This window comes from Aromatoleum toluclasticum ATCC 700605, assembly GCF_000378245.1.
GTDB classification, from domain to species: domain Bacteria; phylum Pseudomonadota; class Gammaproteobacteria; order Burkholderiales; family Rhodocyclaceae; genus Aromatoleum; species Aromatoleum toluclasticum.
In genome coordinates, this window is sequence record NZ_KB899492.1 from 170455 (window position 1) to 398505 (window position 228051).

The 228051-nt window shown below is 66.2% G+C and carries 213 protein-coding genes, 1 tRNA gene, 2 pseudogenes and 1 riboswitch (2 of these 217 cut by a window edge); of the genes and pseudogenes, 69 read left to right on the forward strand and 147 right to left on the reverse strand.

Annotated features, from left to right (window positions below; translation table 11 throughout):
* The 8 genes from F464_RS31875 to F464_RS0103890 all read right to left on the reverse strand — a co-directional run.
* Nucleotides 1-215, reverse strand: partial view of a methyl-accepting chemotaxis protein gene (locus tag F464_RS31875; RefSeq protein WP_018988460.1) — the start only. 1462 nt of this gene lie to the left of the window's left edge; only the first 215 of its 1677 coding nucleotides appear in the window; the start codon lies at nt 213-215; its stop codon lies off the left edge, out of view.
* Nucleotides 216-249: 34 nt separating this feature from the next.
* On the reverse strand, nt 250-744 hold the full coding sequence (locus F464_RS0103860; RefSeq protein WP_018988461.1) for a chemotaxis protein CheW: 495 nt from the start codon (nt 742-744) through the stop codon (nt 250-252).
* A 31-nt stretch (nt 745-775) separates the two neighbouring features.
* The gene (locus tag F464_RS0103865) at nt 776-2737 is read right to left on the reverse strand and encodes a chemotaxis protein CheA (RefSeq protein WP_018988462.1); all 1962 of its coding nucleotides are present in this window, start codon (nt 2735-2737) and stop codon (nt 776-778) included.
* Nucleotides 2724-3104, reverse strand: coding sequence for a response regulator (locus F464_RS0103870; RefSeq protein WP_018988463.1), 381 nt, complete (start codon nt 3102-3104; stop codon nt 2724-2726). The genes F464_RS0103865 and F464_RS0103870 overlap by 14 nt, the downstream gene beginning before the upstream one ends.
* 11 nt (nt 3105-3115) lie before the next feature.
* Nucleotides 3116-3478 (reverse strand): response regulator, encoded by a 363-nt coding sequence (locus tag F464_RS0103875; protein ID WP_018988464.1) that lies wholly within the window; start codon nt 3476-3478, stop codon nt 3116-3118.
* Between the two features lie 18 nt (nt 3479-3496).
* Nucleotides 3497-4828, reverse strand: a complete 1332-nt coding sequence (locus tag F464_RS0103880; protein WP_018988465.1) for a hypothetical protein — start codon at nt 4826-4828, stop codon at nt 3497-3499.
* A complete protein-coding gene (locus F464_RS27815) occupies nt 4825-5079 on the reverse strand; it encodes an STAS domain-containing protein (RefSeq protein WP_018988466.1) in 255 nt (84 codons plus the stop codon). The genes F464_RS0103880 and F464_RS27815 overlap by 4 nt, the downstream gene beginning before the upstream one ends.
* A 395-nt stretch (nt 5080-5474) precedes the next feature.
* A complete protein-coding gene (locus F464_RS0103890) occupies nt 5475-6437 on the reverse strand; it encodes a LysR substrate-binding domain-containing protein (RefSeq protein WP_018988467.1) in 963 nt (320 codons plus the stop codon).
* Between the two features lie 140 nt (nt 6438-6577).
* Between F464_RS0103890 and F464_RS0103895 the strand changes: the two genes are divergently transcribed.
* From F464_RS0103895 to F464_RS27820, 4 genes are all read left to right on the forward strand, one after another.
* The gene (locus F464_RS0103895; protein ID WP_018988468.1) at nt 6578-7957 is read left to right on the forward strand and encodes an L-serine ammonia-lyase; all 1380 of its coding nucleotides are present in this window, start codon (nt 6578-6580) and stop codon (nt 7955-7957) included.
* Between the two features lie 77 nt (nt 7958-8034).
* Nucleotides 8035-9273: a serine/threonine transporter SstT gene (sstT, locus tag F464_RS0103900; protein WP_018988469.1), complete on the forward strand. Its 1239-nt coding sequence runs from the start codon at nt 8035-8037 to the stop codon at nt 9271-9273.
* A 5-nt stretch (nt 9274-9278) separates the two neighbouring features.
* Entirely contained in the window at nt 9279-10304 is a 1026-nt protein-coding gene (locus F464_RS0103905) for a threonine aldolase family protein (protein ID WP_018988470.1), read from the forward strand.
* A gap of 60 nt (nt 10305-10364) precedes the next feature.
* Nucleotides 10365-11138: an N-acetylmuramoyl-L-alanine amidase gene (locus F464_RS27820; RefSeq protein WP_018988471.1), complete on the forward strand. Its 774-nt coding sequence runs from the start codon at nt 10365-10367 to the stop codon at nt 11136-11138.
* A gap of 27 nt (nt 11139-11165) precedes the next feature.
* Here F464_RS27820 and F464_RS0103915 read toward each other — a convergent pair whose 3' ends face one another.
* The 6 genes from F464_RS0103915 to F464_RS0103940 form a co-directional block, all read right to left on the reverse strand.
* On the reverse strand, nt 11166-11804 hold the full coding sequence (locus F464_RS0103915; protein ID WP_018988472.1) for a c-type cytochrome: 639 nt from the start codon (nt 11802-11804) through the stop codon (nt 11166-11168).
* Nucleotides 11805-11943: 139 nt separating this feature from the next.
* Complete coding sequence (gene murB, locus F464_RS0103920; RefSeq protein WP_084600410.1) at nt 11944-13038, reverse strand: UDP-N-acetylmuramate dehydrogenase; 1095 nt, start codon at nt 13036-13038, stop codon at nt 11944-11946.
* Nucleotides 12980-13450, reverse strand: a complete 471-nt coding sequence (locus tag F464_RS0103925; protein WP_018988474.1) for a PACE efflux transporter — start codon at nt 13448-13450, stop codon at nt 12980-12982. The genes murB and F464_RS0103925 overlap by 59 nt, the downstream gene beginning before the upstream one ends.
* Before the next feature lie 87 nt (nt 13451-13537).
* Nucleotides 13538-15655 (reverse strand): DUF6600 domain-containing protein, encoded by a 2118-nt coding sequence (locus F464_RS27825; RefSeq protein WP_018988475.1) that lies wholly within the window; start codon nt 15653-15655, stop codon nt 13538-13540.
* Nucleotides 15656-15788: 133 nt separating this feature from the next.
* On the reverse strand, nt 15789-18998 hold the full coding sequence (locus tag F464_RS27830; protein ID WP_018988476.1) for a transglycosylase domain-containing protein: 3210 nt from the start codon (nt 18996-18998) through the stop codon (nt 15789-15791).
* A gap of 207 nt (nt 18999-19205) precedes the next feature.
* Nucleotides 19206-20840: a peptide chain release factor 3 gene (locus F464_RS0103940; protein WP_018988477.1), complete on the reverse strand. Its 1635-nt coding sequence runs from the start codon at nt 20838-20840 to the stop codon at nt 19206-19208.
* Nucleotides 20841-20998: 158 nt separating this feature from the next.
* Between F464_RS0103940 and F464_RS0103945 the strand changes: the two genes are divergently transcribed.
* Nucleotides 20999-21265 (forward strand): hypothetical protein, encoded by a 267-nt coding sequence (locus tag F464_RS0103945; RefSeq protein WP_018988478.1) that lies wholly within the window; start codon nt 20999-21001, stop codon nt 21263-21265.
* A gap of 51 nt (nt 21266-21316) precedes the next feature.
* Here the strand turns inward: F464_RS0103945 and F464_RS0103950 are convergent, their stop codons facing one another.
* The gene (locus tag F464_RS0103950; protein WP_018988479.1) at nt 21317-22078 is read right to left on the reverse strand and encodes a TerC family protein; all 762 of its coding nucleotides are present in this window, start codon (nt 22076-22078) and stop codon (nt 21317-21319) included.
* 280 nt (nt 22079-22358) lie between these two features.
* Between F464_RS0103950 and F464_RS0103955 the strand changes: the two genes are divergently transcribed.
* The 5 genes from F464_RS0103955 (at nt 22359) to F464_RS0103975 (ending at nt 27748) form a co-directional block, all read left to right on the forward strand.
* Complete coding sequence (locus F464_RS0103955; protein ID WP_018988480.1) at nt 22359-24392, forward strand: TonB-dependent receptor plug domain-containing protein; 2034 nt, start codon at nt 22359-22361, stop codon at nt 24390-24392.
* Nucleotides 24389-24931, forward strand: a complete 543-nt coding sequence (locus F464_RS0103960; protein WP_018988481.1) for a DOMON-like domain-containing protein — start codon at nt 24389-24391, stop codon at nt 24929-24931. Before F464_RS0103955 ends, F464_RS0103960 begins: the two co-directional genes overlap by 4 nt.
* 26 nt (nt 24932-24957) lie before the next feature.
* Complete coding sequence (locus F464_RS0103965; RefSeq protein ID WP_018988482.1) at nt 24958-26178, forward strand: exo-beta-N-acetylmuramidase NamZ family protein; 1221 nt, start codon at nt 24958-24960, stop codon at nt 26176-26178.
* A gap of 127 nt (nt 26179-26305) precedes the next feature.
* On the forward strand, nt 26306-26617 hold the full coding sequence (locus F464_RS0103970; RefSeq protein ID WP_018988483.1) for an EF-hand domain-containing protein: 312 nt from the start codon (nt 26306-26308) through the stop codon (nt 26615-26617).
* 189 nt (nt 26618-26806) lie between these two features.
* Entirely contained in the window at nt 26807-27748 is a 942-nt protein-coding gene (locus F464_RS0103975; RefSeq protein WP_018988484.1) for a ribose-phosphate diphosphokinase, read from the forward strand.
* A 12-nt stretch (nt 27749-27760) separates the two neighbouring features.
* Here the strand turns inward: F464_RS0103975 and F464_RS0103980 are convergent, their stop codons facing one another.
* The 10 genes from F464_RS0103980 to F464_RS0104025 form a co-directional block, all read right to left on the reverse strand.
* On the reverse strand, nt 27761-28684 hold the full coding sequence (locus F464_RS0103980; RefSeq protein WP_026295724.1) for a VTT domain-containing protein: 924 nt from the start codon (nt 28682-28684) through the stop codon (nt 27761-27763).
* A gap of 110 nt (nt 28685-28794) precedes the next feature.
* Complete coding sequence (locus tag F464_RS0103985; RefSeq protein WP_228214952.1) at nt 28795-29166, reverse strand: hypothetical protein; 372 nt, start codon at nt 29164-29166, stop codon at nt 28795-28797.
* 207 nt (nt 29167-29373) lie between these two features.
* Nucleotides 29374-33132, reverse strand: coding sequence for a methionine synthase (gene metH / locus F464_RS0103990; protein WP_018988487.1), 3759 nt, complete (start codon nt 33130-33132; stop codon nt 29374-29376).
* Nucleotides 33133-33219: 87 nt separating this feature from the next.
* Nucleotides 33220-33290, reverse strand: a riboswitch (S-adenosyl-L-homocysteine riboswitch).
* Between the two features lie 56 nt (nt 33291-33346).
* Nucleotides 33347-36511 (reverse strand): pilus assembly protein, encoded by a 3165-nt coding sequence (locus F464_RS0103995; RefSeq protein ID WP_018988488.1) that lies wholly within the window; start codon nt 36509-36511, stop codon nt 33347-33349.
* 29 nt (nt 36512-36540) lie between these two features.
* Nucleotides 36541-37224 carry a hypothetical protein gene (locus F464_RS0104000; RefSeq protein ID WP_018988489.1) on the reverse strand — a complete coding sequence of 228 codons (684 nt, stop codon included), beginning with the start codon at nt 37222-37224 and terminating at the stop codon, nt 36541-36543.
* Nucleotides 37212-38465, reverse strand: coding sequence for a PilW family protein (locus tag F464_RS0104005; protein ID WP_018988490.1), 1254 nt, complete (start codon nt 38463-38465; stop codon nt 37212-37214). The genes F464_RS0104000 and F464_RS0104005 overlap by 13 nt, the downstream gene beginning before the upstream one ends.
* 2 nt (nt 38466-38467) lie before the next feature.
* Nucleotides 38468-38953: a type IV pilus modification PilV family protein gene (locus F464_RS29810; protein ID WP_018988491.1), complete on the reverse strand. Its 486-nt coding sequence runs from the start codon at nt 38951-38953 to the stop codon at nt 38468-38470.
* On the reverse strand, nt 38947-39459 hold the full coding sequence (locus F464_RS0104015) for a GspH/FimT family pseudopilin (protein ID WP_018988492.1): 513 nt from the start codon (nt 39457-39459) through the stop codon (nt 38947-38949). The genes F464_RS29810 and F464_RS0104015 overlap by 7 nt, the downstream gene beginning before the upstream one ends.
* Entirely contained in the window at nt 39453-39932 is a 480-nt protein-coding gene (locus F464_RS0104020; protein ID WP_018988493.1) for a type IV pilin protein, read from the reverse strand. The genes F464_RS0104015 and F464_RS0104020 overlap by 7 nt, the downstream gene beginning before the upstream one ends.
* 307 nt (nt 39933-40239) lie before the next feature.
* Nucleotides 40240-41325: a c-type cytochrome gene (locus F464_RS0104025; protein WP_018988494.1), complete on the reverse strand. Its 1086-nt coding sequence runs from the start codon at nt 41323-41325 to the stop codon at nt 40240-40242.
* Nucleotides 41326-41748: 423 nt separating this feature from the next.
* Between F464_RS0104025 and F464_RS0104030 the strand changes: the two genes are divergently transcribed.
* Nucleotides 41749-42117: a VOC family protein gene (locus F464_RS0104030; RefSeq protein ID WP_026295726.1), complete on the forward strand. Its 369-nt coding sequence runs from the start codon at nt 41749-41751 to the stop codon at nt 42115-42117.
* A 21-nt stretch (nt 42118-42138) separates the two neighbouring features.
* On the opposite strand, the gene F464_RS0104035 is transcribed toward F464_RS0104030, so the two are convergent.
* From F464_RS0104035 to F464_RS0104045, 3 genes are all read right to left on the reverse strand, one after another.
* Nucleotides 42139-42975 (reverse strand): alpha/beta fold hydrolase, encoded by an 837-nt coding sequence (locus F464_RS0104035; RefSeq protein ID WP_040394402.1) that lies wholly within the window; start codon nt 42973-42975, stop codon nt 42139-42141.
* 90 nt (nt 42976-43065) lie between these two features.
* Nucleotides 43066-43620, reverse strand: coding sequence for a hypothetical protein (locus tag F464_RS0104040; RefSeq protein WP_018988497.1), 555 nt, complete (start codon nt 43618-43620; stop codon nt 43066-43068).
* Nucleotides 43621-43666: 46 nt separating this feature from the next.
* On the reverse strand, nt 43667-44152 hold the full coding sequence (locus tag F464_RS0104045; RefSeq protein WP_018988498.1) for a hypothetical protein: 486 nt from the start codon (nt 44150-44152) through the stop codon (nt 43667-43669).
* A 140-nt stretch (nt 44153-44292) separates the two neighbouring features.
* On the opposite strand from F464_RS0104045, the gene F464_RS0104050 reads away from it, so the two are divergent.
* The 8 genes from F464_RS0104050 (at nt 44293) to F464_RS0104090 (ending at nt 51945) form a co-directional block, all read left to right on the forward strand.
* Entirely contained in the window at nt 44293-45405 is a 1113-nt protein-coding gene (locus F464_RS0104050) for a branched-chain amino acid ABC transporter substrate-binding protein (protein WP_018988499.1), read from the forward strand.
* Nucleotides 45406-45943: 538 nt separating this feature from the next.
* On the forward strand, nt 45944-47059 hold the full coding sequence (locus F464_RS0104060; protein ID WP_018988501.1) for a branched-chain amino acid ABC transporter substrate-binding protein: 1116 nt from the start codon (nt 45944-45946) through the stop codon (nt 47057-47059).
* A 274-nt stretch (nt 47060-47333) separates the two neighbouring features.
* Nucleotides 47334-48266 carry a branched-chain amino acid ABC transporter permease gene (locus tag F464_RS0104065; protein WP_018988502.1) on the forward strand — a complete coding sequence of 311 codons (933 nt, stop codon included), beginning with the start codon at nt 47334-47336 and terminating at the stop codon, nt 48264-48266.
* Between the two features lie 17 nt (nt 48267-48283).
* Entirely contained in the window at nt 48284-49384 is a 1101-nt protein-coding gene (locus F464_RS0104070) for an ABC transporter permease subunit (protein ID WP_018988503.1), read from the forward strand.
* Nucleotides 49381-50157 (forward strand): ABC transporter ATP-binding protein, encoded by a 777-nt coding sequence (locus F464_RS0104075; protein WP_018988504.1) that lies wholly within the window; start codon nt 49381-49383, stop codon nt 50155-50157. The genes F464_RS0104070 and F464_RS0104075 overlap by 4 nt, the downstream gene beginning before the upstream one ends.
* The gene (locus tag F464_RS0104080; RefSeq protein ID WP_018988505.1) at nt 50147-50881 is read left to right on the forward strand and encodes an ABC transporter ATP-binding protein; all 735 of its coding nucleotides are present in this window, start codon (nt 50147-50149) and stop codon (nt 50879-50881) included. Before F464_RS0104075 ends, F464_RS0104080 begins: the two co-directional genes overlap by 11 nt.
* Nucleotides 50882-51000: 119 nt before the next feature.
* Nucleotides 51001-51459 carry a GFA family protein gene (locus tag F464_RS27840; protein ID WP_018988506.1) on the forward strand — a complete coding sequence of 153 codons (459 nt, stop codon included), beginning with the start codon at nt 51001-51003 and terminating at the stop codon, nt 51457-51459.
* Between the two features lie 69 nt (nt 51460-51528).
* Nucleotides 51529-51945 carry a hypothetical protein gene (locus F464_RS0104090; protein WP_018988507.1) on the forward strand — a complete coding sequence of 139 codons (417 nt, stop codon included), beginning with the start codon at nt 51529-51531 and terminating at the stop codon, nt 51943-51945.
* A gap of 302 nt (nt 51946-52247) precedes the next feature.
* Here F464_RS0104090 and F464_RS0104095 read toward each other — a convergent pair whose 3' ends face one another.
* The 12 genes from F464_RS0104095 to F464_RS0104150 all read right to left on the reverse strand — a co-directional run bounded on the left by F464_RS0104095 (nt 52248) and on the right by F464_RS0104150 (nt 66178).
* Nucleotides 52248-53093, reverse strand: coding sequence for a fumarylacetoacetate hydrolase family protein (locus F464_RS0104095; protein WP_018988508.1), 846 nt, complete (start codon nt 53091-53093; stop codon nt 52248-52250).
* A 4-nt stretch (nt 53094-53097) separates the two neighbouring features.
* The gene (locus F464_RS0104100; protein ID WP_018988509.1) at nt 53098-53976 is read right to left on the reverse strand and encodes an SDR family NAD(P)-dependent oxidoreductase; all 879 of its coding nucleotides are present in this window, start codon (nt 53974-53976) and stop codon (nt 53098-53100) included.
* Nucleotides 53909-56548 (reverse strand): PEP/pyruvate-binding domain-containing protein, encoded by a 2640-nt coding sequence (locus F464_RS0104105; protein WP_018988510.1) that lies wholly within the window; start codon nt 56546-56548, stop codon nt 53909-53911. Before F464_RS0104105 ends, F464_RS0104100 begins: the two co-directional genes overlap by 68 nt.
* Entirely contained in the window at nt 56545-57525 is a 981-nt protein-coding gene (locus tag F464_RS0104110) for a peptidase U32 family protein (RefSeq protein ID WP_157353543.1), read from the reverse strand. Before F464_RS0104110 ends, F464_RS0104105 begins: the two co-directional genes overlap by 4 nt.
* Nucleotides 57522-58469: an ABC transporter substrate-binding protein gene (locus F464_RS0104115; RefSeq protein WP_018988512.1), complete on the reverse strand. Its 948-nt coding sequence runs from the start codon at nt 58467-58469 to the stop codon at nt 57522-57524. Before F464_RS0104115 ends, F464_RS0104110 begins: the two co-directional genes overlap by 4 nt.
* Nucleotides 58459-59493: a peptidase U32 family protein gene (locus F464_RS0104120; protein WP_157353544.1), complete on the reverse strand. Its 1035-nt coding sequence runs from the start codon at nt 59491-59493 to the stop codon at nt 58459-58461. The genes F464_RS0104115 and F464_RS0104120 overlap by 11 nt, the downstream gene beginning before the upstream one ends.
* Before the next feature lies 1 nt (nt 59494).
* Nucleotides 59495-60439 (reverse strand): peptidase U32 family protein, encoded by a 945-nt coding sequence (locus tag F464_RS0104125; RefSeq protein ID WP_018988514.1) that lies wholly within the window; start codon nt 60437-60439, stop codon nt 59495-59497.
* Between the two features lie 11 nt (nt 60440-60450).
* Nucleotides 60451-61425 (reverse strand): peptidase U32 family protein, encoded by a 975-nt coding sequence (locus F464_RS0104130; RefSeq protein ID WP_232428826.1) that lies wholly within the window; start codon nt 61423-61425, stop codon nt 60451-60453.
* 17 nt (nt 61426-61442) lie between these two features.
* Nucleotides 61443-62876, reverse strand: coding sequence for a pyridoxal phosphate-dependent aminotransferase (locus tag F464_RS0104135; protein ID WP_018988516.1), 1434 nt, complete (start codon nt 62874-62876; stop codon nt 61443-61445).
* Nucleotides 62877-63050: 174 nt separating this feature from the next.
* Nucleotides 63051-64244: a multidrug effflux MFS transporter gene (locus F464_RS0104140; protein ID WP_018988517.1), complete on the reverse strand. Its 1194-nt coding sequence runs from the start codon at nt 64242-64244 to the stop codon at nt 63051-63053.
* A gap of 66 nt (nt 64245-64310) precedes the next feature.
* Entirely contained in the window at nt 64311-65810 is a 1500-nt protein-coding gene (locus F464_RS0104145; protein ID WP_018988518.1) for a YifB family Mg chelatase-like AAA ATPase, read from the reverse strand.
* A 104-nt stretch (nt 65811-65914) separates the two neighbouring features.
* Nucleotides 65915-66178: an accessory factor UbiK family protein gene (locus F464_RS0104150; RefSeq protein WP_018988519.1), complete on the reverse strand. Its 264-nt coding sequence runs from the start codon at nt 66176-66178 to the stop codon at nt 65915-65917.
* 323 nt (nt 66179-66501) lie between these two features.
* On the opposite strand from F464_RS0104150, the gene F464_RS0104155 reads away from it, so the two are divergent.
* From F464_RS0104155 to F464_RS0104165, 3 genes are read left to right on the forward strand one after another with little or no spacing between them, the layout of a single operon-like run.
* Complete coding sequence (locus tag F464_RS0104155) at nt 66502-67245, forward strand: TorF family putative porin (RefSeq protein WP_018988520.1); 744 nt, start codon at nt 66502-66504, stop codon at nt 67243-67245.
* A 50-nt stretch (nt 67246-67295) separates the two neighbouring features.
* Entirely contained in the window at nt 67296-67634 is a 339-nt protein-coding gene (glnK, locus tag F464_RS0104160) for a P-II family nitrogen regulator (RefSeq protein ID WP_018988521.1), read from the forward strand.
* Between the two features lie 11 nt (nt 67635-67645).
* Complete coding sequence (locus F464_RS0104165) at nt 67646-69106, forward strand: ammonium transporter (RefSeq protein WP_018988522.1); 1461 nt, start codon at nt 67646-67648, stop codon at nt 69104-69106.
* 100 nt (nt 69107-69206) lie between these two features.
* Here the strand turns inward: F464_RS0104165 and F464_RS31880 are convergent, their stop codons facing one another.
* The 5 genes from F464_RS31880 to ilvA form a co-directional block, all read right to left on the reverse strand.
* Nucleotides 69207-71207, reverse strand: a complete 2001-nt coding sequence (locus tag F464_RS31880; protein ID WP_018988523.1) for an ATP-binding protein — start codon at nt 71205-71207, stop codon at nt 69207-69209.
* An 11-nt stretch (nt 71208-71218) separates the two neighbouring features.
* Nucleotides 71219-72427 carry an ABC transporter substrate-binding protein gene (locus tag F464_RS0104175; protein ID WP_018988524.1) on the reverse strand — a complete coding sequence of 403 codons (1209 nt, stop codon included), beginning with the start codon at nt 72425-72427 and terminating at the stop codon, nt 71219-71221.
* Nucleotides 72428-72634: 207 nt separating this feature from the next.
* Nucleotides 72635-73510 (reverse strand): formyltetrahydrofolate deformylase, encoded by an 876-nt coding sequence (purU, locus tag F464_RS0104180; protein ID WP_018988525.1) that lies wholly within the window; start codon nt 73508-73510, stop codon nt 72635-72637.
* A 4-nt stretch (nt 73511-73514) separates the two neighbouring features.
* A complete protein-coding gene (gene thrH / locus F464_RS0104185; RefSeq protein WP_018988526.1) occupies nt 73515-74126 on the reverse strand; it encodes a bifunctional phosphoserine phosphatase/homoserine phosphotransferase ThrH in 612 nt (203 codons plus the stop codon).
* A 260-nt stretch (nt 74127-74386) separates the two neighbouring features.
* The gene (gene ilvA, locus F464_RS0104190) at nt 74387-75625 is read right to left on the reverse strand and encodes a threonine ammonia-lyase (protein WP_018988527.1); all 1239 of its coding nucleotides are present in this window, start codon (nt 75623-75625) and stop codon (nt 74387-74389) included.
* Between the two features lie 201 nt (nt 75626-75826).
* Between ilvA and F464_RS0104195 the strand changes: the two genes are divergently transcribed.
* Entirely contained in the window at nt 75827-77035 is a 1209-nt protein-coding gene (locus tag F464_RS0104195; RefSeq protein WP_018988528.1) for an HD-GYP domain-containing protein, read from the forward strand.
* An 84-nt stretch (nt 77036-77119) separates the two neighbouring features.
* On the opposite strand, the gene F464_RS0104200 is transcribed toward F464_RS0104195, so the two are convergent.
* The gene (locus F464_RS0104200; protein WP_018988529.1) at nt 77120-79051 is read right to left on the reverse strand and encodes an ATP-binding cassette domain-containing protein; all 1932 of its coding nucleotides are present in this window, start codon (nt 79049-79051) and stop codon (nt 77120-77122) included.
* A 64-nt stretch (nt 79052-79115) separates the two neighbouring features.
* On the opposite strand from F464_RS0104200, the gene F464_RS0104205 reads away from it, so the two are divergent.
* Nucleotides 79116-79781: a hypothetical protein gene (locus F464_RS0104205; RefSeq protein WP_232428827.1), complete on the forward strand. Its 666-nt coding sequence runs from the start codon at nt 79116-79118 to the stop codon at nt 79779-79781.
* A gap of 61 nt (nt 79782-79842) precedes the next feature.
* On the opposite strand, the gene F464_RS0104210 is transcribed toward F464_RS0104205, so the two are convergent.
* From F464_RS0104210 to F464_RS0104235, 6 genes are all read right to left on the reverse strand, one after another.
* Nucleotides 79843-80448, reverse strand: coding sequence for a 2-hydroxychromene-2-carboxylate isomerase (locus tag F464_RS0104210; protein WP_018988531.1), 606 nt, complete (start codon nt 80446-80448; stop codon nt 79843-79845).
* Between the two features lie 79 nt (nt 80449-80527).
* Nucleotides 80528-81424 (reverse strand): DMT family transporter, encoded by an 897-nt coding sequence (locus F464_RS0104215; protein WP_018988532.1) that lies wholly within the window; start codon nt 81422-81424, stop codon nt 80528-80530.
* A complete protein-coding gene (locus tag F464_RS0104220) occupies nt 81424-82491 on the reverse strand; it encodes an FAD:protein FMN transferase (protein WP_018988533.1) in 1068 nt (355 codons plus the stop codon). Before F464_RS0104220 ends, F464_RS0104215 begins: the two co-directional genes overlap by 1 nt.
* The gene (gene gshB / locus F464_RS0104225; RefSeq protein WP_018988534.1) at nt 82488-83444 is read right to left on the reverse strand and encodes a glutathione synthase; all 957 of its coding nucleotides are present in this window, start codon (nt 83442-83444) and stop codon (nt 82488-82490) included. Before gshB ends, F464_RS0104220 begins: the two co-directional genes overlap by 4 nt.
* Before the next feature lie 9 nt (nt 83445-83453).
* The gene (gene gshA, locus F464_RS0104230; RefSeq protein WP_018988535.1) at nt 83454-84755 is read right to left on the reverse strand and encodes a glutamate--cysteine ligase; all 1302 of its coding nucleotides are present in this window, start codon (nt 84753-84755) and stop codon (nt 83454-83456) included.
* Nucleotides 84756-84844: 89 nt separating this feature from the next.
* A complete protein-coding gene (locus F464_RS0104235; protein ID WP_018988536.1) occupies nt 84845-86074 on the reverse strand; it encodes an Eco57I restriction-modification methylase domain-containing protein in 1230 nt (409 codons plus the stop codon).
* Nucleotides 86075-86277: 203 nt separating this feature from the next.
* On the opposite strand from F464_RS0104235, the gene F464_RS0104240 reads away from it, so the two are divergent.
* The 5 genes from F464_RS0104240 (at nt 86278) to F464_RS0104260 (ending at nt 90069) form a co-directional block, all read left to right on the forward strand.
* The gene (locus tag F464_RS0104240; RefSeq protein WP_018988537.1) at nt 86278-87069 is read left to right on the forward strand and encodes an EcsC family protein; all 792 of its coding nucleotides are present in this window, start codon (nt 86278-86280) and stop codon (nt 87067-87069) included.
* A gap of 36 nt (nt 87070-87105) precedes the next feature.
* The gene (locus F464_RS0104245) at nt 87106-88689 is read left to right on the forward strand and encodes a Stk1 family PASTA domain-containing Ser/Thr kinase (protein WP_026295729.1); all 1584 of its coding nucleotides are present in this window, start codon (nt 87106-87108) and stop codon (nt 88687-88689) included.
* Nucleotides 88682-89239, forward strand: coding sequence for a hypothetical protein (locus F464_RS0104250; RefSeq protein ID WP_018988538.1), 558 nt, complete (start codon nt 88682-88684; stop codon nt 89237-89239). Before F464_RS0104245 ends, F464_RS0104250 begins: the two co-directional genes overlap by 8 nt.
* Nucleotides 89240-89317: 78 nt before the next feature.
* Nucleotides 89318-89734 carry a DUF488 domain-containing protein gene (locus tag F464_RS0104255; protein WP_018988539.1) on the forward strand — a complete coding sequence of 139 codons (417 nt, stop codon included), beginning with the start codon at nt 89318-89320 and terminating at the stop codon, nt 89732-89734.
* Complete coding sequence (locus tag F464_RS0104260; RefSeq protein WP_018988540.1) at nt 89731-90069, forward strand: antibiotic biosynthesis monooxygenase family protein; 339 nt, start codon at nt 89731-89733, stop codon at nt 90067-90069. Before F464_RS0104255 ends, F464_RS0104260 begins: the two co-directional genes overlap by 4 nt.
* A gap of 39 nt (nt 90070-90108) precedes the next feature.
* On the opposite strand, the gene F464_RS0104265 is transcribed toward F464_RS0104260, so the two are convergent.
* Together F464_RS0104265 and F464_RS0104275 are read right to left on the reverse strand one after the other, a co-directional pair.
* Nucleotides 90109-91248 (reverse strand): S8 family peptidase, encoded by a 1140-nt coding sequence (locus tag F464_RS0104265; RefSeq protein WP_018988541.1) that lies wholly within the window; start codon nt 91246-91248, stop codon nt 90109-90111.
* A 384-nt stretch (nt 91249-91632) separates the two neighbouring features.
* Nucleotides 91633-92499 (reverse strand): YicC/YloC family endoribonuclease, encoded by an 867-nt coding sequence (locus F464_RS0104275; RefSeq protein WP_018988543.1) that lies wholly within the window; start codon nt 92497-92499, stop codon nt 91633-91635.
* A gap of 93 nt (nt 92500-92592) precedes the next feature.
* Here F464_RS0104275 and F464_RS0104280 point away from each other — a divergent pair, with 93 nt between their 5' ends.
* Genes F464_RS0104280 through hemW form a run of 5 tightly spaced genes read left to right on the forward strand, consistent with a single transcriptional unit; the run spans nt 92593 to nt 97024 of the window.
* Nucleotides 92593-93543 carry a serine/threonine protein kinase gene (locus F464_RS0104280; RefSeq protein WP_018988544.1) on the forward strand — a complete coding sequence of 317 codons (951 nt, stop codon included), beginning with the start codon at nt 92593-92595 and terminating at the stop codon, nt 93541-93543.
* A gap of 10 nt (nt 93544-93553) precedes the next feature.
* Nucleotides 93554-94471, forward strand: a complete 918-nt coding sequence (locus F464_RS0104285; protein WP_018988545.1) for a PP2C family protein-serine/threonine phosphatase — start codon at nt 93554-93556, stop codon at nt 94469-94471.
* A gap of 9 nt (nt 94472-94480) precedes the next feature.
* Nucleotides 94481-95200, forward strand: a complete 720-nt coding sequence (gene rph, locus F464_RS0104290) for a ribonuclease PH (protein WP_018988546.1) — start codon at nt 94481-94483, stop codon at nt 95198-95200.
* Between the two features lie 4 nt (nt 95201-95204).
* On the forward strand, nt 95205-95801 hold the full coding sequence (rdgB, locus tag F464_RS0104295; RefSeq protein ID WP_018988547.1) for an RdgB/HAM1 family non-canonical purine NTP pyrophosphatase: 597 nt from the start codon (nt 95205-95207) through the stop codon (nt 95799-95801).
* Entirely contained in the window at nt 95798-97024 is a 1227-nt protein-coding gene (hemW, locus tag F464_RS0104300; protein ID WP_018988548.1) for a radical SAM family heme chaperone HemW, read from the forward strand. Before rdgB ends, hemW begins: the two co-directional genes overlap by 4 nt.
* 3 nt (nt 97025-97027) lie before the next feature.
* Here hemW and sppA read toward each other — a convergent pair whose 3' ends face one another.
* The 4 genes from sppA to thiS form a co-directional block, all read right to left on the reverse strand.
* The gene (sppA, locus tag F464_RS0104305; protein ID WP_018988549.1) at nt 97028-98839 is read right to left on the reverse strand and encodes a signal peptide peptidase SppA; all 1812 of its coding nucleotides are present in this window, start codon (nt 98837-98839) and stop codon (nt 97028-97030) included.
* A gap of 121 nt (nt 98840-98960) precedes the next feature.
* The gene (gene trmB / locus F464_RS0104310; protein ID WP_018988550.1) at nt 98961-99659 is read right to left on the reverse strand and encodes a tRNA (guanosine(46)-N7)-methyltransferase TrmB; all 699 of its coding nucleotides are present in this window, start codon (nt 99657-99659) and stop codon (nt 98961-98963) included.
* A 183-nt stretch (nt 99660-99842) separates the two neighbouring features.
* Nucleotides 99843-100628 carry a thiazole synthase gene (locus F464_RS0104315; RefSeq protein WP_018988551.1) on the reverse strand — a complete coding sequence of 262 codons (786 nt, stop codon included), beginning with the start codon at nt 100626-100628 and terminating at the stop codon, nt 99843-99845.
* 85 nt (nt 100629-100713) lie between these two features.
* Nucleotides 100714-100917: a sulfur carrier protein ThiS gene (thiS, locus tag F464_RS0104320; protein WP_026295730.1), complete on the reverse strand. Its 204-nt coding sequence runs from the start codon at nt 100915-100917 to the stop codon at nt 100714-100716.
* A gap of 127 nt (nt 100918-101044) precedes the next feature.
* Here thiS and F464_RS0104325 point away from each other — a divergent pair.
* Together F464_RS0104325 and F464_RS0104330 are read left to right on the forward strand one after the other, a co-directional pair.
* Nucleotides 101045-101118: transfer RNA gene (locus F464_RS0104325), tRNA-Gly, on the forward strand.
* 239 nt (nt 101119-101357) lie between these two features.
* Nucleotides 101358-103208, forward strand: coding sequence for a tyrosine-type recombinase/integrase (locus tag F464_RS0104330; protein ID WP_018988553.1), 1851 nt, complete (start codon nt 101358-101360; stop codon nt 103206-103208).
* Between the two features lie 174 nt (nt 103209-103382).
* On the opposite strand, the gene F464_RS0104335 is transcribed toward F464_RS0104330, so the two are convergent.
* On the reverse strand, nt 103383-104009 hold the full coding sequence (locus F464_RS0104335; RefSeq protein WP_011237246.1) for a substrate-binding domain-containing protein: 627 nt from the start codon (nt 104007-104009) through the stop codon (nt 103383-103385).
* Between the two features lie 103 nt (nt 104010-104112).
* On the opposite strand from F464_RS0104335, the gene F464_RS0104340 reads away from it, so the two are divergent.
* Nucleotides 104113-104409 (forward strand): helix-turn-helix domain-containing protein, encoded by a 297-nt coding sequence (locus F464_RS0104340; protein ID WP_026295731.1) that lies wholly within the window; start codon nt 104113-104115, stop codon nt 104407-104409.
* 26 nt (nt 104410-104435) lie between these two features.
* Here F464_RS0104340 and mobH read toward each other — a convergent pair whose 3' ends face one another.
* The gene (gene mobH, locus F464_RS0104345; RefSeq protein WP_018988556.1) at nt 104436-106307 is read right to left on the reverse strand and encodes a MobH family relaxase; all 1872 of its coding nucleotides are present in this window, start codon (nt 106305-106307) and stop codon (nt 104436-104438) included.
* Nucleotides 106308-106646: 339 nt separating this feature from the next.
* Between mobH and F464_RS0104350 the strand changes: the two genes are divergently transcribed.
* Genes F464_RS0104350 through F464_RS0104360 form a run of 3 tightly spaced genes read left to right on the forward strand, consistent with a single transcriptional unit; the run spans nt 106647 to nt 108305 of the window.
* Nucleotides 106647-107279: a hypothetical protein gene (locus F464_RS0104350; RefSeq protein WP_026295732.1), complete on the forward strand. Its 633-nt coding sequence runs from the start codon at nt 106647-106649 to the stop codon at nt 107277-107279.
* 12 nt (nt 107280-107291) lie between these two features.
* On the forward strand, nt 107292-107912 hold the full coding sequence (locus F464_RS0104355) for an RES family NAD+ phosphorylase (protein WP_026295733.1): 621 nt from the start codon (nt 107292-107294) through the stop codon (nt 107910-107912).
* A 24-nt stretch (nt 107913-107936) separates the two neighbouring features.
* On the forward strand, nt 107937-108305 hold the full coding sequence (locus F464_RS0104360; protein WP_018988559.1) for a DUF3742 family protein: 369 nt from the start codon (nt 107937-107939) through the stop codon (nt 108303-108305).
* Between the two features lie 26 nt (nt 108306-108331).
* Here the strand turns inward: F464_RS0104360 and F464_RS0104365 are convergent, their stop codons facing one another.
* From F464_RS0104365 to F464_RS0104440, 16 genes and pseudogenes are all read right to left on the reverse strand, one after another.
* Nucleotides 108332-109849, reverse strand: coding sequence for a conjugal transfer protein TraG N-terminal domain-containing protein (locus F464_RS0104365; protein WP_018988560.1), 1518 nt, complete (start codon nt 109847-109849; stop codon nt 108332-108334).
* Nucleotides 109850-109864: 15 nt separating this feature from the next.
* Nucleotides 109865-110218, reverse strand: a complete 354-nt coding sequence (locus tag F464_RS0104370) for a hypothetical protein (RefSeq protein ID WP_018988561.1) — start codon at nt 110216-110218, stop codon at nt 109865-109867.
* Nucleotides 110215-111618 carry an integrating conjugative element protein gene (locus tag F464_RS0104375; protein ID WP_026295734.1) on the reverse strand — a complete coding sequence of 468 codons (1404 nt, stop codon included), beginning with the start codon at nt 111616-111618 and terminating at the stop codon, nt 110215-110217. The genes F464_RS0104370 and F464_RS0104375 overlap by 4 nt, the downstream gene beginning before the upstream one ends.
* Nucleotides 111619-111628: 10 nt before the next feature.
* The gene (locus F464_RS0104380) at nt 111629-112579 is read right to left on the reverse strand and encodes a TIGR03756 family integrating conjugative element protein (protein ID WP_018988563.1); all 951 of its coding nucleotides are present in this window, start codon (nt 112577-112579) and stop codon (nt 111629-111631) included.
* Nucleotides 112576-113022, reverse strand: coding sequence for a TIGR03757 family integrating conjugative element protein (locus F464_RS0104385; protein WP_018988564.1), 447 nt, complete (start codon nt 113020-113022; stop codon nt 112576-112578). Before F464_RS0104385 ends, F464_RS0104380 begins: the two co-directional genes overlap by 4 nt.
* Nucleotides 113023-113204: 182 nt before the next feature.
* The gene (gene radC, locus F464_RS0104390; RefSeq protein ID WP_018988565.1) at nt 113205-113699 is read right to left on the reverse strand and encodes a RadC family protein; all 495 of its coding nucleotides are present in this window, start codon (nt 113697-113699) and stop codon (nt 113205-113207) included.
* A gap of 195 nt (nt 113700-113894) precedes the next feature.
* On the reverse strand, nt 113895-114662 hold the full coding sequence (locus F464_RS0104395) for a DsbA family protein (RefSeq protein WP_026295735.1): 768 nt from the start codon (nt 114660-114662) through the stop codon (nt 113895-113897).
* A 13-nt stretch (nt 114663-114675) separates the two neighbouring features.
* On the reverse strand, nt 114676-117570 hold the full coding sequence (locus F464_RS0104400) for a conjugative transfer ATPase (RefSeq protein ID WP_018988567.1): 2895 nt from the start codon (nt 117568-117570) through the stop codon (nt 114676-114678).
* On the reverse strand, nt 117570-118004 hold the full coding sequence (locus tag F464_RS0104405) for a TIGR03751 family conjugal transfer lipoprotein (RefSeq protein WP_018988568.1): 435 nt from the start codon (nt 118002-118004) through the stop codon (nt 117570-117572). Before F464_RS0104405 ends, F464_RS0104400 begins: the two co-directional genes overlap by 1 nt.
* Nucleotides 117985-119430 carry a TIGR03752 family integrating conjugative element protein gene (locus tag F464_RS0104410; RefSeq protein ID WP_018988569.1) on the reverse strand — a complete coding sequence of 482 codons (1446 nt, stop codon included), beginning with the start codon at nt 119428-119430 and terminating at the stop codon, nt 117985-117987. Before F464_RS0104410 ends, F464_RS0104405 begins: the two co-directional genes overlap by 20 nt.
* On the reverse strand, nt 119420-120343 hold the full coding sequence (locus F464_RS0104415; protein ID WP_018988570.1) for a TIGR03749 family integrating conjugative element protein: 924 nt from the start codon (nt 120341-120343) through the stop codon (nt 119420-119422). Before F464_RS0104415 ends, F464_RS0104410 begins: the two co-directional genes overlap by 11 nt.
* A complete protein-coding gene (locus F464_RS0104420) occupies nt 120340-121032 on the reverse strand; it encodes a PFL_4703 family integrating conjugative element protein (RefSeq protein WP_018988571.1) in 693 nt (230 codons plus the stop codon). Before F464_RS0104420 ends, F464_RS0104415 begins: the two co-directional genes overlap by 4 nt.
* A gap of 101 nt (nt 121033-121133) precedes the next feature.
* Nucleotides 121134-121520, reverse strand: a pseudogene (locus tag F464_RS27850) (TIGR03750 family conjugal transfer protein); the annotation flags it as partial.
* Nucleotides 121521-121532: 12 nt separating this feature from the next.
* Entirely contained in the window at nt 121533-121901 is a 369-nt protein-coding gene (locus tag F464_RS0104430) for a TIGR03745 family integrating conjugative element membrane protein (protein ID WP_026295736.1), read from the reverse strand.
* A gap of 22 nt (nt 121902-121923) precedes the next feature.
* Nucleotides 121924-122157, reverse strand: coding sequence for a TIGR03758 family integrating conjugative element protein (locus F464_RS0104435; protein WP_018988574.1), 234 nt, complete (start codon nt 122155-122157; stop codon nt 121924-121926).
* A complete protein-coding gene (locus F464_RS0104440) occupies nt 122154-122516 on the reverse strand; it encodes an integrative conjugative element protein, RAQPRD family (RefSeq protein WP_018988575.1) in 363 nt (120 codons plus the stop codon). Before F464_RS0104440 ends, F464_RS0104435 begins: the two co-directional genes overlap by 4 nt.
* Nucleotides 122517-122825: 309 nt before the next feature.
* Between F464_RS0104440 and mads1 the strand changes: the two genes are divergently transcribed.
* The 13 genes from mads1 to F464_RS0104505 all read left to right on the forward strand — a co-directional run bounded on the left by mads1 (nt 122826) and on the right by F464_RS0104505 (nt 148883).
* Nucleotides 122826-123023: a methylation-associated defense system helix-turn-helix domain-containing protein MAD1 gene (gene mads1, locus F464_RS0104445; protein WP_018988576.1), complete on the forward strand. Its 198-nt coding sequence runs from the start codon at nt 122826-122828 to the stop codon at nt 123021-123023.
* A gap of 66 nt (nt 123024-123089) precedes the next feature.
* Complete coding sequence (locus F464_RS0104450; RefSeq protein WP_026295738.1) at nt 123090-124133, forward strand: DNA cytosine methyltransferase; 1044 nt, start codon at nt 123090-123092, stop codon at nt 124131-124133.
* A 21-nt stretch (nt 124134-124154) separates the two neighbouring features.
* Nucleotides 124155-124610 (forward strand): very short patch repair endonuclease, encoded by a 456-nt coding sequence (locus F464_RS0104455; RefSeq protein ID WP_026295739.1) that lies wholly within the window; start codon nt 124155-124157, stop codon nt 124608-124610.
* 20 nt (nt 124611-124630) lie between these two features.
* Nucleotides 124631-127765: a DISARM system SNF2-like helicase DrmD gene (drmD, locus tag F464_RS0104460; protein ID WP_018988579.1), complete on the forward strand. Its 3135-nt coding sequence runs from the start codon at nt 124631-124633 to the stop codon at nt 127763-127765.
* Entirely contained in the window at nt 127762-132147 is a 4386-nt protein-coding gene (locus tag F464_RS0104465) for an Eco57I restriction-modification methylase domain-containing protein (RefSeq protein ID WP_018988580.1), read from the forward strand. Before drmD (F464_RS0104460) ends, F464_RS0104465 begins: the two co-directional genes overlap by 4 nt.
* Complete coding sequence (locus tag F464_RS0104470; RefSeq protein WP_018988581.1) at nt 132147-133928, forward strand: hypothetical protein; 1782 nt, start codon at nt 132147-132149, stop codon at nt 133926-133928. Before F464_RS0104465 ends, F464_RS0104470 begins: the two co-directional genes overlap by 1 nt.
* The gene (locus F464_RS0104475) at nt 133921-135876 is read left to right on the forward strand and encodes a BbrUII/HgiDII family restriction enzyme (protein WP_018988582.1); all 1956 of its coding nucleotides are present in this window, start codon (nt 133921-133923) and stop codon (nt 135874-135876) included. The genes F464_RS0104470 and F464_RS0104475 overlap by 8 nt, the downstream gene beginning before the upstream one ends.
* Before the next feature lie 10 nt (nt 135877-135886).
* On the forward strand, nt 135887-139012 hold the full coding sequence (drmD, locus tag F464_RS0104480) for a DISARM system SNF2-like helicase DrmD (protein ID WP_026295740.1): 3126 nt from the start codon (nt 135887-135889) through the stop codon (nt 139010-139012).
* A 3-nt stretch (nt 139013-139015) separates the two neighbouring features.
* A complete protein-coding gene (locus F464_RS27855; protein ID WP_051092246.1) occupies nt 139016-140659 on the forward strand; it encodes a hypothetical protein in 1644 nt (547 codons plus the stop codon).
* Nucleotides 140660-140704: 45 nt separating this feature from the next.
* Entirely contained in the window at nt 140705-144757 is a 4053-nt protein-coding gene (gene drmA, locus F464_RS0104490) for a DISARM system helicase DrmA (protein WP_018988585.1), read from the forward strand.
* A gap of 2 nt (nt 144758-144759) precedes the next feature.
* Nucleotides 144760-146619: a DUF1998 domain-containing protein gene (gene drmB, locus F464_RS0104495; protein ID WP_018988586.1), complete on the forward strand. Its 1860-nt coding sequence runs from the start codon at nt 144760-144762 to the stop codon at nt 146617-146619.
* Between the two features lie 13 nt (nt 146620-146632).
* Entirely contained in the window at nt 146633-147382 is a 750-nt protein-coding gene (gene drmC / locus F464_RS0104500) for a DISARM system phospholipase D-like protein DrmC (RefSeq protein WP_198292226.1), read from the forward strand.
* A gap of 58 nt (nt 147383-147440) precedes the next feature.
* Nucleotides 147441-148883 carry a hypothetical protein gene (locus tag F464_RS0104505; protein WP_157353546.1) on the forward strand — a complete coding sequence of 481 codons (1443 nt, stop codon included), beginning with the start codon at nt 147441-147443 and terminating at the stop codon, nt 148881-148883.
* A 24-nt stretch (nt 148884-148907) separates the two neighbouring features.
* Here the strand turns inward: F464_RS0104505 and F464_RS0104510 are convergent, their stop codons facing one another.
* The 10 genes and pseudogenes from F464_RS0104510 to F464_RS27870 form a co-directional block, all read right to left on the reverse strand.
* Nucleotides 148908-149657: a TIGR03747 family integrating conjugative element membrane protein gene (locus F464_RS0104510; RefSeq protein ID WP_018988589.1), complete on the reverse strand. Its 750-nt coding sequence runs from the start codon at nt 149655-149657 to the stop codon at nt 148908-148910.
* Nucleotides 149654-151813, reverse strand: coding sequence for a type IV conjugative transfer system coupling protein TraD (traD, locus tag F464_RS0104515; RefSeq protein WP_018988590.1), 2160 nt, complete (start codon nt 151811-151813; stop codon nt 149654-149656). Before traD ends, F464_RS0104510 begins: the two co-directional genes overlap by 4 nt.
* Before the next feature lies 1 nt (nt 151814).
* A complete protein-coding gene (locus F464_RS0104520) occupies nt 151815-152348 on the reverse strand; it encodes an integrating conjugative element protein (RefSeq protein ID WP_018988591.1) in 534 nt (177 codons plus the stop codon).
* On the reverse strand, nt 152345-152965 hold the full coding sequence (locus tag F464_RS0104525; protein ID WP_026295741.1) for a transglycosylase SLT domain-containing protein: 621 nt from the start codon (nt 152963-152965) through the stop codon (nt 152345-152347). Before F464_RS0104525 ends, F464_RS0104520 begins: the two co-directional genes overlap by 4 nt.
* Nucleotides 152950-153669, reverse strand: a complete 720-nt coding sequence (locus tag F464_RS0104530; RefSeq protein ID WP_018988593.1) for a TIGR03759 family integrating conjugative element protein — start codon at nt 153667-153669, stop codon at nt 152950-152952. Before F464_RS0104530 ends, F464_RS0104525 begins: the two co-directional genes overlap by 16 nt.
* A gap of 9 nt (nt 153670-153678) precedes the next feature.
* Nucleotides 153679-154326, reverse strand: coding sequence for a hypothetical protein (locus F464_RS0104535; protein WP_018988594.1), 648 nt, complete (start codon nt 154324-154326; stop codon nt 153679-153681).
* Nucleotides 154323-154856, reverse strand: a complete 534-nt coding sequence (gene pilL2, locus F464_RS27860; protein ID WP_051092247.1) for a PFGI-1 class ICE element type IV pilus protein PilL2 — start codon at nt 154854-154856, stop codon at nt 154323-154325. The genes F464_RS0104535 and pilL2 overlap by 4 nt, the downstream gene beginning before the upstream one ends.
* Nucleotides 154857-155032: 176 nt before the next feature.
* A complete protein-coding gene (locus tag F464_RS31520; RefSeq protein ID WP_232428829.1) occupies nt 155033-155413 on the reverse strand; it encodes a hypothetical protein in 381 nt (126 codons plus the stop codon).
* A gap of 126 nt (nt 155414-155539) precedes the next feature.
* On the reverse strand, nt 155540-156037 hold the full coding sequence (locus F464_RS31525) for a DNA-binding protein (RefSeq protein ID WP_332309962.1): 498 nt from the start codon (nt 156035-156037) through the stop codon (nt 155540-155542).
* Nucleotides 156038-156332: 295 nt separating this feature from the next.
* Nucleotides 156333-157162, reverse strand: a pseudogene (locus F464_RS27870) (IS5 family transposase); the annotation flags it as partial.
* Between the two features lie 236 nt (nt 157163-157398).
* Between F464_RS27870 and F464_RS27875 the strand changes: the two are divergent.
* Both F464_RS27875 and F464_RS30820 read left to right on the forward strand, forming a co-directional pair.
* Nucleotides 157399-157704 carry a cytochrome c biogenesis CcdA family protein gene (locus F464_RS27875; RefSeq protein ID WP_018988601.1) on the forward strand — a complete coding sequence of 102 codons (306 nt, stop codon included), beginning with the start codon at nt 157399-157401 and terminating at the stop codon, nt 157702-157704.
* Nucleotides 157705-157877: 173 nt separating this feature from the next.
* Nucleotides 157878-158018: a hypothetical protein gene (locus F464_RS30820; RefSeq protein ID WP_018988602.1), complete on the forward strand. Its 141-nt coding sequence runs from the start codon at nt 157878-157880 to the stop codon at nt 158016-158018.
* Nucleotides 158019-158127: 109 nt separating this feature from the next.
* On the opposite strand, the gene F464_RS30200 is transcribed toward F464_RS30820, so the two are convergent.
* From F464_RS30200 to merT, 3 genes are read right to left on the reverse strand one after another with little or no spacing between them, the layout of a single operon-like run.
* A complete protein-coding gene (locus F464_RS30200) occupies nt 158128-158352 on the reverse strand; it encodes a GDCCVxC domain-containing (seleno)protein (protein ID WP_084600413.1) in 225 nt (74 codons plus the stop codon).
* A complete protein-coding gene (merP, locus tag F464_RS31530) occupies nt 158349-158639 on the reverse strand; it encodes a mercury resistance system periplasmic binding protein MerP (RefSeq protein ID WP_269744897.1) in 291 nt (96 codons plus the stop codon). Before merP ends, F464_RS30200 begins: the two co-directional genes overlap by 4 nt.
* A gap of 14 nt (nt 158640-158653) precedes the next feature.
* The gene (merT, locus tag F464_RS0104570; protein WP_018988604.1) at nt 158654-159034 is read right to left on the reverse strand and encodes a mercuric ion transporter MerT; all 381 of its coding nucleotides are present in this window, start codon (nt 159032-159034) and stop codon (nt 158654-158656) included.
* 42 nt (nt 159035-159076) lie between these two features.
* Between merT and merR the strand changes: the two genes are divergently transcribed.
* From merR to F464_RS0104585, 3 genes are read left to right on the forward strand one after another with little or no spacing between them, the layout of a single operon-like run.
* Complete coding sequence (gene merR, locus F464_RS0104575; RefSeq protein ID WP_018988605.1) at nt 159077-159487, forward strand: Hg(II)-responsive transcriptional regulator; 411 nt, start codon at nt 159077-159079, stop codon at nt 159485-159487.
* Entirely contained in the window at nt 159484-159822 is a 339-nt protein-coding gene (locus F464_RS0104580; protein WP_018988606.1) for a YnfA family protein, read from the forward strand. The genes merR and F464_RS0104580 overlap by 4 nt, the downstream gene beginning before the upstream one ends.
* Nucleotides 159823-159826: 4 nt before the next feature.
* Nucleotides 159827-160021: a hypothetical protein gene (locus tag F464_RS0104585; protein WP_018988607.1), complete on the forward strand. Its 195-nt coding sequence runs from the start codon at nt 159827-159829 to the stop codon at nt 160019-160021.
* Between the two features lie 63 nt (nt 160022-160084).
* Here F464_RS0104585 and F464_RS0104590 read toward each other — a convergent pair whose 3' ends face one another.
* From F464_RS0104590 to F464_RS0104605, 4 genes are all read right to left on the reverse strand, one after another.
* A complete protein-coding gene (locus F464_RS0104590; protein ID WP_018988608.1) occupies nt 160085-161341 on the reverse strand; it encodes a hypothetical protein in 1257 nt (418 codons plus the stop codon).
* Between the two features lie 140 nt (nt 161342-161481).
* Entirely contained in the window at nt 161482-162534 is a 1053-nt protein-coding gene (locus F464_RS0104595) for a DMT family transporter (RefSeq protein WP_018988609.1), read from the reverse strand.
* Nucleotides 162531-163019, reverse strand: coding sequence for a Cd(II)/Pb(II)-responsive transcriptional regulator (gene cadR, locus F464_RS0104600; RefSeq protein WP_018988610.1), 489 nt, complete (start codon nt 163017-163019; stop codon nt 162531-162533). Before cadR ends, F464_RS0104595 begins: the two co-directional genes overlap by 4 nt.
* The gene (locus F464_RS0104605) at nt 163006-163659 is read right to left on the reverse strand and encodes a class I SAM-dependent methyltransferase (protein WP_018988611.1); all 654 of its coding nucleotides are present in this window, start codon (nt 163657-163659) and stop codon (nt 163006-163008) included. Before F464_RS0104605 ends, cadR begins: the two co-directional genes overlap by 14 nt.
* Before the next feature lie 178 nt (nt 163660-163837).
* Here F464_RS0104605 and F464_RS0104610 point away from each other — a divergent pair, with 178 nt between their 5' ends.
* From F464_RS0104610 to copK, 3 genes are all read left to right on the forward strand, one after another.
* Nucleotides 163838-164395 carry a cation transporter gene (locus tag F464_RS0104610; RefSeq protein ID WP_018988612.1) on the forward strand — a complete coding sequence of 186 codons (558 nt, stop codon included), beginning with the start codon at nt 163838-163840 and terminating at the stop codon, nt 164393-164395.
* A 239-nt stretch (nt 164396-164634) separates the two neighbouring features.
* Entirely contained in the window at nt 164635-165027 is a 393-nt protein-coding gene (locus F464_RS0104615; protein WP_018988613.1) for a CzcE family metal-binding protein, read from the forward strand.
* 111 nt (nt 165028-165138) lie between these two features.
* Nucleotides 165139-165420 carry a periplasmic Cu(I)/Cu(II)-binding protein CopK gene (gene copK, locus F464_RS0104620; protein WP_018988614.1) on the forward strand — a complete coding sequence of 94 codons (282 nt, stop codon included), beginning with the start codon at nt 165139-165141 and terminating at the stop codon, nt 165418-165420.
* Between the two features lie 79 nt (nt 165421-165499).
* Here copK and F464_RS30210 read toward each other — a convergent pair whose 3' ends face one another.
* The 10 genes from F464_RS30210 to F464_RS0104660 form a co-directional block, all read right to left on the reverse strand.
* A complete protein-coding gene (locus F464_RS30210; RefSeq protein WP_084600415.1) occupies nt 165500-165742 on the reverse strand; it encodes a hypothetical protein in 243 nt (80 codons plus the stop codon).
* Between the two features lie 21 nt (nt 165743-165763).
* On the reverse strand, nt 165764-166045 hold the full coding sequence (locus F464_RS0104625) for a hypothetical protein (RefSeq protein WP_018988615.1): 282 nt from the start codon (nt 166043-166045) through the stop codon (nt 165764-165766).
* A 375-nt stretch (nt 166046-166420) separates the two neighbouring features.
* The gene (locus tag F464_RS0104630) at nt 166421-166978 is read right to left on the reverse strand and encodes an ankyrin repeat domain-containing protein (protein WP_018988616.1); all 558 of its coding nucleotides are present in this window, start codon (nt 166976-166978) and stop codon (nt 166421-166423) included.
* Nucleotides 166979-167090: 112 nt separating this feature from the next.
* Nucleotides 167091-167441 carry a hypothetical protein gene (locus F464_RS0104635; RefSeq protein ID WP_026295745.1) on the reverse strand — a complete coding sequence of 117 codons (351 nt, stop codon included), beginning with the start codon at nt 167439-167441 and terminating at the stop codon, nt 167091-167093.
* An 84-nt stretch (nt 167442-167525) separates the two neighbouring features.
* Nucleotides 167526-170711 (reverse strand): efflux RND transporter permease subunit, encoded by a 3186-nt coding sequence (locus tag F464_RS0104640; RefSeq protein ID WP_018988618.1) that lies wholly within the window; start codon nt 170709-170711, stop codon nt 167526-167528.
* Nucleotides 170712-170721: 10 nt separating this feature from the next.
* Nucleotides 170722-171063, reverse strand: coding sequence for a P-II family nitrogen regulator (locus F464_RS0104645; protein WP_018988619.1), 342 nt, complete (start codon nt 171061-171063; stop codon nt 170722-170724).
* Nucleotides 171064-171078: 15 nt separating this feature from the next.
* On the reverse strand, nt 171079-172644 hold the full coding sequence (locus F464_RS0104650) for an efflux RND transporter periplasmic adaptor subunit (RefSeq protein WP_018988620.1): 1566 nt from the start codon (nt 172642-172644) through the stop codon (nt 171079-171081).
* 17 nt (nt 172645-172661) lie between these two features.
* Nucleotides 172662-174014: a TolC family protein gene (locus F464_RS0104655; protein ID WP_232428830.1), complete on the reverse strand. Its 1353-nt coding sequence runs from the start codon at nt 174012-174014 to the stop codon at nt 172662-172664.
* Nucleotides 174015-174152: 138 nt separating this feature from the next.
* Nucleotides 174153-174503, reverse strand: a complete 351-nt coding sequence (locus F464_RS30825; RefSeq protein ID WP_157353547.1) for a hypothetical protein — start codon at nt 174501-174503, stop codon at nt 174153-174155.
* A 175-nt stretch (nt 174504-174678) separates the two neighbouring features.
* Nucleotides 174679-175017: a DUF4148 domain-containing protein gene (locus F464_RS0104660; protein ID WP_018988622.1), complete on the reverse strand. Its 339-nt coding sequence runs from the start codon at nt 175015-175017 to the stop codon at nt 174679-174681.
* A gap of 156 nt (nt 175018-175173) precedes the next feature.
* Here F464_RS0104660 and F464_RS0104665 point away from each other — a divergent pair, with 156 nt between their 5' ends.
* Both F464_RS0104665 and F464_RS0104670 read left to right on the forward strand, forming a co-directional pair.
* Nucleotides 175174-175860, forward strand: coding sequence for a heavy metal response regulator transcription factor (locus F464_RS0104665; protein ID WP_026295747.1), 687 nt, complete (start codon nt 175174-175176; stop codon nt 175858-175860).
* Between the two features lie 2 nt (nt 175861-175862).
* On the forward strand, nt 175863-177194 hold the full coding sequence (locus F464_RS0104670) for a heavy metal sensor histidine kinase (RefSeq protein WP_018988624.1): 1332 nt from the start codon (nt 175863-175865) through the stop codon (nt 177192-177194).
* Nucleotides 177195-177560: 366 nt separating this feature from the next.
* On the opposite strand, the gene F464_RS0104675 is transcribed toward F464_RS0104670, so the two are convergent.
* The 13 genes from F464_RS0104675 to F464_RS0104735 form a co-directional block, all read right to left on the reverse strand.
* On the reverse strand, nt 177561-179843 hold the full coding sequence (locus F464_RS0104675) for a helicase-related protein (protein WP_018988625.1): 2283 nt from the start codon (nt 179841-179843) through the stop codon (nt 177561-177563).
* Nucleotides 179844-179943: 100 nt separating this feature from the next.
* A complete protein-coding gene (locus F464_RS0104680; RefSeq protein WP_018988626.1) occupies nt 179944-180249 on the reverse strand; it encodes a hypothetical protein in 306 nt (101 codons plus the stop codon).
* A gap of 101 nt (nt 180250-180350) precedes the next feature.
* Nucleotides 180351-181460, reverse strand: a complete 1110-nt coding sequence (locus F464_RS0104685; protein WP_018988627.1) for a DUF6094 domain-containing protein — start codon at nt 181458-181460, stop codon at nt 180351-180353.
* A gap of 67 nt (nt 181461-181527) precedes the next feature.
* Nucleotides 181528-182184 carry a hypothetical protein gene (locus F464_RS0104690; RefSeq protein ID WP_018988628.1) on the reverse strand — a complete coding sequence of 219 codons (657 nt, stop codon included), beginning with the start codon at nt 182182-182184 and terminating at the stop codon, nt 181528-181530.
* Nucleotides 182185-182327: 143 nt separating this feature from the next.
* On the reverse strand, nt 182328-183155 hold the full coding sequence (locus F464_RS0104695) for a DUF932 domain-containing protein (protein WP_026295748.1): 828 nt from the start codon (nt 183153-183155) through the stop codon (nt 182328-182330).
* Nucleotides 183156-183351: 196 nt separating this feature from the next.
* Nucleotides 183352-183960, reverse strand: coding sequence for a DUF3275 family protein (locus F464_RS0104700; RefSeq protein ID WP_018988630.1), 609 nt, complete (start codon nt 183958-183960; stop codon nt 183352-183354).
* Between the two features lie 110 nt (nt 183961-184070).
* Nucleotides 184071-184622, reverse strand: coding sequence for an STY4534 family ICE replication protein (locus tag F464_RS0104705; RefSeq protein ID WP_018988631.1), 552 nt, complete (start codon nt 184620-184622; stop codon nt 184071-184073).
* A gap of 884 nt (nt 184623-185506) precedes the next feature.
* A complete protein-coding gene (locus F464_RS0104710; RefSeq protein ID WP_018988632.1) occupies nt 185507-186289 on the reverse strand; it encodes a DUF6602 domain-containing protein in 783 nt (260 codons plus the stop codon).
* A 9-nt stretch (nt 186290-186298) separates the two neighbouring features.
* Nucleotides 186299-187204, reverse strand: coding sequence for a CBASS oligonucleotide cyclase (locus F464_RS0104715; RefSeq protein ID WP_018988633.1), 906 nt, complete (start codon nt 187202-187204; stop codon nt 186299-186301).
* Nucleotides 187204-187704 (reverse strand): hypothetical protein, encoded by a 501-nt coding sequence (locus F464_RS0104720; RefSeq protein WP_018988634.1) that lies wholly within the window; start codon nt 187702-187704, stop codon nt 187204-187206. The genes F464_RS0104715 and F464_RS0104720 overlap by 1 nt, the downstream gene beginning before the upstream one ends.
* Nucleotides 187701-188177: a hypothetical protein gene (locus tag F464_RS0104725; RefSeq protein WP_026295750.1), complete on the reverse strand. Its 477-nt coding sequence runs from the start codon at nt 188175-188177 to the stop codon at nt 187701-187703. Before F464_RS0104725 ends, F464_RS0104720 begins: the two co-directional genes overlap by 4 nt.
* The gene (locus F464_RS0104730; protein WP_232428832.1) at nt 188174-189109 is read right to left on the reverse strand and encodes an AAA family ATPase; all 936 of its coding nucleotides are present in this window, start codon (nt 189107-189109) and stop codon (nt 188174-188176) included. Before F464_RS0104730 ends, F464_RS0104725 begins: the two co-directional genes overlap by 4 nt.
* Nucleotides 189110-189273: 164 nt before the next feature.
* Nucleotides 189274-189591: a hypothetical protein gene (locus tag F464_RS0104735; RefSeq protein WP_018988637.1), complete on the reverse strand. Its 318-nt coding sequence runs from the start codon at nt 189589-189591 to the stop codon at nt 189274-189276.
* Between the two features lie 285 nt (nt 189592-189876).
* Between F464_RS0104735 and F464_RS0104740 the strand changes: the two genes are divergently transcribed.
* Together F464_RS0104740 and F464_RS0104745 are read left to right on the forward strand one after the other, a co-directional pair.
* Nucleotides 189877-190809, forward strand: coding sequence for a WYL domain-containing protein (locus F464_RS0104740; protein ID WP_018988638.1), 933 nt, complete (start codon nt 189877-189879; stop codon nt 190807-190809).
* A 55-nt stretch (nt 190810-190864) separates the two neighbouring features.
* Complete coding sequence (locus F464_RS0104745; protein ID WP_018988639.1) at nt 190865-192856, forward strand: DUF2779 domain-containing protein; 1992 nt, start codon at nt 190865-190867, stop codon at nt 192854-192856.
* Nucleotides 192857-193653: 797 nt separating this feature from the next.
* On the opposite strand, the gene F464_RS0104750 is transcribed toward F464_RS0104745, so the two are convergent.
* From F464_RS0104750 to F464_RS0104835, 17 genes are all read right to left on the reverse strand, one after another.
* On the reverse strand, nt 193654-194019 hold the full coding sequence (locus tag F464_RS0104750; protein WP_018988640.1) for a DUF3085 domain-containing protein: 366 nt from the start codon (nt 194017-194019) through the stop codon (nt 193654-193656).
* A 65-nt stretch (nt 194020-194084) separates the two neighbouring features.
* Nucleotides 194085-194882: a hypothetical protein gene (locus F464_RS0104755; protein WP_018988641.1), complete on the reverse strand. Its 798-nt coding sequence runs from the start codon at nt 194880-194882 to the stop codon at nt 194085-194087.
* A gap of 286 nt (nt 194883-195168) precedes the next feature.
* On the reverse strand, nt 195169-195885 hold the full coding sequence (locus F464_RS0104760; protein ID WP_018988642.1) for a DUF5983 family protein: 717 nt from the start codon (nt 195883-195885) through the stop codon (nt 195169-195171).
* 168 nt (nt 195886-196053) lie between these two features.
* Nucleotides 196054-196446: a hypothetical protein gene (locus F464_RS0104765; RefSeq protein WP_018988643.1), complete on the reverse strand. Its 393-nt coding sequence runs from the start codon at nt 196444-196446 to the stop codon at nt 196054-196056.
* A gap of 840 nt (nt 196447-197286) precedes the next feature.
* Nucleotides 197287-199302 carry a DNA topoisomerase III gene (locus F464_RS0104770; protein WP_018988644.1) on the reverse strand — a complete coding sequence of 672 codons (2016 nt, stop codon included), beginning with the start codon at nt 199300-199302 and terminating at the stop codon, nt 197287-197289.
* A gap of 182 nt (nt 199303-199484) precedes the next feature.
* Nucleotides 199485-199868, reverse strand: coding sequence for a single-stranded DNA-binding protein (locus F464_RS0104775; RefSeq protein ID WP_018988645.1), 384 nt, complete (start codon nt 199866-199868; stop codon nt 199485-199487).
* A complete protein-coding gene (locus F464_RS0104780) occupies nt 199865-200413 on the reverse strand; it encodes a DUF3158 family protein (RefSeq protein WP_018988646.1) in 549 nt (182 codons plus the stop codon). Before F464_RS0104780 ends, F464_RS0104775 begins: the two co-directional genes overlap by 4 nt.
* A complete protein-coding gene (locus F464_RS0104785) occupies nt 200410-201177 on the reverse strand; it encodes a PFL_4669 family integrating conjugative element protein (protein ID WP_018988647.1) in 768 nt (255 codons plus the stop codon). Before F464_RS0104785 ends, F464_RS0104780 begins: the two co-directional genes overlap by 4 nt.
* A 199-nt stretch (nt 201178-201376) precedes the next feature.
* Nucleotides 201377-202129, reverse strand: a complete 753-nt coding sequence (locus F464_RS0104790; RefSeq protein WP_026295751.1) for an OST-HTH/LOTUS domain-containing protein — start codon at nt 202127-202129, stop codon at nt 201377-201379.
* Between the two features lie 283 nt (nt 202130-202412).
* Complete coding sequence (locus tag F464_RS0104800; RefSeq protein WP_018988649.1) at nt 202413-203603, reverse strand: STY4528 family pathogenicity island replication protein; 1191 nt, start codon at nt 203601-203603, stop codon at nt 202413-202415.
* A gap of 3 nt (nt 203604-203606) precedes the next feature.
* A complete protein-coding gene (locus F464_RS0104805; RefSeq protein ID WP_018988650.1) occupies nt 203607-204167 on the reverse strand; it encodes a DUF2857 domain-containing protein in 561 nt (186 codons plus the stop codon).
* Between the two features lie 15 nt (nt 204168-204182).
* The gene (locus F464_RS0104810) at nt 204183-205877 is read right to left on the reverse strand and encodes a ParB family protein (RefSeq protein WP_026295752.1); all 1695 of its coding nucleotides are present in this window, start codon (nt 205875-205877) and stop codon (nt 204183-204185) included.
* A complete protein-coding gene (locus F464_RS0104815; protein ID WP_018988652.1) occupies nt 205870-206133 on the reverse strand; it encodes a hypothetical protein in 264 nt (87 codons plus the stop codon). Before F464_RS0104815 ends, F464_RS0104810 begins: the two co-directional genes overlap by 8 nt.
* Nucleotides 206117-206995 (reverse strand): ParA family protein, encoded by an 879-nt coding sequence (locus F464_RS0104820; RefSeq protein ID WP_018988653.1) that lies wholly within the window; start codon nt 206993-206995, stop codon nt 206117-206119. The genes F464_RS0104815 and F464_RS0104820 overlap by 17 nt, the downstream gene beginning before the upstream one ends.
* A 40-nt stretch (nt 206996-207035) precedes the next feature.
* Entirely contained in the window at nt 207036-207254 is a 219-nt protein-coding gene (locus tag F464_RS0104825; protein WP_018988654.1) for an AlpA family transcriptional regulator, read from the reverse strand.
* Nucleotides 207255-207378: 124 nt separating this feature from the next.
* Nucleotides 207379-208473, reverse strand: coding sequence for an ATP-binding protein (locus F464_RS0104830; protein ID WP_232428837.1), 1095 nt, complete (start codon nt 208471-208473; stop codon nt 207379-207381).
* 208 nt (nt 208474-208681) lie between these two features.
* Complete coding sequence (locus tag F464_RS0104835; protein WP_018988656.1) at nt 208682-209593, reverse strand: LysR family transcriptional regulator; 912 nt, start codon at nt 209591-209593, stop codon at nt 208682-208684.
* A gap of 482 nt (nt 209594-210075) precedes the next feature.
* On the opposite strand from F464_RS0104835, the gene F464_RS0104840 reads away from it, so the two are divergent.
* Nucleotides 210076-210984 carry a LysR family transcriptional regulator gene (locus F464_RS0104840; protein ID WP_018988657.1) on the forward strand — a complete coding sequence of 303 codons (909 nt, stop codon included), beginning with the start codon at nt 210076-210078 and terminating at the stop codon, nt 210982-210984.
* Nucleotides 210985-211362: 378 nt separating this feature from the next.
* Here the strand turns inward: F464_RS0104840 and F464_RS27880 are convergent, their stop codons facing one another.
* The 5 genes from F464_RS27880 to F464_RS0104865 form a co-directional block, all read right to left on the reverse strand.
* Nucleotides 211363-211719, reverse strand: a complete 357-nt coding sequence (locus F464_RS27880; RefSeq protein WP_018988658.1) for a hypothetical protein — start codon at nt 211717-211719, stop codon at nt 211363-211365.
* 189 nt (nt 211720-211908) lie between these two features.
* Complete coding sequence (locus F464_RS0104850) at nt 211909-212436, reverse strand: superoxide dismutase family protein (protein ID WP_018988659.1); 528 nt, start codon at nt 212434-212436, stop codon at nt 211909-211911.
* A gap of 178 nt (nt 212437-212614) precedes the next feature.
* Entirely contained in the window at nt 212615-213586 is a 972-nt protein-coding gene (locus F464_RS0104855; RefSeq protein ID WP_018988660.1) for an alpha-ketoacid dehydrogenase subunit beta, read from the reverse strand.
* Between the two features lie 10 nt (nt 213587-213596).
* On the reverse strand, nt 213597-214562 hold the full coding sequence (locus F464_RS0104860) for a thiamine pyrophosphate-dependent dehydrogenase E1 component subunit alpha (RefSeq protein ID WP_018988661.1): 966 nt from the start codon (nt 214560-214562) through the stop codon (nt 213597-213599).
* Nucleotides 214563-214893: 331 nt separating this feature from the next.
* Entirely contained in the window at nt 214894-215394 is a 501-nt protein-coding gene (locus F464_RS0104865; protein ID WP_018988662.1) for a flavin reductase family protein, read from the reverse strand.
* Nucleotides 215395-215537: 143 nt separating this feature from the next.
* Between F464_RS0104865 and mutY the strand changes: the two genes are divergently transcribed.
* Nucleotides 215538-216617, forward strand: a complete 1080-nt coding sequence (gene mutY / locus F464_RS0104870) for an A/G-specific adenine glycosylase (RefSeq protein ID WP_018988663.1) — start codon at nt 215538-215540, stop codon at nt 216615-216617.
* 13 nt (nt 216618-216630) lie between these two features.
* On the opposite strand, the gene F464_RS0104875 is transcribed toward mutY, so the two are convergent.
* The 6 genes from F464_RS0104875 to F464_RS0104900 all read right to left on the reverse strand — a co-directional run bounded on the left by F464_RS0104875 (nt 216631) and on the right by F464_RS0104900 (nt 224520).
* Nucleotides 216631-217278, reverse strand: a complete 648-nt coding sequence (locus F464_RS0104875; RefSeq protein ID WP_018988664.1) for an LON peptidase substrate-binding domain-containing protein — start codon at nt 217276-217278, stop codon at nt 216631-216633.
* Nucleotides 217278-217910 carry a flavin prenyltransferase UbiX gene (locus F464_RS0104880; protein ID WP_018988665.1) on the reverse strand — a complete coding sequence of 211 codons (633 nt, stop codon included), beginning with the start codon at nt 217908-217910 and terminating at the stop codon, nt 217278-217280. The genes F464_RS0104875 and F464_RS0104880 overlap by 1 nt, the downstream gene beginning before the upstream one ends.
* 26 nt (nt 217911-217936) lie before the next feature.
* Nucleotides 217937-219097, reverse strand: a complete 1161-nt coding sequence (locus F464_RS0104885; protein ID WP_018988666.1) for an ABC transporter substrate-binding protein — start codon at nt 219095-219097, stop codon at nt 217937-217939.
* A gap of 41 nt (nt 219098-219138) precedes the next feature.
* Complete coding sequence (locus F464_RS29820) at nt 219139-222474, reverse strand: bifunctional diguanylate cyclase/phosphodiesterase (RefSeq protein ID WP_018988667.1); 3336 nt, start codon at nt 222472-222474, stop codon at nt 219139-219141.
* A gap of 199 nt (nt 222475-222673) precedes the next feature.
* Complete coding sequence (locus F464_RS0104895) at nt 222674-223624, reverse strand: branched-chain amino acid ABC transporter permease (RefSeq protein ID WP_051092248.1); 951 nt, start codon at nt 223622-223624, stop codon at nt 222674-222676.
* A gap of 14 nt (nt 223625-223638) precedes the next feature.
* Nucleotides 223639-224520 (reverse strand): branched-chain amino acid ABC transporter permease, encoded by an 882-nt coding sequence (locus tag F464_RS0104900; RefSeq protein ID WP_026295755.1) that lies wholly within the window; start codon nt 224518-224520, stop codon nt 223639-223641.
* 152 nt (nt 224521-224672) lie between these two features.
* Between F464_RS0104900 and F464_RS0104905 the strand changes: the two genes are divergently transcribed.
* Both F464_RS0104905 and mscL read left to right on the forward strand, forming a co-directional pair.
* The gene (locus F464_RS0104905) at nt 224673-225293 is read left to right on the forward strand and encodes a trimeric intracellular cation channel family protein (protein WP_018988670.1); all 621 of its coding nucleotides are present in this window, start codon (nt 224673-224675) and stop codon (nt 225291-225293) included.
* A gap of 162 nt (nt 225294-225455) precedes the next feature.
* Nucleotides 225456-225884, forward strand: a complete 429-nt coding sequence (mscL, locus tag F464_RS0104910; RefSeq protein ID WP_018988671.1) for a large conductance mechanosensitive channel protein MscL — start codon at nt 225456-225458, stop codon at nt 225882-225884.
* 112 nt (nt 225885-225996) lie between these two features.
* Here mscL and F464_RS0104915 read toward each other — a convergent pair whose 3' ends face one another.
* The 3 genes from F464_RS0104915 to modB all read right to left on the reverse strand — a co-directional run.
* Complete coding sequence (locus F464_RS0104915) at nt 225997-226638, reverse strand: MBL fold metallo-hydrolase (protein ID WP_018988672.1); 642 nt, start codon at nt 226636-226638, stop codon at nt 225997-225999.
* Nucleotides 226639-226845: 207 nt separating this feature from the next.
* On the reverse strand, nt 226846-227952 hold the full coding sequence (gene modC, locus F464_RS0104920) for a molybdenum ABC transporter ATP-binding protein (protein ID WP_018988673.1): 1107 nt from the start codon (nt 227950-227952) through the stop codon (nt 226846-226848).
* On the reverse strand, nt 227949-228051 hold the 3' end of the coding sequence (modB, locus tag F464_RS0104925; RefSeq protein ID WP_018988674.1) for a molybdate ABC transporter permease subunit. It continues 569 nt past the right edge of the window; 103 of the gene's 672 nt are visible here — the last part of the coding sequence; the start codon falls outside the window, past its right edge; its stop codon occupies nt 227949-227951. The genes modC and modB overlap by 4 nt, the downstream gene beginning before the upstream one ends.

Genomic DNA, 228051 nt, shown 5'->3' on the forward strand with positions numbered 1-228051 from the left:
GCGAGCGCGATTGCGCGCGCGCCGTTGGCGGTCACCAGCCCCTGCCACTGGACGAGCGTGCGCTGGACGTCCACGCTGCCGTTGGCGCGATCAACCAACCCGCGCAGCGAGGCGACCTGCCAGACCTGAAGCGCCACCAGCAGCGCGACGCCGGCACCGGCCAGGAAGGCCACCAGCCAGATCTGGGTTTTTATCTTCAACCGGGTGAACTTCATGCTTGCTGTGCTCCTGCCAATGATGGGATCCCGCTCACTGCCCGGCCTCGCCGGCCACCTCGTCCATGAGCGCCATGTCGCTGCTCGACATCAGCCGTTCGATGTCCACCAGAATCAACATGCGCTCGCCTTCCGTGCCGAGACCGAAGATGTAGTCCGTGTCCACCGCCGAGCTGAAGCTCGGCGCAGGCCGGATCAGCTCGGCGGCGAGCGCCACCACGTCGGACACGCCGTCCACCACGATGCCGACCAGGCGGCCGGCAAGGCGCAGGATGATCACGATGGTCGTGGCCCCGTAGGGCGGATGGGGCAGGCCGAACTTGATGCGCAGGTCGACGATCGGCACGATCTGGCCGCGCAGGTTGATCACCCCCTTGATGAAGGGCGGCGTATGCGCGATCTCGGTCACGGTGTCGTAGCCGCGAATCTCCTGGACCCGGAGAATGTCGATGCCATACTCCTCCTTGCCCAGGGTGAAGGTCAGGAATTCGCGCCGCACCGCCTCGGCGGCGGCTACCGGATAGTTCATCGACTCAGGTCTCCTCGAACGGGATTGCCGCTCATCGCATGGCGGAGCGCACCAGGGCATTGACGTCCAGGATCAGTGCCACACGGCCATCGCCGAGGATGGTCGCCCCGGCGAAGTATTCGAACTTGCGGTAATGGGTCTCCAGGCTCTTGATCACCACCTGGTTCTGGCCCAGCAGGCCGTCCACCGGCAGGGCGACCCTGCGCCCGTCGGCCTCGAGCAGCAACAACAGCGCCGGTCCGGCGGCGTCGGTGCACGGACGGCCACGGATGGGGTCGGCACCGGCCACTGGCACGTAGTCGCCGCGCACGTCCACGACCCGGCCGTGCCCCGCGATCGTCCTCACCTCGCCCTCGCGGGGGGTCAGGCATTCGACGATGAAGCGCATCGGCACGATGTAGGTTTCATGGCCCACGGCGACCGACATGCCGTCGACGATCGCCAGGGTCAGCGGCAGGCGGATGATGAAGGCAGTGCCCGCGCCGGGGGTGGATTCCACCCGCAGGCTCCCGCCCAGCTCGTCGATGTTGCGCCGGACCACGTCCAGGCCCACGCCGCGCCCCGACAGGTCGCTCACCGCGTCGGCGGTGCTGAAGCCGGGCAGGAAGATGAACTGCGTGGCCCGCTCGCCATCAAACTCCTCGTCGGCACCGATCAGCCCATGGTCGATCGCGTTCGCGCGCACCTTGTCCCGATCGATGCCGCGTCCATCGTCGCGCACCTCGATCTCGATGTTCCCGCTCACGTGCTCGGCGTGGAGCGTGAGCACGGCGGTGGCGGGCTTGCCCGCGCGCGTCCGTTCGGCCGGCGGCTCGATGCCGTGGTCGAGGGCGTTGCGCACGAGATGGGTGAGCGGATCGATGAGCCGCTCGATCACCGTCTTGTCGAGCTCGCTCTGCTCGCCGGAGATCTGCAGGCGGACCTGTTTGCCCAGTTGCTGGGAGACGTCCCGGACCAGGCGCGCGAAGCGGCCGAAGGCGAAGCTCACCGGCAGCATGCGGATGCCCATCACGCCGCGCTGGAGTTCGCGGGTGTTGCGCTCTAGCTGGCTCACGGCCGCCTTCAGGCGCGCGAGGCGGCCCATGTCGAAGCCGGCTGTCAGCTGCTTGAGCATGGTTTGGGTGATGACCAGCTCACCGACCAGGTCCACCAGCTCGTCGGCCTTCTCGGCGCTCACGTGCAGGCTGCCGGTACGCACGGCGGTCACCGGCTCGGGCTCGTCGCCGGCTTGCGGCGCGCTGGCCGATGGCGGGGCCGGCGCGCCAGCGTCGCACCCCATCGGGGCAAGCTCGTCGATGCACACCTCACAGCACGTGCTCACCCAGTCGAGAATGTCCTCGATCTCCGCGCGCGCGGCGTCGGTGCTGAGCGCCAGCTCCCACGCCAGGTAGCACTGCTCCGGGTCGAAGGCGGCGAACTCGGGCACGGCCGCGGCGTCGACCTGAACCTCCACTGCGCCGAGGGCGGCCAGCGCACGAACGAGGCGCAAGGGGTCGTTGCCGCTGTGGAAGAAGTCGCGATGGGGGCGGAACGCGATGCGAAAGCACTTGTCCCCCGCTTGCACGGGTGCGGACGTCATCACCACGGCGGGCGCCGGGGGCGCCTCGCGCAGCCAGCCCAGCAGCCGCTCGCGCAGCGCGTCGGCGCGTGCCGCGTCGGGGGCGGTACCGTTCTCGGCTGCGCGCAGCAGGGCGCGCAGGCAATCGACCGAGGCCAGCACGGCGTCGATCATCTCCGCATCGGGCTCGTGCCGCCCCCTGCGGACCTCGTCGAGCAGGGTCTCCACCTCGTGCGCGAAGCCGGCGACGGCGTCGAAGCCGAGGCTGCCGGCGGTGCCCTTGATCGAGTGCACCGCGCGGAAGATCTCGTTCAGCCGCTCCGGCTCCCGGCTGCCCTGCTCGATGTGCAGCAGGGCGTCCTCCATGACGCACAGACCCTCGGCACTTTCTGCGAAGAAGACGGCGTTGAACTGCGTCAGGTCAATGGTTGACATAGAAGTCGACCAGCACCTGATTGACCGCTCCGAGAAGGCCTTCCGGCGTGAACGGTTTCTCGACCCAGCCCGACGCGCCCCGCTTCATCGCCTGTTCGAGGTTCTCGTCGGCGCTGCCCTTGGCCAGGATCATGATCGGCGTGTTGCGGTAGGTGCGCAGCGCACGCAGCTGCGGGATGAGTTCCAGGCCACCCATGCCCGGCATGTTGATGTCGGTGAGCACGAGGTGCACCCGGGTCACCTTCGCCAGATCGAGGGCCTCCTCGGCCGAGCAGGCATCGAGCACCCGATGGCGCCCGCTTTCGAGCACCGTGCGGACGATCTGACGCATCGACCCCACGTCGTCCACGACCAGTATCCTCGCCATCGCCGCGGCTCCTAGTCCAGCACCCGCCGCAACACCGAGATCAGAGTGTCGGGATCGAAGGGCTTCACCAGCCAACCGGTGGCGCCGGCGGCCTTGCCGGCCTGCTTGAGCGCCGCATCCGATTCGGTGGTGAGCATCAGGATGGGGGTGAACTTGTAGCCCGGCAGCTCGCGCAACGCCTTTACCAGCTCGATGCCGCTGCGTCCCGGCATGTTCACGTCGGCGACCACCAGATCGAAGCGCCGGACGCGCGCCCGCTCGAGCGCCTCGTCGGCATTCCCCGCCTCGTCGACCTGATGGCCGGCGCTGGCGAGGGTGAAGCGCACCATCTGGCGCATGGTGATCGAGTCATCGACGGTAAGAACGTGTGCCATCGGAGCAGGCCTCTCGCGTTAGAACAGTTCCACCGAGCCGCCGTCCTTGGGCACGACCGGGCTCGGCACGGGATGGGGTTCGTCCGCCGCGATGACGGCCGCCTCGCGCAACTCGAGCGGCACGCTGACGCCGCCACGGACAAGCTGGAAGGGCGCGTCCGCCTTGACGGACGAGTTCAGCCAATAGCCCGCCTCTCCCTTGAGCCGCGTCGACTCGTCCGCAATCACGCGCAGGTCCTCGATCACCCGGCTGAGCACGGGCTGGTGCAGGCGCTCGAGCTTCTGCTGGGTGATGTCCTGGAACTGCATGGCGACGATGATCCGGTTGATCTCGACCTGGACGTCGTTGCCGATCAGGTTGATGTGCTCGACCGCGTCCTTCACCTCGGCGGTCTTGTCCATCATGGCGAGATTGAGCTGGGCGACGTCGACCTTTGCCTGGGTTGCGGCGCGCGCACCGATCTCGGAGGCCGTGCGCATCGTCTTGTGGCTTTCGACGAGTTGCTCGCGGATCGCGTCGAGGTTGAGGCGGATGCTGCGGGTGGTCTCGTGGGCCTTTTCGCTGATCGAGCGGATGGTGTCGGTGAGGGTGACGAGATGGCGGTGATTGGCCGCACTGCCCGCCAGCATGGACGACTCAAGGGCGAGCTTGCCGGTCTGCTTGGCCATTGCGCGCAGCTCGTCCAGCAGGTCGTCCACGGTCACCGTGTGCTCACGCATCTTGCGCTGGTGCTCTTCGAAGGCGCCGGTCACCGCAGCAAACTCGATCATGCGCTCCGTCACCGAGCTCAACTGACTCTCGTAGGCGTGGATGTAGTCGGGCAGGGACAACCACGCGCCGTTCTTGGCGGCCTGATCGCCGTCCTCGGACCGCAGCAGCTTCATCGCGCATTCGGTCTGCGCGGCCGTCTTGTTCATGATGGCGCTAAAGCTTTCGCCGATCTGGACGATCGCCGATTCGACGTGCTTGAGAACCTGCCCCACCTCAGTCTGGACGCGCCTGAGGTCGCCCTGGGAGTGCTCGGATGTGTTCACCCAGCGATGGACGTGCGTGTGCAGCGTGAAGATGGTCTGGTGCATCAGGTCACGCTGCTCCGCGTCGCGACGGCGCGCCTTCCGCAGCCGCTCCGCCGCATCGCATCCCCCGTCGTCGGCGGCCCGCTCGTCCCGGGCGGGCGGCAGGATGCGCACGAGTATGAACACGGCGGCCGCCAACGTGAGCAGCAGCGACACGGCGATCGCCCACAGAGGAAGGAGGAAGATGGACCACAGCCAGGGGGCGAGCAGCGCCGCCCCCACCAGGGGCACCCGGGCACGGTGATCGCGCAGGGCCAGGGCAACCGGGTTCACGCCGCGATCCCCAGCAGCGCCGACAGTGCCAGCAGGTCCGCCGCCTGGGCCAGTTCGCCCGAGCAGCCCTGCCAGCGCAGCGGTACCCCGCGCCTGCCCAACTCGCGGGCAAGGACCACAAAAGCCTGCAGCACAGCGGTATCGACGCGCACGAGCCCGGACGCATCCACATTCACCGCCCGCGGTTGCCGCTCGAGAACGTCGCCGATGAGGGCGCAGAGCTCACCCGCGTCGGATATGCTCGATTCCATCGGACAGAACAGCGAAAGTTCTTGGTCTTCGTGTGACGAGATCCGAAACATCTGTCTTACGACATCCGTAGTTGTGCAGCAGCGCGAAAAGGGCCGCAAGAGAGGGCCGCAAAAATTTGTAACAGTCTATCCTTCGCGGCGACCTCGGGCGCTGCCGTTTGTCGTCCGGAAATGGCTTCTCGTCACCTTTCGAGGCGAGCCTGTTGACACCGGCGGAGCGAGTCAATCCCGTCACAACGCGGGCGGCAAATCCCATAATGAAATCATGGTCATGGTGAGAGCCTGCTCACCGGGAGCAAGATAGGCATTCCCCCACGTGCGTGGGGATGAACCGCGATAAGCGGACACACCGGCCACGGAACTCAAGGCCACGCCTACAGGCGCGCCGCCTGGCCTCAATCATCCATACCGGGACCGGGATGCGGCGCCGACCGTGCGTCGACATCCGCCCCGCGCGCCTCGTGCGCGATCCAGTCATGGACGGTGGCCACGCGCGGGTCGGCGAGCGCACCCGCGGAGTAGACCAGGCAGTAGCGCTTGCCGGTGCGCACGCTCTGCCGGAACGGTGCCACCAGCCGCCCGCTGTCGAGTTCGTCCGTGATCAGCGTGCGGCGCGCAATCGCCACCCCCATGCCGGCGATCGCGCACTGCATCGTGATGTGGTTGCGGTTGAACATGTAACCGCGGCGCACCTCGACCTGCGGAGCGCCGATCGCCTTCAGGTAGCGCTCCCATTCGGCATAGGGCTGACTGCCGCGCCATGCCGTCATGTCGTGCAGGAGCGGGTAGTGATCCAGCGCGTCGGGCGAATCGAGCGGCGGGCGCCCCTGCAGCAGCAGCGGCGAGCACACCGGGAAGATCTCTTCCTCGAGCAGCACCGTGCTCTGGAACCCGGGGTAGGTGCCGTCGTTGAGGTCGATGGCGAGGTCGAACTCGCCGTCGCGCAGCGAATAGGTGCTGTCTTCGGCTTCCACCTTCAACTCGATCTGCGGAAAGCGTTGCATCAGTCCGGGGAGCCGCGGCACCAGCCAGGTGGCAAGGAAGGACGGCAGCGCGCGCACGCGCACCACGCCGCTGAGCGCGCCGCCGCGCAGGCGGCCGATGGCCAGGTCCACGGCCGCATAGGCCGGATCGACCGCCGCGAGCAGGCGACTGCCCGCATCCGTGAGTTCGAGACGCCGCGGCAGGCGGCGGAACAGGCGCTGCCCCAGCCAGTCTTCCAGCAGTTTGATCTGCTGGCTCACGGCACCCGTGGTGATGTGCAACTCCTCGCCTGCACGGGTGAAGGAGAGATGGCGTGCGGCAGCGAGGAATACTCTCAGCCGGGTATGGACCTGCGACGGCGCGGCGGAAGCCATGGTTTAGTTTTACTGAATCATCGGTGAAAAACTATCGATTGAGCGGCCTTCCTTGCCACATGAAAATGCATTGATGCCGCTATAAGTATTTTCGCTATTAGCTGGATTAAATCAACACCTGTCTTTCATCCGGAGCCTCCATGTCCATCAGCGTCCTCGATTTGTTCAAGATCGGTATCGGGCCTTCCAGCTCGCACACGGTCGGGCCGATGCGCGCAGCCTGCGATTTCGTCGCCGTCCTGCGACAGCAAGGGCTTATGGAGCGGGTGCACCGCGTCGAGGTGAAGCTGTACGGTTCGCTGTCGGCGACCGGCATCGGCCATGGCACGGACCGCGCGGTGGTCGCGGGGCTGATGGGCGAGAGGCCGGACACGGTCGATCCCGATTTCGTCGTTTCCGCGGTCGACCGTGTGCGCAGTGAAGGCAGGCTCCCGCTCGGCGGCACGGTGACGGTACCCTTCGACTGGGAGCGCGACCTGCGCATGCTGCCGGTGAGCCTGCCTTACCACCCCAATGCGATGCGCCTCGCCGCCCATGGCGACGAGGGCGTGGTGTACGAGAACACCTATTACTCGGTCGGCGGCGGCTTTGTCGTGAACGAGACGCAGGCACAGGCGGGGAGCGCGGCCGAGGCCGAACTCGCCTTGCCCTACCCCTTCGAAACCGGTGCCGAGATGCTCGCACAGTGCCGGCGCCACGGGCTGCGCATCAGCGAGCTGATGCTCGCCAACGAAAGCGCCTGGCGCAGCGAGGCGGAAACGCGCGCCGCGTTGCAGCGCATCTGGGACGTGATGCTCGGCTGCATTGGCCGCGGCACCACACAGGAGGGCTTGCTGCCAGGCGGGCTGAAGGTGCGCCGCCGCGCGTCTGCCCTGCACCACAAGCTCAGCGAGCGGGCAACCGGACGCAACCTGATCAGCGATACGATGGCCGCGCTCGACTGGGTGAATCTGTACGCACTCGCGGTGAATGAGGAAAACGCCGGCGGCGGCCGCGTCGTTACCGCGCCGACCAACGGCGCCGCTGGCATAATTCCGGCCGTGCTGAACTATTACATGGAATTCATGCCCGGCAGCAGTGCGCGCGACGCGGACAGTTTCCTTCTCGCCGCGGCGGCGGTCGGCGTGCTCTGCAAGAAGAACGCCTCGATCTCCGGCGCCGAAGTCGGCTGCCAGGGCGAGGTGGGTTCCGCCTGCGCGATGGCTGCGGCGGGGCTGACCGAAGTGCTCGGCGGCACGCCCGAGCAGGTCGAAAATGCGGCCGAAATCGGCCTCGAACACAATCTCGGACTCACCTGCGACCCGGTCGGAGGCCTCGTGCAGGTACCCTGCATCGAGCGCAACGCGATGGCCTCGATCAAGGCGATCAACGCGGCCCAACTCGCATTGCGCGGCGACGGCGCGCACGCGATCTCGCTCGACCAGGTCATCCTCACCATGCGCGACACCGGCCGCGACATGCTCGACAAGTACAAGGAGACTTCCCGCGGCGGCCTCGCCGTGAGTTTCCCCGAATGCTGAGCGCACCACACCCGCGCTCCACTTCCGCCCCAAAAGGGCGCCCATCCCGCAAAGAAATTCCCCACGAGGAGACAACAATGACCTCTGCTTCACCCACCTTTTTCCAGCGCATGACGCGCATGAGCCTGATCGCGCAGATCGCGATCGGCCTGGTCCTGGGCATTGCCCTGGCCATGGTCGCGCCCGGGGCGACGAAGTCGGTCGCCCTGCTCGGCGACATCTTCATCGCTGCACTCAAGTCGGTCGCACCGGTCCTGGTCTTCGTGCTGGTGACCGCCGCCATCGCGAGCCACAAGCACGGCCAGCCCACGCACATCCGCCCTGTCCTGATGCTCTATGTGATCGGCACGCTGGTTGCAGCCGTGGTGGCTGTCGTCGCCAGCTTTGCCTTTCCCACCACGCTGGTGCTCAACGCGCCCGAGGTCGCCGGCACCCCGCCGGGCGGTATCCTGATCGTGCTCAAGAACCTGCTTCTGAGCGCGGTCACCAATCCGGTCAAGGCCTTGATGGAAGCCAACTTCATCGGCATCCTGGCCTGGGCGATCGCGCTCGGCATGGTCCTGCGCCACGCCAGTCCGGCCACGCGAACCATGCTGAACGATCTGTCCGACGCAGTTTCGTCGATCGTGCACGTCGTGATCCGCTTCGCTCCGCTGGGCATCTTCGGCCTCGTCGCTGCCACGCTGGGCGACTCGGGACTCGACGCGCTGCTCGGCTACGGCCGCCTGCTGATGGTCATCGTCGGCTGCATGCTGTTCGTCGCACTGGTCATGAACCCGCTGATCGTGTTCTGGAAGATCCGCGGCAACCCGTATCCGCTGGTGTTCACCTGCCTGCGAGAAAGCGCGGTGACGGCCTTCTTCACCCGCAGCTCGGCGGCCAACATCCCGGTTAACCTGGAACTGTGCAAGCGCATGGGCCTGCACGAGGACACCTATTCGATCTCCATCCCGCTGGGTGCCACGATCAACATGGCCGGCGCTGCGATCACGATCTCGGTGATGACGCTTGCCGCCACCCACACCCTCGGCATCAACGTGGACATCCCGACCGCGCTGCTGCTGTGCATCGTGTCCTCGTTCGCCGCGGCCGGAGTGTCGGGCGTCGCGGGCGGTTCGCTGCTGCTGATCCCGATGGCCACCAGCCTGTTCGGCATCTCGACCGACATCGCGATGCAGGTCGTTGCCATCGGCTTCGTCATCAGCGTGGTGCAGGATTCGGCCGAGACGGCCCTGAACTCCTCCACCGACGTCCTGCTCACCGCCACCGCGTGCGCCGCAGCGAGCGGCGAACCGTTGAACCTCGAGCGTTCCTGACCGCCATGCAACACTTTGCCAGCGACAACTATGCCGGCATCTGCCCCGAGGCGATGGCCGCTTTCACCGCCGCCAACGTCGGTCACGCTGGCGCTTACGGCGAAGACGAATGGACGCGCAGGGTCTCCGATCGCCTGCGCGCGCTGTTCGACACGGACTGCGACGTCTATTTCGTCTTCAACGGCACCGCCGCCAACTCGCTCGCGCTCGCCTCGCTGTGCCAGAGCTACCACAGCGTGGTGTGCCACGAACTGGCCCACGTCCAGACGGACGAGTGCGGCGGCCCGGAGTTCTTTTCCAACGGCTCGAAGCTGCTGCCGGCGAGCGGCGAGAACGGCAAGCTCACGCCCGCAGCGGTGCAGGAAGTGATCTCGCGCCGCAACGACATCCACTACCCCAAGCCGCGCGTCGTGACGCTCACGCAGAGCACCGAGGTCGGCACCGTCTATCGGCCGGACGAGGTGGCGGCGATCGCTGCCTGCGCACGCAGCAACGGCCTGCGCGTCCATATGGACGGGGCACGCTTCGCCAATGCGCTGGCCACCCTGGATGTGGCGCCGGCCGACATTACCTGGCGCGCCGGGGTGGACGTGCTGTGCTTCGGCGGCACCAAGATGGGCCTGCCGGTCGGCGAGGCGGTGGTGTTCTTCGACCGCCGCCTGTCCGAGGACTTCGCCTGGCGCTGCAAGCAGGCCGGACAGCTCGCCTCCAAGATGCGTTTCCTGTCCGCCCCCTGGCTGGGCGTGCTGGAAGACGGCGCCTGGCTGCGCCACGCACGCCACGCCAATGCGATGGCGCAGCGCCTCGCCGCCGGATTGCAGCAGGTGCCGGGCGCGAAGCTGCTGTTTCCCGTCGAAGCCAACGGCGTGTTCTGCGAACTCCCCGAAGTCGTGCTCGCCGGGCTGCGCGAATGCGGCTGGCGCTTTTACACCTTCATCGGCGCCGGTGGCGCGCGCTTCATGTGCGGCTGGGACACCAAGCCGGCGAGCGTGGACGCGCTGCTCGCCGACGTGAGCAGGCTCTCTGCCTGAGTCGGGCCACCCGCGTGCGATGATTCCGCCCCTGTGCGAGCGTAAGCGAGCGACTCACCGATGAACCCCCTGGCGACGGCATCGCGGCGCGCCCCCGAATGCCGGTCGCCGTGGCGCGCCGTCGGCGCCGTGGCTCTGGCGCTAGCCTCGCCCGGCCCCGCACAGGCACAACAGATCCCGGCCATTGCCGTGGACGTCGGCCACACCCTCGCCGCCCCCGGCGCCATCAGCGCGCGCGGACGCAGCGAGTTCGACTTCAATCGCGAACTCGCCGGGCGCCTCGTCGCGGCCCTCGAACGGCTCGGTCTGCGCGCCGAACTGATCAACGCCGACGGCCGCATCGAATCCCTGCAGGCGCGGCCCGAACGCGCCGCGCAGGCGGTCTTCCTGATCTCCATCCACCACGACTCGGTCAGCGAACGGTACCTCACTCCCTGGGAATGGCAGGGACAAGCGCTCGACTTCAGCGACCGGTGGGCCGGGCATTCGCTCTTCGTATCGCGCCGCAATCCGGATGTTGCGGCCAGCCTGATGTGCGCATCGGCGATCGGCGCACGGCTGCAGCGCTCCGGTTTCATGCCGACCGACAAGAACGCACGCCGGCGCGAATACGCCGATGCGCAGCACGCGGTGCACTACTACGACAACCTCGTCGTGCTCTACGGTGCCCATCAGCCCGCGGTACTGTTCGAGGCTGGGGTGATCAAGCACCGCGACGAAGAACTGCTGCTGCGCGACCCGGAACGCCAGCAACGCATGGCCGACGAGATCGCCACCGGCGTCGCCGCCTGCGTCACGGCCGGCGGCATTGCGGCGGCGCCGAGGACGGACTGAGGGCCGTTCCGCGCTGCCGGATGACGCCTACTTCAGGCTTGCCAGGTACTGCACGACGGACTCGATGTTCGCCTCGCCAAGCTGGCCGACAGCGGTGCTCATCTCGGCATTGGTGCGCTCGCCGCTGCGCGCGAGGTAGCGCTTGAGATTCAGCCGCAGGTAGGTCGGCTGCTGGCCGGCGATGCGGGCGAAGGTCTCCGTGCCATATCCGTCCGCCTGGTGGCAGGACACGCACAGGCGCTTGTAGTGGCCCGCACCGGCGGTCGCCGCGGGCGGCGGCGGGGCGACGGACGGCGTCGCCGGCAGGTTCGCATAGAACAGCGCGATAGCCGCCTTTTCGCGGTCGCCCAGGACCTTCATCAGCCCCTGCATGAATTCGTTGCGACGCTTGCCGGACAGGAAGGCGTCGATCTGGCTGAGGATGTACGCAGGATTCTGGCCGGCGAGGTTGGGCACCTCGGGATAGCGGGCGATGCCCTTGTCGCCGTGACAGTTCTTGCAGAAGAAGGCGGCCGCGTCGCCTTCGCGCACGAGGGCTGTGCGCGTAGCCTGATCGGCTGCGGCCTTGCCGATCAACTGCATCACCGCCTCGTTGCCGGCAAATGCCGTACCGCTGCCGGCGCAGACCAGCAGCGCCGTGACGAGAGCCAGACGGCTCCGGATCATGTTCATTTCCCCCGGGGAGCGTGGCGAGCCGTTGGCAGCCCGCAGTCATGTCGGCGGCAAGTCCGCCTTCAGACAAAGGTCATATTTTTACATGCTTTCAGCCCCCGGTCCACGGGCCGGCAGGGTCCGCGGCGAACGCTCAGACGAAGACCGGCTCGGCCTCCAGATGCACGCCGAAGCGCGCGAAGACGTCGTCCTGAATCGCCCGCGCGATGCGCTCGACATCGACGCCGGTCGCGCCGCCGCGATTGACGAGCACCAGCGCCTGTTGCTCGTAGGCACCGACCGGCCCCAGGTCGCGTCCCTTCCAGCCGCTGCGGTCGATCAGCCAGCCGGCCGCGAGCTTGAAGCGCCCGTCGGGCTGCGGATAGCGCGGCAGGTCGGGATGCGCGGCATCGAGGCGCGCCAGCACCGCGGCATCGACGACCGGGTTCTTGAAAAAGCTGCCGGCATTGCCGAGGCGCGCGGGATCGGGCAGCTTGCGCTGCCGGATGGCAATCACGGCATCGGAAACGTCGAGCGCGGAAGGCTGCGCGATGCCGCGTGCGGCGAGCTCGCGCGCGACGTCGGCATAGCCCGTGACAGGCCGCCAGCACTTGGGCAGACGGAAGGTGACGGCGGTGATCAGAACGCGGCCCGCGAGCGCCTGTTTGAACACGCTGTCGCGGTAAGCGAAGCGGCAGTCGGCTGGGCCGAGCCGCAGCGTTTCACCGCTCTCCAGCGATACCGCCTGCAGGCTGTGGAAGCGCTCGGCCATCTCGAGTCCGTAGGCACCGATGTTCTGCACCGGGGCGGCGCCGACGGTGCCGGGAATCAGCGACAGGTTCTCGAGGCCCGGCCAGCCCTTGGCAAGCGTCCAGCGCACGAAATCGTGCCAGTTCTCACCGGCACCGGCCTCGACGTACCATGCGTCGGCGTCCTCTCCGACGAGGCGGCGCCCGGCGATCGCGACCTTCAGCACCAGGCCGGGGAAATCGCGCGTGAACACCAGATTGCTGCCGCCGCCCAGCACCAGGCGCGGCAGCATCCACGCCGGGCCGGCGATCAGCGCAAGGATCTCGGCCGCGTCCGCTATCGTCGCGAGCCGGGCCGCGCGCGCCGGCAGTCCGAAGGTATTGAAGGGCCGCAAGTCGGCATCGGGCACGATCGCTGGCACGGCAGCGGTCCCGGACAAGTCATTTCGCACGGACGAGCGCCTCGGTCGCAGACGAATCGATGGGAAAGACGCGGTCATAGCCAAGATTGAAGGCGAAGGCATAGATCACGTAGGCCGTCGCGAGTCCGAGATCGGCAACCAGCGCCGCCAGCCAGCCCATGCCGGTCCACGCCATGATCACCGGCAGGGTCATCAGCAGCAGGCCGCCCTCGAAACCGAGTGCGTGCAGGGCACGCATGCCGAACGGGCGCCGGTCGGCGGTGCGGCCGGTGCGACGACCCTCGATCCAGTCGAAGGCGGTGTTATAGACCGCATTCCACAGCGCGGCCATCAGCGCCGTGACCGCGAGCAGGCCCAGCGAATCGCCCATCGGCACGCCGCTCAGCCACGCAAAAGGCGGCGTGGTGAGCGCGAGTCCGCCGACTTCGAACAGGATCACCTGCCGGGCGCGATCGCGGACGGACCGGAGTTTGGGGTGGTGGACGGACAAGGAAACAGGACTCGGAGGGGCGACCTCACAAGATAGAACCTCGCCCCTCCAAAATCAACCGCTGCACTGCAACAATACAGCAGCCGGTCAGTACTGCTGCCGGCCCTCCTCCTGGCCGGCGGGTCTGCGGCGGCGCTGCTGCTCTTCCTCGCCGCTGCGGCGGTTGTCCTGCTGCGGTTCGCGCTGCACCCGCTCGCGCAGACGTTCGACCGGCCGCTGTTGCGGTTCGGCTTGGCGCTGCTGCTGTTCGGCCTGGCGCTGCTGCACGTCACGCTGCCGCTGCTCGGTCTGCTGTCGCACCGCGTCGCGCCGGCGTTCCTGCTCCTGCGCCTGCGTCGCCTGCTGGCGGCTGCGCTCTTCGCGCTGCTGTTCGATCTGCTGCCGGCGCGTCTCGCGTTCGCCCGCCTCCTGCTGACGCTGGGCCTCGAGCCGTTGCTGGCGTTCCTGCTGGCGCTGCTCGACCTCCTCGCGCTGGGCACGGCGGGCCTCGTCACGCCGCTGCTCCTGCTGCTCGCGCAACACCGAACGCTGACGTTGCTGTTCTTCCTGCTGCGCGGCCTCGCGGCGCACCTGGTCCTCGCGCTCACGCGCGTTCTGCTGCCGCAGCGCCTCGATGCGCTCCTGTCGCGGGGCCGCCTCGTCGCGGCGTTCCTGACGCAGCTGCTCGCGGCGCTGATCCTGCTGTTCGCGCTGGAGCTGGCGCTGGCGTTGCTGGTCCTGCTCGCGCGCAGTCCGCTCGTCACGCTCGCGCGCCTGCTGCTGGCGCAGCGCCTCGATGCGCTCCTGGCGGGAGTCGACGCGCTGACGTTCGTCCTCGCGCTGATCGCGCACGGCCGGCTGGCGCTCGTTACGGTCACCGCGCTGCAGCATGAGCTGGGCCGGTTGCACGGTGCGCACGCGCGTACCGTCGGGACGCACCACCTCGCGCACCGGGAAGCCGCGCTGCTCCCATTCGCGGAAGCGGTGCTCGCGACGGCGCTCGACGTCCAGCGCGACCGGCTTGGGCTGGCGCAGGATGCGCTCGGAGACGCGCGTCACGGCCTCGCTGCGGTCACGGAACGCGTAGCGCACCTGCTGCGGGGTCTTCACGACGCGGTCGATCTCGACCACGTTGGTGACGTGCGTGATGTTGACCTGGCGCACGTAGGTCGGGCTGTAACGGTAGTGCGGCACGTACACTTCCCGCGGCGCGAGGGGGAACCAGCTGACGTTGGGCAGGCCGGAAGTATAGGTGATGCTCGCACCCGGCGTGCCGATCCACGCGACCAGCGCCGGTGCATAGACCGGGCGCGCGATGTAGCGGCCCGGCACCCAGGCCCACACGCTGCGGATGCGCACCCAGCGGCCGTAGTGGAAGGGCGCGAAGCCCCACGGCGCATCGTCGACCCAGGTCCAGCCCCATGGCGCGATCGAAACCCAGCGGCCGTAGCGGTAGGGCGCCCAGCCGTAGGGCACGTCGCGCGGGAACCACACCGGGCCGTAGTCGTCGTATTCGCGCCAGTCGCCGTAATCGTAGAGATCCTCGGCACCTGTCATTTCGGGCGAAACATAATTGTTGCGCGCGATGCGGTCGTCGCGCCGGTCGCGCGCGAAGGACCACGCCATGAAGGCGTCCTCGTCGGGATCGTCCCACTGGACGTCGGTCGGACCGTCGCTCCAGATCTGGGCGCGGCGCCCCTCGGTGACGCTCACATGACGGTCGTCGGTGCGGAAGTCGATGTGACCGTGGTGGTTGCTCACCAGCGTCCCGGAATCGACGTAGTCGACACGGTACTGGCCGGGCTCCGCCGGCACCGCGACGCCGTCGCGCGTCTCGACCTCGATCGCGTCCTCGCGGTCGGCACTGCGGATGCGCATCGCGACGCTGCCTTCCTTCAGGCGCACGCGGATGCGCTCGTCGTCGAGCCGCAGCACCTCGACCGAGGTCGCCTGGTCAAGGCGCAACACGCTCGATCCGATGCGCAGTTCGGCGCGCCCGTCGGATTCGGTCGCGATCTCGTCGCCGGTCGTAACCGGCAGGTTCACGGCCGCGCTCACCCAGTCGCGGCGGCTGTCGCGCCGCAGGGCGACTTCGCCCTCGACCACGGACAACCGCCCCGCGCGCGACGGCGGGTCGGCCAGGACGGCGCCGCTGGCGCCCGTCAGGGCAAGCACCAGCGGCACGACAAACAGCAGTCGCAAGACGTTCTTCAAGTTGCGGACCATTTCGGTGTCACTCCGGACTAGCCCCTGCCGGGGCGGACGGATCCGGCGCACCTCGTATCTTCCGCAAGCGCGCCGGAATCCTGAGTATTCAACGGCCATGAAACGTCGTTGCCGACCCCCCACACAAATCCTTTCAATTCTGCGGCCGCGCCCGCTCCGCCACGCCCTGCCCCTCCGGCGCGGGCACCAGCGGACGCACCTCGCCGGTGGCCATGCCCGCATCGGCGCTGCCGCGCACCGGCTCCTCTGCGGACGCCTCCGGATCGCGCGGGGGCTCGGTCGGGGGCACGCGCGCCGGCTCGGGTTCGGCGACGGTCTGGCTCAGGTAGGGCAGCAGCGTCGGCGCCATCGACTTCAGGATCTGCACCGGCAGGCCGGACGTGAATTTGAACGATGCGGCGTCCGGTCCGATCACGTAGGCAGTCAGGGTGCCGAAGTGGCGCGGTCCGAGGTAGAAGACGAAGGTCGCGGTGCGGTTCATCGCAACCCCCCCCTTCACCTGGCCGCGCCCGCCCGAGATCACGATGCGGTTGTCGCCGGTGCCGGTCTTGCCGCCGACCGCCAGCGGAGAACCGTCGGGTGCGGTGAAGGCGCCGGCCAGACGGCGTGCGGTGCCGCCTTCGACGACTTCGGACAGCGCGCCGCGCAGGGCTGTCGCGACTTCCGAGGACATCACGCGCTCGCCCTCGCTCGGGCGGCGCGCGAACACCGTCTCGTACGGGGTGCCGGACGCGAAGTGCAGGCGGTCGATGCGCGCAGTGGGCAGGCGCACGCCGTCATTGACGATGATGCCCATCAGCTCGGCCAGGGCCGCGGGACGGTCGCCGGAGCTGCCCAGAGCCGTTGCGAGCGAGGGCACGAGGCGGTTGAACGGATAGCCCAGGCGCGCCCAGCGGCGGTGGATGTCGAGGAAGGCCTCGACTTCGAGGATCGTGTAGATGCGCGTGTCCTGCGCCCCCTTGTAGCGGGTGCGGAACAGCCAGCGGTACACGGCCTGGCGCTCGGCCTTGCTCGCGGCCACCGCCTCGTCGAAGTTCGCCTCGGGATGGGTGGCGAGGTAGCCTGCAAGCCACAGTTCCAGCGGGTGCACGCGCGCGATGAAGCCCTGGTCGGGCAGGTCGAAGGCCCCCGGCGCATAGCGCTTGTACAGCGTGGCCAGCCTTTCCTCGCCGAGTTCGGCCGCCGGCAGGCGCTCGGCCACGAAGGCGGAGAAGGTCTGCAGGTCGGCCCCGGGGTTAAGGTAGCGATAGGCCGCCGCGAGGCGGTCGGCGCTCGGGCGCAGGCCGTCCATGAAGGTCGCGCGGATCTTCTCGGGGCTCTGGCCCTTGTACTTGCGCCAGAAGCGCCGCATGAACACCTGCGCCTCGCGGTCGGCAAACTTGGCGAGATATTCGCTGCGGCGCGGATCGTCGTCGTCCTGCAGCAGCTGCGCCGTGCTGCCGGGGACCGCGTACATCGTGTGGCGCACGATGTCGCGCATCAGGCGCACGAAGGGCAGGTTGATCGAGGCCTGCAGCGCCTGCCGGATCGTCGGCACGCGGCCGTTGTCTTCCTTGCGGAAGTTGTTGAAGGTGTGGAGCCCGCCGCCGGTGAAGAAGGCCTCGCCGGGGCCGGCCGAATAGGAGCGCTCGAGCGCCGCTTCGAGCATCGCGGGCAGCTTGCGGTCGGACGTGCGGATCAGGTAGTCGATCGCCCAGCGCTTGATGTGGTCATGGCCGTCGACCTGGACCGTACGCAGTTCCGCGACCGGCTGCGCCGCGTGGCGCTGGTGCAGCTCGGCGACGATTTCGAGGTAGGTCGCGAGCACGCGCAGCTTGGCCGTGGAGCCGAGCTCGAGCTTGCTGCCCTCGTTGATGTCGAGCGGCTGGTCGGTGGTGTCGGTCTGCACGCGCACGCGATTGCCGCCTGGGGTGCGCTCGAACAGCGTGAAGCTGTAATGCACCTTGTCGAGCTGCGTCGGCGTGAGCAGGCGCTCACCGATGACGCCGGCGTCGCGGCCGAACTCGGGTTCGGCGAGCCGCTGCAGGTACTCGGTGACGACCTCCTGCAGCTTGCCGTCGAGTGTCGTCGAGGCCCGCAGGTCGAGGCGGTCGAGGTCGTACAGCGACACGTCGAGCATGCCCGCGATGCGCGTGCGCACGAGCGTCGAGCCCTTGTCCGCCGGCACCGGCACGCGCGCGGGATCGACCGCGGGGTCGCGGAACACGAGCTTCGCCTTGAGGCCCGCATCGCGCAGCCCCGGCCCGATCAGCCCGCCTTCGGCGAGGATGCGCAGGTGCGCATCGGCGAGTTTGGCGAGATCGTCGCGACCGCGGCCGAGGTAGTGCGAGGGGCGGCGGTGCGCGATCATCAGCGCGAGCACCTGGCGCAACGCCAGCCCCTGCTCCGCGAGCTCTTCGCCGCTCGCCTCGTCCTTCGCGAGCAGCTCGTTCACACGCGCGAAATCGGCGCCGAACCACACCCACAGGCCGTCGCCCAGGCCATGCACCTCGCCATACACGGGAGCGGCCGACAGCGGCACGGTATTGAGGTAGTCGAGCACCAGTTCGCGCCGCGCCGGCAGCGTCTCCGCGCCGTCGCGGTAGGCGCGCACGCTCGCCGACACCATCTGGCGCAGCTTCTCCTGCGGCGAGTGCGTGACGCCGTCGGGCGAATGGCGGTATTTCTCGGTCTGCGTCGCCAGCGTGCTGCCGCCCGGCGTGTTGAGGTCTTCGTCGACGACCTTTACGAGTTGGGCGAAGAGCGCGCGGCCGAAGCGCGCCCAATCCACCGCAGGGTTCATGTGCGGCCGGCTGGTGTCGAGCAGGTCGCGGTTCTCGATGAACAGCAGCCCGTGCACGATGCGTGGCGGGATGCTGTCGAATGCCTCGTAATGGCGGATCGGGTAGTGCGTCGCGTACAGGGATTCGGCGCGCGCATCGCTGACCGACAGGCCGGTGCGCGTCTTTTCGCGGTACGGCGGGAAGTAGCCGCGGCCGGCGTAGTCGAGGAGCGAGCCGGAGAAACGCGCCTGACGCTCGATCGCGTAACCCCGCGCGGCCAGGCGCTCGGAAAACTCCGTCAGCTGCGTGTAGCCCAGGCGCTGGTCGAAAGGGCCGTGCTCGGGAAAGCGGATCGCGTCGCTCGGGCCGGGCTGCAGCTCCCAGGCGAGCTTCGCCGCGTAGCGCGGAATCTCGCGCGACTGCAGCCAGGAAGTTTCGCTTTCGTAGTACGCCGCGACGCCGCCGACGATGATCGCCAGGACACACAGCCAGAACAGCGAGCGCCGCAGCACCCTGAACCACCCCCGCCGTTCCGGCTTCTTGTTGCTGGTGTTACCTGACACGTTGGCGCCCGAGTGCATGAGATGCGGGGATTATCCGCCATCGGCACGCCATCCAGATACCCGTGTTGCGTGAAGGAAACAGCCGCACCGTGGTGCAGCGCAGCAATTCTGATCAGCCAGGCAGCTACGACACAGTTCGGACTGAGCCTATCGACGCCCTGCGTATGCCCTTCGACGAGCTCGGGGCGAACGGTGACACAAGGCCGCGGAGGCCGGCTCCCCCGCTCAGGCCAGCACCTGCCCGTGCTCGCGCGTCGCGTGAAAGCCGACCTTGGGCCACTTCTCCATCGTCACTTCGAGGTTGTAGCGGCTGGAGGCCAGATACACGGGGTTGCCGTCCACGTCCTTGCCGATGCGCATCGACTGCTCGCGCTCGAAGTTGCGCCGCGTGAGCTCGTCCGGGAAGGTCAGCCAGCGCGCGGTGTGGATGTCGGCCGATTCGAAGATCGCGTCGACCTTGTACTCGTCCTTGAGGCGCTGCGCGACGACTTCGAACTGCAGCTGGCCGACCGCGCCGAGCAGCATGTTGCCGCCTTCCTGCTCGAACACCTGGATTGCGCCTTCCTCGCCGAGCTCCTGCAGGCCTTTCTGCAGCTGCTTGGACTTGAGCGGGTCGCGCAGGCGCGCGGCGCTGAAGAGTTCCGGCGAGAAATACGGGATGCCCTTGAAGCCGAGGTTCTCGCCTTCGGTGAGCGTGTCGCCGATGTGCAGCTGACCGTGGTTGTGGATGCCGATGATGTCGCCGGCGACGCCGTCTTCCATCAGCACGCGCTCGTTGGCCATGAAGGTCAGCGCGTTGGCGAGCTTCATCTCGCGGCCCGCACGCACGTGCTTGACCTTCATCCCCGACGTGTAGCGCCCCGAGCAGATGCGGAAGAAGGCGATGCGGTCGCGGTGCTTGGGATCCATGTTGGCCTGGATCTTGAACACGAAGCCGGTGAAGGGCGCCTCGGCCGGCAGCACGAGACGGGTGTCGGTGTCGTTCACGCCCGCCACCCGCGGCTGCGGCGGCGGCGCCCAGTCGATCAGTGCCTGCAGGATCTCCTGCACGCCGAAGTTGTTGATACCCGAGCCGAAGAACACCGGCGTCTGCTTGCCGGCGAGGAAGTCGCCGAGCGAGAACGGGCTCGATGCGCCCTGGATCAGCTCGACATCCTCGCGCAACTTGCCGACTTCGAGCGGAAACAGCTCATCGAGCTGCGCGTTCGCGATGCCCTTGATGAGTTCGCCCTCGCTGCGCTTCTCCTCGCCCGCGGTGAAGCGCAGCACGCGATCCTCGAGCAGGTGATACACGCCGCGGAAGGTCTTGCCCATGCCGATCGGCCAGGTGATCGGCGCGCAGTCGATCTTCAGCACCTCCTCGATCTCCTGCAGCAGGTCGAAGGTTTCACGCACCTCACGGTCCATCTTGTTCACGAAGGTGATGATCGGCGTGTTGCGCAGCCGGCACACCTCGAGCAGCTTGATCGTCTGCGTCTCGACGCCCTTGGCGGCGTCGATGACCATCACCGCCGCATCCACCGCGGTCAGCACGCGGTAGGTGTCTTCCGAGAAGTCCTGGTGGCCCGGGGTGTCGAGCAGGTTGATGGTGTTCCCCTGGTACTCGAACTGCATCACCGAGCTGGTCACCGAGATGCCGCGCTGCTTTTCGACTTCCATCCAGTCGGAGGTCGCATGACGCGCGCTCTTGCGTGCCTTGACCGTGCCGGCGAGCTGGATCGCGCCGCCGAACAGCAGCAGCTTCTCGGTCAGCGTGGTCTTGCCCGCGTCGGGGTGGGAGATGATGCCGAAGGTGCGGCGCTTCTCGACGTCACGCAGCAGTTCGGGCGGGTAGGGGGGCACTGAGGGGATGTCGGCCATGGATCGGATCGCAAAAAAACAAAGCCGCCGGCCGGAATCGGCGAGGCGGAGACAAACGCAATTCTATCAAGGAATTAGGGGTGATCGCAGGAGAATGGCGGCGAAGCGGCCGAAATCTGCGATCATGCGCGCCTAACCCACAGCCGGTTTCGCCGACCATGCCCAAAGCCACGCCCACGCTCCGCCAGCGCAAGATCTTCGCCCTGACCCGCATCCTCGGCGGCCTCGTCGCCGCCTGCTATCTCGGCTATGTCGTCGTCGCGAACCTTGCCGGCGGACTGCCCTTCGACGGCACGCTGGCCTTCACGGCGCTGGTGGCGGCGGCCGGATTCGGCTATGCGGCATGGTATCTGCGCGACCTGTCGGCGATCGCCCGTGAGGAGCGCGCGCAGGGCGTAAACGGCAACGGCGGCGCGAAGGGCTGAACCTTCCCGCCGCCGTCGATCTCGCCGGGCTTCCCCGGCGCATCACCTTTATCAGCGTGCCGGCTGCTTCTCGGCGACGTAGGGTTCGTGCAGCGCCACCGGCTTGGCCCCGCGCTTGCGCATGCGGATGTTGAGCATCTCGACCACCACCGAGAAGGCCATCGCCGAGTAGATGTAGCCCTTGGGCACGTGATGGCCGAAGCCTTCGGCGATCAACACCACACCGACCACCATCAGGAAGGACAGCGCCAGCATCTTCACCGTCGGGTGCGCCGACACGAAGTTGCCGATCGGCGCCGACGCTACCATCATCAGGCCGACCGAGGCGACCACCGCGGCCATCATCACGGTAAGGTTGTTCACCATGCCGATCGCGGTGATGATCGAGTCGAGCGAGAACACCAGGTCGATGACGATGATCTGCATGATGACGGCGGTGAAGGTCGCCTTGACGGCCGACGACGCCTCGCCCTCCTCGCCTTCCATCAGCTGGTGGATCTCGCCGGTGCTCTTCCACACGAGGAACAGGCCGCCGCCGAGCAGGATCAGGTCACGCGCCGAGAAACCGTGGCCGAACAGCTCGAACAGCGCCTGGTTGAGGCCGGCGAGCCATGCGAGGAGGGACAGCAGCGCCAAGCGCATGAACATCGCCAGGAACAGGCCGAGGCGACGCGCGAACGCGCGGCGTTCAGGCGGCAACTTATCGACGAGAATCGAGATGAAGATGATGTTGTCGATGCCCAGCACCAGCTCGAGCGCGGTGAGGGTCAGGAAGGCGACGATGAGTTGCGGGTCGGTCAGGAATTCGATCATGGCGGCATCAAATGGGCAATCCCGCCTGTATAACATGCGGCCGGCAAGAAACGCGAATTGCGGAACCGCAGCAAAGCTTCCGCAATTCCTGATTGACTGCCGCCGACCCGCAGCCTTCCGGACCTGCAGCCCCCCGCACCGGCGCAACCGACCATTGCATGTCGGCGCACGCCGATCACGTCGATATAATCATCGGAAATATGCTGCATACCCCCACCTGGCATAGGGTTCAAGGTATGCTTTGAGGTTTCGCATCCACTGCGCCTGGACCGAAATTCAGTTGGCCGCCTTCCCGTCCCACCTCCTCAGCCCGCACCTGACGATCGCATTGCTTGCGAGCGTCGTGATTCCTGCATCCGCGGCCGAATCGCCCTACTTCGAGGAGCTGCCGCTGGTGCTGAGCGCGACCCGTCTGCCCCAGCCCAGGCACGAGGTACCCGGCGCAGTGACGGTGATCGACCGCGAGCTGATCGCCGCGACCGGCTACCGTGACCTCGCGCGCGTACTGCGTCTGGTCGCCGGCATGCAGGTCGGGCAGGAACGCGGGCACGCGCAATGGGTGACCTACCACGGATTGTCGAGCGATTACCCGACCGAAATGCAGGTACTGGTCGATGGCCGTTCGGTGATCAACGGCAGCGCCTTCGGCGGTGTCGACTGGACCGGATTGCCCCTCGCGCTCGACGAGGTCGACCGCATCGAGGTCGTGCGCGGGACGAATGCAAGCAGTTTCGGCGCCAACGCCTTCCTCGGCGTCATCAACATCATCACTCGCCACAGCGTGGAGGACCCGGGATTGCGGGTAAATCTGCGCGCGGGCGACGACCGCATCCGCGACGCGACCTTCACGTGGAGTGGCGGCGACAGCCCGCTGACCCTGCGCGCCACTGCAGCCACACAGCGCGATGACGGTTTCGACGGCCTGCACGACACCCGTCGCACCGACACCTTCTCCCTCCGCGGAGACCTGCAGATCGACGCCGCTGATGCCCTGCTCGTGCGGCTCGCCGGCAACACGGGAGAGCGCGGCAACGGCTATCCGAATTCCGTGTTCGACAACAACGGCACTCGCCAAAGCTGGAACCGCAGCCACGACTTTCATCTGCAGTGGCAGCACAACGAGTCGGCCGACGACGAGTGGCTGGTCAATTACTACCGCAATCACGAACGCGTGCGCGACGAGTGGTTTGCGAGCGCACCGATGTTCCCGGCCGTGCCGCTGGACCGCAACCGTGAGAACGTGCGCGACAGCGTGGGGATCCAGCGGCGCAGCACCCCGACCCCGGACCTGCAGCACGTGTGGGGGCTGGAGGCGCAGCGCGAGGATGTCGACGCACCCTTCCTCTACTTCGGCGGCAACCCCGATGTCCAGTACCTGTACCGCGGATCGGGCAACGTGGAGTGGCGTGCGCGGGACGATGTAACGCTGAACCTGGGAGGCGCGGTGGAGAAGTATTCCGGCGCGAAAACCCACCTCAGCCCCCGCGCCTTCGCAAACTGGCAGGTGGCACCCGGACACACGCTGCGCGCCGGATATTCCCGCGGCCTGCGTCAGCACAACGTGTTCGCGCGCTACTCGGACATCCGGGCGATCGATCCGGCGAGCGACGCGGTGCTGGTTCGCCCCTACCTGCCGAATCCCGACCTGAAACAGACGCGCGTGGGCGCGAGCGAAATCGGCTATTTCGGCCGCTTCGAGACCTGGAGCACGACGCTGGACGTACGGGTGTTCGAAGAGAACATCCGCAACTTCGTCGTACGCGTGCCGCAGCCCGACCCCGTGCCGGCACCGCTGCTGTCGCCCTTCCTCGGGTCCACGCGCTACGAGAACCTCGACTCCGCGGTGCGCCTGCGCGGCATCGAATACGAGCTGTCGACGCGCCCCCGGCCCGGCACCGAGCTGCGCGTCGCACACGCCATCATCGACCGCGACAGCAGCCACCCCGGCATCGAGGACCGCAGCGCCCCCTACTCCGCGGTCGTCAGCTGGATCCAGGACTGGGGTGGCGGCTGGAAGAGCATGTTCAGCGTGTTGCGAATGGGGCCGCTTGCGGGCGGCGACGGCTACGTGCCGCGCTATCGCTTCGTCGCCCGGCCCTACACGACGTCCGACGCGAACATCACCTACACGACCAACATCGCGGGACACACGGTGCAACTGGGCCTCACCGCCCAGAACATCGGGCCCCGCCACCAGGAATTCGCCGACCGCAGCCAGCAGGCTGCAAGCGGCTCGAACGACCCCGTTAACGAAGTATGCCCGACCGCATACCTCTCGCTCAGCGTCGCGCTCGAGCGCGGCAAACGCCCGTGACTGCTGCGGCGACGGCGCAACTTCGTCCTTACCCGGCGAGCCCGCCCGGCCCGATCGATTCGATCGCGGCAACCATCGCCCGCGAGGACAGGGACAGCCTGCGGCTGCGTTTCGAACTGGTGGGGAATCTCCGGCAGGTGGCGGTCCCGAGCCGCCGTGCCGCCCGAATGGCGGACGGGCTGTGGGCGCACACGTGCTGCGAGGCTTTCATCGGCATCCCCGGCAGCCCGGCCTATCGCGAGTTCAACTTCTCGCCCTCCGGCGAATGGGCCATCTACGACTTCGACGACTACCGCATTCGACGCCACGATGAATGCGCCGTGCCCGCGCCACGCATTTCGGTGACGCACGAAGCAGGACGCCTGATCCTCGAAGCCTCGATCGACGCGAAGGCAGTGACGCACGGCTCACCACTCCAGTTCGGCCTCACGACGGTCGTCGAAGCCCTCGACGGCACGCTATCCTATTGGGCCCTGCGCCACCCCGGTGCGCGCCCCGATTTTCACCTCCGCGACGCCTTCACGCTGACGCTGCCTTGAGTCGCGTCGCGCACTGCCACTAAAAGATGACCGCCTCAATCCGGTTCGGCCTCGACCGCCTGCTCGAAGACTCCGCGCTGCGCCGCCCGCTCGCCGGCCGCCGCGTCGCCCTGCTCGCCCACCCCGCCTCGGTCACGCGCGCGCTGATGCATTCGCTCGACGCCCTCGCGGCGCTGCCGGACCTGCGGCTCAGCGCCGCCTTCGGCCCCCAGCACGGCCTGCGCGGCGACAAGCAGGACAACATGGTCGAGTCGCCCGACTTCATCGACCCGGCGCACGGCATCCCCGTGTTCAGCCTGTACGGCGAGGTGCGCCGCCCGACCGATGCGATGTTGGACAGCTTCGACGTGCTGCTCGTCGACCTGCAGGACCTCGGCTGCCGCATCTACACCTTCATCACGACGCTGCGCTACGTGCTCGAAGCCGCCGCGCGCCACGGCAAGGAGGTGTGGGTGCTGGACCGCCCCAACCCCGCCGGCCGCCCGGTCGAGGGCCTGGTGCTGCGCCCCGGCTGGGAGAGCTTCGTCGGCGCCGGGCCGCTGCCGATGCGCCACGGCCTTACGATGGGCGAACTGGCGCGCTGGTTCGTCGCGACGCTGAAGCTCGACGTCGACTGCCAGGTCGTCGCGATGGAGGGCTGGCAGCCCGACGCCGCGCCCGGCCACGGCTGGCCGCTGGACGAGCGCAGTTGGGTCAACCCCAGCCCCAACGCGCCCAACCTGTCGATGGCGCGCGCCTACGCGGGCACCGTGATGCTGGAAGGCACGACGCTGTCCGAAGGCCGCGGCACGACGCGCCCGCTGGAGCTCTTCGGCGCGCCCGACATCGACGCGCGCGCGATCCGCACGGAGATGCAACGCCTCGCCCCGCACTGGCTCGGCGGCTGCGTGCTGCGCGAGTGCTGGTTCGAGCCGACCTTCCACAAGCACGCCGGCAAGCTGTGCAGCGGCCTGCAGATCCACGTCGAGGATCCGGCGCATTACGACCACGCCGCATTCCGTCCGTGGCGCCTGCAGGCGCTCGCCTTCAAGGCGCTGCGCGGCCTGCAGCCCGACTACCCGCTGTGGCGCGATTTCCCCTACGAGTACGAGCACGACCGCCTCGCGATCGACCTGATCAACGGCAGCGAACTGTTGCGCCACTGGGTGGACGATCCGGCCGCGACGCCGGCCGACCTCGACGCCCTGACCGCTCCCGACGAGTCCGGCTGGACCACCGCGCGCGAACCCTTCCTGCTGTACCGCTAAACGGCGCAACGCTATCGCCGGCTTCAACAGCTTGATACAAATCACTTTTCCATGACTGGCCCGACGCTTGCATAGTGGCGGCGGTTTTCCGCATTTGCCGCGGAAACCACCAGGATGGAGAAACAACGTGCTAACCAAAAGCCTGATCCGCGCCGCGCTCGCGCTGTGCGTGCTGCCCCCCGTGGTCGCCGCTGCCGCCGGCGCCTTCACACCCGCCGCCCTGGACTCCCAGCCGCAGCGCGCCACTGAACCCGAGCCGGACGCGAACTACGTCTTCGGCCTGCTCGACCGCAACGGCGACGGCCGCATCGACGCCGCGGAAGCACGCGCCTCGGCGCCGCTGGTGAAGTACTTCGGCGACATCGACACCGATTCCGACGGCAAGATCGACCGTACCGAGTGGGTCGCCTATTTCCAGCACATGGATCCGCGCACCTGAGATCCGCGTCCCTGGTGTAGCGCTGCGCCCTTGATCAGCCTGACTCGGCGCGGCGCGCGGCGTCCGGTCGCCTGAGTCGCCTTCATACATCATCGCAGCCTGCCGCGGCCCCTTCCCGCCGGCTACAATTCGCAACCAGGTGTTGCGCCCGACCCGCGGCGCGACACGTCCGCCACCGGAGCGAATGCGATGAACGACGCCCTGCGCATCTTTGCGTGCAACTCCAACCGCGCGCTGGCCGCAGAAATCTGCGACAAGCTCGGGCTGGCGCTGAGTCCGCTGGAGATCTCGCGCTTCTCGAACGACAACCTGCACGTGCAGATCCGCGATAACGTGCGGGAGCGCGACGTGTTCGTCGTGCAGTCCTTCACCGAGCCCGTCAGCGACCACATCATGGAGCTGATGATCACGCTCGACGCGTTGCGCAGCGCCTCCGCGCGGCGCGTCACCGCGGTGATCCCCTATTACTCCTACGCGCGCTCGGACAAGAAGGACGCGCCGCGCATCTCGATCACCGGGCGGCTGATCGCCGACATGCTGCAGACCGCCGGCGCCAACCGCGTGCTGACGATGGACCTGCACGCCGACCAGGTGCACGGCTTCTTCTCGGTGCCGGTCGACCACCTCACCGCGATCCCGACCATCGCCGATCACTTCCGCCGCAACCACGACCTCGCGCACATGGTCGCGGTGGCGACCGACGCCGGCGGCGCGAAGCGCGTCGGGCGCTTCTCGGAGAAGCTCGGCATCCCGATGGCGATCATCGACAAGCGCCGCGTCAGCGACACCGACGTGAAGCACGGGGAAGTGGTCGGCAACGTGCGCGGGCGCGATGTCGTGATCTTCGAGGACGAGATCTCGACCGGCGGCACCCTGCTGTCGACGATCGCAACGCTGAAGGCCGCCGGCGCGCGCTCGATCCACGCCGGCGCCGTGCACGGCGTGCTGTGCGGCCCGGCGATCGAGCGCCTGCGCGACGCGCCGATCGAGTCCATCGTCGTCACCAACACCGTGCACATGCCGCCGGGCAAGCGCCTGGACAAGATCACGCAGCTCACCGTCGCGCCGCTCTTCGCGTCCGCGATCGAGCGCATCCACAGCGGCGAGAGCGTCGGCGCGCTGTTCGAGTAAGGGCGCGGCGGCTCAGGCCGGGCGGTTCGCCGCCAGCCAGGCTTCATAGCCCCCCTTGAGGGGCCGCGCCGCGGCGTAACCGAGATCGCTCAGGACATGGGCGGCACGCACCGCGGTCGCGTCGCCGGGGCAGGCGCACATCGTCACGATCGGCCGCTGGAGCGGCCAATCGCCTACCGCCAGCAGGAGCTTGTCGATTTCGGCCGCGCGCGCGCCGTCGATCGCCCCCCCGGTCGCGATCAGCGCGGGACCGCGCAGGTCCAGGAACAGCGGCGGGGCGTCGGACGCCATCGCCTCGATCAGTTCGGACGGCGTGATGTGCGGGATCGCCGCGAGCTTCTCGAAGCGGTAGCGCTGCCACAGCTTCCACGCGATCCACCCGCCCAGCGCAAGGGCCAGCCCGACGATCATCGTCGTGCCGTGGCGACTCATCGCCGCGAGCGCGCCCTGCAGCTCGTCGCGCAGCCACCAGCCGGCAAGAATCGCGCCCCCCGCCCACAGCGCCGCCCCTGCTGCTGCGGCCGCCAGGAAGCCCGGCAGCGGCATGCGCAGCGACCCCGCGATGGGCGGCGCGACGGTCGAGAAGCCCGGCACGAACTTCGCGACGACCAGCGACCACAGGCCCCAGCGCATGAAGCGCGCCTCGGTCTGCGTCACGCAGGATCCCGGATTGATCGACAGCCGGCACAGGCCCGACAACACGCGATAGCCGAAGATGCGCCCCGCGAGATACCACACCCAGTCGGCGACGCCCGAGGCCAGGACCGCTGCCGCGAGCATCGCGCCCGCCTGGCCGGAGCCCGCCGCGAGGCTGCCCGCGACCAGCAGCGTCGGCACGGCCGGCACCGGCAGACCGAGTTGCTGCAGCAGCACATTGACGAACACGACCCAAACGGCGTCGCGCTGGATTGCTTCGGTGATCTGGCTGAGATCCATCACGCCGCTCCCGGCGTCGCCGGGCAGCTCCAAAACGAAAGAACCACGATTCTCTCGCGAAAACCGTGGTTCCGTATCCCAGCCGGGAGGAATCGGCGCGAACTGCGGGTTCAGCGCTCCGGCTCGCCCTTGATCCCGCGCACGAAGGCCTTGCTGCCGTCGCGCACGGTGTGGCCGATCGTGATGCCGGTGCGCTTCATCGCGTCCCAGGTCACGACCGCTGCGTCACGCGCGGTATGACCGACCGTCTTGCCGGCCTTCCCGGCAGCCTGCCCCACTTCCTTGCCGGCATCGCGCGCGCCGGTGCCGATGTCGTGCATCGTCGAACCGACGCCGTGGCCGACGTCCTCGGCGGTCGTCGAACCCTCTCCGGCCGCGGCAGACAGCGATGCCGTCACGCCCAGCGCGAGCACCAGGCCGACGAGTAAGCGGGTAATGGAAGCCGGTCCGCGAGACCGGCGGTTTCGCATGCGTGTTTGCATGATCGGGTCTCTCCTGTCGAAAAGATGCATCGGCGCGATGCCGGTGCAGGCAGCGGCGATGGACGGGACGGACGCCATCGCCCATTCCAAGCATAGCGCAGACTTACCGGTTTCTCGGTAAGAAGGCGTAACCTGAAAAGCCGCGTGCCTTGCGCCGTGGAGGCGGATCCCGCCGTGCAGCCGTCGAGGCGGCGCAAGCGCCCTTCGTCACAGGATGGGCGCGAGCCAGCGTGCGGCCTCGTCCACGCTCATGCCGGTACGCTGCGCCCAGTCCTCGAGCTGGTCGCGGCCGATCTTGGGGATCGCGAAGTAGCGCGCTTGCGGGTGCGCGAGGTAGAAGCCGCTGACCGCGGCGGCCGGCTGCATCGCGAAGGATTCGGTGAGTGTCATGCCGGTGTGCCTGGTCGCGTCGAGCAGCGCGAACAGGCCGCCCTTGGACGTGTGGTCCGGGCAGGCCGGGTAACCGGGCGCCGGACGGATGCCGCGGTAGTCCTCGCGGACCAGGGCGTCGTTGTCGAGCGTCTCGTCTGCCGCGTAGCCCCAGAACTCCTTGCGCACGCGCGCGTGCAGCCACTCCGCGCAGGCTTCGGCGAGGCGGTCGGCGAGGCTCTTCAGCATGATCGCGTGGTAGTCGTCGTGCGCCGCTGCGAACTCGGCGAGCTTCGTCTCGATGCCGAGGCCCGCCGTCACGGCGAAGGCGCCGGCGTAGTCCGCGACGCCCGAGTCCTTGGGCGCGACGAAGTCCGACAGGCAGTAGTGCGGCTTGTCGGCCGGGCGCTCGTGCTGCTGGCGCAGGCCGTGCCACAGGCCGAGCGCGGCCGAGCGCGATTCGTCGGCGTAGAAGGCGATGTCGTCGCCGACGCTGTTGGCCGGGAAGAGGCCGAACACGGCGCGCGCCTGCAGCCAGCCCTCGGCGACGATCTTCGCGAGCATCGCCTGGCCATCCTTGAACACGCTGCGCGCGGTCTCGCCGACCACCTCGTCGTCGAGGATCTTCGGGAAGCTGCCGGCGAGGTCCCAGGTCTGGAAGAACGGGCCCCAGTCGATGAACGCGACCAACTCCGCCAGCGGCACGTCGAGCCCCTGCACGCCGAGCATGTTCGGCTTCGGCGGCAGGTAGGGCTGGTAGCCCGCCTGGTGGCTGTTGCTGCATGCGGCGACCGGCTCGGCGGCCCAGTCGGTGCGGAAGGCATTCGCGCGCGCTGCCTCCAGGCTCACGAGCTGCACGCCCTTCTTGTTCGCGTGCTGCGCGCGGATCCTGTCGTAGTCGGCGGCGAGCTGCGCCTTGAAATCGGCCGCGCCGCCTTCGGACAGCAGCGCCGTGACGACGCCGACCGCGCGCGAGGCGTCCGGCACATAGACGACCGGCTGTCCGTAGTGCGGCGCGATCTTGATCGCGGTGTGTGCGCGGCTCGTCGTCGCACCGCCGATCAGCAAGGGCACGTCGAAACCCTGGCGCTGCATCTCGGCGGCGACGTGGCTCATCTCTTCCAGCGAGGGCGTGATCAGGCCCGACAGGCCGATCGCCTGCGCGCCGTGCTCGCGCGCGGCATTCAGGATCTTCTCCGCGGGCACCATCACGCCGAGGTCGATCACCTCGTAGCCGTTGCAGCCGAGCACGACGCCGACGATGTTCTTGCCGATGTCGTGCACGTCGCCCTTCACGGTCGCAACGACGATGCGGCCCTTGGAGGTCGCGCCGGTCCTGAGCTTCTCGGCCTCGATGTACGGGATCAGGTGCGCGACGGCCTGCTTCATCACGCGCGCGGACTTGACCACCTGCGGCAGGAACATCTTGCCCGCGCCGAAGAGGTCGCCGACGACGTTCATGCCCGCCATCAGCGGACCTTCGATGACCGCGAGCGGGGGCTTGCCTGCGGCTTCGAGCTTCGCGCGCACCTCCTCGGTGTCGCCGACGACGAACTCGGTGATGCCCTTCACGAGCGCGTGCGACAGGCGCTCCTCGACCGCCCACTCGCGCCACGCGAGGTCCGGCCCGGTGTTCTTCGCCTTGCCTTCCTTCACCGACTGCGCGAACTCGACCAGCGCCTCGCCGGCACCCCCAGGCGTGGAAACTGCGCGGTTGAGCACCACGTCCTCGACCTTTTCACGCAGCGCGGGCTCGAGGTCGTCATAGACGCCGAGCATGCCGGCGTTGACGATGCCCATCGACAGGCCGGCCTTGATCGCGTGGTACAGGAACACCGTGTGGATCGCCTCGCGCACCGGGTCGTTGCCGCGGAAGCTGAAGGAGACGTTCGACACGCCGCCCGAGGTCTTGGCGTACGGCAGGTTGGCCTTGATCCACGCGACGGCGTTGATGAAGTCGACGGCGTAGTTGTCGTGCTCCTCGATGCCGGTCGCGATGGCGAAGATGTTGGGGTCGAAGATGATGTCTTCGGGCGGGAAGCCCGTGCCGACGAGGAGATCGTAGGCGCGCTTGCAGATCTCGGTCTTGCGCTTGTAGGTGTCGGCCTGGCCCTTCTCGTCGAAGGCCATCACGATCACCGCGGCGCCGTACTGGCGGCACAGCCGCGCCTGGCGCAGGAACTCCGCCTCGCCTTCCTTCATCGAGATGGAATTCACGACGCCCTTGCCCTGGATGCACTTCAGGCCCGCCTCCATCACGCTCCACTTCGACGAGTCGAGCATGATGGGCACGCGCGAGATGTCCGGCTCGGACGCGATGAGCTTGCAGAAGCGCTCCATCGCCGCCATCGAGTCGAGCATCGCCTCGTCCATGTTGATGTCGATGACCTGGGCGCCGTTCTCGACCTGCTGGCGCGCGACCGCGAGCGCGTCGTCGAAGCGGCCTTCGAGGATCATGCGCGCGAAGGCCTTGGAGCCGGTGACGTTGGTGCGCTCGCCGACGTTGACGAACAAGCTGTCGGCGCCGACGTTGAAGGGTTCGAGGCCCGAGAGGCGCAGCCTCTTCTCGACTTCCGGCACCGCGCGCGGCGCAAGCTCCGCGACGGCCTGCGCGATCGCCGCGATGTGCGCGGGCGTCGTGCCGCAGCAGCCGCCGACGATGTTCACGAGGCCGGCTTCGGCCCATTCGCGGATCGCGCTCGCGAGCGCTTCGGGCGTCTCGTCGTAGCCGGTCGGCGACAGCGGATTCGGCAGGCCGGCGTTGGGGTGCGCGGAGACGTGGGTGTCGCACACGTGCGACAGCTCCTCGACGTACTGGCGCAGCTCCTTCGCGCCGAGCGCGCAGTTCAGGCCGAAGGAGATCGGCCGCGCGTGCGCGAGCGAGTTCCAGAAGGCTTCCGCGGTCTGGCCCGAGAGCGTGCGCCCCGAGGCGTCGGTGATGGTGCCGGAGATCATCACCGGCACGCGGTGCCCGCCGGCCGCTTCCATCTCGGCGAACAGCTTCTCGACCGCGAACACCGCGGCCTTGGCGTTGAGCGTGTCGAAGATGGTCTCGATCAACAGCAGGTCCGCGCCGCCTTCGAGCAGGGCGCGCGCCGAATCGTAGTAGTCGTCGACCAGCGCATCGAAGCTGATGTTGCGGAAGCCCGGATCATTGACGTCCGGCGAGATCGACAGCGTGCGCGAGGTCGGGCCGAGCACGCCGGCGCAGTAGCGCGGCTTCGACGGCTCCTTGGCGGTGTACTCGTCGCACAGCTCGCGCACGAGGCGGGCGCCCGCAACGTTGATCTCGTAGGCAACATCCGCCAGCCCGTATTCGGCCTGCGACACGCGCGTGCCGTTGAAGGTGTTGGTCTCGATGATGTCCGCGCCGGCGTCGAGGTAGGCGCGGTGGATGCCGGCGACGACCTCGGGGCGCGTCAGCACGAGGAGATCGTTGTCGCCCTTGAGATCCTTGGGATGTGCGCGAAAGCGTTCGCCGCGGTAGTCCGACTCGCCCAGCTTGTGCTGCTGGATCATCGTCCCCATCGCGCCGTCGAGGATCAGGATGCGGCGGGCGAGAAGGTCGCGGATTTCGTTGGAGCGGTCGGTTTGCATGTTCTACCTCGGTCTGGCGAATTCACAGGCACCGGGCGAAGGCCGCAAGAGCGCACAAAAGCAAACGGCGCGGCAAACCCCGGTAGTGGTTTGCGAGCGCCGTTGTTCGGTTGCCGAGCCTGGCCCGTCAAAATCGGGTCGCAGCGCTCCTCGGCAATCGGGAGATTCTATGGAATTTTCCCGTCGGTGCCAAGCCGGCGGGAAAACCTGGAAGTCACATCAGCGGCCGCCAGTAGATCACGCGGGCGCCCTTGGAGGCGCCCCCGCCCGGGCGACTGGGAAGCTGCTTGGACACGGTCGTGGCACCGGTCGTACGCGTCAGCACGAACTTGCCTTTCGAGGTCACGACGATGACGGGCCGGCTGGCGAGGACGTCGCCGATGAACTGGCCGCTGGCGTAGAGCTCGGTCGAGCTGGAGCTCTTCACGATTGCGCCCCCTGTGCCCGCATCGATCATCATCAACCAGCTCGAGCCCCCCTTGCCGCAGATTTCACGCACCGGAAGGTTCACGGTAAACACCAGGACGCCCGATGGATCCAGCGCCGGATTGGTGTTCACGCGCCCGTATTGCATGGGGATGTCCCAGTACCAGCCGCGTTGCACGCCCGCCTGCAGCGGATTGGTCGTCACGGTGACGGTCGTCGCGGTCAGGCTGGCTGTGCCCTGGCACACGAAAGCCCCGTTGCCGCCGCCCTTCGGACAGCTGCTGCCATTGCTGCCGCGGATGTCGGGCAGGGCGGGGGAAACGGAACTGACGTCGTCGATGATGCCGTACATCGTTTGCGTCTGCGTCGCGTGGGCGTTCTGGCCCGCTCCCGGCACATCGGTTTCGCCCAGATACTGCCCGGTACCGACATGGACGAGGAACTTGTTCGCGTCGCCCGCCACCTGCCCCACCGCGGGCGCACTCGTGACGGGCTGCGGCGCGCCCGCGCCGTCCTTCAGCTCCGCAATCTTCACCGCCGTCCAGTTGGAGAGATCGAAGCGCCAGACATTGCCCAGCAGGTCGCCACCGTACACGTAGTACGCGACGTCATCCGCCGCCGCGATGCTCAGCCGCGAAAGATGGGTAAGCCCCGCCGGGGCGGTGCCCGAGCCTACGCCGGTGGCTATCGTCTTCATGATCCGCCCGTCGGCGGGATCGAGCGCCCATACGTAACCCTTACCGTCGCTGTTGTTGTAGCCCGACGTGACGAGCACGAGCCAGCCGTCGTTCGGCGTCCGGACGATCAGCGGCGTGCCGAAGCTGAAGCCGCTGCCTGTCGTGGAAGGAACGGTCTCCCATTTCACCATCGCCGCCGCAGCGGTTTCGGTGGCCGGCCGGGGATTGGTGACATTCAGCGCGTAGTAGCCGTTGCCGCCCTTGCCCAGCCCGCCGACCAGCAGCATCCCCTTGAAGCTCGCGGTGCTGACCTGCGCGAGGGCCGGCGTCGCATCGACGAAATAGCGGTGTGCGTAGTTCGGGTCGGCCAGACGCGACAATTCGCCGTGCAGCAGCTTCGGCACGTAGGCCCACAACTCGTCGCCGCCATCGTTGTTCAGGTCGTCGCCGCCGCCGAACGCATGCAGCATGCCGTCGTTGGCGGCCTGAAAGACCACCGGGCCGCTGGTGAAGCTGCCATACACCGGCTCGGCGTTGATGATGTCGCCGAGCAGGTGCTGGCGCGGCCGGAAGCCTGCGCCTTCCCTGCTGCGATCGCCGCGGATGTAGTCGATCACCTCCGCGGTCAATCCGGTCGCCGTGTCGGCGAAATTGCCGGCGGTGAATGCCGCCCCACTCGATCCTTTCAGCGAAACGATCTTGCGGCTCGCTGCCGGACTGGCGAGGCCGTCCAGTTTCTTCTGCGCCGACCACAGTGCATCGCCGATCGGCAGGCCGGTCGAGAGGTCCAGCGAGTGCGCGATGAGGTCGCCCGTCCAGTAACCGGACTGATACACGGATTCGTAGCCGATGGTGTTCGCAGCGATGCGCTGGCTCGTCACGGCGACGGCCGCGGCCGCGCTGTCCTGCTGCGAAGCGGCATTGACTGCGCCGGTGAAGGCGCGAGCCAGTTCGGACTGGCTCCCGGCCTTGGCCGATACGCCGCCGCCCTGGCGGGCGGCTTCGACCAGCAGCGAGTCCTTGCGCGGATCCTTCAGCGGATCCGTGAAGGCATCGCCGAACGCGATCGTGTAGGTGCGGACGTTGTTGGATTTCTTCTCACCCTTCGGATGCACGATATCCGGGCGCAGGTCCGTCTCGTAGAGGGCCTGGGCGACGTCATCGAGAAAATCGCTGCCGTTCGTGCCGTACAGGTGGTTGGCATCCTTGAGTTTTGTGTCGAAATTCGAAGTGTCACACTTCGTGCCTCCCCCGTTGTCTCCATCGTAGTCGCACAGGTAGGCGTTGTTCGACAGGGCCCGGTCCTCGGACGAAAGGCCATCGGTCATCAGGAAGGCGTGGTTGCGCTGGCACCAGTAGCCGCTCTGCACTGGCGCCGTCGCGGTGCCCAGATCGAGGAGGCGGTGCGGGGCGGAAGCGCCCTGGCGGAAGAATTCATTGACGCTCACGGTGCTGCCGGAACGCAGGGTGAGCGATCCCGTGTAGCCCACGCTGAAATACTGGCCGACGTCGGCGAGTGCCTCGGACAAGGGCGCCGCATCGACGCTGGCTGCGGCGCCGATCCCGGCGAGGCTCGTCTTGAACGCGCTGATGTTCAGCGCTTCCACGGCCCGGACCAGCCGTCCGCCATCGGCGCCGTTGTAGGTCGCCAGGCCCGCCCTGACGCCGCCCCCGGTCGACGACACCGGGATCGCCGCCAGCGCGTCGAGGAGCGAGGCCTTCGCGACATCCAGGCGCGTCCGGGTATCCGGCTTGCGGTCGCTCCAGGCGGTCAGGGCGCCGGTGCGGAAATACCAGTTCAGGTAGTGTCCGGAATAACGCCCGGGCGCATAGACCATCCCGTCGGTGTCCACCAGCAGACGCACGTTGTCATAGCTCACGGAATCGGCGAAACACACCTGGTTCGCGTCGACGCCGACTTCGCACGGGGAGGTGTCGGTACAGCTGGGCAGCTTGGACTGCTTGCCGACGATCAGTCGCACCCGCGGCTTGTTGCCCACGAGCGCCAGATAGACGGCATCCGTGGACGCAATCTGCTTGTCCGTCGGGCATGCGTAAACACCCGATGTCGCCGAATACGGCGCCTCGGGCAGGATGTTCCTCATCGAGCTCGAATTGTCGAGCACGAACAGGTAGTTCGGCGGCGCGTTGTTGCCGACGACCATCGGGTAGTCGGCGAGGTCGGTCTGCGCCGCCAGCGGCGCTGCGGCACAGGCGGCGAGGAGGGCGAGGCAGGACGAAATGAGCGTGGCGATTCGTGGAATCGGCTTGTGCATGACTCTGCTCCGGAAGCGACTGCGTTTGCTCACGTGCCCGGCTGGGCCTTGGCGGCGAGCATCGCTTCGTAGAAATTCACGCCGCCGCGCGGGCCGCGCGCGCGGATGATGACGCGGTAATAGAGGTCGAGCGTGTCCGCCTCGATCGGGGGCACGGTGGAGCCGCTCTTCTTCGCGAAGGCGTCGGCCGCCGCCAGCGCGACCGTTTCGGGATCGACGGTGCACTTGCTGCGGATATCCTCGCCATCGGTCAGCACGGGGTCGGACTTGCACTGGCGCTCGATGAGGTACTGGATGCGGTAATCGCCCGTGTCCGCGGCACAATCGGTCGCACGGCCGTTCTCGTCGATGCAGGGCACGTCGGTCGATTCCCAGATCGCGTCGGAGGCGATCCGGCCGGCGTCCTTGAAGTTCGGCTTGCCCGCGGCATCCTTGAAGTAGAAGGCGCTGCGGTAGTACGTGCGCCCGATGTAGGCGCCGGACTGCAGCTCCTCGACAGCCCGGTTGACCGCGATATCCCCGGCGTACATCGTCGCCTGGCGGAATGCCAGGTTGCCCGCGACCAGCGTCCCGGTGTCGGTCGAGCGGATCACCGAGGCTGCGGCAAGGCTCATCAGCACGAGGACGATCAACGCGATGAGGAGGACCACGCCCGCCTCGTGACGAGCGCGGCGCCAGCGCGCAGGAAAGGCGCGTTCGCTCATCGGTTCCATAGCGGATTCCTCAGCGGAACGACCGTTTCATGCACCCGGTAGCGGTAGTTCTGCCAGGTCCTGCCGGCCGGCACGGCAGTCCCGCCGAGATTCAGCGTGAGCGTACCGTCGAATACCTGGGGCGCCTGGGCGGTGACCGTGCTGTTGTCGGGCTCACGGCTGCGGGCGACCATCGCCAGGCGCACGGCCTTCACGCGCTGCAGCTTCTTCAGGTACTCGTCGCGTTGCGTCGCATTGAAGGCGGCCAACTGGGCGGCGGTAGGGCCATTTTCCCATACTGCGATCTGGTCGCTGCCGTCGGTCGAGATGCCGTACTGGGCCTTCAGCATCACGATGTCCGCGGCCATCGCGTAGTTCTTGTAGGTGGCCGGGCACGCGGTGCGCAGCGCGACCGGATCGACCTTCTTCGGATCGTAGCGCAGCAGCGCGCCACAGCCGACGGCATACTGGACGTACTCGAACTCGGGCTTCACCCACCCGGGCGGCATCTTGAAGACCAGCGAGCCCGCGCTGTAGGACACCGGCCGGGTGTAGGTCGTATTCGGATTGACGGGGTTGAAGTCGTTGACCACGTCGCCCGCGGTGCTGCCGAAATGGACGTTGCAGCCCGCCTTGAAGTTGGTGCATTGATCGGCCTGGGTCTGCCCGGAGATCTTGGTGACCTTGAAGCGCGTGCACGGGGCCCTGGTTTCGTTCGGCGGCGCCTGGACCACCAGCACCGTATCGCCGACGTGGATCTGATCCTCGGACGCAAGGTTCGTGTCGCTGATCTTCATGATGTCGGAGGAGCTGGGCATCTCCTTGACGATCGGCAGGATCTCCCCGACGTAGAAGTCCGGCGCCCCGACCATGATCTCGACCATGTCCGACGCGGTGGCCGACGCCCCCGATTCGATCCGGACGGGATAATTGAGACTGTAGAGGTTGCCGTTGTCGGCGGTCACCACGCCCTTGTCGTACAAGTTGAAACCGGGGCACAAATTCGCGAACGAGCCGTTGAAGAGGGCCGCCCCCGCCCCGCGCAGGTCGCGATCCATCAGCGCCACGGCGACCTGCGCACCCTCCGCTGCGGCATGCCCCGCCCCGGTGATGCGGAACTGCTTGCCGATGGTCGCCACGGACGAGGTGATCGCGAGCGTGATGATCAGCCCGACGACGAGGCCGATCATCAGTTCGACCAGCGAAATCCCGCGACTGGAGCGCGACGCGGCGGGTCGGTTTGCACGCTTGGTACGCTGCATGGTCACTGCCAGTGGAAGCGGTTGGTAACTTGATGGCGGCGCGGGTCGCGCGTCACGACGCTGCCGTCCTTGTGCTTGTACCGCCCGGCCCACTCCAGGGTCACCATCAGGGAGTAGGCCGACACGCCGGCCGGGCGTTCGATGCGGATGCTTGCGTCATCGAACTCAGCACACACCTGCCGCGTCCACGTGTAGGCCGGATGGGAGGTCGAGATGCCGTCGGTGCAGGTGGTTCGCGTCAGCAGATATTTCTCGGACGGATCCGGCGTGTCGGCGGTGTCCTTCAGGGCGACCTCGGCGAACAGGCGATTCACGAGCAGGGAGGCGTTCGCGCGGTCGTGCGCTTCGGTGCTCAGCTGGACGGCGCGCGCCTGCATCTCGATCAGGCCCAGCGCGCCGACGGAGAACACGAGCAGGGCAACCAGGCCCTCGATCAGGCTGAAGCCGCACTCGCTGCGCGAGCCGACCCGATTCGCGCTCCTCAGCATTTTCTCGAATCGCTCCCCGTCGCGGCGGGATCGCACATCTGCACCAGGCCTCCGCCATGCACCTGTACGCGCAGGCCATTCACGCCCGGCACGCGCGTAGTGAGATCGATGTCCTCGATACGGGGCGAGGCGGTGTCCACAAGACCGGTCGGCAGGAAGACGACGTTGGTCTGCGACGGATTCGGTGTGATCGTCACCCCGGCCGCCGAGCTTCCCTTCGCTTCCTGCAGCGTGCTCACGGGACTCACGGTCGCGACCGACCAGTTGCCGCGGCCGTCGGCCAGCGTGAAGCGCACGGGCTGGTTGCGCCGCAGTGCCTCGGCGCGCGCGAGCTGCAGCCCGGAGACGAGCCCTTCGGCCGTTACCCGGACGCGAAAATTCACGAGGGTCGTCTCGAAGCTCGGCGCCGCAAGGGACGCCAGTATCGCGAGCACGCCGATGGCGACGAGCGCCTCGACGATGGTGAAACCCTTCTGCCGCCCTGCGTGTCGCCGTCGCTTCAGCACGAATCGCCCGCGCGCAGGAGCCAGCAGTCGCGCGGGAGGGAGCTTGCGCCGGGGAAGGCCGTCGTCTGCCGCAGGTTGTCGTGGTTGATCGTGAAGGTGAAGCCGGCCATGTTGCGTGACGCCTTGCCGGTCGCCGTCGCGAGGAAGGTCTGGTTGCTGCCGCCGCCGTCGTTGCAGCTGATGGCGAAGGCGTCCGCGGACGGCGCCGGAACGCCGCAGGCCGAGCCGGTGGAACCGTAGTTGCGGTTGTCCTGGTAGTACTGTTCGAGGCGCATGCGCAGCGTGGCCAGCTCGTTGATCGCCTCGGAAATGCGGCTGCGCTGGATGTACCCGGTATAGGACGGGATCGCGATCGCAGCGAGGATCGCGACGATCGCGACGGCGATCAGCAGCTCGATCAGCGTGAAGCCTGCCCCGGCCCCCCGGGCGTTCTCGCGATGGCCCACGTGGGTGCGGAAGGTGTCAGACGTCATGCGTGGATGTCCAGCCGGGATAGCTGCGGATAAACCGGGCGGCACGGACCCGGGTGAAATTCCCCGCGCATGCCCGAACGGATTCTGAACCGATGATATCGGAGGGCGTCACACCCCTGAAAAGAATTGTAACAGTATGGAAGATTGGCGAAAAGCTCGACCGGAATGGGTACGCGCTACGCATTTCGGGTACGGGATGCACCCTGCCCGGCGGATCTCGAAAGAATGTGCCCGGTGCGCGAAAAACGCGAGGAGGCCCGGCACTCCGGGCCTCTCCAAAATATCGCTACCCCGATCGGCGAGCGGGCTAATACCCGAGCGACTTGCGCGCCTGGCTGAGGGCGTCCGTGATCGGCTGGAACGGGCCGTAGATGTGCTGGCTGCGCGGGAAGGCGGGCGGATTGGCGGGGTCGATCGACCATGCGCCGGCCGCGTCCTTGCGCGGCATGGTGAAGTCGTAGCTGGCGTCAACCGCACGCTTGAGCGCGTTCGGCACCCCGTCGGGGCCCACGCCGACCCAGTCCTCCGTGATGTGGCGCGGGTTGAAGGGGCGCGGCTTCGACAGCAGGTAGGCGGTGACGTCCCACGCATCTTCGGCGGCCATCAGCGTGTTCGGGTCGAGGGCATTCACCTTGTCGTGCGGCATGTTGCTGTAGACGAAGGCCGCTGCGGTCTGCAGCCGCCCCATGCCGGCCATCAGGCCGTGGCTGTTCGCCTCCCACAGCGCGGGGTAACGGAAGCGCTTCTCGTCGTCGCGCCACACCCCCGAACCGTCTTCCTGATGGCAACTGCGGCAGCGGTCCTGGTAGATGTTGGCGCCGCGCGTCGGACTGGCGGCTCGCGACAGGGCTGCGGGCTTGCGGGTCTCCTGGCCCGGCACCTGCTGCCAGGTGTAGCCGGGCTGCAAGCCGGTCGACAGGAATTCGACGTAGGCGATGAGATCCTTCATCCACTGGCTGTCGGTGGGGATCATCTCGCCCGCGAGCGAGCGCTCGAAGCAGCCGTTGATGCGGATCGGCAGGTCGCGTGCGACGTTCTCGCGTGCGCTGAACTTCGGGTCCGCGTATTCGATCGCGGCGACGACCAGCGGCACCGCGTAGGGGCGCGTGCCTTCGTCCATGTGGCAGTTGCCGCAGGCGAGCTTGTTGCCGACGTAGGGCTTGCCGTTCGCGGCGACGTTTCCGCTTTCGGCGCCGAGATAGCGGTAGGTCGAGCGGAAGATGTCCTTTCCGCGCGCCGCCGACGTGCCCATCAGGCCGGGGTCCGGAATCTGGTAGGCGGGCGCGTAGAAGGCATTGTAGTCGGCGGGATCGGTCCCGCTGCCGGCGAGCGCGCCTGCGGTTGCGGCGCCGAGGGCGAGTCCGAAGAGGACGCGCAGGGTGCGATGTGACATGTCGGTATTCCTCCGGTTGTCGAACGCTGGAGCCGGGGCCGCCTGCATTGGCCGCGGCGCGGGTGTTGCCCTATGTACCCGCGCAGGCTACGCGCCCCGATCCGGTGAAAAAATCCAGACGATGGAGTGCAGGACTAGATGAATGACTCTATTGACAGGGTCATCACACTTTGCTTGCGAAAGCTGCGCTTGCCGCGCGCGTGCGCCGGCGGACGGGCGATCGGGCGGTCGGATCCGCACCGCCGCCATGCGCCTTGCGCTTTCCCGCACGGGTGCTAGCGTGAAGCATCGGTGCCCGCGCGAGCGTGTACCGGCGGTCCGCCGTGCGCAATCATCACGGCGGCTCTCTCACTGGGGGCCAGCCCCGGGACCGGACGCAGAATCCGGAATGAGCTGCGGCCTCCGTTTCGGCAGCAGATCATCATGACCACACCCCGACTCGGATTGAAACGCGTGAAGGTCGTCGCGCTCGCTGTGCGCGACCTTGCGCGCGCAATCAGCTTCTATGGCGAAACGCTCGGACTGCCCCCGGCCAGCGAAGGCGGCCGGCAGGTCGGTTTCGAACTCGGCGGCACCGTGCTGATGCTGAAGGACGACTGGTACGGCACGCCGACCGCGGAGCCGAATCCGCGCATCACGCTGGAGTGCGCGGACGCGCGCGCACTGGAAGCCGCCCTGCGCGGACACGACGTGAACATATCGGATGCCGTCGAGCTCTACGACGGCGCCCACTACATCGGCGCCTTCCTCGACAGCGAGGGCAACAAGCTGTGGTTCTGCTCGCCCAAGTAGTGCCCCGTCCGCCGCCCGCGCTCAGTCTTCGCTGTCGATGAAGTCGAGCACGTCCCGTGCGAAGCGCTCGCGCTGCCACAGGTGCGGCGCATGGTCGACGTCTTCGTAGATGTGCAGCAGCGCATTGGGGATGTTGTCGCGCACGTAGTGGGCGGTGCGGGTGTGGTAGAAATTGCTCGCTCCGCCATAGACCAGCAGCGAGGGGACGTCGATCCTTTCCAGCACGTCGCGGTAGTCGGCCGCGGCGAGGCTGGACCAGCAGTCGATCAGCGGCTGCGGCGCCATCTCGCGCAGGCGCTGGCGCGCAAGCGTCATCCCTTCGCCGTTCTCCACGTACTTGCGCCGCGCACGCTCGTTGAGGCTCTGGCCGACCAGGCGCAGCACGCCTTCGGCGAAGTCTTCCTGCAGCGAGCGCACGAAAGCGGCGTTGCGCGCGGCGTCGAAGTCGGCGTAGATGCCCCAGCGCCAGTGCTCGTCGGTGAGGATGCGCGGCGACTGGTCGATGATCACGAGCTTGCGCAGGCGGTCGCAGCCGAAATCGCGGATGTATTGCCACAGCGTCAGCGCGCCCATCGAATGGCCGATGACGACCGCGTCGCGCAGCTTCCAGTGCTCGAGCATCTGCTCCAGGTCGCGCGCCATGCGCGCCGCGCTCACGGGGGTGTGCGCGTGCGGGGCATGGCCGCCGTGCCCGCGCGCATCCCAGCGGTACACGCGATGGCGCGCGGCGAAGGCCTCTATGAAGGGGCTCCAGTCGCGGTGGCTCGCCGTCCAGCCGTGCAGCAGCACGAGCGGCGCCCCCTCGCCTTCGATCTTCACGTGGATGTGTTCGCCGTCGTCGGCGAGAAAATGGCTCATTGCGTGGATCATCGCGCTACCCGCTGCCGGTGTGTGTTGCACCGCAGTATAAACGGTGACCGTGCCGCGACTGGCGGCCGGCGGCACGGATCAGCCGGCGAACGGGGCAGCCATCATCAGGTGGCGTGGGCGCAGGGGACTCGACGGAACACGCGGAAACGCCGGAAAGCCGATAGATCCGCCCATTACCGGCCCGTCGGGCGCGAAGATGTAGGTGCGGCTCGTGCGCACGACCTTGCCGTCGATGAAGTGCACGTTGAAATAGGTGTAGATGCCCGGTCCGTCGTTCTCGATGTTCCAGTCCCACACTTCCTCGCCGCTCAGGCGGAAGAATTCGACCGTGCGGTGAGTGCCGAGCAGGCGCGACACCTGCTCGCGCGTCATGCCACGCTCGACGCGCGTGAGGTTCTCGAAGGACAGCGCATTTTCCTGCCGCAACACGGCCCCCGAGGCATCGACGGTCACCATCAGCGTGACGTGACCGAAGGGTTGCGTCGGGTATTCCAGCGTGCGCGTGCCGTCCTCGTTCTGCCAGCGCCGCGCCGGCTCGCCATGCACGGCAATGGCCTCGGCTTCGCTCGCCACCGGACGGAAGCCCCCCACCTGCGCGCAGCCGGCAACCAGCGCCGCCACCACGAGCAGCATGGCGATGCGGCTCCGTCCTGCCTTCGTTGCAGCCCTTGTCACGACCTCACCCCCGCAGTTCGACATACCGGCTCGTGCGCGCGACACGCGCGTCATCGTTGAAATGCACCAGGAAGAACACCGGATCGCCCGAACCCTCCTTGCCGACGCGCCAGCCCCACACGGTTTCCTTCGCGAGTTCGAAACGCTCGCGCGTGCCCGGCGCGCCCAGGATGCGCCGCACTTCGTCCCCGGTCATGCCTCTTTGGATGCGCCCGAAGTTGTTTTCGTTCAGCACCTGATCGACCTTGCGCAGCACATCGTCGGTGCCGATCGTGATCATGAAGCACTCCGTGCCCATGGGCTGGCGCGTGTATTCCCACGTCACCGAGCCGTCATCGTTGTGCCATTCCATCTGCGGCGGGCCGAAGCGCTGGCGCACGTCGGCGGCGGTCGACACGCCCGGCTCCAGCTCCTTCAAATTGAAGTGATCGCATGCGGCGAGCCCCAGCGCCGCAAGCAGGCTGCACAACAGGGCGAACAGGCGATTCATCGGGCACATTCTCCTCAAAGGTGACGGGCAGCCACATTATGTCGGCGCACGCCGGGCGTGGGCTAGAATCGCACCATACCGGGGCGCGGCACAATCGCGAACCGGCCCCTGTCCGCATACAACGCTTCGGAGAACGGTTCATGAAGAAGACCCTGATCGCCCTCGCACTCGTCACCGCCGGCCTGTCGGCCGCCCACGCCCAGACCGTCGTCAAGATCGGCCACGCCGGCCCGCTTACCGGCCCGATCGCCCATATCGGCAAGGACGGAGAAAACGGCGTACGCCTCGCGATCGAAGACGCCAACACCAAGGGCACCACGATCGGTGGCCAGAAGGTCAAGTTCGAACTCGTCAGCGAGGACGACCAGGCCGACCCGCGCACGGCGACCACCGTCGCGCAGCGCCTGACCGACGCCGGCGTCAAGGGCGTGGTCGGCCACGTGACCTCGGGCGCCTCGATCCCCGCCTCGCGCATCTACGAACAGGCCGGTGTCCCCGTTATCACCCCGTCCTCGACCAGCCCGAAGCTCACCCAGCAGGGCTACAAGGTGACGTTCCGCGTCATCGCCAACGACCTGCAGCAGGGCGCGGCGATGGCCAAGTATGCGAACAAGCTCGGCGCGAAGAAGATCGCGATCATCGACGACCGCACCGCCTACGGCCAGGGCCTCGCCGACGCCTTCGCCGAGAGCCTGAAGAAGGAAGGCCTGCAGGTCGTGGGCCGCGAGTTCACGACCGACAAGGCGACCGACTTCACCGCGATCCTCACCAAGCTCAAAGCCAAGCAGCCCGACGCCGTGTTCTTCGGCGGCATGGACGCTCAGTCCGCACCGATGCTGCGCCAGATGCGGCAGCTGGGCATCGCCGCGAAGTTCCTCGGCGGCGACGGCACCTGCACGGGCGAGATGATCAAACTCGCCGGCGACGCGATCAGCGGCGACACCTACTGCACGCAGGCCGGCATCCCGATGGACAAGATGCCGGGCGGCGGCGCGTTCAACAAGCGCTTCAAGGAAGTCTACAAGGGCGACGTGCAGCTCTATGCGCCGTACAACTATGACGCTGCAATGGCGCTGATCGAGGCGATGAAGGCCGCCGGCTCGGTCGAACCTGCGAAGTACCTGCCCGCACTGCAGAAGCTCAACATGCAGGGCGTGACCGGCAAGATCGCCTTCGACAAGAACGGCGACATCCTCGACGCCGGCGTGACGCTGTACCGCTTCCAGGGCGGCAAGTGGGAAGCACTGAATTGATGGCGTGAAGCGCCCGCCGCGCACCACGGCCGTGCGGCAGGCGGACGAAGATGAACTGGATCGGGGCGCTGCGGCGCCCCTTTCCTTTGCCGCCGCGCGCCCGGTTCCCGGCCCGGCCCGGCATCCGGCCGGTGCGCACGGACTGCATTAGGGTTTTCCACAGTCTGGCATGACTTGTGCGTTGCATCATGCGTGCAAACACAGGCCGCACCGTTCGAAACCCGCACCAACAGATGATCCTTGCTGCCGACATAGTCTTCCGTCATTGGCAATGACTGCATGCCGGCATTCGATGCTGCACTGCAAAAAGCACAAACCGGCACATCACTGTTGCAATTTGCGCATCACGGGCCGTTTTTGGGCAGAATACGCGGACTTTTCAGCCCCCCGGGACCGTTGCAAGGCTTCGGTGATAGTCGGGAGCGAACAGAAAAGCGGTATCACGTGCAGCACCCTGACGGCCCTTCGGCACTCACAAAGCGCCAGAAGTGTCGCCCAGGCCTTCAATCTCACGAATCGATCTCGCTGGAGGAGAAACATGAAGCAAACCGTCGTCGCACTCGCAATCATGGGAATCGGACTGTCCGTCGCCCAGGCGCAGGAAATGGTCGTCAAGCTGGGCAGCGTCGCCCCGCTCACCGGCACCATCTCCCACCTCGGCAAGGACAACGAGAACGGCGCACGTCTCGCGGTCGAGGACGCCAACGCCAAAGGCATCACCATCGGCGGCAAGAAGGTCAAGTTCGAACTGATGGGCGAGGACGACCAGGCCGACCCGCGCACCGGCACCACGGTCGCGCAGCGTCTCGTCGACGCCGGCGTGAAGGGCGTCGTCGGCCATCTGAACTCCGGCACCACGATCCCGGCATCGCGCATCTACAATCAGGCCGGCGTGCCGATGATCTCGCCCTCGGCGACCAACCCGACGCTCACCCGCCAGGGCTACAAGGCGGTGTTCCGCACCATCGCCAACGATGTGCAGCAGGGCGGCGTGCTGGGCAAATTCATCGTCGGCCCGCTCGCGGCCAAGACCGTCGCGATCATCGACGACCGCACCTCGTATGGCCAGGGCCTCGCCGACGAGACCGAGAAGGCGGTGAAGGCGGGCGGCGGCAAGATCGTCGCGCGCGAATTCACGACCGACAAGGCGACCGACTTCAACGCGATCCTGACCAAGATCCGCGGCGCCAAGCCCGACGTGATCTTCTTCGGCGGCATGGACGCCCAGGGCGGCCCGATGCTGCGCCAGCTCAAGCAGCTCGGCGTCGAAGCCAAGTTCGTCACCGGCGACGGCGGCTGCAGCCCCGAGATGATCAAGCTCGCGGGCGATTCGATCGGCGCCAACGCATACTGCTCGATGGCTGGCCTGCCGCTCGAGAAGATGCCGGGCGGCACCGAGTTCCGCAACCGCTACAAGGCGCGCTTCAACGCCGACGTGCAGATCTACTCGCCGTATGCGTACGACGCAGCGACGGCGATGATCAAGGCGATGCAGGCGGCCAACTCGACCGAGCCGGCCAAGTACCTGCCCGAGCTGAAAAAGAGCAGCTTCCCCGGCGTGACCGGCACGGTGGCCTTCGACGATCTGGGCGACATCAAGGACGGCGCCATCACGATGTACCAGTTCAAGGCCGGCACCTGGGCCGCGATGTAATTCCGGCGGTCATTCCGGCTTGCCGATCGGGATGACCCGTAGCGGGGGTTGCGATCACGCAGCATGATCGCACCCCCTTTTTTGTGACTCTGGCGACATGTAACCCGATGTTTTTTGAGCTCTTCAGCGGTCCGGCCGGCACACCCGCGCCGACCCTCATGCGCACGCGAACGGCGCGCGCCGAAACCGCGTCCGAACGGCGGACCGGCCTCACGACGGCCACCCCGCATCATTCATCCCTGTGCGGTCCGCACCCGACATTCCGAGGGTAAACATGGAAATCTTTCTTCAACAGATCGTGAACGGCCTGGTCGTCGGCAGCGTGTATGCGCTCGTCGCCCTTGGCTACACGATGGTTTACGGCATCCTGGGCCTGATCAACTTCGCCCACGGTGACCTCGTGATGGTCGGCGCACTCACCGCGCTGCAAACGATGATGTTCCTGATGGGCGTCGCCCCCGGCATGTCGCCGATCGCGATGCTGACCCTGTCGCTGCTCGTCGCGATCCCGGTGTGCATGCTGCTCGCCTTCACGATGGAGCGCCTCGCCTACCGCCCGCTGCGCAACGCGCCGCGGCTCGCCCCGCTGATCACCGCGATCGGCGTGTCCTTCCTGCTGCAGACCCTGGCGATGATCATCTGGGGCCGCAACTATCACACCTTCCCGCAGCTGATCTCGACGACCCCGCTCCAGCCGATCGAGGGCGTCTTCATCACGCCGATCCAGATCACGATCATCATCGTTTCCGCGCTGATGATGGCCGGCCTGGTGCTGCTTGTGACCAAGACCAAGCTCGGCCGCGCGATGCGCGCGACCGCCGAGAACCATCGCGTCGCGGCGCTGATGGGCGTCGACACCAACATGATCATCGCGCTCACCTTCGTCCTCGGCGCCGCACTCGCGGCCGTTGCCGGCGTGATGTTCGCGAGCAACTACGGTATCGCGCACTACGGCATGGGCTTCATGCCGGGCCTGAAGGCCTTCACCGCGGCGGTGCTGGGCGGCATCGGCAACCTCGGCGGCGCCATGCTGGGCGGCATCGTGCTGGGCCTGGTCGAATCCTTCGGCGCCGGCTACATCGAGCACCTGACCTTCGGCTTCCTCAATTCGTCCTACCAGGACATCTTCGCCTTCATGATTCTCGGCCTCGTGCTCATCTTCAAGCCTACCGGCCTGCTGGGTGAGCGCGTGTCCGACCGGGCCTGACGCGGGAGTACGCAACCATGAATGAACTCGCACTGGCCGTTCCCTGGCTGGGCAAACGCAACCCGCTGGCCGCGCGCTGGCTCGTGATCGCGATCGCGATCGGCGCGCCGATCGTCGCGATGATGTTCGGCCGCACCTGGGTGCGCGTGCTCGACTTCGCGCTGCTGTACATCCTGCTGGCGCTGGGCCTGAACCTCGTCGTCGGCTTCGCCGGCCTGCTCGATCTCGGCTACATCGCGTTCTACGCGGTGGGCGCCTACACCGCGGCCTTCCTCGCGTCGCCACATTTCGACGTGCACCTGCCGATCTGGATCGTGCTGCCGCTGGCGGCCTGCTTCGCTGCGACGGCAGGTATCACGCTCGGCTTTCCGGTGTTGCGATTACGAGGGGATTATCTTGCGATCGTCACGCTCGGCTTCGGCGAGATCGTGCGGATCTTCATGAACAACCTGAACTACCCGATCAACATCACGAACGGGCCGCAGGGGATCAACTCGCTCGACCCCATCATGCTGTTCGGCTGGGATCTGTCGCGCAACATCCAGGTCACCGAAGACCTCGCGATCAACTCGCTGTTCCTGTATTACTACTTCTTCCTCGCCTGCGTGGTCGGCTCGATCATCTTCATCCAGCGCCTGCAGATCTCGCGCGTGGGCCGCGCATGGGCCGCGATGCGTGACGACGAGCTCGCCGCCAAGGCGATCGGCATCAACACGCGCAACATGAAGCTGCTGGCGTTCTCGCTCGGCGCGACCTTCGGCGGCGTGTCCGGCGTGTTGTTCGGCACCTTCCAGGGTTTCGTGTCGCCCGAGTCCTTCTCGCTGATGGAGTCGATCGCGGTGCTGACGATGGTGGTGTTCGGCGGCATGGGCAACGTCGCCGGCGCGATCGTCGGTGCGATCATCCTGTCCGCACTGCCCGAAATCCTCCGCCACCTCGCCGTGCCGGTGCAGAACGCCCTGTTCGGCCACGTGCTGCTCGACCCCGAGGTGCTCCGCATGCTGCTGCTGTCGCTCGCGATGATCCTGATGATGCTGCTCCGCCCGTCCGGCCTGATCCCGGCCAACGCCAAGTACTCCCACATCCGCTACCTGAAGGCCAAGGGGGTGACCGAATGATCACCCTCCTCGAAGCCCGCAACATAGGCAAGCGCTTCGGCGGTCTGCAGGCACTCTCGGACGTGTCGCTGACGATCCGCAAGGGCGAGGTGTACGGCCTGATCGGCCCCAACGGCGCCGGCAAGACCACTTTCTTCAACGTGCTGACGGGCGCCTACACGCCCGACGGCGGCGAGTTCGTGTTCAACGGCGCGCCCCTGCCCTCGGGCAAGCCGCATCTCGTGGTCGCGCAGGGCATCGCACGCACCTTCCAGAACATCCGCCTGTTCCGCGAACTGAGCGCGCTCGAGAACGTGATGGCGGGCCACCACATCCGCACGACGGCGAACGTGTGGGGCATCCTCACGCAGAACAAGCACACCGTCGAGGAGGAGCGCCTGACCACGGAGCGCGCCTACGAGCTGCTCAAGTACGTAGGCATCGAGCGCTTCGCGACCGCAACGGCGAAGAACCTTTCCTACGGCGACCAGCGCCGGCTCGAGATCGCGCGTGCGCTCGCGACCGAACCGCAGCTGCTGGCGCTGGACGAGCCGGCCGCGGGCATGAATGCGACCGAGACCGTGCAGCTCAAGAACCTGATCGAGCAGATCCGCGGCGACGGCATCACCGTGCTGCTGATCGAACACGACGTGAAGCTCGTGATGGGCCTGTGCGACCGCGTTGCGGTGCTCGATTTCGGGCGCAAGATCGCCGAGGACGTCCCCGCCGAGGTGCAGAAGAACGACGCCGTGATCGGCGCCTACCTGGGCGGAGGCCAGAAAAATGCACACTAACCCGATCTCCCCCCTGCTGCAGCTCTCCGCCATGAAGGTCGCCTACGGCGGCATCCAGGCCGTGAAGGGCATCGACCTGGAACTGTACCGCGGCGAGCTGGTGAGCCTGATCGGCGCCAACGGCGCCGGCAAGACCACCACGCTCAACGCGATCGCGGGCAGCCTGAAGATCGCCGATGGCGAGATCCACTACGAGGGCGAGAAGGTCCACGTGCTGCCTGCGCACAAGCGGCTGCGCCGCGGCATCGCGCTGGTGCCCGAAGGGCGTGGCATCTTCACGCGCCTGACGGTGGAGGAAAACCTGCGCATGGGCGCCTACACGCGCAACGACAAGGCCGCCATCGAGCAGGATCTGGAGCGCGTCTACACGATGCTGCCGCGCGTGAAGGAGCGCCTGGCGCAGATCGCCGGCACGCTGTCGGGCGGCGAGCAGCAGATGGTCGCGATCGGCCGCGCGCTGCTGTCGCGCCCCAAGCTGCTGCTGCTCGACGAACCGTCGATGGGCCTCGCGCCGCTGGTGGTAGAGAAGATCTTCGAGGTCGTGCAGTCCGTCGCCAAGGAAGGGGTCACGATCCTGCTCGTCGAGCAGAACGCCAACCTCGCGCTGGAATTCTCGCAGCGCGCCTACGTGATGGAATCGGGCAAGATCACGCTGACCGGCTCGGGGGCGGAACTGCTGACCAATCCCAAGGTGCGCGCCGCCTACCTGGGCGAAGCGGCCTGAGCGCAGCCGGATTCGGACTCAAACGGGCGCGGGGCGAAGAGTTCCGCGCCCGTCGTGCGTTTACGGACCTGGAATCGCCGGCACCGCCCGATACCGCCGGCTTCACGAGGAACATCACCATGCACGCACATTCGCTGCGCGGCGGCTGCCACTGCGACGCCATTCGCGTCGAACTCGAACTCCCGCGCGCACCGGCCACCTATACCCCGCGCGCCTGCGACTGCGACTTCTGTCGCAAGCACGGCGCCGCCTACCTTTCGGATCCCTCCGGACGCCTGCACATCGAGATCCGCGACCCGGCGGCCGTCGGGCGCTATCGGCAGGGGAACGCTCTGGCGGAGTTCCTCCTGTGCAAGACCTGCGGGGTGCTCGTCGCAGTGGTCTATGCAGACGGCGCAGACCTCTATGCGACCGTGAACAGCCGCGTCATCGAAGGCGACCCCGGCTTCCCGGACGCCACGCCGGTGTCGCCGCAAACCCTGAGTGCGCACGACAAGGTGGCGCGCTGGAAGGCAGTCTGGTTCGCGGATGTGACAGTTGCAGGGAACGAGAGTTTAATCGTACGAGAAAATGGATAAGCCATCGTTGACACCTGTGATTTTGTGACAGAATTCGCTGCCTGATGACAGGAAGGGAAGTGCGGAAAGATGATCATTTCAGGGTTTCAAAATCTATTGGAGGCTGCTCGTCGGCAACCAGAGCCGCAGCGGTTGTTGTTCGTTTTCGTGCGTGCGGAATTGCCTGAAAACGCCTCTGCGGAAGAAAAGCGCATCTTTGAAAATGGTCAGGGGGGCGCGCTGATTCCTGTAATGTACGTAGGCAAGAAAACCAACGAAATCCAGAGCTTCGCTGAACTGGTGGAAGAATCACGCCACACCGGACAATCCTGGGATATGGTGTTTGTCGGCTGCCTAAGCGGGCAAGGAGACAGAGAACCAAGCGACGAGGCGACACAGCAGGCACTGGAAACCATGGTCAAATCGATTCAGGGCGGTGTGGTCAACCATCTGCTGATCTATCGCCCGGACGGGCAGCAAGTCAGTTTGCCCCAAGCACCCGGCTAGGCATCGAGGAAATGCGCGCACTGGCCAGCATGCATAGTGCGCCCGATTGAATTACGCCCGATTTGGAAATAAATCTGAAAAGCGGCTAAAGCCGACTGTGCTGGCCGCTGCTAGCTTCTCTGGAACGGCCGCTTCCTGTTCGTTAAGGTGCCATAGCGGTTGCGAATGTCATCAGTCGGGTCAGGGTCGTTTGCCGTCGGCCATGATCCCGCGTGTCCGCACCCGGGCTCCCGGCCAATAGGGGCGGCGGATCGCGCAGATTTCCGAACTTCCCCGTCTCTTCCGGGCGAAACCCGCGTACCTCAGGCGGCCGGGCCCGCCACCCGCGAACATTGCTCCCCCAGCCCCGAAATGCCTAGCCGCATCGTTTCGCCGTGCCGCAGGTAGCGCGGCGGGGAGCGGAGGAAGCCGCTGCCGGGCGGCGTGCCGGTGAGGAGCACGTCACCGGGGAACAGCGTCATGTAGCGGCTGGCGCAGGCGACGAGTTCGGCGCAGGTGAACCGCATGTCGGTGGTGTTTGAAGCCTGCATCGTTTCGCCATCGAGGGTGAGGCGGAGGTCCAGCGCCTGCGGGTCGGGGACTTCGTCGCGGGTGACGAGCCAGGGGCCGAGCGGGCAGAAGGTGTCGCAGCTCTTGCCCTTGTCCCAGGTGGGGCCGCGCTCGAACTGGAAGCCGCGCTCGGAGACGTCGTTGGCGATGCAGTAGCCGGCAACGTGCTCGAGCGCGCGATCAGGTGACACGCGGCTCGCGCGGCGGCCGATCACCAGCGCGAGTTCCACTTCCCAGTCGCCCCGGGTGGCGCCCGGCGGCAGGCGCACGGCGTCGCGCGCACCGCACAGCGACGACGGGGCTTTCAGGAACAGAATCGGTTCGTCGGGCAGGGTGTGGCCGGCGGCGGCGTGCGCGCGATAGTTGAGGCCGGCGGCGACGATCTTGCCGACATGGGCCACGGGCACGCCGAGGCGCGGGCGACCGGGCACGGCGGGGAGCGCGCGCGGGTCGAGGCGGCGCAGCGCGGCGAGGCGGACCGGGGCGAGGGTCGCGGCGTCGATGTCGGCGACGTGGGTGGAGAGGTCGCGCAGCACGCCCTCGGCATCGATCAGGCCGGGCCGTTCGCGCCCGCGCGGGCCGTAGCGGACGAGCTTCACGGGCTCACGCCGGCCAGGTGTGGCTGCCGCCCGCGTTCATCGCGAGATTGCCGCCGTCGGCCGGCAACAGCACGCCGTTGACGGCGCGCGCGGCGTCGGAGGCGAGGAAAACGGCCGGGCCGACGTAGTCCTCCGGATCGAGCAGGCGCCCCTGCGGCAGGCCGGCGAGGATGCGCGGCAGGACGTGGTCGCGGAAGCGCGGCGTTTCGAGGTGGGCGCGCAGGCCAGGCGTGAGGGTCTGCGCGGGCAGGATGGCGTTCACGCGGATGCCGGCGCCGGCGTATTCGACGGCGAGTTCGCGCGTCATCTGGTGCACGGCGGCCTTGGTGCAGCCGTAGGGCAGCGCGCCGCGCCCGAGCGCCGATTCCCCGGCGTTGGAGCCGATGTTGATGATGCTGCCCTGCCCCGCCGCCAGCATGCGCCGCAGTGCGGCCTGGCAGCACAGGAAGTAGCCGGTAAGATTCACGGCGAGCATGCGCTCCCAGTCGGCGGCGGCGAGTTCGTGCGGACGCACGCGCGCAGGAAAGGCGAAGGGGACGTTCACGAGGATGTCCAGGCGGCCGATGTCGTCGTCGATCGCATCGAACAGCGCCTCCACGGCGGCGGCATCGGCAATGTCGGTGACGCGCGCGAGCGGCGCGGGGCTGCCCGGGGCCAGTTCGCCGGCGAGTTCGCGCGCGGTTTGCGCGAGGCCTTCGGCGTCGATGTCGGCGATTGCGACGCGGGCGCCGGCGCGCGCGAGGCCCAGTGCCAATGCGTGGCCGATGCCGCCGTTGGCGCCGGCGCCGGTGACGAGCGCGACGCGGCCGTCGAGGTCAAACCGGGGCGAGGTGGGCGGTGGGTTGTGCGGCGAGCGGGGCGGCGGGGTCGTGGCGGGATTCATCGGCAGAGGCTCCGGAGGCGGATTCGAGCAGGGCAATGCGTCCGCTGGCACCGTCGAGGACGATGCGCGCACCGTCGGCAATCAGGCGCGTCGCGTCGGGCAGCGCGATCGCGGGGATGCCGGCTTCGCGCGCCTGGCAGGCGCTGTGGGCGAGGAGGCCGCCGACTTCGACGACGAGCCCCGCGACGATGCGGAACAACGGCGTGACGCCGAGGTTGGCGGCGCGCAGGACGAGGATTTCGTCGCCGCGCCAGCCTTCGGGCGGCACCGGCTGGCCGGGGGCGAACACGCGCGCGATGCCGCAGACCTTGCCGGCCGACAGCGCTGTGCCGTTCCAGGCGCGCCCCTCGCCCGCCTCACCGGCGCGCGCACTCGGCACGCCGATGGCGTCGAGGCGCGAACCGAACACGACGGACGGGACGCAATGGAGGCGCGCGGCGAGACGCGCCATCGCGTGCTCGGCGGCACGGCGCTCGGCGCGCCGGCGCAGGCCTGCGGGGTCGCGCAGCGCGGCAGGCAGTTCGCGCGTTTGGAGGTGGAAGATCAGCCCGTCCGGCCAGTCCAGGTGGGCACCGAGGCGCAGCGCGGCGCGCCGGATCAGGGCATGGACGGCGGTGTAGTGGTGCTTGATCGTCTCGCGCAGCGGCAGGAAATGCTGCGCGAAGGCGAGCGCTTCGAAGAGCGCCGCACGCTCCGCTTCGTCCACGCCGGCGGTGGCGAGCCGCTCCCCGAGCTCCGCTTCGGCCGCGCGGCGCGCGGCCTGCTGGCGCGCGAATTCCGCAGCGGGCCGGCGGCCGCTCGCACGCAGGTTCGCGAGCAGTTCGTCGAAGCGTCCGGGATCTTCGGCCAGGCGCGGCTCGGCAAGTTCGAGTTCGTTGTCGGCGCAGTGGCCGTACGCGGCGAGGTAGTCCGCGCGGCTGCGGCGCCCCGCGGCGACCTCCTCCAGCCACAGCGCCTGGCGCGTGATCAGGCTGCCGGGCAGGCCGGACAGCAGGCGCGCGCACAGCGCCTCGCCGTCCATCCCGAAACAGGCTTCGAGGCTGCGGCGGACTTCGGCCGCGAAGTGGAAGCCGAGCCGGGCGGCGATGACGAATTCGACGCAGGGCCCAGTGCGCAGGAAGCGCACGAGCTCCGAAACGGCGGCGACCACCCTGCGCGGATCGCCGACCCTGCCGGTTTCGGCGAGCACGGCGGGCACGCCGAGGCGCGGCTCGACCTGCGCCTCGTAGCGGGCGAGGAAGTCGCGCGCCGCGACACGCAAGGCCTGCTCGAAACGCGCCCGGGCGGCCGCGGCCGGTGCGTCGAGGGGAAGCCGGCCGTACAGGCGCACTTCGGGGTAGTTCGCGAGCGAGGGGTCGGCCGCGATGCGCTCGAGATAGGAGTCGACCGCCGGTTCCCCACCGTCGCCGAAAGTCGCGGCGTCGACTTCCAGGTTGAAGCAGAGCTGCCCGGCGACCAGCTCGTACAGGTGATCGACGCAGCGCGCATCGAAGCGGTAGCCGAGGCGCCTGCGGCCGCTCACGATCGCGCCGCGACGGCCGGCAAAGCTGTCGCGGAACAGACCGAAACTCATCGCCGTCGGCGTCGGCAGCAGTTCGCCGACGTTGCCGTTGCTGAGCACGAGCTGGCTGCCGTGCAGCACGCCGCGCCGGCGCAGATCGACGAACTTGCGCGCAAGGCGCCGCCGCTCGCCGGCGAGATAAGTCTCCAGCCCCGCGCCGCCTGCCGTGCCCGCGGCGGCGAGCGGACGCGCCTGCAGCAGCCACACGCCGCACAGGTCGACGGCGAACTCGACATCCTGCGGGCCACCGAAGAAGGCCTCGGCGCGCAACGCGAGCTGCGCGACCGCGCGCGCCTCGCCGGGCGTCAGGCAAGCGACGCGCGCGCGCTGCACACGCACCGGGTGCAAGCCATCGACGGCGAGTGCCTCCTCCTTGTGGCCGATGCGCTTGCGCAGCAGGCGTCCGGCGTGCGAGAGGACGAAGCTGTCGCCGGCATGCCGGCCCGCGGCGAGCGGTTCCGCCAGCCCCCATACGGCATCGATATGCACCTCGCGGCGCCGGGTGTCGAGCGGTGCGCGCGTGTAGGCGATGCCAGCGGCGATCGCCGGGACGAGGCGCTGCACGAGGATCGCCAGCGCCGCGTCGGCGTGCCCGAGCCGCGCGCGGTACTCGGCTGCGGCCGGTTCCGCCCACGACGCGATGCAGCGTTCCATTGCGGCGGGCAGCGCCGCCTCGCCCTGCACGCCGAGTTCGGTGGCGTAGACGCCGGCGTAGCTCGCGCCCTCGCCGTCCTCCTCGATCGCGGAACTGCGCACCGCGACGCGCCCGCCGAGCTCGCGATAGGCCGCCTGCAGCGCGGCACGAACGTCCTCGCGGGCAGCCCCGCCCGCGCGCCACGCCGCGACGGCCGCCGCGGTGACACAGAAGCCGGGACTCACCGGGAAGCCCGCGGCGAGCAGCAGGCCCTGGCGCAGCGCCTTGTTGCCCACCGCGCGAGCGTCCGCCGGCGTGAGCGCGGCGAGGTCGCGGATCCAGGCGGACGCCGCCGGGGCGCCCTCCCCGATACTCACGCCGCGACTCCGGCATGGAGCGCGCGTCCCGCCCGTTCCGCGCCGCGGATGCGGGAGTCGTCGCGGTTGTCGCGCTCGCCGCTCCAGCGGTCCTTGAGCTCCAGCCATTCCGGCGCGAAACCTTCGACGCGCTCGCCGCGCAGCGCCGCGTCCAGCACGCGACGATAGAAGCCGACGATGTCCGCGACGAGCGGCGCGGAGCGTTCGCGCCCCGGAATCTTGAAGCGTTCGACGCCCATCGCGACGTATTCCGGCACTTCCCACAGCAGCAGCTCGGGGCTGCTCTTCAGGCGCGGCGAATCGGGATGGCGGCGCTCGCCGGCGGTGAGCGACCACTCGCCGCGGCAGATGCGGTAGCAGCTGCCGCCGCGCGCCGCCGAGCCGAGGTAGAGATCCTTGTCGTCTTCGCCACGCAGGTGCTTCACGTGGAAGTAGCTGCTCGAATAGCAGCGCCCCGGGCAGATGCGCCCGCGATGCGGGTTCTGGAACAGGAAGGCTTCGAGCTTCATCGGGCTCGCGGCGCGGATCTGCGCTGCCTCGGCGACACCCCAACGGTAGGGCAGCACGACGTAGTCGGCCCCCAGCTCGTCGTAGAAGCGCACGTCCTCGACGTTGAACACGCCGGCGGTGACGCTGACGTGGATGTCCAGCGCGGGATGCGCGCGGCGCACCAGCGGGATCAGGCCGGGGTCGCAGACCATCACGCCGCTCACGCCGATCTTCGCGAAGCTCGCGACGCGGTCGAGGAAGAGGCCGACCTCGCCGGGCGCGGGCATCACGTTGATCGCGACGCGCACGTCCTTGCCGTCGCGCGCGGCCTCGGCGACCAGTTCGGCGATCGCGCCGTCGTCGAGCTCGTCGGTGGCCGGGCGGCGGCTCCAGCCGCGCGGGCCGACGTAGACCGAATCGGCACCGCGCGCGAGCGACGCGTAGGCCATTTCGAGGCTGCCACCGGGGGCCATCAGGATCGTCATCATTCACCTCGGGAAAGGAGGCCGGCGGCGAGGAGGCCGGCCGGCAGTGCGTTTCGGGGAGCGCCGGGGGGCGCCATCAGCTCGGCAAGTTCCTGCAGCCGCGCGGCCATCTCCGGCGCCCACGCCAGCCCGACGCGCGCGAGCCACTTGCGCCGCAGCGCGGCGCCGGCCCAGCTGCCCGCGGGCACGCCGGCGATACGCGACCATAGGCCGGGATCCGCGCGCAGGCGCGCCGCCGCCGCGCCCGCCGAGCGTACGAAGCCCTGCAGCAGCGCGGGCGCCGAACGCGACAGGTCCTCGTGGCACGCGAAGAAACTCGTCGGCACCTGCGGCCGCGGCACTGGAAAGTTCGCAAGCAGCCCCGCCAGGTCGCAGACCTCGCGGAAGGCCCCGCCCGCGACGAGTGCGGGCACCTGGTGCCAGTACAGCAGCGCGGCATCGAGCCCGCCGCCGCAGAGCGCATCGTGCAGCGCGCTCTTCGAGCCGGCAGTGACGCAGCACGACACTTCGGCCGGATCGAAATCGTGGCGCAGCCGGCACGCGGCGCGCAGCAGCAGCCAGTTCTTGTCCTGCGCATGCACGACGCCGATGCGCTTGCCCGGCAGGTCCGTGAGGCCGCGCAACGCGCCCCTGCGCGGGGCGACGAGGCCGCCGAAGATCGCGCCGTAAGGTGCGACCGCGACGAGCGGCAGGCCGGCCGCGCGATGGCGCGCGAGCGACAGCCAGTCGCTGTCGATGAGCTCGACCTCGCCGTCGATCAGCCGCGCCTCGGTCGCGTGGCGCTCGCCGCACATGCGGTCGTCGCCCAGTTGCAGCGCGAGGCGATAGCCGTTGGCCTCGTCGAGGCCGCAGGCGACGATCGCGCGCATCAGCCATGCGCCGCTTCCGGTGGCCTCGAAGGCGGCGCGCAGGGTGGGCAGCGCGTCACGCGCCGTCTCAGCTGACATAGCTCGCCGCCCGGTCCATCAGGGTGTCGACGCGCTTTGCCTTCTCCCGCACCCAGCGCACGCGCAGTTCGGCAAGCTCTGCGGTGTGGTGGCCGAGATCGGCCGCGCCGGCGGCGACCTCGTCGATCGCGCGGCGGTAGAAGCGCACCAGGTCGCGGATCATGCCGACCGGCCGTTCGCGCCCGGAGAGCTTGAAGCAGCTGACCCCGGCCGCGACGAAGGCCGGCAGCTGCGCGAGCATCAGGCGGGCGTCGCGGCGCAGCTTGATCTCGACGGGATCGCTCCCCACCGCGCCGAATTCCCAGTTCGCCTGGCACACGCGATAGCACTCCTTGGCGCCGCGGTTCGCGCTGCCATGGAAGTCGCGGTTGCCCTCGACCTCCTTCCAGTCGCGAAAGCGCAGGTAGCTGCTCATGATGCATTTGCCGGGGCACAGCTTGCCGGTCTGCACCGTCTCGAACAGGAAGGTCTCCAGCCCGATGTCGCTCGCGCGCCGCACCGCCTCGATCTCGGCGACGTCCCAGCGGTAGGGCAGGATGATCACGTCCGCGCCGGCGTCGCGGTAGAAGGCCGCATCGGCGAGGTTGCTGATGCCGCTGCCGATGCTCACGTGCAGCACCGTGTCCGGAATCTCGCGGCGCAACGCGCGCAGCAGGCCCACGTCGGTGACGATGAACCCGGACGCGCCATCGGCCGCGTAGCGCAGCGCCTTGTCGACGAAGCGGCCGAAGTCGTATGGCGTCGGGAAGGTGTTGAGCACCACGCGCAACTCCGCGCCGCGGCTGCGGGCGTAGGCGGCCGCCTCGCGGATCGCGTCGTCGCTCATCTCGGACTCGTAGGGGCGGCGCGAGAAGCCGAGCGGTCCGACGTAGATGATGTCTGCGCCCTCATCGACCGCCGCGTGCGCCATCTCGAGCGAACCGGCCGGGGCGAGCAGCTTGGCGCCAGGCCTCGCGCCGGGCCGCCCCAAGGAGGCCTGCGCCCCCTTGGGGGGCAGCGAACGAAGTGAGCGTGGGGGCACCATCTCAGCTCCGCCCGATGTAGCGCTGGCCCGCGCCTTCGAAGTAGTAGCCGTTGCACAGGCCTTCGCGCGCAAGGCTCGCGAGCGTGTCGAGTGCCGGTGCGAAATCCCCCGCGGCCTCGCCGGCAAAAGCCCGCTCCAGCGCATCGCGGTAGATGCGCCCGACGGCCGCCGCATAGCCCGGCGCCTCGCCCTTGTTATGCACGTAGAAGTGCTTCAGGCCCATGCCCGCGAGCCGCTCGCCGTGCTCGACCATGCACAGGTCCTTGCCCGACAGCGTCATTCGCCCGGTGTCCTTGAGCGACCAGTCGGCGCGGCTGCCGTCGTCGCGGCCGCGCTTCAACCAGTGCTCCTGCGTGCATTGGTAGGAACAGCTACCCTCGCCGCATGCGCCCTCGGCACCCTCCTCGCTGTGCTCGAGGATGAAGCAGGTCTCCGAAATCACCAGCGGGATCTTGCCGTGCACCGGCACCAGCACCTCGATGTCGGCGTGCTCGGCGATGTAGCGCACCTCGTCGAGCGAAAGTTCCGGATTCGGATACACCCGCGTCACGCCGTGGTCCTTGAGCACCTTCGCGGTCTCGTGCGTGTACAGGTTGCCGAACACGCCGAGGTGGATAGGCGCCGTGCAGCCGCGCTCGCGCAGCATGCGCAGCACGCCGAGGTTATGCACCTCGATGGCATCGAAAGGCAGCGCCAGCGCGGTGTCGATCACGTCGCCGACCCACGCGAGGTCGTCGTTGCCGGGCACCGCATAGAGGCGCAGGTAAGCCTTCTGGCCGCGCGCATGCACGTGCTCCAGCCCGGCTGCGAGCAGCTCCGCGTGCGAGCTGAAGTTGTTCGGATACTCGGGACAGGAGAAATCGCCGAGGTAGATCGCGTCGTAGGCCGAGAAATCGCCCTCGCGCAGTTCCTTCAGGTTGCCGACGTCGGTGGATAGTTCGAACATGTCCAGTCTCCTCAGATGGGGGTGGCGGCAACGCGCCGGGATTCGTCGATCGCCTGGCGCAGCAGGCGGTTGTCGCGCTTTGCACGCTCGGTCATCCAGCGCCCGCGCAGGGTCTCGAGCTCGGACGCGAAGACGGATAGATCCGGGCGGTCGGATTCCAGGATGGTGTCGACCGCGCGCCGGTACACGCGCACGATGTCGCGCACCAGCACCGCCGAACGGTCGCGTCCCGGCACCTTCAGGCAATCGACGCCCGCGGCGAGGTAGTCCGGCAACTCCTCCAGCCACAGCGCCGGGTTGGTCTTGATCGTCATCGGCAGCCGGTAATCGATGTCGTCGACGTTGAAGTTCCATTCCGTCTGGCACACCCGCAGGCAGTCGCCGCCGCGCGAGGCCGAGCCGAAGAAGTGGTCCTTGCCCTCGGTGTCGAGCCAGCGGCGGAAGCTGAAATAGCTGCTCATGTTGCATTTGCCCGGACATATCTTGCCGCCCGACGGCGTCTTAAACAGGAAGACCTCGATGCCGACCTTGCCCGCGCCCTTGATCTGGCGGATCTCCTCCACCGACAGGCGATAGGGCAGCACGACATAGTCCGCGCCGAGTTCGCGCAGGAAGCGCACGTCCTCGTAGTTGGTGATGCCGCAGCCGACGCTGGTATGCACGTTCACATGCGGCAGGCGCTCCTTCACCAGCCGCATCGCGCCCAGGTCGCTGATCATGAAACCCTGCGCGCCCCAGCCCGCATAGCGCTCGACGCGCTCGACGAACATCGGCAGCTCGATCGAGCTCGGCAGCGTGTTCACCACCACGCGCACCTCCTTGCCGCGCGCCGCCGCGTAATCGATCGTGTGGCGGATCTCATCGTCGTTCAGTTCGTCCTGCGCGCCGCGCCGGCTCCAGCCGACGACGCCGACGTACACCGCGTCCGCCCCCTCGTCGAGCACCGTCTTCGCCATCTCCAGCGTGCCGCCGGGAGCCATCATCATCACCATAGGGATCTCCTTCAGGCCGGGACGGCGTCCCGGCAGTCCTGGTCTTCGCGCAGCAACTCGCCCAGCGCGGCGAGGAAGCGCGCGTTCTCGACGGGCAGGCCGACGCTCACGCGGATGTGTTGCGGCAGGCCGTAGCGGGCCATGCACTTCACCGCCACGCCGCGTTCGCCCAGGCGGGTGAGCGCATCGCGCGGCGCGCGCAGCAGCACGAAATTCGCCGCCGAAGGCACGAAGTCGACGCCAAGGCGCGCGAGGCCGCTCATCAGCACGTCGCGCTCGCGCGCATTCGCCGCGATGCTGGCGCCACGATGTCTTTCGTCCTGCAGCGCCGCGAGCGCGGCCGCCTGAGCGAGCGAGCCGAGGTGGTATTGCGGGCACAGTGCCGTCATGCGCCGCACGATCTCCGGCGGCGCATAGCCGTAGCCGATGCGCAGGCCCGCGAGCCCCTCGACCTTCGAGAGCGAACGCAGGACGAGCACGGGCGCCCCGTCGCGCAGGTCGGCGATGCCGTCGATCAAGTCCTGATCGAGCGCATAGTCGCGATACGCCTCGTCCAGCAGCAGCGCCGCGCCAGGGGGCAGTGCGTGGCGAAGACGGGTCCAGTCCGCCGGGGACATCAGCGTGCCGGTCGGGTTATGGGGCGATGCAACGACGACCATCCGTGTCGCCGGCGTGATGCGTTCGCGGAAGGCGTCGAAGCGGTAGTCCGCTCCGTCGAGCGGCACGCGAACCACCCGCGCACCGGTTCGGTCCGCCGCGGAACGATAGGCCGGAAAGGCCGGGTCGGGAATCAGCACCTCGCCGCCCGAGCCGACGAGGCTGCGCATCGCCAGATCGATCAGCTCGCAGGCGCCATTGCCGATCAGCACGTGCGCCGGCGACAGTCCCGCCCGCCCGGCGAGCAAGCTGCGCAGCGCCGCTGCATCGACGGACGGATAGCGGTGCAACTGCGCCAGTTCGCGCGTGATCGCGGCGCACGCCGCGGGCGACGGTCCGCAGGGGTTTTCGTTGCCGGACAGATCGACGGCGGGCACAGCCGCGCCGGCGTAATGCGCGTGGATCGACGCGACCAGCGCGGGATGGGGATCGGCCTGCGGGCGCGCGGCGCGCACCCGGGCGAAGGCCGCGTCGAGCGGCAGGCCGAGGTGCTCATGCAAGAAGCACGCGGCCAGCGCCGGCGAGCGCGAGATTCCCTGCTCGCAGTGCATCAGCACGCGGTGCCCCGCCGCAATGCGTGCGGCAAGGAAGGCCGCCGCCGCGCCGATCGTCGCGCCCGGCAGCGCCACGCGGTCGGCCACGGCCAGCCCCAGCTGCAGCGCCACCTCGGCCGGGCGGGCCAGCGGCGCCAGCGACAGCAGCGTATCGATGCCCGCCGCCTGCAGCGCCGCGCCGTCGGCGGCGTCGGCGCTGCTTCCCACGGCCAGCTGCGGCATCACGAAATCCATTCCATCGCCCTCCGGGGCACACCTGCGAACATGTCGACATCATCGACACGTGCGCAGCGGCGCGACACGGCAGGATCATGAAGCGGAGATCATGATTTTCTGCAAATCCCTCTCGAGAATATGGTTATGACCAATCCACCGACCCGGCGTGCCGCCCCGCAGCACACGCACGCCTCAGCGCACGCAGCCGCCCGCGCGCCGGCACCAGGCGATGAAGCCGATGCCGCCGAGCGTCAGGAAACCGGCCATGCCGGCCGCCAGCGTCAGCGGCGAATACCACAGCATGGGCGCGAAGATGCCGGCGATCGTCGAATTGACCCCGACCTGCAGGAAGCTCTGGCAGCTCGACGCCAGGCCGCGGTGCGACGGGAACAAGTCCAGCGCCAGCAGCGTCACGCTCGGCATCGACAGCGCCATGCCGAAGGTGTAGAGCACGATGGGCAGCACCGACCACGGCAGGCCGGGCGGCAGCAGCGTGGCAACCAGCAGGTTCGCAGCCGCCGCCGTCGCCATGATCGTCATGCCGATCGCGACCGTGCGGCGCACGTGCCAACGCCCGGCAACCCGCTCTGACAGCGCGGAACCCGCGCTCATGCCGACCACCGCGGGCACGAACAGCCAGCCGAATTCCTGGGCGCTGAGGCCCAGGTGCTGCATCAGGAAGGCCGGCGCCGACAGCACGTAGAGGAAGAAGCCGTTGAAGTTGAAGGCCGCCGCCGCGCTCAGCAGCACGAAGGCGCCGCTGCCCAGCACCCGCCGGTAGGCGCGCCAGAGCAGCACCGGATGCAGCGGATGGCGGTGCTCGGCCAGCAGGGTCTCGGGCAGGAAGCGCCAGGTGAGGAAGGCCAGCAGCGTGCCGAAGAAGGCGAGGAAGAAGAAGATCGCGCGCCAGCCCGCCGCGGCCAGCAGCAGGCCGCCGATGACAGGCGCGATCGCCGGGGCGACGCCGAAGATCAGCATCACGCGCGACATCAACCGCTGCGCGTGCGCGCCGTCGAACAGATCGCGGATCACCGCCCGCCCCACCACCATGCCCGCCCCGCCGACCATGCCCTGCAGCGCGCGGCCCACCCATAGCCATTCGATCGACGGCGCCAGCGCGCACACCAGCGAGGCCAGCGCGAACAGCACGCTGCCGGCGATGAGCACGTGCCGGCGCCCGAAATGGTCCGCGAGCGCGCCATGCCACAGCACCATGAAGGCGAAGGTCGCCATGTAGGCGGTGAGGGTCTGCTGGATCTGCAGCTGCGAGGCGCCGAGATCCGTCGCCATCGCACCGAACGCGGGCAGGTAGGTGTCGATCGAAAACGGCCCGATGGCGGCGAGCGCAGCGAGCACAAACGCGAGCCAGGGCGAGGAGGCGGGCATCAGGGGGATCTCTGGGGTCGTTGTTGTTCGGTACCGGGCATCCCCCCGAGCGCCCCGCAGGCCGCGTCAGCGCGAGTCGAGGCCGCGCCGGTACTGGATCGCCTCGGCCAGATGTGCAGGGCCGACGCGCTCGGCGCCGGCCAGGTCCGCGATCGTGCGGGCGACCTTCAGGATGCGATGATACCCGCGTGCGGACAGGTTCAACCGCCGGATCGCATGATCGAGCAAGGCCTTGCCCTGCTCGTCGGGCGCGCACAGCGCATCGACACGACCGGGCGCGAGGTGGCTGTTCGCCCCGCCCTGGCGTTCCCGCTGCACGGTCCAGGCCTGCACGACGCGCTCGCGCACGGCTGCGCTGGATTCGCCCGCAGGCTGGCCGGTCATCTCCGTATGGTCGAGCAGCGGCACCTCGATGACGATGTCCATGCGGTCGAGCAACGGCCCCGACAGGCGTCCGCGGTAACGCGCAACCTGGTCCGGCGAACAGCGGCAGCGCCCGCCCTTGTCGCCGGCGTGGCCGCAGGGACAGGGATTCATCGCTGCGACGAGCTGGAAGCGGGCGGGAAACTCTGCGCGCTGGCGTGCCCGCGACACGGTTACCGTGCCGGTCTCCAGCGGCTCGCGCAGCGCCTCGAGCACGCGGCGGTCGAACTCGGGCAGCTCGTCGAGGAAGAGCACGCCGCGGTGCGCGAGGCTGATCTCGCCCGGCCGCGGGTTCGCTCCGCCGCCCACAAGCGCCGGCGCCGACGCCGAGTGGTGCGGCGCGCGGTAGGGCCGGCGGCCCCAGCGGCGGGCGTCGAAGGGTCCTTCGAGCGACTGGATCGACGCACTCTCGATCGCCTCGGCCTCGTCGAGCGGCGGCAACAGCCCCGGCAGGCGACGCGCGAGCATGGACTTGCCGGTTCCGGGTGGGCCGAACATCAGCAGCGAATGCTGCCCGGCGGCAGCGACTTCGAGCGCGCGGCGGGCCTGCAGCTGCCCCTTCACCTCGGCGAGATCCGCGTCGTCGTCCCGCCCTTCGGCGAGCGGTGGCGCCGGCCGGCGCGCAAGCGGCGTGTGGCCGTTGAGGTGCGCGCACACCGCCAGTAGGCTGGTCGCGGGCAGCACGCTGGCGCCGCGCGCGAGCGCCGCCTCGTCGGCGTTGGCGGCCGGCAGCACCAGCGCACGGCCGGTGCGTCCGCTCTCCAGCGCCATCGCGAGGCCGCCGCGCACCCCGCGCAGGCTGCCGTCGAGCGAGAGTTCGCCGACGAATTCGTGCTTTGCGAGTCCCGCTGCATCGACCTGCCCCGACGCCACAAGGATCCCCAGCGCGATCGGCAGGTCGAAGCGCCCGCCCTCCTTGGGCAGGTCGGCGGGGGCGAGATTGACGGTGATGCGGCGTTGCGGGAATTCGAACTGCGAGGTCGCGATCGCGGCGCGCACGCGTTCGCGCGCCTCGCGGACTTCGGTGTCGGGCAGGCCGACCAGGTTGAATGCGGGCAGGCCGTTGGCGAGATGGACTTCCACCGTCACCTCGGGCGCGCCCATGCCTGCGAGCGCCCTGGTGCGTACGAGTGCCAGCGACATCGGTACCTCCGGAATGGACTGCACGCAGTCTACCGGAGGCACCGACAATGACAAAAGACTATCTCCTGCGCGTGGATGCGACGGCGCCGGTCAGGCGCTGCCGCTCACTCCTCGTCGCGGTCGGCGCGGGCGCGTGCGAGTTCGGATTCCAGCGTGGCGACGCGGTCTTCCAGTTCGGCGAGCTTCTGGCGCGCGTGCGCAAGCACCTCGCGCTGCACGTCGAACTCCTCGCGCGTGACCAGATCGAGCTTGCCGAAGGCGCTGCCGAGCAGGGCCTTGGCGTTCTTTTCGAAGTCGCGGGCGGGATTGCTGGCGGCGAGTTCGGACAACTTGGCACCGATCTCGTCGAGGAAGCGGGGGCCTGCCATGTAGATACCTCTGGAGCGTAAGCGAAGGGCAAAAGTCTAGCACGGGCGCGGGTTCGGGTACGGACGGACGCCCCATTGCGGTGAGCGGCCCGGACTCAGCGCGGCGCGACGCACCACGAAATCGACTAGAACGCACCATGGAGGTGCATTTCGTGTGCGAGCACTCTGCTGCAAGTGCACAAAATTCCGTCCGCGGCGCCCCTTGAAACCGATCATTACCTTTTATAAACAATGCGTTGTGTCGCCATTTCGACAACTTGGCACGGCACATGCAAAGGAGGACTCGCCAGCAATCAAAAAACCAACCATCAAGGAGCAACACCATGCACAAGCGCATCATCGCCCTGGCCGTTGCAGCAGCCCTCCCGCTGATCGCTTCCGGCACGGCGGCCGCCGCCGACAGCCCGATCGCCGCGAACGTCGCCCTGGTGTCCGACTACGCCTACCGCGGCATCAGCCAGACCGACGAGAAGCCGGCGCTGCAGGGCGGCTTCGATTATGCGCATGCCAGCGGCCTGTACGTGGGCGTGTGGGGGTCGAACGTGTCGTGGCTGAGCGATCTCGAGCGCGGCACCGGCGAGCACTCCGGCAACAGCCTCGAACTGGATGTCTACGGCGGCTACAAGGGCACGGTCGGCGACATCGGCTACGACGTGGGCCTGCTGCAGTACGTCTATCCGGGCGAGTTCGACTCGGGCTGGCGCACCACGATCGGCCTGAAGAAGCCGAACACGCTGGAAGGCTACGTCGGCCTGTCGTGGCAGTTCCTGTCGTTCAAGTACTCGAACTCCTTCACCAACCTGTTCGGCGCGCCGGACTCGAAGGGCAGCCAGTACTTCGACCTGTCGGCCGCCTACGAGGTGATCCCCGGCACGACGCTCAACGCCCACGTCGGTCACCAGAAGATCGCCGGTCCGGCGCTGTCCTACACCGACTGGAAGGTCGGCGTGAGCCAGGTCGTCGCGGGCGTGACGCTGGGCCTGCACTACGTGGATACCAACCTGAAGGACAAGGAAGACCTCAACGCCGACGGCCGCTACGTCGTGAGCGTCAGCAAGACCTTCTGAGCATGCAAGGCCGCGGGGCTCCGGCCCCGCAAGACTGAAAGGAAACCATCATGAAATTCGTCACAGCCATCATCAAGCCCTTCAAGCTCGACGAAGTGCGCGAGGCCCTCTCGGCAATCGGCGTGCAGGGCATCACCGTCACCGAGGTCAAGGGCTTCGGCCGCCAGAAGGGTCACACCGAGCTCTACCGCGGCGCCGAATACGTCGTCGACTTCCTGCCCAAGGTGAAGATCGAGGCCGCCGTACGCACCGAACTGCTCGAACAGGTGATCGAGGCGATCGAGAAGTCCGCCGCGACCGGCAAGATCGGCGACGGCAAGATCTTCGTCTTCGACCTCGAGCAGGCCATCCGCATCCGCACCGGCGAAACGGGCGCCGAAGCGCTGTAAGGGAGAACACCATGAAAAAACTGTTTGCTGTCCTGCTTGCGGTCCTGGCTCTCGGCTTCGCCGGCCTCGCCAGCGCCGAGGATGCCCCGGCCGCGGCCGAGGCCGTCACCGCGGTTGCCGATGCGGCGGCCGCTGCCGCCCCCGCGGCCGCGGCGCCTGCTGCCACGGTCAACAAGGGCGACACCGCCTGGATGCTGACCTCCACCGCGCTGGTCGCCTTCATGGTGATCCCGGGCCTCGCGCTGTTCTACGGCGGCCTAGTGCGCTCGAAGAACATGCTGTCGGTGCTGATGCAGGTCTTCGTGATCTTCTCGCTGATGATCGTGCTGTGGTTCGTCTACGGCTACAGCCTCGCCTTCACCGAGGGCAATGCCTTCGTCGGCGGCTTGTCGAAGGCCTTCCTCAGCGGCGTGACGGTCGATTCGATGGCCGCGACCTTCAGCAAGGGCGTCGCGATCCCCGAGTTCGCCTACATCATCTTCCAGGCAACCTTCGCGGCGATCACCCCGGCGCTGATCGTCGGCGCCTTCGCCGAGCGCATGAAGTTCTCCGCGGTGCTCCTCTTCATGGTGCTGTGGTTCACCTTCTCCTACCTGCCGATGGCCCACATGGTGTGGTACTGGGCGGGCCCGGATGCCTACATCGACGCCGCCGCGGGTGACGCGGCCGCCGCGACCGCGGGCTTCCTGTTCCAGAAGGGTGCGCTCGACTTCGCCGGCGGTACCGTGGTGCACATCAACGCCGCCGTCGCCGGCCTGGTGGGTGCCTTCATGATCGGCAAGCGCATCGGCTACGGTCGCGAGTCGATGGCCCCGCACTCGCTGACGCTGACCATGGTCGGTGCGTCGATGCTGTGGATCGGCTGGTTCGGTTTCAACGCCGGCTCCAACCTCGAAGCCAACGGCCTGGCCGCGCTGGCCTTCCTCAACACGATGGTCGCGACCGGCATGGCGGCGATGTCGTGGATGGCCGCCGAATGGCTGATGAAGGGCAAGCCCTCGCTGCTGGGTGCTGCTTCGGGTGCGGTATCGGGTCTGGTTGCGATCACCCCGGCCTGCGGCTGGGTCGGCCCGATGGGCGCGCTGGTGATCGGGCTGCTGGCCGGCGTGATCTGCCTGTGGGGCGTGAATGGCCTCAAGCGCATGCTCGGCGCCGACGACGCGCTCGACGTGTTCGGCGTGCATGGCGTGGGCGGCATCCTCGGCGCGATCCTGACCGGAGTGTTCGCCAACCCGGACCTCGGCGGCGTCGGCGTGTATGACTACGTCGCCAACGCGGTGGCCCCGTTCTCGACCTCGGCGCAGGTCACCAGCCAGGTCTGGGGCGTGGTGGTCGCGATCCTGTGGTCGGGCGTCGTGTCGGTGGTGGCCTACAAGATCGTCGATGTGCTGATCGGCCTGCGCGTGCCGGAAGAAGAAGAGCGCGAAGGCCTGGACATCACGGCCCACGGCGAGACGGCCTACCACGTCTGAGCATTGCCGGATCGCTCCCTCGTCCGGTCCTGCAGCGGGCGCCCCTCCGGGGGCGCCCGTTTTCGTTCACGCCCGCCGGGCAGGTCTCGCCCGCCGCGATTCACGCGCCATCGGAAGCGAGCACCACGTCGGAGGCTGCGGGAGACAGGCCTGCGATCGGCAGCCGGATCGTGAAGGTGGTGCCGCGCCCCGGGGTACTGTCGACGTCGATCCGGCCGTTGTGGGTCTCGACAATCTTGTACACGATATGGAGCCCGAGCCCGGTCCCCTTGCCCACCGGCTTCGTCGTGAAGAAGGGGTCGAAGATCCTGCCGACGATCTCGGGCGCGATGCCCGTCCCCGTATCACTGACGCGCACGACGACTTCACCGCCTTCGACTCCCGTCCGCACCCCTATGGAGCCGCGCGTTGCGATCGCCTGCGCGGCATTGACGAGCAGATTGAGGAAAACCTGTCCCAGCCGCCCCGGGTAGCAGTACAGGGACGGCAGCGCGCCATAGTCGCGGATCACCTCCGCCTTGTATTTCAGCTCGTTCCACGCGACGTTGATGACCTTGTCGATGAGGACGTTGAGATCGGCCGGCTCGAGCTCCTGCCGGTCCACGTGCGAGAAATCCTTGAGATCGGCGACGATCTTCGCAATCCGCACAAGGCCTTCCTGCGATTCGTCGAGCAGTTGCATCAGATCGCCGCGCATGAACTCGATGTCCATCTGCGCCCGCAGATCGGCCAACTGCTGCACCGCCGGCCCCGTCGCGACGGTGGCGCAGGCCTCCTCGTAACGGTCGAGCAGCATCAGCAAGTCCTCGCCGTAGCTGCGCAAGGTGCGGATGTTGCTCTTCACGAATCCGACCGGATTGTTGATTTCGTGCGCGACGCCGGCGGCGAGCTGGCCGAGCGAAGCCATCTTCTCCGACTGGACCAGTTGCGCCTGCGTCGCGCGCAGCTCCTCCAGGGTCTGGCGCAAGGAGTCGTTCGCAGTCCGCAGGTCGGCCTCGGCTCGCCGCCGCTCGGCGATCTCGGCGCTCAGCGCCACGTCCTGAGCCTGCAACCGCCCCATCATGTTGTTGAAGCTTTCCCCCAGCTGGCCGATTTCATCGCCGCCGCCCGGCGGCACACGCGATGACAGATCGCCATGATCGACGATCGCATGCATCGTGCCCCGCAGCGCTTCCAGCGGCTGCACGAAGCGGCGAGCGCGCCAGAACACCAGGGCGGATACGGCGAGCGCACTGAACAGACCGACGATCGCCATGCGCCAGACGAGCTCGGCGACGGGCTCATGCAAATGTGCGACCGGTACCGACAGCACCACATGCCAGCGGAACGGAGGTTCGCCATCGGGAAAGGGCAGCGCGAGCAGCGCGTGCAGCTGTCCCCCTGACTCCACGAACTGCGGCCCGGCGCCGGCCCGCCCGACGGCTTCGACCACCGCCGGCGGCGTGTCGCCATAGACGGTGCGCCCCATGGCGTCGACGATCGCGCTGACAGGATGCCCCGCATCGGGCATCAGTTCGCCAACGAAGTCGAAGCCGAATTCCGCGGCGAGAACGCCCTCCACCTGGCTGTGGTAGAAGATCGGGAAAGCCAGTGTGACCCACGCCTTGCCACCCGCGTCCAGGCGCACGCTGCCCTGCGCGCGTCCGGCGAGCACCTCCTTCAGCCAGGGCGTATCGGGGGCCGGCGGACCTGCGGAATGGTTGGCCGTGATCAGCCGGCCCTTGTAGTCGAGTACCGCGATCTGCGGGTGCTCGCCGCCGCGCCCGGCGAGCGTGAGCTTCTCGATGAACGAGCGCAGGTAGGCTTCCCGCCCGAGCGAGTCGACGACGCCGTTGACCAGCAGCGTATTGCGCGAGGTCGCCCGCAGATGCTCCCATTTGGTGCGCAGATCTTCGACGATCGCGCGCGCGCTGAAGCGCAGCTTGTCCTCGAGGCTCGCCTGCACCTGATCGGCGACCGTGCCGCTCGCGTGATAGGCGACGCCGGCCGACATCGCCACCAGCGTGGTGAGATCGAGGACAAGAAAGAAGATGACCAGGCGGTCCCGCAGCGACTGCCCGAAGCGCCGCGAGCCGGGCGAGGAGTCCTTCCGCGCGTCCACCCCGGCCGCCGTCAGCGTATTGCGGCCTTGACCGGCACCAACACGCCGTCGCTGCGATAGCGCGCCATGCGGTAGTCCGCAACCGACAGCCCCTCGTGGCGGTCGCGCGTGAACACCGGCCGATAGCTGCGGATCAGCCCATCATGGCGCGGCAGGTTCTCCAGGGCGGTGCGCACCTTCTCGCGATCGATGCTGCCGGCCTGACGGATCGCCAACGCCAAGACCTGCACCAGCTCATAGGCATGCGCGACACCGACCGGGGCCGGGATGTGTTCGGGGCTCTCGACGCCGAACATCGCGCGGTAGCGGTCGAGCACTGCGCGCGCGCGCACGCCGCTCGCGTCGAGGAAGGAATAGGTCTGCATCACCTGCAGATCGACCTCGCGCAAAGCCTCGCCGGCCAGTTCGACGAAGCGGCCGCCGCTCACGCCCCAGTGCGAATATACGGGCAGCCTGCGCGAAGGCGGACGCGCGGCCAGCGCCTTGATCGCGGCCGCCCCTTCGACGGCGTTCGCGGCCATGAGGATCGCATCGGCACCGGCCGCCTCCAGCGCCAGCACGGCGGGCGTCAGATCGGCATCTCCCCAGTGGAACCACTGCACCGCCGCGGGCGCGAGCCCTTCGCGGGCCAGTGCTTCGGTGATCGCCTGTTCGTTGCTGCGCCCCCAGGCGGTCCGCTCGAGCAGCAGGCCGACGCGGCGGTGGCCGGCGGCGAGCGCCTGTGCCGTCAGGAAAGCGCCGACGTACTGGTCGCGCGCCGAGATCCGGAATACGTAGCTCGGCTGGCGACCGTTGTCGATCACCGGGGTCGCCGCAGCCCACGGCACGAGGATGAGCAAGCGCTTGTCGTGGATGAGCTGCTGGTTCTCGATGATCGCCGGGCTATGCACGCCGCCGAGCACCGCGGCCAGTCGGTCGTCGGCCGCGAATTCGTTGAGATTGTCGGTGCTGCGCGCGGGAACGCCGTGGTGGTCCTTCACCTGCAGCTCGAGCTTCCGGCCGCCGAGCAGGCCGCCGCTCTCGTTGATTTCGGCGATCGCGATCAGCGCCCCCCGCCGGATCGCCTCGCCCCCCTGGGCCGAGGCCGATGACATGTCCGCGTCGAGCCCGATGACGATCGCGGGCGGAGCAGCGTTCGCGACGCTGTACCCGGCGACGACTGCGGCGATCGCGAAGACCGTGCGGAACAGGGGCCACCACGCGATATGGCTTGGGTTCATCCTGCGCCTCCCTGATCCTGATGTTGATGTCGAGATACGGACGAACTGCCGCGCGCAGCCGCCGACACGCGGCTGCATTCTAACCCGAAAGGCATAGCCCGGCCTCACCGCCGGCGAGGCAATGCGATGCGGAGAACCGCCGAAAAACCGGATTCATGCCGGCCGGCGGCCATGCGGGCAGGGCGTTCGCCCCGGCGTGGCCGCCGCTCAGCGGAACACGACCGTCTTGTTGCCGCGCAGCAGCACGCGGCCTTCGAGGTGGTAGCGCAGCCCGCGCGCGAGCACGGTCTTCTCGATGTCCTTGCCGTAGCGCACCATGTCCTCGACCGCATCGGAGTGATCGATGCGGATCACGTCCTGCTCGATGATGGGCCCTTGGTCGAGCTCGGACGTGACGTAGTGGCAGGTCGCGCCGATCAGCTTCACACCCTTCGTCCACGCCTGGTGGTAGGGCTTCGCGCCGACGAAGCTGGGCAGGAAGCTGTGATGGATGTTGATGATGCGCCCCGGATAGGCCGCGCACAGCTCGGGCGACAGCACCTGCATGTAGCGCGCGAGCACGATCGTGTCGCCGCGCACTTCCTCGACGATGCGCTGCACCTCGGCATACGCCGCGGCCTTGTTGTCCGACGTGACCGGCACGTGGTGGAAGGGGATGCCGTGCCACTCGACGAAGCCGCGGAAGGTGTCGTGGTTGGAGATCACGCAGGGGATCTCGACGTCCAGTTCCTTCGACTGCCAGCGCGCGAGCAGATCGTAGAGGCAGTGCTCCTGCTTCGACACCAGCACGACCACGCGCTTCTTCACCGCCGAGTCGGTGATGCTCCAGTCCATCTCCAGCTCGTCGGCGATCGGACGGAAGCGCTCGCGGAACTCGGCGAGGTGGAAGGGCAGCGAGTCGGCCTTGATCTCGATGCGCATGAAGTAGCGCCCGACGGCCTCGCCCTCCTCGGGCGGTTCGGCGTGCAGCGAGGTCTCGAGGATCCAGCCGCGGTGCTCGGCGATGAAGCCCGACACGCGCGCGACGATGCCGACGCGGTCGGGGCAGGACGCCGACAGGGTGTAGAAGCGGTCGCGATGCATCGGATTACGCGACGCGCGCGAAGGCCTTGTCGATCTCACGGCGCAGTTCGGCGTAGCTGCGCGTGACCGGGAACTGCGGGAATTCGCGGATGACGTTCTCGGGCGGATGGAACAGGATGCCGCCGTGCGCCTCGCCCAGCATCGCGGTGTCGTTGTACGAGTCTCCCGCGGCGACGACCGTGAGCTTCAGTTCCTTGAAGCGCTTGACGGCCTCGCGCTTCTGGTCCGGCATGCGCAGGTGGTAGTTCACCAGCACACCGTTCTCGTCGGCTTCGAGGCGGTGGCACAGCAGGGTCGGCCAGCCGAGCTGCTTCATCAGCGGCTTGGCGAATTCCTGGAAGGTGTCCGACAGGATCACGACCTGGTAGCTCTCGCGCAGGTCGTCGAGGAAGTCGCGTGCGCCGGCCATCGGGCCCATGCTCGCGATCACATCCTGGATGTCGGGCAGGCCCAGCTTGCGCTCGGCAAGGATCTTGAGCCGGTACTTCATCAAGGTATCGTAGTTCGGCTCGTCGCGCGTCGTGCGGCGCAGCTCCGGGATGCCGGTACGCTCGGCGAATTCGATCCAGATTTCGGGGACCAGCACACCTTCGAGGTCGAGACAGACGATCTGCACGGCAAGCTTCCTGTATCGGCGGATAAAGAGACCCCGGATTCTAGCAGTCGTCGACGGCCGCGCCGCCGCGCGCGGAGCCCGTGGCGTTCAAAAAATTTAATCTACCGGGAACCAATTACTTCACCTGCGGTCTGGGGAATATGGCCCTATAATGGCAGGGCTAAATGCGTAACCCTTGGCCCGATGGAGGCCATTTTGCGGGACGACTCCGGTCGTCCCGTTTTTCTTTCCGCCTTCCCGCTCCACCGTTCTTCCTGCGCTCAGCCGGCGAGCAGGTTGCGCACGCGCAGGCCCTGCTGCGCAAAGTGCGCGCGCAATTCGTCCTGGTGCTCGAAGTCGCGCGTCTCCATCTGCAGGATCACCTCGGTCATGCCCACCGGCACGTGCAGTTCGCCGCGCCGGTGTTCGACGTGGCGCACGTTCATGCTCAGGTCGGCGACCGTCTTGAGCACCGCGAGCAGCTGGCCCGGCGCATCGGAGATCGTCACCGCGACGCACATCAGCCGTCCGCTCGACGCGAGGCCGTAGTCGATCGAGCGCCCGACCAGGGTCATGTCCACGTTGCCGCCCGAGACCACCACCACCGCACGGTCGTCCGGGCACAGCGCGATCTTCTTCTGCATCAGCGCGGCGAGGCCGACGACGCCCGCGCCCTCGCCTATCGTGCGCGTGCGTTCGAGCAGCGTGACGATGGCCTCGGCGATGGCGTTGTCGTCGACGGTCACGATCTCGTCGACGTAGCGTGCGATGACCTGGCGCGTAAGCTTGCCCGGGCGCTTCACCTTGATACCGTCGGCGATCGTGTGCGCGCCGGGCGGCACCTCCTCCAGCGCACCGTCGCGCAGGTAGGTGCGCCACGGCGCGACCGTCTCGGTCTGCACGCCTATCACGCGGATCGCCGGATTCTGCAGCTTGAGCGCCAGCGCGATACCCGAAATCAGCCCGCCGCCGCCCAGCGGCACGATCGCGACCGTCATGTCGGGGGCGTCCTCCAGCATCTCGAGCCCGCAGCTCGCCTGTCCGGCGATCACGTCCCAGTCGTCGTAGGGATGGAGGAAGCTCAGACCCTCGGCCTTCGCGAGCTTGAGCGCCTCGTCGGTCGCCACTTCCAGCGTCTCGCCCACCAGGCGCACATCGGCGCCGAGCTTGCGACAGGACTGGATCTTCGTCAGCGGCGCATTCACCGGCATGACGACGACGGCGCGCAGTCCGCACTGGGCCGCCGCACGCGCAACCCCCTGGGCGTGATTGCCGGCCGAGGCGGCGACCACGCCGGTGGGCGGATTGTCGCCCGCGAGCAGGCGACCGATCTTGTGCGTGGCGCCGCGCAGCTTGAACGAGCCGGTACGCTGCAGGTTTTCCAGCTTGAGGCGCAACGGCACGCCGAGCTCCTCGGAGAGCGGATCGTTCTGCCACTGCACGGTACGCAGGATGGCGTCACGGATGCGCTCGCGTGCAGCGAGCAGGGCCGGCAGATCGAGCGGCAGGGCAGCGGGCATGCGGAAACCTCGGGGCAAGGGTTGCGCGAAAGCACGACAGGAGTCGCTGACACCACTTTATTGCAGCGGCCATTAAATACAAGCGTTCACGCCACGCCTGCCGAAGGGAGCACGGAGCGGCGGTCGCGCGGCGCCACCCATATGCGGTATAAATGGCACCTGCCCGACAAACCACGCGCAGCCACATACCGCATCCCGCCGATGATCAAACTCATACGCACCGAACAGCTCGCGCGGGGCATGTTCATCCACGACCTGAACTGCGACTGGATCGACCACGATTTCATGCTCAGCCGCTTTCTCGTCAAGGACGCGGCGACGCTCGCGCGCGTGCGCGCCATCGGCGTGCGCGAAATCTACATCGACACCGCGCGCGGCGGCGACGTGGCCGACGCGCCGAGCGCGGAGGAGGCTGCACGCGAGCTCGACGCGACGCTGGACCGCATCGCGACGACGCGGCACGACGGCTCGCTGGCGATCTCGCCCGAGGCCGAGCGTTATCGTGCGCGACGGCTGCACGGCGAAGCGCGGCGCATCGTGCGCGACATGATGGGCGACATCCGCCTCGGCAAGCAGATCGAACTGGAACAGATCGAACCGCTGATCGAGAACATCGTCGAGTCGATCTTCCGCAAATCCGACGCGCTGCTGCCGCTGCTGCACCTGAAGGACCACGACGACTACACCTTCATGCATTCGGTGTCGGTGTGCGCGCTGATGACGAGCTTCGCGCGCACCCTGGAGCTGCCGCGCGAGGTGATCCGCGAGATCTCGATCGGCGCGCTGCTGCACGACGTCGGCAAGGCCAGGGTGCCCGAGGAGATCCTCAACAAGCCGGGCAAGCTCACCGACGCCGAGTTCGACGCGATGAAGTCGCACGTCGTGCAGAGCAAGATCATCCTGCAGTCCACGCCGGGCATCAGCGAGATCGCGCTGGACGTCGCCGCGCAGCACCACGAGCGCTTCGACGGCACGGGCTATCCCAACCGGCTCGCGGGGGACGACATCAGCCTGTACGGGCAGATGGCCGCGATCGTCGACGTGTATGACGCGATCACGTCGAATCGGGTCTACCACAAGGGCATGCCGCCGACGCTGGCGCTGCGCAAGCTGCTCGAATGGAGCAAGTTCCACTTCGCGCCGAAGCTCGTGCACACCTTCATCCGCTCGCTCGGCATCTACCCGACCGGCTCGCTCGTGAGCCTGCAGAGCGGGGCGCTCGCGGTCGTGCAGGAACAGAACGCGGACAATCTGCTCAAGCCGCGGGTGCTGGTGATCTTCGACCTCAAGCAGCGCTGCTACACGACGCCGCGGGAACTGAACCTCGCCGATTCGTGGGACGCGATCGTCGAGCACGAGGATTTCGACAAGTGGCAGATCGACCCGGCGCGCTGGGTCGCGGTGGTTTGAGCGGAGCACCGAGCGGGAAAGGGCAGGAACCGTAGGGCGGGAGGAGCGCAACGCATCCCGCCAGCTCCCACTCCGGAGCGCGGTTCAATCGGCAGGCATCGCCTCCAGCACCTCGGAAATCTCCAGCCAGCGCATCTCCGCTTCCTCGATCCAGCCGGCGAGCTCCCCCTGGCGCTTGAGCAGGGTCTGCAGCTGGGCGGAATCGCCGCCCACGTAGAGCGACGGGTCGGACAGGCGCGCGTCGAGCAGCTTCTTCTCGCCCTGCCAGCCGGCGAGCTTCTTCTCGATCTGGTCGATCTCCTTCACCAGCGGACGGCGCGCCGCGAGCCGCGCCTGGCGTTCGGCGGCGGACTGCGCGCGGTCGGCCTTGCGCGCCGCCTTGTCGGCCTCGCGGTCGGGACACTTCGCGGCCTCGGCCGCCTGCGCGCGGCGCGTCGCGAGCCAGTCGCGGTAGTCGTCGAGGTCGCCGTCGAAGGGCTGGATACGGCCGTCGTCGACGAGCAGGAAGCGGTCGCAGGTCGCACGCAGCAGCGCCCGGTCGTGCGACACCAGCACCATGCCGCCCTCGTACTCCTGCAGCGCGAGGGTGAGCGCGTGGCGCATCTCGAGGTCGAGGTGGTTGGTCGGCTCGTCGAGCAGCATCAGGTTGGGGCGCTGCCAGATCATCAGCGCGAGCGCGAGGCGCGACTTCTCGCCGCCCGAGAAGGGGCCGCAGGGCGTCGTCGCCGGGGTCGAGGTGCCGCCCACGCCGTCGCCGCGGAAGTCGAAGCCGCCGAGGTAGTCGCGCAGCTCCTGCTCGCGGGCGCGCGAGTCGAGGCGGACCATGTGCTGCAGCGGGGATTCGTCCGGACGCAGGGTCTCCAGCTGGTGCTGGGCGAAGTAGCCGATCGCGAGCCCCTTGCCCTCGGTGCGCGTGCCGGCGGCAAGCGCCAGCTCGCCCGCGAGCAGCTTGATCAGCGTCGACTTGCCCGCGCCGTTGCGCCCGAGCAGGCCCACGCGCTCGCCGGGACGCAGCGTCAGGCGGACGCGGTCGAGGACGGTGCGCTCGCCGTAGGCCACCGCGCCGTCCTCGATCTGCAGCAGCGGGTCGGGCGCGGCCGGGCCCTCGCGGAAACTGAACGAGAAGGGGTTGTCGATGTGCGCGGCGGCGATGCGCTCCATGCGTTCGAGCGCCTTGATGCGGCTCTGCGCCTGGCGCGCCTTGGTCGCCTTGGCGCGGAAGCGGCGGATGTAGTCCTCAATGTGCGCGACCTCGCGCTGCTGCTTCTCGAACATCGCCTGCTGCTGCGCGAGGCGCTCGGCACGCTGGCGCTCGAAGTCCGAGTAGCCGCCGGTGTAGAGCGCGAGGCGCTGCTGCTCGATGTGGGCGATGTGGGTGACGCAGGCGTCGAGGAATTCGCGGTCGTGCGAGATCAGGATCAGCGTGCCGCGATAGTCGCGCAGCCACTGCTCGAGCCACAGCACGGCGTCGAGGTCGAGGTGGTTGGTCGGCTCGTCCAGCAGCAGCAGGTCGGAGCGGCACATCAGCGCCTGGGCGAGGTTCAGGCGCATGCGCCAGCCGCCGGAGAAGTCCGCCACGGGCCGCTCGGGATCGTCGCCGACGAAGCCCAGGCCGTCCAGCAGCGCCGCCGCGCGGGCGCGCGAAGCGTAGCCGCCGATCTCGTGCAGGCGCGCATGGAGCTCACCGATATGCGCGCCGTCGTGCGCCGCTTCCGCCGCGGCGAGCTTCGCCTCGACCTCGCGCAGCTCGGCGTCGCCGTCGAGCACGTACTCGATGGCCGGCTTCGCGAGCGCCGGCGTTTCCTGCGCGACGTGCGCGATCTGCCAGCCGGCGGGAATCTCGAGGTCGCCCTGATCCTGGTGCAGCAATCCACGCAGCAGCGCGAAGAGGCTGGACTTGCCGGTGCCGTTGGCGCCGGTCAGACCGACCCGCCAGCCGGGGTGGATCTGCAGCGACGCCGAATCGACGAGAACTTTGGCGCCCCGGGCGAGGCGGAGGTTGCGAAACTGGATCACGTCAGCGCATCTTCGGGCAAAGGCGTTATTCTACTCATCCCCAACCCGACCGCCGCCGGACATCGTGCCCCCTCACTTGCGCCCTCTCCTGCCCACTCACCTGCGTCCTCTCCTGCCCCTGCTGCTCGCCCTCGCCTGCGGAGGCGCCTTTGCCGCCGACGCCGCACCGGAAACCAACCCCGAGCTGGAGCGCGCCGCGAAGCTGCGCGACGAGGCCAAGGCCCTGCGCAAGCAGGCCGATGACACGCTCGCCGCCGAAGAGCGGAAATGCTATGACCGCTTCCTCGTAAATCGCTGCATCGCCCAGGCGAAGGACGCGCGCCTGGCGACCTTGAGCAAGGCGCGCACCCTCGAAGCCGAGGCGAGCCGCACCGAGCTCGCGCAGAAGCAGCGCGCGGCCGAGGAGAGCGGGCGCACCCGCAGCGACGCGCCGACCGAAGCGGCGAAGCCGGCGCCGGAAGGAGGCTTTGCGATCCAGCCCGATCCGATGGCGGACAGCACGCGCCGCCAGCGCGAGGCCGACGCGGTGCGCGCGAAGGAGGCGCAGCAGGTGGAGCGCAAGCAGAAGGATGCGGACAAGGCCAAGGCGCGCGCGCAGGCCGAGGCCGAGGCGGCCGGCCGCGCGGACGCAGCGGCACGCGACCGTGCCCGCTACGAGGAACGCATCCGCAAGCGCGAGGCGGAAAAGGCCGAAGACGCCGCGAAGGACGCGGCCAAGCCGGCCAACTGAGATTCCGGCCGCCCGGATCCGGAGCGCAGGGCAGGATGGAATCCCGCCCTGCGCCTGAAGCTCAGCCGCCCCTGTCGCGCGCCCACGCGAGCGCGTCTTCCAGCCTGTCGTTGCCCCAGAACAGCTCGTCGCCGACGCGGAAGCTCGGTGCGCCGAACATCCCGAGTTCGGCGGCACGTTCGGTCTGGCGCCGCAGCGCGCGCTTGTTGTCCTCCGTCACCGCAGCGGCCAGCAGCTCCCCGACCGGCAGGCCGAGTTCGGCGAGGATCGCCCCGATCACTTCGGGCTCGCCGATCTCGCGATCTTCGGCGAAGTTCGCGAGCATCACCTTGCGCGAGAATTCCGCGACCCAGCCCTGCTCCGCGCCCAGCAGCGCAACCCGCGCCGCGAGCAGGCCGCTGCGCGGAAAGCGGCTCGGCATGCGGAAGGGCAGTCCGTACTTGTCCGCGAGCCGCGCGAGGTCGCGCCACATGTAGCGCCCCTTGGGCGGGTAGATGTTGAACGGCGAATCGTTCCAGCCCATCGCGAGGAACACCGGGCCGAGCAGGAAGGGCTTCCACTCCACCGCGACGCCGGCGTCACGCGCCAGCGCCTCGATGCGCATCACGGAGAGGTAGGAATACGAGCTCGCGAACTCGTACCAGAACTCGATCTTCGGACCTGACATCGTGCAGCTCCCCCTTTGACGAGGCGGACAGGCGATCACTTTAGCCGATCCGGGACGCGGATGCGCCTCCGGCGCGGACTCAGTTCGCCCGCGCCGGGCGGTTGGCGATCCAGATGCCCGCGCCGACGAGCGCCAGCGCGAACCAGATTGCCGGAGTCATGGCCTCGCCGAGCACGACCACGCCCGCAATCACGCCCATCACCGGGGTGAGGAAGGAAAACGAGGACAACCGGGTCGCCGGGTACTGCGAGATCAGCCAGAACCACGCGAGGTAGCTCGCCGCCGCGACGATCACGACCTGGAAAGCGAAGGCCGACCATACGCGTGCATCGGCCGCGAACACACCCGGCTCGCCGAACGCACGCGACAGCGACGTCAGCACGAGGGCCGACACGCCGAGCTGGTACAGCAGGGTCTTTTCCGCCGACGCGCGCGCGAGCGGACTCACCTTCACCGTCAGCGTGGTCGCAGCCCACGCCACGGCCGCGCCGAGCATCATCAGGTCACCGATCCAGGCCCGGCCGGACGAGCGCAGCAGGCCCTCGCCGAACAGCGCGAGCACGCCCGTGAACGCGAGGCTCATGCCGACCCACTGCGCGCGGCGCATGTGCTCGTGCGGCAGCAGCCACACGGCGCCGAGGGCGACCATGAAGGGCGCGGTGTAGAGGAAGATCACGCCGCGCGAGGCGCTGGTGTACTGCAGCGCGGCGAAGATCAGCGCGAACTCGGCGGCGAACAGCAGGCCGGCGATCACGCCTGGCGCGAGCGTGCCGTCAGCCTCCGCGAGCCTTACCCCGCGCACGCGTGCCCACAGCAGGATCAGCGCCGTCGCGCCGGCAGAGCGCCAGCCGGCCTGCCACAGCGGCGAGATGCCGACGTTGGTGATCTTGATCGCGGCCTGCTGCATCCCCCAGATCGTGCACAGCACGATCATCATCGTGATCGCGAGGCGATCGAGGTGGGGACGCGGCGGCATCAGTCGACGACGGTCACCAGCGCGATGCCGGGAGCGAACTGCAGGCGTGCGCGCAGCTCGCGCGTGACCTCGATGCGCCCGTCGGCGGCGACGCGCAGCGCGTGGTCGATGCCGTAGTTGCGGGTGTATCGGCGCCAGTTGTCGCCGGCGATGAAAGGCGGTTTGCTCGCGGCGTCGGAGAGCGTGCCGGCCGCCTCGCGCGGGGTCACGAGCACCGTCATGGACTGCGTCGCATCGGCCGGTCCGCCTGTCCTCGGGTCGAGCAGATGGGAGTAGCGCCTGCCGTCGAGCTCGAAGTAGCGCTGGTAGTCGCCCGAGGTGCCGATCGCCTCGCCGTCGTAGAGCGGCAGCGTCGCCAGCGGCTGCGGCTCGCGCGGGTGCTGCAGACCGATGCGCCACGGGCTGTCGCCCTTCCTGCCCAGGGCCATGACGTTGCCGCCGATGTTGATGAGCGCGTTCTCGATGCCCTTTGCGCGCAGGATCGCCGCCGCGCGGTCGAGCGCGTAGCCCTTCGCGTAGCCGCCGAGGTCGAGCTTCACGGCCGGATTGCGGCTTTCGACCTGGTTACCGTTGATGACGAGGTCGGACATGCGCGGCGCGGCGTCCAGCACCGCCTGCAGCGCGGCGGGATCGGGGCGGCGCGGCACGAATTCGTCGGCCTGGAAGCCCCACATCTCGATCAGCGCGCCCATCGCGGGGTTGAACAGGCCGTCGCCGATGTCCGACAGTCTGCGCGCATCCGTGAGCATGGTCGCGAGTTCGTTCGACACGGTCGCGACCTCGCCGCGCGCGATCGCGTCGTTCAGCGCCGTCAGCTCGGACGGCTGCCAGGCGTGGTAGGCGCGGTGCAGGCGGTCGAACTCGCGCAGCACCTCGGCCATCGCCGTCTCGGCCGTCTCGCGCGTCTCGCCATATACGGTGACGTCGACGCGCGTGCCGAACACATAGGCTTCCTGCTTGTGCAGCTCGCCATTGGTGCACGCCGCCAGCAGCGCCGCACACAGCAGCGCCAGCAGGACCGCGGCGCCACGTCGCGCCCCCTCGCGCACCACCTCCCGCACGCTCATCCGGCGCAGGCCTCCTCGAGCGCGTCGACGAGCAGCGCCGCCACGGAGAAGCCGCACTGCTCGGCGATCTCGACGAAGCAGGTGGGGCTCGTGACATTGATCTCGGTAAGCCGGCCGCCGATCATGTCCAGCCCCACGATCAGCAGGCCTCGCCCCCACAGGATGGGTGCAAGGTAGGCGGCGACCTCGCGTTCGCGCTCGGTGAGCGGCATCGCGACGCCGCGCCCGCCTGCGGCGAGGTTGCCGCGCGTCTCGCCGGCCTTGGGGATGCGCGCGAGCGAATACGGCACGACCTCGCCGCCGACGATCAGCACGCGCTTGTCGCCCTCGGCGATCTCGGGCAGGAAACGCTGCGCCATGATCGTGCGCGCGCCCTCGTGCGTGAGGGTCTCGACAATCACGTTGCGGTTCGGGTCGTCGGCGCGCACGCGGAAGATCTGGCTGCCGCCCATGCCGTCCAACGGCTTGAGGATCACGTCGCCGAGCTCGTCGATGAAGGCATGCACGTCGGCGCCGTCGCGCGCGATCAGCGAGGTCGGGGCGAACTGCGGAAATTCGCAGATCGCGAGCTTCTCCGAATGGTCGCGGATCGCGCGCGGGTCGTTGAAGACGCGCGCGCCGGCCGCGACCGCGCTCTCGAGCAGCCAGGTCGCGGTCACGTACTCGAAGTCGAAGGGGGGATCCTGACGCATCAGCACCGCGTCGAAGGCGGTCAGCGCCAGCGCCTCCTCCTCGCCCGGCACGTACCAGGCGTGGTCATCCGCCGTCAGGCCGATCGCCAGCGCGCGCGCCGACACGACGCCGTCGCGCCAGGTCAGCGCCTCGCGCCGGATCACGAACACCTCGTGCCCGCGCGCGTGCGCCTCGCGCATCATCGCGATGCTCGAATCCTTGTAAGCCTTCAGGCGGTCGAGCGGGTCGACGATGAAGGCGATCCTCAGTCGCTTGGCCATGACCGCCCTTTATGCCGCGTCGGCTTCGGCGGGTTCGGCGGGTTCGGTCTCCTCGATCTCGACCGAGGCCGCGAGCAGCGCCAGCCGCGCGACCACACCGTAGGCGTAGAAGCGGTTCGGCGCGGCGTCCGGCGCCTGGCGGCAATCGGGCAGCGAGCAGCAGGTCTGGAACGCGAGCGGCTTGAAGTGCATGCCCGGCGCGTTGAGGTTCTCGTCGCGGCCGCGCTCGGTGTGCACGCGGTAGAAACCGCCGACGACGAAGCGGTCCATCATGTACACGACCGGTTCGGCGACCGCGTCATCGACTGTCTCGAAAGTATGCACGCCTTCCTGGATGATGACCTCCTGCACCTGCAGACCTTCCTTCACGACGCTCATCTTGTTGCGCTGGCGGCGGTTCAGGCCGACCACCTCGGAGGCGTCGCGCACCGTCATCACGCCCATGCCGTAGGTGCCGGCGTCGGCCTTGACGACGACGAAGGGGGTCTCGTCGACTTCGTATTCCTTGTACTTCTCGCGGATGCGCGTGAGCAGCTTGTCGACCTCGGCCGCGAGGCAGTCCTCGCCGGTGCGCTCCTGGAAGTTGATCTGCCCGCACACGCCGAACTCGGGGTTGATGCGCCACGGGTCGATGCCGATCACCTCGCCGAACTCGCGCGCGACACGATCATAGGCGGCGGCGTGACGCGTCTTGCGCCGCGTGTGCCAGCCGGCGTGCAGCGGCGGGATCAGCCACTGCTCGTCGAGGCCCTTGAGGATCGCCGGGGTGCCGCCCGAAAGGTCGTTGTTGAGCAGGATCGCGCAGGGATTGAAGCCGGCCAGCCCGACACGGTTGCCGGTGCGCACGAGCGGCTCCAGCGTCAGCGTGCCGCCGTTGGCGAGCTCCAGCGTCGTCGGCGCGGTGACCTCGGGCAGCAGGGAACCCACGCGCACGTCGAGGCCCGTGAGCTGCAGCACCGACACGAGCTTCGCGACGTTCTGCAGGTAGAACTGGTTGCGCGTGTGGTTCTCGGGAATCAGCAGCAGCTGGCGCGCGTCCGGACAGATGCGCTCGATCGCGTCCTGCGCGGCCTGCACGCACAGCGGCATGAACACGTCGTTGATGTTGTTCCAGCCGCCGGGGAAGAGGTTGAGGTCGACCGGCGCGAGCTTGAAGCCCGAATTGCGCAGGTCGGTCGAGGCGTAGAAAGGCGGCATGTGGTCCTGCCACTGCACGCGCATCCAGCGCTCGATCTCCGTGGCATGGCCGAGGAAGTGCTTCTCCAGCTCCAGCAGCGGGCCGGTGAGGGCCGTCGTAAGGTGAGGAACCATGGAATTTTTCCCGTAATGGATGCCGCTGGCGACACGCGCCAGCCGCGATGGATTTGCCCGAATACTACAACACCCTGCCCCGCAGGGATTCAGACCGCGGCAAAGGCGCGAAAGTGCTCCGGCAGCGGCGCGTTCTCGAGGCTGCGCTGGGTGAAGAGGTAGCGCCCGTCACACACGAAGCCCAGATCGCCCCAGTCGACGCCATTGAGCATGTCACGGAAAGCCGCGAGATCGACGTCCTCGCGACGCGGAAACACCGCCAGCACGGCGCCGTCGTAGTGCGGGCAGTCGTGCAGGAAGAAGGGCTTCGACTGCCGCGTGCGGCCATTCACATACACGCGCGGGCGCCCGGACTGGAAATAGCCGCGCCCCCAGTGCCACCAGTTGCGTTCGTCGAAGTTGTTCACGCGGCGCGCGATCAGGCGGTCCTTGTGCGGCAGCAACGCGGCGGACGGCGCGTCCTGCGGCTCGACCCACAGCATGCGCCGGGTGCGGCCGGTCTTCACCGTCGCGGAACACACGAAGTCACGGTTGCCGGCGGCCTCGTCCGCGTAGATGTCGTCGGCACCCGACACGGCGCCGACCTTCACGAAGGCGACATCGGAGAGCCGCAGCGGGTAGTCGCCGCGCGCGAACATCAGGTGGCCGGCGCATTCGATCAGGTGGCGCGTCTGCCACGCGGGCGCAGCGAGCGCAGCGGCCAGGCGGTCGGCCACGCCGATCTCCGCGTAACGCACGCTGCGCTCAAGACAGCCCTTCTCGAAGCGCCAGATCAGGCAGTTCGGCACCGCGTCGTCGAACACGCGCGCGTCCCCGAGCTCGATCGCGTCGGTGATCGTGCCGCTCGCCATCAGCAGACGGTTGAGCTTCACGGCCGAGGTGACCTTGAGGAAGTCGCGTGGCGTGATGAAGATCAGCTCGCCGCCCGGCGCGAGGTGGCGCAGGCACTTCTCGATGAAGAAGAGGTACAGGTTGGAGCGGCCGTCGAAATGTTCGTCGTGCAGCAGCGCGCGCGTCGCGGCCGGGATGTCCTGGAAGCGCACGTAGGGCGGATTGCCGATGATCGTGTCGAAGCGCTCGCCTTCCGGGTACGCGAAGAAATCGATGTTCAGCGCATCCGGCGGGCAGTGCGCCGCGTCGTACTCGATACCGACCGCGCCCGGCAGGTGACGCAGGAAGGCGCCGTCGCCGCAGGACGGTTCCAGCACGCGGCCGTGCTTGCGGCGCAGCGCGAGCATTGCCCGTACCACGGCCTCGGGCGTGAACACCTGCCCGAGCAGGGCGACGTCGCGCGGGCGCGCGGGTGCGAGAACGCTCATGCGCCCGGTCGTCCCCGGTTTTCGAACGGCAGGTGGATCTTCCCCATCGCGGACTCGTGCAGTCGAAGCAAAACCCGTGGAAGATAACCGCCCCGGTCACGTCGCGCAATCGTGGCAATGGCATGGGACGGCGCGCGAACGTTCGCGGCCGATCGCGGATCGAAAGCCCGGATACCCGGACTGCGCAACGACATGGGACACGCATGGTACTGACGACGGCAGAAATCGAGGAGTTGCGCGCAGCGAAGGCGCTGCTGGAGCATCCCGGCCTCGCCGCACGCATCAGCGACGCCCTCGGCTCGCCGATCGAGCGGGGCTTCGAGATGCTGCCGAAGCGCTGGAACGCCGCGGTGACGGGCGCAACGCACAAGGCCATCGAAACCGCCCTCGACGTCGCGCTGCGCACCCTGGACCACGAACGCGCGGACGCCCCCGCTAACCGCTGGCACAAGCTCGCCGCGGGCACGGCCGGCGCGGCCGGCGGGGCCTTCGGGCTCGCCGCGCTGGCGATCGAACTGCCCGTATCGACGACGATCATGTTGCGCTCGATCGCCGACATCGCCCGCAGCCAGGGCGAAGACCTGCGCGGGGTCGACGCGCGCCTGCAATGCCTGCAGGTGCTCGCGCTGGGCGGGCGCGCCGCCGGCGACGACGCGGCCGAAACCGCCTACTTCGCCGCCCGCGCCGCGATGGCGAAGGCCGTGTCGGAGGCCGCGCGCTACCTCGCACAGCAGGGCGCCGTGCAGCACGGCGCACCGGCCATCGTCCGCCTGATCGCGCAAATCGCCTCGCGCTTCTCGATCACCGTGTCGCAGAAGGTCGCGGCGCAGGCCGTGCCGGTGCTCGGCGCCGTCGGCGGTGCGCTGATCAACACCGTCTTCATCGACCACTTCCAGGACATGGCACGCGGGCATTTCGTCGTGCGGCGGTTCGAACGCAGTCACGGTGCGGAAGAGGTGCGGCGCGTATATAACGAGATTGCGGGTCGCCGGTGAGGCCCGACGTGAAGCGTCGCACTGCGGAGGTGCGCGATGGGGCAGAGCGCCGAGTGGCCGGATGTCATCCACCCCGACGGGGCGCGGCTCGCCGTGCGTCGCCTTCTCGGGTGGCTGCTCGCTGCGCTGCTGACGGCAGCCGGGAGCCTGATCGGGTATCCATCGGCCGTCCATGCCCAGTCGCGCCCCTCGTGCGACCAGGTTCCGCTGGCCGAACGGGAGACGGCGCGCAGGCAAGGCACCTGTGCCGACGCCCCCCGGCCGGAGCGGACTCCGCCCGACCTGCGCCCTGAATTCCGGCCGGAGCTGCGCACCACGCCCGTCCAGCCTGCCGACGACGTCGCCCCGCCGCGGGTCCGCGTGCCCAGCTTCATCGGGCAGGATCAGCGCGAAGCGCGCCGCGTCCTGCAGGAAACCTTCCGCATGCGCGTCGTCACCGACACGCAGGCCTCCAGCCGCCCCCGTGGCGAAGTCCTCGACCAGAAACCGCGCGACACCGAGGTTCCGCGCGGCTCCACGGTGGAGCTCACCATGTCCGACGGCTCGCTCGTCGCAGTCCCGGCCGTGCGCCGCATGCCGGCGACGCGAGCACTCGAGGTGCTGAAGGCGAGCGGGCTCGTCGGCGAGGAAATCCCGCGCGAGTGGCACGCGGCCCCCGGCACGGTGATCGACCAGGATCCGGACGCGGGCCACGAGGTCGCCCGCGGATCCCGCGTGCGCCTCACCGTCGCAAGCGCCCGGCCCGCGCCCGAGCCGGCGCCGCTCGTGTGGGTGCCGAATTACATCGGCCGGCCCGCGGATATCGCCCGGCGCGAACTGGCGCGCGAGCACCACCTCAGCGTGCGTACCGTGGCACGCCCTTCCGGCGTCGCGCGCGACGAAGTGATCGACCAGTCGCCGGTCGAGACGCGCGTGCCGACCGGAACGATGGTAACGCTGTACGTCTCCGACGCCTCGCTCGTCCACGTCCCGGCAGTGCGCAAGCGCGACGAAGCGCTCGCCGTAGCGATGCTGCGCAAGAGCGGGCTGCAGGCGAGCATCGCGCGGGAGGCCGCGCAGGCGCGCCCCGGAACCGTCGTTGCGCAAGACCCCGAAGCCGAGTCCGAAGTGCCGCGCGGCAGCGTCGTGCGCCTGACGGTCGCTGGCGAGCCCGCCCCGCCTCCGCAATCTGCTCCGCCCGAACCGCGGCCCGAACCTCCGCCCTCTGACACGCCTCCACCGCCCGAAGACGTGTCTCCGCCCCCTGCACCGGAGCCGCCCACCCCTGCCCCACCTGCGCCCGAACCGCCGCCACCGGAGGCGCCTTCATCGGCACCAGCGGCGACCTTGCCTCCGATATCGGAGCCCGTTGCGCCGTCCGGCCCCAACCCGCTGTGGTGGATGCTCGGCCCCTTGCCGGCGATCGGCGCCGCAGCGTGGTGGCTGCGGACGCGCGGCGCGGGCGGGCGACCCGCCGCGCCGCTGAAACCGACGGTCAGCGCAAGCCTTGCCGGCCCCGCGGAATGCCCGCGCTGCGTGCCGCTGGAGGGACCGCCGCTGCGCGCCGAGATCGCCGTCACACCCCTGCTTCCAGCGGCGCAACCGGTTGCAGACCTATCACGGGAGCCCGGCAATGACTGAAACCGGTATCACGATCAGCCAGCTGCTCAACGTCGCCGCCGACGACCTCAAGGACACCTTGCGCGATCACGTGCGCGCTAATGCCACGCACGCCGACTTCCCGGCCACTCTGCTCGGCTTCGTCGCCGAGGAAGCCGCCGAGGCGATCGCCGGGCAGTTGCGCCTCGACGTCTTCGAGCTCGCATTCAAGGCCTGGGCGGCCGTCGATGAACTGCGCGAATACGCGGACCCGGCAAAGCACCCGCCCGGCGAGAGCGCGGTCGTGCAATGGGGCAAGTGCCGCATCCGTGCTCCGCAGGCGATCGACATCCGCATCGGCATCGCCGGTATCAGCCTGCCGGTGCTGCGGCTCACGATAGAGCTCGACGCCGAATTCCACAGCCTCGCGCTGACGATACGCGACGGCGCGATCCGCAAGCTCAGCCCCGGCACCGCAAGTGCCTCGGTCGCACTCAAATACGGCGCAGCAACCCTGATCGAACCATGCCGTACGCCCGAGATCACTTTCCGGCGCGGCGTCGAGTTCGCGGACGGTCTGCGCATCGCTTGACGGACACGGCGCGCGTAAGATGCCCGCATTCACGGCCCGGCCCGCCCTGAGCAGCCGGAAACGACAAGGAGAACCATCGTGGCCCTGCGCATTGTCCGCCTGGGTACGCCGCGCGCGGTCGACGAAGGCCTGCGCATCGGCACCGTTCGCCGCCCGCCGCGCGGCGTACCCAAGGCCGAGTTCGCGTCGCAGAACTGGTACGACGTGTGGTATCCCAACCTCGCGCCCAGCGTCGAGACGATGAAGCTCGCGCAGCAGGCGCAGTCTCCGGCCGAGTGGCAGGCTTTCACGAAGCGCTACCGCGCCGAGATGTCGACACCGGACAACAGCCGCTCGCTCGACGTGCTGGCCGCGCTGTCGCACCAGACGAATTTCTCGATGGGCTGCTACTGCGCCGAGGAGTCGCACTGCCACCGCTCGGTGCTGCGCGTACTGCTCGCGGAGCGAGGCGCGGCGATCGCGCCGGTCGGCCCGGATACGGACCACGCGGCATGAACGGCATCCCCTTCGCGCGCACGCCAGAGCCGCCCTATTGCGCCGTGATCTTCTCGTCGCAGCGCACGCCGGGCGACAGCGGCTACGCCGAGATGGCCGAGCGCATGGTCGACCTCGCGGCCCGGCAGCCGGGATTCCTCGGCGTCGAGAGCGTGCGCGGCGAGGACGGCTTCGGCATCACCGTGTCGTACTGGCGCGACGAGCAGGCGATCGCGGCTTGGAAAGCCGAAGTCGAGCACGTCGCGGCGCAGCGGCTGGGCATGCGCAACTGGTATGCGCACTACGAGGTGCGCGTCGCGAAGGTCGAGCGCGCCTACGGGAAACAGCAGGGGTAAGACCCCGCCGCACAGGGTGCGGCGGGGCTGACACTGGAATCAGCGGTGACAGATCGGATCGGGATTGCTGTCCGGATCCCCGTTGGCAGTGCCGCTATAGGTCGGAGTACCAAGCAGCAGAATGCCGGCGACATGAGGCGCGGCCATCGAAGTACCAGAGAAGGTGGTGACGCCGCCGCCGTTCTTGGTTGACACGACGCCCACACCCGGTGCGGCGCAGTCGACCGGCGGATTGCCGTAGTTCGAGAACCACGCGAAGGTATCGCTTCCATCGATCGCGGACACCGTGTAGATGTTGTCGCCGCTGGCGCTCGCCGGCGAGTACTTCGCCGCGTCGTCGGTCTCGTTGCCCGCCGCGAGCGCGAAGAAGATGCCCTTAGCCGCAGCGTTTTCTACCGCTGCGTTGAGCGACGCGCTGTACCCCCCGCCCAGACTCATGTTGGCGACATCACCCGTCTTCGCGTTTAACGCGACGTAGTCGACCCCCTTGATCACGCCCGAATAGCTGCCCGAACCGCTGTTGTCGAGCACGCGCACCGCAACCAGCGTCGCACCGGCCGCCACGCCGACCACGTCGCACTCGTTGTTCTTCGCGCCAATCGTTCCGGCGACATGCGTGCCGTGGCCGTTGCCGTCGTCGGCCGTCGTCTTGCCGCGCAGCAGGAAGCTCTTGCTGCGCGCGGTATCGACGTTCAGGTCGGGGTGCTCGAAATCGATGCCTGTGTCGATGACCCAGGCGGTACGCCCGGTGCCGTCGCCGGCCCCCCCGACGCGCGTGACACCCCACGGCGTCTGCGGGGTGGTACAGGTGTAGGCCCCAGCCGTCACCGGCTTGCCGAAGGCGTAAGCGATTGCATCGGGCTCGTAGGACGCGATCAGCGGATTGGCCGCGAGCATGCGCGCGGCAGCCTCGTCGGGCATCTTCGCCGCGAAACCCTTGAGCGCCGTCGTGTAGGTGTGGGTGACCCTGCCACCAGCCCCGGCCGCGAGCGCATTGGCGTGACGCGCTACTTCGTTCGCGGGCACGTCGTCGCGCAGCACGAAGATGAAGCTGTTGCGCACTTCGTCGCGCACTTCCACCGACACGCCGAGATTCGCCGGCTGCGTCTGCGCCGCAACACCGGCGGACAAGCCGGCGAGACTGCAGATCACGGTTGCCGCAAGTATTCCGTTCCTCATTTTCTGCTCCGTTCGATAGCTGGGCGGGGACGCCGCTCCGCATGGCACGGGATGCGCCCATAACACTCTAATCATGGTCGCAAACACCGCCCTGCGCGAGAAAAATCCTCGCAATCATGCGGCGTTCCACACGTCGGCGCAAACATTTTAATGTCATAATTTATGTGCATGGCGCGGCATTCCATCCGCACACACAGGAGCATCGATGGTCCGGCATATCGACTCGGCACAAACAAAGGCGGAAGCGTCCTTCGACGGAGGACTGTATTGCGCGGAAAGCGTGGTGCGGGCGCTCGTGGGCACGAGCGAGGACGCGGACGCGGACGCGCCCGGACGCTGACGGAGACCGGGCGGAAACGGCCCGCCGCGCGGGCCTTGGGGTGCTTACTCGATGTTTTGCACCTGCTCCCGCATCTGCTCGATCAACACCTTCATCTCCATCGCGATGCCGGTGACCTCGGTCGCGGCGGACTTCGACGCGAGCGTATTGGCCTCGCGGTTGAGTTCCTGCATCAGGAAGTCGAGGCGCTTGCCGGCGGCGCCGCCGGCCTTGAGGATGCGCTGCACCTCGTCGATGTGGGCGGTGAGGCGCGACAGCTCCTCGGCGACGTCGATGCGCTGGGCAAAAAGGGCCACCTCCTGGCGGATGCGGTCCTCGTCGAGCGAGGCGACCGCTTCGCGCAGGCGCGTCGTAAGCTTCTCCTGGTACTCCGCGACCAGCGCGGGGACACGCGGCTGCGCCTGGGCGACGAGTTCGCGCATGCGATCGAGGCGCTCGCGGATCATCGCCGCGAGCTTGTCGCCTTCGCGACGGCGCGTCGCGACCAGTTCGTCGAGCGCGGCCTTGGCGAGTTCGAGCACCGTCGGCTGCAGTTCGTCGAAGCCGACGCTGTCGTCGGCCAGCATGCCGGGCCAGCGCAGGACCTCGGCCACCGACAGGTGGGCGGCGGAAGGCAGGCGGTCGCGCACGCGGGCTTCCGCGTCGCCCAGCTGGTCGAGCAGCGCGGCATTGAGCGCGAGGCTGCGCGGGGCGCCGCCGTTGGTCTGCAGATTCAGCCGGCATTCGACCTTGCCGCGGGTCAGGCGCGCGGAGATCAGTTCGCGTACCGACGGTTCGGCCTGACGCAGTTCGTCGCCGATGCGGAAAAACAGGTCGAGGTAGCGCGAATTCACACTGCGCAGCTCGAGGTGGATGCTGACGCGACCGAGGTCGCGGGTCTGCACGGCGAAGCCGGTCATGCTGTGGATCATCGGTAGTGTCTCCGGGAACCCGCCGCGATCCTGTACACTGCGGGTTCCAAACAAGAAATTGCCGCGGAAAGCCGGGTTCCAGCCTTCCTCCAAATGCCTGCGCAAACAAACTGCCCTCTTCCCGCCGGTTTCCAGCTGGACCAGTACCGGATCGAGCGGCAGCTTTCGCTGGGCGGTTTCTCCATCGTCTACCTTGCCGACGACCAGGAAGGCACGCCGGTCGCGATCAAGGAGTATCTGCCCAACTCGCTCGCCCTGCGCAAGGACGGCGAGTTCGAGCCGCAGGTTGCCGATGAGCACATGCCCGCGTTCCGCTACGGGATGAAGTGCTTTTTCGAAGAAGGCCGCTCGCTCGCCAAACTGATGCACCCCAACGTCGTGCAGGTGCTGAACTTCTTTCGCGCCAACGGCACAGTTTACATGGTGATGAAGTTCGAGCGCGGGCGCACGCTGCACGACTATATCCAGAAACACCGCGGCGAGGTGAGCGAACGCTTCATCCGCGTCGTGTTCACGCGCATGCTGAACGGCCTGCGCGAGGTGCATGCGCACAAGCTGCTGCACCTCGACATCAAGCCGTCTAACATCTACCTGCGCAATGACGGCACGCCGGTGCTGCTCGATTTCGGCGCGGCGCGGCAGACGCTGTTGAGCGACCAGCCCATCCTGAAGCCGATGTACACGCCCGGCTTCGCGTCGCCCGAACAGTTCGAGCACCGCGACGCGCTGGGGCCGTGGAGCGACATCTACAGCGTCGGTGCGAGCCTGCATGCGTGCATCACCGGCAGCCCGCCGCCGCGCTCGGACGAACGCCTCAAGGACGACACGCTCGTGCCGCTGCGCAAGACGCACGGCGCACAGTATTCCTCGCAGCTGCTGGAAACCATCGACTGGTGCCTGAAGCTCGACCCGCTCGCCCGCCCGCAGAGCGTGTATTCGCTGCAGAAGGCGCTGCTCCGGCGCGAAGAGGACGGCGACAAGGTGCATGCGGGGCTGTTCGGCGACATCGGTGCACGGCTGAAGTCGTTTATCGGACGTACATAAGGAAGCGACCGTGAAATTCACGATCTACCAGGAAAGCCGCATCGGCCGGCGCAAGAACAACCAGGACCGGCTTGCCTACAGCTATTCGCGCGACGCGCTGCTGATGGTGGTGGCCGACGGCATGGGCGGACACCTCCACGGCGAGGTCGCCTCGCACATCTGCGTGCAGTTCATCACCGAAGCCTTCCAGCGCGACGCACGGCCGGTGCTGAAGGATCCGTCGATGTTCCTGTCGCGCGCGCTGACGAACGCCCACAACGCGATCCTCGACTACGCCTTCGACAAGAACCTCGACGAGGCGCCGCGCACGACCGTGGTCGCGTGCGTCGTGCAGGACGGCTTCGCCTACTGGGCGCATGCGGGCGATTCGCGCCTGTACGTGCTGCGCCAGGGGAAGATCGCGATGCACACGCGCGACCATTCGCGCGTGCAGCTGATGATGGACCAGGGCCTGCTCAATGCCGACGAGGCTGCCCACCACCCGGGGCGCAACCGCGTCTATAGTTGCCTCGGCGGCAACCACGCCCCGCAGGTCGATTTCTCCAAGCGCCTGCCGCTGCGCAACGGCGACGTGCTCGCGCTGTGCACCGACGGCGTGTGGGGGCCGCTCGGCGATGCGGCGCTGACCGCGGCGCTGTCGGCGCCCGACATCATGCAGGCGGTCCCCGCCCTGCTCGGCCGTGCCGAGGATCTCGCGGGACCGAGCTGCGACAATCTGTCGATGATCGCGATGCGCTGGCACGACGACGTCACCGAGCCGCACGCCGACGCGGTCTCGACACAGACGATGGCGCTCGACAACTTCACCACGCAGCTCGAGAGCTTCGACACTTCGCGCACGCCCGCTTCGCGCTACGACATCAGCGACGACGACATCGAAAAGGCGATTGCCGAAATCAACTCCGCCATCCAGAAATTCAGCAAATAGGAAACCCGCATGCGCCCGAGCCACCGCCACGCCGACGAACTGCGTATCGTCAGGATCACCCGCAACTTCACCTGCCACGCCGAGGGATCGGTGCTGGTCGAATTCGGCGCGACGCGCGTGCTGTGCACGGCCACCGTAGAAGAGAACGTGCCGCCCTTCCTGCGCGGCAAGGGCCAGGGCTGGGTGACCGCCGAGTACGGCATGCTGCCGCGTTCGACCCACACGCGCAGCGCGCGCGAAGCCGCGAAGGGCAAGCAGAGCGGTCGCACGCAGGAGATCCAGCGCCTGATCGGGCGCAGCCTGCGCGCGGTGGTCGATCTCGCCGCGCTGGGCGAACGCCAGATCATCGTCGACTGCGATGTGCTGCAGGCCGACGGCGGCACGCGCACCGCTGCGATCACCGGCGCCTGCGTCGCCGTGCATGACGCGATCGCGAAGCTGATCACCGCCGGCAGGCTCAAGGCGAGCCCGATGCGCGACTTCGTCGCCGCGGTGTCGGTGGGCATCCACCAGGGCGTGCCGGTGCTGGACCTCGACTACGCCGAGGATTCGCACTGCGACACCGACATGAACGTCGTGATGACCGCCGCCGGCGGTTTCGTCGAGGTGCAGGGCACGGCCGAGGGCACGCCCTTCACGCGCAAGGAACTCGACGCGCTGCTGGCACTCGCAGAAGGAGGCATTCGCCAGCTGTTCGTCGCGCAGCGCGCGGCCATTGCGGAGCAGTGACACGATGAGCAAACGACTGGTACTCGCAAGCAACAACGCCAAGAAGGCCGCCGAGATGGCGGCTCTCCTCGCCCCCCTCGGCATCGAGGTGATGCCGCAGTCGGCCTTCGATATCCCGGAGGCGGACGAGCCGCACAACACCTTCGTCGAGAATGCGCTCGCGAAGGCGCGCCACGCCGCGAAGCTGAGCGGGCTGCCGGCGGTCGCGGACGACTCCGGCCTGTGCGTGATGGCGCTCAACGGCGCCCCGGGCGTGCAGTCCGCACGCTATGCCGGCGAACCCAAGTCCGACGCGCGCAACAACGCGCTGCTGATCGAGCACCTGGCCGACGTCAGCGACCGGCGTGCCTTCTTCTACTCGGTCGTCGTGCTGGTGCGCCACGCCGACGACCCGCGCCCGCTGATCGCCGACGGCGAATGGCACGGCGCGATCCTCGACGCGCCGCGCGGCGAGGCCGGCTTCGGCTACGACCCGCTGTTCTACGTTCCGCAACTGGGCCAGACCGCCGCCGAACTCGACGCGCAGCTGAAGAACACGCTGAGCCACCGCGGCGCGGCGATGCGCCACCTGCTGCAAAGGCTGGAAACCGACCCGCTGTGAACGAACGCCGCATCATCCCGCTCGCGGTCGCCCCGGCCGCGGGCAAGGCGTCGGGCGAACCGCCCGAGCGCCCGCAGCTCGCTTCCCCGCCGCCGCTCGCGCTGTACGTGCATTACCCGTGGTGCGTGAAGAAGTGCCCGTATTGCGATTTCAACTCGCACGCCCCGCGCGGCGGCGAGATTCCCGAGGGCGCCTACATCGACGCGCTGCTCGCCGACCTCGAAACCGCCCTCCCGCAGGTGTGGGGGCGGCGCGTGCATTCGATCTTCTTCGGCGGCGGCACGCCCAGCCTGATGTCGGCGCAGGGGCTGGACCGGCTGCTGACCGGCATCCGCAGGCTGCTGCCGCTCGATCCGATGGCCGAGGTCACGCTGGAGGCCAACCCCGGCACCGTCGAGGCGGGCCGCTTCCGCGACTATCGCGCGGCGGGCGTGAATCGCCTGTCGCTGGGCATCCAGAGCTTCGACGACCGCCATCTCGCGCAGCTCGGCCGCATCCACGGCGGCGACGAGGCGCGCCGCGCGATCGACACGGCGCTCGCGCACTTCGAGCGCGTGAATCTCGACCTGATGTACGCGCTGCCCGAGCAGACGCCGGACGAAGCGCTCGGCGACCTCGACACCGCGCTGGCTTTCGGCGTGACGCACCTGTCGTGCTACCACCTGACGCTGGAGCCGAACACGCCCTTCGCGCACGATCCGCCGCCGCTGCCCGACGACGACCTGTCCGCCGACATGCAGGAGGCGATCGAGGAGCGGCTCGCCGGAGCGGGTTTCCGCCACTATGAAACGTCCGCGTTCGCGAAGCCGGGCCAGGAGTGCCGCCACAACCTCAACTACTGGACCTTCGGCGACTATCTCGGCATCGGCGCCGGCGCGCACGGCAAGCTCTCCAGCCACGAGGGCATCGTGCGCGAGATGCGCCACAAGCATCCACTGCGCTACCTCGAAGGCGCGCAGCGGCGCGAATTCGTGCAGGAACGCCGCGAGGTCGGCGTCGTGGAGCTGCCCTTCGAGTTCATGATGAACGCGCTGCGCCTCACCGGCGGCTTCCCGCGGCGTCTGTTCACCGAGCGTACCGGCCTGCCCTTCGCGGAGATCGAGGCGGAGCTGATGGCGGCGCGGCGGCGCGGGCTGGTCGAGGTCGACGGCGACGCGATCCGCCCCACCGAACAGGGGCGGCGCTTCCTCAACGACCTGCTGACGCTGTTCCTGCGCGACTAGGTCCTACGGCGCGTCGCACAGGCAATGGCCGTACAGGTGCTGCGGGTCGTTCCAGCGCAGCAGGTCGGCGGCCTGCGCCTGCACGCCGGTGACGAGGCGCGCGAGCGGTGATTCGGCGGTAATGCCAACGGGGCCGGCGACCGACATCAGGCGGCGCAGCAGCAGGTGGCGCAGGTTGACCTCGCCGGTGGGCCACACCGTCTCGTAGCGGTCGAGCTGCGCGCGCTTGGCGGCGGCGGCGATCGCATCCTCGATCCCGCCGAGCTTGTCGACGAGCCCCAGGCGCAGCGCGGCCTCGCCGGTCCACACGCGGCCGCGCGCGACGTTGTCGACCTCGGCGATGTCCTTCCTGCGCGCCGCGGCGACGATCTCGAGGAAGCGCCGGTAGCTGTGCTCGACGCCCAGTTGCATCGCCTTGGCCAGCGCGGGCTCGAGCGGACGGCGCGGGTCCAGCGTGCCGGCGAGCGGGCCGGTGGCGACGCGGTCGGTGGTGACGCCGAGGCGGGCCAGCGGCTCGGTGAATTCGGGGAACATCGCGAACACACCGATCGAGCCGGTGAGCGTCTCCTGCCGCGCCCAGATCTCGTCCGCACCGGCCGCGACCCAATAGCCGCCGGACGCGGCGACCGAACTCATCGACGCGACGACCGGCTTGCCCGCGCGGCGCGTGAGCTCCAGCTCGCGGCGGATCACTTCCGAGGCCCAGGCGCTGCCGCCGGGGCTGTCGATGCGCAGGACCACCGCCTTCACGCGCTCATCCTCGCGCGCCGCGCGGATCTGCGCCGCAAGGCTGTCGCCGCCGACGGAATCCTCGTCCGCCGCACCATCCACGATCGAGCCCTGGGCGACCAGCACCGCAACGTGCGCCTTTTCGTGCGGGGTCGCGGCGCGCACCGCGGCAAGGTAGTCGTCCGCGTCGATGCGCCGGTAGTCCTTGCCGTCGCCCCCCTCGCCGATGCGCGCCTTCAGCAGCTCGTGCCATTCGTCGCGCTGGCTCAGCGCGTCGACGAGGCCCGCGTCGCGCGCGACCCGGGCAGCGTCGCCGCCAGCGGCCTGCAACAGCCCCGCGTAGTCGTCGACATAGCGGTTCAGCGCCTCGGGCGCGAGCTTGCGGCTGCCGGCCAGTTGCTCGCGCATGCCCTTCCACAGCGCCTCGATCAACTCGCGCGAGGATTCGCGGTCCTCGTCGGACATGTCCGTGCGCGTGAAGGGTTCGCTGAAGGACTTGTACTCGCCGACGCGGAACACATGCACCTTCACGCCCAGCGCGTCGAGGGCGCCCTTGAAATAGCTGACGTTGCGCGCGAGGCCGGGCAGCAGCACGAAGCCGTCCGGCGCAAGATGAACCTCGTCGGCGATGCTGGCGAGGAAGTACTGCCCCTGCATGAAGCGCTCGCCGCGTGCATACACGGGCTTGCCGCCGCTCTTGAAGTCGAGCACCGCCTCGCGCAGCTCCGCGAGCTTGGACAAGCCGCCCTGGCCGAGGAGATCGGTCTCGATGACCAGCGCCTTGATGCGCTTGTCCTCGCGTGCGGCGCGGACCGCCTCGAGCAGGTCGGGCAGCGAAGTCTGGGCGACGGAGGCGCCGCCCGAACGGATGATGCCCAGCGGATCATCGACGCGCACGCGCTCGACCAGGGTGCCTGCAGGCCGCAGCACCAGCGCCGCGCCGTCGGGCACGGACGGCCCCGGATGCAGCGCGAACGCCAGGATCAGCCCGAGCACCAGCACGAAGACGAGCGTGAGCACGACGCGCCGCAGCATGTCGAGCGCCCGCCAGATCCATGCCAAAATCCTGCCCAGAAACGCAAACATGTGTCTTACCTCGGTGTGCCCGGTGGGAGCGGCTTCAGCCGCGAAGGCGCGGTATGCCGAATGCTACCCGATTCGCGGCCGAAGCCGCTTCCACTGCCATCTTCCAAGGTACTGCGGGCCTTCACCCGCGCCGCCGGAACACCAGATCCCATACGCCGTGGCCGAGCCTGAGGCCGCGGTTCTCGAACTTCGTCAGCGGCCGGTAGTCCGGGCGCGGCGCGAAGCCGTCGGCGGTGTTCGCCAGCATCGGTTCGGCGGAGAGGATCTCCATCATCCAATGTGCATACTCCTCCCAGTCCGTCGCGCAGTGCAGGTAGCCGCCCGGGGCGAGGCGCGAGGCGATCAGCGCAACGAAATCGGACTGGATGATGCGCCGCTTGTGATGGCGCTTCTTGTGCCAGGGGTCGGGGAAGAACACGTGCACACCGGCGAGCGAACCCTCCGGGATCATGTCGCGCAGCACCTCGACGGCGTCGTGCTGCATGATGCGCAGGTTGGCGAGGCCGTTGTCGGCGATCAGCTTGCACAGGCTGCCGACGCCGGGGCCGTGCACCTCGATGCCGAGGAAATCCTTGTCGGGCAGCGCCGCGGCGATCTTCGCGGTGGTCTCGCCCATGCCGAAGCCGATCTCGACGATCTTGGGCGCGCTGCGGCCGAACGCGGCGTCGAGGTCGAGCGGCGCTACGCGATAGGGAATCGAGACCTTGGGGAAGGTCTCCTCCATGTGGCGCTGCTGGGCGACGGACATCCGCCCCTGGCGCAGCACGAAGCTGCGGATCGAGCGGCTGGAGAAGCGCGCCTCGGGGTCGCCGGAGGCCATGTGGGGGGCCTCGGCAGGGTTTGCGGAGGCGGGCGGATCGGAATCCGGCAGGTCGGGAGTCGTTGCGGTCATCGTGTATGGGCGGGAGGCGACGGACGCGGAAGCGGTCGCGCCCCGCAGGCGGAACGGAAATGGGGAATGCGGAGGTCGCAGCGGCCCGCGGCGCGCGCCGCTGCGACGGGACTACGAGCCGATCAGGCCGCTCGTCGGCGAGCTCGGGTCGGCGGAGTAGAACTTGCGCGGCATGCGGCCGGCGAGGAAGGCTTCGCGGCCGGCTTCGACCGCCTTCTTCATCGCGCTGGCCATCAGGACAGGGTTCTTCGCGTGGGCGATCGCAGTGTTCATCAGCACGCCGTCACAGCCCAGTTCCATCGCGATCGCCGCGTCGGACGCGGTGCCGACGCCGGCGTCGACGAGCACCGGCACCGTCGCCTGGTCGATGATCAGGCGCAGGTTCCACGGGTTGAGGATGCCCATGCCGGAGCCGATCAGCGACGCGAGCGGCATCACCGCGGCGCAGCCCATGTCTTCCAGCATCTTCGCCTGGATCGGGTCGTCGGCGCAGTACACCATCACGTCGAAGCCGTCCTTCACGAGAGTCTCGGCGGCCTTGAGCGTTTCGGGCATGTTCGGGAACAGCGTCTTCGGGTCGCCCAGCACCTCGAGCTTCACCAGCGCGTGGCCGTCGAGCAGCTCGCGCGCGAGGCGCAGCGTGCGTACCGCGTCGTCGGCCGTGTAGCAGCCGGCGGTGTTGGGCAGGATCGTGAAGCGATCGGGCGGCAGCACGTCGAGCAGGTTGGGCTCGCCGGGGTTCTGGCCGATGTTGGTGCGGCGGATCGCGACGGTGACGATTTCGGCGCCGCTCGCGTCGATCGCTGCGCGCGTCTCGTCGAAATCCTTGTACTTGCCGGTGCCGACGAGGAGGCGGGAGCCGTAGGACTTGCCGGCGATGACCAGGGAGTCGTTCATGTTCGACCTGCGGGAATGCGGAAGTGGGAAAAGGAACCGGGCAAGGGAACCGGGAAAGGAGTCGGAAAGCGGTGTTGCGCGGGCGTTAACCGCCCCCGACGGCGACGACGATCTCCAGCCGGTCGCCGTCCGCGAGCAGGGTCTCGGCGTGCCGCCCCTTCGGGACGATCTCGCCGTTGCGCTCGACCGCCAGCCGCTTGCCGGCAAGCTGGCGCACCTCGAGCAGGGCATGCACGGTCAGCGCCTGTTCGAGGCGTTCCGGCTGGCCGTTGATGATGAGCTGGATCATGAGGAAACTGTCTGAAGCGTCGAACGAAAATCTTACCACGGCCTGCCGCACCGCCCCGACCACGCATTGCGTCGCACTGCGCCAGTCATTAGAATGGCGCCCTGCCCGATGCAAACCGGGCCGCCGAGCGGGCGTCGTATAATGGTAATACCCTAGCTTCCCAAGCTAGAGCCGTGGGTTCGATTCCCATCGCCCGCTCCACTGCACATTTTCCACGGAGCTCCGTGGACGTCCAAGAAGCTCATCAAGTCGTTGATAAAAAACGCTTTTAAAGCGCAGCGATGTTCCATGGACATCCACCGAAATCCACCTGAAGCCGCGACTTTTATGTCCATAATTGTGTCCATTTTTGCGGGCACGGCGGCTTCCGGATTGTTCGTGGAGCGCCAAGGTCGATGGGTTGAGCATCTGGCTCCTGACTCAAGTTCAGGAGCTGGAACATGGCACTCTCAGACTTGGAGGTGCGCCGGGCCAAGGCCACCGGCAAGGCCTACACCCTCAGGGACATGGATGGCCTCTTTCTGGCCGTCACGGCCACCGGGGGCAAGAGCTGGCACTTTCGCTACTACTGGCTGAAAGAACCCAAACGGATGTCGCTGGGTACCTACCCGGAGGTTTCCCTTCGCGCGGCACGCGCCCTGCGCGACGAAGCACGAGCCTTGGTGGCCAAGGACATCAACCCTCGCATCCATCGCAAGCAAAGTCGCGGCGCGGCCAAGCTCGCCGGTGAGAACACCTTCGAGGCGATATACAGGAAGTGGCTGGCCCACCGCGAACTCAGCCTCAAGAAGGGCCGCCAGACCACCCTCTCGATCCTCCCCCGCGTCTTCGCCAAGGATGTGTTGCCGTTTCTGGGCAAGCGTTCGATCTACGAGATCAAGCGGCCTGACCTGCTGGAGATGATCGCCAGGATCGAGCGGCGCAAGGCGCTCTCCGTCGCCGAGAAGGTCCGGACTTGGTTCAACCAGATGTTCCGCTACGCGCTGGTGATCGTGCCGGGCCTGGAACAGAACCCGGCCTCCGATCTCGACGTGGTGGCATTGCCGCTGCCCCCCGTCAACCACAACCCGTTCCTGCGCATGGCCGATCTGCCGAGGCTGTTGCAGCGTCTGCGCAAGTACCGTGGCCGGTTGCAGACCCAGCTCGGCCTGCGGCTGTTGCTACTGACCGGTGTGCGAACCGGCGAGCTGCGCCTGGCCACACCGGATCAGTTCGATCTCGATCGGGGCCTCTGGATCATCCCGCCGGACGTCGTGAAGCAACTCCAGATGGACATGCGCAAGAAGCGCCAGTTGCCCAAGGACATGCCGCCCTACATCGTGCCTCTGTCGGTGCAGGCCATCGAGATCGTTCGCCACATGCTGGAGCAATTCAAACCGGCCCAGCACTACCTCTTCCGGCACGACAGCGAAATGAAGAAGCGCATGAGCGAGAACACGCTCAACAGTGCCCTCAAGCGCATGGGCTATCGCGACCTGCTGACCGGACATGGCCTCCGGGCCACGATGTCCACCGCGCTCAACGAGATCGGCTACCCGAAGGTGTGGGTGGATGCGCAGCTCTCTCACGTCGATCCCAACAAGGTCAGTGCCACGTACAACCACGCTGAGTACGTGGAGCAGCGGCGGCGAATGATGCAGGACTGGGCCGACCGGCTCGACCTGTTTGAGCAGAACCTGGTCGAACAGGCGAGCATGCCGCTCACCGTGCATCTGGAAGGCGTGCCCGTCATTTCGGACGCGGAAGCCGGCAGCGCGCCGCCCAAGCCTGCAGTGGCGCCGCTGCTGATCGTGACGAAGCCCGGGGACGCAATGCCGCTGGTATCGGCCGCAACGCATCGGTTGCCCGCGGTCACGTCGCCACGGTCGGTGATGGAGCAGCCGCTTTCCGACATTCAGCGCGAGCGGATGGAACTGGTCGATGTCTTCGAGGCACCGCACAATCTGCCGGTTGCCGAGTACGCGAAGATGGCGGGCAAGTCCCGCCGGTGGATCAGCTACGAGATCAAGGCGGGCAACCTGCTGGCACTGAACCTCGGCAACCGTGGCCAGCGCGTGCCGGATTGGCATCTCGATCCAGTCAAGCATGCCCTGATTCAGGCCGTCCTCAAGCTGACCCAGGGCTCAGACCCCTGGCAGATCTACCACGCGCTCCTGCAGCCCCGCGCAATGCTGCGCGGCCGCTCAGCCCTGGAAAGCGCCACCGCCACCAACCTCGACAAGCTCATCATGGCGGTGAGCACGACCGTGAAGGAGAGCGAGTGGTCCCCGCAGCAGTTGAGGCTCGCATAACGGCAGGCGCTGACTGGGACAGCTGCATGGCGTCAGAACGCCGGCCAAGCGTCGGCTGCGAAACGATGCCATGGACGAGTCTCGCGTGGGGCTCGGCCTCGCCTCTCTCGGCACAATGCCTAGCAAACCAGGGATTAAGCACGACTTTGCCAAGCACGAGTGGCGCCGGAGGCGTCAGGACACGGATCGGGCGCGGCGCGCAAACCTCGCTTGGGGCTCGGTCAACGACGCATGGGGACGCAGCAGGTAGGCCATCACGACGGTCGGTGCGCCTGCCAGCGGCCGCACAGCGATGCCTCGGCGCTGGTAGCCGGTCAGCCTCACGGCCGGCGCGACGGCGATGCCATATCCCGCAGAGACGAGCGTCATCGCCATGTCGAAGGTGCTGACCGTCTGCTCGCGATCCTGAAGCGCATCCTCGAATAGACGTTGTGCCACCGCGCGCCATGGCTCGTCGGCCGTTGACTGTGCGCAGATCAAGGGCTGTTTGAGCACTTCGCAGCAAGGCACTTCGTGGTAAGCCAGCAAGTGCGAGCGCTTGGCCACTGCGACCGCCAGCGTGTCATGCCACAGCGCCTCGCATACCCAGCCCGGCCACTGCCAAGCAGCCGTGGACAAGGCGAAGTCGAAGCCTTCGCCTGGCTGCTGTGTGGCCTGGTCATCGGCCGTGCAGCCGACGAGAGCTGCGGGGATCTCCGGCTCTTCGGCGCGCTGCAGTGCGAGCACATCAGCAAGCTGGGGCGGCACCCATTCGCCAAGGACGGCCACTCGAATTTCGGTGGAGGCATCGCTCGATTTCACGTCCAGCTCCCTCCAGGCAGTGGATTCGCGGCGACTGGGGCGCCGCTGGATTGAGTTAAGTTTAACGTGGTTTAGATCGTGGCTGTATTCGACGCTTTTGACAATGCAAAAGCGATCGATTCAACGAGGCCGGCCTACCGGCACCACCACCTACGAAGCGGAACCCGCCATCGCGTTTGGGGCGGCCGTGCGCGAAGAAAGAATGAACCAGGCCATCTCCCAAGAGGCGCTGGCCCATCTGGCCGGGATCGAGCGCTCGCACATGGGCAAGATCGAGCGTGGCGAACACGTTCCCACGCTCCCCCTGATCCTCAAGATCGCCCGTGCGCTGAAATGCAGTTCTGCCCATCTGATGGCACTCACCGAGGACAAGCTGGCATCGCCCAATTCCTCGGACTGAAGCCGACCTGTATTGCGGCGGCAGGTCTATTCCTGGTCGTCGTTCCTGCCCCCCAAGGCTGAATTTTCGCGCTTTGCGGTTTCGTCGGCGAGACGCAGGTGCGGATTGTTCGGAGGCACCTCCTGGAACAGCGTCTGGGGATCGGTCAACAGGTAGCCGTGCAGCCGCCGTGACTTGCGCGGCCCTGTGACTTCACAGGTCCAGATGTTCAGCCCGCTGGCCTGCTTGCGGTGCAGGCCCAGCTTTTCGAAACGCTTCTGCACCCACTGCCATCCCTCCAGCTTTTCCGGCTTGGCCAGCGCGGCGACCAGCAGGTGTTCCTGCGCATAGCGCTGAAAGACACCAGGGCTGACGAGGTAGGTCGTTCCATCGACGGTGTGCACCAGCGCCTTGGCATCGTTGATGATGAGTTTGCGCGTCTGGATGCCCTGACGCAGCCAGGCCATGAAGTGGGTGCCGGAAGGTTCGGCGCGCTCCTGGGCCGCTGTGTGGCTCGCCGTGGCCGACAGCGCGGTTGCCGGCATCGGTACGGGGTCAGCCTCGACGCCAACATCTGTGCCGACCTCGGGCTCGGATGCGATCGGTAGCGTCGATGGTGTGGGCGTGACGTCCAGCAGATCGAGCAGCGCCGCCACGTCGTTGTCCGCGGTCATCGGTGCGACCGGCATGACCGCTGGAGCCGCTGCCGCGTGTTCCACGCGATGGGCTTCAGGCTCAACGGGCGTCTGCGGCACCGTCTCTTCCTGTTCCTCCTGATCGACCAACACACGGCCTGCGAAGGAAGCCGGCCGGTCGGCGTGTTCCCAGATCGCCGCGGGCGACAGCTTCAGGAAGGTGAAGCTGTGCGACCAGCCGGCGTCGCTCGTGACGGTGGCCTTCCAGATCGCCTTGCCGTCCGGCGTGGCCAAGGCAATGCCATGGTCCTGCAGCACGTTGAACACGGCCGTGTTGCTCGACGGAATGCCGTCGATGCCCTGCGACAGCAGGTGCGCGCGCAACTTGTCGGAGACGGTCTTGCTCACCAGCCAGAGGGCGTCCTGGGTCAGCCAGCCATCCGAGGCCTGGGGTTGGTTCAGCTTGAATTCTTCCTTGAGTAGATAGCGCAGGCCGTCCAGCAGTTTGCGTTGCAGCGCGTGCCGGGGCGCCGCCAGCGCTTTGCCGGGATCGCCGCCGAGTTCCTGGGCCACCGATGCCTGGTCGGCCTGCACCACCAGCTCGCCGAGCGTGCCGGCGTGCTCGTACTGGCCGGCGAGGACGTAGAGCAAGGCAGCCCAGAGGTCGGGGTAGCCGCTCAGCCAGTCGAAGATGTCGCGATCGAGCAGGCGGGCATAGAGCAGTCCGGTGGCGGCGCTGTGCAGCCGGTACTCGCGGTCCTTGCGGTATCGGAATCGGTACGGTCGCCGCAGTGGCCCATGCCAGGGGTGCCAGACCGCGCCGTCGTCGTACTCCACATGCAGGTCGACGGCGATCTTGCCGATGTCGTGCAGCAGCGCCGCGTAGGCGGTGCCGGCGGTCCAGGCCTCGGCTTGGGCCGCCTGGGCTTCCGGTGTGGCGCCGGCGGGCAGCAGGTGCGACTGCCGCAGCTTGAGCGCATAGGCGACGATCTCCAGGCCGTGGTCCAGCATGCCACCCGGATAGGCATGGTGATGGCTTTCGGAAGCTGGGAACTGCTGGACCAGCTCGACGTAGCGTTCCAGCGGTGCGAGATACAGCGTGGCAAACTGGCGGCGCGACAGCGAGGTGCGCTGCCAGATGTGTTCCAGCAGCTTCTGCCGACGCGGCGTCGCCAGCAGCGATGTGGCCGACTCCGGCCGCATCAGCCCTTTGGACGCTTCGGTGGGAGTGGGCTGCACGCTGACGGCGGGGCGTACCCGTTTGCGTTGGAACAGCGAGAGCATGGCGAACTCCGGATGGTGGGCTGGTCGGGGGAGCCTTTTGGCGTTTTCGGGCAGGGCCTTTCCCCTTGCTCCCGTTCCCTTCCCCCTTCGCGACCTTTTAGCCTTCGATCCTTTGGGATTTAGGGCATTTGGCTTGATGACTCCAGGGTCAATGCGTGGCGGACCCAGACCGGATTGGATGACCACCACGTTCCCGGATGGGCTTACCCTACGTGACCCCATTGGCCACCTGGATGATGTGTGCATGACATGGGGTGGCGCAGGGCGTTGACATAATTGACAAGAGAGACATGGGAGACTAGATTGCTGTTGTCTCAGTCCCGTTTACGGGGGATGACCATGCCCAAGACCCTCGAATTCATCGCCGATCACCTGCCGCGCGTCACGGTGGATGATGTCGTGCGCCGCTTCTCCGCCAGCGTCGAAATCCGGGATGCCCGGGCCTTTGCAGCCGAACTGCAGGCGTTTGTGCATGAACGTGTGGAAGCGGTGGCGCTTCCGCCTTCCCTCGAAATGCCACTGGTGGAAACCACGGAGCAGACCTTGGCGCGCAAGGCGGCTGCGCTGCGCGCCAGCACCCGTTGGGTGCCGGGCGAGACCGACATCCAGCGCGGTCGCGCCGCGATGCTGGAAGCCTTCGATCAGTCGCACAATCTGCCGCTGCCCGAGTTCGCCCGGCTGGCAAATAAGTCGCGACAGCAGATCTACAAGGACATCGATGCACGCCGGTTGCTGGCACTGAACGTCGGGCCTCGCGGCCAGAAGTTGCCCGACTGGCAACTTGATCCCGTGAAGCAACGGTTGACGCAGGCCGTGCTGCAAGGGGCGGTCGAGGTCGACAACTGGACGCTGTACCGCGCCCTGTCCGAGCCGCTCGAGAGTCTGGACGCTCGCTCGCCGGTGGAGGCCGTGACTGCCGATTCGGTCAGTGAGGTGGCCAGGGCGGTGCTCAACGTGCTGAGCATCCATTGAGGTGGGGTTGGCGTGAGTATCGGGTTGACCTCGTTCCGAATCGAGACGGGCACACTGCTCCAGCATGTGAGTCGCGTGGTCTACCGGGGCCAGCCACTGTACTTCGGCCGTGACGGCACCAACCGTTACGACGCGCCAGCCCGGGACTACGGCGTGCTCTACCTGGGCCGCGACCTCCCCACGGCATTGATGGAGTCCGTATTCCACAAGCACCTGTGGGACAAGGACTCCAAGCGCTCGATCGCACTGGCAGAAGTCCAGAGCCGTCTGGTACGCGCGGTCGGCGTGCGGGAAGAACTGCATTTGGTCGACCTGACGGCCGAAGGCGTGATGGCCGGCTACTTTGGCTTGAACCTGGAGCAGTTGGCCAGTCGCGGCTACACGCACACGCAGCAGGTGTCCAGTCTGGTGCATGCGATGCAGGGGAGCGATGGTGTGCCATTGTTCGACGGTGTGCGCTATCCGTCGCGCAACAACTACCCCGCCACCAGCATCGCCCTGTTCGAGCGGGCCGAGCGGAAGGTCAAGCTGATCGAGGACATCGACTTGCCTGGCCATGCAGGCTGGCCTCGTTTCGTTGCGGACTACCGCATCGGCGTGGAGCCCGATCCTGGTCCGGTAGAACGATCCTGAGCCAAGTTTGGAAAAGTATCCACGATGAAGCCCGCCGTACACACCACCTTCGCAGAGCGCGTCGGCCGGATGCTGGGCCGGACGTGGCGGGGATTCGTGCGCCTGGATCGTAAGGCGCACGGGCGGCTGGCGGCACTGGGATGGGTGCCTGGCATGGCCGGTGCGGCATTGCTGGCCCTCCAACTTGTCGTACTTAGCGTACTGGCCTACACCGCGTTCTGGTTGGCGTTGTTGCTCGCGGTTATTGTGGTTGCAGCCTGGATGGCACGAGACTCCGAGGGCGACGAAACAGAAGAATGGGCGATTGGGGAACAGGCTGAGCACAAGCATAACCCGGGGTACGACCCAATCCTATACAACGACGCTCCAGACCCACGATACGATAAAGACTGAGTGCTTTGAGCACGGGAAAGACTCGCTCACCGAAGTCTATTTGACACGGTTCCGGATCCTTTTCCGCCGGCTTGGCCGGCCGGTCGCGTGGCGTCTGAAAGGCCCTGAAGTGCCCCACCTGCCCGCACCCCAACCCACCCCAACGCGGCTACCCAAAACGTTGGCAGCACAATGAACATCGTTGCCATGACAAAGTTCAGCAGCATGTCCCCGAAGGCATTGTTCAGGCCGATCAAGGGATCGAAGTTGCTGTGCGGCCGATTCGCACCGAATCCCCAGCCGTAGAGCGCATCGAGGATCGTGCTGTCGAGCCAGCGCGCGAGCTGGAACCAGAAGTCCACGAAGAACAGCGCAAACTCCACGCAGCTCACCGCGACCAAGGCCTTCAGCTCGTAGGTTCCGAACAGCAGCACCAGCGGAATGCAGATGACGAGCGCCATCTTGAGCAGCGACAGCACCATCGGCAGCGCCTGGCGCACCACGTCCATAGCGGGGAAGAAACCCAGCGATCCAGCGGCCATTCCGAGGTCGCCGGCACCGCGCGTCACGATGTTGGGCAGCGTCTTCTCGATCTGGCCGCCGTAGTCCGTATAGACAGCGCCCTGGTTCATCTTCTGCTGCCGGGGCGAGACGACGGCGCGGATCACCGAGTCGTTGACCTCGTTCTGCGACAGGAATCCCGCCCAGCGGCCCATGCGCGACAGCAGATCGGGATCGACCTGGGACAGCAGGCGCGTACGCAGCCCGCTGCTGCCGTCAGACCACCACTGTTGGCAGGTCGGATAGCCGCCACCGCTGTCCACTTGGGCGAGCCCCGCGTCGCGGGTCGCGTCATAGGGCCAGGCCGTGCGCGGCGTGCTCGAATGGTAGGTGTCGTAGAAGCCCGTCGTGTCGAGGAAGTAGCTCGAACCGATCCAAGTCACGTCGTTCATCTGCTCGTCGGAGAGCGTCGGCCGGTTCATGAACAGTTTGGCGCGCGAGGGGGCGTAGCAGTCGTGCACGAAATCGCCGACTTCCTGCGCCAGCACCGCGTCATCGATACGCGTGGCATCCACGTCCATGCGCATCTGCCGCAGATCCGTTCCGCAGGGGATCGCTGCCACCGCGGCCCCGGTGACGGCCTTCGAGATGGCGTGCATGAAGAACCACCACACGGGCACCAGCGCGTTCTGGTTGTTGAGCGTGGTGTAGGCGTTGGACCACCCCGTGTCGGCCGGCTGCGGCACATTGACTTGGCATTGCGCAGAGCGGCTCGTATCGAACGCGATCGTGTTCAGATCCACCGGAATGAACGGGATGCCGGCGAACATGATGACCATGATCGCCACCCACACGCGGTTCTCGATGCGCATCGAGGACAGTACGCCCTTGTTGCCTTCGTCCGCGCCTTCCGCCCGCGCCCGGAGCCATTCCTGGATGACGATGGCGACGAAAGGTAGCGCGAACACGCCGCTGGCCACGAGGATGCTCCAGATGCCGTTGTTGACCACCCAACCCACCAGGGTCAGGTAGTACTCCAGGTAGTCCGTCGTGTAGAGGGTCATGACGTCCTCCTCCCCTCAGCCGTTGCGCAGCCATTGGCTGCCTTCGAGCAACACGACGGTGACCACGGCCGCGATCTCGACCCGCAGCAAGCGTTGATACGTCTCAGCCGTCGGTTCGCGTTGCCGCAGGCGCTGCCGCATCCACCACCAGCCATAGGCCGTCGCCGCGTAGAGAACCAGGCGCCACGCCAGGAAGTGGGTCGAGTGCGCGTGCAGCCAATGCTCCCAACCATCGATGCTGCCGACGACATGGATGCCCGCGACGTTTACGGTCACCGCAACGCCGCAGATCAACAGCGCCCACAGCAGCGCAACGCCCATGCGGCGACTGAACAGCCGCGAAGGCCGCAGCCAAGTCGGCCAGGTCATGGGGTACTCCGGGGCTTCTGAACCTCCTTGAGCCGGTCGCGCGTGGTGTCGCCCTCGAAGATACCGCGCGAGCCACCGGCACGGGTGCCGTGGCGCTGGACGATCGCCATCGCGGAATTGCCCGCCAGCGTGCGACGCAGTTCCAGTTCGGTCTTGAGGTTGTTGATCTCCTGCTCCAGCGCACTGTTTTCCTGATCGACCGCCTTGACGGCCAGTTCGTTGGCCGCGACGTTCGGTTCCTTCTTGCCGGTGAGCAGCGTGCGCTGCAACAGCAGAGCCTTCTCCAGCACGCTGGACAGAGCTGCCTCGGAGGCCAGGCGCTTACCCAGCAGATCCTGGTCGGGCTCGTCGCGCAAAGCCTCGATCACGCCGCGGGTGATCGGCAGCGAATTGCTGCCGGCCGCTTCGAGGTTCGCCACCGTCGTCGGCTTCGCGCCCGTCACCAGTTCCTGCAGCGCCTGAAGTTTGGTCTCGTACTCCTCCTGGATCACCGGCGTGAGGCCGACACCGGGCGTGGTCTGGGTCTTGGTGCAACTTTCGCAGGTGCGTTGCTCACGCTCGCCCAGCACGCGGGTCGCCCAAGTCGCAGCCACAGCAGGCGAGGACCAGGTCTGGCAGGTCAGCCGGTTGCCGCAGGAAGCGCGTGGGATCGACGAGGAGTCCGTGACGCTGCGTCCGTTGAGCAGGTTGTAGCCCGCGCGCGTCACATCGCCTACCACCTTGATCGAACTCTGGCCCGCGCCGCCCGCGTTGCCGCCGCCGACCCAGGGCACGCCGTTGTTGCCCTTGTTCGACTCGGCCTGCTCAATGGCCGACACGGCGTCGTTACTGCTGACCGCATCCCGCAGCGCCATGCCCTCGGCGAGCTGGTCCCAGCCGGCCTGGCCGCCGGCCATGTCCGCCATCCGATTGGCGATGGCACGACAACTCATCTTCGAGCGATCGAAGTCCAGGCGGGCTTGCAGGACGCCGTTGGTGAGCAGGTTGTAGAGGCCGGGGTCGGCGCGCTGGATGATCAGCGCCGGCAGCGACGCCACGGCGCTGGTGGCGCTCTGGATCACCGAGCTCATGATTGCCTGGAAACCGTTGGTGATGCCGTTGAGCTGGTTCTGCAGCGTCGTCGTGATGCTCATGTCGCCGCAGATCAGGTTGCTGTTCCAGCCGATCCCGACGCCGATGCTCTGCATGTTCCCGGCGCCGCCCATGGACACGGCCCGGCCGCCGCCGATGCTGTAGAGCACGTCGTCGCCGATGACGCTGCCGCTCACGCTGGCGCCGTTGCGGTCGATGCGGGTCTGTGCCCAGGCGACGCTTGCCATTGCCGTTACAGTGCAGGCGAGCGCGACGGCCAGGGTATGCGGCTTGGTCCGCCGAGCAAAGCGGGAAAGGGACGCTTTCATCGGTGGCACCTCACATGAAATCAACGCTGCCGAGGAAGATCTGCCCCCGGCGCTGGCAGCAGGCATAGGGCCGCCACAGCGCCCAGGCGTAGTCGCCCTGTTGGGCCTGCACGCGCGTATTGCCGTGCGGGAAGACCGCGCAGGTGGTCGAGAGGGTCGGCGTCAACTCCTGCCACTTGCCGGTGGAGGCGTCGCCCTCCACCAGGGCGCCAGCGGGCCAGTAGCCGGCGCGCGCACTCGCGAGCAGCGGCTGGTAGACGTGGGGCTGGGCGCGCCGCGTCACGACGTCGCCCGCGCGCTGCGCCACCACGGCACCGCTTTTGTAGTCGTCGGTCTGATGCAGGAAACCGCCGCGCGGATAGACGTTGCCCCACAGGTTCAGCGTCGCGCGGCTGCCGATCTCGCGCATGCCGGGGATCAAGGCCTCCGGGTAGGCCAGCTCCGGGATGTTGTAGCGCCAGGCCAGCGTATCGAACGTGCTCAGCAGGTACGGCATGAAGGCCGTGCCCGCACCCTGGCAGGTATAGCCGGATGCGCTGACGAACCGGCTGAACACCAAGCCGGCGGGATGCCCGATCACATCCGCATTTTTGAACTTGGCCAGGTTGTTCTCGTTGTCGTGGTTGGTCGTGCCATCACCGCCGGCCCGAGCGGTGGGATTGGGCATGCTCATCGCCCGCACTTCTATCCACGGGTTCTCGCCGGTGTTCGAGTAGCTCGAAACCACGGCATCGGGAACGTAGTGGCGGACCTTGACTGAGGTACGGACCGAGCAACCGAACATGGTGCAGAACAACCAGTAGCAGATGCCGACGACACGATACTCCAGGCAATTCGGCGACAAGGCCGAGGCAACGATGGTTACCGTGTCCAGGGCGAAGGTCGACGTGGCGCCGCACAGCAGCAGCGAGGCCATGGCCGCCCGCAAGCGCCGGGACAGCCCGGTCAGCAGGCAGGTCATGGCCTCGCGCTCCGATAGGCATCTATACGGGCGACGGCGCGCGCCACGTCGGGCTCGCCATAGACCACGTAGCGTCGATCGACCACCACCGCGGGAATCTTGGCGATGCCCAGGCCCCAGGCATCGGCGACACCTTGGTAGGCGCCTCCGATCCGGCGTTGCAGTTCGTCTTTGCCCTCGCCCAGCCGCTGGCGCACGATGGCTGCGGCTTGGCCGGGATTGGCGGGCAGGCCTGCGGACAGCTCGGCCTCGATCCGGGCGGGCAGATCCAGTTCGACGACCCGCGCATCGGCCATCGACTGAACCGAATGGTGGCTGTCGGTGACGACGAGCACGTCGGCGGCGAACGCGGCCGTGCGGAACGAGGACAGTGTGGCCAGCAGAGCGGCGGCGATGCCGAGGGCCGGCCAACCCGGCGAGGATTTGAGGAGGAAGGCCGGCATCTTGGTCGCCCTTGGCGTTGATCAGGCCCGTAGTCAAACGCCGACGAGGACATCGCTGCGACAAACAAAGCGCACTGCGCGCGCTCCGTTTATTGAGATGCCGCCGCTCCTTGAACCGAAGGCAAAGAAACGGGAGCCGAAGCTCCCGCGGGGATGGAACAAACGCACCTGGGCAGGTGCTGCTATAGCAGGCCCGACTCAGCGAACGAGTACGGTGTGCCCTTGCCGATGACGAAGTGGTCCACCACCCTGATGTCGACCAGCGCCAAGGCTGCTTTCAGTCGGTCCGTGAGCGCGCAATCAGCGGCCGAGGGCTCGGTCACACCGGACGGGTGCTGGTGCGCCAGGATGAGCGCCGAGGCGTTGAGGGCCAAGGCGCGCTGAACGACCACCCGCGGATACACCGAGGTCTGGTCGACCGTGCCCTTGAACAGCGGCTCGTAGGCGAGCACCTGGTGCCGGCTGTCGAGGAACACGACGGCGAAGACTTCGTTGGGTTCCACGACCAGCTTCATGCGAAGGTAGTCGCGCACGGCGGCGGGACTGGACACCGCTGGACCGGCCTTGAAGACGCGGTTCTCGAGCAGGGTGAGGGCCTGCTGGATGATCCAGTCTTCGTGCTGGGCTGCGATCAGGGTGAGCGATTCCGGTCTGGAATCGGCGATGACGCAAGACATGGCGAACCTCCAATGGATGAGATCGGAGGGCGCCTGCCCCGGGAGGGCAAACCCTCCAGGGGACGACGGGATGAGGCAGGCGACGAGTGGGCATCCGCCACCGCGGGTGCGGTGGGCGTTCGCGGCGAGGGATGCGATGCGAACGGGTTTTCGATCAGCGCGGTCGAGCCGCACCGTAGCCTTGAAGATCGAGGGCTACCTGGGCATGTCGCCGACGGACGCGGCGGGCATGTCTGGGGATCGGGACGGCTCGACGGTCGCCATGTCGCCTGCGGCAAGCAGATCGAGTGCCGAAAGCAAGGCATCGCCTTCCACGGGACCGTGCAGCAAGAGGGCCTTGCCGGTGTCGCGGTCGCGAAGCCGCAGGGCTGGCGTGGCGGTGACGCCGTTCTTCGCGGCCTCTGCGGCCTGGGTGCGGATGAAAGCATCGGGCCGATCGCTGTCGAGACACTGCTGTGCGGCAGGCGTGAGGTCGGGATAACGCAGCCCTTCGGGCAAACCCTGTCCATCGCCGCGCGTGTGGGCATAGACCCATTCCACGGCTTGCCAGAACGCGGCGTGGCCGCCGGCTTCGCCGACGCACTCAATCAGGCGCGCTCCGGCCGAGGCCGCCGGTCCGTGCATCGCCAGCGGCAGGTGGTGCCACTGCCAGTCCACCTCGGGGTGTTCGTCGATCCAGCGCTTGAGTACCGGGAAGTAGGTCCGGCAGAACGGGCATTCCAGGTCGGCGTACTCGACCACGGTGAAGCGCGCTTCAGGACGGCCGTAGCGCCAGGGCGGCCCGAAAACCGCCGACGGGGAAGACGCCGTTGGCATCGTTTCGACATGGGGCCGGGGCTGAACCGCGGCCGGAGCAGTGACCGTCGGGCGCAGCACCAGCCAGATCGCCACACTCATCAGCACTGTCGTCGCCAGCAGAGCGAAGAGGAAGGATCTGGATCGAGCGAGTCCGGGCAAGGGCATCATGGTCTCCCCGTCAGGCCAGCGCATCGAGCGGCAGCGACTCGATGCCCCGGGCACGGTCGATCTTCTCGGCCACCCTGAAGGCCGCATCCAGCTCGCCGATGCCGTACTGCCGCATCAACTGGAAGCGCTCGGCCTTCTCTTCCGGCTCGGTCTGGGCCAGCGCCAGGTACAGGCTGGGGGGCACCGCGCGGAACAGCACCTCCATCGACTTGGACAGGATCACGCCCTCACTGAACTTGCCGGCCTCCTTGCGCGCGGAGAGCATCAGCGCCTTCTGCGCCGGGTTCAACTCCCGGAAGCGCGCGATCTTCTCCACCTCGTCCGGCGGCATCGAGAGGCAGATCCACCACTCGATCATGTTGAGCATCGGCTCGGCCGCCTTGGGCAGGTCGTCGATGTTCTGGGTCGCCAGCCAGTACCAGGCGCCGAGCTTGCGCCACATCTTGGTGATCTTGACCACGTAGGGCGCGAGCAGCGGGTTCCTGGTGATGATGTGGCCCTCGTCGGTGACGTTGATGATCGGCCGACCAAGGAACTGGTCGCGCTCTGCGATGTTGTTCACCGTGGTGATGAGGCTGATGTAGGCGATCGAGAGCTGGGCGTTGTAGCCCTCGCGCGCGAAGGTCGCCAGATCGACGATCGTGAGGTCGGCCTCGGGCCACGGGCTGCCGGGACAGTCGAACATCTCGCCGTCGACGCCCTGGCAGAACATGTCCATGGCGTCGGCCATCTCCAGCAGCCGGGCGCGGCGCACTTCGGGTAGCGTGGTGTCGTGGGCGCGCTCACGCAGCGCGTCGCGCACGTCGCGCGTGAGCACAGTGCGTTCGTTCGCCACGCAGCGGCGGGCCGCATCGAGAATGCACTGGCGAATCAGGCTGCGGTCGGCGCGCGTCATGCGGGCCTCTTCCTTGTCCTCGCCGCCGGTGATCATCAGCCGCGCGGTGATTTCCAGCTCGCCCAGCACGTCACGCTGCTCGTCCGCATCGGCGACCTGCGCTGTTTCGTCGCGGTCTTCGTCCAGGTCGTCGGCATCCAGCGTCTGCACTTGGCTGGGCGTTTCCACCAGGCGGTGTGCGTCGGCGAACGGGGCTAGGCTGACCCCTGCGCCGGGTGCGAGCTTCACACGATGCACCGTGAGGCCCAGCCGGGTCGCGAAGTCGCCGAACAGGCCGAAGCTGTTGCCCGCCTCGACGATGAACAGCCGAGGCCGGTAGATCGCCGTCACCTGGTTCAGGATGTTGTTGAGGGTTGCGCTCTTGCCCGAGCCGGTGGGGCCGAACAGGAACAGGTGCGCGTTCATCTGCCGGTCGAGCCGATTCAGGGGATCGAAGGTGATCGGCCCGCCGCCGCGGTTGAAGAAGGTGATGCCGGGATGCCCCGTTCCCTGGCTGCGGCCCCAGACCGGCGCGAGATTCGCGGCATGCTGCGCGAACATGATATGGGTATACCACTGCCGCTCGTCGAGGGCCGGGTCGAACACACAAGGCAGCCAGCGCAGGTAGCTGTTGAGCGGCGCCACCTCGTCTTCCTCGCGCACCGGCTGCAGGCCGGCGTTGAGCATGACGTTGACGAGCTGCAGGCCGCGGGTTTCGAGCTGATGCAGATCGCGACCGCGCAGGTAGAACGCCAGCGCGCCGCGATAGAGCTTGTGCGCGCTGCCGATCAGGCTGCGCGCCTGCTGCACATCCTGCCGGGTCTGCTCCGAGGCGAGCGTCTCGCCGACCGACTTCTTGCTCAAATGGTTCAGGTGCGCTTCCAGCACGTCCTGAGGCGTGGCGACCAGGGTCAGGCACATCACCGTGTCCTCCGGCATCTGGTCGAACAGCGCATTGACCGCATCGCCGCCCTTGCGGGTCTCGCCGGTGATGTGGCCGGTCGAGGGCGGCATGCGCAGCCGGTCCATCACGATCACCCGATGCGGGAGGCCATCAAAGAGCCAGGTGCCGCTGTCCACGTCCGAGCGCGGCTGGCCGAAGAACAGGCGCTGTGCGAAGTCGCCACTTGCGAGTTCTATTTCCAGCTCAATCTCGCCCGCTTCCTGCTCCTCGGGGTAACGGGTCAGCGCGTAGAAGCGATCCCGATCCTCGGCGGTCGGACCGAGCATCGTCGGATGGGGGTTGAACCACCGTAACAGCCAGTCGTGGATGTCGGCGGCATCCATGCGGCGGGCCTTCACGCCTGCGTTCGCGAGCCCGCTCGCGAGCCGGTCGCCGATGGTCGTCAGGGCCTGCTCGGGGGACTGGCCCCGGCGAGATGAAGCTGACGCGGGTGAGCGACGATAAACCACCATGCGCACGCGCCGGATCTGGCCGCGCCACGGCAGGCGCGTCACCGTCGTGTCCTCGAACAGCCCGCCGGGCTTGGCAATGGCGCGCAGGTGATGCGCGAAGAAGCGCAGGTAGAACTCGCTGAAGGCGCTGCCCTGGGCGCGCGAACGCACATAGCTCGCCAGCCCGCGCAGATAGCCGTCCCAGTTCGACTCGTCCTGGGCGTAGAGCTGGACCACCCAGGGGTTCTCGTCGAGTTCGTCGAAGGAATCCTGCAGCGCGTTCTCCAGCGCATCGCGCGCCTGCCACAGCCAGGCCAGCTCGCGGCCCTCGGTGCCGACCGGCGCCAGCTCGAAGAAAGCCGCGACCGACTGGCCGTCCTCCAGCAGCATGCTCCTGGAGTTCGGCAGGTATTCCACCCAAGGCAGCAGGTCGGCAAAGGACGGCGCCACGTCGTAGAGCGCCTGGGCATCCGCTTCGGTGGCGGGCTTGCGTTGGTGGCTGTCCAGGGCGCTGCCGGGCTCGGCAATGCCCTGCGCCGCCAGGGCCGACACGTGCCGCGTCCAGGCGTCGTCGGCTGGCGCTTCGGTGCTGGCGTACGCCGCTGCCTTGCGCGGCCAGGGCAAGGTCCAGGCCATCAGTAGTCCTCCAGACGCTCGCCCGGCATCGCGTACTGCACGCGCTGGTACAGCGGGAACACGGTCGTGTAGCCGGGCACCGGCACGGGGTCGCTGCCGGCCAGGTGCGGGAAGACGTACATGACCAGGTCCGGGTTTGGTAGCCGGTGGAACTGACGGTAAATCTCGTTGGCGGCGGTCCGGGTGTAGGCCGCGTTGGCTGCGGGGGCGCTCTGCACGTCGGCCTCGGTCAGCGGCCGGCGCAGGCTCTGGCGCGCATCGAGCAGTTGCCGGGCGGGCTGGCCACCGCCCGCGCCGCCGCCGGTTTCCTGGTTCCAGACGTCGAGCATGGTTTGCGGGCCATGCGGCATCAACTCGTCCTTGCTGGTGGCACAGCCACCCAGCACCATGGCAGCGAGCAGGGTCGCGGCTGTTTCAATCCAGATCCGACGCATGGGCTTCTCCGAGGCGGTGATTGACCCGGCGCCCCTTGGCGTCGTAGTCGATGTTGAGCGGCTGCTCCAGGTGGACGGCGACCTTCGCGCCGGGCTGCACGTAGATGGCGGCGAAGGCCTGCCCGTAGAGCTTGTTGACCCAATCGGCCATGTCACGCACGCCGCCGGCCAGGATGCGACCCATGGCATCAACGCCGCTGATGCCGACCGTCCCGAGCGAGCCGTTGCTGTTGGCGACCACGGCCACGCTGCCGTTGTCGGACTTGATGAGCGATGCTGCGCCCGCCCCCGCCGCGGTGATCAGTGCCTGCGAGCCGAGATATTGCTGAGCGTTGCTGCGCCGCTCGCCGGAAACGCACGGGATGCCGTAGGGGTCGCTGATCCAGCCGAGACCGCCCTGGGTCGTGCCGTTGCCAGTGGCTTGGCTGCCAGTGCCGCTCTGCCCCCTGCTGCCGTCCTCCGGCACCGTGCGAATGGTGCCGTCCTGGAAGACGAAGGTGACGCTGCGGATCTGGCCGCGCACGCAGGAAAGCGCCCAGTCGCCCGAGGCGGTGCCGCTGACCACGGCGCCGGCCACGTCGGGAATGTCGATGCCGTTGGCGGTGAGGTTGTCCGGGCCGATCAGCACCTTGAACGGATACGGGTCGTTGACGGTGCCATCGATCGGCACGCGGCCGATCAGCGCAGTCATGGCGATGGAGCCCATCAACGTCGAGTTCGACGGCACCGTGTAGACCGGCTTGATGGAGGCGCCCACGGCGCGACTCCCTGCGGCGGCGACAGTATCCGCCGCGTTCGACAGCGTTTTCTGCGCCGGCCCGAAACTCGTCGGAAAGCTCGGTCCGCTGCCGGCGCTGCCATTCTTGGCCTGGAGCTTCGCGTCGTCCGGCTCCATCCAGCGCGTGCTGTTGCTGCCACGGCCGGTGCCGAAGCTCTTGCCGTCGCCATCTTCCAGGCCCAGTCCGACGGGCAGATCGGCCTGACCGCCCTTGCTGGAGAGGCCATCGAGGCGCCGCTGCAGGTCTTGCAACAGGCCCTGGGCCTGCTGGCGGTCGCTGGTCACCTGCTCGCGATCCTGCTGCAAGCGGCCGCGTTCGCCGTCCAGCGCGGTCTGGATACGCTGATCGATTGCGCTTTCGCGGGCGCGCATGCGCTCGTTCTCGGCCTTCTGGTTCTTGTTGTCGGTGAGGGCCGTCTGCAGTTCGTTGCGCAACTGCTTGACCTGGGCCACCAGGGTGGCGACGGTATCGCGAGGCGTGTCGCCCTCGATGCCCAGGGCCTTCATCTCTTCGGGCGTAAGCTGGCTGGCAGCGCCCGGCGGCGCGGACTTAACGCCTCGATCACCGGAGAAGAGCTTGATGCCAATGAACACCAGCAGCAGCGCCATCGGGATCAGCAGCCACTTGAGCAGCGGATTACTTTTCATCGCCAGTGGCTCCTCTGGGCTGACCTGCCGCCGCTGCCGGCGGCAGGTTCACCGTGGCATCGATGGGGGCCAGGGCCGGCAGCAGCGACTCGGCCAGGCCACGGCCGCGGGTGACGAGGTAGACCACCGTGGTGTCGGCCGACCGACCCGCCGGCCCGAGGGTCGGATGCTGAAAGGTCGCCGCGACGAAATCGCCCTGGAGCGCGCGCGGGTCGAGATCCAGCCAGCGCGCGGCGGTGTTGGTGAGCCGTACCGCCGTTACCCACTGATCTTCCAGCCGCCACGCGGCCAGCGCCCATGCGCGCACGGGCAGCGTGGGCAACAGGCTGCCCAGTGCGAGGTTGCGGCGCAGGCTGACGCGAACGATGCCGGCGACGGGCTCGACAGTGCGCAGCGGCACGTACAGGTTCTGCGCCGCATAGCGCGTCAGAACCACGGACACAGGGGTTGTGCGCCGGGCTGTCGACGTCTGCGTACCGGGTCCGGGTTCTTCATCCGCGTTGGCCGAGTCACCGGCCTGGTCGCGACGCCGGCCGGCTGGCTCGTCACCCTCGACGATGCGCACCGGCTCCAGCAGGGCCTGGCCCGCCTTTGCCGGCTCGGCCGCGATGTCGAGCAGGATCAGCGCGCCGGATTCCACGTCCTGCAGTTGCAGCCGCGTCGGCGGGATCGGCTCGCTCGCACGCAGGTAGATCGCGCCGCCCGCGCTCTGCACGCGCAGGTGCTCGCCGATGCTTTCCGGCACACCGATGCGCACGTTGCGGTCGATGAAGACCACGCGCTCCTGACCGACCACGAGGGGCACGGCCAGCGGCAGACGCTCCCAGCGCAGGATCTCCACGGCTTGGCTGGCAGAGATGAGACCGATGCTGAGCAGGAGGCCGGCCAGGGCCGGCAGGACAAGGCGCTTCATGGGGCTTCCCCCTGCAGATGAGGTCCAGCATTGGCGGGTTGACTGGCGGGCGATGGGGCCGATGGCGGCTCGATGCGCTGCGGTGCGCTCGCGTAGCAGTCCAATGCCAGGCCGAAGGGGTTGCGCTCGGGGTCGACGTCCATGCGCACGACTTTCAGCGCGTAGCGCACCAGTGCGCGCTTGACCTGCTCGGAGCCCAGGTACTCGTCGGCGCTCATGTCCAGCGTGACGACCCAGTTGCTTGCCGACACGGCCCGTACGCGCGACGTGGGATCGTCGCCGTAGCCTCGCCCGGGAATCTCGTAGATGCCGCGCACACGTTGGCGCAGCTCGCCGTTGCTGCGCCGGAACTCGTAGTCCTGTTGCAGGAAGGACCGACAGCTCGGTGTGAGGTAGGCGGACAGCGCATGCAGGTTGCGTGGGTAGTCCTGCTCCCCATTCGTCGGCCAGCGCTGTGCCTGCTGCCAGATGTAGAACGTGAAGGCATAGACGCTTTCCGGTGGCACGTCCCACCATTTGCGGGTGCTGCCGGAACGCAGGTCCGGAGGTACATGGATGGTCAGGCTCTTGGGCGCGCTCCACCAGCCGAAACCGAGCAGCAGCGCCACCACGAACAGCGCGGCGGCACCGAGACGCAGGGTCTTCACATGGGCCTGCAGGTGGGTGACCTCGTTCTTGAATCGGCTCAATGGACAACCCTCCGCACTGCGTGCTCCGGGACTTGCGCTTGGGAACGGTCCGGCGCGCTCGCTGGACTACCTTCCACTCGGGCGGCTCTGGCGAAACGCTGGCGCCGGGTGCTCCACCAGCCCGAGCGGGTGATGATCTGGCATCCCCCCACGTAGGCCGTCAGTGCGGGGTAGCGCAGTGCGAGCCGCCACTGGAGCTGGCGGTAGAGCCAGGTGTCGGGGCGGCCGCGCTTTTGTCGCCGCAGGAATTCGCCGCCCACGAAGACACCAATCCCGATCCCGGCGACGATCAGCGTGGGCACCATGGCAATACTGTGAGTCAGCCAGGCCAACGGCACGCCAACCGAGAACCCGGCCACAGCCGACAGGCCGGCACAGATCCACAACTCGTCTGCCGTCAGCCCACGCACGACCACCGGGTGTCGGTTCAGGCGGTGCGGCAAGAAGGTCACGAGCCCGTCGCGCGGACTCTCCGGGAGGCCGGCCATCGGTCCCGGCCCTTACAGCACGCCGGTGGCCTTGGTCAGCAGCCAGATGCCGACGACCAGCAGGATGGCCCCCACTGCCACGGTCAGGCCGAACTGGCCCCAGGTGGCGCGGCCGGTGTGGATCTCCGAGTAGCGCGTGTAGGCGTGGTAGCAGACGCCGACGAACATCGAAGCGACCACGAGCAGCGCGATGAGCAGCACGATGTCGTAGCCGTAGTTCTGCAGCGTCTGCATGATGCCGCTGCCCGCGCCGCGCGACGGGTCTTCCATGGTGGGCAGGCCGGCCGCGAGCGCGGACAGGGGGAGGGCCGCAACCGTCAGCGGCAGGACGGCACCGGTGATGCGACGGGACATGGGTTGCGGAATAGACAAAGCGTTCATGGCGATACACCCTTCGTGGTGGTCAGGACAGGAGGAAGAAGCCCAGTACCAGATACATCGCGACGAAACGCACGATGACGCCGAGGAACTGGCCTTGGGTGAGGTGACGCTCGGCCCAGCCGACATAGGCGGTGCGCATCGCCCAAACGCCCCACAGCAGGAGGACGGCGAAGATGAAACTGAGCACGGCGACGGAGACGGCCGCCGGAGTGAAACCGCCGTTGGCCTGGAAGGCGCTGATCTGGGTGGCGTTCATCGGGCCTCCTCTGCATCGGAGGGGCGGACGGACTGGCGGTAGTCACCAAGCAGCTCGACCGGGTCGCGCGGCTGGGCACGCGGTGGCGTCAGGTAGTCGTGGATGCCTGCACGGACGCGCTGGACGTCCTTGCGTAGGCGGGCATGGTCGAAGTAATAGCGCTCACCGGCAGCCGGTTGGTAGGAAGACGCGACAGTCGCGATGAAGCGATCCAGTGCCTCGATCTGGCGCAATGCGGCGGCCAGCTCACGCCGATGAACATCCGCATCGGTGGCAAACGCTGAAGACGCCGTGCCCAGCAGCGCTGCCAGCAGCAACGCTGACGTGAGGCAATGAATGTCCGGATGGGGGAACTGCATCGCGCCATTCCTTCCAGCTAAGGCAATGGCGTGATGGTGTGGAAGAGCGGATGTCCATGCTGCAAAGAATCGGAACCGGTGCCGTACCGGATTCCCGGTCTCACCTCGATATGTCAGGCCCGAAGCTTCACGTGATGACTGGCTGCGTCTACACACTGAGCCCCAGGCGAGAGATGAGGCTGTTAAGCCGGTGAAATCACTTCAAACCTGGGCCAATCCGGCTAAATCGGCTGTTCAAGTGGGTTGATTGATGTAATCATTTTAAAATTGCCCTTACTCCGCCACCCCTCTGTGATGGAACCCCGTGTCATGTCAGATCGCTGGTTGTCGGTCGAGGAGATCGCAGAGTACCTCGGCGTCAGTAAGGACACCGTCTATGCATGGATCAGCAAACGGAACATGCCGGCTCACCGTATCGGCCGGCTGTGGAAGTTCAAGACCGAAGAAGTGGATGAATGGGTCCGTTCTGGAGGGGCGGCGGATGCCGAGAGTAAGGGCAAGAAATGAAGTGCTGGTTTGCCATGGGTTTCGCCCACTTCGTTCAAACATCGAAGTGGAAGCAGGGGATGTGATGTGACAACGATTTCTTGTGTGGATTTGTTCTGCGGCGCGGGCGGGCTGACGCATGGCTTCGTCCTGGAGGGGCTCCCCGTGGTCGCCGGTATCGATCTGGACCCTGCGTGCCGCTTCCCTTATGAGGCCAACAACCAGGCCCGATTCGTCGAACGGGATATCAGCAAGGTCACCGCGTCTGAACTGAAAGCGCTGTTCGGCGACGCCGACCTGACGATTCTCGCGGGCTGCGCCCCGTGCCAACCCTTCTCGACCTACGCACAGCGCTACGAATTGGACGGGAAGGATGGCAAGTGGGGCTTGCTGTATGAGTTCGCGCGTCTCGCCAAAGGCGCCAAACCCGATGTCATCACGATGGAAAACGTCCCTACCGTCGCGAAGCACGAAGTGTTTCATGACTTCGTCGATACGCTGAAACGGCTCGGCTACAACGTCTGGTTCGATGTCGTCGACAGCTCCCGCTATGGCGTGCCGCAGATGCGGCGACGCATGGTGCTGCTGGCATCGAAACATGGCGCCATCAAAATGATCGAGCCGACCCACGAAAAACCAAAGACGGTTCGTCAAGCCATTGGCCGCTTACGCCCATTGAGTGCAGGCGAGGCGGCGCCGAGAGACAAATTGCACGTCACCTCGACGCTGTCGGAAAAGAATCTCAAGCGGATCAAGGTATCGAAACCCGGTGGCACTTGGCGCGATTGGCCGGATGATCTGGTCGCCGACTGTCACCGCGCAGAGAGCGGGCGTACCTATCCGGGCGTCTACGGCCGCATGGAGTGGGACAAGCCAGCGCCCACGATGACGACCCAGTGCTACGGCTTCGGAAACGGCCGTTTCGGGCACCCGGAGCAAGATCGCGCCATCTCATTGAGAGAGGCTGCGATCCTCCAGAGTTTCCCGCGCGACTACGCTTTCGTTCCCGACGGCGGCGAAGTGAGTTTCACGGTTCTAGGGAGGCTCATCGGCAACGCGGTACCCGTCGATCTCGGCCGTGCCATCGCGCGCAGCATCAACACCCATCTCGCAGCGGTTGCGACCCGATGACGAACTGACGAGTGCCTCCCGATGTCGCGCATTCAGCCATCATCCCCGGAGACCAGTCGCCGCATGGCGAAGGTTCGGCAGAAGGGAACTAATGCCGAGATCGCACTGCGAAGAGAGCTTTATCGCAGAGGGCTGCGCTACCGGGTCGACTACGAGGTCCTGAAGAAACCTCGCCGCGTGGCGGACGTGGCCTTCCCGGCGTTGAAGATCGCCATCTTCGTCGACGGGTGCTTCTGGCACGGTTGCCCGGAGCATGCCACCTGGCCAAAGCAGAACGCAGAGTTCTGGCGGCAGAAGATCGAGGCGAATCGCCTCAGGGATGCCGACACGAATTCGAGGCTTCTCGAGGTCGGTTGGACGGTACTGCGATTCTGGGCGCACGAGTCACCGATCGAAGCCACAGAAACCGTCGTACAGACGGTGGCCATGGCGAGAGCGAAGCGCTGTGCATCGACTGGCGTACACGAGAAGAACTGAACAGGAAGATGGCAGACCGCATGGAAATCTCGAACGATCAGAAGCACGAGACCTACCGTGCTCGTCCGGAGCCCGGCCAGCTGGTCGAGGTTCGCCGGCGCCAGTGGGTCGTGGCGGATGTCGCCTCCTCGAAATTGGAGTCGGCTTCGGCGTCGCAGAACTGCGTGACGCTTTCATCCATCGACGAGGACGGCCTCGGCGAGGAGCTGGAGGTCATCTGGGAGATCGAGCCCGGCGCACAAGTCATCGAACGCGCAGGCTTGCCATCCATCACAGGGCAGGACGACTCGGACACGCTGGAAGCCTTTCTCGATGCAGTCCGTTGGGGCGCCGCAACCAACGCCGACAGAGGATTTCTGCAGGCGCCGTTCCGTAGTGGCGTCAGCATCGAGGACTTCCAGCTCGACCCTCTGGTACGCGCCATCGACATGGCTCGCGTCAACCTGCTCATCGCCGACGACGTCGGTCTGGGTAAGACCATCGAAGCCGGGCTGGTCATCCAGGAGATGCTGCTCCGGCACCGCGCTCGTACCGTATTGATCATCTGTCCCGCCTCGCTCCAGGAGAAATGGCGTGTCGAGATGCTCGAGAAGTTCGGCCTCGAATTCCGCGTGGTTGACACCACCTACATCAAGCAATTGCGGCGCGAACGCGGCATCCACGCCAACCCGTGGACGTCCCACCCACGTCTCATCGCCTCGATGGACTGGGTCAAGAGTGGCGAAGGCCTGCGCGCCATGCGCGATGTTCTTCCGCCGCATGCCGGCCATCCGCGCAAGTTCGACCTTCTGGTCGTGGACGAGGCGCACAACATCGCCCCCGCCGCCGGCGCGCATTACGCGCTCGAGAGCCAACGTACGCGCTTCATCCGTGCGATCAGCCCGCACTTCCAGCATCGGCTGTTCCTGACCGCGACACCGCACAACGGCTATACCGAGTCGTTCACCTCGCTACTGGAGTTGCTGGACGACCAGCGATTCGCCCGCAACATCCTTCCCGACGAGAAGCAGCTGAGTCAGGTGATGATCCGTCGCCTGAAGAGCGACCTGGTCGACGCCGACGGCAAGCCGCTGTATGCCCAGCGCAAGCTGCAGGCGCTGGCGGTTCCGTACACGGATGAGGAACGGGAGATCCACCAGAAGCTGAACGATTACTGTGCAAGTCGCGAAAAAGACGCGGAGAAGGCTGGCAGCACATTCGGCACGTCGTTCGTCAATCAACTGCTCAAGAAGCGCCTGTTCTCGTCGCCCGCTGCGTTCGCTTCCACGCTAGAAAAACACATCGCCTCGCTGTCGAGTGGGGCCAAGCCCAAGGTGCAGGACGCCATGGCCGAGCGCATCCTGCGCAAGGCCATCCTGAAAGTCGACGAGGACTACGCCAACGACCAGGAGGTCGAGAACGCCCAATCGGAGGCCGTCGAGGAGGCTTCGCGCCGAGCCCAGCCGCTGACTCAGGAACAGCAACGGATGTTGGCCGAGCTGAGGGGATGGGCGCAACGAGCCAAGAACCAGGCCGATTCCAAGGCCAAGGCCATCATCGAATGGCTCTCAGCCAACCTGAAACCGGGCGGCCAGTGGAACGATTGCCGGGTGATCCTGTTCACCGAATACCGCACCACGCACCAGTGGATGCACGAGATCCTCGCCAGCCATGGTTTCGGTGGCGAACGCCTTGGCCTGCTCCACGGCGGACTCACTCAGGATGAGCGGGAGCCCATCAAAGCCGCGTTCCAGGCCTCCCCCAAGGATTCCCCCGTCCGCATCCTGCTCGCCACCGATGCGGCCTCCGAAGGTATCGATCTGCAGAACCACTGTAACTGCCTCATCCACTTGGAGATCCCCTACAACCCCAACGTGATGGAGCAGCGAAACGGGCGCATCGACCGTCACGGGCAACGAGAGAAAGAGGTACTGATCTGGCACCCGGTCGATGGCGGAGACAAGGGCCATGCATCGGTCGGTGGCCACGGCGATGACATCCTCCGCGCCCTGCGCAAACTGGAGTCGATGCGCGCCGATATGGGCAGCGTCAATCCAGTGATCGCGCCCCAGATATCCGGCCTCATCGAAGGCTCGCTGAAGGACCTCGACACCCGCCTGGCAGAGGCCAAGATCGCCAAGTCCCGGCGCTTCGTGCGCGCCGAACGCGAACTGAAGGAGCGCGTCGCCAAACTGCACGAACGTCTCTTGGCCACGCAGCAGGATTTTCACCTCACGCCGGATCACATCCAGATGGCGGTAAAAACCAGTCTCGCGCTGGCGGGCCGTCCTCCACTGGAACCCGTCGCCCTGCCGGATGCTCCCGGGGGCAGCATATTCAGAATGCCGGCACTGTCCGGTTCGTGGGCGCGCTGTCTGGAAGGCTTGCGTCACCCCCACACCCAGCAGATACGTCCCATCACCTTCGACCACGCCGTGGCAAAGGGACGAGACGATGTCGTACTCGTCCACCTGAACCATCGCCTGGTGCAGATGTGCCTGCGCCTGTTGCGTGCCGAAGTCTGGGCGCAGGACGACGTCAAAAAACTGCATCGAATCACCGTGCGCACGGTGCCGGATGGACGCATCGAAGGTCCGGCCGTGGTCGTTGTCTCGCGTCTGGTCATCACCGGCGGCAACCACCATCGACTGCATGAGGAATTGACCGTCTCAGGCGGCTATCTGCGCGATCAGACGTTTAGGCGCGAAGAGGCTGTCACTCGTTTCCAGCAGTGGCTGGACGAGGCGCAGCCGGTCACGGCGAACGAGTCGCTGTTCGATGCCCTCCGGGTGCGGTTCGATCGCGCCCAGCCAGCCATCCTGCAAACCGTCGATGCTCGCTCCAAGGATCGACTCAAGTTTCTGGCCAACACCCTGAAGGCCCGCAAGCAGCAGGAAATTGACGACATCGGCGCCGTGCTCGACGAACTCGAAAGGGCAATCCAGAACGAGCTGAAGAAAGATCAGCAGCCCGAGCAGCTCTCACTGTTCACCGAGGACGAACGCACCCAGCTCCGACGCGACACCGCCGCGCTGGAGGCCCGCCTCGCACGCATCCCGGCCGAACGCATCCAGGAGGTCCAGGCCATCGAAACCCGCTACGCCAAGCTCGATGACCGCACCTTCCCGGTCGCCGTCGTCTTCCTCGTTCCCGAGTCTGCGGGAGGGCTGGCGTGAGCGCCAACGACCTGCACCACGATTGGCTGGCGCTCATCGAGATCTCCGGCCCGTTCCTCGCCGTTCCCGTCCTCAAGGAAGTCTTTCCTCAAGGGCTGGAAGAACTCGACGGACTCAAACGCAAGCGGCTGCGCCAGGCCTACGAGGAATGGCGTGAGGCACTCGAGACGGATGACTCACAGTTCCCCGAGCTGCACGCCGCCTGGATCGACGAGGTGCTGTCGCGCGGTCTGGAACTTGATGAGGATGGCCGAGGCGACGTCCTGAAGCGCGCCGATTGGTGTGCGGCCAACCTGAATACCAGTCTGCCCGAGCATGGGGTGACCTCGTCTCCGGACCTCGCGGTCGTCGACGAGCAGCGCGCCGACAAGCCGCTGATGCTCATCCACACCTATTCGCAGGACGTCGACCTCGATGCGACCCTGAAGCCGGACGGATGGGCCAGCACCCCGGCCGATCGCATGGTCCAACTGTGCCGCGCCACCGGTTGCCGCCTCGGGCTGGTGAGCAATGGCGAGCGCTGGATGCTGGTCGACGCCCCGGTAGGCGCCGTCACTACCTTCGCCAGCTGGTACGCCCGCATCTGGAGCCAGGAGCCCATCACCCTACAGGCCTTCGTGCACGTGCTGGGGATTCGTCGCTTTTTCGTCGGTGAAGCCGAACAACTGCCGGCGCTTTTCGACCGATCCCTGAAGTATCAGGACGAGGTCACCGACGCCCTCGGTGAGCAGGTGCGGCGCGCTGTCGAAGTGCTGATCCAAGCGCTCGACAAGGCCGACCAGGACCGCGATCGCGAGTTGCTGCGCGACGTGAAAGAGCCAGTGCTCTACGAAGCCGCGCTGACGGTGATGATGCGGTTGGTGTTCCTGCTCTCCGCCGAGGAGCGTGGCTTGCTGCTGCTTGGCGACGAGCGCTACGAGGCCAATTACGCGCTCTCGACGCTGCGCATGCAGTTGCGCAAAGAATCCGAGGAGATCCTCGAACGCCGCTGGGATGCCTGGTCGCGCCTGCTGGCGAACTTCCGCGCCGTGTTCGGTGGCATCGAACACGAGAACCTACGCCTGCCCGCGCTGGGTGGTTCGCTGTTCGACCCGGATCGTTTCCCTTTCCTCGAGGGCCGTGCCAAAGGCTCCGACTGGCGCACCGATACCGCCAAACCGCTACCGATCGACAACCGCACCGTGCTGCTGTTGCTCGAGGCCATCCAGCAGTTCCAGGGTCGGACGCTGTCCTACCGCGCGCTGGATGTCGAACAGATCGGCTACGTCTACGAGGGCCTGCTGGAGCGCACCGTCAAGCGCACCGCCGAGGTCACGCTGGAACTCGACGGCACCAAGAGTGCCAAGGCCCCCTGGGTCAAGTTGGCCGAGCTGGAGTCTGCCCGGCTGGACGGCGCAGAACGCCTCGCCGAGTTGCTTCAGGAGCGTTCCGGCAGTTCCCTCAGCCGCGTGCGCAACGATCTGGCCAAGCCCGTCGATGACACGCTCGCCGATCGCCTACTTGCAGCCTGCCATGGGGATACGGCACTGCGTAATCGCATCAAGCCCTTTGCCCACCTCGTGCGCACCGATCCGTGGGGCTATCCGCTGATCTATCCCGCCGGTGCCTTCGTCGTCACCACCGGCTCCGACCGGCGCGAGACTGGCACCCACTACACCCCGAAGTCGCTGACCGAGGCCATCGTCACCGAGACGCTCACCCCGGCCGCCTACTTTGGGCCAGCGGAAGGCAAGTCACGCGAAGAGTGGGTGTTGAAGTCACCCCCCGAACTGCTCGACCTCAAGATCTGCGACCCGGCCATGGGCTCGGGCGCCTTCCTTGTGAAAGCCTGCCGTTGGTTGGCCGACCGTCTGGTCGAGGCCTGGGCGCTGGCCGAAGACAATGGCCACGCCGTCAGCGTCGATGGCCAAGTGCTGCCCGATGCCAGCGGCAAGGAGCTTTTGCCGCGCGATGCCGAGGCCCGTACCGTGATCGCCCTACGCCTCATCGCCGAGCGCTGTCTCTATGGTGTGGATCTGAACCCGCTGGCGGTCGAACTCGCCAAGCTCTCGATTTGGCTGGTGACGCTGGCCAAGGGGCGCCCGTTCGGCTTCCTCGACCACAACCTGCGTTGTGGCGACAGCCTGCTCGGCATCCACCGGCTGGACCAGCTCACCGAACTCTCCATGACGCCGACTGGCAAGGGCCAGCAGCGCTTGTTCGGGAAGAACATCGAACAGGCGGTGCATGAAGCGATCGAGCTGCGCCAGCGGCTGCGTGAGATGCCGATACGTGACATCCACGACGTCGAGGCGATGGCGCGGCTGGATGCCGATGCACGCCGCCGACTCGAAGTCCCGGAGCGGATCGCAGACGCCTTCATCGGAGAAGTATTCAGCACTTGCGGCAGCGGATCAGTCCTAGAAACCGCGTTCGCGTCGCTCGCCATCCAGGCCGAGCATGCGATCGACGGTGACCAAAATGCGCTCAAGGGGGTCATGGACCGCGCGCTTAGCGCGCTCTCGGTCGACATGCCACAAGGACAATCAAAACGCAGACCATTCCATTGGGCTCTCGAATTTCCCGAAGTATTCGGGCGGCGGAATGGAGGTTTCGATGCGTTCGTCGGCAATCCGCCGTTCCTCGGTGGCAAGAGGATCAGCACCGTCCTGGGCACGACGTTCAACACCTACCTTTCCGTTCTTCATCCACCGGCAAGCAAGAATACCGACCTGTCCGCTCACTTTTTCCGACGAGCGTTCAGCACACTCCGGGATGCCGGCAATTTTGGTCTGCTCGCCGTCAACACCATAGCCGAGGGTGACACCAGGCAAGGTGGCCTCGAATGGATGACGAAAAACGGGGCGACGATCTATGCCGCATTCCCCAATGAACCCTGGCCGGGTAAGGCCGCGGTGGTGACGAGCCGCGTACACGTGCACAAAGGGAGTTGGAGCGGAACCAAGACTCTATCCGGCAGACCGGCAGCCTTCGTTTCTGCCTTCCTGTCGGATCAGGATGAGTGGACTCCCAAGCCTTTGAAGGTTAATGAAGGGAAGGCGTTTATCGGCTCATTCGTCAACGGCATGGGCTTCGTGGTGACCGAGGCCGAGGCGCAGGCGATGATCCAACGCGATCCGAGGAATGCGGATGTCCTCTTCCCCTATCTCAATGGTGAAGACCTCAATTCCAGCCATGATCAACATACCAGTCGGTGGGTGATCAACTTTTGGGACTGGCCGGAGGAAAAAGCGGCGACGTATCCAGAACCCTATGAATGGATCAAGCAGCGCGTCTATCTGGAGCGGTTGGAGAAGAGCAAGGAAAAGTCGTATCGGAACATCATGTCGATGTGGTGGCAGCACTGGAACGTTCGTCCTGGCCTCTACCACGCAGTAGGCCGTGGGCATCATTTTATGCAGCATCCGTCCAGTTGGAATCGCTTGGCACGGGGCTTGACACGGGTATTGATCGTTGCTCGGGTAAGCAAGACTCTTGCTCTCACGTTCGCCGATACTCGATCGATATTTTCCGATCAAACGGTCGTATTCGCATTTGACCAGGCGTGTTACTTCGCTCTGCTGCAATCCAACATTCACGCCGTGTTCGCTTGGCAGTACTCATCAAAGATGAAGAGCGACCTCAGGTATAGCCCATCAGATGTATTCGAGACTTTCCCCTTTCCGCCAACCGAAAAACTCGGCGATGGGTGTGCTCTGGATGTGCTGGGGCCCTCGTACCATGACCGCAGAGTTGGAATAATGCGATCAGAAGGGATCGGCCTCACCCGTCTGTACAAGCGTTTTCATGATCCGAAGGAAATCAATCCCGAAGTGGGGAAGTTGCGTGACCTGCACCGCCGAGTCGACGAGGCCGTCGCCGATGCCTACGGCTGGAGCGATATAGATCTGGATCATGGCTTCCACGAAGTACCTTATTTGCCCGAAAGCGATCGGGTTCGATTCACGATTTCCGAGGAGGCCAGAATCGAGGTGCTTGGGCGTCTGGCGGCGTTGAATCGGCAGCGTTGGAGTGCCGAGCAGGTGGCGGGCGGCAATAGAACGCAGGGCGCGAAGGGAGCATCGAGCTCAACTGCTGATCCCCGCAAAGTAGCCGACGCGAAGCATCAGGGACAGCTGTTCGCAGAACGCCCGGTCGCAGTGCAGACGAATGGCGAGGCGGACAACCCTTGGGGTGTGACAGCGGTCGACCAAATCTTGGCGTGGCTCGAAGCTCACGACGGCTGGTATCCAAAGGCCGTCATCTTGAATGGTTGTGGAGCACTACCTGATGCATGGAACGATGCCATCGAAGAACTGCTGACCGATGAGTTCGTCGAGATTCGCGGTGAAGGCGATGCGGTGCGGTATCGGGCGATAGGCGATGGGAGAACGACATTGTGATGGAACAGTCCTGGTTTGAGATGGCCGAGATTCGGCGGCGCAAGTTTGCCAACGGGGTCTGGATTCCCTTGCGCGCCATCCATTCTGTGCAGGAACTGGGAGCGCGCGGCCATTCTGGATTCAAAGAGGAATTCTTCGGCGCAGGCTCGCTTGCTGTGCCTGTCGATCAGAAGGACGAGGCGCTCAATCTCGAATGGATGGATGTCGGCATCAGCCGTGAGCACGGCGCATCTGTCGATTCGGGGCGCTATATCCCGTCCGACATCTACGAAGTGACACGCGGACAGCCGCTGGGACTCGCCTTGGTCCTCGAGCAACGGCTGAACCGCACTGAACATCCTGTCTGGCATCTGCATCAAGATATCGTCTTGGCGCTACATCTCAAGCGCGAAGGAGACCGGTGGGTATGCCCGGACGAGGGCTATGTCGAGGTTGCCAAACTTTCTCGCCACAGTGACGGTCGCCCGTATCTCCTAGTGATGCGCGCCGAGTTTCTGTTCGACTACCTCTGTGCTCGAAAAATGGGGCTATACATCACCTCTTACCGAAATCGGGAGGAGGTCGTAGAGGATGTCAGCCACATCAAGTGGACGAATGATCCCGAGAGCGACAAACGAGAAGGCGAACGCTGGGAAGGCCGAATCATCGCCATCCATGAGGGTGGCATGCCTTTCGGCGCAGAAACCGCAGTCTTTCATGTTTCCAGAACGGACGTCGACCCTGAGGAAGATGTTCCGACCTTTGGCTTTCCGACTGATGACACCACCGCGTCGAAGTCATGGTCCTTCAAACGGCGCGAGAGAAAGCTGTTCATCGTCCAAGGCGAGTATTGGCGGGATGAATGGATCGACCCAGGGACGTACAGCCCGCGCATCCGTGGCGATTCCGTGCCGGGGTCGGTGTTTTTCATCACTGATACTGCCGGTACTCGCGAGTCCAAGGACACTTTGGACAAGGAGAGTCGTTGGTTATGGTTTCGTCCCGACGTCATTACTGCGCTGGTCGATCGGCGCGGTGGCAACTTGCGTTGGTACACGCGGGATACCGGTTCGGTTTCGTGCTCACCTGACTACGGCGTGCATTTCGGTGTCAATTCGCTTGGGCTGATCAACGGCTACGCCAAAGACATCGGACTCCTGCCCGATTGGCAACAGCGGATCTGGTCTGGGTTCAATGTGAGCCCAGAAGGTGGTGTATCCGAGGAATTGCTCGCTTCGCAGATGCGAGCCGACCCAGCCAACACCGAGGCACCTGAATCTCGGTTTGTTGCGGCGCTCTCCTCAATGGACGAGTCTTTCCGCGCAGCTACTGGCAAACCACTGCTTCGTGAGCATCCATATCGCCCGGAGGTTCTCGGACGCATTCATCGGTTCCGTGCGATCGATCAGAAAGGACTGTTCGCGCTGGCCAAGGACATCGCCAGACTCACTGCTGACAGCATTGACGTCGCAGTTCTCCACGAGATCGTGGCTCCTCCGAAGGGCGAAAAATGGGGCTCTTTGAAATCTCTGGAAAAGGGCCTCACTTCAATCTGCCCAGTCGAGCAAGCACGTTCGACCCTGACCCCGCTCGTCGGCGCATATGAGCTCCGCCACGCAGACGCTCACCTGCCAGGTAGTGAACTTGCCCAAGTCATGAAGATGGCTGGCATGGACGAATCAAGCGCACCGATGCAACAAGGCATCGCGCTCATAGAGAATTGTGCTAATTCTATCGAAGCGATCACCGAGGTGCTTCCCAGCTTGGCACCGAAGGCATCTGTGGAGGGCACCCATGAGTGACACCTACAAGATGACGGTCGACCTGAACGTGCTCGACCACCTCGGGATCAACCTCTACAGCAACATCGCCGCCGTTCTGACCGAAGCCGTCGCGAACGCATGGGATGCCGACGCGGAGACCGTCGACATAAAGATCGACCCGAACGGAAACTTGATCGAGATCGTCGATGACGGCATCGGAATGTCGGTCGAGGACATGAACGGCAAGTACCTGCGAGTTGGTTACCGGCGGCGTGATGAAGACGTCGAGCATGGCAAGACCACGGCGAAGAGCCGCCCCGTGATGGGTCGCAAGGGGCTCGGCAAGCTCTCCCTGTTTTCGATCGCCAATATCATCGAGGTCGAGTCGGCCAGGGATGAAGTGGCGCACGGCCTTCGTATGACCGTGGCTGGAATCCATGAATCGGTTCGGAGGAAGGAACCGTTCTACAGCCCCGAGTCCCTACCTCCAGAACAAATCACCGTCGCAAAGGGCACCCGAATCGTCCTACGCGACATCAAGCGGCAGCGCCTCGGCCGTGGAGCGCTGGCGCTGCGCAAGCGCCTGGCTCGCCGCTTCTCCGTGATCGGTGAGGCGCACGGATTCAAGATCGACCTCGACGGCCAACCCATCACGTCTTCCGATCGTGGCGACCTGCCGATGGTGCAGTTCCTCTGGCAGTTCGGCGATGACGTGCTCGACCTGACTCCCGCCAGTCAGCTTCTGGAGCAGGAATCGCTGCCAAACCGCTTCGATGCCTGGGACACCGGGTGGAAGGTCAGCGGCTGGATCGGTACAGCCAGGTTCCCCAAGCAACTCGACAGTGAGGATGCCGGCAATTTGAATGGCATCGTCGTGTTCGCCCGTGGCCGCTTGTTCCACGAGAACATCCTCGACAAGTTGAATGACGGGCGGCTCTACACGAAGTACCTCACCGGGCAGATCGAGGCCGATTTCCTTGATGCCGATGATGCACCAGATATCGCGACCAGCGATCGCCAGCGTGTCCAGGAGGATGACCCCCGATATGCGCAGTTGATCGCTTTCCTGAAGTCGCGCCTGACGCAGGTCGAGAAGCGCTGGACGGAATGGCGCAAGAAACACGAGGTCGAGAAGGCTAAGGAGACGTCTCCCGCCCTAGCCGAGTGGCTCGACACGCTCCCCGAGGGATACAAGAAGAGTGCGGAGACACTGATCGCCAAGCTCAGTGCGCTGCCGGTCGATGAGGAAGAGGACCGGAAGCTCATGTATCGGCATGGGATCCTGGCATTCGAGCGCATGAAGCTGCGCGGCTCGACCGAGGAGTTCGTGACGAGCATCGAGAGTGCGGACAGGCTCCTGGCAGTGCTCGCCGACAGGGACTCTCTCGAAGCCTCCCTCTACCGGGACATCGTGAAGTCCCGTCTGGATGCGATCCGGGATTTCCAGACCATCATCGATGAGGACGCGAAAGAACGCGTGCTCCAGAAGTACCTGTTCGACCATCTCTGGTTGCTGGACCCGGCATGGGAGCGCGCCACGGGCAGCGAGCTCATGGAATCGCGTCTGACGAAGGAAGGCGTGCTCGTCGACAACCTGACCGAGAAAGAGCGTTTGGGGCGTGTCGACATCGCCTACCGCACCAATGCCGGTAAGCACGTCATCGTCGAACTCAAGAAGGTCGGTCGCAGGATGGGATTGCTTGAGCTGGTGGAGCAAGGCCAGACCTACGTCGACAAGCTGAAAAAGATCCTGCGCGAGCAAAACGATGTCAGCCCCAACATCGAGGTGATCTTCGTCCTTGGCAAATGCGTCGACGAAGAGGCATCGAACCCCGACCGTCTCAAGTCATCGATGACGTCGATCTCGCCGGGCAGCCGCATCGTCCATTACGACACCCTGATTCGGGGTGCTCAAGAGGCCTATTCGGCATACATCGAAAAGAGCAAGTCACTCGACAAGCTCGAAAAGATCGTGGACAGGATTTGAGGACGCCACCATGCCTTGGAACCCCGGCCAACTAGTTCGCCACATCGACGATCCCGCGAAGGTCGGTACGGTCACCGACCAGACCAGGACGCGCGCCTCTGGCTCGCAGTCCCGAGTGAACTGGAACGGTCGCATGGACTGGCATTTCGAGGGTGAGCTGATCGCGGCTGATGGGACTGATGATGACCCCTACGAGCTGATGCGTGAGGGGCGCTACGGTCGCGTGGATGACCTGCGGCGCCTGCTCACCCACGTCCACCTTGCCGGCCGCCTGGCGAACGTGGTCTATGCCATGGGGCTGACGCAGACCGACTTCTACCCGCACCAGTATAAGCCGCTGCTCACTCTGCTCGACTCGCCAGTCAATGGCCTATTGATCGCCGACGAGGTGGGTTTGGGTAAGACGATCGAGGCGGGGCTGATCTGGACCGAACTGCGCGCTCGCTACGACATGCGCCGGCTGATGGTGGTGTGTCCGGCAATGCTGCGCGAGAAGTGGCGCCTGGAACTCGCCAACCGCTTCGGTGTGGAAGCGCGTGCAGTGGACTCGGCCACGTTGTTGCAGGAACTTGAGACCGGTGACCACCGCGAACGGGCGTGGATCGTGAGCTACCAGGGCATCCGGGTGCCCAGCGGTTGGGATCCCGACGAGGCCGACGGGCCCAAGCGCGCAGTCCGTGCCCAGCTCGCAGACTTCCTCTGGCGTCGCGCGGACGCGGAGCCGCTGTTCGATCTAGTGATTTTCGACGAGGCGCACTACATGCGCAACGAGGAAACCGGCGCGTGGCGCACCGGAAGCCTGCTGCGCGATGTCAGCACGCATCAGGTGATGTTGTCAGCCACACCGATCAACCTCGGGGCGGAGGACTTGTTCAACGTGTTGAGGCTGCTTGACCCCGACCATTTCGAGTATCCCGAGGACTTCCGCAACGTCGTCCAGGCCAACCGCCCGGTGATCGCCGCCAGCGACGTCGTACGCGACCCGTCGAGCGACGGTGATCGCATTTTGGAGGCGATCCGCGAGATCGCCTCGTCGCGCTGGTTCGAGCGTTCGGAACGCGTCGACAACCTGATCGAGGAGGCGGAAAGCGTCGATGACTGGACGCGAGTGCGTCGCGTGGAGTTCGCCGCCAAGATCGAGCGGCTCAATCTGCTCGCACATATCGTCACCCGCACGCGCAAGCGCGAGGTGCAGGCCGAGCGGGTGGTGCGCGACGCGACCGTCTTCGAGGCCGAGATGTCGCCCGTCGAGCGGTCGCTCTACCGGGCGATCACCGAGGGCACGCGCGACTATGCGCTGGCCAACGGCATCGAGCACGGGTTCCTTCTTTCTACACCGCAGCGGATGGTTGCGTCCAGTCCGGCTGCGTTACTACGGACCTGGCGCGACGACGCAATCGACGACGACGCCATGGCGTCCGCGATGGACGAGAACGACGAGGACGAAGAGCATCTGCGCAAGTCGTCATCTGGGCTCAAGAGCTGGCTGGCAGAGAATGTGCTGCGCGACTTCGATCCCGGCGAACTGACCCGGTACGACTCGAAGTTCGCTGAGCTCTCCCAAGCGATGAAGCGCTTCCTGAAGGACGACCGCGAAGGTAAGGCGATCGTATTCACCACATTCCGGGGCACCGCGCGCTATCTCGTCGATCGCCTGCCCACCGAGAACATCGAGGCGGGGCTCCTGATGGGCGGTGCGGAGTTCGACAAGGAGGCGGTCGTGAACGCCTTCCGCGACGACCGTAGTTGCCGCGTGCTGGTCTGTACCGATGTCGCGGCCGAAGGCTTGGACCTGCAATTCTGCCGTCTCGTTGTCAACTACGACCTGCCCTGGAATCCGATGCGCATCGAACAGCGGATCGGTCGTATCGACCGGATCGGACAGCAGTCCAAGCGCATCCTGGTGTGGAACTTCGTACACAAGGACACTATCGACGCGCTTATCCTCACGAGACTCGCGAAACGTATCGGCGTCTTCGAGAGCACTTTAGGCGAGACCGAAGAGATCCTCGGCCAGGTCCGACGGCTTGAGGACATCCTCCTGTCCAGGCGCTTGACGACGGAGGAAGAGGAACGGCTGATCGAGGAAGTGGCGCTGGCGATCGAGAACGTCAAGCGTAAACAGGAGGAGCTCGAACGCGAGGCGATCCAGTTGGTCGCGCACGGCCAACAGTTGCTGGCGCAGATCGAGGCGGCACGGGGTGAGGGAAAGGTCGTGACCCGACACGACCTGATCCGATATGTCGCGGGTTGGATTGGGGCCGTTCAGGGTTGCCGTTTCCTCGCGGTCCGTGCTGAGGAAGACACGTTCGACGTACAACTCGCACCCGCCGTGGCGGCGGAATTCGACGAGTTCCTCCGGCGCGAGCGCCTGGCCGGCAGGACCGCGCTCGCCAGCGGCCAAGTGCGTCGCTGCCGCTTCGCCGACCGGATCACCGACAAACCCAGGCCCGGGGAAGAGGTCGTCCATCGCTTCCACCCCTTGGTGCGCTTCGTGTCGCGCAAGGCAGACGACGACGGAGAGCCTTTCCCTCTGTATGCGTCCAGGGTCGCGGTCGAAGGGGTCTCACCAGGGCAATGGGTGTTGCTCGCAAAGCTCGCGAGCTTCTCGGGGGTCAAGGACGAAGAGCGTCTGCTCGTCTCGGCCGTACCACTCTGGGGCGGCACGCCGATGGACGGCCAGGACGCGGAAAGCCTGCTTGATGCGGTGAGGAAGTCGGGCGGAGACTGGCCGAGCGTAGCGGTCGACATCGAAGCCGGGGTCGCGGCAGCTGGCCTCGAGCGTTGTGAGGAAGCAGTCAGGGCCCGCTACGCCGCGCTAAGAGATGCCACGAAACGCGAAAACCGTGACCGTGCCGACGTGCTCGCGCAAATCTTGGAAGATCACGTCAGCAAGAAGCGCGAGGGTTTCGAGCGGCGCATCCAGAGTCACGAGTTTTTCGCCAGCCTTAATGGCAATTCCCCTGACGGCAAGCGGCGCAAGGGTCTGGCAAACGCGGAGCGTAAGAAGCTCGAGAATTTCCTCGCGAGGATGGAAACCCGCCGTGCCGCGTTGATACGCAAGAGTGAGTCTTTCTCGGCCGACACGCGTGATATCTGCGCGCTGGTGGTGCATGTGGTACGGGAAGGGGGATAGAACATGAATGGCTGGAAGGATCAGCTACGCAATGTCAAACGTGCCTTGCGGCAGGCAGGCCCGTTCGAGAAACATGACGATAAACCAGCAAGCGTCGATTTCGTGCCACCGAAGTCGTGGGTGGACAGTGCCTCGACCGAACGTGGGTCGGGGCCGAAACGAACTGCCTCGCCAACGCACGCCAATCGACCGTCTAGCGGCAATCGTACAGCCTCGGGACTGCAGGCCACCGGGAAGCCAGGTAGTTGGCCGAGTGACGCGAGATCCGCGGCGTCCCTACCTGTATTCCAGCCCCGGATCGATGGCTCGCAATTTTTGACTATTCCCGACTGGGCAGGAGTCGGCAAAGCCTTGCAACACCCCGAATCCCGCGGCGGTGCCCCCCTGTTGGTCAGGCTCGGTATCGATTTCGGCACCGCATTCACCAAGGCCGCTCTCCGCGCAGGTCCAGACCTGGTGACCGTGGATTGGTCCACAGTGACCGGTGACGATTCGCCTGCGGGGCGCTGGATCGTGCCGGGCTTCGTATGTCGGGGATCCGGCGGTGAGTTCGGCTGGCGACGTTTCGAAGGGGGTGAATGGCAGGGCAACTTGAAGCTCCCGCTCGTTGAAAGCCCACCGAGTGCCTCTTGCCCCTATTCTGCGCTGGCCTATATGGCCGAGGTCATCCGCTATTCGCGGGCATTTCTGTACCGACATCCGGAGGTCGGTCGCAAGCTGGCGAATCGGTCGTTACGATGGGAGTTGAATCTCGGTTGCCCGACTGAACCACACGAAAACTCGGAGATCGTCGAACGGTTCCGACACGTGGCGCGCACTGCGTGGTGGCTCGCCGGCCGTGACGATCTCGACGAGGCGGCCATCCGTGCCGCATGGGACCGCCGCGATCTCGACACCGGACTCGAAACCCAGCCAGGTGTCGTTCCCGAGTTCGTCGCCCAGATTGCAGGCTATCTGAAGTCACCACAGGTCACCGAAGGACTGCATGCGCTCATCGACGTCGGCGCCGCCACGTTGGACGTTGCGACGTTCAATGTCGTGCTCCCCAAGCAGGACACCGTGCCTCGCGTTCCGATCTTCTTCTCAGCGGTCAAGCAGCTCGGCACCCACTTCCTCTCACACGAACGCCACGCGAGACTCGGTCTCGAACTCGTCTGGAACGACGCAACGCCGATAGAAACCGCCGCCGAATTCGTGCGCCGTCATGGCAGGGATGTGACGGAGGTCGACGTGATTGATGTGGAGTTCGCAAACAGAGTCGCCAGTTGCATCGCCAGCGTGATGAATGGAACGCGTACGAACGCTCGAGGCGACCCACGGAGTGCCGCTTGGAGAGAAGGTCTGCCGGTTTTCGTGACGGGCGGAGGGTCGGCTTGCGAAGTCTATGGTCGAGCCATCAGGGAAAGCGAAACCAAGCTGAAGGGTTGGATCTGTTCGAAGGAGCGCTTCAGATTCATCGAGATGGATTTGGCCCCGGCAACCTCAACCGACGTCGACCCCGCTGCGGCAGTCAGACTAACGGTTGCGATCGGCTTGACGGAGGACGCGGAGGACATCGCGCGCATCGTTCCGCATTTCGACATTGAGCCTATCACAAGAACGGCCAATGCACTGCGTCCAGATAGGGACGAACTTTACCCGCAATGAATGGCACTTTGCCCTTAACAAGTACCGGGTGTAAGCGGAGGAATGATGGACATAAGACGTGAAAACAAAACGAGTCGGTCGGACGTCGCGCCCAACGCTTGGCTCGCCATCGATCACGGACTCGGCACCGACCACAGGCTCGAGCCCTTCATCCTGGTTCTGAAGGGTGAGCGTTCTCTCTATCAAAGTATCGAGGAGGACGACTGGGTCCTGGTCCTGAACCCCGCTGGCGGCATCACCCGTGTCGGGCGTGTGCTGCGGGTTCGCTCCGATCTCGAAACCACCGCACTCCATTTCGACCGAGTGCTGTCGGTCACAGAACCCGCCTTGATCGGCCTCACTGCACTCACGCCGCCGTCATCGGGAAGCATCGGCCGCGTCCAGTGGACCGATTTCGTCGAAGCCCTGCCCAAGGCGCTGCACAAGACCATCGCCGAGGTGCCGACGATCGGTTCCGACACCAGCTCGCCCCAGTATCAGCAGGAGCTCGCCTACATCCGCGAACTGCTGCAACTGGCCGTGATCGACGATCTGCTCGGCCCGGCCGGTGGCCCTCATGAACGCATTGTCGACATGGGCGTTCGGGATCGCTATCTGGTCGGCAAGCTCGCCCCACGCGAGGCGGCAAAGGGTGGCACCGAGGGGCTCGAAGGAGCTCTGGCGAACGATGATGTCGAGGAGCCCATCGATCCGAAGCCGCCCGGCCAGCATGAACCGGGAGCAGAGTTCGGCACGGCGACTGGCCGTGTCGAGCCTGAATCCGATGCAACCGATGAGATCGACGCGGCCAGCAATCAATCGCTGGTGCCAAGCAGTCTCGGCATGACCTTTTGTGTGGATGGTGACGCCGAACGGATCGAGGTCGAGGTGCGCTGGGGGCGCTATGAGCGCAGTGACGAGCATGAAATCTTCCGCACCCGCAAGAACAAGGAGACCGGTGCCGAAGAGCAGACCAAGGCCAAGGTCTGGCAGCGCATCCCCTGTGGCGGCAAGCTGGTACTGCCGCTTACCGAAGGCGTGATCCCTCATCAGGCGCCGGACAAGACCTATCCCAAAGTGCGGGTGCAAGGCGCCGTGCGCGCCAAGAACGCGAATGGCGATCGTCTGGTGACGCTGTTCCTGGTCAATGCGCAGGAGGAACCCGAGACCAACCGCGATACGGCCTGGGTATTCCAGCCAGAGCTGATCGTCCGATCGGAAGCAGGAACACCAAAGCGCGCCATCTTCCGTCGCCGACCGGTACTTGATGCGGACGGCATGGATCCGGAGCGTGAGTCGCTGGAGATGATCTACCGCAACCGGGTGGAGTTCGCGGTGGGGCATGGAGTCGCCGTCCATGCCGAAACGGCGGACGACGTGACGCTGGCCACTGAGGTGCGCACCACGGTCATGCCGCAGTATGAGGTGCAGGTCACCGAGACACCGGGGCTGGCCCCCGCCGACCGACCGGCGATGAAGGAAATGGTGAGCAGTGGCCTGCTCGACATGCAACGCCTCGCCACCTTGGACATCGATCCACTGGTCGATGCCCTGAACCTGCTGACCAAGGATTACGCCGCGTGGATCGATGAGCAGCGCGCTCGGGTCGGCGTCGACGTGCTTGGCTACGACGTGCAGTCGCAACACGCGATGGATCGATGCCAGGAGATTCAAACGCGTTTGCAGCATGGCATCGATACGCTGAAATGCGATGAGAAAGCCTTGACGGCCTTCCGTTTCGCCAACCGAGCAATGGCCACGCAGCGCGTTCGCAGCCAATACGCACTCGAGATCCGTCGCGGCAAGGACGTCACCGTCGACCAGTTCGACGTGCTGAAGAACCGCAGTTGGCGACCCTTCCAGCTCGCGTTCCTGCTGCTGTCGATCCCTTCGCTGACCGACCCGACGCACCCGGATCGCGTGCAACCCGTCGAAGCCTATGCCGACTTGTTGTGGTTCCCCACCGGCGGCGGCAAGACCGAGGCCTACCTGGGTGTCGCCGCCTTCACCATGGCCATTCGGCGCATGCAGGGCAATCTTGGTGGCTACGACGGATCGCGCGGTCTGGCCGTGATCATGCGTTACACCCTGCGCCTGTTGACGCTGCAGCAGTTCCAGCGTGCCACGGCATTGATCTGCGCGATGGAGGTGCTGCGACGCGAGGTGCTCATGATAGGTGATCAATCGCTCGGCACCGAGCCCTTCACTATCGGCCTGTGGGTCGGCAACAAGGTGACCCCGGGCACGACGGAGGACAGCCATCGCGCCGTCCAGGCGATACGCGATGCGAGCAGAAACAAGGCGGGGCTTGCCTCTCCGGCTCAGATTACAAATTGCCCTTGGTGTGGCTCCAAGATTGACCCCGGCAAGGACATCTCGGTCGACAAAGAGCGTGGCCGTACCTTTGTCTTCTGCGGCGATAAGAAGAGCAGTTGCGCCTTCTCGAAGGGCAGGTCGAGCAAGCTCCCGCACGCAGGCATCCCGGTGCTGGTCGTGGACGAGGAGATCTATCACCGCCCCCCGACGATGATGATCGCCACGGTGGACAAGTTCGCCATGATGGCGTGGCGGGGCCAGGTGCGCACGCTGTTCGGTCGGGTCGGCCAGGAATGCGAGCGGCACGGCCTGCTGTGGCAGGGCGCGGACTGCAATGGCAATCACCAGGCCGGCAAGGGGCTCGGTGCCACCAAGGTCAAGAACATCAGCCCGATCCGTCCGCCAGACCTGATCATCCAGGACGAGTTCCACCTCATCAGCGGACCGCTGGGCACCATGGTCGGGCTGTACGAGACGGCGGTGGATGAGCTATGTGGCTGGAAGCTCGGCGAACATACGGTCAAGCCGAAGATCATCGCTTCCACTGCGACGGTCCGCAAAGCCCGCGAGCAGGTGAACAACGTCTTCATGCGGCGAGTGTCGGTGTTCCCGCCGCATGGGCTGGACGTGGAGGACAACTACTTCTCAGTCCAGCGACTGATCGAGGACAAACCGGGCCGTCGGTACCTCGGGGTCTGCTCCCCGGGCAGTTCGCGACCTGCGATGTTGATTCGGGTCTACACGGCCTTCCTGACCGCCGCGCAAGGGTTGTTCGATCGCTTCGGTGAGCCAGCAGATCCCTACATGACCATGGTCGGCTACTTCAACTCGCTGCGTGAGCTGGGAGGGATGAAGCGTTTGGCCGAGGACGACGTGCAGACACGTTCCTACCGGGTGCAGATGAGCATGGTCGAGCGCCCCGCATTGGCACAACGCAGCGTCAGCAACATCCGCGAGCTGACATCACGAGTCTCAAGCCAGGACATCCCGACGTACCTCGACAATCTCGAGGTGAAGTTCAAGGCCGAGTTCGACGCTGCAACTGGCAAGTACGTGACCAAGTGGCAAGAGGGTGACACCCGGGCGATCGATGTCGTGTTGGCGACCAACATGCTGTCGGTGGGGGTCGACGTCAATCGGCTGGGGCTGATGGCGGTCAACGGCCAACCCAAGGGCACGGCGGAGTACATCCAGGCCACCAGCCGGGTGGGACGTTCCTTCCCCGGCTTGGTCTGCACCGTACTCACGTGGGCACGGCCACGCGACCTCTCCCACTACGAAACCTTCGAGCACTACCACGCCACCTTCTACAAGCACGTCGAAGCGCAATCGGTGACGCCTTTCTCGCCGCGCGCGATGGACCGTGGCCTGACCGGCTCGCTGCTGAGCCTGATGCGTCTGGAGAACGATGTGTTCAGCCCCAACGAGGGGGCAGGCAAGCTGGACAAGTCAGACCAGAGCGAGATCACCGATGCCATCGATGTGCTGGTCAAACGGGCCTGGAACGTCAGCGAGCTGTCCAGCACCAAGAGCCTGGCCGAACAGGAACTCAAGGAGCGCGCGGACGAGTGGGCCAAGGAAGTGGGCAAGGGCGGTCGCATCCTGGCCTATGAGAAGCGCGGCCCCGAGAAGGACAAGACCGTTGCATTGATCAGGTCACCGGGCATCCAGGCCTGGGACAACTGGACCGTACCCATGTCCATGCGTGAGGTGGAGCCCGGCGTGCGCCTGATCATGAATACCAGTCACATCACGGACGACCACGATTGGAAGCCTCGTCCCGCGACGAAGGATGAGGATTGAACATGATCATCAATAACAAGACGCCAGTCGGAGAAGTTCGACCCAGCCAGCTGCTCTGGACTTACGGGCCAGGCGCGTTGATCGATCTGCCGAGCCTGTCCGTTGTGACGCTCGGCATCGACCGATGGGAAAAGGACCGTTGCCAGCCGATCCAGGAAGCCAGGCTGCTGGCCGCTGTCCGGAAGGTGCTTGGAGCACAGGTCGAGAACCTGCGGATGCCGCCGTTCCAGAAAAGCGAGCTCATCGACGTCTGGTCGGCAGAGGCGAACATCGGCGTCCCCGTCCGGCCATTCCCGCGCTGGATGCGCTGCGTGAAATGCGGCCTGCTGTCCCCCTTCGATGCCGGATTGTTCGAGATCAAGGAGAACCGCTTCAGGCCAGAGCGAACCCGGTTCGTCCACAAGGGCTGCCGAGGCTCGAAGGGCGACCAACCCGCCAAGGACGCCGATGCCGTACCGGCACGTTTCCTGTTGGCCTGCCGCGATGGTCACCTCGACGACTTCCCTTGGCACTACTTCGTCCATGGTGGCAACAGTTCATGCAAGGGCACGCTGCGCTTCTTTGAGAGCGGCGCCTCGCTGCAAACCGAAAACCTGTGGGTGAAGTGTGATGCGTGTGGGGCATCGAGAAGCATGGCTCACGCCTTCGGCAAGGCGGGGAAAGAGAATCTACCCGCCTGCCGTGGACGCCACCCGCACCTTGATCACTTCGACCATGAATGCGACGAGGAGGCGCGTGCCGTTCTGCTGGGCGCCACGAATAGCTGGTTCCCGATCACGCTCTCGGCGCTCGCGATTCCCCAGAGCAAGGACCCGCTCGGTCAGCTGATTCAAGATGGCTGGGAGTTCTTCGAAGAGCTGGAATCCGAAGCCGAAGTGTCGGTGACGGTGAAGACCTTGAAGAAGACCGGCGCGCTGCCAGGGATCGACAAATATCCGGCGGCGTCGATCTGGTCAGCCATCGAGGTGCACCGCACCGGTGGCGGACAGGAGGTCGTGGATGAAGCCGATATCAAGGGCCCCGAGTGGGACGTGCTGACGGAGGCCAATCCGCCCACGGACTACCCGCACTTCATGAGCAAGAAGGTCGGCACGCCGCCGGCCTTTGCAAAGCACATCAGCAGAGTGTTGCTCCTGGAGCGACTGCGCGAGGTCAATGCCTTGCTGGGCTTCACTCGGGTGGAGGCGCCCGAAGAAACGGGTGACCCGAACGAGCGGCCGCAGATGGCCAACCTCTCGCGAAGCAAGCCGGATTGGGTCCCCGCGAACCAAGTCCATGGCGAGGGCATCTTCATCCAGTTCGACGAACAGGCTCTCATCGCGTGGGAGGCGCTACCGGCGGTGAAGAAGGTCGATCAGATGCTCCGAGGTGGCCACAGGGGGTGGCGCAACTCACGTCATCTCGACCCGGATGAGGGCTACCCCGGCATTCGCTACGCCATGCTTCATACGCTCTCACACCTGCTGATTCGTGAGCTGGCGCTGGAGTGCGGTTACAACGCCGCGAGTATCCGCGAACGGATCTATGCCGACACCTCGGGCGATATTCCGCAGGCTGGCATCCTCATCTACACGGCGGCCGCCGACTCCGATGGGACGCTGGGCGGCCTCGTCGATCTCGGCAAACCGGAGAATCTCGGGCGTCTGCTGGAACAGGCGTTGAACCGTTCGAAGATCTGCTCATCCGACCCGCTTTGCTCCGAGCACGATCCCGAGAAAGATCGCTCACTTCATGCTGCGGCTTGCCACGCTTGTAGCCTGGTGGCGGAGACGTCCTGCGAACGTGGCAATCGTTACTTGGATCGGTCATTGCTGGTTCCGACCATGGAACGCATCGACGCGGATTTCTTCAAGGGCTTGTGACATGGAGAGGCTCTTGGACACCGTCGCAGCCGTGGTCTGTCTGGTCTCTCCAGAGAAGGTCCAGGCCATAGCTAGCCGGATTCGTCGGACCGATGCCAGCAAAGCAGCCGGTGCGCTGTCGGGCGTGGTCGGCACACCCGCAGCCGCTGGGGTCATGGATCAGCTCGTCGATGCTTGGCGAGCCACAACCGTCAGCGCCGATGAGCTGGCATCGATGCTACTCGCCGCCAGCCACGTCCTCACGAAAGCTGCCGCCGAGCAGTCTGCCGAGCTCGTCTGGACGGGGCCGACGACGCCCTTCGTCTCGGCTCGTCGAACGGAACAGGCACTGCTGCAAGTCATCAATGCCGCCGATAGGGCTCTGTTCATCACGAGCTTCGTGGCTTATGACGTCTCCACCATCGTGAAGGCGTTGAATGCCTCAAGCGATCGGGGGGTTGCCATCTCGATGCTGCTCGAATTATCCCAGGATCACGGGGGCAGCATCACCTTCGACGCGATAGGCAAGATGAGAGCACTGGTTCCTTCGGCTCGACTCTATGCTTGGCGCGATAAGGCCGATCCGTTTTCCGATGGGAGCGTCCATGCCAAAGTCGCAGTGGCTGATGGTCGTACCTGCTTCATCACTAGTGCCAACCTGACAGGCTTCGCAATGGAACGAAACATGGAAGCGGGGCTGCTCATCTCTGGAGGGCGAATCCCTCGGGCACTGGATGATCACCTTCGAGCACTTGTCGCAATGAAAATCGTATCGCCAGTTTGACATTCAGAGAAACAGACCCTGCCCACTCTACAAGGTGCCACGGGGAGAGGTGACGACATTGCACGAGCTGGTGAAAGTCATTATTGAGGAGATCAGAAGGCTTCAAGATTCGCCGCAGCCGTGGGGCGACATGGATGATCCATTGCCTCGCCTGATTGGTGCAGGCGATGGTCGGCTCATTCCTGTTTCGAGAAAGGTCGACCAATTGATAGCGGACATTGCTCGCCGCAAGATGAAAGGCAATGCGATGCTGGAATCACGTTTTACCGGCAAGGACTTCAGGGAAATGGTTCGCCGAGCCTTCGGTCCAGCGCTGATCAAGATCGATCACGAACGAGACGTCGACCAGAATGCGGCATTCGTCTTGAACGATGTCGAGGAGGCCGTCACAAGGGAAGTTGAGTGGATATCGGAGAAGGGGCAGCGGGAATACGCTTTCGGATGCACGCTCTTCAGCTATGACGATGTCGCGCCTTTCGACGTTGGGCCGGTTCGTTTCGAGCCACGGAAGGTCTGGCTCGATCGCAAAGCGTCGGACGGACGATGGGTTCGGGTAACACCAGATGGCCGCCTGGAGCGGTTTCCTGAAAGAATCGCGGATGGGCCAATCTCGAAAGTTGCCAAGCATCGTATCCTCCACACGTGGCAAGGGTACAAGCTGAAGAAACGGAAGCCTTCCACCGACAGCCGTGAAGAACAACACGTCCTCAAGGCCATCGGCTGTTGTCTCTATGTGTGCTCCGTCAAGGTTCCGGGATTTGGAGGCGAAGCAGGGCAAGAAAAAGCGGTGATATCGGCGCGCCTCGCCTTGGCCGCAGTGGCGCTACTCTGGGAGGCGCCATCTACAGCGCTGAACGGATTCAACCTACGCGCTGGCCGAGAGCTGCGCGATCACGAGGTGCTTTCATTTACTGCTGATGGCCTCGTGCTTGGCGGCGGGGGTGGATCCAAGAGGTCACATGCACATTGGGTCAGGCGGGATGAGCTGGAGGAGATCCTCAAGAGGTCCGCCGAAAATTTCGCGGTCGCCGGAGAGGCTATCAGCTCCTTCCTAGATCCGACGGAAGGTAGTGCACGGCCCAAATTGATGAATGCCGTAGTTCATACTCTGCTTTGGTTTTACGAGGGTTGCTGTGAAACCGTGCCTCAAATCGCCCTCGTCAAGTTTTCGGCAGCCATGGAGGTGCTTACAGGAAAGCTCAGTCGGAAGGGAAGTCAGGAAGCCATCCGCAAGCTCATCAAGGCCAATCTTGGAGTTGACGATGATAAAGTCATCACTCGGGACGGCATGACGATGAAGGAATTCATCGAGCTGATCTACGGCAAGGGACGGAATCGGATGATCCATGGCGAGAATGAAGCACTCGGACACGACTGGTCGACATGGCGAGCTGCCGCCGAAAAGCTTGCGCGGGATTGCATTGTGCTCTACATGAATCGGATTGCAGAGAACCCCTCGATCAATGATCCGAAACAGCTCTTGCAGCATGCGAGTGGATGATTGTGCTTTGCGGACCGTATCAAGCTACAAGTACTTCTTGAAGCTCCCCGCCGCGATGTTCATCGCCAACCCGAGCAGCATGGCACCCGGCAGCAGAATCAGCAGCGGGTGCAGGGACACCGGCAGCGCGAGGTAGATCACCCACGGCAGCACAGCCAGGGGCATCAACGCGGCCTTGGCCCGGTGGTAGATGAAGCCGGATTCACGCCCGGCGCCGAACTTGCGGATGTCACGCCGTACCAGTCCGTCGACCAAGCCAACGAAGGCCGCGAGCAGGAACAGCGGCAGCGTCAGTACCAAGACCAGCAGCCGGACGATAAAGGTCAGCGTGGTGAAGGCGGCGGCGATCAGGTAGCTCTCGGTCCAGACGTAGACCTGGCTGAGGTAGTAGCGGAAGTCGCGGCTGCCGCCACGGCTGGGCGCGCTGGCCTGCGCCGAGGCATCGCGTATCCAGTCCAGCAGGCCGGTGCGCACGAACAGCCACTCGTAGCCCTGCTCCACCAGCCGGTGCGCGGTGCGTCCCGGCTCCTGCACCAGCGCGCTGCGGGTGAAGTTCTCCGAGAGCTGGTCCAGCTCGTAGTGGAGCATGCCCTGGGCATGGCGCCAGCCCTGCTCGGACCAGAAGAAGTGCATGCCGACGCACTCGATCACGATGCACAGCAGCAGCGATCCGCACAGCACGCCGAAGAGGCGGAACGGCAGCGTGACCAGGCTGGCGATCAGCCCCTGCTGTCCTTGCTGCTGGCGCTGTGCCGCGACGGCCGGATCGCTCATGTCCCGACCTCTTCATCGTCGGCCGCCATCTGCTTGAAGTCGTCCAGCAGGTCGGCGGGCAACGCGCTGTCCTGCAGGCCCGGCATGCCCTGGTTCTCCCACCAGTCGCCGGCCTCGATGTAATGCTGGCGCATGTAGCCGGCCAGCTCCTGCAGATCCTTCGGCATGGCCTCGTCGGGATCGGGCGCCGGCAGCGGCATGCGGATTTTCCAGAGGTTGCCGCCCTCGATCAGCGCGAAGCATTGCCCCTTCGGCAGTGCAACCACATGCGCCGGCTCGATCAGCGGCACGCTGTTGCTGCTGATGCGGTCCTGGGTGTTGGACGTGAATGCGGTATTGCCGCGCGGGTCGGAACTGTCGGTGGCGCCGCTCATCAACGCCGTGGCATACACCTCGACCTTGGGCAGTTGCCGCGTCAGCAGTTCGGCGGTGGCGGTCTCGCGCACGCGCAGCATGAACAGGTTGTTGAAATTGCCGATCACCTGGCCGGCTTTGGCGCGGTTGCCGATGCGGGCCTCGATGTCGCTCAGGGTCTGCGTGTAGGCCGTCACCTGTACGCCGGCACCGCCGCCCTTGTTGACCATCGGGATGAACTCGTCGCCCATGAGTTCGTTGAACTCGTCCGCGTGGACGTTGATGGGCACCTTCACGCCGGTCGCCGATCCGGGCAGGCCGTCGTCGATGCCGAACTTGTAGATGTGCCCCGCGACGGAAACGAGGTCGGAGAACATGGAGTTGCCCACCGCCGCGGCCACCTCTGCATCGGACAACGCATCCAGCCCCACGTAGACCACTGCGCGTTTGCGGATGATCTGCATCCAGTCGAAAATGGGCCGCGGGTCGGACAGGTCCGTATAGTTCGGTGCGAGCAGTTGCGCGATCTTGCCGGTGGTCAGCTTCTCCAGCAGCGGCAGCAGCGAGGCGACGATCTTGTCGAAGTAGGTCCGGTCGTAGCGCACGGCGCTGCGCAGGCCGTCGAGCACCGGGTCGTAGACGCGCACCTGTGAAAGGTACTGTTCGAGGGCGACCACGCGCTTCTCGCGCCCGATCATGTTGCGCGGGATGTTCTTGTCGTTCAGCCTGGCTTCGAGCTGCACGATGACCTCCCAGGCCTTCGGCTCGGTCCTGGCGAAGTAGTGCTGGGCGTACTCGATGAACAGCGCATCGATGTTGATGACGTGGCGCTGGATCAGCAGGTAGTCCGGCCGCTGCCCCAGCTCGACCAGGGCGCGGGCGATGATGTTCACGAAGCGCCAGGCGAACTCGCGGAATGCGGCGCTGTTGCCTTCGCCGGAGAGTTGGCCGGCGATGCGCGTGGCGACCTCGGAAATTCGGCCGAAACGCCCCACCGCGTTGTAGCGGGCGCTGACGTCCGGCCAGCCCAGGTGGAAGACGTAGAACTCGCCCTCACGCCCGGCGCGCTTGGCCTCCACGTACATGCGCTTGAGCAGGTCGGCGTCGCCCTTCGGGTCGAAGACGATCACGACCTCGTACTGGCTGTTGACCTTGCGACGGATGTCCTGGGTGATGAAGAGTTCGGCCAGGCGGGTCTTGCCCACGCGCGTGGTCCCGAGCACCAGCGAGTGGCCGACACGCTCGCCCAGCGGCAAGGTGACATCGGTCTCGTGCGGCTCGATACCGTGCAGGCGCGGCAGTCCACCCACTGGTGGCAGCGGCCGCGCCGGGTTGAGTGGACTGTCCCAGGCCAGCGCCCGTGCCAGCTTCGAGAGCGGAAACGGCGCGAACTCCAGGCGCTCCTCAAGCCGCCGGGCGACCCGGTAGATTGCCGTCGGTTCGATGTAGCGGCGGAACTCCGGCCGGTAGGTCTGCATCAGCCGGTGCGTGTGGCGCTGGTCCCAGCGAAAGCCCTTGCCGATGAACAGCCGCTGCTGGCTCACCGGCACGTCGCGGCTGGTCAGCACGTAGCGCGGCAGGCGGCGGATGTTGCGGCGGTAGCGCAGGACCGCCCAGGCGTCACGCAAACGGATGGCGCCGAAGGCAAGGAACGCCAGCGCCGAGCCCAGGCCGAGCAGCGGATTCAGCGCGAGCGACCACGGTGCCGCCAGGCACAGAAGCGCGGCGCCGGCGCAGACCGCCACGGTGTGAAGCTCCACCGCGGGACGCAGCAGAACTTCCACCGCATGTGGCTGCGCCATCTCACTGCTCGATGCCGGTGGCCGTGATGAGCACCGGGTAGTGGCGCAGGCCCAGGCGCTGGGCCAGGTCGTCGCCCGATGCGGGCGAGAGGGTCAGGCCGGGCGCCAGGCGGCGCAATGCCGCCAGCGCCGCCATCGACTCCACGTTGACCACCAGCCCCACGGCATGCAGCTCGCGCAGTGCGGCCTGCCGCTGCCGCAGCCAGGTCCACGAACGCTCGTCGTCGCCGATCAGGAACAGCGGCGTAATGCCGGGCGCCCGGATGACGCGGCGCGGCACGTCGCCCGGCGACAGTTGCGTCGAGCGCACCGGCAGCATGGCGGCCTCGGCATCGCCCGGACTGCCCACGCGGGGCAGTGGCATCGGGGCTGGCGGCGTGGCGCGATCCGGCTGCGGATTCAGCGGCTGGTAGTACGGCAGTGCGGAAGCGCCGCCGCGGTCTTCGACGACGCTCAGCGGAGCGGAGGCGGTCTGGGCGGAAGCCGTCGCGGCGGACAGCAGCCCGATGGCGGCAATGAGGACGGTGCGGTTCATGGTGTGGTGACCTGGAGGGTCGGAACGGGAATGCAGGGGCCGAGCACGCGGGTCAGGTGTCGATGCACGCTGCGCCGGTAGCGCGCCGCCGGTTCCCCGCCAGCGGGGCGGTGGTAGCGGCCGATGGCAAGCAGCCAGTCCTCGCCGGGGATGTGCTGCTCGCGCAGGATTTCCGCGGCAATGTCCAGGTTGCGGTACGGGTCCAGCAGCTCGCATGGCTGCGCGTAGCGATGTGCGTGGTAGCCGAGATTGACCTGGCCGAGACCGGCGTCGATGCGGTTGGCCGGCGTGCGCCCGAGTGCCCGGCGCAGCCCCGTGCAGGCTTCGGCGCGGGTTGCGTAGCGCTGCGGCGTGCCGGCGACGTTGAGCGTCCACGGCCAGGGCACCATGCGTCCGCGCAACCGGGTGCCGCTCTCCTGCAAGGCCACCGCGTACAGCACCGCCGACGGTATGCCGACGCGCTGCGCCGCCAGTTGATAGGCCGGCGGCGGCACTTCCCGGGCCGGGGTGGCCTGCGCCCAGGGGGCCGTCATGAACAGCAGCGCCGCGGCAACGCAGCGGATGGTCAAGCGGCCCGGGCGCCTTGCCCGGTGCGGGGTGCTTACTGCCGCTGCCATTGGCCGTTCACCTCGCGCACCACCGCCGGCAGGTCGCCGGGCAGGCCGAGCGACAGCCAGCGCCCGGCGTCGTGGTTGAGCGTGATCGCGCGGGCGCGCACCTTGGCCGGGTCGATGCCGGCCTGCGTGGCCCACTGCCGGATGCGGGCATCGTCCTGGCGGCTGCCGACCATGTAGAGATCGAAGACCGTGCCGGCGGCCTGCAACTGCTGCACGCGCTGCGCGCAGGGCACGCAGTCGGCCTTGATGAACACCGCCAGCCGTCCCGAGCCGGTGTTGCCGGTGCCGGGCGCCTTGGCACCGGGCAGGCTCACCCGCCGCTGGCCGGGAAATAGGCGCTGCCACGCGGCGTCATAGGCGCGCTGATAGGCCAGTGTCTTGTCGACGCGTCGGGCTTCGGCCTGGACCTGGAGTTCCGCGTAGCGCCTGCGTTCTTCCTCGCTGCGTGCCTCGATGCCCAGCGCCGTGAGCGGATCGAGCTGGGGCGAATACACCCCGAGCGGCCCCTGCATCAATTGCCGGAAGCGCGCCCACTCCTCGGGCCGAAGGCCCCAGTCCCGCGCCTGGCGCTCGTCGAGCGCCGCAACGGTGTTGGGCTGTACCTGGCTGGGAACCACGCGGGCGTTCGTCACCGCGGCCGGCTGCGCGGATGTGCCCATGGCGGTGAACAGCAGAACGGCAGCGAGCATCGGCCGCAGCGTCATGGCGACCGCCTACGGCACCGCGACGCGCTGCGTCTGGCCATTCACCTGGAACACGGCCGCACGCGCCTCGACGGATTGCAGGTGCCAGCCGCCCTCGGTATCACCCTCGCGCAGCAGCCGGGCGCCTGCGAGCGAGGTCGCGCTGGTGGCGGTGATCGACAGGAAACGCTCGCCGCCACGCAGTTCCACGCCCATGACCTGGAATGGCGGCTCCGGCACCTTGGGCGGCGTCGCGGCAGGGGTGCGCTGGCGAGCGGAGGATGCCGCCTGCCGGGATTTCTCCAAGCGGGTCTCGACCCCCCTCACGCGCGCCTGCAAGGCCTGCAGGTCGGTGGCCACAGTGCCCGCCGACTGCGCTTCTTCAAGGCGAGCCATCTTCTCGTCCAGCGCCTGCCGGGCGGCCGCGAAATCGGCTTGGCTGACTGGCGTGGGCCGGCCCCTGTCCGCGTCGGCCCGCTGTTCGAGGTCGGTCACGCGCCCCCCCAGCGCCTTGACCTGGACCGCCTGCGCGTTGTCCTGGGTCTGCTCGGCCAGACGCGACAGGCCGACGCTGTTGACGATGGCGACCGCGCTGACGAGCAGTAGCCAAGCGGCCGCGGCGATCTTGATCCAGCGCGTGCGGGCGCCGTGCTCAGGCAACTCTTGCGGGAGCGTCATTGCTGCACCTCCTCGGAGTGGTCCAAGGAAGCCGGCGCATGGACATGCCGGCTGAAGCAAACCTGGCGTGTCAGGTCATCGACCGACAGATCCCAGGCGGGGCCGGCCAGGGTCAGCAAGGCGTCGCGCAGCACCAGCGGGCCAAGGCGCAGATGCGCGGCTGGCAGCGGCAGCGCGTAGAGGGCGGCGGCGGCATCGCAGAGCCGGTAGCCCGAGCGCAGCAGGACATGCCGCATGGCGTCGCCCACGTTCGCATCGAGCGTGGGCGGGACGGAGACTTCCACGGTCTGCTGCAGCAGATCGCGCTGGGCAGGCTCCGGCACCAGCTCGACCAACGTGTAGCGGCCGTAGCGCGTCACAGAAACCTGTGTGGCGGGCAGCGCAGGTGCGACGACTGGAGACGATGGCTGGGCAGCGTCGATTGGCTTGCCGGCGTTGGCCGCGCAACCAGTGCCCATGAGGCCGGCCGCGACGCAGCACAGACCAAGCCGGAAAGGGTCGGTTGAGAACAGGCTGGTGGGCTTTTGCATCGATTGGGCTCCTGGAAGTTTCCAGGTGCCACGATCGCCGCGTGGGCTGTTCGGTTCAGCAGAAAAAGGGACATGCGGGTTGACCGCTTTCTGCGCCCACTCCCCCAAAAGGGATGGCACCGGGATGAAGCAAAAATTAGGACTTTCGATCTGTAACCATCTGTTTACAGGTGAACTTACGGAGCGTCGGACGTTGCGGTTTTCGCGCCGACGCCCGCGCCCTCTCGCCCGCTCCGTTTCCTTCGGCTGCCCTGACGCAGTAGCTGGTTATGCAAGTCGGCCATCACTTTTTCCTGTACCGCCAGTGATGCCTGGGCCGCCGCGAGTTCGATTTCAAGGGCTTGACGACGTTCGCTCTCCCCGGCGAGCGCGGCTTCGAGCACACTCTTGCCGCGAAGCAGCTCCTCAATCTGTAGTTCCCGCTCCTCCAAGCGCTGGCTCAACGACTCAGCGTGTCGCCCCGTTTCCCAAGCCGCCGCCATTTCCTCGCGGAGCGATCGCGCCTCCGTCTGAATCTGGTGAAGCTGCACATGGGCCTGCGAGAGCTCGGCCGCCAAGCGCGCGTTGTCCCGGCTGATCCCTGTCAGTTGATCCTGTTTGGTTCCGAGCGTCAGATTCAGTTGCCGCAGTTCGACCTGCAGGTGCTGGACCTGCTGCTCGTGCTGGCGCTGCTCCTGGTCGCGTTATTCCTTGGCCGCCTGCCGGAAATGGTCCAAGGCTTCACGGGCATGGCGGTGTTTGTCTTCCAGCGATTGCCGGTACTGTTCACCTTGCGCCAGTTGTGACTGAAGATCGGCGGCCTGTTGCGCGGCCAGGGCACGTTGCACGGTCTCCTCTTGCAGCGTGAGGGTCGTCTGACGATGCCCCTCGCGCTCCTCGCTCAGGAGTGTTTCGGTGCGCTGCAACTGGATCCCGAGTGCGTCGCCGTCTTTGCGTTGCTGCGCGAGCGCGTCCTTGAGTTGGGCAATTTCGGCGGTGTAGCGGGTCTTCACCTCCGCAATCCGGGCATCCGCCTCTTCGTGCAAGCGGCCGGCCAGCCGGCCTACCAGGTCCTGAATTGCCTCGCTCACCGCGACCTGGGTGCCGCCGATCCCGCCTTCTTCCTCCTCGATCTCCTTCAAATAGCGGTGAATCGTCGCCTTTGAGCCGGTGTTACCGAGTTCGACCCGGATGGCGTCGATCGACGGATGTCGGCCTGCGCACGCAGCGTGTCGCGTGCGCGCATGAAGATGCCACGTCTGGCCATGGCGGCACTCCCGATTATTACATACTGTATTACTGGTACGGCTCTACACACCCTTTTCGACGATTGGGCACCTCGAATAACGCGAGGTTTTCAATGAATCCTGCCGCCCAACGATGACCGCGACCGAATTCGGTTCGATTTCTATGACAAATCGCCGCTTTTCCCGGCGATGTCGCCCCGTTTTTACCTCGAATCGCCTCGGGCACCGGCGATTCGGCCCATTTCGGGCGTCAGAAGGCCTCGATTCCGGCCTCCTGGAGATAGACCAGCCGCTTGAGATTGTAGCAGGCCGCCATCATCGTCATCGCAAAGTTGGCCCGCGCCTGACCGATGGTGCGCAGCAGCTTGCCGCCCATCTGCTCGATGGCGCCGAACACGTGCTCGACCCGTGCGCGCGTCTTGGCGATGCGTTTGTTGCGTCGCTGCTGGCACTCGGACAGCGGCTTGTTGCGCTTGCCCTTGCGCTGGACCTGGTTCCGAAAGCCGTTCTCCTTCAGCCAAGCTTCGCGCTCCTCCGACGGGTAGCCCCGATCGGCATAGACATCACGGCTCGTGTTGCTCGTGTCGAAGACGTTGTCAAAGTGCTGGCTGTCGTGCATGGAGGCGGTGTCGGTCTCGATCCGGCGGATGATCTTGTACTTCTTGTCGACATTGATCGACAGCTTGTAGCCGAAGTGGCTCTTGCCGTGCCTCTTCGTCCAGGTCGCGTCGGTGTCCTTCTGGCGCCGCTTCGCCGGCTTCCAGTTGGCGGCATCGCGCCTTGCTCGATGAGTTCCTTCTCGCCCCGGCTGTTGTGCTGCTTGGGCGCGGGAACCAGCGTGGCATCGATAATCTGACCGCCGCGCGCGATGAACCCTTTCTGAAGCAACTGCGCCGAGACGCCGTCGAACAGCGCCTTCGCCCCTGCTTCACCGATCCGGTTCTCGAAGGTCCACACGGTGGCGCGGTCGGGGACGTTCGTCGCGTTCGCCAGTCCGCAGAAGCGCTTGTAGCTCATGCGGTCGAGCAACTGGTACTCCATCTGCTCATCCGAGAGGTTGTACAGACGCTTCAACACCAGAGGAGCGGCGCCATATCTAATCGCGTCGGCTCTTGGGCCTACGCCCATATGATGCCGACTGTGGCGGAGCCCGGCCTCACTCCGTTGCTGCAATAGGCCTTGGTGCCGGGGTTGGCCTTGCGGTGGTTGCGCAAATGGCACGCGCTGCGGCGAGGTGCGACGGCTGTGGCACCCTGCGATGCGGGCAACGAAAAGGAGTAACGATGGCGATTGCTAACCGAATGAGGAAAGGGTGAATGCCTTGCATCGGCCCCGTGCTTGGCGCGATCCTGACGGCAAGCGCGATGCAATCCTCGGTATTCGGCGGTGTCGGACTGCTCTCAGCCTACGCCTTGGGATTGGGTGTGCCCTTCATGCTGTCGGCAATCTTCATGCGCGAAATGCTCGGACGGCTAAAGGGCTTGCGCCATGCCGGACGCCCGCTGCAGATCGTGGCCGGCGCGGTCATGGTACTGATCGGGTTGGCAATGGTTACCGGCAAGCTGACGGAATTCAGCCTCTGGCTTCTCGATCGGATTCCAATTCTCGGACAGATCGGATGAGGAATCATGCGGGCGGGATTCCGCGGTGGAATCAGGCTCCACGGGTTCCGGGGAAACGCGGGGCACCCGCAGGATGCCGGGCGTGATGAATGCTCGCCAAATGGCGATGAGAGCCGCGTTCGCAGTGAACGCAGCGCACAAATCCTTGAGATGTGAACGGAGGCTACCCTGAGATGGACTCGCGAATGATGGACGGCATGGCCGGGATGATGCTCGGCATGGGGCTGCTGGGCTGGCTGCTGATTCTGGTTCTGGTGGTTGTCGCCGCTGCGGCTATCAAATACCTCTTCTTCGATCGCGGGCGTGACAAGTAAAAGAAGAGGTTTCGGCACATTTTCTGGTCCAGTTCGTCCATGGGCGGTGAGCGTCTCGGGTATCGATAACGATCAGGGCGCCGTTCAATGACTGGAAGCGGGAGTGCCATCATTCCTTGTGACACGAGCACTGCTGCCCGTGCGCCTGAACCGGCGGGCACGGCACGGTACCGTACGAGCAAAACACGCAGCAGTCCCCTGGTCGCGGCTTGAATACCGCATGGCAATGCTCGCACTCATAGAACCACTGGCACGCGTCCGTCGGCATCGTTTCGGTCTTGACGTGACCGCACGCCGGACAGGACAGCGCCGATTCGAGAACGATCACGCTCATTGCTTGCTGCCGGCCAAGGTCGAAGGATAGCCCGCGTCCCGGGTAGCGCGGGTCAAAGCCTCGACATTGGTTTTGACGTCGTCGAAGCTGACGGTCGCCTCGCGCTTGTCGAAGTCCACCGTGACCTCGGCCACCCCGACAACCTTGCTCAGCGCCTTCTTGACGGTGATCGGACAAACCGGGCAATTCATCGTCGGTACGGACAGCGTGACCTTCGTGGATGCCGCCCAGGCCGGTGCCGTCAGCGTTGCCGCCATCCATGCCAGCGCCAGTAGCTGTGTTCTCACTTTCAGATCTCCTTTCAATAGAACCGCGGAGCGATGAACGGGAAGATCAGCGCGATCAGCACCAACACGACCACAATGCCGAAAAGCAGCTTGTACATGCGCTTGACCTGCGGCACCGCGCATACCTCGCCTGCCTGGCAGACAACGGTCGGCCGCCAGATTCGTCGCCAAGCCAGCAATAGCGCGACCAGCGCCACGCCGATGAAAACAGGGCGATAGGGTTCGAGGACGGTCAGATTGCCGATCCATGCCCCGGAGAATCCGAGCGTAATCAGCACCAGCGGCCCGAGGCAGCAGGTTGACGCGAGGATGGCTGCCACGCCGCTGGCGAGCAAGGCGCCGCGCCCATCATTGCGGGTGCGAGGGGGATTTCCGATCAAGGTCTTCGATTGCATGGTGTAAGCTTACTTCCGTACTAAAGTACGGAGTCAAGCGCCATGAAAAACCCATCCGATCATTTCTCGATCGGCGTTCTGGCGGACGCGGCAGGCGTCAATGTCGAAACCATTCGTTTCTACCAGCGCAAGGGCCTGCTTCCCGAGCCTGCGCGGCCATGCGGCAGCATTCGCCGCTACGCGGGCGCTGACCTTGCACGTGTGCGCTTCATCAAGTCGGCACAACGGCTCGGTTTTGCCCTGGATGAAGTGAGCGAATTGCTGAAGCTGGAGGACGGCACCCATTGCGACGACGCACGCAGCCTCGCCGAGCACAAACTGCAGGATGTGCGGGCGAAACTCGCAGATCTGCGCAGCATCGAGTCGGTGCTAAGCCAACTGGTTGCCCGGTGTGGAGCGACACGTGGCGAGGTGACCTGTCCGCTCATCGCATCGCTGCAGGGGAACACATGATCGAATTGGCGAAACTGAGCGCGCTGTTCGCCGTCACGGCGCTGGCCGAGATCATTGGTTGCTATCTGCCCTGGCTGGTGCTGAAGGACGCCAAGAGCGCCTGGCTTTTGGTGCCGGCCGCGGTGTCGCTGGCAATGTTCGCCTGGCTGCTGACTCTGCACCCTATGGCGGCGGGACGCACCTACGCGGCCTATGGGGGCATGTACATCGTCGTCGCCCTGCTGTGGCTGCGACTCGTCGACGGCGTGGCGCTGACGCGCTGGGATCTGGCGGGAGCGGCCATCGCACTGGTTGGCATGGCGATCATTGCGCTGCAGCCATTCGGAAAAGTCTAATGACGTGTTCATGATGGAAGCGCCGCAAGCGGTGCTCGAAGGCGAGATGTCGAAATTTCCGGGCGCCACCTCGGGCGAACAAATGGAGGAGCACAGGGGCTATCTGGCCGGGTGTCACGGACGCGACCCGGCGACCCGCATCGGCAGCTTTGAACTCCAGGTGTCACATGTTCGTACATCTGTTGGCCCGTGCGTTTGACCGCACTCCACCGCAAATCAGGCATACATGCGGAGCGATCGGCATCATGCGCGCAGGACTGTTTCATGCGGCACAGCGACACGCGAGGCGGTCGAGGATCCGGCGATTTTCGCCAAGCTTGCATAGCGACTCGAAGTGCAGGTCGAGATCCTCGAACAGGATGTAACTGAGCGAGAAGTCGTCAGGGCGCCGGAACATCGGGCGCTTGAGTTGATCGACAATTTCCTTCTTGCGGGCGGCCGGAGCAACCAGATACAAATGATCCTCCCGACCAGGAATCGACAGCGCCATGTCAGTAAGTCGCAGGATGCCCGAATAGATCGACGTGCTTTTCTCGACTTCGAAGGCGCTCGCGATTCTCGGCTCACCGGGGTAGAGCCATAAGACATCGATGAGTTCGGCAGTGGCGTGTACTTCCGGCGATAGCCCGAGATCCGGCAAACGTTCCAGGCAACGGTACCCCAAGGGGCTACCGCGGTAGACGGCGCTGCGGTCATTGCGGGCGATCAGCACATCATAGCCGAGCGCGCGGCCCAACTCACACAGCTGGTATTGCACCTTGGTATGCAAGCGCTCCTCCGCCATGTCCTGCTCTACCTGCGCGTGGCGTTTGCGCCGCACCTGTTCGAGCTTTTCGCGTTCGATAACCAGGGTTTCCGAACCATCGCCGACCATTCCGAGGCGCCCGACGCCAATCTCGAAAAGCATGCCGCTGAAAGCGCCCAGATCCTTCGAGAGTATGCCCAGTACGGTATTGGCCGCGGTGATTGTCTCGCGCATTTCCAGATAGCTCTCCCAGGAGCCGAGCTTCTTCTTCGTCTGGAACAGCGCGTTGAAACCGTTCAGCATCGCCGTGTTGAACGGCGGAAACAGCGTTGGATGCAGGAAATACAGAATGTTCGCGACGGCCGGACCCAAGCCTTTGATGCGCTTGCCAGCGAGCTTCAAGACTTCCTTTTCCAGCGCCCGCAGATCCGTAGTTCCTAGGCAGGCGTAGAGAAATTCGCCGAATGCCTGCTTGTTGAGTTCATTCTCGTAGATGTCGGGGATGCGCAGCTTCGGCTTCCAGTAGAACGGATGCGCAGCCCCTTCGAATACCTGTTTCTGCTCGGAAATGCACGCCAGCACGAATTCCAGGGACGAGCCTTTGAAGTCATTCGGAAAGCGCTGCTGCTTGATATCGTCGATGACTGTGGCAACACCACGGCGGATGCTGCGAAACGCCTTGATCCGGTCTTCGCTGCTGATGAACCAGGTGTTGTAAACCGATTCGGGATCGGCTTTGTAGGCTTGCGCGACCGGCAACAGGGCTTGCTGCATAACGAACCTTCATAGAACTGTGCGTCATTTCTAGCAGCGCCAAAAGAGAAGGTCAATCCTGTCCCTGTCGCCGCCTTGTCGTTTCTAGCCCGGATCCGTCGAGCGCCGACGGCGCCGTGGCGAATCGTCGGTCATCTTGCTCAATGAGAATGCAGGTGGTGGGCGTCCGGGAAATGCGGGTGCGAATGCCGGATGGGTGCATGCCGGTGTCGATGGCTGTGGCGCGTTCCGGAAGATACGGGCTGATTATGCGCGTGCTCATGATGCTCATCGCCGTCACCGTGGACGTGCTCGTGAGCGTGTTCGAGCTCCATGTGCGTGTGTTCGTGGACATGCCGCTCCCTCAGGTGCAACCAGACGCCGATGCCCATCAGCAGCCCGGCAAACAGCAATGGTGCGGTCACCGGCTCGTTCAGTAGCACGATGGCCAGCACCGCGCCGAAAAACGGTGCCACGGAAAAGTAGGCACCGGTGCGAGCGGCGCCGAGGTGTCGCAGGGCGATCACGAACAGCGTAAGACTCGCTCCGTAGCTGGCGAAACCCAGGAGGGCGGCACCGGCGATGGTGCTACTGCCTGGCCAAGTCGCATCGGTAGCGAGGGCCAGAACGAGATTGGTCGATCCCGCCGCCAAGCCCTTGGTCATGGCGATGAATGAGGCATCGGACAACGACACCTTGCGGGTGAGGTTGTTGTCGATGGCCCAGGCGAGGCAGGCGCCCAGCACCGCGAGGGCGGGCCACGCCCCTGCAAACCCGACCTCCTGTGGCCAACCCAGAACCAGTGCCCCGGCGGCGATGGTGAGCATCCCAAGTGCAACCCGTCGGTCGAAGTTTTCCTTGAATGCGAACCACGCGAGCAGTGCCGTCAGCACGCCTTCGGCGTTGAGCAGCAGGGAGGCGCCCGACGCGGGCATCGCGGATAGTCCCACCATCAGCAGCACCGGCCCCACCATGCCGCCCGCGACAATGGCTCCGGCGAGCCAGCGCCAGTCCATGCGTTCGAGATGCACCTGCGGGGCGCGACGAACACGGCGGACAAGCCATAAGCCGATGCCAGACCCGAGATAAAGAAGCGCCACCAATAGCCAGGGGCTGGTGTGCGTCAGCAGCAGCTTGGCCAGCGGCGTTCCCGCGCCAAAAAGAACGGCTGCCGCCAGCGCGGCCATCACACCCCCGTGCAAAGCCGTGGTCATGCTTTTCTCCTGCCCGCGGATGCCATGTCGGATGTGGCCGTTTTGTCCTGCTCGGGTGGCACTCCCCGGTGGCAGGCGCAGGCTTCGCCGTGCGCCGCCGCGACCAACTCATGCAGAATGCCGCAGTCGCCCGCGCTGTGCCGCGCGCCGCAGCGACTTCGCAACGCGCTCAGTTGTCGCTCCAGTGCCCGCATGCTTTCAAGCCGCGCCCGGACCCGCGCCAGTTGCGCATCGATCAGGCAATCGATGTCGCCACAATCGACTTCGGGATGGGCGACGAATTCCAGCAATCGCTTCACGTCGGCGAGCGAAATGTCGAGCGCACGGCAATGCCGGATGAAGGCGAGCCGCTCGAGATGTGAGGCACCGTAGGCGCGATAGCCGTTGTTGCGGCGAGCCGGTTCGGGCAGCAGCCCGGCTTTTTCGTAGTAGCGAATCGTCTCGATATCGACGCCGGTGGCCTGCCCGAGTTCACCAATGCGCATGGCTGTCTCCATCACTCAAGGCTAAGTGCGGCTTGAGGCAATGGCAGTATACGAAATGCTGCACCCCTCCAGCAGGCGTGACGTGGGCCTCATCGCTGTGTTCGATCAACTCGAACGCCGGGCCGAATTCGGCGTGCAGGGCATCGGGCGCGTAGCGCATCACGGGCAGCCCGCTGCATTCGGTCGGGCCGTCCGGTGCGAAGGTGGCGACGATGACGTGCCCGCCCGGCTTCACCGCGCGCATTACCTGCTCGATGTACGCGCGACGATCGGCCGGGTCGGTAAGAAAATGGAATACGGCCCGGTCGTGCCAGACATCGTAAGCCTGTTCGGGCAGCGCGACGGAAGTGATGTCGCCTTCGATCCAGCGCACGCCTTCGCCCGCATGTCCGAGGCGCTGGCGCGCGACCGCCAAAGCCTCGCCGGAGAGGTCGAGCACGGTGAGGTTGCGGTAGTCATGAGCCAGAAGGTCGTCGACGAGCGTCGAAGTACCGCCGCCGACATCGATGATGGCGGCGGCCCGTGCGGCGCCGATCCGCCGGATCAGATCCAGCGATAGCGTCGCATGGGGCTGATACCAACTGACCGCCGTTGAGGACTTGGTCGCGTAGACCTTGTCCCAATGATTCTTGGATGGCATTGCAGTCTGCTCCAGGCAAATTTAGAGCTTCATTGTAGGCGCTTGACCCTGGAGTGACTACAGGGTGTTAACTCCCACCCCAGACACTTGAAGGAGAAAAATCGTGGCTGGAAGCTGTTGTGACTCTGGCTGCTCGGCACGCATTGCCGTCAGCCCGCGTTTTCGCAAGGCACTGTGGGTGGCACTCATCATCAACGCGGTGATGTTTGCGGTCGAGATTGTCGGCGGGGTGAAGTCGGGCTCGGTATCGCTGCTGGCCGATGCGGTCGATTTCGCGGGTGATGCCGCCAACTATGGCATCTCGCTGGCAGTGTTATCGATGGGCTTGATGTGGCGCTCGCGTGCCGCGATGGTGAAAGGTCTGTCGATGGCGGCGTTTGGCCTCTTCGTCGTCGGGAAGACGGTGTGGGCGGGGCTCGCTGGCGTGCCACCCGAACCCGTGACGATGGGCGCGATCGCAACACTGGCATTGCTTGCGAATGCCGGTGTTGCGGTGATGCTTTACGCCTTCCGCGACGGTGACGCCAACATGCGATCGGTCTGGCTGTGCAGTCGCAATGATGCGGTCGGGAATGTCGCCGTGATGTTGGCGGCGGCCGGGGTGTTTGGCACCGGCAGCGCCTGGCCGGATCTTGCCGTGGCACTGATCATGGCCGGACTGGCGCTCTCGTCAGGGGTGGCCGTCGTGCGCCAGGCGCATCGGGAACTGGTTCCCGCGCAGCGGATAGTCGCCTGACCGTCGCCGCGCTGCTCGGTGCGTCGCAGTAGGCACCACGGTTGCAAACGACATGCGTCGCGATTCTCGCGCTGGCTGGCGTTCGCACGTCCAGCGTGGCCATTCCTGTCCTGAACATGACAATCATCTGAAGCAGAAGTAATTTCGGGGTCATCTTACTGTCGGGGGCTTCCTCCTAGCATGTGCTCATGGTCGCTCACATGTGAGCGACCGATTCAGACACTGCAAGGGGAATCACCATGAACAGCACATTGAACCGCATGGTTGTTGCAACGGCGCTGCTTGCTGCGGCATCCGGCGCATCCGCCCACACGGACTATTCCGAAAGCGGCGCCACGCATTGGCTGGAACACGTCCAGGCGTCTTCCAGCCAGCCCTCCGAGCGGCAACTGGCCCCCTACGGTTACGCCGCACCCGGCGGCGCGCCCGGTCGCCTCATCGTCGTCGACAAGGAGACGCGTTATCTCAACGTCGTGCAACTGGAGACCGTCGCCATTCGTGTCGGCGACAGGACGGTCAATTGGACCTTCGACGCGTTCCCGATGCGCAGTTTTCCGCTGTCGAAAATCATTCCCGGCGCCGAGGGCGTGACGGTGTACGTCGCCGAGAGCCCACTGTACCGGGGACGCTGATCTCTGGCCAACGGGTATCGGCGTGCCGCACGAGCGGGGACCGGATGAGGAAATTCACCGCGCGCGACTCGCTCGATTTCATCTACTGCAACACATCACGAGGAAGCCATCATGTTCACGAAACTCGCTACCGCTGCTGCATCTATCCTGATCGCCACCTCGGCTTTCGCCGTGGATCAGGGTAATGTCGAGAAGTCCTACGAATTGAAGGACGGCTCGACGGTGTACATCTTCAAGGACGGCAAGATGGCCATGGAAGACAAGTTCGGCCGGGCAGCCTCAATGAAAGAAGGTCACGAAATGGAAACGAAGGACGGCAAGAAAGTCATGATGAAGGGCAATGAGATCTGGCGTCTTGACAGTCTGCTGCATCGCGACCATCAAGGGAATTAAGCTACCCGGCCGCGAAGCGGCTGCAGTCGAACGGCCCGCATGCCGACAGGCATGGCGGGCCGTTCCTTTATCCGTGTCCCTACTCGTTGCTAAGCAGGATCTGTTTGACGGGATCGATCGGCCCGAGGTCACGCCACTTATCAGTACTGTTTTCTACTTGAGGTATCCTTATGCAACCATGATCGCACTCGACGATCCAGCGCTTGCGCAGGACGATGGCGCAATAGCGGTAATTCACCGCATCCTCGGGACAACCCGCTGCAGCCGCAAGAAGGCGGCAGACACACCGCTCGCCATGTGTCCGCCGCAGTTCGTGACGCATGAAAGACACGGCGTCAACGCGTTACTTCATGTCGCGTTGGTGATCGTGTCGCTTGAGCCGTGACTTTTCCTTCGCCGCGGTCTTGTCGTCAGAGTCAGGGGACGCAGCCTGCTGGGCAGGCACGCCGAGTTTTTCGGTCATGTGACTGTGCCGCGGTGTCGTTGCTGTGGTAGTGGCCGGCATCGTTGCCGCCGTGTTGGCGGTCTGCCCGGCGGGCGGGGTTTCCAGCGCGGCACTGGCATCGAAGGACAGCGCGACGGCAATGGAGAATACGCTGATGGCAAATGCGGTCCTGGATTTCATGCTGGTCTCCGGCGGTGGTTGGCGAAGCCACTCCCGGTGCGGAGGCGCCGGGATGGTTCGCAGACATAGCCAGTGTGCGCTGGAGTACCTGTCCGACCGATGACGTCTGGATTACCTGTTTGTAAACGTCGTGAGACCCACGGTACATAGGGCAGATAGCCATCTCGTTTTACACATCACCGCCAACGGCGGGGGCAGGTAGCCGACGAGCGCGCGTGATCTGGTCGTCGAGGGCGGCGCGGGATTCCTTATCGATCCGCCCGAATTCGTAGATCAATGTTTCGCTTGAAGGTATCAGACCTGGTTTCAGTTCCATCTGTGATGCGACAGTGCCCGAATTATTGTGTCTTGCCTGAGGTGAGTGGCGGGTCGGCGTCAATTTGACCCGTCGGAATTCCTTGGCAGGGGACGCTTCTTGGGCCACGCTCGCTGCCCTTCCAGGAGGGCGACAATGTCTTGTCGCCCCAAGGTGCGTGCGAGCCAAAGCTCGTCATGTCCATCCTCATCGAGCTGGTTCCGCTTCGCGCCGCCGATCAGGAGGTGTCGGACAACCGCCGTGTGGCCCTTGTATACCGCCCAAAACAAGGGCCACTCCCCGTCTCCCGTGCGGACGTCGGGATTGGCGCCGCGGCCGATCAGGAATGAGACGATGTCCGCGTGGCCATTGAAAGCGGCCCAGAAGAGCGGCGTCCAGCCGCGACGATCGGGCAGATCGATCGAAGCGCCGCGCGCCAACAAGGTGTCAACGACGGCCCACTGACGGTGGTACACGGCCAGGAATGCCAAGCTGCATCCCTCCGTGTCCTGCCAGTTGCAGGACAGTCCTTCCTCGAGGCGCCTCAGCACTTCCGCGACGTTGCTGTGACGAACCGCATCGAGCAGTTCTGGCCCGACTCGATCGCCCCACGCTTCATGATGGATCTCGTCATTCATTGCTTCGGTCCTGCAGAGCCTGAGCGAAGACCGGTCGGCCGTCGATCAGAATCGACGATTCCCTGGCGTCCCGGCATCGCATGCGGCACTTCTGCCCACTGAACTCGCTGGTTCATGAGTTGCGCTTCGGCAGTGGCGCGTTGCAGTCCTTGAAGTTCACGTAGACCTTGTCGCCGACCTGCAATTGCGCGTCAGCAGGCAACTTCGCCGCACGTGCATGCGGGTGTCCATTTGTCAATAACGCGACCAGCACATACAGCTCGTTGTCATCCTTATACGATGCCTCGGTCCTGCAATCATAGAATGACGGCCGCTTCAAACTTTTCGCCGGCCCGATCTCGACCACAGTTCCCTTTCGCCATCCGTCGTCCTGCGCGTACTTCCCTTCATGAACGATATTGCTCGCGCATCCCGTAAGTCCGGCAAGGGCTGCAAGAAAAACGATCTTGGTAGGTGCTTTCATTTGGACCTCTCTCGTTTGGGTACGAACTCGAGCGCGTTTCGCTGGTAGGCGGTGCGGCAGCGTTCGTACCCGGTTTAAGTTCAATCAGATGCTTGCAACGGGCGCGGCAGCCGCCGTGGCGACCGCGATTCGGGACAACTGCCTACGCTCATCGCGGCCGTGTGCGAGTCGGTACAGCGCCGGCAACACCAGCAGTGTCAAGGCGGTGGAAGACAGAATTCCGCCGATCACGACCGTTGCCAGGGGCCTCTGCACTTCGGCGCCGGTCCCGACAGCGATGGCCATCGGCACGAACCCCAGAGACGCCACCAGCGCAGTCATCAGCACCGGGCGCAGTCGCGTCAGCGCGCCTTCACGGATGGCGCGGTCGAGCGCAAGGCCGTCATCGCGCAGGCTGCGGATGTACGAGATCATCACCAGTCCGTTCAGCACCGCTACCCCGGACAGCGCGATGAAGCCGACGCCGGCCGAGATCGACAATGGGATGTCGCGCAACCACAACGCGAGAATGCCGCCCGTGAGCGCGAACGGCACGCCGGTGAACACCAGCAACCCATCCTTGATATTGCCGAACATGGCGAAGAGCAGCGTGAACACCAGTAGCAATGCGACCGGCACGACGATCTGCAGGCGCTTGGCCGCACTCTGCAACTGCTCGAACGTGCCGCCCCAGGTCGTCCAGTAGCCTGTGGGCACCTGCACCGCCTCGGTGATCCGGGCTTCGGCTTCCGCCACGAAGGAGCCAATGTCGCGCCCCCGCACGTTCGCGGTAACGACTACGCGGCGCTTGCCGTTCTCGCGGCTGATCTGGTTCGGACCGGGCGCCGATCGAATGCTTGCGACGTCTCCCAGGCGCACGAATCCGCGGGCGGCACCGTTGTCCCCGGCCGGTAGCCGGAGCGGCAGGCGCTGCATCGCGTCGAGGTCGCTGCGCAAGGCTTCGGGCAGCCGCACCAGGATATCGAAGCGCCGGTCGCCCTCAAACACCGCACCGGCCTCCTGGCCGCCCAGTGCGGCGGAGACGCTGTCCTGCACATCAGCGACGTTCAGGCCCAGTCGGGCGGTGCGGTCGCGGTCGATGTGCACCGTCAGCATCGGCAAGCCGGTCGTCTGCTCCACTTTCACATCGGCGGCCCCGGGAATGCCTTCCAGCACCTCGGAGATGCGCTCCGCGGTCTCGGTCATGACGTCCATGTCGTCACCGAACACCTTCACCGCGACGTCACTGCGAACCCCCGAGATGAGCTCGTTGAAGCGCATCTGGATCGGTTGCGTGAACTCATAGTTGTTGCCCGGTACCTGCTGGACAGCGGTCTGCATCGCCTCGACGAGTTCGGCCTTGGGTCGCTTCGGGTCCGGCCATTGGTCGCGCGGCTTGAGGATCACGAAGTTGTCGGCCACGTTCGGCGGCATCGGATCGGTCGCGATCTCGGCCGTGCCGAGCTTGGCGAATACGGTGTCGACCTCCGGGAACGCCTTCACCGTCTGCTCAAGCTGCACCTGCATGTCGATCGCCTGGGTCAGGCTGGTGCCCGGAATCCGCAGCGCGTGCAAGGCAACGTCGCCTTCGTCGAGGCTCGGGATGAATTCGCTGCCCATGCGCGTCGCGAGCAAGCCCGACAGCACCACGCAAACGCACGCGATCGTGAGCACGAGCGGCTTTCTCGCCATCACCCAGTCGAAGCTCGGGGCATAACCACGCTTCGCCCAGGCCATCAGGCGGTTTTCCTTCTCGCTGATCTTGCCCGAGAGAAACAGCGCCACGGCGGCCGGCACGAAGGTCACCGACAGGATCATTGCGCCCACGAGCGCCGTCACGACGGTGAACGCCATCGGGTGGAACATCTTGCCCTCGACCCCAGTCAGCGCAAAGATCGGCAGATACACCACCATGATGATGAGTTGGCCGAACAGCAGCGCTCGCCGCGACTCTTTGGAAGCCACGAACACCTCATGGAAGCGTTCGTTGCGCGTCAGTGGGCGCCCGGCCGCGGCCTGCGCGTGGGCGAGGCGCCGCACGCAGTTCTCGACGATCACCACCGCGCCGTCGATGATGATGCCGAAGTCGAGCGCGCCCAGGCTCATCAGGTTGGCGCTGACCTTGTTGCTCACCATGCCGGTAAAGGTGAACAGCATCGCCAGCGGAATCACCAGCGCGGTGATGATCGCCGCGCGGATGTTTCCGAGAAACAGGAACAGGATCACGATGACCAGCAGCGCGCCTTCGGTCAGGTTCTTCTTGACCGTCGCGATGGCCTTGTCGACGAGCAGCGTGCGGTCGTAGACGGTTTTGGCGACGACGCCCGCGGGCAGCGTCTTGTTGACCGCCTGCAGGCGCTGATCGACCGCGCGCGACACGTCCCGGCTGTTCTCGCCGATCAGCATGAACACCGTGCCCAGCACTACTTCACGGCCATTCTCGGTTGCGGCGCCGGTGCGCAGTTCCTTGCCCAGGCCCACCTCGGCCACATCGCGGATGCGGATCGGCACGCCGCGGGCGTGGCCGACGATGACGTTGGCGATGTCGTCGATATTCGACACCTGTCCGGGGGCGCGAATCAGGTACTGCTCGCCGCTGCGCTCGATGTAGCCGGCGCCGACGTTCGCGTTGTTGCGCTCCAGCGCGGTCACGACGTCGCTGATGGCGAGGCCAAACGACACCAGACGGTCGGGCAGCGGTGCGACGTGAAACTCCTTGGCATAGCCGCCGATGGTGTTGATCTCGGTCACGCCCGGCACGGTGCGCAGCTGCGGCTTGATGATCCAGTCCTGGATCTCGCGCAGGTCCATCAGCGTGTAGGCCGTGCCATCCGGTTTCCGGGCGCCGTCCTCGGCTTCCACCGTCCACATGTAGATCTCGCCGAGACCGGTGGCTATCGGTCCGAGTGCCGGCGCGAGTCCGGGGGGCAGTTTGCTGCGTGCCTCCTGGATGCGTTCGTTGACAAGCTGGCGCGCGAAGTAGATGTCGGTGCCGTCCTTGAACACGACGGTAACCTGTGACAGCCCGTAGCGCGACAGCGAGCGCGTCTCTTCGAGCAGTGGCAGCCCCGCCATCGCGGTTTCGATCGGGAAGGTGACGCGCTGCTCGGCCTCCAGCGGCGAGTAGCCGGGGGCCTCGGTGTTGATCTGCACCTGGACGTTGGTGATGTCCGGCACGGCGTCGATGGGCAGGCGCTGGTAGTTATAGATGCCCATTCCGACCATGCCGAGCACAGCCAGGAGGACGATCCATCGTTGATCGATGGCGAAACGGATGATGCGTTCGAACATGGGATATCCCTCAGAGTGCCGCAGCGTCGCGTTCGTCGGTGCGGATACGCACCGCGGCGGCAAGCTCCGCGATCCCGACGATGCCGTCGCCCGGATGGCCGGTATGGGCCGCCTCGGTCACGGCTTCGACAATGGCCGGCGCATCGTCGTCGGTGCACAGGACCAGTAGCACCAGCGCATCGTGGGCATCCGGGTTCCATTCATCGGCAACGAAACGGTGATCCTGGCCGTGGCCGCGCGCGTGCCCCGTGGCCTTGAAAACGGTAAAACCCGGCAGGTGCGGCAGCGCATGGAGCGCCGTTTCCACGGCTTCGAGCCTGTTGGGGCGAATGATTGCGGTGATCTGTTTCATCGTCGTGCCTCCGGATTAGTGATCGTGGCTCGCGCCGGCTTTGCCCAGTTCCGCCTTGATGACGAAACTGTTCTTCGCGGCATAGCGTTCGCCCGCTCGGAGTCCGCCCAGGACCTCGACATGGCGGCCGTCGCGGCGGCCCAGTTCGAGCGGTCGGGCTTCGAGCGCATCGTCATAGCGGCCGAACACCACTTTCCAGTCGCGCAGGTCCTGGATTGCGTCGGCGGCCACGGCGACCGGCACCTGCGTTTCGTCCGCAAGCACTTCGACCGTGACCGGCAAACCGGGGCGCCACAGCCCCTTGTCGTTGTTCACCACGATTCGCGCCATCGCGCTGCGGGTCTGTTCGCCCATCAGCGCGCTGACATACGCGATACGCCCCTCGGCTACGGCCTCGAATGCATTCGCCCGCACGCTCGCTTTCTGCCCCGTCGCGACCACGGCCAGGTCCTGCACCGACACCGGCGCCTCGATCCACACCGACGACAGGTCGGACACGGTGAACAAGGCGGCATCCTCCTTGACCGATTCGCCCACCGAGAGCCGCTTGTCGGTGACGACACCGTCGATCGGCGCGCGCAGCTCGTAGCGCGTCAGGCTCCCGTCGCCGCCCGGCGCACTGCCCAGCGTAGCGAGTTTCTGCCGCGCACTCAGCGCATCGATCTCGGCTTCCTGCATCGCGGCGCGCGCCTGCAACATGTCCTGTTCCGGGGAGATCTTCTCTTCCCACAAGGTCTTCTCACGCTCGTACGTGGTGCGTGCAAGGGCCAGGCGGCGCTGCGCCGCGAGCAGCTCTGTGCGCTGATCCGCCAGCGCCTGGCTGCTCAGCACGGCCAGCACCTGGCCCTTGCGGACGCGGTCGCCGGCGTTGGCGGCAACGGACTCCACCAGCCCTGCCAGGCGCGGCACCACCTGCACCGTGCGGTCGCTGTTGTAGCGGACCTCCCCTAGCAGGCGCAAGGTGGTGCCGATCGTCGCCGGCCCCGCCGTGGCGAGTTCCACGCCCGCCCCCTGCAACTGGGCGTCGGTCATCGCGACGCGGGCTTCGGCCTGTTCGTAGCCGAACTGGTAGGTCTTGCCGTCGTGCACCGCCCGCACCTTCACCGCGAAGGAATGCGGCTCGACCACCACGGCGTCGCCCTTGAGGTAGTCCTTTTCCTTTTCGAACTTGAAGACTTGCGCCGGTTGCCCCAGGCGCTCGAGCGTGAGCTCGACCTGGCTCTGGTCGACAGCGAGCGGCTTGCCGTCGAGATAGGGGTACAGGCGGAACTGCGGCTCGACCCCGGTCTCGAAGATCGTCACTTCGACTGCGTAGCGCCCATCGCGCAACAACTTGCCGCCATGCGGACCTTTCGCCGGTTCGGCACGCGCCTCATCGTGCGCCTCGCCGTCTTCGTCGTCGTGCTCGTCGGCATGCTGGCCGCCCTTCTCGTCGTCATGGGCTGCCTCCTGGTGCTCGCCATGCCCGTCGCCGGCCGGGGCGGTTTTCTCGCTGGTCAGGATCGCGGCGCCAAGTAGGAATCCGGCGGCGAGAACGGCGACAATCGCCAACATCTGCTTCTTGGGTTTCGGTTCGTTCATAGATGTCTCCAATGCTTTCAACGGGTAGCGGGCGCAGATGCGATGGGTTCCGCATCACCGCTTCCCAGGATGCGATCCAGTTCGGCGCGGGCGCGATGCGCCTCGGCCATCGCGCGCAGCGCCTGCACGCGCGCCTCCAGCAGCGTTCGCTGGGCGTCGAGCGCCTCGAGGAAGCTGAACTTGCCGAGTTCGAATCCCTTGACCGCCGCTTCATAGGCGCTTTGTGCGCCGGGGAGAACCTGCGTGGCGAGCGATCCCGCCTGCGTGCGGGCCGACTCCAGCCGTTCGCGCGCCTGCACGGCGTCGGCGGAAACCTGAAGTTGAGCGAATCTCAGCTCCTCACGGGCCTTGTCCTCGCGCTTCAGCGCCTCCAACAGGTTGCCCCGGTTGCGGTCGAACAGCGGGAGCGGGATCGACACGCCGACGACCGCCTGGTTGCGGCCGAGCGCTTCCTCGCGCTTCGCCCCCAGGCTGACGGTGAGATCCGGGATACGGCGTGCCTTCTCGAGTTCGGTGAGGGCCATGCGGCGTTCGATCTCCAGTCGCGCCCGCCGCAGCGCCGGCGCGTTCTCCACCTGTTGCTGCAGGTCGTCCAGCGTCGGGGCGGTCGGCAACGCGTCGAGACGGCCATCGAGCACCAAAGCGTGAGGCTGGCCTTGCCCGAGCAGCGCAGCCAATCGTGCCTGCGCACCCCGCCACTCGCTGCGCGCCTGATTTGCTTCCACTCGCACGCCGGCTTCCGCGACCTGCGCCTTGGTTTCCTCGATCGGCGCCACCTTGCCGGCCTTCACGCGCAAAGCCGCCGCGCGCGTCGCGCGCCCGGCCAATTCAAGGGCTTCGTCTGCCACGCGCACGCGTTCCTGCGCGGCGAGCGCATCGAAATAACCCGTGGTCACGGCCGCACGTAGCGCCAGTCGCCGTGCCGCCAAGTCCTCGGTTGCGATGGCGTAGCCGCGCTCGGCTGCGGCCAGGCGTGCCGTCCGCTTGCCGCCCAGTTCGATCGGCTGGTTCAGTTGCAGCGTGGTGGTGCGTGTTGCGCGCTGCGTGTCTTCCTGCAGGTAGGAAAGTTCGGGATTGGGGTATGCGCCCGCCTGTTGGCGAATGCCTTCGTTGGCGCCCACCTCCAGCGCGGCGGCCGCAAGATCCGGGTTATGCCTGAGCGCAAGGTCGATGGCTTGGCGCAGGGAGAGTCGTTGTGCTCCTGCCGCGGCGCTCGCGGTCGGCGCCTGGGCAGGCGTTGGCGCAAGCGCAGCCGGTACCGATTCAACGTTCGGGGAGCGGGTCGTGGGGCCGTCCTGCGCCCATGCGGCTATGGGAAGACACAACGCCACACACAGCGTCACGCCGCCCCTCGGGGGTACTCTTCTCATGAAATCCTCGTCGGGAATGGGTCCAATCCGCTCGGGCGATGGGCGCGACGAGACGGATCATGGAAAACCGACGAGGGGAAGTGCGCGATCGATTAGTCGATCGGTGCGTGGACTACACTGCTTACCCTCGCCGGCTTGTCAGGCGAGGGTGAATTGGGGCGGACGAAGCAGGTTGTCGCGCGGAGCATCGGAGACAAAAGCCCCGTAAGGGCTTTCACCCATCCCGGGGGCAAAGATCTCGGCTAGGCGCGAATCATGAAGGATGGCGTGAGTGCAGTGGCTGTGTTCGTGGTCCGCACTGCAACTCGCGTCCCATGCCTTGCCTTTCTGGCCCCCATCCGCTTTCAGGGTACTGCCCTGATGATCGTGGTGATGTGCGTGATGACCGATATGCTGCATTGCAGCCGGACTCTCTTCGTGCAGGCAATACGCCGCCAGAACAGTGGTTCCCCACTGCAGCGGCAGAAACAACACGAGAAAAGCGATCACGAAATTACGCACGGGGTCGATTGTAGGTTACCGCGGCAGTGCCGTCACCTTGCCGGCGCAGCCGCGCGACACCGACGCACTTTGACCAATGCATCGGAGGGGCGCCACAGCTTCGGTCATGCAGAGCTGAGTACCGGGAGGGCGTCTTACCTGCGCCTTCAACGCGCCGCGCACGTCAATTGTCACCATAGAGTTCGTCCATGCGCGCGCGCTCTTCGGGCGACATGTTCAGCAGTTCGTTGACGACTTCTTGGCGTGTCTTGCCCGGCCCGGTATTCCTCGACGGGACAGGCAGACCTCGCTGCAGATAGTAATAGCTCCCCTCCGCCTTCGCCTGCTCCAGTTCCTTGAGTACCTCGGCGCGGGTCTTGGTGCTCGTGGAATGGTCCGGATGGAAGGTGAAGCCGGCTTCATTGTTTGCGGGGTGCCACAGCGAATCGGCCAGCGCGGCGGTGGGCGCAGCGAGGACGGCGGCGAACAGCGGCACGAGGGTGGCGGAACGGATCTTCGGCATGATGGGACTCCTTTCGTCGGTAAGTGTGTGCCGCGCGGCCGAGGCATCGTGGCTGGACACGGGACGTACTGTAGGAAACCGTCCACGTCGAATCGCGAACAGCCCGATTACGAATTCGTAATGTCGACGCCCTGCCGTGTCCGCGATAATCCGCGCATGAAGATCCTGGTTGTCGAAGACGAGCCCAAGCTCGCCGAATACCTGCGCAAGGCGCTGACCGAGAGCAGCTACGTCGTCGATGTCGCGCATGGCGGCATCGATGGTCGCTACCTTGCGATAGAAGGGCATTACGACCTTGTCCTGCTCGACGTCATGCTGCCGGGTCTGGACGGTTTCACCGTCCTGCGCGAGTTGCGGCGCGAGAAAAACGTCCCGGTGCTGATGCTGACCGCGCGGGACAAGGTGGAGGACCGGGTGAAGGGTCTGCAGGCGGGTGCGGACGACTATCTGGTAAAACCCTTCGCCCTCTCCGAGCTGCTCGCCCGTGTACAGGCGCTGTTACGACGCGGCGCCGTTTCGGCGGCAGGCCAGGATCCCACAGTGCTTGAACTGGCCGACCTCGAACTCGATTTGGTCCGGCGCAAGGCCACCCGCGCCGGACAGCGACTCGATCTGACGGCGAAAGAATTCGCGCTGCTGACGCTGCTGCTGCGCCGGCACGGGCAGATCCTGTCGCGTACCGCGCTGGCCGAGCAGGTGTGGGACATGAACTTCGACAGCAACACGAATGTCGTCGAGGTCGCGGTGCGCCGCTTGCGCAGCAAGATCGACGATCCCTTCGAAAAGAAATTGCTGCACACCGTCCGGGGTATGGGTTACGTCCTGGAAGACCGGGAGTCCTGAAGATGCGGAGTCGGCGTTCGCTCGGCCGTTGGTTGTCGTGGTGGCTGGCCGTGCAGACCTTCATCGGACTCGGGCTCGTCTGCATCGTTGTGTACGTCGCCACGAGCCTCAATTTTTCGGCCAGGCAGGATGAGGAACTCCGGCACAAACAGGAGGTGATCCGCCACCTCGTGGACGAGATCGTGACGCAGGACGATCTGGTGAGCTTGCGTCACAAACTCGACGATTTCTTCTTCGGCCACGCCGATCTCCGCCTGCGGCTCACCGAGGGCGCCGACGTGCTCGTCTACGCGACCCACCCTGCCGGCGGCATGACCGGGCATCTGCGCCAAATCGCATTCGACATCCCTTCACCGTGGTCGCGCACAGTCATGCTGCGCGCCGAGATGGCACTCGATACTGCTTCCGACGCAGAGTTGATGAGGCGGCTGGCGTGGACCCTGCTGGCGAGTGCGCTGGCCGGCGCGGGAATCGTATCGGCGAGTGGGGCGTGGCTGGTGCGGCGCGCCCTGGCGCCGGTGCATGATCTGGCGCGGCAGGCGGCGGCGCTCGCGCCGGAGAACGTCGGTCAGCCGCTGGACGGTTCCGCGCAGGCCGAAGAACTGCAGCCGCTGGTCGCGCAGTTCAATGCCCTGCTCGCTCGACTGGAAAGTGCGTATCAGCAACTCGAAGGCTTTAATGCGGATGTCGCTCACGAGCTGCGCACGCCACTGGCGACGCTGATCGGCGAGACCGAGCTGGCGTTGAGCCGCGAGCGGAGCGTCGCAGATCTACGGGAGGTCCTGGGATCGAATCTCGAAGACCTTCACCGCCTCGCAGGGCTCGTCAATGACATGCTATTTCTGTCGAAGGCCGATCGCGGCGAGCGGGCCCGTCGGGAACCTGTCGGCGGTCTTGCCGCGCTTGCAGCCGAGGTCGTCGAATTCCACGATGCCTCGCTGCAGGAGGCTGGTGTGGCGGTTCGCATCCGTGGCGATGCCAGGGGGATCTTTGATGCGGCATTATTGCGCCGAGCGTTGTCGAACCTCCTCGCCAATGCGACCCGGTTCGCCGAGCGTGGCTCGATGATCGATGTAGACATCGTGACGGCTCCGTCTGAAGTCGTCCGCCTATCCGTCAGCAACACCGGCCCCACGATCCCCGCCGAACACCTGCCGCGCCTGTTCGACCGCTTCTATCGGGCGGACCGGGCACGCGAACATGGGGATACCAATCATGGGCTCGGCTTGTCGATCGTCGCAGCGATCGCGCGCATGCATGGTGGCAGCACGTTCGCCCGGTCGTCGGCAGCCACGACGACTGTCGGCTTTAGTGTATCGGCCGGAAACTGCTAAGCCAGCACACTCGTTCCATTCGATCACCGACCTAGCACTACGGCACCAGTGAGGATCTCCCCGGGTATGACGCACCCACCTTCACACTTATACCTTTCGGATATACATCACAGCGTTCCGTGCAAGTTTGGGGCTTCGACGATATTGGCCGCCTCACCCCGCTGTGCCGCCTCCTATCCGCTTCCTGTTCGTCAGGCCAGCGCTTTGCCTTCGGCTTCCTCCAGATCCGCAGTTACCCGCGACACCCTTGCCGTTCGGCTAACTCTTCCCCTTGCCGGGCGAGTAGAGGACTTGAACCTCCAAGTGAGTGCGCCCTGCCGGGCGCACCAATGAAACGGCCCCGAAGGGCCGCCAAGAGGTGCAGGATCAATGCACCAACTGCCGCGCCAGCGCCACCTCCACCGAGTCGCCGTCCTGATTCAGGACATCGAGCCCGGATTCGGGCACGTCTCCCGAGGTGCTCTGCGACACCATGATCTTCCTGGCCATCAGCCCCAGGCAGGTCATCTGCGAGGTCGCGGCGTAGCCCAGGTAGATCACCTTCACCGGCTGTTTCTGGCCGATGCGCCATGAGCGCCGCGCGGCCTGCTGCAACGAATACACGTTGTAGCCCGACTGGAGGAACACGATAGTCGGGAACTCCAACAGGTCCAGGCCGGTTTTCACCAGCTCCGGGTTGGTGACGAGCACGTCTATGCCGCGATCGAGCTGCTCGGCGATCCAGTCCTCGCGGCGGGAGGCATCGACGCTCGCGCGCAGCACCGCCACCTTGAAGCCTTCCTGCTCCAGCAGCACCTTCAAACGCGACGTGGTGTCGCGCGTGCCCGTGTAGACGCTGTAGACCAGGGTCTTGCGACCTTCTGCCTTCTCCCGCTTGCAGATCTCGATCAGCTCGCGCTCCTTGGGCATCACCTCCAGCTCGTTGAACTGGGCGGGGATGAAGGCCAACGTCTGGCGCGTGCGTGGGTGCGTCACCGTCTCCGATCGGAAGCAGCAATCCGGCCAGGCCAGCAGCACATTGAGGACCACACCCAGCAGCGTCGTGTCGCGCTTCGCCAGGGCTCGCTTCAACTCGGCGGTCAGACGCCCCGACAGATCGCGGTAGGCCGCGGCTTGTGCCGTGTCCATGGCGACTTCACGGAACTCTTCGTCATACGGCGGCAGGACGTTGCCACCGATGTCCTTGAGCTTGAGAAAGACCGTGAACGGCAGGACGCAACGCAGCACGCCCTTTGGACCGAAGCCTGGCGCCTTGACCGTGCGCACCGATACCTTGGTGCCCTTGGCGGTCTTGTGCGCCGTGCCCGTGCTCTCGGAGTAGATGTCCTTGAGCACGCCGTGATCGCGCATGAACGCCATCGCGGCCGACGTCATGGAACCTTGCTTGGTTGGCCGGTAGCCGTCTTCGATCATCCGCCCAGGCAGGGCTCGGAACAGCAGGTGGAACAGGTCGTCGCCGTAACCGCCCATCAGCGTGCCGGTGAGCAATAGCGTCTTGCGCGCCTTGGCCACCAACACCCCCATGGCCTGGCCCTGTGCGGAGCCGCCGTTCTTGTACTCGTGCGCCTCGTCGGCGATGAGCAGGTCGAACGTGCCTTGGGGAAGCTGCCTCTTGATGAACTCGGACGGCTGGTAGCCGCCCTCGCCGAAGCCGAACTCCATGTTGGCCATCGCACGTTCCATGCGATGGGCTTGCCGGTCCGAGAAGACCAGCTCGCCGTTGCCATCCATCAGGTTGATGAACTCGTGGATGTTGTCCCCGAGCATCGACGCCAGAAAAGCGTCACCGAACTTCTGCATCAGCTTTTGCGCGGTGACTTCGCCAATCGTGGGAATACGCTTCAGCGCCTTGAGCACGGCCGACGACTGGTCGCTGGTGGACAAGCCCCTGGGACGAATCAGCGTCCACAATGGTGCGGCGCAGTGGCTGCACTTGCGGCGGGACTCCTCGGCTTCGAGTTCGACCGGGTTGTCCGGCTCGCCGTCGAGGTCGGTGATGATGTGGCCGCAGTCCGGGCACGTTCCCACGTCGCCGTGGGGCGTGCGCCGCCGGGTGAAGATGGACTTCCAGTGGAAACCCATCCGCATCCGCACGCGGCCCAGGACGAAGAACTCCTGGCCGTGTGCCGGCACGGCCAACTGTTCGCGCAGCTTCAGCAGCTTGACCAGCGTGTCCGGACCGTTGAGCACCCAGACCTTGGCACCGGCCACCGTCTCCTGGATTTCCCGCCGCCACTTGTAGACCAGGTGGGGTGGCGAAAGCACCAGGGTGCGGCGGTAGCCTTCGGCGTTGAGCACGGCGGCGGTGGCAATACCCACCGTCGTCTTGCCGCAGCCCATCTCGCCATTGACGATCGCAGCCCGTTCGCCGCGATCGACCAGCAGCTCGGTGACGGCATGGACCACATCTGCTTGCGCCTGGAACAGCTTGCGCTTGAGACCCGCGAGGACGATCTGGCGATGCGCCCGCGGCTGGCCGGTGTAGACCGGCGGGTTGGCACGGTTGAGCGAATCGAGCAGCTCGTCGCCGAACTCGGTGACGAAGTCCTGCAGGCTGAGCGTGAGGGGAGAAGCAGCCGCTTCGAGCAGGTCGCCCTGGACGGGCGTGTCTTCGGCGGCAGTGGGAACAGTTTCAAGATCGAGGGACATGGTGATGCTCCAAGGAAATTGGGGCATGCACCTCCCCCGTGGGGCGATGACATGCCCCAGGGTGGGAAGAACGGAACGGCGCGAGGCCGTCGGATGCGGATCAGTATTCGCTGGGCAACAGCAGCGTGGTGACGCTGCGATCCCACTCGGTGATGATCCAGAGCTTCAGGTCGGGCGCGACCCGGTAGGACGAGAACAGGCGATCCTCGCCGGACTCCAGTGCGGCGTCGTTCAGACGTCGATCACCTTCGTCGAGGTCGCCCCAGTCGCCGCTGAGGTGGCGGCGCAGGTACGGTGCCGGGTTGAGCCGGCCCTGGCGGACCAGTGCATCGACACCGATGGTCATGACCACGTGTCCGGCGGGGAAGCGTGGCTGTGAAACGAGGTTGAGGACTGCGAGTGCCATGGTGGTTTCTCCTTCTGGAAGAAGGGGCCACGGCACCCCATCGGGGTAGCGTGACCCCGGTGGGTGGATGAAAGCGACGGCGAACCGTCAGGGAACAATGATCAGCGGATGGTGAGCACCTCGCCCCGAGTCGGGGAACCTGGTGTCATGTCCCAGGCGCGGATGACCGGCACGAACTTGTCGGTGAGGATGCGCGTCTCGGCCACGGAGCCGTCGTCGCGTTCGGTGTATTCCGTCTGGAGCGTCTTCTCCTTGTGGGTATCACCTTTGACGACGAGCACGCGCCCGGCCCTGGACCGCACCACACCGCAAATCGCGCCCGCAGCCAAGGCCAGTGCGAGATGCCAGTGCGACAAGGCCCGCGCCGGTGGCCGCAGCGACTGCTGCGCGGCGCCCAGGTGCGTATCGAGCGCCGGCCAGAGCCCTTGCAGCCGATCGACTTCATCGGCGAACTGCTCGGGCTCCATCGTCACGCGATAGAAGTGCTCCGGCTCGACCGGGCTGGCTGGAACCACGTAAGGCAGGAACTGCCATTCGAGAGGAAGCTCTTCGGCTTCGGTGTCACCCTGCCCGATCTGCAGCAGCAGACCGCGAACAGCCTTGACCGAATCCGATGCCTGGTCGCGCTGGCGAACTCGGCGGCCGAAGATCACCACCTGCTTGAACTGCGTCTCCACCGCACGGTAGATACGCAGATCGGCGAAGTGGCGCGTCAGCCATCCGATCAGCTCGGCGTCGAGCACATAGGACGGCACGATGAAGACCAGCACGCCGCCGTATTGCAGCAGCGGCAGCGTGCGCTGGTAGAACAGTTTCTCCAGCCTCGCACGCCCCTGGCCCTGGTAGCCGATGTTCCCGTTGGCATCCTTGCTCAGGTCGCCATAGGGTGGGTTGAGCCACAGGAGGCCGAAGGACTGGCGTGAGACCAGCGTGTCCATCAGGTCGCCGTGGATACAACGATCAACCAGTTGTCGGGCATGACGTGCCCGCTCGGCGTCGTACTCGACGGCGAACGCCTGCACCTGCTCGCGCCCGAGGGCGTGGGCGGCTTCGGCGATCGCCACGCCTTCGCCGGCGCAGGGATCGAGGATGCACATCGGCCCATCTGCGGGCGCCAGTGCGGCGAGCGCTCTTTCGAGCGTGGGTTCATCCGTGGGGAAGTACCCGTTCTTGACGAAATTGCGGGCGAGCCGCGGGAACATGAGTGCCATGGGAAACTCCCGAACATGTCGATGGAAGGAAGCTGACATGCGAGCGCGCATGTCCGGTGCGGAGACCTCAAGCCACCGCCTCGAGCGGCAGGGCGGAGGCGATCGGGTGCCCGGAGGCGTCAGTGCTGAGCACGTTGCTGCGGATCAGGCCGCCCAGCGCCTGGGTCAGCGCCGGAACGTCGATGGCGAGCCGATGGCCTTCCAATGGCCCGAGGGCGAACGGAAGGCGGGTCAGCATAGATCGCGCCTGCAGCAGCTCCAGCACGATGTCGCGCCAGTGATCGAGCAGCGGCAGCGGGCAGGTGTCCCGCACCAGCGACCACAGCCGGTCGAACCGGTGAGCGGACTCGCGCGGCAGAAGCGCCAGCGCGCTGGCGTTGGCCTTGTCGGGCCGGATGCAGCGGCGGTCGAACAGCCACACGTTGCTCAATGAGCCGAACAGGGTGCGGCGATAGGCACGGGTGACGCGCTTTTCCAGGTTCTCGACGTTGCCGACGAAGACCGGAAGCGAGCCACCTTGCTCAGTGACGATGTGGAACTGGTCCAGCCCCTGCTCGTCGCGCCCGAGGGTCAGGCGAGCCAGGAACTCCTGGACGGCGGTGTCGCGCGCCCAGATGGACAGAAAGACCAGGTTGCCGTGTTCGTCGCCGACACAGCCATCGGCCATGAGGTCGGGGCATTCGTCGATGCGATACAGCGTCTTGGATGATGCAGGTGCGGGCATGGTGATGTCCTTTCGAAGAAGGCTGGGGCCACACCGACCCCCAGGGGCGAGTACGGCCCCTTGGGGGATGGAAGAACGCTCCGGTCGGAGCGGTATGTGAGAACCGCGAACCCAGCCGGGGATGGGTAGGGCCCGCGTGGAGATCAGGCCTTCAACTGCCGCAGGCCTTCTGCCAGCATCCACAGCGCCCGGTTGAGCCGGACGTTCTGGTCAATGCCTTGCACCGGTCGCGTCCGTTGATGCCGGCCCTGGGCCGTCCGGCTGGAGAGGCCGCCTTTGACGAGGTTTTCCTGCACCCGGTTGAACACCGACCACAGGTCCGAGCGCTTGTCGTCGAAACGGCGGGGCGCCAGCACCTGGCTCTCGGTGATCGGCAGCGCCTTGTTCTGGCTGTCGTACTTGAGCGTCAGGGCCGAGCGCGCGAAAACCTCCGCCTCGCCGTCTTCGAGCGCGATGGCACGCATGACATCGCGGGAGTCCTGCACCTGCGCGAAGCCCTGCAGGACCTCATAGGCGCCTTCGATCACCTGTTCGGTGACGTTGCCCTTGTGGGGCACGCGAACATCGCCGAACGTATCGCCGCAGACCAAGCCGTTCTGGCAGACGAAGCGGAACATGCCGGCCAGCATCTGGTAGCTGCTGGTGCCGTCGTGCGAGTTCAGCAAGATGACCTCGTTCGCCTCGGCGCCGTTGATCTGGCTCGCATGGCGAAGGCGGAGCATATGCTTGGTGTAGTCGCGGCGGTCCTCCTGGCGCACGCGGGTCTGGCACACCATGAACGGCTCGAACCCTTCTCGGCGCAGCTCCGCCAGGACGGCAGCGGTTGGTATGTAGCTGTACCGCTCGGAACGGCTTTCGTGCGGGGACTCTGCAAAGATCGAGGGTGCGACCGCATGGATCTGGTCGTCTGACAATGGATGGTCCGCACGCAGCGTCGGGGAATGTGGTGCGAAACGAGAAGCGAGTTGCATGGCTATCTCCTTGAGGATGGAAGCAATCGGCCTCGACCGGCTTGGAGCCAGGCGTGCGCGAGTGCGTGGGACAAAAAGGGCCCTGCGATGCAGGGCCTGGACGGGGACAGGTAGGGAAGAAGAAAAAAGCCGGAGCCCCTCCCCGTCGGAGAAGAGCCCCGGCGGGTAGTGGAACGTCGCGGGTGCGACGGACGGATCAGGCCTGGGCGCGGTGCCAGTCCTGGGACAGCGGTGCGAACTCGTAGCCGAGCGCTCCGAGGCGGTCCCGCTGCTGACGCAAGACACGGCGATCCACGGTGGCATCGAGCTTGACGCTGTCGCCCAAGGGCCAGAGCGCGCCGAACAGCGCCTCATCCTCGTCGACCGACGTCTCGGGGGACTGGGCAGCCGATTCGCTGCCGAACGGTGTCGTATCGACCAAGGGATCGCGCGGGTTGCGAGACTTTCCTTTGGCCGGCGCCTTGGGGGCGACCGGCACGGGCTCCTGCGCTTCCTCATCGATCGGATCGACTTCCTGCGGACTCAGCCTGCGGGCTTCGTCGCGGCTCAGGGCATCGATGTTGGACAGGGTCATTCCGCCCAGGTGGGCGCGAATCTCGATAACCATGCGGCCATTGGCGTTGTACGTGGAGGGGCGAATCTCGACGATGACGAAATCACCGTCGTACTTGCCCTCGGCGTACTGATCGAGTTCTGCGTTCTTCACGACGAATTCGCCGATGGAAGTCGCCAGGCGGCCGACGTTGAAGTCGCCGTTCCTGCCGTGAATGGTCTTGATGGCCAGTTGGCCGGGGATGGCGATCATGAAGGTCTCCTGCTGATGAGCGAGCGATCACCCGCCACCGACAGGGAGGTTTCGGTGCCGGGTGATCGCGGAAGGAAAGACAAGGCTCCGGAGGGCTGGAGCCTCGTGGATCAGAACGACTCGGCAACAGCCAATGCGGAGGCATCGGCAGCGGCTTCGTCGTCAGCCACAGCGGCGGGCCCGGAAGGCTCCGGTGCTGCGGACTGCGGCTCGGCGGGCGTGGAAGTCGCGGGGACTTCCGCGTCGCGCTCGTCGCCATCAGTCGGCTTCGGCTCGGCCTTGTAGACGAGCTTGCCATCGACCTTGATCCAACTGACGAACAGCAGGCGGGCCTTGAGGCTCACACCCTGCTCGCCGGCACGCTTCCCCTTGGAGTAGGTAAAGGTGTCGGTCCACAGGTCGCCCAGACGGAATCCGATCATCACTTTCTTCTCCGCCTCGACGGCATCGATGCAGCGACGAACCAGGTGCTGCGCTTCCGAACCCGATACGCGCGTGTCGAAACGCACATACGAGACGTCATCGCTGGGACCGTTCAGGGCCGCAATGTCGCAGGCCAGGAAGGCATCACCTTTCTTGGGCTTCACTTCGCGGATGCGATTGAGATACCCGAGGCCGATGATGTGCAGATCGAAGTAGGACTTTTCGGTGGAAGTGGTCATGGTGAATCTCCTGAACGACAAAGAGGCGGAGACACACCCGACCCGGGCGGGGAAGGTGTGGAACCCCCGCGTGGGTTGATGGAGCCGCTTGGTGGCATCACCATCGGCAGCGCCGGTGGACGTTCGCGCGTGGATGCCGGTGCGAACCGGGGTGATCAACGCGGTCGGAACCGCGCCGTAGCCTTGAGGATCATGGCTACCTGGGCATGCTGCTGACGGAAGTCAGCGGAACATGGTGGGAAGCGTGGAGGTCGGACGGCACGCGCGCGAGCAGATATCGGTATTCGCCAATGCCCGCATTGGTGGGGATTCGGTGACGAAGCGCCAGTGACGCGTAAGGCGGCGACTCGTTGATTTTTCAATCTTGCACGGTCTGGATCCGGCTAGAAGCTGATCTTCGTGCCGCTTCGGGCTGAAAGGCAGTTGACAAAGTACAGCAGTCGTTCGAGACGACTGACCACCGACAAATCGTCGGCCTGACCTGCCGCTCACCGGGTAGTGGTCCTGCAGCAGTTCAGGACTGAAAGCGGTCGTAGCCCGACGCCCGTTAGCATTTGCCTTCTAGGGGCTTTCCTGGCCGACTGACTGGCGGGTGTCTGCCCGAAACCGGACGTCGGAAGTCTCCGACCAAACGAACGGCCCGTTACGGGTGTGCTATGTAGAACGCGACCAAGGCTGTGTGAAAACGCGTTGCCGCATCAATTTTGAAATCATTCGCCTTCTGCAAACGCAATAAACGATTTTCGGGCAAGGGATTGGTCGGAGCCCCCCGAAATTCGGCAAATTTCGTGTTTTCACGCAGCCGCGACTCAAAGCTGACAGATCCGCCCAAGACAAGAGGATGTTCGATTTAGCACCTCACGCGATACGATCGGATTGCATCACTATGGCCGGATGATTCGGCTGTAGGCGGCCCAGTCGATAGCTGGGACGCTGCCAAGCGACTGCAGGCGCGACAGGAGGCGGAACAAGAAGAACATCAGTGCGCCCTGCTCGGTTGCCACCACTAAGTCTCCATCATGAAAGTCAAAGCATCCATGCTCCAGAGCGCAGCCGCAGTCGAGCTTAGACAGATCTTCGGTACCCAGATTTCGGCGAAACGCTTCGCCCAGCCCATCTACCCAGCTTGCTTGAGGCGCCAGCAGTCCTGCCAGGATGCGGAACGGCTCCTTGGGCTTGTAAAAGCCTCCAGCGTGCGCGATAGCGACAGAAGTTCGGCGCATGCGCCGAACTGATGCGGCCTTGCCCTGTGCGTACTCGATGTAGTCCTTGTTGATGGTCGGCTTGCACTCGAACATTGCGTAGACCGCCTCGGCGGGGATGTACCGGTGGTTTTTCTGGTCCAGCAAGGTTGGCGTGAAGTGCCGGTCGAACACCAGCACGTCGATTTGGTCGCTCCGGTTACCTTGGCTGTCGATGACGATGCCAGTGGCCACGTCGTATCGGTTGGGCAGGTAGGCGCGGAATACCTCCAGCCAGTGGTCCTCGTTCACTGACCCCATGGTCCCCGCGTGACTGATGGACTGCGAGGCCAAAGCCATCTGGCCACGCAGGTTCATTTGCACCTTCGCGAAGGCATCGCGCAACCAAGAAACGTCGTTCTCCGGCGCCTGAAGGGCAGTACTCTGAGCGGGTTCGATTGCGGCAGCCGCAGAAAGTTGAGTCATGTTCTAGCCTCAGGACAAGGGAAACTTGGGCCCGAAAAGCAGGCGCCAGGCCTTCAGCGCCTCTCCGTTCTGGCCCTTTCTGGCCAGGTGTATGGCGTTCGACGCCTCGCGGCTCGCCGCCTGCAGGAGTTCCTTGGCTCGCGCTTTACGTTGTCCGTCCATGCTTTCGCTGATCGGCGAGCCTAAACCAGCCGGGTCCGGCCACTCGTCTTGCACTCGGTCGGCAAGCGCCGCAAAGAAGGCCTGAAGTTCATAATCGAACCGGCCCTGCCAGCCACCATGCAGGCACTGCAGCGCCATGACCTCGATGAGAAATGAAGGCTTCACTGGCTTGTCGGCGCCGTGCTTCGCGTTGTTGTTCCAGTACTTGACCATGCGCACTAGGCCCTTCCACTCGTTTGAATAAGCCTGGTGAGCATCCCGTGCCTCCTGCGCGTGGATGTTCGGGTTGGTCTTCATCCATTTCCCGGTGTCGCTGTTGGGGATTTCGTAGTTATCGCCGTCGACGAAGGCAGGCACCACGTCGACGCTAACCACGCGATAGTCGGTGTTGTCCTCGGCATCGACGACCACGCCAAAGTCGACGTTCACCGACCGCCCTTGCTTTCGCACAGCGCTCTTGCCGTACTTGTCCACCAAGGCGTTGTAGAAGTCGTCCAAGACCACGCTGGGAACCTTGTCTCGGTACTTCTTGCGCTCTGACTCAGCCAGTACAAAGAAAATGTCGATGTCTTTCAGCGGCTTGGTCTTAGTGTAGCGAGCATAGGATCCGGTCAAGAAATCGCGGTCAATCGAGAACCGAGACCGGATGTGCTCGCGTACCTCGGTATGCCGCTTGCTGGCGTTCTGCCGCTCGCGATCATTGAGCTCGAGGCGGCTCTTGAACTTTCTGAAGGCTTCGTCCTGAGTCAGCATCAACGGGTCCTCCAATACGCGGCGCTAGCGCCTAGGCCACTGTGTTCAATGGTCGAGCCCAGGCTCTGACGAACCAAGCTGTCAGTGGCCCTGAACGAGCCGGCGCACCACCCCGCGACGTCAGGCCGGCCAGGCTTGTTTTTGAGCAGGATGTCGTAGCTGGCAGTTGCCGGCGCCACACCTGCCTTACTGATGTGATACCGGAGCTGATCCGTGTCGGTGTAAAAGGCACCATCGTTGCTGGACCACTGATAGACGATGTCGATGTCCCAGCGCAGCACCAAGGCGCTCGTCACCGGGTTGTAGACTTCCAACACCACCTTCTCAAGATGCTCGCTGGCCAGCCAAGTCGCGATTGCGCGGTGCGTGCTTTCCCATCCGTTGGTGAGCTTGGTGGGGTCCATGCCGCTCAAGCGGATGATGTCCTTCAAGCTCTTGAGCACGTTGTCGGCAACGTAGGTGACGGAGTGCGTGTAGGAGTAGGCCGATACACTGGTCATGACTTCATGAACCCTTCCATATCGAGGATCAGCGAGTTGCTGGCCGCCTGCGCCGGCTTCTCCACCTCGATGCCGGTATCCTTGTCGCGGGCAACGATGCGGCTGCTGTGCTTTTTGAGTGCCGCCTGTACCCATGCCAGGTCTTCTTCTACGACCGGTAGCGACACCTGCCAGTCGCCCTTGAGGGCATCGAAACCAAGCTTGGACTCGTTGCTGTTGGAATCATCAAGCGCATCGTCGTCGTAACAGCAGTAGATGCGCGTACGCGGCCCACCGCATGTCACCACGATGGGGCTATCGCGCGGCCCCTGGTCGGCGATAACGCTGCACGCGACACCCGCCACGGACATCAATTCCGTGCGCTTGGCTGCGGCGTCGCCACCAGCGGTCAGCATTTCAACAATTGCCGCCCAAGTCGCTGAAGCATCCCGGTGCGGGATGCTGCGAAAATCTCGCCGGACCACGGTTGTCATTGGCGCTCTCCTTCTGCAGCTCTCCGACTGCCCTGTGTATTGCGGATCGCCGCTTCAAGGTCAGCCAACGCAAGCCTGTTGGGATCCATTGCCGTCTCCTTGCGCATTGCCATCGCGTTAACGACCAACTTGCGCAAGGTCCGGCCGTCCAAGCCCGCCGCCGCCTGTGCTACGCGCTCGAGGTCACGGCTTTCGGCGAGCTTGGCGATTGCAGGGAACGTCTCGCCTACCGTAGCTAGGCATTGCCGAAGAATTTGGCGGGCAGCCTCTGGGCCAGGTGGCGGCACCTCAATGACGAGGTCGCAACGGGAAGTGAAGGCACCGTCGATGGCTTGGGGGAAGTTACTCGTCGCCAGGAACAGCAATTGCGGGTGTGATGAAGCCAGCGCATCAAGCTGGACCAGCACGGCGTCGGTTGCGCGGTGAATGTCTATGGGGTTGGCCTCAAGGCTCATGCGGGAGCGGTCGGAGGCAAGTGTCTCGACTTCGTCGAGCAATACGATGGTGGGGCCGTTGGCGGCCTGCTCGGCGATCGACTGCGAGAACAACTCACCGACGGCACGTTGGGTCTTGCCCATCGCGGAACTGGTCAGCGCGTGCGGGTCGACCTCCACGAGGCGGAACTTGGCTCCCTTCATCAAGGACGCGACCTTGCTCGCCAAGCCCTTGGCCAAGGACGTCTTGCCGGTGCCCGGAGGACCGACGAGCAAGATGACGCCGTGCATCGGCAGCGCAGTGCGGTCAACCTTTGGCCTGAGCGTGTAATTCAGTACCGCCTGGGAAAGCAAGCGATCCTTGATGCCATCTTCCAGGATGATGCTGTCCCACAGCGCCCCCAGGTCAGGGGCGGGCAGCGCGCGGACCGAGTTGATTCCGCGCGGCAGATCTTGAGACTGCACCAGGTGCAATGAAGGTGGATTTGTGGGATTCACTCAGGATGCTCCTTGCCCCTTAGGGCTTGTGGCGGTTGAAAAGAGACTGGTTTGTTGGCATCAGCGAGATGTTCTCGGCCTAAGCATTGGACTTGCGCCGATGCAGCGCGACTTGGTAGCTCAAGGTAGAGATTCATCCCGCCGCGCATACACATGAGCCTTGTCTAGTGACGCAGCACCCGCTCGTACGCCAGGCCAGTTTGGAGCGCGACAGCTCCGACCAGACCAAGCGCCGCGGCGAAGACAAAGCCAAGAACGCTCTCCGGCACCCACCATGTCGGAATGGCGGGTAGCACATCGGCGAGGGTAACGACCGTACCTGCCCCCTTGGAAACGCGTCGTGCGGTGGCAGCAACAGAGACTGCCGCGTACCCCACCATGCCGGCCATGAATAGGACTCCTGCGCTGTTCAGCAGCGCGCGGCCAAGTTCAAGTAAACGGCGGGGCCTACCAAGGAAGTAGTCGATGATGCGTTCAAACATGGCCGGCCTACTTCTTCTCGCGGCGGACGCCCTTGAAAGGCGTCTTCTCCGAAGTCTTCACATCCATGAACTGCCCGGTTGCCGCGTCTCGCTTTACGTAGTGGCCAGAGGGAGTCTGGGTCTGGCTGCGTTGCCTGACTGCACCAACGCAGTGTCCGTCACCCACAGGATTGTTTCTTGCCATGATTACTCCAACGATTATGTGTGATCACATTAACAGATCATTTTGATTAGAACAAGAGATTGCTGCGAGCACTTTATCTGTACGTGCGTTATCATTAAAGAATGACTGAAACGCGCCCCCAGCAAGCTCTGCAAGTGCTCGAACGCCTACCCAGGATTCAGCGCGAACGTCTCTCGCACATCGACTTCAGGCTCTATTTCCTGGGCGAGTTGCGCAGGGCGGACGTGGTCGAGCGATTCGGAACCGGGCCGGCCGGAGCCACAAGAGATATCGCCCAGTACCGGGAAATCGCCCCGGACAACCTGTACTTGGACAATGCGACGAAGGTTTATCGGCTGAGCCCGAAATTCACGCCGCTGTTTGACCATGCGCCGCTGCAAGTGTTGATGGCGCTTTCCCGTGGTTTTGGCGAGGGAATTGGCGACCAACTAGCGCAGCCGATGGTTCGGTGTGAGTTCCCCAACGTCCTGAGCCTTCCGAAGATGGAAGTGCTTGCGCCAATCTCCCGGGCGATTCATCGAGGAAAGTCGGTTCGGCTTGCATACACATCGATAGAGAGCGGAAGAAGCGAGCGGGAGATAGTGCCTTTGGCCTTGGTAGACAACGGTGTTCGCTGGCATGTCCGCGCTTTCGACCGCAAACGCAAGCGGTTCAGCGACTTTGTCCTTACCCGAATGGAGGCGCCGACTGTTCTCGAGGACAGCCCCGTTCTCAAGGAAGAAACGGCAGAGTCCGATGTGCAGTGGAGTCGCATCATCGAACTAGAAATGGTGACGCACCCTAACTACCCACGGCCGGAGGCAGTACGAATGGACTACGAGATGCCCGATGGCGTCCTTCGTGTGAAGGTCCGTGCGGCCAATGCTGGATACCTACTCCGTCGCTGGTCAGTCGACTGCTCGCCCGACCACAGATTGAAGGGGCTTGAATATGCGCTTTGGCTGAGAGATCCACTCGCGCTCTACGGTTCCACGAACGCCCAGCTGGCACCGGGATATGTCGCCCCCCGAAGTACCAAGCAATCTCCCGCATGAATGCTGGTCTGTGCATGCAATTGGCGATTTAGCTGGCGGTGTGTAGCATAGCGGTATGGCCATCGCACCCCGCTACCTCACCAAATCTCGGTTCAAGCTGGCAGCTGAATGTCCGACGAAGCTGTACTTCGTCGGCAAGTCTGAGTATCTAGACCGCTCAGCTGGCGACAGCTTCCTCGCTGCACTTGCGGAAGGCGGGTACCAAGTAGGTGAGCTGGCGTGTTTGATGCATCCCGAAGGGGTTCGTGTCGACGACCTCAACCACCAGAGCGCGCTCGAACAGACAGCGGATCTACTCAAGCAAGACAACGTCACCATCTTCGAAGCAGCCCTCGCAGTCGATAGACTGTTCATTCGGGTCGATATCCTCAAGAAGGTTGGCAATGACGTCGAGATCATCGAGGTCAAGGCGAAGTCGTACAACGCCAAGGCGGATGGAGACTTCCGAGGGGCGAAGGGACAACTGAGGAAGGAGTTTTTGCCTTACCTCAGGGACGTCGCGTTCCAGCGCTACGTCGCGTCGCACGCGCTGCCAGGTTGCAGGGTTCGGGCGTTTCTGATGTTGGTCGACAAGGAGCAATACGCGTCTGTCGACGGGCTAAATCAGAGATTCAAGGCGCGCAGGGCCGGCGGACGCCTTCGTATTGATGTGGCACCGGGAACCGATGCCAATACACTTGGCACATCTTTGCTGGCTAAGGTTGCAGTCGACGGTCAAGTGGATGAGATTCTGCATGGGGGCCTTGGCGTGGGCCACGGTCAGGTTCTGCCGTTTCCCGAAGCGGTCAAGAACCTAGCGCAGGCCTACGCAAATGACATACGCATTACCCCGACCCCCTCCACAGAGTGCGGTAGCTGCCAGTTCAAAGCGGACAAATGGCCCGCCAACGGAGAACCCAAGAGCGGCTTCCACGAGTGCTGGGCCAGTGCATTCAACTGGGGCCCGGACGACTTCTCCAAGGGGACGGTTCTGGACCTCTGGTACTTCACTGGCAAGGCAAAGCTCATCGCCCATGGTGTTCTCAAGCCGAGCCAGGTGACCATAGAAGACCTGGGGTTCGACGGCCAAGCACCAGGAGTGACCGGGATGAGCCGGAAGCATCGGCAGTGGTACATCTGCAAGCCAGACTGGCCTGGTGGCGGAGAGTTCTTCTTCGACAAGGAAGGCTTCCGGGCGGCGCAGCGGAAGTGGTCCTTCCCGCTGCACTGCATTGACTTCGAAACCAGTGCGGTCGCGATTCCATTCGTGAAGGGACGCAGACCTTACGAGACCACTGCGTTTCAGTTCTCCCACCATGTCATCGACGAAACCGGGAAAGTCTCTCATCGGACGCAATGGATAAGCGCCGAGCCCGGCGTCGACCCCAACTTCGACTTCGTCCGCGCCCTCAGGAATGCACTAGTCAATGACAACGGTACGATCTTCCGGTGGGCAGCGCATGAGAACTCGGTCCTCAACCAGCTTCGTGCTCAGTTGCTTTCATTGAATGAGCCCCCCCCTGACCGCGACGGGCTAGTCTCCTTCATCGAGAGCATCACGACCCGAGCGGGTGATGGCAAGGAGAAGGTGGCTGGTCCGAGGAACATGGTCGACCTTTGCGAGCTGGCTGAGAAGTTCTACTTCCACCCGTCTACGAAAGGAAGCACATCACTGAAGAAGGTACTGCCGGCGCTGATGTGCAGCTCCGACTTCCTGCGTGACCGCTACGGCAAGCCAACATACGGCGGAACGGGGGTCAGCTTGAACTTTGAGCAGCCGATTGCCTGGTGGCAGATGCACGATGGAACTGTGGTTGACCCCTACTTGCTTCTTCCGCCCATCTTTGAGGATGTATCGCAGCAGGAAATCGAGGCGGTCGAGGCAGGCCTGTCAGAGGATTTGCGAGAAGGCGGAGCTGCCATGGCCGCCTACGGTCGCCTGCAGTTCGAGGACCTCCCTACCAAACAACGGGAGGCTATCTGTGCCGCACTGCTGCGGTACTGCGAACTCGACACGCTCGCTATGGTAATGGCTGTACAGGCGTGGACCGAATGGATGCAGGAGTAAATCTGAGCAGCCGATCGGCTCAGAGTGCGGCCGCAAACAACATTTTAATTTGAGTGAACGCAAATCGGCGAGCGGACCAGATGCGAATTGTCATGACCCACTGTGCCCACGTGCAATGGAATGCTTGGCGACAGCGATTGCCGCCCCCCAGCACGGCGGCAGTCGCGTCGCTCTCTTAATCCTTCTGGTCGCGCCGTGCGTCAAGGTCGGCATTCGACCAACGATGAAGTGCACTCAAAGGCCCAGAGCGGTTCGACACACTTTTTCGGTGAGTCGGCTTTCAGACTCCCGATACCGGCTTTTGGCCGTAGGGAGTCAATCAACGGCCGGTCTCGACTGGATACCAGCCGGTCAGTTCGCGGGCGAATCGGACCAGATAACAGGGCCGATCAAGTGCGGGGCAACGTCCGGTTTCAGTCTCGAATGCAGTACGACCACAGCCCAGTCAGCGGCAGTTCAGGCCGATTTGTTCGCGTTGGTTATCGCGCTGATTCCCGAGTAGAGCTGCCCCTCGAGTGGCTGGTCTATCGACATATCGAGCGGCAGCAGTTGGTCGCATCTCGCCCGAGGGTTTACAGAGGCTGGGTGCCCACTGCAAGTACCGAGGAAGATCGGGAGGCGGTCATTCAACCTCTGGCCAGCCTGTCGCTGACGTCAGTTGCCTCCAAGCAGTTGCGTCTTAGGATGCCGGCAGGGGCGGCCAGGACGGGGCTGGAGACGAGCGTGTGCGCGCGGCGAGGGCCGCGGAGGCAGGAAATGAGACGCCCCCAGGAGCGGGGGCTGGGAATGTGGGACGGTCAGTTACCGTTCGGCGTTGGGGCCACAGCCTGCAACGACAGGTGTGTCGCGGTGGCGGACACTTCGAGGTCGTTCGCGCTGTGCAGGATGAGCGCAAAGACACCGTCGCGCGCATCAAAGAACTCGCCGAAGTCGTCACCACCAAACTCGGCGCGCACCAGATCCCACCAGTCATCGAATGCATCGACATCCGGATTGCAGCCGCCAGCGTAGGCGATGAGCTTCTGGCGCCCATCGGGCCTGCGCTCGCCGCGCTCGGCCAGGAAATACACGCCCCGATCCTTGACCAGGACGACGCGACATTGGTTCACCACCGCTTCGAGTAGCACCGGCCGCAGCTCGGTGCCTTTGAATCGAACAGACATGGATGTGATCTCCGGGGAAGGGAATGAAGGGCCTTCCGTCGAGAGGACGGAAGGCCGCATGGCGGTCAGTGCTGGGCAGACTTGTGGCCGGACAGGCATTGCACGCGGATGCGCCGCCAGTTCCCGTCGTCGATCAACCGTTCCAGCGTTTCGCCGAGCGCATCGAAGAACACGTCGCCGACCCGCTCGACGAGTTCGCCGTCGCGGTGCAGCTCCACCGCGTACAGGTCGAGCCCGCGCTCGTACAGGACAGTGACGCGTCCCTGGAACTTCGCCGTGGCCACCGTGAAGCCAATGGCCGGCGGCGTCGCGATGATGTCGCCGGGCAACGGATCAACCCAGGCGAAATCCCGTGCGCCGGCATCCACCAGCAGGTGGCTGATGCGCCGGTAGCCGTCGGGCGCGAGCAACTGCTCCATCTGCTGGATCAGCTCCTGCAACTCGGGGCAACGGGGCTCGGGGATCGGTAGCTTCGCCGGCGCGGAGCCGAGCACGAGCGTCTTCACCGTGTAGGGCTGGCCGTCGGCAGTGAATGCGGTTTCTTCCTCGGGTGTGTCGGCGCGTAGGCCGTCGAAGCGGCGTCGGGCGTACGGTTCTACCTGTACCTTGGCGCCCTCGTCGGGCACCTCGGTCACGAGCGCTCGGTCGAGCACTGCGAACTCGGCCCGCCCCGTCTTGACGACAATGGCCTCGTCGGTCCTGGCGATGACTTTGCCCTCGAAGGGCTTGGGGTCAATGTGAAAGCCCAGCGTCGAAACCTTGGGCTGGCCGTCGAAGATGTTGAACTTGAACGTGCGGACGTTGGAAGGCACATGGCCGCGAACGAGCGTCGGCATCTGCACGCGAATGGCTTGGGTATCCATGGGAGACTCCTTGTGGCAACCAAGGGACTCCCGCCCACAAGGGAGGTATGTCCCTTGAGGGTGAGGTGGATAGACGCGACAAGCGTCCGGTGAGAAGAACGACCAGAACGGTGAACCGCACCGCAGTCTCGAAGGTCCCGACTGCCTGGGCACGCTGCCGGCGACACCGGCGAACATGCGGGAAGCGTGCGGCAGGCGTGGGCACCCGTCGTCCGGAAATCGGCAAAGCGCCGCCACCGCGTTCCATGAAAAGGAAGAGCCCCACATGGGGGCTCGAAAGGGGCGGCTACTCGTCTGCGTACAAAGGCAATCCGTCCAGCACGTTTGCATCCGCATCGAACACCAGCATGCGAACGTCGGCGAGCGCAGCCAGGTGCAGTACCTCCACGAGGGACTCCGGCATGCCCTTGACCCGGTGCTCTTGCCGCAACTGCTCGGCAGTGATGCCCTCGGCAAGCTGCAGGTTCTCATCTGTCCAGGGAGTGGCGATCAGCTTCACGCCGATCGCGGGGCTATACGGGATGCGGAAGGCGACGAACAGAAAGCCGCTCGGCGTGGCGATGTCCGCCAGTTCGGCAAGGAAACGACCAGCCTCGGCGGTGAGATGGGCTCTACTGATTTCCCAGCACCGGCTGTAGAAGCCGGTCTTGAAGCTCAGTCGACGCACGACTTCCCGCGCGGCTTCCCCCGAGTAGGTGTCTCCGACGTGGGCTGGCTGGCCGAAGTCGTCGCCGCTGACGGCGTAGACCACGGTGCGCACCACGCCCTCGGTCTGGCATTCGGCCTCCAGGACCTCGGGAATGTGCTGGCCTTCGGTAATCAACGCAAAATCGTCACAGAAGATGCAGGGGAAAAGTGCGATCAGCTCGTCGGGCAGATGCACCTGGCTGGGATGCAGCGGTCGCCAGACCGGCGGGCAGTCGTCCTCGTAGGTGATACACAACGAGCGGTCGATGCGCAGGTTCTGGTAGCCACGGCGGAAAGGATTGGAATCTGGGGACATGGGAATTTTCTCCATCAGAGGATGGACGAGGCCAGTCCCCTACCGGGGATTGAACCCCAGCGGGTGGATGAAGAGAAGTTGAAGACAAGGAGGGACAAGGCCCCGAACGGCGGCGCATGGCCCTCAATGGGTGGGGAGAAGAACCGGTGACGAACAAGCGAATCGGGGTCACCAACCGCTGTAGTTCAGCGTCAGATCGGCAATGACCTTGCGGCGCTCCAGATCGAGGCCCCCCAGATCGGAAAGCCCCTCGAATCCGCAACGCTTGAGCATCGCACCGCCTTCCCGGGCGTTGTAGAAGCTCACCATCGCGGACAGGAACATGCGCTGGCCGCCACTCAGGACATCCAGGGCGTCGTTAAGCAACAGCACCTTGGGGCGCAGATCCCACTTGCTGGTCGCACGCTGCAGACCCTCGGGCGTGCCGTCGCCGAACCATTCGGCTCCGGCGATTTCCGCACCGCGCTTCCACGCTTCGAAGAAAGCCTGCGGGGCATTGGCGAAATGGCGCTCTTCCGCAGCGATCTGATCAAGTACGTCCTGGGGCAAAGACTGGCTCATGAAATGTCTCCTGGTGAGTGGAAGTCAGGGATGGATGCGTTGCTGCCAGCTACCTGTTGCCAGGGCGTGGTGGGAGCGGATACCCGAAGGGTTGAACACGTAAAGCACCGGCGTCGTGAAGACGCTCGTCCGCGGTGGGCGATGCGAGGCGGACTGGTTCGATCCACGCGGCGAACCGCGTTGCAGCCTTGAAGACCGGAGCTGCCAGGGCATGGTGCTGACGACTGTCAGCAGCGCATGGCAGCAGGATTGACGCCACGCTTCACGGGCGTCTCGAGGGAATGCGCATCGCACCCGGTACGCATTGAGTTGCCGCTTTGAGCCGGCGCGATACCGATCGGGATCAGGCAAAAGACACACATAGACAAATCGGGCCGAAGGCCCTTGAGCCTTCAGCCGAAGAAGAGAAAACCACCTGTGGGCTGCGGCAGTCCCGGCCGTCGTCAAAGCCGCTCGCTGCGTCAGCAATCGCACCCGACCCGTGTCGTGGCTGGGGTCGACATCCTTTGGCACACATCCGCGCACAAAGGGAGCCCGTTGTTCCGCCGGCGGGCACCGGCACCGAATACCGTCGACCCGAGGGGTCTCCTGATGGCTCGCCGCGGCAGAGGTCGGCCAAGCGTCAGGAGACCTCTCGTCATCGACGGAAGCATCTCGATCAATGGGGTCGCGGCAAACGCGACTCACGGAGGAGCGGCCTTCTCATCTCGCCGATCCATCGCAGGGCCGCGAGAAGCGCACACCGTTGCAGAAGGAGGCGTGTGCTGGGGAGTCCCGCGGGGTGCGGGATGCTGGCCCCGCCGTCGGGAACGGCCGGCGTGGCGAAGGGATTCGTCGGCATCAGGACGCCTTGGGGGAAGTACGCTGCTTGCGCGGCGCACTGCGCTTGCCTGTCGAGGTATCGACCGGCAGCGTTCCCTTGCAGTCCGGGTAGCGGCCGCATGACCAGAAAGCGCCGCTCTTGCCGGTGCGCTGGCGCATCGGCGCGCCGCACTGCGGGCAGGATGGCGATGGCGCCAGCTTGATGGCGAGCGTTGTGCCGCGGTACTGCTGCACGAGTTGGGCTACCCAGGCGGATTGCTTGGCGATGAAGGTGTCCAGTGTCATCTGGCCCGCCTCGATCATGTCCAGCGCCTGTTCCCAAACCGCCGTCGTGCCCGGATCGGCGATGGCCGCCGGCACGGTGTCGATTAGTGTGAAGGCTGCATCCGAGGCGCGGACGGCGCGGCCCTTCTTCAGCAGATAGCCGCGGCCGAGCAGGCCGCTGATGATGTTGGCGCGCGTCGCCTCGGTGCCGATGCCCGTCGTGTCCTTGAGTGTCTGCTTCAGGCGCAGGTCGGCGACGAGTTTCGCGACGCCCTTCATGGCTTTGACCAGCTCGCCCTGCGTGTAGGGCTTGGGCGGCAGGGTCTTGAGCGCCTTCAGATCGACATGGCCGACCTGGCAGGACAATCCGGCTTGCAGTGCCGGCAGCACCTGGCTGCGTTGGGCGTCATCGCCATCCGCGTCGCTTTCCTCCGGCGGCGCCAGCGCCTGGCGCCAGCCGGCCACGGCGATCTGCTTGCCCACGGCCAGCAGCGGCTGCCCGCCGCAAGCGAGCTGTGCCACCGTCCGATCGACCTCGTGGTGTGGCAGGAACTGCGCCAGGTAATGCGCGCGGATCACCCGGTAGACGGCCAGCTCCTTGTCGTTCATCGCGGACAGGTTGGCGGGCTCCAGCGTCGGGATGATGCCGTGGTGCGCCGTGACCTTGCCGTCGTTCCAGGCGCGTGAGCGCTGGGCCGGGTCGAGGCGATTGATCAACGGACGCAGGCCGGGATCGGTCTTGACGAGGCTGTCGAGAACGGTCGGCACCTCGGCCAACATGCTCTCGGGCAGATAGCCGGAATCCGAGCGTGGATAGGTCGTCGCCTTGTGCGTCTCGTACAGCGCCTGGGCGATGTCCAGCGTCTCCTGCACGTCCAGGCCCAACTGCTTGGAACACACCTCCTGCAGCGTGCCCAGGTCTAACGGCAGCGGCGGACCTTCGCGTACGCGCTCGGTCTCGACCGACACCACCTGGGCGCTGCCGGGGGCGTGCATGCGTTCCGCGGCCAGCTGAGCGACCGACTGTTGCAGGCAGCGGCCGGAATCGTCGGTACAGCCTTGCGGTGGCGTCCAGCTTGCCGTGAAGGACTGCCCCTCATTGGACAGCGCCACCTCGATGGCCCAGAACGGCACCGAGACGAATCGCGCGATCTCGCGGTCGCGATCCACCACCAGCTTCAGTGTCGGCGTCTGCACCCGGCCCACCGAGAGCACGCCGGTGTAGCCGGCCTGCCGTCCGAGCAGCGTGAACAGCCGGCTCAGGTTCATGCCGATCAGCCAGTCGGCGCGCGAGCGGGCCAGGGCCGAGTAGTACAGCGGCAGCGTCTCGGCTGACGGCTTCAGCGCACCCAATGCCTTACGGATCGACGCATCGTTGAGCGCCGACAGCCACAGGCGCTGAATCGCCCCGCGGTAGCCGCACAGCTCGATGATCTCGCGGGCGATCATCTCGCCCTCGCGGTCAGCATCGGTGGCGATCACCAAGTCTGTGGCCTGACCGACGAGTTGCTTGACGATCTTGAATTGCGCGGCGGTCGCAGCCTTGGGCTCGACGCGCCAGCGCTCGGGAATGATGGGCAGTTGCTCGATGGTCCAGCGCTTGTACTGCTCGCCGTAACCCTCGGGCGGAACCGCTTCGACAAGATGACCGATGCACCATGTCACGACAGTACCCGCGCCGCTGTAGCAGCCGGAACCACGCTGGCTAGCACCCAGCACACGGGCGATGTCCTTGCCTTGCGAAGGCTTCTCGCACAGGAACACGCGCATGAAGCCTCCTCGGGATGTGCTGTTCATCGGATGAGCAGCAGCATGTCCTGATCAAGCGCGGCGGTCCGCAGGGAAGCGGAACCGTCCTGGCACCGATTTGTTGACTGGTGCTATCCCCTGGGGATAGATCGTTGGCGCATGGAGGGCGTCTGATGGCTGCTACAGCCGCCCTCGATGGTCGGCTACTCGCCCCCGCTCGGCTTGGCGCTGAGCGTCACCGCCTCGATGCGGTATGGGAGGATGCCGACGCGCCGGGCCTCGATCTTGAAGGTGACGCGCTCGTTCTCGTCGGCATCCTCCCATTCGTCGCGCACGGTCCGGCCGTCGACCAGTACGCGCATGCCCTTCTGGTACAGCGACTGCCAGTGGTCAGTGTCACGGTGCCACAGCTCTACCGGCGCCCAGAAGCCTCCGCGGTCCTCGTACTCGCCGTCCTTCTTCGGCACCGGATTGTCGAAATAGACGTTCAGGCGCAACAGCCTGCGTGGTTCGTCGTTGCCGTTGGGGAATTCACGGTACTCCGGCGCAGAACCGATATTGCCCTCGCCGACGAAATGTGTGCTCATGGTGACTCCTTGGGGGTGGTGGAAATGGACACGACATGCCTATGGACACGCCGCTGGTAAGCCGCCTCGGCCTGGGCCATCTTGCTGGCGCATTCCTGCGCATGGCGGGCAATGCTGTGGGTCAGGCTGATCTGCATGTTCAGGACGATGCGTTGCAGCTCCATCGCATACAGGTCGTCGATCAGCGAAGCCGGCGTCGCGGGGCGATCGAGTAGCGATTCCCACAAGGCCACGCCCATGGCTGAGCGTTCGAGGTTGCGCCAGCGCAGAAAGGTCGTCCCTGCGCTAGTCGTCTGCTGGGCCAGTTGCACCTCGAGCAGGCTGAACGGATAGGCCCGCGCCTGGGGCAACACCTGCCGCTGCGCCAGGGCGATCAACCCGTCGCGCAGCGCCCTGCACTGGCTGGCCCAGGCCTCCAGACTCCCCTTACCTTTAAAAGGCTGTAAAAGGCCTTTTAGGTAGCCTGCGTGTTCCAACCGCTGGAAGTCCGCCTGTCCCAGCGGGATGAAGCGTGCTGGACGGCCGGAAGAAGACACAGTTGTCATGCTTTGGCGCCCCCGTCGTCTTGCGCCGCGGCGTCGGCGGTTCCATCGGCGAGGACTGCCTCCGATGCGTCAGCGTCCGGTACCTCGGGCCGGTTCCCCCGCGCGAGGGGTGGCGCAAAGCGCGAGCGGCGCGTGCCTTCGAGCACGTCCTGCGGCAGCTCGCCGAACTTCTCCTGCGCCGCCCGCGCCGCGGCGTTCTTCGCAGCGAAGTCGTCGCGCGTCGTGCCGGAGTAGCGGTACTGCTGGGCGAGGGAAAACAGGCTGCGCAGCGCATGCGCGCCGTCGTTGAGCCAGCGCTCCAGCGTGCTGCGGTCGATCAGCGCCGTGTGGTGCGCGAGGATCAGCTTGCGCGCCAGATCGTCGTAGTCGGCCAGCAGGTACACCGCCATGAAGCCGAGCTGTGCGTTCACGAACAGCGGCAGCTTGACCGGCTGCACGTTCATGTTTTCGCCCAGAGACAGCGCGGGCGGCACGTCGGACAGGGCCTGGTCCACCTGTTCGCGCAAGGTCTGCAGGCGGGTCTTGGTGTCGGCCAGCTTGTCCTCGATGCGCAGCATCCACCAGTCCGAGTAGGGATCGTCCTGCTCAGCGCCGCGCTTCATCTTGTTCATCACGCTGAGGTAGCCGTTGAGGCCGATGATGCCGGGGCGCCCCTCTGCCGGCGCGCGGCCATGCCAAATCCGAGAGGCATGATGCGTGTGCAGCGTCAGCGACATCGCGCTGCGCAGCGATCCGAGGTTGAGCTGCAGGGGTTCGTTGGCCATGGAAGCGACTCGCGGTGAAGGAACGAGTCGCCAGCATCGGGATGGGCCGGAAGGCCGTCAGTCAACAAACCGCAGCCAGTGTCGGCCCGGTTTGCCTGATGCGGAAGGCCGCCTGTGCCGGCTATCCCCTGGGGATAGCGCTGCGGAAAGCAAAGCAAGGCATGAGTGCTGGCACAGCATCATGCAATGCCGTGCAAGGCTACATCTCTCGTGCCCTGAACCAGGCGGCACGCCGACCATCTACGTCGCGGTAGCGAAGCTCGAAGAGCCGGCACTCATGCACCACCTGGCGCCAACTGCTGCATCCGTATTTGGCGGGCAGTTGCTCGGGATGCCGTTCGGAGATCCACCGTCCGGCCGCGGCGACGGGCGTCCATCCCTCCACCGCCAGTTCCCCGGCCGCCTCGCGCAATGCGCGAACGATGCCGGCCGCCGGCCAATCCACCGTGCCGTCCGGTGCAATGCCGTTGACCACCAGGTCGTGAAACACATCCGACTGGACGAACTCCGCCGCCAGGCGGCGCGCCTGATCCATGTGCTCGGCCCAGCCACGCAGTTGCTCGAAATGCTGGTCGATGCGGGTGTAGGCGGTGGTCAGCGCATCGTGCGCGGCATGGCACCCCTCGATTGTCCAGAGGTCGTGCTGGTCGATGAAGTGGTGTACCAGGGCATTGCGCAGGGACACCAGATCCTTGAGGTCGGCCTGCGTCCTGACGTAATCCTCCGCAGACAGGCTCAGTTGCACCCGCGTGCGAAATGAAATCACGTCGGCGGGCAGGTCCGGGGCATTCTCGCTGACGTCGCCGCCCTCCGTGACGACATACGATCCGAACATTTGGCCCACCAGCGTACCCAGGGTCTTGGTCGCCGTGTCCTCGATGCGCGCCGCACGAACAGCCTCCAGTGAATGCGCGGGCCCCGAAATGTCGTGATGGGCCACGATGGCCTTCATCAGGCGTTCGTATTGCTGAAGGCGCAACAGGCAGCGGCCCAGCAAGCGCTGAACTTCTCGCTGCTGTGCCTGAGGTTCGTCATCGCTCACAGAGTGGTGGAATCCGTGGGGCAGCAATCCTGAGCCCGGACCATGCGGGTCGGAAGCCATCGAAGGTATTGCTTCAGAGATCAGGTTCACTTGTGCCATCAAGCGGCAGTTTCGCCCATGGGACAACAGGGAGCAATCAAGAACGGAAGGAAGGCTGTCTGAGCCGGCTATCCCCTGGGGATAGCCCAGTCGATCAGGGATCGCGCATCATCGACCGCAACTGCGCCAGGTAAGCGCGCGCCATTTCGCGGTCGGGTCCATTGGACGCAGGAGGTGGCGACGGCGCAGGTGCCGCGGCTCGAGGCGGTGGCGGCACTGACCCGCCTTCGCCAGCCCAGGCCTTGAACTCCCCGCGGATCGCCTTCTGGATGATGCCGAACAGGTAGCCGGCCGGGTTGCGCACCGTGCTGCCGCGGCAGCGCGCCGCCCACTCGTCGAGCACCGCCTGCCGCTGGGCTTCGTCCACCTGTTGCAAAGCGATCATCGCTCCGGCCTGTTGCTCCTCCTGCAGGCGCAGGAAGCGCTCGGGCAGGCGCAGGTTCTGCAAGGCCTTCGTGCGCGGTACTGTACGTACTTCATTTATACGATCCTTACGTACGGTACGGTCTTCCTTCGGATTCCGAAGAGAGCCGTCCGGCGCGGGTTTCGGTCCTGCTTCGGATTCCGAAGACGGGTGTTCGGCATTCCGAAGCAAGCCCTCCCTGCCTCCTTCGGAATCGTGATCGGCACCATCCTGTGGATAACTCGCTGGCATCCAGCCGTGGCGGACCATGCGCTGCGCGAGCACCTGCAGGCGTGTCGGCAGCATGCGGCCGCTGAGCAGCGGGTCTTCGGCGATTTCCTTGAGCGAATGCATGCCGACGATCTGCACCGCCTTGGCGGCATGGGTGAGGGCCTGGCTCACCAGGCCCAGGTAGTCGGGGTCGAGTTGCATCGCCTCGAAGGGCGTCAGCGGTTCGTCGTGCAGCACATAGAGGTTGCCCAGAATGCGGCCGGTCTTCGGATCACGCCGTCGCCGCACCAGGCTCAACCAGCGCGTCAGCCGCAGCAGCGTCAGGGCGCGCGCGACAGTCTCGTGGGAGGCCTGTGCCGCGCACGGCATCGACGCCAGGTAGGGCCGAAGCTGGTCATAGGTCGGGAAAGCCGTCACGCCGTCGTCGTTGAGCTGCAGGCGGAACACCTGCCAGGCGTTGCGCTCCAGCGGTGTCAGGCGCCGATCGAGAAACAGCGCCCGCGGCACGCTCTCATGGCGATTGCCGCTGTAGAGGAAGCCGTCACTGCCCCGTGCCGCCACTTGGGCCGGCGCCAGCTCTCGCAGCGCATCGTCGAACAACGCCGACAGCGCCATGGGACCATCGCGCCGTGGCGCGCCGCCCGCGGCCATGGTCTACACGACTCCCTGGTCGATCCAGTTCCGTATCGCGGCCCAGATCACCGACATCGGCAGCGTCAGGGTCTCGGCGAGGTCCATGGTCAGCGCCAGCATCGCCATGTCGTCGTCCAGCGCGATGTCACGCTCGGTGATACCGGCCTTCCAGTGCTCCCACAAGGCAGCGTCCTGCGCCTCGTCCAGTACCGGATGCCGCCCCTTGCGCTTGGGCAGCCCGAGGATGTCGCGCCGTAGGGCGACCTCCTGATGCGTGAGGCCGTAGAAGCGGCTCACCATCTCCGTGCTCGCACCCAGGCGCAGCATGCGATCCACCGTGGCGATTTCCTGCTCCACGTCATGCACCTGGCTCAGGAGCCGTTTCAGCACCTCGCGGTTGACCGAGACCGAGCACCACGACACCGTGGCGTTGACCAGCACGCTGACCAGCGCCGGATGCTTGAGCGCATCCAGTTCCTCGTCGCCAAAGCCCATCGCCTTGCAGCGACGCAGTTGGCCGTTGCGCAGATCATGCAACGCCTGGGCGATGACGGCCTGGTTGAGCGGATGGGGTGACGACATGGTGGTCTCCCGCGCTCAGGATTCGCGGCCCGGGGCGACGGATGCCACACCGGTCTCCAGGTCCAGCAGGCGACGCGCCAGGCGCAGCAGCCGGAACAGCTTCACCAGGCCGGCGTCGCTCAGGCGCATGGACGTTCCGCCGCCGCGCAGCAGCGGCGCCAGGTCGTTGGCCAGTCGCTCACGATCCAGCCCCGGCGCAGGTACCCGCGCCGCGCTCAGCGCATGCAGCAGCGTCAGCACGGCACGCGCGAAGGCCGGAAAGTCCTTTGTCTGGCAAACGGCAGTAGCCGCACAGATAAAGCCGATGCCGCTCTCACTGGGCTCGATGTGCTCGGCGACCGCCGCCTCCTCGGCGATCTCGTGAGCGAACTGTGCGATATGCACCCGGAGCCGGTCCGGCCCGTCCAGTCCGGGCTCGATGTACCAGACATCTGAAATCGGGTAGAGCCCGCCGACCTGCACGGGAATCGCGCGCAAAGCATCGGTCTGGAAGTCGGGCAGCTTGTCGCCCATCTGATCCGCCACCAGGCGCTGAATGGATTGCAGGCGTTCAGTGGTCAGCGCCGGAGACACGATGTGTCCCTGCAGGCGCTCCACATCGCGGTCGGCCGGTACTGGTGCGACGCCTTCTCCCTCACCTTGCTCATTGCCAAGCGCGAGCGCCGTAGCAGTCTGCGTCGGGGGAAGCTCGGCAACGGGTCCAGCTGGTGCGCCAGCCTGCTGTGCAGGTGTTGCCGCCGGAGGTGACGATGCAGGCCTCGGCGTCGCAGGCACGATGGGTGCCGCCGGGCTCGCCGGCGCCGGCTCGCGGGTCAACGCCCGCTGCCGGCTTTCGCTGTCGTCGATCTCCAGGCTCAGCGTGTCATAGTCCGCTTTCAGGAATTCAACCATCTGGCCCACCAGTTCGTCCTGCACTCGCTGGAACGAGAAGTCATCCGGCTGCGTGTCGAACTGCGACAGTACATCCTGAAACAGCGTGGCGAAGTCCACGGCGAGGTGACGGCCCAGCGCTCTCCGTTCCCAGGTGCGCTCGCACGCCTTGCGCAGCACCGCGAGCCGTTCCACCTGATGCCGGCCCAGCCCGCCGTACAGCACTGTCGGAATCGCCGGCAGCAGGTAGCGCACCGCATCCTGCATACGGCTGATGTGGGACTGCTGCACCGGGTAGCCATCGGCCGTCAGGCGTCGTGCCAGCTCGGACTGCGACAGCGCCTGTCCGCCGCTTTCCTGCTCGTAGAGATCGCGAGCCTTCTCGATGCCCAAGGCCCGCTCGATGAAAGTCAGCCCGCCGCGCAGTTCGTTCTCGGCCAGGTGGCCGGTCAGCGCCACGATCTCACCACGCTGCGGCCAGGGACGGAACAGGCACACGATGCGGAAGAAGCGTTCCTCCTTGGTCTCGCTCCACAGCTCGCGCAAGATCGCCAGACGCGTGTTGCCGCCGTTGCGGATGATGTAGTGGGCTTCGCCCGGCCGGCGCGTGATCGCCGGTGGCGCATCCAGCCCGCGCTCGCGGATCGAGGCCTTGATCTCCTCGTAGGACGGGTTGCGCGTCACGCGCGGGTCGTGGTCGTAGGGGCGCAACTGATCCAGCGTCACCACCGTCGGCGTGTCCGCGATGGGGTCGCTGAGGGTGGCAGCCGTGGGGCCGCTGCGCTCGAAGCCGGACGCCATCAGCTTGGCGGCCATGTCCTGGGGTGTCAGTTCAGCCACGGCGGTTCTCCTGCGGCGGTATCCCGCTGAGGGTGGCCTGGGCCTGCCGGTCGGCGCGGCGAAGCTGCGCGCGGGCGTTGAGGCCGGCGCGGTGGTCGCTTGCCGTCGAACTGGTGTAGATCGACGCGCAACCCGGCTTGGTGAATTTCAGATGACCGCCAGGGGTGCGCACCACACGCCAGCCTTCACCCAGCGCAAAGTCGATCAGCGCGCGCAGCCGCTTGTGGCCGCGCGCCAGGTCATGCGCGTTTGCCATGGCCATCGCTCCCCACCATGCCTCGCGCGTCGGGGCGGCCGGTCACCTGCGCGAACAGCTCCCGCCACTGCGGAAACAGCCCGCCAGCCAGCGCCCGCATCGTCTCCAGCGCCGCGGGCGCATTGCGGCCCACCGGCTGCCGGTATTCCACCCGATGCACCGGCAATCCTCGCGTCGCGGCACGTGGATAGGCCTCGATGGCCGGCACGTCCGTCGCCAGCACCCGCACACCGGTCTGCCCCTGAAACATCTGCCGCAGCGTCTGCTGGATCAGGCGCGCATTCGACGACACCGGATGCACCCGATTGATGAGCAGATGCAGCGGCGGAGGGTCGATGCCCAGGTGGCGGTACGGCCCGATGTCCTCGAACACCTGCAGAGTGCCGCGCCGCAGTTCTCGTGCCGCCAGGATCTCCGGCGTCACCGGCGACAGCGCGATACCCGAGGCAAGCACCGCCATTTCCAGCAGCACGCTGCGCGCGCCCTGCGTGTCGATCAGTACCAAGTCATAGAACGGCACCAGGGCCGGCAGCAGGTGACGCAGTCGCAGGCGCCCGTCCAGCGCGTGCAGCAGCAGTGTGTTCAGTTCTCCGCGGTCGTCGTTCGACAGCACCAGGTCCAACCCAGCGATCGCGGTGCGCGACACCAGTTGCTCGATGCGGCGCTCGTTGAACGCCAGCATCTCGTAGATGCCGGCCGGCGCCCGCGCGGCCAGCGTGAAGTAGCTCGACAGCGTGGGCTGCACGTCCAGGTCCAGCAGCAGCACACGCAGCCCCGCATCGGCCACGAAGCCGCCCAGGTTGGCCGCCGTCGTGGTCTTTCCCACGCCGCCCTTGGTCGAAATGATGGACACCACCTGCATGGGCTTCTCCTCGTCGAATGGCATGAACCTGGAAGAAGCGTCAGGCGCGCTCTTTGAGGCGTTCGGCGATCCACTGTTCGACCTCCACCGAGTCCCAACCCACGGCGCGCACGCCCAGGCGCATGGCCTTGGGGAACTTGCCTTCCTTCATCAGGCTGTAGATGTGCGCGCGCTTGAAGCCGGTCTTGGCCTCGACTTCCGCGCGGCGCAGGATGCGATGCTCGGCCGGTGCCGCCAGCATGGTGGTCTGCAAAGACATGAGAGGCACTCCTTGACGCTTGTTGGCGTTGTTCGGAAAGAGCCTCGCATTCAATCCATCGCCGCTGCTGAAAGCACTGCAATGGCAGATCGCGCCACTGCAAATGCAGTGCGCGGCGATGCGGTCAGCGCGATGTCTCCAGGTGGCGCCGCGCCTGGGCCAGCTTGGCCCACAGTGTCCGTTCGCTGAGGCCGGGTCGCCCTTCGTGATGGGCCAGCAGTGCGCTCACCACGGCATCCATGTTACGGAACGACGAGTACGCCGTGCCCGACGGCGACTTGCCCAGCAGCAGCGAGAGCAACCCACCGATGATATTCAGGTAGGTCGATTCGCTGCGCAGGCCGGGCTCGCGCGCCTGATTGCCCTCGGCCACCCGCTTCGCATGGTCCTTCACCAAGACATCGTGTTCCGCGCGTAGCGTGTCGTGCATCTGGGCCAGCTCGGCGAACTGCACCTTGGCGGCTTCCCGTTCGACCAGCAGTACGCTGAGCGTCTTGAGGTCGACGGCCGGATGCAGGGCGCGTTCGATGTCGTCGAAGAGAAAGGCTGGCTTTTCGCCAGGGTAGTAGCGGGCCACCCACGCCTTCAGGTCGACGTGCCGTACGGTCAATTCCGGGTCGTCGAGCGATGGGCGCTGCGTCGTGAGCACGATGCCCGCCGTGCCATAGGGAAGCTCCCCATGCATCAGCGCGTCGAAGATGCGTTCGGCGTACAGGCGCAGCAGCGGCCAGCGGGGAAAGTCCTGCAGTTCGGGCACGGGGCGCTGCCCCAGCGTTTGCTGAATACGCTGCTCGAAACGGATCAGGCCGCACCAGCGGATCGCGGCCTCGATCGGTCGGTAGTACGTTTTTGCGCCAAAGGCAAAGCAGCTCAATTTCGGCATATCGCGCCCTTTCCATCGTCCGATCGAACCCGGCGAAACGCCGCCCGCACAGTGGCCGCGAGTGCCCAGAGAATCCGGATGAAGCGCGACGCCGGATGGCATCGCGGGGGCCGGCCCCGCATCGGCGAAGCCGCCGATGCCGCGGGGAGTGATGGCCGATTGCAACTTGCGATGCCCGATACACATCCACCATAATGCGCGCGCAAAACCTTGTACCGGCGCAACGTTTCGATGGCCGCGCACCCGACCGCATAAGACAGGGATGCCGCGCTTTTCCCGAAAACCACGGCACAGTTTTGGCATCGATTCAGATTGGGTAAAGATCCAATGCGTCACCCGGGTGAGCCGCTTTGCATCCAGCCAGTGCTCATGCGTTCTGCATCACACCACTGACCTCGTCCGCCAATACCGCATGCCATGGCTTGGCTGTGCCAATTGCGGCGTATGATTACGCGGCGGCAAATGGTCCTCGCCAACGCGACCGCGATGCAATTCCGGTCCATCGCGAGACCGAAAAGGAATCGACCAGGCCGATGGGCGGTCATCAAACCGACGGATGGCGATTCGCCTGCAAACGCCCGACGCGCTCGGCACGCTCGATGAATTGCATCAACGGTCCGGTGGGTTCCCCCGCGGGCCGCAGCAGGTAAGTGGTCAGCGAAGCGCTCTGGTCGGCCAGCGGGCGGACCACCACCTGCGGTTGCCGGCAACTCGCCAAGTGTGCCGTGCTCGAAAAACCCACCCCGTAGCCCGCGGCCACCAGGGCCAGCATCAGGTCATGGGTGGTGACGTACTCCGCCACCGTCGGCTGGGCAGCAACAGAGCGCAGCAGGCGCTCGCACCGCCGGCTGCTGCCCTCGCAGACCTCCGGATGGCACAGCACCAACGGGTAGCTGACCACTTCCTCCAGCGGCACCTCCTTGAAGGCCAACAGCGGATGCCGCGCCGGCACGGCCACCACCAAGGGGTCTTGCCACACCGGCGTGGCAACGATCTCTTCGCTCACCTCGTCGGTCAGCGCCAGCCCCGCATCGAACAGGTCCATGCTCAGGCCGCTCAGCAGTTGGCCCAGCGGCATCTCGAACAGGCGGACGCTCACATTCGGCGCTTCCTCGCGGCACAGGGCGAGCAGCGCCGACAGGCGCGCAGGCCCGATGCCATCCGACAGCGCAATGCGCAGAGTGCCGTGATACCCCGCCGCCGCGGCACGTGCCCTGGCTTGCGCCTGCTCGAACGCGAGCGCGATGCGATGGGCATCCTCCAGGAAGATCCGCCCGGCCGAGGTCAGGCAGGCACCGCGCGGCGTACGCTTCAGCAGCGTCACGCCCAGGTCCGACTCCAGCTGGCGGATGGTACGCGACAGCGGCGACTGCTCGATGTGCAGGCGCTTCGCTGCCCGGCCGAAGTGCAATTCCTCGGCCACCGCGATGAAAGCCCGGATATGACGCAGGTTCATGCCTTTTCCTTTCGATAGAGCGAGCTACGGCTTATGACCCCAAGGCCCAGCACAAGTGCATAGCCGTGGAACCGTTCGTCTCATGCCCACTCTGATGACGCAGCGCCCTGTCCGGGGTGCGCTGCCTCGAAGGCCGCCACTGTCCAGGAAAGTCCGCTTCAATCCATAGACGTTGCGTGATAGTGCATGCTCAAGAACAATTAAGAGTAATTCTCATTTACGATGTGGCCATTTCTTGGCCTTTACGGCTGTGCGGGCACGTCATCGTGCGGATCCGTCGGTGGAGATCCTCTACTGCGACCACCATGACTGGTTGCAGGGGTGGATACGCCGTCGCCTGGGGAGCGCAGCGGCGACGGTCGAACCGCTGCGGAGCCGCTTGAGGCCCACGCGTGCGTGATCGAAGGAGGCGCCGCGAGCATGCGGATTAAAGCCAGGGGGTCCGACCGGCCAAACCAGAAGAACGCAAACAGGAGGTCACCATGGAACTCAGATTGCTGCGCTACTTCCTCGCGGTGGCGGAGGAACTGCACTTGTCGAGGGCGGCCGGGAGATTGGGCATCGAGCAATCCCCGGTGTCACGTGCCATGCGTGATCTCGAACGATTGCTGGACGTGCAGTTGTTCGACCGGAGTTCCCGACAGACGAAGCTGACCTGGGCCGGTCAGGTACTGCTTGTCGAATGCCGGCGCGTGCTGGCCACGGTGGAGCAGGCGATCAAGGCCACCAAGGCGGCAGCACAGGGCTACCAAGGGACGCTGCGCATCGCCATCTGCGACAGCCTGGCGCAGCCTTACATCGCCACGCTGCTGGCGCGTAGCCGGGAGGACGAACCTGAACTGGAAATCCGCGTCTTCGAGCTGCCGTTCTCGCAGCAACTCAAGGGCCTGCACAACGATCTGCTCGACATCGGCTTTGCGCTCTCGGACGCGGTCAACGACGGCCTCATCGCCGAGGCGGTCTGGACCGATCCGCTGTCGGTGATCGTGCCGGCGCGCCACCCGCTGCTGGCCCACGGCCACGTCAAGCTGGACGATGCGCTGAAGTTCCCGGTGGTGCTGTGCCACCCGGAGGCGGACTCCGGCTGCCACCACCAGATCCAGGCGGTGCTGGAAGGGGCAGCCGTCTCCCCCAAGGTGGTCGACCACGTAACGAGCCTGGGCGTGATGCTGACCTTGGTGGGGGCCGGCTACGGCATCGGCTTCGCGATCGCCTCACAGGTGCAGACCCTGCAGCGCCCCGACATCGCGATCCGTCCGCTGGCCGGCGTGCCGCCCACGCTATCCACCTACCTGCTGCGTCGACAAGGCGAACCGTCGGGGGCGGTGAAGCGGTTCATGCGAAGGGTGAGGGACGAGGCTGCACCGGACGATACGGAAGCCGATGCCTGATCTACCCGGCGCGACTGTTCGCCCCAAGGGGGACAGCTGGCTACACTCGAATCCAAACCCCATCGCACCTGCTCTGGATGGCTCTGCTTGGCCCGCGTTGGATCATCCAGCCCCGGTTGTGTTGACCAACCAGTGGAGTTGCGTCCAAACTTGCGTCCATCTCGGTTCGCCGAGTGTAGAAAAATCGTTATCAATCAACGAGTCGGGAACGTGATGTGGTTCCCATCGCCCGCTCCAGGATTCGCAAAATGGCCCGGCTGATGTCGGGCCATTTTCATTTCTGTGCAGGCGCGAATCCATCCTCGCGGGCGTGACGTCCGAGGAAATTCCGGAAGTCCGGCCGCGAGCCTGCGGAAGTCCGATTCGGGCCGGGCCGGCTTACTTCGTCGCCGGCGCAGCCGCACCGCCCTTCATGTCCATCGCCGCGTCATGCTTCGCGGTGGCCTTCACTTTCATCTTCGTGTGCTTGGCAGTCGCCTTGGCGCTGTCCGTTGCCTTCATCGTGTCGGCCTTCGCCGGCTCCGCGGGCGTGGCCTTCACGGCGGGAGTGGCTGGCGTCGCGGGAACGGCGGGCATGGCCTTCTCGCCCCCGACGGAGGGAATGGCCGGCGTGGCAGGCATGGCCGGAGCGGCCTTCACGGCCGGGGTTGCCGGGGTGGCAGCCGGACCCGACTGGGCGAAGGTAGTAGCCGCAAAACCGGTGGCAATGATGACGGAAATGATCTTCTTGAGCATGTCTGATACTCCTCGAATGACGATCGGTTGATCGTGAGGCGGCGGAAAATCCGGCCCTGTGCGTATAACGCTCACTACCTCCGCAGGGTGTCAGCCGTAGTGTAAGAACATGCTAATTTGTAACAGATGCGAGACAAGCCCGGCGCCGCCGCGCCCCGGCCCGACTGCCCGGTACGCGGCGACTTGCCGTCACTTCGTGGCGATGACGCCACACGCGACACGCGCGCCGGAATTGCCGGTCGGCTGGGTCGCGAAATCGTCGGGGGCGGCGTGCACGATGAGGCCGCGACCGACGATGTTTCCATTTCCCTTGCCGCTGATCGTCAGGCCTTCCAGGACCGTGCCGAGCTTCGCGTTGCCGTTCGCGTCGGCGACCAGCATCGGCATGTCGCCGAGGTGGTGGTCGGCTTTCGCCGGATCGCCGTGCTGCTTGCCTGTCGGGTTGAAATGGCCGCCGGCGCTGGTGCCGTCGGGTGCGGAACAGTCGCCCTTCTCGTGGATGTGGAAGCCGTGCTTGCCGGGCGCGAGGCCCGTCACCTGTGCGTCGATGACCACGCCGCCACCGACTTCGGTGAATTTGACGGTTCCGGACGCCGTGTTGCCCTTGGTCGGGGCAAGGGGCGCTTCCGCTGTGATCGGCCCACCGAGGCCGAGATTGCTGCAGGCGGCGATGAGAAGAGTTGCTGACAGTGTCGGGACGAGGGAGCGAAATTTCATGTTCTTCTATCCTTTCTCGAATGGAGGATGTCGTGCGGCCGGCATTGCAGCCGACCACAGCCCATCATGGACCATTGATACATCGAAAGGAATAGCTCACACCGCGCACCGCTGCCTGCGGCGGCTGCGGGAAGAACACGACGTACGCCGTGGCAACCCGCTGGCGCGCACGGCCGCCTCAGGCATGTTCGCGCGTGCCGACGAGGTCACGCGCCGCGGCGACGATCGCGTCGGCCTGCGGCACGAAGGCCTGTTCGAGCGGCCACGACGACGGTGCGGGCGTGTCCGGGCCGGTGAGGCGACGCACCGGCCCCCTCAGTGCCTCGAAGGCGTGCTCGGCGACGAAGGCGGCGACTTCGGCGCCGACGCCGCACAGGCGGCTCGCCTCGTGCACGACGACGATGCGGCCGGTCTTGCGCACCGAGGCGAGGATCGCAGCCTCGTCGAGGGGTTTGAGCGAACGCAGGTCGATGATCTCGGCGGAGATGCCCTGCTCCGCCAGTGTGTCGGCCGCCGCGACGCAGTGCTGCACGGTCTTCGCGTAGCTCACGAGCGTGACGTCGCTGCCTTCGCGCAGCGTCGCGGCGCAGCCGAGGGGCACGAGGTGCTCGCTTGCGGGCACCTCGCCGCTCTGGTAGCCGAGCGCGAGGTCCATGAAGAACAGCACCGGGTTGTCGTCGCGGATCGCGGCCTTGAGGAGGCCCTTGAAGTCGGCCGCCGAGGACGGCATCACGACCTTGAGGCCGGGGCTGTGCACGAACCAAGCTTCAAGATTGTGGTTGTGCTGCGCGCCGACCGCCCAGCCGGCGCCGCTCTGCACCAGCACGACCAGCGGGAACCTGAACTGGCCGCCTGACAGGTAGCGCAGCTTGCCGGCGCTGTTGACGATCTCGTCCATCGCGTAGCACAGGAAGGGCGCGAACAGCAGGTCGACGATGGGGCGCAGGCCGCTCGCGGCAGCACCGGCCGCCGTGCCGGCGATGATGCCTTCGGCGAGCGGGGTGTTGCGCACGCGCGCGGCGCCGAACTCGGCGACGAGTTCGCCGCGCTTGGTGGCGACGCCTTCGCCGAACATCAGTACGGACGAATCGCGGCGCATTTCCTCGGCGATGGCCTGGGCGATCGCTTCATTGACGGTGATCCGGGACATGGCGGATTCCTTACGCGTAAACGTCGGTGAAGAGTTCGGCGGGTTCCGGGTAGGGCGAGGCGTTCGCAAAGGCGACGGCCTCGTCGATGACGGAGCGCACGTGCGCGCGGATCTGCGCGAGGTGCACGTCGTCGAGGCGGCCGGCGGCGCGCAGGCGGTTGGCGAGCAGCTCGATCGGGTCGCGCGCCCGCCACGCGGCGAGCTCGGCGGGGTCGACGTAGGACTGGTCGTCCGGCTCGAAGTGGCCGCGCGTGCGGTAGGTCAGCGTCTCGAGGAAGGCGGGCTCGCCGGTCGCGCGGATGCGGGTGACGAGGCGCGCGGCCGCGGCATGCACGGCCTCGGCGTCGTTGCCGTCGACGCTCTCGGCGACGAGCCCGTGCGCGGCGGCCCAGTCGCGCACCTGCGCCATCGGCATGGTCTCGCGCCGATGCACGAAGGCCTGCCATTCGTTGTTCTCGCACACGTAGAGGATGGGCAGCTTCCACACCACGGCAAGGTTGAGCGATTCGTGGAACACGCCTTCGCAGGCCGCACCGTCGCCGAAGAAGGTCGCGACGATGCCGTCGTCGCGGGGTGTCATCGTGCGTGCGAGCGCGACGCCCGGTGCGAGCGAGAGTTCGCCGCCGACGATGGTCGAGGTGAGCACGACACCCAGCTCGGCCGCGGAGATGTGCAGCGAGCCGCTCTTGCCCTTGCAGTAGCCGGTGCGCTTGCCGAGCACCTCGGCGATCATGCGCCCGGGCTCGGCGCCGCGCGCGAGCAGGTGGCCGGCGCTGCGATGGTTGGTGAGGATGCGATCGCGCGCCGCGAGGGCGTGCACGACGCCCACGGCGGCGGCCTCCTGGCCGACCGAGGTGCAGGTGCCGGGGGCGTTGCCGCCGGCCGCGATGCCGATGAGGGTTTCCTCGTAGGCCCGGATCAGCATCATCGTCTCCAGCAGCACGAGCGGGGACGGGGCTGGTTCGCTGTGGTGCATGTGTCGCCTCCTGATGTCGGGCGACCCGCCCCGGCAGGAGCGGGACCGCGTAAGGACACTCTAGCCGCGGACGGCCTTGTGCGCTGGGCGCTTGAGAGGCTCTTGGGATTCGCTGAGCGACGATTCAGGAAGAAGCGGGATCAGCGGCACGCGCCGTCGGGACGGGCACCGCCCTGCCCGACCTCGACGAGGGCGAGCGGGCGCGACGCGGTCAGCAGCAGGCAGTCCGGTGCGATGCGGCAGCCAATGCCGCGCGCCGGCTCATCGAACGGTATAGTTCGGCCGCCCCCGGGCGCACGCCCGGACGAGGAGTGCGGACGGAGCGGGGACGTCAGCCCGCGGCGAGGCGGCGATAGGCACCGCTATGGTAGATGAGCGGGGCGCGCTCTTCGCGGTCGAAGCGCACGACTTCGGAGATGAAGACGAGGTGGTCGCCGCCGTCGTGGCGCACGGTGTTGCGGCACTCGAAGCGCGCGCAGCAGTTCTTCAGCAACGGCACGCCGTACAGGCCGTCGTCGATGTCGAGGCCGGCGAACTTGTCGTCCGAGCGCATCGCGAAGAGCTGCGACAGGTTCTGCTGGTCTTCCGCGAGCACGTTCACCGCGTAGTATTCGCAGGCTTCGAACACCGTCAGGCTCGCGAGGTGGCGCGACAGGCTCCACACGATGAGCGGCGGATCGAGCGACACGGAATTGAAGGAATTGACCGTCAGGCCGATGGCCTCGCCGTTGGGCGCGCGGGTCGTGACGACGGCGATGCCTGTCGCGAACATGCCCAGGGCGTCACGGAACGCACGGGTGAAATCCTGATGGGTGACGGGCGGCTGGGACATGGTCGGTTCTTGTGCTCGGCGCAGCCCCTTCTCGGGGCGGGCGCGAAATTGGATGGAACCGGCGATTATCGCCGCGCGCACCGCGCAGGGCAACGCGGCGGGGACGGGAACGCAATCGGACAAGGGAAAGGACCGGGGAAGGAATGGGCGGAACGACGAGGCGAACGACCACGGACGGCGACTTCGCGACGCGGCTGATCGCGTGGCACCACGGGCACGGGCGGCACGACCTGCCGTGGCAGAACACGCGCGACCCGTACCGCATCTGGCTGTCCGAGATCATGCTGCAGCAGACCCAGGTCGACACGGTGATCCCGTACTACGCGCGCTTCCTCGCGCGCTTCCCGGACCTCGCGAGCCTCGCCGCGGCGCCGGTCGACGACGTGCTGGCACTGTGGAGCGGGCTCGGCTACTACGCGCGGGCACGCAACCTGCACCGGGCCGCGCAGGCGGTGATGACGCGGCACGGCGGCGAATTCCCGCGCCACGCCGCTACGATCGCCGAGCTGCCCGGCGTAGGCCGCTCGACTGCCGCGGCGATCGCGGCCTTCGCGTTCGGCGAGCGCGCGGCGATCCTCGACGGCAACGTCAAGCGCGTGCTGTGTCGCGTGTTCGGCATCGCCGGCTTTCCCGGCGAGCGCGCGGTCGAGCAGCGCCTGTGGGCGCTCGCGGAGGAGCTGCTGCCGCCGACCGGGATCGGCACCTACATCCAGGCGCAGATGGACCTCGGGGCGACGCTGTGCACGCGCGGCAAACCCGCCTGCGGACGCTGCCCGATGGCGCAGATCTGCGTCGCGCTGCGCGACGACCGCGTTGCCGAACTGCCCGCGGCGCGCCCGAAAAAGGCCGTACCGCAGCGCCATGTGCGCGTCGCGGTGATCGTCGCCGACGGCGGCGTGCTGCTCGAACGCCGGCCGCCGAGCGGGATCTGGGGCGGGCTGCTGGCGCTGCCGGAGATCCCGGACGGCGAGGCGGACGCCGCGCGCTGGGTGGCGACGCGCTACGGCCTCGCGGCGCAGGCGACGCGCCCGCTGCCGCCGCTGAACCACGCCTTCACGCATTTCCGCCTGGAGATCACGCCGCTGCTGGTCGAAGCGGACGGGCACGGGCACATGGCGGCGGATGCCGACCACCGCTGGCTCGCGCTCGACAGCCTCGCCGACGCCGGCCTCCCCACCCCCGTCCGCCGCATCCTTGCGGAGCTCGCAGCCGCGCGTCCGTAGGGTGGCTTGGGCTTCAGCGACCTTTGCCGGACTTCGCCATGCGCTCTCCCAGCAGCCCGCGCTGGTCGAGGAACTGGCGGATGATCTCGAGGCGGTCGGCGGGATCGTCGAGTTCGAGCAGCGCCTGCTTGGCCTGCGCGGGGATCGGCAGCACTTCGGCGAAGCGCAGGCCGACCCAGCCGGCGTCGTCGAAGGCATGCGGCGCGGGCAGGCGCGCGTCGCCGGCGTCTGCGACGATCGCCCGGAGCAGCGCGACGAGCGGCTGACAGTTGTCGGGAATGGCCTGGCGCGGCGCCTCGGCGAGCCAGTCGACTTCGCCGAGCAGCAGGCCGTTGGCGCCGAGTTCGGTGCGCAGGACGCGGTAGCGGTGCTCGCCGCGGGTGACGATGTCGAGCGTGCCGGGCTTCGCGATGTCGCACCGGACGATGCGCGCGCTCACCCCGACCTCGCAGGGCCGCGCCGGCGCCCCGACCTCGTGGCCTTCCGCGATCAGGTTCACGCCGAACACCGAACCGTCCTTCAGGCAGCGCGCCACCAGGTCCATGTAGCGCGCCTCGAACACGTGCAATGGCAGCAGCGCGCCGGGGAAGAGCACCGTCTGCAACGGGAAGAGGGGCAAAAGCGGCGGCAAAAGCGGAGGCAAGCGCCCGGAGTCATCCATCAGGCGCTCTCCTCACCCACCTCGCCCCAGCGCTGCATCAGGCGGTGCGGCACGCGGATCTGGTCGAGCACGCGCGCGACGACGAAATCGACCATCTCGCCGACGGTCTGCGGGTGGTTGTAGAAGCCGGGGCTGGGCGGCAGGATCACGACCCCCAGGCGCGCGAGCTTGAGCATGTTCTCGAGATGGATCGCCGAGAACGGCGTCTCGCGCGGCACCAGCACGAGCTTGCGCCCTTCCTTGATCGCGACGTCGGCGGCGCGCTCGATGAGGTTCTGGCTGAGCCCCGCGGCGATCGCGGCGAGCGTGCCCATCGTGCACGGGCACACCACCATCGCGTCGGCAGGATTGGAGCCGGACGCGAGCGGCGCGAACCATTCCTCGCGCCCGAACACGCGCAGCTGCCCTGCCGCGGCCTTGAAACGCGCCGAGAGCTGCGCCTCGACCTCGGCCGGGCGCGAGGGCAGCTCGAGGTTCATCTCCTGGCGCGCGACGATCTGCGCGACCTGCGAGTACAGCAGCCACACCGTGCAGCCGGCCGCGAGCAGGCATTCGACGAGGCGCATCCCGTAGGGCATGCCCGAGGCGCCGGTGAACGCAACGGCGACGGTCTGCGGAGCGGCGGTGCTCATCGGGGAGGGGTTCTCACTGCGGGGTCTCACTTCAGATAGTCGGTCAGGATCACCCAGCGGCCATCCTTGATCTGCGCGATACGGCCGTAACGGTTGCCGAGATGGTCGTCGCGACTGAAACGATACTCCGGGCTGCCGAAGAAGTCGCGCGGGGTATGCAGCGACTCCAGCGCGGCGGTGAAGCGTTCCACGGTGAGATCACGCCCGGCCTTCTCCGCCGCCTTCACGAACAGGTCAGCGACGCCGTAGCCCATCACGCTCCACACATTGGGCGCGGCGCCGAAGCGCTCGCGGTAGCGGCGGATCCAGTCGGCGAGCTGGCCATTCGCGCCCGCCTCGTAGGGATGCGGCAGCACGGTGACGCCGTACAGGCCCTCGACCGCCTTGCCGCCGAGCTCGTGCGTCTGCGCCGAATAGCCCGACGCGGTGACCAGCATGTCGACGTTCCAGCCGGTGCGGCGCGCCTCGGCCACGGCCGCGACGGTTTCGCGCACGACCGTCGCGAGCACGACGAAGTCGCAGCCCGCGCCGCGCAGGCGTGCGATCTGGCTCGAGAAATCGGTGGCACCGCGCTTGTAGCTGGTCTTCTCGGCGAGCGGCTGCTTCAGCTTCGCCAGGCCCGCCTCGACCCCCTTCATCACCTCCAGGCCGTAGTCGTCGTCCTGGTACAGCAGGCAGCTCTTGCGGTAGCCATGCGTCTGCACCATGTGGCGCGTCGCCGCGTCCATGTAGTCCTGGTAGGGCGCGAACATCTGGAACTTCAGCGGGTGACGCGGCGCGTAGGTCGATTCGTGCGGCGAGAAGGGGAAGAGGTGCGGCCGGCCGGCATCGACGATCAGCGGCATGGTCGCCATCACGACCGGGGTGCCGAGGTCGGCGAGGAAGGCGAAGACCTTGTCGCGCTGGATCAGCTTCCGCGCCGCGAGCACGCCCTTCTTCGGGTCGTAGCCGGCGTCCTCGACGACGAGGCGCAGCTTCCTGCCATGCACGCCGCCGGCGGCGTTGGCGTCGTCGAAGCGCATCTGCATGCCGTCGCGCACCGGCACGCCGAGCAGCGCGATCGGCCCGGACAGGTCCTGGATGCTGCCGACGACGATCTCGCGCTCGCCGACGCCCGGAACCTGGGCGCCTGCAACGCCCGCGACGGCCAGGGCCAAGGGCGCAAGGATGCGGCGGATGAGCTTCATGGATCCTCCCGGCGCGCCCGGCGGCGCCCAAAAAGGGGCGATTATCCGTGAAGCACGCCCTCGTCCGCCATGCGCAGGGCGAGCTCCGCCGCCGGCATGGGCCGGCCGATCAGGTAGCCCTGCAGGAAATCGCAACCCAGGCGACGCAGGAAATCGCGTTGCGCTTCCGACTCGACCCCTTCCGCCGTGACCCTGAGATCCAGGCTGTGCGCCATGTTGATGATCGCCTCGACCAGGCTCGCGTCACTGCGGTCGTCGGGGCAGTCGCGCACGAAGCTGCGGTCGATCTTCACGACGTCCACGGGGAAACGCTTGAGGTAGGACAGCGACGAGAAGCCGGTGCCGAAGTCGTCGAGCGAATAGCCGATGCCCTGGCCGTTGATCGCGCGCATGCGCGCCTCGGCCTCATCGCTGCTGTCCATCAGCACCGATTCGGTGATCTCCAGCATCAGGTACTTGCGACCGTCCGCCGCGCCCGCCAGCAACGAGTCCACGAGCTCCGGCAGGCCGGGCTCGCGGAATTGCACGCCGGAGACATTGACCGCAATGCGCAGCGCCGGGTAACCGGCCTCGCGCCACACGCGCGACTGGCGCACCGCCTCGCGCAGCGCCCATTCGCCGATCGGCACGATCAGGCCGCAGTCTTCGGCCACCTCGATGAAGTCGCCCGGAGACACCAGGCCGCGCCGCGGATGCTGCCAGCGCATCAGCGCCTCGGCGCCGACGATGCGCCCGCTCACCGTATCGACGATGGGCTGGTAGTGCAGCACGAACTGCTGCTGCTCGAGTGCGATGCGCAGGTCGTTCTCCAGCTGCACGCGCGCCAGCGCGTCGGCCTGCATGTGGTGCGCATAGAACTGCGCGCGGTTCTTGCCGGCCTGCTTGGCCTTGTACATCGCAATATCCGCGTTGCGCAGCAAGGTCTGCACGTCCTCGCCGTCGTCCGGAAAGACCGTGATGCCGATGCTGCCGGAAATGTGGTGGCGCGCATTGCCCAGCAGGAAAGGCTCGCGCAGCACCGCGACGAGCTTCTCGGCGACCACGTGCAGGTCCTCCATGTTGCGCTGGTCGTGCAGGTCGTTCACGACCACCGTGAATTCGTCCCCGCCCAGACGCGCCACCGTGTCCTGCCCGCGCACGCTGGCCTTGAGGCGACGTGCGACCTCCACCAGCATCTCGTCGCCGACGTCGTGCCCGAGCGAATCGTTGATCCACTTGAAACCGTCGAGATCGAGGAACATCAGGCCGACCTTGCCGCCGTGCCGTCGCGCCTGCGCCAGCGCATGCTCCAGCCGGTCCTGCAGCAGGCTGCGGTTGGCCAGGCCCGTGAGCGGATCGAAATTCGCTTGGCGCCAGATCGCCTCCTCCTGCTGCTTGCGCTCGGTGATGTCGCTGAACAGCGAGACGTATTCGGCGACCGTGCCGTCGTCGTTGCGCACCGCGGTGATCGTGAGCCACTGCGGATAGATCTCGCCGCTCTTGCGGCGGTTCCAGATCTCGCCCTCCCAGGCGCCGGCTTCGGCGAGGCGGCGCCACATCGTGCCGAAGAAGGCCGGGTCGTGGCGCCCAGACTTGAACATCGACGAACGGTGGCCGATGACCTCGTCGACCGCATAGCCGGTGATCGCGCAGAAGGCCGGATTCACCGAGGTGATCACCCCCTGCGCATCGGTCGTCATGATCGCCTGGCTCGATGCGTTGTACACCACCAGGGCCTCGCGCATGCGCTCCTCGTAGCGACGCCGTTCCGTGACGTCCTGCACGATCGAATACAACAGGCTGCGCCCGCCGAGCTCGATCGGGCCGCTCGCCACCTCGACATCGCGCACCTCGCCGTTTGCGAGGCGGTGACGGAACTCGAAGAAGTCCGCCGCGCGCGCCCGCGCACGGGCCATCTCCTGCATCACCTTGTCGCGCGACAGCGCATTGATGTCCCAGATCTTCATGTGCGTCAGCACGGCATGCTCGTACCCGTAATAGGCACACGCCCTGTCGTTCGCATCGACGATGCTGCCGTCGGCCGGGTCGATCACCAGCATCACCACGCGACTGTTGGCGAACAGCGCCCGATAGCGCATCTCGCTCTCGGACAGCGCGCGCTCCATGCGCACCCGCTCGGTGATGTCGCGCGCCAGCGCGATGTAGCCGACGGGGCCGCCGGCGGCATCACTCAGGCGGCTGATCGAGGCGCTGAAGTGATGCACGCCATCGGCCAGCTCGAGCGCGTATTCCGTCTGCCGCGGCACCCCGTCGGCGGTGATTGCGTCGATGGCGGCATCGAACTTCGCCGCAACATCACGCGGCACCGTCTGCGCATAGGGGCGCCCGACCAGCTCGTCGGCCGGAGCGGCAAGCAGCCGCGGTTCCGGCGCATGGCACTCGACGACCCGCCTGTCCTGGTCAATCACCAGCATCTTGTCGGGCAGCGACGCGATCAGCGCCGTCAGCCGCGCCTCGCGCGCCGCCACCTCCGCTGTCCGTTCGACGACGAGCCCCTGCAAGGTGCTGCGGTGCTCGCGCAGCTGCATCAGACTCGTCGCCAACCAGCCCAGCGCGAAGCACAGCACGGCCGCCACCGCGAACTCGAAGGGCAGGCCGGAATCATCGTTCCATCCCGCGACCGGCGCCGCGCCCAGCGTCCACACGCCGTTGGGAACCTCGATCACGTGTTCGACCGGTTCGACCAGCGGCCGGCCCGAGGACGCAGCGATGACCTGCCTGGCCCCGGTGTCCGGATGGGTGCGCCACAGCTCGAAATCGAAGCGGTACTTGTCCGCCGAAGGCAGCAGGGCCCTCGTCAGCACATCGGGAAAGCGGATCACGACGGCGACGAAGCCCCAGAACGCCGGTCGACCGGATTCGTCCGGCAGGTACACCGGCAGGCGCCCCACAGCACCCACGCCGCCCTGCTTCAGCGGGAAAGGGCCGGCCAGCGTCAGCTTGCCGGTGTCGCGGGCAAGAAAGGCCTCGCGGTTGCGTGCCGGATCGGCCAGCAGGTCGTGCCCGATCGCGGCGGCGTTCTCCGCCAGCGGCACGATCTGCCGCACCACGCCCGCCGGCGCCAGCAACAGCGCCGAGGCGCCCTGATAGAACGGCAGCATCTGCTCGGCGAGCGCCTCGAAGTTCTGGATGCTGCCGTCCCCTTGGCGCACGAGCGCCGCGAGCGCGTAGGTCACCGCCAGCGCGTGCTCAATGTTGCTGCGCAGATCCTGCGCCTCGTCGAACAGCTCGTCCGCCACCTCCGCGCGCCGGACCTCGATCCGCTGGCGCTCGAAATCCGAAATCAGCACACCCGAAACGAGCGCCGTGGCAAGGAAGACGACGAGCCCGACCAGCAGCGGCCGCTGCCCGCGGACGAGCGCCGACAGGCTGGTCATCGCAGCCTCGATCCCGCCGCAGTCCGCCCGCAGGCCGACCGCGTCGCCGAGTTTGTGGTCACGGGACGGCGCGTATCCGATACATCGGTCATGCCTGGAGGCCTCCCGCATCGACAGAACTGTAAGCAAATGCTAACGCCGAGACGCGTCTTCCACAGTGAACGGCAGCACGCTCGCAGCGCGGGAAGCGCCCTGCTACTCAGCGGGATCCGGCCAGGCCGCCGGGGCGCAGCAACACGATAATGACCAGCACGGCGCCGAACAGCGCGGTCTCGATGCCCGCGGCCCCCGCCAGCCCCGGCGGCAGACGCTCGACCGCGAGCGACACCCCCTGCGGCAGCGCAACGACCACCAGCGCGCCCCACAGCGCCCCGGCGAGGTGCTGCGCGCCACCGATGAAGGCCAGCATCAGCAGCTCGAAGGACAACATCAGCCCGAACTGCTCGGGGCTCACGAAGCCGATCCAGTGCGCGTACAGCGCGCCGGCCAGCCCGGAGAGCCCGCCACCCAGCACGAAGGCGAGCGTCTTTGCGCGCGCGACGTCGATGCCGGCGGCCGCAGCGGCGACCTCGTCCTCGCGCACCGCCCGCCACGCCCGCCCCAGCCGCGACGCCACCCAGCGCCGGCAGGCCAGCCACGCCAGCGCCAGCGCGACGCCGCCGACCAGCGCCTGCGCGAGCGACGTGTCGGCCACCCATCCGCCCAGTGCCAGCGGCGGCACCGCGAACCCCGCCGCTCCGTGGGTCACGGACTCCCAGCGCACCAGCGCCTCCTCGACGATCAGCGCGAACGCCAGCGTGCTCATCGCGAAATACAGCCCGCCCAGCCGCCGCGCCGGCAGGCTCGCCAGCCACCCTCCGGCCGCACCCAGCGCGACGGCCACCGGCAGCGACAACGGCGCCGGCACCCCGCGCAGGGCAAGCAGCGCCTGCGCGTAGGCCCCCAGTCCGAGCAGGGCACCCTGGCCCAGCGAAACCTGGCCGCACTGGCCCACCACGACGATCACGCCCAGCCCGGCAATCGCCCACGTCGTCACGAAGGCAGCCTGCGCAAGCGCGTAGTCCGCGCCCAGTGCCCATACCGCCAGGCAGGCAAGGACCGTGATCGCGACCGCCGCCGCGGGCACGCCCGCTCGCCGGCTGCCGCGCATGCCGCCCGACCCGCTCACGGCCGCCCCCGCAGGCCCGCCGCGAAGCCGCCCGGAAACAGCAGCAGCACCGCCATCATCAGCACGTAGGGCACGACGTCCTTCACCCCTTCCGGCAACGCCAGCCCCGCGAGCGCCTCGACCACGCCGAGAAACACCCCGCCTGCGAGCGCCCCCGGCAAGCTCGTCATGCCGCCCAGCACCGCGGCCGGAAAGGCCTTCAGCGCGACCAGCCCCATGTTCGGATGGACGAAGGTCACCGGCGCCAGCAACACCCCCGCGACCGCGGCGAGCCCGGCGCCGAGCGCCCACGCCAGGGTGTGCATGCGCGGGACCGACACACCCATCAGCGCCGCCACCTCCGCGTTCTCCGAACATGCGCGCAAGGCCAGCCCCGCGCGCGTACGGCGGAAGAACAGCGTCAGCACGGCCGCGAGCGCCGCGGTCGCCACGATCACCGCGAGGTGCTCCGCCGCCAGCACAGCACCGCCCAACTGCACGCTGTCGCCGGCAAAGGGCAGCGGCAGGCGGTGCATCGCGTGACTGGCCGCCGGCACCGCGCCGACGGCGCCGCGCATCACCATCCCCAGCCCGAAGGTCAGCAGCAAGGCCGTCAGATGCGCCGGACCGAGCGTACGGCGCAGCAGCGTGCGCTCGAGCAGCGCACCGAAGGCCGCCATCGCGGCGACGCCGAGCACGACCGCAGCGGCGAGCGGCAGGCCGGCCGCCTCGTGCAGCGCCAGCACCGTGAAGGCCCCGAGCATCAGCAGCTCGCCCTGCATGAAGCTCACCGCCCCGGTCGCCTTGTAGATCAGCACGAAGGACAGGGCGACCAGCCCATACACGCAGCCGGTCGCGACGCCGCTCGCGAGCACCTGGATCAAGCTCAGCGCGGACATGGATGCGGTGACGAGGCCGTGCCCGGTCGTGAGGAGGACATGCGTTTTCCGGAAGAAGGGGGCCGCCGCGTCTGCGGACAAAGCGCGATTATGCCAAGCCCGTGCCACGCCCGACGCTGCGGAACGCCGCGCGGCGATGCTATGCTCGCCCGATGCGTCCGATCGACACCCTCGTTTATGGCATCGGCCTGGCCGGCGTCGCGGCCCAGGCCGCCGCCGGCGTCCTCGAGGCCGGCAACAAGCGCTTCGACCTCTTCGGCATGGTCGTCGTCGCCCTCGCCGCGGCGCTCGGCGGCGGCTCGCTGCGCGACATGCTGCTCGACCGCCAGGTCTTCTGGATCGCCGACCAGAGCTACCTCATCGCCGCCCTGCTTGCGGGCCTTGCCGCCTTCGCCCTGGCGCGCGTGACGGTCCTGCCCGCACGCCTGTTCCTGCTCCCCGACGCGATCGGCCTCGCGCTGTTCACGGTCAGCGGCACCCAGGCCGCGCTCGCCCTCGACGCCCCGTGGCTGGTCGCGAGCCTGATGGGCGTCATCACCGGCGCCTTCGGCGGCATCGTGCGCGACGTGCTGTGCAACGAGGTGCCGCTGGTGTTCAGCGGCGAACTCTACGCCACCGCGTCGTGGGTCGGCGCGCTGCTGCTCGTCGCGCTGTCCGAGTTCGACGTCGCGCACGCCTGGGCGGCCCTGCTCGCCGGCTCCGTCGTGCTCGCGATCCGGCTCTCGGCGATGCGCTTCGGCTGGCAGCTGCCGGTGTTCCGCGCGCGGATGTAAACCGCCGGACTTGCCCCGCGCATTACGGACGCCTATCCCGGACGGAAAGCGCCGCCTGCGCGCGATGACGCGCGGAAGGCGCGAAAAATGGCAAACTAGCCGCGTCGGCACGGCCAGCGCGCCGAGCCGTGGCCAATCAACCACCCGGGGAGGTTATCGAGAATGAGTTTCCTGCGCGAGTTCAAAGAGTTCGCGATGCGCGGCAATGTCGTCGACCTGGCGGTCGGCGTGATCATCGGCGGCGCCTTCGGCAAGATCGTCGAGTCGCTCGTCAAGGACGTGATCATGCCCATCATCGGCCGCCTGCTGGGCGGTGTCGACTTCAAGCACCTGTACATCAACCTCGGCGACAAGACCTACGAAACGCTCGACGCGGCCGAGAAGGCCGGCGCGCCGCTGGTGAAATACGGCGTCTTCATCAACACGACGATCGACTTCCTCATCGTCGCGTTCGCAATCTTCGTCGCGATCAAGGCGATAAACCGCCTCAAGCGCGCCGAACCGCCGGCACCGCCGCCCGCGCCCGCACCCGAGGCGGAAGACGTCAAGCTGCTGCGCGAGATCCGCGATGCGCTGAAGCAGCGGGGCTAAAACCGGCGTCCGCCCCTCTGTGGGAGCGGCTATGTGGGAGCGGCTATGTGGGAGCGGCAGTCGGCGCCAAGGGCGGGTGAAATCCCGCCCCTCGCCCCGGTCGTCCAGGCTCTTAAGCGTAATCGCCGACGTACGGGTTGTTCCGGCGCTCGTCGCCGAAGGTCGAAGTCGGGCCGTGGCCCGGCACGAAGGTGATGTCGTCGCCGAGCGGGAACAGCTTCTCGCGGATCGAGTGGATCAGCGTCGCGTGGTCGCCCTTCGGGAAGTCCGTACGGCCGATCGAGCCCGCGAACAGCACGTCTCCCACGATCGCCAGCCGCGCGTCCGCATGGAAGAACACGACGTGGCCGGGCGTGTGGCCGGGCGCGTGGATCACGCGGAAACTTTCCTCGCCCACCGTCACGGTATCGCCGTCGTGCAGCCAGCGGTCCGGCTCGAAGGACTCGACGTCGGGAAAGCCGAACATCTTGCTCTGCTGTGGCATCCCGGCGATCCAGAAGCGGTCTTCCTCCTGCGGCCCCTCCACCGGCACGCCCAGTTCGCGCGCGAGCTTCGCGGTGCCGCCGGCGTGATCGATGTGGCCGTGCGTGATCAGCAGCTTCTCGATCTTCACCCCCAGCTTGTCGGCCGCGGCGCGGATGCGATCGAGGTCGCCACCGGGATCGACGACCGCCCCCCTCATCGTCTTGTCGCACCACACGATGCTGCAGTTCTGCTCGAAGGGGGTCACCGGGACGATGCGCAGCTGGATCATGGCGGAAAGGAAATCGTGTCAGGAAAGCCCGGAGTGTAGCGCGCATCACCTTTGCACGCAGATTCCGCTCCCGTACCGGACACGCGCCCGTAGGGCGGGAGGAGCACAGCGTATCCCGCCACGGCCTGTCAGTGACGCGCCCCGCTCGGGACTGGCGGGATACGCCTTCGGCTCCTCCCGCCCTAGGTGGCGCCGGCGCGCCGTACCCTAACGCAGCAGCGCGACGCCCTTCACCTGCGCGAACAGGTCCATGCCGGGCGCGATGCCCATCTGCACCGCGGAGCGCGTCGTGATGCGCGCGAGCAACGCATGGTCGCCAACGTCGAGACGCACCAGCGTACGTCCGGGACTCGCGTCGTCGAGGGAAACCACGCGCGCCGGCAGCACGTTGAGAATGCTCGATTCGTGGCGTTCCGCTAGCGCGAGGCTGACATCGCGCGCCAGCACGCGGGCGCGCACCTGCGCCCCGAGCGGCGCGTCGAGGCCGGTGATCCACAGCGGCAGGCCGCCGAATTCGAGCCGCGTCAACGCGAAACGCTCGTCGCGCCCTGCAACCCGCGCATCGACGACGACGAAGGCCTCCTCGTCATGCGCGAAGGGCAGGTCCAGGCGCGGCATCACCTCGTCGATCGCCCCCGACGCCAGCACCCGCCCATCGCGCAGCAGCACGACGTGATCGGCCAGCCGCGCGACCTCCTCCGGCGCATGGCTGACGTACACCACCGGGATTTCCAGCTCGCCGTGCAGGCGCTCCAGGTAGGGCAGGATCTCCGCCTTGCGTTGTGCGTCGAGCGCGGCGAGCGGTTCGTCCATCAGCAGCAGGCGCGGACTGGTCGCCAGCGCACGTGCGATCGCGACCCGCTGGCGCTCGCCGCCCGACAGCCGCTCCGGCATGCGCCCGAGCAGCGGCTCGATGCCGAGGAGCGCGATCGCATGGTCGAGCGACACGCGCCGTTCGGCCGCCGCAACCCGCTTCAGGCCGAATTCGAGATTGCGCCGCACCGACAGGTGCGGAAACAGGCTCGCTTCCTGGAACACGTAGCCGAGCGGGCGGCGGTGCGTCGGCACGAACACGCCGCGCGCATCGTCCTGCCACACCTCGCCGCGCACCGCGAGATAGCCGTCCGTCGCCCGCTCCAGGCCGGCGAGGCAGCGCAGCAGCGTCGTCTTGCCCGAACCGGAGTGGCCGAACAGCGCGCTCACGCCTCGTCCGGGCAGCTGCAACGCCGCTTCCAACGCAAAACCGGGCCACGCCAGGCGGAAGCGCGCCTCGATGCCGGCGCCGGGAAATTGCGCTGCGGCAGCCGGGCTCATCGCACGCCCCCGCGCTTGCGGCTATGCAGCAGGAACAGCACGAGAAAGCTGAACACCACCATGCCGGCGGAGAGCCAGTGCGCCTGCGCGTATTCGAGC

Excerpts from the sequence above, each read along its gene's own strand:
- merT (WP_018988604.1), bottom strand. The coding sequence starts at position 159,034 with ATGCAATCGAAGACCTTGATCGGAAATCCCCCTCGCACCCGCAATGAT.
- F464_RS27875 (WP_018988601.1), top strand. The coding sequence starts at position 157,399 with ATGCCTTGCATCGGCCCCGTGCTTGGCGCGATCCTGACGGCAAGCGCG.
- F464_RS0103945 (WP_018988478.1), top strand. The coding sequence starts at position 20,999 with ATGCCCAAAGCCACGCCCACGCTCCGCCAGCGCAAGATCTTCGCCCTG.
- F464_RS0104755 (WP_018988641.1), bottom strand. The coding sequence starts at position 194,882 with ATGGATACCCAAGCCATTCGCGTGCAGATGCCGACGCTCGTTCGCGGC.
- cadR (WP_018988610.1), bottom strand. The coding sequence starts at position 163,019 with ATGCGCATTGGTGAACTCGGGCAGGCCACCGGCGTCGATATCGAGACG.
- F464_RS0104195 (WP_018988528.1), top strand. The coding sequence starts at position 75,827 with ATGATCAAACTCATACGCACCGAACAGCTCGCGCGGGGCATGTTCATC.
- F464_RS0104735 (WP_018988637.1), bottom strand. The coding sequence starts at position 189,591 with ATGTTTGAACGCATCATCGACTACTTCCTTGGTAGGCCCCGCCGTTTA.
- F464_RS29820 (WP_018988667.1), bottom strand. The coding sequence starts at position 222,474 with ATGACCAGCCTGTCGGCGCTCGTCCGCGGGCAGCGGCCGCTGCTGGTC.
- murB (WP_084600410.1), bottom strand. The coding sequence starts at position 13,038 with ATGACCGCGTCTTTCCCATCGATTCGTCTGCGACCGAGGCGCTCGTCC.
- F464_RS0104615 (WP_018988613.1), top strand. The coding sequence starts at position 164,635 with ATGAACAGCACATTGAACCGCATGGTTGTTGCAACGGCGCTGCTTGCT.
- F464_RS27815 (WP_018988466.1), bottom strand. The coding sequence starts at position 5,079 with ATGGAATCGAGCATATCCGACGCGGGTGAGCTCTGCGCCCTCATCGGC.
- F464_RS0104530 (WP_018988593.1), bottom strand. The coding sequence starts at position 153,669 with ATGACGCTGCGGCCGATGCTCGCTGCCGTTCTGCTGTTCACCGCCATG.
- F464_RS0103950 (WP_018988479.1), bottom strand. The coding sequence starts at position 22,078 with ATGATCGAATTCCTGACCGACCCGCAACTCATCGTCGCCTTCCTGACC.
- F464_RS0104060 (WP_018988501.1), top strand. The coding sequence starts at position 45,944 with ATGAAGCAAACCGTCGTCGCACTCGCAATCATGGGAATCGGACTGTCC.
- purU (WP_018988525.1), bottom strand. The coding sequence starts at position 73,510 with ATGCATCGCGACCGCTTCTACACCCTGTCGGCGTCCTGCCCCGACCGC.
- F464_RS0104685 (WP_018988627.1), bottom strand. The coding sequence starts at position 181,460 with ATGGCACTCATGTTCCCGCGGCTCGCCCGCAATTTCGTCAAGAACGGG.
- F464_RS0104700 (WP_018988630.1), bottom strand. The coding sequence starts at position 183,960 with ATGATCGCCATCCCCGGCCAACTGGCCATCAAGACCATTCACGGCAGG.
- metH (WP_018988487.1), bottom strand. The coding sequence starts at position 33,132 with ATGCAAACCGACCGCTCCAACGAAATCCGCGACCTTCTCGCCCGCCGC.
- F464_RS27825 (WP_018988475.1), bottom strand. The coding sequence starts at position 15,655 with ATGGTCCGCAACTTGAAGAACGTCTTGCGACTGCTGTTTGTCGTGCCG.
- F464_RS0104350 (WP_026295732.1), top strand. The coding sequence starts at position 106,647 with ATGCCCAAGACCCTCGAATTCATCGCCGATCACCTGCCGCGCGTCACG.
- F464_RS0104235 (WP_018988536.1), bottom strand. The coding sequence starts at position 86,074 with ATGAGCGTTCTCGCACCCGCGCGCCCGCGCGACGTCGCCCTGCTCGGG.
- F464_RS0104215 (WP_018988532.1), bottom strand. The coding sequence starts at position 81,424 with ATGCCGCCGCGTCCCCACCTCGATCGCCTCGCGATCACGATGATGATC.
- F464_RS0104880 (WP_018988665.1), bottom strand. The coding sequence starts at position 217,910 with ATGAGCACCGCCGCTCCGCAGACCGTCGCCGTTGCGTTCACCGGCGCC.
- F464_RS0103870 (WP_018988463.1), bottom strand. The coding sequence starts at position 3,104 with ATGGCGAGGATACTGGTCGTGGACGACGTGGGGTCGATGCGTCAGATC.
- drmD (WP_018988579.1), top strand. The coding sequence starts at position 124,631 with ATGGAAATCTCGAACGATCAGAAGCACGAGACCTACCGTGCTCGTCCG.
- rph (WP_018988546.1), top strand. The coding sequence starts at position 94,481 with ATGCGCCCGAGCCACCGCCACGCCGACGAACTGCGTATCGTCAGGATC.
- F464_RS0103895 (WP_018988468.1), top strand. The coding sequence starts at position 6,578 with ATGTCCATCAGCGTCCTCGATTTGTTCAAGATCGGTATCGGGCCTTCC.
- F464_RS0104000 (WP_018988489.1), bottom strand. The coding sequence starts at position 37,224 with ATGGAACCGATGAGCGAACGCGCCTTTCCTGCGCGCTGGCGCCGCGCT.
- F464_RS0104455 (WP_026295739.1), top strand. The coding sequence starts at position 124,155 with ATGTCGCGCATTCAGCCATCATCCCCGGAGACCAGTCGCCGCATGGCG.
- F464_RS0104260 (WP_018988540.1), top strand. The coding sequence starts at position 89,731 with ATGAACGGCATCCCCTTCGCGCGCACGCCAGAGCCGCCCTATTGCGCC.
- F464_RS0104775 (WP_018988645.1), bottom strand. The coding sequence starts at position 199,868 with ATGAGCACACATTTCGTCGGCGAGGGCAATATCGGTTCTGCGCCGGAG.
- F464_RS0104710 (WP_018988632.1), bottom strand. The coding sequence starts at position 186,289 with ATGACTCAACTTTCTGCGGCTGCCGCAATCGAACCCGCTCAGAGTACT.
- F464_RS0104025 (WP_018988494.1), bottom strand. The coding sequence starts at position 41,325 with ATGTCACATCGCACCCTGCGCGTCCTCTTCGGACTCGCCCTCGGCGCC.
- F464_RS0104675 (WP_018988625.1), bottom strand. The coding sequence starts at position 179,843 with ATGTCCCTCGATCTTGAAACTGTTCCCACTGCCGCCGAAGACACGCCC.
- F464_RS0103940 (WP_018988477.1), bottom strand. The coding sequence starts at position 20,840 with ATGGCCGACATCCCCTCAGTGCCCCCCTACCCGCCCGAACTGCTGCGT.
- F464_RS0104040 (WP_018988497.1), bottom strand. The coding sequence starts at position 43,620 with ATGCTGCTCGTGGTGGCGGCGCTGGTTGCCGGCTGCGCGCAGGTGGGG.
- drmB (WP_018988586.1), top strand. The coding sequence starts at position 144,760 with ATGATCATCAATAACAAGACGCCAGTCGGAGAAGTTCGACCCAGCCAG.
- F464_RS0104475 (WP_018988582.1), top strand. The coding sequence starts at position 133,921 with ATGAGTGACACCTACAAGATGACGGTCGACCTGAACGTGCTCGACCAC.
- F464_RS0104635 (WP_026295745.1), bottom strand. The coding sequence starts at position 167,441 with ATGAAAGCACCTACCAAGATCGTTTTTCTTGCAGCCCTTGCCGGACTT.
- F464_RS0104435 (WP_018988574.1), bottom strand. The coding sequence starts at position 122,157 with ATGAACGCCACCCAGATCAGCGCCTTCCAGGCCAACGGCGGTTTCACT.
- F464_RS0104760 (WP_018988642.1), bottom strand. The coding sequence starts at position 195,885 with ATGTCCCCAGATTCCAATCCTTTCCGCCGTGGCTACCAGAACCTGCGC.
- F464_RS0104155 (WP_018988520.1), top strand. The coding sequence starts at position 66,502 with ATGCACAAGCGCATCATCGCCCTGGCCGTTGCAGCAGCCCTCCCGCTG.
- F464_RS0104705 (WP_018988631.1), bottom strand. The coding sequence starts at position 184,622 with ATGACCACTTCCACCGAAAAGTCCTACTTCGATCTGCACATCATCGGC.
- F464_RS0104725 (WP_026295750.1), bottom strand. The coding sequence starts at position 188,177 with ATGACAACCGTGGTCCGGCGAGATTTTCGCAGCATCCCGCACCGGGAT.
- gshB (WP_018988534.1), bottom strand. The coding sequence starts at position 83,444 with ATGGCCAAGCGACTGAGGATCGCCTTCATCGTCGACCCGCTCGACCGC.
- F464_RS0104580 (WP_018988606.1), top strand. The coding sequence starts at position 159,484 with ATGATCGAATTGGCGAAACTGAGCGCGCTGTTCGCCGTCACGGCGCTG.
- F464_RS0104380 (WP_018988563.1), bottom strand. The coding sequence starts at position 112,579 with ATGACCTGCCTGCTGACCGGGCTGTCCCGGCGCTTGCGGGCGGCCATG.
- drmD (WP_026295740.1), top strand. The coding sequence starts at position 135,887 with ATGCCTTGGAACCCCGGCCAACTAGTTCGCCACATCGACGATCCCGCG.
- F464_RS0104745 (WP_018988639.1), top strand. The coding sequence starts at position 190,865 with ATGGCCATCGCACCCCGCTACCTCACCAAATCTCGGTTCAAGCTGGCA.
- F464_RS0104250 (WP_018988538.1), top strand. The coding sequence starts at position 88,682 with ATGACTGAAACCGGTATCACGATCAGCCAGCTGCTCAACGTCGCCGCC.
- mobH (WP_018988556.1), bottom strand. The coding sequence starts at position 106,307 with ATGCTCTCGCTGTTCCAACGCAAACGGGTACGCCCCGCCGTCAGCGTG.
- F464_RS0104645 (WP_018988619.1), bottom strand. The coding sequence starts at position 171,063 with ATGAAACAGATCACCGCAATCATTCGCCCCAACAGGCTCGAAGCCGTG.
- F464_RS0104740 (WP_018988638.1), top strand. The coding sequence starts at position 189,877 with ATGACTGAAACGCGCCCCCAGCAAGCTCTGCAAGTGCTCGAACGCCTA.
- F464_RS0104660 (WP_018988622.1), bottom strand. The coding sequence starts at position 175,017 with ATGCCGAAGATCCGTTCCGCCACCCTCGTGCCGCTGTTCGCCGCCGTC.
- F464_RS0103980 (WP_026295724.1), bottom strand. The coding sequence starts at position 28,684 with ATGGATCTCAGCCAGATCACCGAAGCAATCCAGCGCGACGCCGTTTGG.
- mscL (WP_018988671.1), top strand. The coding sequence starts at position 225,456 with ATGAGTTTCCTGCGCGAGTTCAAAGAGTTCGCGATGCGCGGCAATGTC.
- pilL2 (WP_051092247.1), bottom strand. The coding sequence starts at position 154,856 with ATGCAAAAGCCCACCAGCCTGTTCTCAACCGACCCTTTCCGGCTTGGT.
- F464_RS0104035 (WP_040394402.1), bottom strand. The coding sequence starts at position 42,975 with ATGAGCCATTTTCTCGCCGACGACGGCGAACACATCCACGTGAAGATC.
- F464_RS0104280 (WP_018988544.1), top strand. The coding sequence starts at position 92,593 with ATGCCTGCGCAAACAAACTGCCCTCTTCCCGCCGGTTTCCAGCTGGAC.
- F464_RS0104135 (WP_018988516.1), bottom strand. The coding sequence starts at position 62,876 with ATGGATTTCGTGATGCCGCAGCTGGCCGTGGGAAGCAGCGCCGACGCC.
- F464_RS0104820 (WP_018988653.1), bottom strand. The coding sequence starts at position 206,995 with ATGCAGGTGGTGTCCATCATTTCGACCAAGGGCGGCGTGGGAAAGACC.
- F464_RS0104605 (WP_018988611.1), bottom strand. The coding sequence starts at position 163,659 with ATGCCATCCAAGAATCATTGGGACAAGGTCTACGCGACCAAGTCCTCA.
- F464_RS0104665 (WP_026295747.1), top strand. The coding sequence starts at position 175,174 with ATGAAGATCCTGGTTGTCGAAGACGAGCCCAAGCTCGCCGAATACCTG.
- F464_RS0104895 (WP_051092248.1), bottom strand. The coding sequence starts at position 223,624 with ATGCGCGGCAGCCGGCGAGCGGGCGTGCCCGCGGCGGCGGTCGCGATC.
- copK (WP_018988614.1), top strand. The coding sequence starts at position 165,139 with ATGTTCACGAAACTCGCTACCGCTGCTGCATCTATCCTGATCGCCACC.
- F464_RS0104720 (WP_018988634.1), bottom strand. The coding sequence starts at position 187,704 with ATGACCAGTGTATCGGCCTACTCCTACACGCACTCCGTCACCTACGTT.
- F464_RS0104865 (WP_018988662.1), bottom strand. The coding sequence starts at position 215,394 with ATGTCCCAGCCGCCCGTCACCCATCAGGATTTCACCCGTGCGTTCCGT.
- F464_RS27880 (WP_018988658.1), bottom strand. The coding sequence starts at position 211,719 with ATGCTCAAGAAGATCATTTCCGTCATCATTGCCACCGGTTTTGCGGCT.
- F464_RS0104815 (WP_018988652.1), bottom strand. The coding sequence starts at position 206,133 with ATGGCAAACGCGCATGACCTGGCGCGCGGCCACAAGCGGCTGCGCGCG.
- F464_RS0103890 (WP_018988467.1), bottom strand. The coding sequence starts at position 6,437 with ATGGCTTCCGCCGCGCCGTCGCAGGTCCATACCCGGCTGAGAGTATTC.
- F464_RS0104395 (WP_026295735.1), bottom strand. The coding sequence starts at position 114,662 with ATGCCCTTGCCCGGACTCGCTCGATCCAGATCCTTCCTCTTCGCTCTG.
- F464_RS0104115 (WP_018988512.1), bottom strand. The coding sequence starts at position 58,469 with ATGTCAGCTGAGACGGCGCGTGACGCGCTGCCCACCCTGCGCGCCGCC.
- F464_RS0104800 (WP_018988649.1), bottom strand. The coding sequence starts at position 203,603 with ATGGCCGCGGGCGGCGCGCCACGGCGCGATGGTCCCATGGCGCTGTCG.
- F464_RS0104080 (WP_018988505.1), top strand. The coding sequence starts at position 50,147 with ATGCACACTAACCCGATCTCCCCCCTGCTGCAGCTCTCCGCCATGAAG.
- F464_RS0104510 (WP_018988589.1), bottom strand. The coding sequence starts at position 149,657 with ATGAGCGATCCGGCCGTCGCGGCACAGCGCCAGCAGCAAGGACAGCAG.
- F464_RS0104175 (WP_018988524.1), bottom strand. The coding sequence starts at position 72,427 with ATGAACCCAAGCCATATCGCGTGGTGGCCCCTGTTCCGCACGGTCTTC.
- F464_RS0104275 (WP_018988543.1), bottom strand. The coding sequence starts at position 92,499 with ATGATCCACAGCATGACCGGCTTCGCCGTGCAGACCCGCGACCTCGGT.
- F464_RS0103975 (WP_018988484.1), top strand. The coding sequence starts at position 26,807 with ATGAACGACGCCCTGCGCATCTTTGCGTGCAACTCCAACCGCGCGCTG.
- F464_RS0104075 (WP_018988504.1), top strand. The coding sequence starts at position 49,381 with ATGATCACCCTCCTCGAAGCCCGCAACATAGGCAAGCGCTTCGGCGGT.
- F464_RS0103860 (WP_018988461.1), bottom strand. The coding sequence starts at position 744 with ATGAACTATCCGGTAGCCGCCGCCGAGGCGGTGCGGCGCGAATTCCTG.
- F464_RS0103905 (WP_018988470.1), top strand. The coding sequence starts at position 9,279 with ATGCAACACTTTGCCAGCGACAACTATGCCGGCATCTGCCCCGAGGCG.
- F464_RS0104765 (WP_018988643.1), bottom strand. The coding sequence starts at position 196,446 with ATGAGCCAGTCTTTGCCCCAGGACGTACTTGATCAGATCGCTGCGGAA.
- rdgB (WP_018988547.1), top strand. The coding sequence starts at position 95,205 with ATGAGCAAACGACTGGTACTCGCAAGCAACAACGCCAAGAAGGCCGCC.
- F464_RS0104785 (WP_018988647.1), bottom strand. The coding sequence starts at position 201,177 with ATGGCCAACGAACCCCTGCAGCTCAACCTCGGATCGCTGCGCAGCGCG.
- F464_RS0104145 (WP_018988518.1), bottom strand. The coding sequence starts at position 65,810 with ATGTCGCTGGCACTCGTACGCACCAGGGCGCTCGCAGGCATGGGCGCG.
- F464_RS0104630 (WP_018988616.1), bottom strand. The coding sequence starts at position 166,978 with ATGAATGACGAGATCCATCATGAAGCGTGGGGCGATCGAGTCGGGCCA.
- F464_RS0104520 (WP_018988591.1), bottom strand. The coding sequence starts at position 152,348 with ATGAACCGCACCGTCCTCATTGCCGCCATCGGGCTGCTGTCCGCCGCG.
- F464_RS0104020 (WP_018988493.1), bottom strand. The coding sequence starts at position 39,932 with ATGACGTCTGACACCTTCCGCACCCACGTGGGCCATCGCGAGAACGCC.
- trmB (WP_018988550.1), bottom strand. The coding sequence starts at position 99,659 with ATGGCCTCCGGCGACCCCGAGGCGCGCTTCTCCAGCCGCTCGATCCGC.
- F464_RS27855 (WP_051092246.1), top strand. The coding sequence starts at position 139,016 with ATGAATGGCTGGAAGGATCAGCTACGCAATGTCAAACGTGCCTTGCGG.
- F464_RS0104245 (WP_026295729.1), top strand. The coding sequence starts at position 87,106 with ATGGGGCAGAGCGCCGAGTGGCCGGATGTCATCCACCCCGACGGGGCG.
- F464_RS0104070 (WP_018988503.1), top strand. The coding sequence starts at position 48,284 with ATGAATGAACTCGCACTGGCCGTTCCCTGGCTGGGCAAACGCAACCCG.
- F464_RS0104050 (WP_018988499.1), top strand. The coding sequence starts at position 44,293 with ATGAAGAAGACCCTGATCGCCCTCGCACTCGTCACCGCCGGCCTGTCG.
- F464_RS29810 (WP_018988491.1), bottom strand. The coding sequence starts at position 38,953 with ATGCTGAGGAGCGCGAATCGGGTCGGCTCGCGCAGCGAGTGCGGCTTC.
- F464_RS0104905 (WP_018988670.1), top strand. The coding sequence starts at position 224,673 with ATGCGTCCGATCGACACCCTCGTTTATGGCATCGGCCTGGCCGGCGTC.
- F464_RS0103965 (WP_018988482.1), top strand. The coding sequence starts at position 24,958 with ATGACCGCCTCAATCCGGTTCGGCCTCGACCGCCTGCTCGAAGACTCC.
- glnK (WP_018988521.1), top strand. The coding sequence starts at position 67,296 with ATGAAATTCGTCACAGCCATCATCAAGCCCTTCAAGCTCGACGAAGTG.
- thiS (WP_026295730.1), bottom strand. The coding sequence starts at position 100,917 with ATGATCCAGCTCATCATCAACGGCCAGCCGGAACGCCTCGAACAGGCG.
- F464_RS0104360 (WP_018988559.1), top strand. The coding sequence starts at position 107,937 with ATGAAGCCCGCCGTACACACCACCTTCGCAGAGCGCGTCGGCCGGATG.
- gshA (WP_018988535.1), bottom strand. The coding sequence starts at position 84,755 with ATGGTTCCTCACCTTACGACGGCCCTCACCGGCCCGCTGCTGGAGCTG.
- F464_RS0104850 (WP_018988659.1), bottom strand. The coding sequence starts at position 212,436 with ATGAAATTTCGCTCCCTCGTCCCGACACTGTCAGCAACTCTTCTCATC.
- F464_RS0104090 (WP_018988507.1), top strand. The coding sequence starts at position 51,529 with ATGATCATTTCAGGGTTTCAAAATCTATTGGAGGCTGCTCGTCGGCAA.
- F464_RS0104715 (WP_018988633.1), bottom strand. The coding sequence starts at position 187,204 with ATGCTGACTCAGGACGAAGCCTTCAGAAAGTTCAAGAGCCGCCTCGAG.
- F464_RS0104885 (WP_018988666.1), bottom strand. The coding sequence starts at position 219,097 with ATGAAGCTCATCCGCCGCATCCTTGCGCCCTTGGCCCTGGCCGTCGCG.
- F464_RS30200 (WP_084600413.1), bottom strand. The coding sequence starts at position 158,352 with ATGAGCGTGATCGTTCTCGAATCGGCGCTGTCCTGTCCGGCGTGCGGT.
- F464_RS0104330 (WP_018988553.1), top strand. The coding sequence starts at position 101,358 with ATGGCACTCTCAGACTTGGAGGTGCGCCGGGCCAAGGCCACCGGCAAG.
- F464_RS0104430 (WP_026295736.1), bottom strand. The coding sequence starts at position 121,901 with ATGAACGCTTTGTCTATTCCGCAACCCATGTCCCGTCGCATCACCGGT.
- F464_RS0104410 (WP_018988569.1), bottom strand. The coding sequence starts at position 119,430 with ATGAAAAGTAATCCGCTGCTCAAGTGGCTGCTGATCCCGATGGCGCTG.
- F464_RS0104110 (WP_157353543.1), bottom strand. The coding sequence starts at position 57,525 with ATGATGACGATCCTGATGGCCCCCGGTGGCAGCCTCGAAATGGCCTAC.
- F464_RS0104750 (WP_018988640.1), bottom strand. The coding sequence starts at position 194,019 with ATGTCTGTTCGATTCAAAGGCACCGAGCTGCGGCCGGTGCTACTCGAA.
- F464_RS0104650 (WP_018988620.1), bottom strand. The coding sequence starts at position 172,644 with ATGAACGAACCGAAACCCAAGAAGCAGATGTTGGCGATTGTCGCCGTT.
- F464_RS0104220 (WP_018988533.1), bottom strand. The coding sequence starts at position 82,491 with ATGAGCGTGCGGGAGGTGGTGCGCGAGGGGGCGCGACGTGGCGCCGCG.
- F464_RS0104535 (WP_018988594.1), bottom strand. The coding sequence starts at position 154,326 with ATGACGCTCCCGCAAGAGTTGCCTGAGCACGGCGCCCGCACGCGCTGG.
- sstT (WP_018988469.1), top strand. The coding sequence starts at position 8,035 with ATGACCTCTGCTTCACCCACCTTTTTCCAGCGCATGACGCGCATGAGC.
- F464_RS0104340 (WP_026295731.1), top strand. The coding sequence starts at position 104,113 with ATGCAAAAGCGATCGATTCAACGAGGCCGGCCTACCGGCACCACCACC.
- traD (WP_018988590.1), bottom strand. The coding sequence starts at position 151,813 with ATGGCGCAGCCACATGCGGTGGAAGTTCTGCTGCGTCCCGCGGTGGAG.
- F464_RS0104770 (WP_018988644.1), bottom strand. The coding sequence starts at position 199,302 with ATGCGCGTGTTCCTGTGCGAGAAGCCTTCGCAAGGCAAGGACATCGCC.
- mutY (WP_018988663.1), top strand. The coding sequence starts at position 215,538 with ATGGGCGGAACGACGAGGCGAACGACCACGGACGGCGACTTCGCGACG.
- F464_RS0104915 (WP_018988672.1), bottom strand. The coding sequence starts at position 226,638 with ATGATCCAGCTGCGCATCGTCCCGGTGACCCCCTTCGAGCAGAACTGC.
- F464_RS0104590 (WP_018988608.1), bottom strand. The coding sequence starts at position 161,341 with ATGCAGCAAGCCCTGTTGCCGGTCGCGCAAGCCTACAAAGCCGATCCC.
- F464_RS0104210 (WP_018988531.1), bottom strand. The coding sequence starts at position 80,448 with ATGTCAGGTCCGAAGATCGAGTTCTGGTACGAGTTCGCGAGCTCGTAT.
- F464_RS0104900 (WP_026295755.1), bottom strand. The coding sequence starts at position 224,520 with ATGTCCGCGCTGAGCTTGATCCAGGTGCTCGCGAGCGGCGTCGCGACC.
- F464_RS0104470 (WP_018988581.1), top strand. The coding sequence starts at position 132,147 with ATGGAACAGTCCTGGTTTGAGATGGCCGAGATTCGGCGGCGCAAGTTT.
- F464_RS0104655 (WP_232428830.1), bottom strand. The coding sequence starts at position 174,014 with ATGAGAAGAGTACCCCCGAGGGGCGGCGTGACGCTGTGTGTGGCGTTG.
- drmA (WP_018988585.1), top strand. The coding sequence starts at position 140,705 with ATGGACATAAGACGTGAAAACAAAACGAGTCGGTCGGACGTCGCGCCC.
- F464_RS0104670 (WP_018988624.1), top strand. The coding sequence starts at position 175,863 with ATGCGGAGTCGGCGTTCGCTCGGCCGTTGGTTGTCGTGGTGGCTGGCC.
- F464_RS30210 (WP_084600415.1), bottom strand. The coding sequence starts at position 165,742 with ATGCGTCACGAACTGCGGCGGACACATGGCGAGCGGTGTGTCTGCCGC.
- F464_RS0104045 (WP_018988498.1), bottom strand. The coding sequence starts at position 44,152 with ATGAATCGCCTGTTCGCCCTGTTGTGCAGCCTGCTTGCGGCGCTGGGG.
- F464_RS0104695 (WP_026295748.1), bottom strand. The coding sequence starts at position 183,155 with ATGCAACTCGCTTCTCGTTTCGCACCACATTCCCCGACGCTGCGTGCG.
- F464_RS0104265 (WP_018988541.1), bottom strand. The coding sequence starts at position 91,248 with ATGAGGAACGGAATACTTGCGGCAACCGTGATCTGCAGTCTCGCCGGC.
- F464_RS0104140 (WP_018988517.1), bottom strand. The coding sequence starts at position 64,244 with ATGCCCGCCTCCTCGCCCTGGCTCGCGTTTGTGCTCGCTGCGCTCGCC.
- merR (WP_018988605.1), top strand. The coding sequence starts at position 159,077 with ATGAAAAACCCATCCGATCATTTCTCGATCGGCGTTCTGGCGGACGCG.
- F464_RS0104790 (WP_026295751.1), bottom strand. The coding sequence starts at position 202,129 with ATGAAGGCCATCGTGGCCCATCACGACATTTCGGGGCCCGCGCATTCA.
- F464_RS27840 (WP_018988506.1), top strand. The coding sequence starts at position 51,001 with ATGCACGCACATTCGCTGCGCGGCGGCTGCCACTGCGACGCCATTCGC.
- F464_RS0104805 (WP_018988650.1), bottom strand. The coding sequence starts at position 204,167 with ATGTCGTCACCCCATCCGCTCAACCAGGCCGTCATCGCCCAGGCGTTG.
- modC (WP_018988673.1), bottom strand. The coding sequence starts at position 227,952 with ATGAGCCCGGCTGCCGCAGCGCAATTTCCCGGCGCCGGCATCGAGGCG.
- F464_RS0103985 (WP_228214952.1), bottom strand. The coding sequence starts at position 29,166 with ATGCAAACACGCATGCGAAACCGCCGGTCTCGCGGACCGGCTTCCATT.
- F464_RS0104005 (WP_018988490.1), bottom strand. The coding sequence starts at position 38,465 with ATGCAGCGTACCAAGCGTGCAAACCGACCCGCCGCGTCGCGCTCCAGT.
- F464_RS0104385 (WP_018988564.1), bottom strand. The coding sequence starts at position 113,022 with ATGCCGGCCTTCCTCCTCAAATCCTCGCCGGGTTGGCCGGCCCTCGGC.
- F464_RS0104835 (WP_018988656.1), bottom strand. The coding sequence starts at position 209,593 with ATGAACCTGCGTCATATCCGGGCTTTCATCGCGGTGGCCGAGGAATTG.
- F464_RS0104860 (WP_018988661.1), bottom strand. The coding sequence starts at position 214,562 with ATGCACCACAGCGAACCAGCCCCGTCCCCGCTCGTGCTGCTGGAGACG.
- F464_RS0103995 (WP_018988488.1), bottom strand. The coding sequence starts at position 36,511 with ATGCACAAGCCGATTCCACGAATCGCCACGCTCATTTCGTCCTGCCTC.
- F464_RS0104130 (WP_232428826.1), bottom strand. The coding sequence starts at position 61,425 with ATGATGATGGCTCCCGGCGGCACGCTGGAGATGGCGAAGACGGTGCTC.
- F464_RS27820 (WP_018988471.1), top strand. The coding sequence starts at position 10,365 with ATGAACCCCCTGGCGACGGCATCGCGGCGCGCCCCCGAATGCCGGTCG.
- F464_RS0104440 (WP_018988575.1), bottom strand. The coding sequence starts at position 122,516 with ATGCAGTTCCCCCATCCGGACATTCATTGCCTCACGTCAGCGTTGCTG.
- F464_RS0104150 (WP_018988519.1), bottom strand. The coding sequence starts at position 66,178 with ATGGCAGGCCCCCGCTTCCTCGACGAGATCGGTGCCAAGTTGTCCGAA.
- F464_RS30820 (WP_018988602.1), top strand. The coding sequence starts at position 157,878 with ATGGACTCGCGAATGATGGACGGCATGGCCGGGATGATGCTCGGCATG.
- F464_RS0104375 (WP_026295734.1), bottom strand. The coding sequence starts at position 111,618 with ATGAAAGCGTCCCTTTCCCGCTTTGCTCGGCGGACCAAGCCGCATACC.
- F464_RS0104125 (WP_018988514.1), bottom strand. The coding sequence starts at position 60,439 with ATGTTCGAACTATCCACCGACGTCGGCAACCTGAAGGAACTGCGCGAG.
- F464_RS0103875 (WP_018988464.1), bottom strand. The coding sequence starts at position 3,478 with ATGGCACACGTTCTTACCGTCGATGACTCGATCACCATGCGCCAGATG.
- F464_RS0104370 (WP_018988561.1), bottom strand. The coding sequence starts at position 110,218 with ATGACCTGGCCGACTTGGCTGCGGCCTTCGCGGCTGTTCAGTCGCCGC.
- mads1 (WP_018988576.1), top strand. The coding sequence starts at position 122,826 with ATGTCAGATCGCTGGTTGTCGGTCGAGGAGATCGCAGAGTACCTCGGC.
- F464_RS0104855 (WP_018988660.1), bottom strand. The coding sequence starts at position 213,586 with ATGTCCCGGATCACCGTCAATGAAGCGATCGCCCAGGCCATCGCCGAG.
- F464_RS0104680 (WP_018988626.1), bottom strand. The coding sequence starts at position 180,249 with ATGGCACTCGCAGTCCTCAACCTCGTTTCACAGCCACGCTTCCCCGCC.
- F464_RS0104405 (WP_018988568.1), bottom strand. The coding sequence starts at position 118,004 with ATGCGTCGGATCTGGATTGAAACAGCCGCGACCCTGCTCGCTGCCATG.
- sppA (WP_018988549.1), bottom strand. The coding sequence starts at position 98,839 with ATGTTTGCGTTTCTGGGCAGGATTTTGGCATGGATCTGGCGGGCGCTC.
- F464_RS0104840 (WP_018988657.1), top strand. The coding sequence starts at position 210,076 with ATGGAACTCAGATTGCTGCGCTACTTCCTCGCGGTGGCGGAGGAACTG.
- F464_RS27830 (WP_018988476.1), bottom strand. The coding sequence starts at position 18,998 with ATGCACTCGGGCGCCAACGTGTCAGGTAACACCAGCAACAAGAAGCCG.
- F464_RS0104365 (WP_018988560.1), bottom strand. The coding sequence starts at position 109,849 with ATGACCCTCTACACGACGGACTACCTGGAGTACTACCTGACCCTGGTG.
- F464_RS0104825 (WP_018988654.1), bottom strand. The coding sequence starts at position 207,254 with ATGTCTTTGCAGACCACCATGCTGGCGGCACCGGCCGAGCATCGCATC.
- radC (WP_018988565.1), bottom strand. The coding sequence starts at position 113,699 with ATGTCTTGCGTCATCGCCGATTCCAGACCGGAATCGCTCACCCTGATC.
- F464_RS0104595 (WP_018988609.1), bottom strand. The coding sequence starts at position 162,534 with ATGACCACGGCTTTGCACGGGGGTGTGATGGCCGCGCTGGCGGCAGCC.
- F464_RS0104400 (WP_018988567.1), bottom strand. The coding sequence starts at position 117,570 with ATGGCCTGGACCTTGCCCTGGCCGCGCAAGGCAGCGGCGTACGCCAGC.
- F464_RS0104100 (WP_018988509.1), bottom strand. The coding sequence starts at position 53,976 with ATGAATCCCGCCACGACCCCGCCGCCCCGCTCGCCGCACAACCCACCG.
- F464_RS0104065 (WP_018988502.1), top strand. The coding sequence starts at position 47,334 with ATGGAAATCTTTCTTCAACAGATCGTGAACGGCCTGGTCGTCGGCAGC.
- F464_RS0104315 (WP_018988551.1), bottom strand. The coding sequence starts at position 100,628 with ATGAACGACTCCCTGGTCATCGCCGGCAAGTCCTACGGCTCCCGCCTC.
- F464_RS0104625 (WP_018988615.1), bottom strand. The coding sequence starts at position 166,045 with ATGAAATCCAGGACCGCATTTGCCATCAGCGTATTCTCCATTGCCGTC.
- F464_RS0104030 (WP_026295726.1), top strand. The coding sequence starts at position 41,749 with ATGACCACACCCCGACTCGGATTGAAACGCGTGAAGGTCGTCGCGCTC.
- F464_RS0104525 (WP_026295741.1), bottom strand. The coding sequence starts at position 152,965 with ATGGCAGCGGCAGTAAGCACCCCGCACCGGGCAAGGCGCCCGGGCCGC.
- ilvA (WP_018988527.1), bottom strand. The coding sequence starts at position 75,625 with ATGCCCGCTGCCCTGCCGCTCGATCTGCCGGCCCTGCTCGCTGCACGC.
- F464_RS0104165 (WP_018988522.1), top strand. The coding sequence starts at position 67,646 with ATGAAAAAACTGTTTGCTGTCCTGCTTGCGGTCCTGGCTCTCGGCTTC.
- F464_RS0104415 (WP_018988570.1), bottom strand. The coding sequence starts at position 120,343 with ATGAAGCGCCTTGTCCTGCCGGCCCTGGCCGGCCTCCTGCTCAGCATC.
- F464_RS0104780 (WP_018988646.1), bottom strand. The coding sequence starts at position 200,413 with ATGACAACTGTGTCTTCTTCCGGCCGTCCAGCACGCTTCATCCCGCTG.
- F464_RS0104875 (WP_018988664.1), bottom strand. The coding sequence starts at position 217,278 with ATGGATGACTCCGGGCGCTTGCCTCCGCTTTTGCCGCCGCTTTTGCCC.
- F464_RS0104120 (WP_157353544.1), bottom strand. The coding sequence starts at position 59,493 with ATGGTGCCCCCACGCTCACTTCGTTCGCTGCCCCCCAAGGGGGCGCAG.
- F464_RS0103915 (WP_018988472.1), bottom strand. The coding sequence starts at position 11,804 with ATGATCCGGAGCCGTCTGGCTCTCGTCACGGCGCTGCTGGTCTGCGCC.
- F464_RS0104240 (WP_018988537.1), top strand. The coding sequence starts at position 86,278 with ATGGTACTGACGACGGCAGAAATCGAGGAGTTGCGCGCAGCGAAGGCG.
- F464_RS0104640 (WP_018988618.1), bottom strand. The coding sequence starts at position 170,711 with ATGTTCGAACGCATCATCCGTTTCGCCATCGATCAACGATGGATCGTC.
- F464_RS0103865 (WP_018988462.1), bottom strand. The coding sequence starts at position 2,737 with ATGTCAACCATTGACCTGACGCAGTTCAACGCCGTCTTCTTCGCAGAA.
- F464_RS0104690 (WP_018988628.1), bottom strand. The coding sequence starts at position 182,184 with ATGCCCGCACCTGCATCATCCAAGACGCTGTATCGCATCGACGAATGC.